The sequence below is a fragment of the Azospirillum sp. 11R-A genome (genome assembly GCF_049472615.1).
In the GTDB taxonomy this organism is placed as follows: domain Bacteria; phylum Pseudomonadota; class Alphaproteobacteria; order Azospirillales; family Azospirillaceae; genus Azospirillum; species Azospirillum palustre.
In genome coordinates this window covers 169,243-334,857 of sequence record NZ_JBCEBL010000005.1, presented here as the reverse complement: position 1 = coordinate 334,857, position 165,615 = coordinate 169,243, and the positions used below count along the sequence as shown (strand labels likewise).

Annotated in this window: 155 protein-coding genes, 2 tRNA genes, 1 other RNA gene and 2 pseudogenes; 106 read left to right on the top strand and 54 right to left on the bottom strand. The window is 68.4% G+C overall.

Annotation, left to right across the window (positions count from 1 at the left end; all coding sequences use genetic code 11):
• Both VH569_RS10865 and tkt read right to left on the bottom strand, forming a co-directional pair.
• Positions 1-248: glyceraldehyde 3-phosphate dehydrogenase NAD-binding domain-containing protein (locus VH569_RS10865; RefSeq protein ID WP_423315339.1), on the bottom strand; the 248-nt coding region annotated here is incomplete at its 3' end.
• Between the two features lie 73 nt (positions 249-321).
• Entirely contained in the window at positions 322-2,316 is a 1,995-nt protein-coding gene (gene tkt / locus VH569_RS10860) for a transketolase (protein ID WP_423315338.1), read from the bottom strand.
• Between the two features lie 399 nt (positions 2,317-2,715).
• Here tkt and VH569_RS10855 point away from each other — a divergent pair, with 399 nt between their 5' ends.
• From VH569_RS10855 to ftsH, 19 genes and pseudogenes are all read left to right on the top strand, one after another.
• Positions 2,716-2,940, top strand: a complete 225-nt coding sequence (locus tag VH569_RS10855) for a hypothetical protein (protein ID WP_109448310.1) — start codon at positions 2,716-2,718, stop codon at positions 2,938-2,940.
• 4 nt (positions 2,941-2,944) lie between these two features.
• Positions 2,945-3,253 carry a cell division protein ZapA gene (locus VH569_RS10850; RefSeq protein WP_098740243.1) on the top strand — a complete coding sequence of 103 codons (309 nt, stop codon included), beginning with the start codon at positions 2,945-2,947 and terminating at the stop codon, positions 3,251-3,253.
• 14 nt (positions 3,254-3,267) lie between these two features.
• A non-coding RNA gene (ssrS, locus tag VH569_RS10845) (6S RNA) lies at positions 3,268-3,431 on the top strand.
• A gap of 65 nt (positions 3,432-3,496) precedes the next feature.
• Positions 3,497-4,087: a 5-formyltetrahydrofolate cyclo-ligase gene (locus VH569_RS10840; RefSeq protein WP_423315337.1), complete on the top strand. Its 591-nt coding sequence runs from the start codon at positions 3,497-3,499 to the stop codon at positions 4,085-4,087.
• A 123-nt stretch (positions 4,088-4,210) separates the two neighbouring features.
• Entirely contained in the window at positions 4,211-5,035 is an 825-nt protein-coding gene (locus tag VH569_RS10835) for a TIGR00282 family metallophosphoesterase (RefSeq protein WP_423315336.1), read from the top strand.
• Between the two features lie 172 nt (positions 5,036-5,207).
• The gene (locus VH569_RS10830) at positions 5,208-5,960 is read left to right on the top strand and encodes a YebC/PmpR family DNA-binding transcriptional regulator (RefSeq protein WP_395458336.1); all 753 of its coding nucleotides are present in this window, start codon (positions 5,208-5,210) and stop codon (positions 5,958-5,960) included.
• A gap of 81 nt (positions 5,961-6,041) precedes the next feature.
• Positions 6,042-6,584, top strand: a pseudogene (gene ruvC / locus VH569_RS10825) (crossover junction endodeoxyribonuclease RuvC); the annotation flags it as partial.
• Positions 6,585-6,635: 51 nt separating this feature from the next.
• The gene (locus VH569_RS10820; protein WP_423315343.1) at positions 6,636-7,085 is read left to right on the top strand and encodes an endonuclease domain-containing protein; all 450 of its coding nucleotides are present in this window, start codon (positions 6,636-6,638) and stop codon (positions 7,083-7,085) included.
• Between the two features lie 3 nt (positions 7,086-7,088).
• The gene (gene ruvA, locus VH569_RS10815; protein ID WP_098740239.1) at positions 7,089-7,715 is read left to right on the top strand and encodes a Holliday junction branch migration protein RuvA; all 627 of its coding nucleotides are present in this window, start codon (positions 7,089-7,091) and stop codon (positions 7,713-7,715) included.
• A complete protein-coding gene (gene ruvB / locus VH569_RS10810) occupies positions 7,712-8,785 on the top strand; it encodes a Holliday junction branch migration DNA helicase RuvB (RefSeq protein WP_423315335.1) in 1,074 nt (357 codons plus the stop codon). Before ruvA ends, ruvB begins: the two co-directional genes overlap by 4 nt.
• Positions 8,778-9,266, top strand: coding sequence for a tol-pal system-associated acyl-CoA thioesterase (gene ybgC, locus VH569_RS10805; RefSeq protein WP_423315334.1), 489 nt, complete (start codon positions 8,778-8,780; stop codon positions 9,264-9,266). The genes ruvB and ybgC overlap by 8 nt, the downstream gene beginning before the upstream one ends.
• Positions 9,267-9,339: 73 nt before the next feature.
• Positions 9,340-10,074: a protein TolQ gene (gene tolQ, locus VH569_RS10800; protein ID WP_098740236.1), complete on the top strand. Its 735-nt coding sequence runs from the start codon at positions 9,340-9,342 to the stop codon at positions 10,072-10,074.
• A 3-nt stretch (positions 10,075-10,077) separates the two neighbouring features.
• Positions 10,078-10,560 (top strand): ExbD/TolR family protein, encoded by a 483-nt coding sequence (locus VH569_RS10795; protein WP_423315333.1) that lies wholly within the window; start codon positions 10,078-10,080, stop codon positions 10,558-10,560.
• Between the two features lie 16 nt (positions 10,561-10,576).
• Positions 10,577-11,800, top strand: coding sequence for a hypothetical protein (locus VH569_RS10790; RefSeq protein ID WP_423315332.1), 1,224 nt, complete (start codon positions 10,577-10,579; stop codon positions 11,798-11,800).
• A gap of 2 nt (positions 11,801-11,802) precedes the next feature.
• Positions 11,803-13,155 carry a Tol-Pal system beta propeller repeat protein TolB gene (gene tolB / locus VH569_RS10785; protein WP_109051799.1) on the top strand — a complete coding sequence of 451 codons (1,353 nt, stop codon included), beginning with the start codon at positions 11,803-11,805 and terminating at the stop codon, positions 13,153-13,155.
• 149 nt (positions 13,156-13,304) lie between these two features.
• Positions 13,305-13,775, top strand: a complete 471-nt coding sequence (gene pal, locus VH569_RS10780; protein WP_098740232.1) for a peptidoglycan-associated lipoprotein Pal — start codon at positions 13,305-13,307, stop codon at positions 13,773-13,775.
• A gap of 264 nt (positions 13,776-14,039) precedes the next feature.
• Positions 14,040-14,894, top strand: coding sequence for a tol-pal system protein YbgF (ybgF, locus tag VH569_RS10775; RefSeq protein WP_423315331.1), 855 nt, complete (start codon positions 14,040-14,042; stop codon positions 14,892-14,894).
• Entirely contained in the window at positions 14,882-16,249 is a 1,368-nt protein-coding gene (gene tilS / locus VH569_RS10770) for a tRNA lysidine(34) synthetase TilS (protein ID WP_423315330.1), read from the top strand. The genes ybgF and tilS overlap by 13 nt, the downstream gene beginning before the upstream one ends.
• 82 nt (positions 16,250-16,331) lie before the next feature.
• Positions 16,332-18,269: an ATP-dependent zinc metalloprotease FtsH gene (ftsH, locus tag VH569_RS10765; RefSeq protein WP_423315329.1), complete on the top strand. Its 1,938-nt coding sequence runs from the start codon at positions 16,332-16,334 to the stop codon at positions 18,267-18,269.
• Between the two features lie 84 nt (positions 18,270-18,353).
• On the opposite strand, the gene VH569_RS10760 is transcribed toward ftsH, so the two are convergent.
• Positions 18,354-19,442, bottom strand: coding sequence for a hypothetical protein (locus tag VH569_RS10760; RefSeq protein ID WP_247880218.1), 1,089 nt, complete (start codon positions 19,440-19,442; stop codon positions 18,354-18,356).
• A 220-nt stretch (positions 19,443-19,662) separates the two neighbouring features.
• Positions 19,663-20,511 carry an enoyl-ACP reductase FabI gene (gene fabI, locus VH569_RS10755; protein WP_098740228.1) on the bottom strand — a complete coding sequence of 283 codons (849 nt, stop codon included), beginning with the start codon at positions 20,509-20,511 and terminating at the stop codon, positions 19,663-19,665.
• Between the two features lie 118 nt (positions 20,512-20,629).
• Between fabI and VH569_RS10750 the strand changes: the two genes are divergently transcribed.
• Entirely contained in the window at positions 20,630-22,012 is a 1,383-nt protein-coding gene (locus tag VH569_RS10750) for a YihY family inner membrane protein (protein ID WP_423315328.1), read from the top strand.
• A 192-nt stretch (positions 22,013-22,204) separates the two neighbouring features.
• Here the strand turns inward: VH569_RS10750 and VH569_RS10745 are convergent, their stop codons facing one another.
• A complete protein-coding gene (locus VH569_RS10745) occupies positions 22,205-23,182 on the bottom strand; it encodes a DnaJ C-terminal domain-containing protein (RefSeq protein ID WP_423315327.1) in 978 nt (325 codons plus the stop codon).
• A gap of 51 nt (positions 23,183-23,233) precedes the next feature.
• Entirely contained in the window at positions 23,234-23,707 is a 474-nt protein-coding gene (locus tag VH569_RS10740) for an RT0821/Lpp0805 family surface protein (protein ID WP_109095404.1), read from the bottom strand.
• Between the two features lie 196 nt (positions 23,708-23,903).
• Here VH569_RS10740 and pdxH point away from each other — a divergent pair, with 196 nt between their 5' ends.
• The 5 genes from pdxH (at position 23,904) to VH569_RS10715 (ending at position 29,445) form a co-directional block, all read left to right on the top strand.
• The gene (gene pdxH / locus VH569_RS10735; protein ID WP_423315325.1) at positions 23,904-24,536 is read left to right on the top strand and encodes a pyridoxamine 5'-phosphate oxidase; all 633 of its coding nucleotides are present in this window, start codon (positions 23,904-23,906) and stop codon (positions 24,534-24,536) included.
• Positions 24,537-24,623: 87 nt separating this feature from the next.
• Positions 24,624-25,559, top strand: a complete 936-nt coding sequence (locus VH569_RS10730) for a cation diffusion facilitator family transporter (RefSeq protein ID WP_423315324.1) — start codon at positions 24,624-24,626, stop codon at positions 25,557-25,559.
• Between the two features lie 246 nt (positions 25,560-25,805).
• A complete protein-coding gene (locus VH569_RS10725) occupies positions 25,806-27,197 on the top strand; it encodes a methyl-accepting chemotaxis protein (RefSeq protein ID WP_423315323.1) in 1,392 nt (463 codons plus the stop codon).
• 104 nt (positions 27,198-27,301) lie between these two features.
• The gene (gene hypD / locus VH569_RS10720; protein WP_377809729.1) at positions 27,302-28,414 is read left to right on the top strand and encodes a hydrogenase formation protein HypD; all 1,113 of its coding nucleotides are present in this window, start codon (positions 27,302-27,304) and stop codon (positions 28,412-28,414) included.
• 209 nt (positions 28,415-28,623) lie between these two features.
• Entirely contained in the window at positions 28,624-29,445 is an 822-nt protein-coding gene (locus tag VH569_RS10715) for a universal stress protein (protein WP_098740221.1), read from the top strand.
• Positions 29,446-29,486: 41 nt separating this feature from the next.
• On the opposite strand, the gene VH569_RS10710 is transcribed toward VH569_RS10715, so the two are convergent.
• The 5 genes from VH569_RS10710 to VH569_RS10690 form a co-directional block, all read right to left on the bottom strand.
• A complete protein-coding gene (locus tag VH569_RS10710; protein WP_423315322.1) occupies positions 29,487-31,172 on the bottom strand; it encodes a methyl-accepting chemotaxis protein in 1,686 nt (561 codons plus the stop codon).
• Positions 31,173-31,546: 374 nt separating this feature from the next.
• Entirely contained in the window at positions 31,547-32,029 is a 483-nt protein-coding gene (locus tag VH569_RS10705) for a GNAT family N-acetyltransferase (protein WP_423315321.1), read from the bottom strand.
• A gap of 7 nt (positions 32,030-32,036) precedes the next feature.
• Positions 32,037-32,447, bottom strand: coding sequence for a hypothetical protein (locus VH569_RS10700; protein ID WP_423315320.1), 411 nt, complete (start codon positions 32,445-32,447; stop codon positions 32,037-32,039).
• A 56-nt stretch (positions 32,448-32,503) separates the two neighbouring features.
• Positions 32,504-32,923, bottom strand: coding sequence for a hypothetical protein (locus tag VH569_RS10695; RefSeq protein WP_423315319.1), 420 nt, complete (start codon positions 32,921-32,923; stop codon positions 32,504-32,506).
• Between the two features lie 126 nt (positions 32,924-33,049).
• Complete coding sequence (locus VH569_RS10690) at positions 33,050-33,562, bottom strand: ferritin-like domain-containing protein (RefSeq protein ID WP_423315317.1); 513 nt, start codon at positions 33,560-33,562, stop codon at positions 33,050-33,052.
• A 168-nt stretch (positions 33,563-33,730) separates the two neighbouring features.
• On the opposite strand from VH569_RS10690, the gene VH569_RS10685 reads away from it, so the two are divergent.
• Together VH569_RS10685 and VH569_RS10680 are read left to right on the top strand one after the other, a co-directional pair.
• Positions 33,731-33,961 carry a DUF6898 family protein gene (locus tag VH569_RS10685; protein WP_098740216.1) on the top strand — a complete coding sequence of 77 codons (231 nt, stop codon included), beginning with the start codon at positions 33,731-33,733 and terminating at the stop codon, positions 33,959-33,961.
• A gap of 396 nt (positions 33,962-34,357) precedes the next feature.
• Positions 34,358-34,885, top strand: coding sequence for a hypothetical protein (locus VH569_RS10680; RefSeq protein ID WP_423315316.1), 528 nt, complete (start codon positions 34,358-34,360; stop codon positions 34,883-34,885).
• A gap of 128 nt (positions 34,886-35,013) precedes the next feature.
• On the opposite strand, the gene VH569_RS10675 is transcribed toward VH569_RS10680, so the two are convergent.
• Positions 35,014-35,457: a MucR family transcriptional regulator gene (locus VH569_RS10675; RefSeq protein ID WP_014247241.1), complete on the bottom strand. Its 444-nt coding sequence runs from the start codon at positions 35,455-35,457 to the stop codon at positions 35,014-35,016.
• A gap of 585 nt (positions 35,458-36,042) precedes the next feature.
• Between VH569_RS10675 and rpiB the strand changes: the two genes are divergently transcribed.
• The 3 genes from rpiB to nrdR all read left to right on the top strand — a co-directional run bounded on the left by rpiB (position 36,043) and on the right by nrdR (position 38,472).
• Entirely contained in the window at positions 36,043-36,480 is a 438-nt protein-coding gene (gene rpiB / locus VH569_RS10670; protein ID WP_109095413.1) for a ribose 5-phosphate isomerase B, read from the top strand.
• Between the two features lie 188 nt (positions 36,481-36,668).
• Positions 36,669-37,970 carry a serine hydroxymethyltransferase gene (glyA, locus tag VH569_RS10665; protein WP_098740214.1) on the top strand — a complete coding sequence of 434 codons (1,302 nt, stop codon included), beginning with the start codon at positions 36,669-36,671 and terminating at the stop codon, positions 37,968-37,970.
• Positions 37,971-38,004: 34 nt separating this feature from the next.
• A complete protein-coding gene (gene nrdR / locus VH569_RS10660; protein ID WP_098740213.1) occupies positions 38,005-38,472 on the top strand; it encodes a transcriptional regulator NrdR in 468 nt (155 codons plus the stop codon).
• Positions 38,473-38,530: 58 nt separating this feature from the next.
• Here nrdR and VH569_RS10655 read toward each other — a convergent pair whose 3' ends face one another.
• From VH569_RS10655 to VH569_RS10615, 9 genes are all read right to left on the bottom strand, one after another.
• Positions 38,531-40,633 (bottom strand): sodium-translocating pyrophosphatase, encoded by a 2,103-nt coding sequence (locus VH569_RS10655; protein ID WP_423315315.1) that lies wholly within the window; start codon positions 40,631-40,633, stop codon positions 38,531-38,533.
• 244 nt (positions 40,634-40,877) lie between these two features.
• Positions 40,878-41,336, bottom strand: a complete 459-nt coding sequence (locus VH569_RS10650; RefSeq protein ID WP_423315314.1) for a hypothetical protein — start codon at positions 41,334-41,336, stop codon at positions 40,878-40,880.
• Positions 41,337-41,427: 91 nt separating this feature from the next.
• Positions 41,428-42,420, bottom strand: a complete 993-nt coding sequence (gene thiL / locus VH569_RS10645) for a thiamine-phosphate kinase (RefSeq protein WP_423315313.1) — start codon at positions 42,418-42,420, stop codon at positions 41,428-41,430.
• A 172-nt stretch (positions 42,421-42,592) separates the two neighbouring features.
• On the bottom strand, positions 42,593-43,180 hold the full coding sequence (gene nusB / locus VH569_RS10640) for a transcription antitermination factor NusB (RefSeq protein WP_423315312.1): 588 nt from the start codon (positions 43,178-43,180) through the stop codon (positions 42,593-42,595).
• A 35-nt stretch (positions 43,181-43,215) separates the two neighbouring features.
• Entirely contained in the window at positions 43,216-43,680 is a 465-nt protein-coding gene (ribH, locus tag VH569_RS10635) for a 6,7-dimethyl-8-ribityllumazine synthase (RefSeq protein WP_098740208.1), read from the bottom strand.
• Between the two features lie 18 nt (positions 43,681-43,698).
• On the bottom strand, positions 43,699-44,838 hold the full coding sequence (gene ribB / locus VH569_RS10630; protein WP_098740207.1) for a 3,4-dihydroxy-2-butanone-4-phosphate synthase: 1,140 nt from the start codon (positions 44,836-44,838) through the stop codon (positions 43,699-43,701).
• Entirely contained in the window at positions 44,835-45,422 is a 588-nt protein-coding gene (locus VH569_RS10625; protein WP_377809717.1) for a riboflavin synthase, read from the bottom strand. The genes ribB and VH569_RS10625 overlap by 4 nt, the downstream gene beginning before the upstream one ends.
• 78 nt (positions 45,423-45,500) lie before the next feature.
• Positions 45,501-46,643 carry a bifunctional diaminohydroxyphosphoribosylaminopyrimidine deaminase/5-amino-6-(5-phosphoribosylamino)uracil reductase RibD gene (gene ribD, locus VH569_RS10620; protein ID WP_423315311.1) on the bottom strand — a complete coding sequence of 381 codons (1,143 nt, stop codon included), beginning with the start codon at positions 46,641-46,643 and terminating at the stop codon, positions 45,501-45,503.
• Between the two features lie 26 nt (positions 46,644-46,669).
• A complete protein-coding gene (locus VH569_RS10615; RefSeq protein WP_395458310.1) occupies positions 46,670-47,164 on the bottom strand; it encodes an outer membrane protein assembly factor BamE in 495 nt (164 codons plus the stop codon).
• Positions 47,165-47,296: 132 nt separating this feature from the next.
• On the opposite strand from VH569_RS10615, the gene VH569_RS10610 reads away from it, so the two are divergent.
• From VH569_RS10610 to VH569_RS10555, 12 genes are all read left to right on the top strand, one after another.
• Complete coding sequence (locus VH569_RS10610) at positions 47,297-47,890, top strand: ubiquinol-cytochrome C chaperone family protein (protein WP_423315310.1); 594 nt, start codon at positions 47,297-47,299, stop codon at positions 47,888-47,890.
• 168 nt (positions 47,891-48,058) lie between these two features.
• Positions 48,059-48,646, top strand: a complete 588-nt coding sequence (locus VH569_RS10605; RefSeq protein ID WP_423315309.1) for a YceD family protein — start codon at positions 48,059-48,061, stop codon at positions 48,644-48,646.
• Positions 48,647-48,836: 190 nt separating this feature from the next.
• On the top strand, positions 48,837-49,025 hold the full coding sequence (gene rpmF, locus VH569_RS10600) for a 50S ribosomal protein L32 (protein WP_012973646.1): 189 nt from the start codon (positions 48,837-48,839) through the stop codon (positions 49,023-49,025).
• Between the two features lie 82 nt (positions 49,026-49,107).
• Positions 49,108-50,160, top strand: a complete 1,053-nt coding sequence (gene plsX / locus VH569_RS10595) for a phosphate acyltransferase PlsX (protein WP_109095424.1) — start codon at positions 49,108-49,110, stop codon at positions 50,158-50,160.
• Positions 50,161-50,163: 3 nt separating this feature from the next.
• Entirely contained in the window at positions 50,164-51,135 is a 972-nt protein-coding gene (locus tag VH569_RS10590) for a beta-ketoacyl-ACP synthase III (RefSeq protein ID WP_423315308.1), read from the top strand.
• Positions 51,136-51,286: 151 nt separating this feature from the next.
• Positions 51,287-51,619 (top strand): integration host factor subunit alpha, encoded by a 333-nt coding sequence (locus VH569_RS10585; RefSeq protein ID WP_098740199.1) that lies wholly within the window; start codon positions 51,287-51,289, stop codon positions 51,617-51,619.
• 103 nt (positions 51,620-51,722) lie between these two features.
• The gene (locus VH569_RS10580; RefSeq protein WP_423315307.1) at positions 51,723-52,199 is read left to right on the top strand and encodes a MerR family transcriptional regulator; all 477 of its coding nucleotides are present in this window, start codon (positions 51,723-51,725) and stop codon (positions 52,197-52,199) included.
• Positions 52,200-52,293: 94 nt separating this feature from the next.
• Positions 52,294-52,370: transfer RNA gene (locus VH569_RS10575), tRNA-Pro, on the top strand.
• A gap of 174 nt (positions 52,371-52,544) precedes the next feature.
• On the top strand, positions 52,545-52,820 hold the full coding sequence (locus VH569_RS10570; protein WP_423315306.1) for a hypothetical protein: 276 nt from the start codon (positions 52,545-52,547) through the stop codon (positions 52,818-52,820).
• Positions 52,821-53,080: 260 nt separating this feature from the next.
• Positions 53,081-53,500 carry an organic hydroperoxide resistance protein gene (locus tag VH569_RS10565; RefSeq protein ID WP_423315305.1) on the top strand — a complete coding sequence of 140 codons (420 nt, stop codon included), beginning with the start codon at positions 53,081-53,083 and terminating at the stop codon, positions 53,498-53,500.
• Positions 53,501-53,641: 141 nt separating this feature from the next.
• Positions 53,642-54,100 carry a MarR family winged helix-turn-helix transcriptional regulator gene (locus tag VH569_RS10560; RefSeq protein WP_423315304.1) on the top strand — a complete coding sequence of 153 codons (459 nt, stop codon included), beginning with the start codon at positions 53,642-53,644 and terminating at the stop codon, positions 54,098-54,100.
• A 72-nt stretch (positions 54,101-54,172) separates the two neighbouring features.
• Positions 54,173-54,775: a GNAT family N-acetyltransferase gene (locus tag VH569_RS10555; protein ID WP_423315303.1), complete on the top strand. Its 603-nt coding sequence runs from the start codon at positions 54,173-54,175 to the stop codon at positions 54,773-54,775.
• Here VH569_RS10555 and VH569_RS10550 read toward each other — a convergent pair.
• The 3 genes from VH569_RS10550 to arsC form a co-directional block, all read right to left on the bottom strand.
• On the bottom strand, positions 54,766-55,746 hold the full coding sequence (locus tag VH569_RS10550) for an alpha/beta fold hydrolase (RefSeq protein ID WP_423315302.1): 981 nt from the start codon (positions 55,744-55,746) through the stop codon (positions 54,766-54,768). The two genes, VH569_RS10555 and VH569_RS10550, sit on opposite strands and share 10 nt — an antisense overlap.
• Before the next feature lie 149 nt (positions 55,747-55,895).
• Complete coding sequence (gene prmB, locus VH569_RS10545) at positions 55,896-56,828, bottom strand: 50S ribosomal protein L3 N(5)-glutamine methyltransferase (protein WP_423315301.1); 933 nt, start codon at positions 56,826-56,828, stop codon at positions 55,896-55,898.
• A 68-nt stretch (positions 56,829-56,896) separates the two neighbouring features.
• The gene (arsC, locus tag VH569_RS10540; protein WP_423315300.1) at positions 56,897-57,238 is read right to left on the bottom strand and encodes an arsenate reductase (glutaredoxin); all 342 of its coding nucleotides are present in this window, start codon (positions 57,236-57,238) and stop codon (positions 56,897-56,899) included.
• Between the two features lie 224 nt (positions 57,239-57,462).
• Between arsC and serA the strand changes: the two genes are divergently transcribed.
• Together serA and VH569_RS10530 are read left to right on the top strand one after the other, a co-directional pair.
• Positions 57,463-58,707 carry a phosphoglycerate dehydrogenase gene (serA, locus tag VH569_RS10535; protein WP_098740188.1) on the top strand — a complete coding sequence of 415 codons (1,245 nt, stop codon included), beginning with the start codon at positions 57,463-57,465 and terminating at the stop codon, positions 58,705-58,707.
• Positions 58,708-58,827: 120 nt separating this feature from the next.
• Positions 58,828-59,550: a hypothetical protein gene (locus tag VH569_RS10530; protein ID WP_423315299.1), complete on the top strand. Its 723-nt coding sequence runs from the start codon at positions 58,828-58,830 to the stop codon at positions 59,548-59,550.
• Between the two features lie 9 nt (positions 59,551-59,559).
• Here the strand turns inward: VH569_RS10530 and VH569_RS10525 are convergent, their stop codons facing one another.
• On the bottom strand, positions 59,560-59,919 hold the full coding sequence (locus VH569_RS10525; protein WP_423315298.1) for an HNH endonuclease: 360 nt from the start codon (positions 59,917-59,919) through the stop codon (positions 59,560-59,562).
• A 5-nt stretch (positions 59,920-59,924) separates the two neighbouring features.
• Here VH569_RS10525 and VH569_RS10520 point away from each other — a divergent pair, with 5 nt between their 5' ends.
• Positions 59,925-60,233, top strand: coding sequence for a hypothetical protein (locus tag VH569_RS10520; protein WP_423315297.1), 309 nt, complete (start codon positions 59,925-59,927; stop codon positions 60,231-60,233).
• 59 nt (positions 60,234-60,292) lie between these two features.
• Here VH569_RS10520 and carA read toward each other — a convergent pair whose 3' ends face one another.
• Positions 60,293-61,465: a glutamine-hydrolyzing carbamoyl-phosphate synthase small subunit gene (carA, locus tag VH569_RS10515; protein ID WP_423315296.1), complete on the bottom strand. Its 1,173-nt coding sequence runs from the start codon at positions 61,463-61,465 to the stop codon at positions 60,293-60,295.
• Between the two features lie 365 nt (positions 61,466-61,830).
• Between carA and VH569_RS10510 the strand changes: the two genes are divergently transcribed.
• The 8 genes from VH569_RS10510 (at position 61,831) to VH569_RS10475 (ending at position 70,915) form a co-directional block, all read left to right on the top strand.
• A complete protein-coding gene (locus VH569_RS10510; protein ID WP_423315295.1) occupies positions 61,831-62,295 on the top strand; it encodes a GatB/YqeY domain-containing protein in 465 nt (154 codons plus the stop codon).
• A 91-nt stretch (positions 62,296-62,386) separates the two neighbouring features.
• Complete coding sequence (locus tag VH569_RS10505; protein ID WP_423315294.1) at positions 62,387-62,983, top strand: Uma2 family endonuclease; 597 nt, start codon at positions 62,387-62,389, stop codon at positions 62,981-62,983.
• A gap of 116 nt (positions 62,984-63,099) precedes the next feature.
• Positions 63,100-65,007: a DNA primase gene (gene dnaG, locus VH569_RS10500; RefSeq protein WP_423315293.1), complete on the top strand. Its 1,908-nt coding sequence runs from the start codon at positions 63,100-63,102 to the stop codon at positions 65,005-65,007.
• Positions 65,008-65,207: 200 nt separating this feature from the next.
• A complete protein-coding gene (gene rpoD, locus VH569_RS10495; RefSeq protein WP_423315292.1) occupies positions 65,208-67,241 on the top strand; it encodes an RNA polymerase sigma factor RpoD in 2,034 nt (677 codons plus the stop codon).
• Positions 67,242-67,386: 145 nt separating this feature from the next.
• Positions 67,387-67,462: transfer RNA gene (locus VH569_RS10490), tRNA-Ile, on the top strand.
• Positions 67,463-67,514: 52 nt separating this feature from the next.
• Positions 67,515-69,188 carry a tetratricopeptide repeat protein gene (locus VH569_RS10485; RefSeq protein ID WP_423315291.1) on the top strand — a complete coding sequence of 558 codons (1,674 nt, stop codon included), beginning with the start codon at positions 67,515-67,517 and terminating at the stop codon, positions 69,186-69,188.
• A gap of 261 nt (positions 69,189-69,449) precedes the next feature.
• On the top strand, positions 69,450-69,959 hold the full coding sequence (locus VH569_RS10480) for a sigma-70 family RNA polymerase sigma factor (protein ID WP_042703142.1): 510 nt from the start codon (positions 69,450-69,452) through the stop codon (positions 69,957-69,959).
• On the top strand, positions 69,959-70,915 hold the full coding sequence (locus VH569_RS10475) for an anti-sigma factor family protein (RefSeq protein WP_423315290.1): 957 nt from the start codon (positions 69,959-69,961) through the stop codon (positions 70,913-70,915). Before VH569_RS10480 ends, VH569_RS10475 begins: the two co-directional genes overlap by 1 nt.
• An 81-nt stretch (positions 70,916-70,996) precedes the next feature.
• Here the strand turns inward: VH569_RS10475 and VH569_RS10470 are convergent, their stop codons facing one another.
• On the bottom strand, positions 70,997-71,641 hold the full coding sequence (locus VH569_RS10470) for an alpha/beta hydrolase (RefSeq protein ID WP_174471909.1): 645 nt from the start codon (positions 71,639-71,641) through the stop codon (positions 70,997-70,999).
• A gap of 168 nt (positions 71,642-71,809) precedes the next feature.
• Here VH569_RS10470 and VH569_RS10465 point away from each other — a divergent pair, with 168 nt between their 5' ends.
• The 7 genes from VH569_RS10465 to VH569_RS10435 all read left to right on the top strand — a co-directional run bounded on the left by VH569_RS10465 (position 71,810) and on the right by VH569_RS10435 (position 79,744).
• On the top strand, positions 71,810-72,637 hold the full coding sequence (locus VH569_RS10465; protein WP_423315289.1) for an SRPBCC family protein: 828 nt from the start codon (positions 71,810-71,812) through the stop codon (positions 72,635-72,637).
• A complete protein-coding gene (locus VH569_RS10460) occupies positions 72,634-73,815 on the top strand; it encodes a zinc-dependent alcohol dehydrogenase (RefSeq protein ID WP_423315288.1) in 1,182 nt (393 codons plus the stop codon). The genes VH569_RS10465 and VH569_RS10460 overlap by 4 nt, the downstream gene beginning before the upstream one ends.
• Before the next feature lie 17 nt (positions 73,816-73,832).
• Positions 73,833-74,087 carry a hypothetical protein gene (locus VH569_RS10455; RefSeq protein ID WP_423315287.1) on the top strand — a complete coding sequence of 85 codons (255 nt, stop codon included), beginning with the start codon at positions 73,833-73,835 and terminating at the stop codon, positions 74,085-74,087.
• 131 nt (positions 74,088-74,218) lie between these two features.
• Entirely contained in the window at positions 74,219-76,219 is a 2,001-nt protein-coding gene (gene treZ, locus VH569_RS10450) for a malto-oligosyltrehalose trehalohydrolase (protein ID WP_423315286.1), read from the top strand.
• 13 nt (positions 76,220-76,232) lie between these two features.
• Positions 76,233-78,284, top strand: coding sequence for an amylo-alpha-1,6-glucosidase (locus VH569_RS10445; protein WP_423315285.1), 2,052 nt, complete (start codon positions 76,233-76,235; stop codon positions 78,282-78,284).
• Positions 78,285-78,859: 575 nt separating this feature from the next.
• On the top strand, positions 78,860-79,246 hold the full coding sequence (locus tag VH569_RS10440; protein WP_423315284.1) for a hypothetical protein: 387 nt from the start codon (positions 78,860-78,862) through the stop codon (positions 79,244-79,246).
• 165 nt (positions 79,247-79,411) lie between these two features.
• Positions 79,412-79,744: a hypothetical protein gene (locus VH569_RS10435; protein WP_423315283.1), complete on the top strand. Its 333-nt coding sequence runs from the start codon at positions 79,412-79,414 to the stop codon at positions 79,742-79,744.
• A 25-nt stretch (positions 79,745-79,769) separates the two neighbouring features.
• Here the strand turns inward: VH569_RS10435 and VH569_RS10430 are convergent, their stop codons facing one another.
• A complete protein-coding gene (locus tag VH569_RS10430; RefSeq protein WP_423315282.1) occupies positions 79,770-81,299 on the bottom strand; it encodes a polysaccharide deacetylase family protein in 1,530 nt (509 codons plus the stop codon).
• Positions 81,300-81,722: 423 nt separating this feature from the next.
• On the opposite strand from VH569_RS10430, the gene VH569_RS10425 reads away from it, so the two are divergent.
• A complete protein-coding gene (locus tag VH569_RS10425) occupies positions 81,723-82,091 on the top strand; it encodes a DUF2934 domain-containing protein (RefSeq protein ID WP_376958794.1) in 369 nt (122 codons plus the stop codon).
• 34 nt (positions 82,092-82,125) lie between these two features.
• On the opposite strand, the gene VH569_RS10420 is transcribed toward VH569_RS10425, so the two are convergent.
• Entirely contained in the window at positions 82,126-83,460 is a 1,335-nt protein-coding gene (locus tag VH569_RS10420) for a L,D-transpeptidase family protein (RefSeq protein ID WP_423315280.1), read from the bottom strand.
• 486 nt (positions 83,461-83,946) lie between these two features.
• Here VH569_RS10420 and VH569_RS10415 point away from each other — a divergent pair, with 486 nt between their 5' ends.
• Positions 83,947-84,486: a DUF882 domain-containing protein gene (locus tag VH569_RS10415; protein ID WP_423315279.1), complete on the top strand. Its 540-nt coding sequence runs from the start codon at positions 83,947-83,949 to the stop codon at positions 84,484-84,486.
• Between the two features lie 585 nt (positions 84,487-85,071).
• Here the strand turns inward: VH569_RS10415 and VH569_RS10410 are convergent.
• A pseudogene (locus VH569_RS10410) lies at positions 85,072-85,327 on the bottom strand (helix-turn-helix domain-containing protein); the annotation flags it as partial.
• Between the two features lie 516 nt (positions 85,328-85,843).
• Positions 85,844-86,569 (bottom strand): hypothetical protein, encoded by a 726-nt coding sequence (locus VH569_RS10405; protein ID WP_423315278.1) that lies wholly within the window; start codon positions 86,567-86,569, stop codon positions 85,844-85,846.
• A 152-nt stretch (positions 86,570-86,721) separates the two neighbouring features.
• Between VH569_RS10405 and VH569_RS10400 the strand changes: the two genes are divergently transcribed.
• The 10 genes from VH569_RS10400 (at position 86,722) to VH569_RS10355 (ending at position 98,968) form a co-directional block, all read left to right on the top strand.
• Positions 86,722-88,179, top strand: a complete 1,458-nt coding sequence (locus tag VH569_RS10400) for a dynamin family protein (RefSeq protein ID WP_423315277.1) — start codon at positions 86,722-86,724, stop codon at positions 88,177-88,179.
• Positions 88,180-88,351: 172 nt separating this feature from the next.
• On the top strand, positions 88,352-89,191 hold the full coding sequence (locus VH569_RS10395; RefSeq protein ID WP_423315276.1) for a substrate-binding periplasmic protein: 840 nt from the start codon (positions 88,352-88,354) through the stop codon (positions 89,189-89,191).
• Between the two features lie 166 nt (positions 89,192-89,357).
• Positions 89,358-89,807: a type II 3-dehydroquinate dehydratase gene (aroQ, locus tag VH569_RS10390; RefSeq protein ID WP_098740164.1), complete on the top strand. Its 450-nt coding sequence runs from the start codon at positions 89,358-89,360 to the stop codon at positions 89,805-89,807.
• A 22-nt stretch (positions 89,808-89,829) separates the two neighbouring features.
• Entirely contained in the window at positions 89,830-90,279 is a 450-nt protein-coding gene (gene accB, locus VH569_RS10385; RefSeq protein WP_098740163.1) for an acetyl-CoA carboxylase biotin carboxyl carrier protein, read from the top strand.
• Positions 90,280-90,298: 19 nt separating this feature from the next.
• Positions 90,299-91,639 (top strand): acetyl-CoA carboxylase biotin carboxylase subunit, encoded by a 1,341-nt coding sequence (accC, locus tag VH569_RS10380; protein WP_423315342.1) that lies wholly within the window; start codon positions 90,299-90,301, stop codon positions 91,637-91,639.
• A 485-nt stretch (positions 91,640-92,124) separates the two neighbouring features.
• Positions 92,125-94,608, top strand: coding sequence for a methyl-accepting chemotaxis protein (locus tag VH569_RS10375; protein WP_423315275.1), 2,484 nt, complete (start codon positions 92,125-92,127; stop codon positions 94,606-94,608).
• A 234-nt stretch (positions 94,609-94,842) separates the two neighbouring features.
• Positions 94,843-96,483: a sensor histidine kinase gene (locus VH569_RS10370; RefSeq protein ID WP_423315274.1), complete on the top strand. Its 1,641-nt coding sequence runs from the start codon at positions 94,843-94,845 to the stop codon at positions 96,481-96,483.
• Positions 96,484-96,720: 237 nt separating this feature from the next.
• Positions 96,721-98,079 (top strand): response regulator, encoded by a 1,359-nt coding sequence (locus tag VH569_RS10365; RefSeq protein WP_423315273.1) that lies wholly within the window; start codon positions 96,721-96,723, stop codon positions 98,077-98,079.
• Positions 98,080-98,222: 143 nt separating this feature from the next.
• Entirely contained in the window at positions 98,223-98,621 is a 399-nt protein-coding gene (locus VH569_RS10360) for a response regulator (RefSeq protein WP_423315272.1), read from the top strand.
• On the top strand, positions 98,618-98,968 hold the full coding sequence (locus VH569_RS10355) for a hypothetical protein (protein ID WP_423315271.1): 351 nt from the start codon (positions 98,618-98,620) through the stop codon (positions 98,966-98,968). The genes VH569_RS10360 and VH569_RS10355 overlap by 4 nt, the downstream gene beginning before the upstream one ends.
• A gap of 6 nt (positions 98,969-98,974) precedes the next feature.
• Here the strand turns inward: VH569_RS10355 and VH569_RS10350 are convergent, their stop codons facing one another.
• On the bottom strand, positions 98,975-99,583 hold the full coding sequence (locus VH569_RS10350; protein WP_423315270.1) for a nitrogen fixation protein NifQ: 609 nt from the start codon (positions 99,581-99,583) through the stop codon (positions 98,975-98,977).
• 121 nt (positions 99,584-99,704) lie between these two features.
• On the bottom strand, positions 99,705-100,154 hold the full coding sequence (locus VH569_RS10345) for a CoxG family protein (protein WP_423315269.1): 450 nt from the start codon (positions 100,152-100,154) through the stop codon (positions 99,705-99,707).
• Between the two features lie 137 nt (positions 100,155-100,291).
• Between VH569_RS10345 and VH569_RS10340 the strand changes: the two genes are divergently transcribed.
• From VH569_RS10340 to VH569_RS10320, 5 genes are all read left to right on the top strand, one after another.
• Positions 100,292-100,711, top strand: a complete 420-nt coding sequence (locus VH569_RS10340; RefSeq protein ID WP_423315268.1) for a secondary thiamine-phosphate synthase enzyme YjbQ — start codon at positions 100,292-100,294, stop codon at positions 100,709-100,711.
• 183 nt (positions 100,712-100,894) lie between these two features.
• Positions 100,895-102,499 carry a DegQ family serine endoprotease gene (locus VH569_RS10335; RefSeq protein WP_423315267.1) on the top strand — a complete coding sequence of 535 codons (1,605 nt, stop codon included), beginning with the start codon at positions 100,895-100,897 and terminating at the stop codon, positions 102,497-102,499.
• Positions 102,500-102,589: 90 nt separating this feature from the next.
• A complete protein-coding gene (locus tag VH569_RS10330) occupies positions 102,590-103,270 on the top strand; it encodes a winged helix-turn-helix domain-containing protein (protein ID WP_391349096.1) in 681 nt (226 codons plus the stop codon).
• A 25-nt stretch (positions 103,271-103,295) separates the two neighbouring features.
• Positions 103,296-104,729, top strand: a complete 1,434-nt coding sequence (locus VH569_RS10325; protein WP_423315266.1) for a HAMP domain-containing sensor histidine kinase — start codon at positions 103,296-103,298, stop codon at positions 104,727-104,729.
• A gap of 240 nt (positions 104,730-104,969) precedes the next feature.
• A complete protein-coding gene (locus tag VH569_RS10320; RefSeq protein ID WP_423315264.1) occupies positions 104,970-106,058 on the top strand; it encodes an AI-2E family transporter in 1,089 nt (362 codons plus the stop codon).
• A 10-nt stretch (positions 106,059-106,068) separates the two neighbouring features.
• Here VH569_RS10320 and VH569_RS10315 read toward each other — a convergent pair whose 3' ends face one another.
• The 3 genes from VH569_RS10315 to VH569_RS10305 form a co-directional block, all read right to left on the bottom strand.
• The gene (locus VH569_RS10315) at positions 106,069-107,625 is read right to left on the bottom strand and encodes an MDR family MFS transporter (RefSeq protein WP_423315263.1); all 1,557 of its coding nucleotides are present in this window, start codon (positions 107,623-107,625) and stop codon (positions 106,069-106,071) included.
• A gap of 67 nt (positions 107,626-107,692) precedes the next feature.
• Positions 107,693-109,444: a signal peptide peptidase SppA gene (gene sppA, locus VH569_RS10310; RefSeq protein WP_423315262.1), complete on the bottom strand. Its 1,752-nt coding sequence runs from the start codon at positions 109,442-109,444 to the stop codon at positions 107,693-107,695.
• Between the two features lie 83 nt (positions 109,445-109,527).
• Positions 109,528-110,100 (bottom strand): peroxidase-related enzyme, encoded by a 573-nt coding sequence (locus VH569_RS10305; protein ID WP_423315261.1) that lies wholly within the window; start codon positions 110,098-110,100, stop codon positions 109,528-109,530.
• Between the two features lie 148 nt (positions 110,101-110,248).
• On the opposite strand from VH569_RS10305, the gene VH569_RS10300 reads away from it, so the two are divergent.
• Positions 110,249-111,334, top strand: a complete 1,086-nt coding sequence (locus VH569_RS10300) for a response regulator (protein ID WP_423315260.1) — start codon at positions 110,249-110,251, stop codon at positions 111,332-111,334.
• 6 nt (positions 111,335-111,340) lie between these two features.
• Here VH569_RS10300 and VH569_RS10295 read toward each other — a convergent pair whose 3' ends face one another.
• The 3 genes from VH569_RS10295 to VH569_RS10285 all read right to left on the bottom strand — a co-directional run bounded on the left by VH569_RS10295 (position 111,341) and on the right by VH569_RS10285 (position 114,112).
• Positions 111,341-111,637: a type II toxin-antitoxin system RelE/ParE family toxin gene (locus VH569_RS10295; protein WP_423315259.1), complete on the bottom strand. Its 297-nt coding sequence runs from the start codon at positions 111,635-111,637 to the stop codon at positions 111,341-111,343.
• Between the two features lie 9 nt (positions 111,638-111,646).
• Complete coding sequence (locus VH569_RS10290; RefSeq protein WP_423315258.1) at positions 111,647-111,943, bottom strand: hypothetical protein; 297 nt, start codon at positions 111,941-111,943, stop codon at positions 111,647-111,649.
• 96 nt (positions 111,944-112,039) lie between these two features.
• Complete coding sequence (locus tag VH569_RS10285; RefSeq protein ID WP_423315257.1) at positions 112,040-114,112, bottom strand: methyl-accepting chemotaxis protein; 2,073 nt, start codon at positions 114,110-114,112, stop codon at positions 112,040-112,042.
• Between the two features lie 293 nt (positions 114,113-114,405).
• On the opposite strand from VH569_RS10285, the gene VH569_RS10280 reads away from it, so the two are divergent.
• From VH569_RS10280 to glpX, 3 genes are all read left to right on the top strand, one after another.
• Positions 114,406-115,680: an LL-diaminopimelate aminotransferase gene (locus tag VH569_RS10280; RefSeq protein WP_423315256.1), complete on the top strand. Its 1,275-nt coding sequence runs from the start codon at positions 114,406-114,408 to the stop codon at positions 115,678-115,680.
• The gene (locus tag VH569_RS10275; protein ID WP_423315255.1) at positions 115,680-116,984 is read left to right on the top strand and encodes a homoserine dehydrogenase; all 1,305 of its coding nucleotides are present in this window, start codon (positions 115,680-115,682) and stop codon (positions 116,982-116,984) included. Before VH569_RS10280 ends, VH569_RS10275 begins: the two co-directional genes overlap by 1 nt.
• Before the next feature lie 82 nt (positions 116,985-117,066).
• Complete coding sequence (gene glpX, locus VH569_RS10270) at positions 117,067-118,068, top strand: class II fructose-bisphosphatase (RefSeq protein ID WP_174471837.1); 1,002 nt, start codon at positions 117,067-117,069, stop codon at positions 118,066-118,068.
• 100 nt (positions 118,069-118,168) lie between these two features.
• Here glpX and VH569_RS10265 read toward each other — a convergent pair whose 3' ends face one another.
• A complete protein-coding gene (locus VH569_RS10265) occupies positions 118,169-120,016 on the bottom strand; it encodes a carboxylesterase family protein (protein ID WP_423315254.1) in 1,848 nt (615 codons plus the stop codon).
• Between the two features lie 356 nt (positions 120,017-120,372).
• On the opposite strand from VH569_RS10265, the gene VH569_RS10260 reads away from it, so the two are divergent.
• A complete protein-coding gene (locus tag VH569_RS10260; protein ID WP_423315253.1) occupies positions 120,373-120,585 on the top strand; it encodes a DUF1127 domain-containing protein in 213 nt (70 codons plus the stop codon).
• Between the two features lie 314 nt (positions 120,586-120,899).
• A complete protein-coding gene (locus VH569_RS10255) occupies positions 120,900-122,111 on the top strand; it encodes a hybrid sensor histidine kinase/response regulator (protein ID WP_423315252.1) in 1,212 nt (403 codons plus the stop codon).
• Positions 122,112-122,129: 18 nt separating this feature from the next.
• Here VH569_RS10255 and VH569_RS10250 read toward each other — a convergent pair whose 3' ends face one another.
• Positions 122,130-122,447, bottom strand: coding sequence for a hypothetical protein (locus tag VH569_RS10250; protein WP_423315251.1), 318 nt, complete (start codon positions 122,445-122,447; stop codon positions 122,130-122,132).
• Positions 122,448-122,577: 130 nt separating this feature from the next.
• On the opposite strand from VH569_RS10250, the gene cutA reads away from it, so the two are divergent.
• From cutA to VH569_RS10235, 3 genes are all read left to right on the top strand, one after another.
• The gene (cutA, locus tag VH569_RS10245; RefSeq protein ID WP_423315250.1) at positions 122,578-122,922 is read left to right on the top strand and encodes a divalent-cation tolerance protein CutA; all 345 of its coding nucleotides are present in this window, start codon (positions 122,578-122,580) and stop codon (positions 122,920-122,922) included.
• Positions 122,923-123,096: 174 nt separating this feature from the next.
• Positions 123,097-124,335 (top strand): gephyrin-like molybdotransferase Glp, encoded by a 1,239-nt coding sequence (gene glp / locus VH569_RS10240; RefSeq protein WP_423315249.1) that lies wholly within the window; start codon positions 123,097-123,099, stop codon positions 124,333-124,335.
• Complete coding sequence (locus VH569_RS10235) at positions 124,332-125,237, top strand: LysR substrate-binding domain-containing protein (protein WP_423315248.1); 906 nt, start codon at positions 124,332-124,334, stop codon at positions 125,235-125,237. Before glp ends, VH569_RS10235 begins: the two co-directional genes overlap by 4 nt.
• 10 nt (positions 125,238-125,247) lie before the next feature.
• Here VH569_RS10235 and VH569_RS10230 read toward each other — a convergent pair whose 3' ends face one another.
• Together VH569_RS10230 and VH569_RS10225 are read right to left on the bottom strand one after the other, a co-directional pair.
• On the bottom strand, positions 125,248-126,606 hold the full coding sequence (locus VH569_RS10230; RefSeq protein WP_423315247.1) for a PepSY-associated TM helix domain-containing protein: 1,359 nt from the start codon (positions 126,604-126,606) through the stop codon (positions 125,248-125,250).
• 51 nt (positions 126,607-126,657) lie between these two features.
• Complete coding sequence (locus VH569_RS10225; protein ID WP_423315246.1) at positions 126,658-127,068, bottom strand: hypothetical protein; 411 nt, start codon at positions 127,066-127,068, stop codon at positions 126,658-126,660.
• Positions 127,069-127,270: 202 nt separating this feature from the next.
• On the opposite strand from VH569_RS10225, the gene VH569_RS10220 reads away from it, so the two are divergent.
• Together VH569_RS10220 and pbpC are read left to right on the top strand one after the other, a co-directional pair.
• Complete coding sequence (locus tag VH569_RS10220) at positions 127,271-132,487, top strand: MG2 domain-containing protein (protein WP_423315245.1); 5,217 nt, start codon at positions 127,271-127,273, stop codon at positions 132,485-132,487.
• 18 nt (positions 132,488-132,505) lie between these two features.
• Positions 132,506-134,575 carry a penicillin-binding protein 1C gene (pbpC, locus tag VH569_RS10215; protein ID WP_423315244.1) on the top strand — a complete coding sequence of 690 codons (2,070 nt, stop codon included), beginning with the start codon at positions 132,506-132,508 and terminating at the stop codon, positions 134,573-134,575.
• Positions 134,576-134,580: 5 nt separating this feature from the next.
• Here the strand turns inward: pbpC and VH569_RS10210 are convergent, their stop codons facing one another.
• A complete protein-coding gene (locus VH569_RS10210) occupies positions 134,581-134,790 on the bottom strand; it encodes a hypothetical protein (protein WP_423315243.1) in 210 nt (69 codons plus the stop codon).
• A gap of 186 nt (positions 134,791-134,976) precedes the next feature.
• Here VH569_RS10210 and VH569_RS10205 point away from each other — a divergent pair, with 186 nt between their 5' ends.
• Positions 134,977-135,357: a hypothetical protein gene (locus tag VH569_RS10205; RefSeq protein WP_423315242.1), complete on the top strand. Its 381-nt coding sequence runs from the start codon at positions 134,977-134,979 to the stop codon at positions 135,355-135,357.
• 70 nt (positions 135,358-135,427) lie between these two features.
• Entirely contained in the window at positions 135,428-137,041 is a 1,614-nt protein-coding gene (locus VH569_RS10200; RefSeq protein ID WP_423315241.1) for a multicopper oxidase family protein, read from the top strand.
• Between the two features lie 17 nt (positions 137,042-137,058).
• On the opposite strand, the gene VH569_RS10195 is transcribed toward VH569_RS10200, so the two are convergent.
• The 4 genes from VH569_RS10195 to VH569_RS10180 form a co-directional block, all read right to left on the bottom strand.
• Positions 137,059-137,286, bottom strand: a complete 228-nt coding sequence (locus tag VH569_RS10195) for a SlyX family protein (RefSeq protein WP_377809647.1) — start codon at positions 137,284-137,286, stop codon at positions 137,059-137,061.
• Between the two features lie 76 nt (positions 137,287-137,362).
• Complete coding sequence (locus VH569_RS10190) at positions 137,363-138,658, bottom strand: Nramp family divalent metal transporter (protein ID WP_423315240.1); 1,296 nt, start codon at positions 138,656-138,658, stop codon at positions 137,363-137,365.
• Positions 138,659-138,884: 226 nt separating this feature from the next.
• A complete protein-coding gene (locus tag VH569_RS10185; protein ID WP_423315239.1) occupies positions 138,885-141,098 on the bottom strand; it encodes a helicase-related protein in 2,214 nt (737 codons plus the stop codon).
• Positions 141,095-141,904, bottom strand: a complete 810-nt coding sequence (locus tag VH569_RS10180; RefSeq protein WP_423315238.1) for a TrmH family RNA methyltransferase — start codon at positions 141,902-141,904, stop codon at positions 141,095-141,097. Before VH569_RS10180 ends, VH569_RS10185 begins: the two co-directional genes overlap by 4 nt.
• A 158-nt stretch (positions 141,905-142,062) precedes the next feature.
• On the opposite strand from VH569_RS10180, the gene VH569_RS10175 reads away from it, so the two are divergent.
• Positions 142,063-143,145, top strand: a complete 1,083-nt coding sequence (locus VH569_RS10175; RefSeq protein WP_423315237.1) for a patatin-like phospholipase family protein — start codon at positions 142,063-142,065, stop codon at positions 143,143-143,145.
• Positions 143,146-143,148: 3 nt separating this feature from the next.
• On the opposite strand, the gene VH569_RS10170 is transcribed toward VH569_RS10175, so the two are convergent.
• Both VH569_RS10170 and VH569_RS10165 read right to left on the bottom strand, forming a co-directional pair.
• Positions 143,149-146,289 (bottom strand): efflux RND transporter permease subunit, encoded by a 3,141-nt coding sequence (locus VH569_RS10170; protein WP_423315236.1) that lies wholly within the window; start codon positions 146,287-146,289, stop codon positions 143,149-143,151.
• Between the two features lie 19 nt (positions 146,290-146,308).
• Positions 146,309-147,574, bottom strand: coding sequence for an efflux RND transporter periplasmic adaptor subunit (locus VH569_RS10165; RefSeq protein WP_423315235.1), 1,266 nt, complete (start codon positions 147,572-147,574; stop codon positions 146,309-146,311).
• 345 nt (positions 147,575-147,919) lie between these two features.
• Between VH569_RS10165 and VH569_RS10160 the strand changes: the two genes are divergently transcribed.
• From VH569_RS10160 to VH569_RS10145, 4 genes are all read left to right on the top strand, one after another.
• Positions 147,920-149,041, top strand: a complete 1,122-nt coding sequence (locus VH569_RS10160; protein WP_423315234.1) for a transglycosylase SLT domain-containing protein — start codon at positions 147,920-147,922, stop codon at positions 149,039-149,041.
• A 155-nt stretch (positions 149,042-149,196) separates the two neighbouring features.
• Positions 149,197-149,415, top strand: coding sequence for a hypothetical protein (locus tag VH569_RS10155; protein WP_423315233.1), 219 nt, complete (start codon positions 149,197-149,199; stop codon positions 149,413-149,415).
• Positions 149,416-149,489: 74 nt separating this feature from the next.
• On the top strand, positions 149,490-149,786 hold the full coding sequence (locus VH569_RS10150; protein WP_423315232.1) for a hypothetical protein: 297 nt from the start codon (positions 149,490-149,492) through the stop codon (positions 149,784-149,786).
• Positions 149,786-150,217 (top strand): type II toxin-antitoxin system VapC family toxin, encoded by a 432-nt coding sequence (locus VH569_RS10145; RefSeq protein ID WP_423315231.1) that lies wholly within the window; start codon positions 149,786-149,788, stop codon positions 150,215-150,217. Before VH569_RS10150 ends, VH569_RS10145 begins: the two co-directional genes overlap by 1 nt.
• A gap of 65 nt (positions 150,218-150,282) precedes the next feature.
• On the opposite strand, the gene guaA is transcribed toward VH569_RS10145, so the two are convergent.
• Positions 150,283-151,851 (bottom strand): glutamine-hydrolyzing GMP synthase, encoded by a 1,569-nt coding sequence (gene guaA / locus VH569_RS10140; RefSeq protein ID WP_423315230.1) that lies wholly within the window; start codon positions 151,849-151,851, stop codon positions 150,283-150,285.
• Between the two features lie 37 nt (positions 151,852-151,888).
• Entirely contained in the window at positions 151,889-152,467 is a 579-nt protein-coding gene (locus tag VH569_RS10135; protein ID WP_423315229.1) for a GNAT family N-acetyltransferase, read from the bottom strand.
• Positions 152,468-152,771: 304 nt separating this feature from the next.
• Here VH569_RS10135 and lptG point away from each other — a divergent pair, with 304 nt between their 5' ends.
• The 3 genes from lptG (at position 152,772) to pdxA (ending at position 156,544) form a co-directional block, all read left to right on the top strand.
• On the top strand, positions 152,772-153,866 hold the full coding sequence (gene lptG, locus VH569_RS10130) for an LPS export ABC transporter permease LptG (RefSeq protein WP_395458199.1): 1,095 nt from the start codon (positions 152,772-152,774) through the stop codon (positions 153,864-153,866).
• Positions 153,867-154,058: 192 nt separating this feature from the next.
• Entirely contained in the window at positions 154,059-155,519 is a 1,461-nt protein-coding gene (locus tag VH569_RS10125) for a peptidylprolyl isomerase (RefSeq protein ID WP_423315228.1), read from the top strand.
• Complete coding sequence (gene pdxA, locus VH569_RS10120; RefSeq protein WP_423315227.1) at positions 155,516-156,544, top strand: 4-hydroxythreonine-4-phosphate dehydrogenase PdxA; 1,029 nt, start codon at positions 155,516-155,518, stop codon at positions 156,542-156,544. The genes VH569_RS10125 and pdxA overlap by 4 nt, the downstream gene beginning before the upstream one ends.
• Before the next feature lie 90 nt (positions 156,545-156,634).
• Here the strand turns inward: pdxA and VH569_RS10115 are convergent, their stop codons facing one another.
• Positions 156,635-157,237 (bottom strand): NYN domain-containing protein, encoded by a 603-nt coding sequence (locus VH569_RS10115; RefSeq protein WP_423315226.1) that lies wholly within the window; start codon positions 157,235-157,237, stop codon positions 156,635-156,637.
• Positions 157,238-157,542: 305 nt separating this feature from the next.
• On the opposite strand from VH569_RS10115, the gene rpoZ reads away from it, so the two are divergent.
• The 8 genes from rpoZ (at position 157,543) to era (ending at position 164,876) form a co-directional block, all read left to right on the top strand.
• On the top strand, positions 157,543-157,977 hold the full coding sequence (gene rpoZ / locus VH569_RS10110) for a DNA-directed RNA polymerase subunit omega (protein ID WP_098740113.1): 435 nt from the start codon (positions 157,543-157,545) through the stop codon (positions 157,975-157,977).
• Positions 157,978-158,131: 154 nt separating this feature from the next.
• On the top strand, positions 158,132-160,291 hold the full coding sequence (locus tag VH569_RS10105; protein WP_423315225.1) for a RelA/SpoT family protein: 2,160 nt from the start codon (positions 158,132-158,134) through the stop codon (positions 160,289-160,291).
• Between the two features lie 72 nt (positions 160,292-160,363).
• Complete coding sequence (locus tag VH569_RS10100; protein WP_423315223.1) at positions 160,364-160,744, top strand: cytochrome c; 381 nt, start codon at positions 160,364-160,366, stop codon at positions 160,742-160,744.
• A 179-nt stretch (positions 160,745-160,923) separates the two neighbouring features.
• Complete coding sequence (locus tag VH569_RS10095) at positions 160,924-161,673, top strand: pyridoxine 5'-phosphate synthase (protein ID WP_423315222.1); 750 nt, start codon at positions 160,924-160,926, stop codon at positions 161,671-161,673.
• A complete protein-coding gene (acpS, locus tag VH569_RS10090) occupies positions 161,670-162,149 on the top strand; it encodes a holo-ACP synthase (protein WP_098740109.1) in 480 nt (159 codons plus the stop codon). Before VH569_RS10095 ends, acpS begins: the two co-directional genes overlap by 4 nt.
• Positions 162,146-162,913, top strand: a complete 768-nt coding sequence (lepB, locus tag VH569_RS10085) for a signal peptidase I (RefSeq protein WP_109047425.1) — start codon at positions 162,146-162,148, stop codon at positions 162,911-162,913. The genes acpS and lepB overlap by 4 nt, the downstream gene beginning before the upstream one ends.
• Positions 162,914-163,699, top strand: coding sequence for a ribonuclease III (gene rnc / locus VH569_RS10080; RefSeq protein WP_109047426.1), 786 nt, complete (start codon positions 162,914-162,916; stop codon positions 163,697-163,699).
• Positions 163,700-163,970: 271 nt separating this feature from the next.
• Positions 163,971-164,876 (top strand): GTPase Era, encoded by a 906-nt coding sequence (gene era / locus VH569_RS10075; RefSeq protein WP_109490651.1) that lies wholly within the window; start codon positions 163,971-163,973, stop codon positions 164,874-164,876.
• 93 nt (positions 164,877-164,969) lie between these two features.
• Here the strand turns inward: era and VH569_RS10070 are convergent, their stop codons facing one another.
• Entirely contained in the window at positions 164,970-165,275 is a 306-nt protein-coding gene (locus VH569_RS10070) for a hypothetical protein (protein WP_098740106.1), read from the bottom strand.
• Between the last annotated feature and the right edge of the window lie 340 nt (positions 165,276-165,615).

Here is a 165,615-nt window from a genome sequence, read left to right as displayed (position 1 = left end):
TGGACGACCTTGATGGAGTGGCCGTTGACGATCAGCACGCCATTTCCGTTTTCATCGGCACCGGTCTCGATGGTGCCGGGGAAGCGGCCGTGGACGCTGTCGTACTTCAGCAGGTGCGCATTGGCCTTCAGATCGGCGAGGTCGTTGATCGCCACGACCTCCACGTCCTTGCGGCCGCTCTCGTAGATGGCGCGCAGAACCAGACGGCCGATGCGGCCAAAACCGTTGATCGCTACCCGTACAGCCATGACTTCCTCCAGTTGGATGTGGGGCGCCCGAATTCGGCTGGACGCCCCTTCGGCTTTTCTCAGAGACGCGCCCTTAAAGACGAGCTTTGACGGCGTCCACGACCGCTTCGGCGGTGATGCCGAAGTGCTTGTACAGTTCCTGGTAGGGGGCCGATTCGCCGAAGCCGGCCATGCCGACGAAGGCGCCCTTGTCGCCCAGCCAGCGGTCCCAGCCCAGACGGATCGCCGCCTCGACGCCGACGCGCACGCCGGTGCCGAGCACGGACGCCTTGTAGGCGTCGTCCTGGCGTTCGAACAGTTCCCAACTCGGCATAGACACAACGGCGGTGCCGATGCCCTGGGCCTGCAGGGCCTTGCGGGCCTCCACCGCCAGCGACACTTCCGAACCGGTGGCGAGGATGGTGGCCTTGCGCTCACCCTCGGCCTCGACGATCACGTAGGCGCCGCGGGCCGACAGGTTGTCGGCGGTGTGCTCGGTGCGCAGCGTCGGCACGTTCTGACGGGTCAGCGCCAGCACCGACGGGGCGCCGGTGGCCTCCAGCGCGATCTGCCAGCATTCGGCGGTCTCGACCGCGTCGGCCGGGCGCAGGACCAGCAGGTTCGGGATGGCGCGCAGCGCGGCCAGATGCTCGACCGGCTGGTGGGTCGGGCCGTCCTCGCCGAGACCGATCGAGTCGTGGGTCATCACGAAGACGGTGCGCTGCTTCATCAGCGCGGCCAGACGGATCGCCGGGCGGCAATAGTCGGCGAACTGCATGAAGGTGCCGCCGTAGGGGATGATGCCGCCATGCAGCGTCATGCCGTTCATCAGCGTCGCCATGCCGTGCTCGCGCACGCCGTAGCGGACGTAGCGGCCGGCGAACTCGCCCTTGCCCTTCACGTCGGCGGTGTTCTTGACCTTGGTGTTGTTCGACGGGGTCAGGTCGGCGGAGCCGCCGACCATCTCCGGGATCGCCGGCACCAGGACTTCCAGCGTGTTGCCGGAGGCGACGCGGGTCGCCCAGCTCGGCTTCTCGGCGCTGATCTTCTGCTTGAAGGCGACGATGGTGTCGGTCAGCGCGCTCGGCACGCCATGGCTGAACGCCTCGTCGAAGGCCTTGCCGGCCTCGGCGCTCAGGGTGGCGCGGCGGCTGCTCCAGGCGTTGTACGCCTCGACGCTGCGGGTCCCGGCGGCCCGCCAGGCGGACAGCACCTCGTCGGGAACGACGAAGGGCTCATGGGTCCAGCCGATGGCGGTGCGGGTCGCGGCCACCTCGTCGGCGCCCAGCGGCGAGCCGTGGCAGGCGTGGCTGTTGGCCTTGTTCGGCGCACCCTTGCCGATGATGGTGCGGCAGGCGATCAGCGTCGGCTTGTCGGTGGAGGTACGGGCCTGGGCGATGGCCTTCGACACCGCGTCGGTGTCGTGGCCGTCGACGGCGATGGTGTTCCAGCCGTAGGAGCGGAAGCGCGCCTGGGTGTCGTCGGTGAAGCTGAGGTCGGTCGTGCCGTCGATGGAGATGTGGTTGTCGTCCCACAGCACGATCAGGCGGTTCAGCCCGAGATGGCCGGCCAGCGAGCAGGCCTCGTGGCTGACGCCCTCCATCAGGTCGCCGTCCGACGCGATGACGTAGGTGTAATGGTCGATCAGCTCGTCGCCGAAGCGGGCGTTGGTGATCCGCTCCGCCAGCGCCATGCCGACGGCGGTGGAGACGCCCTGGCCCAGCGGGCCGGTGGTCATCTCGATGCCGAGGCTGGGGTCGACTTCCGGGTGGCCGGGGGTCAGGCTGTACAGCTGGCGGAAGCGCTTGATCTGGTCGATGGTCATGCGCTCGTAGCCGGTCAGGTAGGCCAGCGAGTAGAGCAGCATCGAGCCGTGGCCGGCCGACAGCACGAAGCGGTCGCGGTCGGCCCAGGTCGGGTTTTTCGGATCGAACTTCAGGAACTGCGTGAACAGGACCGTGGCGACGTCGGCCATGCCCATCGGCATGCCGGGGTGGCCGGACTTCGCGGCCTCGACCGCGTCCATGGAGAGCGCGCGGATCGCGCTGGCCATCGTGTGGAGGGAGGGCTGGGCGGAGTCAGCGGACATCTGGCGTTTCCTGCGGGTCGGGCGCGGTTGCGGCGTCGGCAACGGTGGTTGCGCGGTCACCCCGAAAGGCGCCGCGAAACGGGCGCACCATGCAGAACCGCCGTCCGCAGGTCAACATGGGATTGGGGTAGGGAATGGCATGGCAGAGGCCTCTCGTCCGTGTGGGAAGCCCTCGCGCCGGTTAAAGGTTCGACACTGATGCATCGGTTGCGACGTTCCGTCACGCCCCGGTATTCAGTATGGGCATTCGGTGGAAGAGTCCGTCGTGACGGTTGACGCGGTCGGTGTGCCGGCCCAACTCTAGGCGCTCCGATAAGGCAGCGGCTCGGCTTGGCGAAAAGCCGGTCCGGGTCCGCTGTCCATCGAACATGACGTGCCCACAGGTCGAGGTTGACGTCCATGGATTCCCTGAAAGCCGCACTCGACCGCCTCGGCCGTGCCGTGGAACGCCTCGACCATGCGGCTGCCGCCCGCGAGGAGCGGGTCGTCCGGCGTGAGCAGGACCTGTCGCAGGCGCTGGAAACCGCGCGGGCCGACCGGGCGACCGCCCAGGCCACCGCGGAAGCGGTGTCGCAGCGGCTGGAGGTCGCCATCGCCCGCCTGCAACACGTGCTGGAGAGCTGACGCCATGGCGCAGGTCGACATCGAAGTGAACGGCCGCTTCTACCGCATGCTGTGCGAGGACGGGCAGGAGGGCCGGCTGCGCGAGCTGGCGGCCTATGTGGACGACCGCCTGCGCCGGCTGACCGGCGGCGGGCGCAGCGGGTCGGAGGCGCAGATGATGCTGATGACCTGTCTGGTGCTGGCCGACGAGTTGCAGGACGTGATGTCCGGCAAGGGCATCGCCCCTGCAATCGACGAGGCCGCGGTGGCCGGCGAACTCGATCGTGTCGCAAAACGCATCGAAGAGGTTGCCGCGCGGCTCGAGCGCGCCTAGATTGGTACACGGAAGGACCGCTGCCTGGTTCGACAGGCTGCAATAATCCCCAGGGCCGATAACCTTGAACTCTAGGGAGCTGTCCCTGTCCGGCCCATCGGGCCGGGTACACGGCGCCCACCTGCTCATGCAGGCCATGGAGGATAGGCATATGGCCACCGGCCGAGGCGGCGCCTTCCACCCTATTCCGGGGCCACCCTGTTCCAGGGTTGCCCTGTTCCCTCCCTCCGCACGCAGTCCGCGATGACCGATCCGCAAGCCAAGGACGCCGCCCGCCGCGAGGCGCGCGCCCGGCGCGACGCCATCGCCGACCGCGACCGCTCCACCGTCTCCGCCGCCGTGCGCGACCGCATCGCCGAACTGGCGCGCGACGGCCATCTGCCGCGCGGCGCCGCCGGGGGCTACTGGCCGCTGGGCTCGGAACTCGATGCGCGGCCGGCTTTGCTCCTTCTTAAAGAACTGGGCCATCCGGTCGGACTGCCGGTCTCGGGGCCGCGCGGCACCGCGCTGCTGTTCCGCGACTGGGACCCGCAGGCGCCGATGACGGCCGGGCGCTACGGCATCCGGGAACCGGCGGAGGGGCGTGCGATCCTGCTGCCCTCGCTGCTGCTGGTGCCGCTGCTGGCCTTCGACCGCTCCGGCCACCGGCTGGGCTATGGCGCCGGCTATTACGACCGGACGCTGGACGGCCTGCGGGCCGGCCGGCCGGGCGCGGTGGTCGCTGTCGGCGTGGCCTTCGCCGCGCAGGAGATGCCGGCGGTTCCGGTGGACGGCCATGACGAGCGGCTGGACTGGATCGTGACGGAGCGCGAGACGCTCCGCATTCATAAGTGAGTTATAGCGCCGTGCGTTTAATATGAAACGCACGGCGCTATAGTTTTGTATTTGACGATCGGATTCACGCTTCAAATCGATGCCGATTTTACGCGATCCGATCTAATCGGGAAGGTTGGGGCGATGCGGATTCTGTTCTTCGGCGATGTGGTGGGCCGGTCCGGGCGCGAGGCTGTGCTGGCGCATATGCCGATGCTGCGCGAGAAGCTGGACCCCGACCTGACGGTGGTGAACGGCGAGAATTCGGCCGGCGGCTACGGCGTCACCGTCAAGATCGCCGAGGAGTTCTTCGAGGCCGGCATCGACGTGGTGACGCTGGGCAACCATACGTGGGATCAGAAGGAACTGGTTTCCACCATCGAGCAGCAGCCGCGCATCGTCCGTCCGGTGAACTACCCGGAGGGCACGCCGGGCCGCGGCTATGTGCTGCTTCAGGCGCGCGGCGGGCGCAAGGTGCTGGTCGTCAACGTGCTGCTGCGCCTGTTCATGGAGCCGATGGACGACCCCTTCGCCGCGGTGGACCGGGTGCTGAAGGCGCACCGGCTGGGGCCCGGCGGTGTCGATGCCGTGCTGATCGACATGCACGGCGAGGCGACCAGCGAGAAGATGATCATGGGCCATTTCTGCGACGGTCGCGCCTCGCTGGTGGTGGGCACCCACAGCCATGTGCCGACCGCCGACCACATGGTCCTGCCGAAGGGCACCGCCTACCAGTCCGATGCCGGCATGTGCGGCGACTACGACAGTGCCATCGGCATGAAGAAGGAGGTGGCGCTCGCCAAGATGGTGCGGAAGCTGCCGACCGAGCGGCTGTCGCCGGCGGAGGGGGAGGGCACCGTCTGCGGCTGCTACGTCGAGACCGACGACCGCACCGGGCTGGCGGTCCGCATCGAGCCGCTGCGCATCGGCGGGCGGCTGAGCCCGACCTTGCCGGAACGGACGCAGTAAGGCCGTCACGGCTGCGGCCAAGCCGCGCCGCAATCTCGCCATATTGACTTTCTAATCCCGTGGGTGTCGTCTCCCGCGCCGAAAAGGTGCGGTGGAGCGGCAGACCTGTTACATGTGTCGTGCGCTTCACCCCGCCCGATTGACCAATTCCGTTTCGAGGCTCGTTCGACCCATGGCCGGTCATTCCCAGTTCAAGAACATCATGCACCGCAAGGGCGCGCAGGACGCCAAGCGGTCCAAGATCTTCAACAAGCTCGCCCGCGAGATCACCGTCGCCGCCAAGAGCGGCCTGCCGGACCCGGCGGCCAACCCGCGCCTGCGCGCCGCCATCCTGGCCGGACGCGCGCAGAACATGCCGCGCGACCGCATCGATCGCGCCATCAAGCAGGGCACGCCCGGCGGCGGCGACGACGCGAACTACGAAGAGGTGCGGTACGAGGGCTATGGCCCCGGCGGCGTCGCCCTGATCGTCGAGGCGCTGACCGACAACCGCAACCGCACCGCCGCGGAAGTGCGCTCCAGCTTCACCAAGTACGGCGGCAGCCTGGGCGAGACCAACTCGGTCAGCTTCATGTTCAGCCGCATCGGCGCGATCTTCTACCCGGCCGCCGCGGCTGACGCCGACGCCGTGTTCGAGGTGGCGCTGGAGGCCGGCGCCGACAACGTCGAATCCGACGAGAACGGCCACGAGGTCACCACCACGGTGGAGAATTTCGGCATTGTGCGCGATGCGCTGGAGGCCAAGTTCGGCGGTGCGGAGAGCGCGCGCCTGACCTGGCGTCCGTTGAACACCGTCGCGCCGAGCGAGGAAGCCGCGGCCAGCCTGCTGAAGCTGCTGGACGTGCTGGAGGACAACGACGACGTCCAGGTGGTCGAAGGCAACTTCGACATCTCCGACGAGCTGATGCAGAAGCTGACCGCGTAAGCTGAACGCGGGTCTTGCAAGCGGAGAGCGGGTGCCGTGTTTGCGCGGGCAGGACGAAGTGAGGCGACGGTGCCTTCGCCGGTGCGGCTGCTGGGGATCGACCCCGGCTTGCGCCACACCGGCTGGGGCATCATCGACGTGGCGGGCAACCGCCTGAGCCACGTCGCCGACGGCGCGGTGCATTCCGACGACCGCTGTCCGCTGGCCGAGCGTCTGGTGCAGCTCCATGACGCCCTGTCGGCGGTGGTGGAGCGCTACTGCCCCGACGAGGCGGCGGTGGAGGAGACCTTCGTCAACAACAACGCGGTCTCGACGCTCAAGCTGGGGCAGGCCCGCGCCGTGGCCCTGCTGGTGCCGGCCCAGGCCGGGCTGGCGGTGGCGGAATACGCCAACAACATGGTCAAGAAGGCGGTCGTCGGTCAGGGCCGCGCCGAGAAGGCGCAGGTCCAGACGATGGTGCGGCTGCTGCTGCCCGGCTGCGAGATCGCCTCGCCGGACGCCGCCGACGCGCTGGCCATAGCGATCTGCCACGCGCACCACCGCGCCAGCTGGACGATGTGGCGGCGGGGAGATATCTCGTCACAACGGGCGCAAAGCGCCCTCTCCCGCCCCGGGAGAGGGAGGGGACCCGCCGCAGGCGGGGAGGGTGAGGGGCTATCCGTCACGGACGTTTCCATCCAAGCCAAACGTCTCCCAACTCCTCAGGAAACCGAACGCGCCCGCGTGCTCCGCCGCGATTCCACGGAAGTGGAAAAAATGCTGTGGCAGAAGCTGCGGAACGGCCAGTTGGGGGCGAAATTCCGCCGTCAGGAACCTATATTCGGCTTCACCGTCGACTTCGTCTCGCACGATCACCGGCTGATCATCGAACTGGATGGCGGCCAGCATGCGGAGCAGCGCGCCTCTCACGATGAACGGCGCACCAGGATGCTGGAGCAGGCCGGTTTTCGCATCATGCGGTTCTGGAACAACGATGTCGGCGACAACCTCGACGGTGTCCTGACGACGATCAAGGCGCGCCTGGACGAAACCTCCGTCCTGAGGCGGCCGGTCGCCGTGGCGAACCCCTCACCCGGCCCTGCGGGCCACCCTCTCCCGGGGCGGGAGAGGGACTCGGAGTCCTGATCCATGATCGCCAAGCTGACCGGCATCGTCGATTCCACCGGCACCGACTGGGTCGTGCTCGACGTGAACGGCGTCGGTTACCTGCTGTCCTGCTCCAACCGCACGCTGTCGCGCCTGGCGGTGGGGGAACGGGCGTCGCTGGTGGTCGAGACCTTCATCCGCGAGGAACGCATCGTCCTGCACGGCTTCGGCGACCAGGCGGACCGGGAGTGGTTCAAGCTGCTCACCACCATCCAGGGCGTCGGCGCCCGGCTGGCGCTGTCGATCCTGGGCGTGCTCGACCCCGACCAGTTGACCCGCGCCATCGCTTCGCAGGACAAGACCGCGCTGGTGCGCGCTGACGGCGTCGGGCCGAAGGTGGCGGCGCGCATCCTGAACGAACTCAAGGACAAGGTCGGCAATCTGGCGCTCGGTCCCGCGGCGACCGCGGGCGCGCCGGCCGGCAAGGGTGCCCCCGCCGCCGTGCCGGGAGCCACCCCGGCTCTGGCCGATGCGGTGTCGGCGCTGGTCAATCTCGGCTATGGCCGGTCGGAGGCCTTCGGCGCGGTCGTCGCCGCCGGGCGCGTGCTGGGCGATGACGCCGGCGTGTCCGATCTGATCCGCCAGGGCCTCAAGGAACTGAGCCAATGAGCGACCCCAACCACGACCGTCTGGTCCAGCCGGGCCAGGGCCACGGCGATTCGGCCGAGGCGTCGATCCGTCCGCTGTCGCTCGCCGAGTTCATCGGCCAGCGGCAGGCGCGCGAGAATCTGTCGATCTTCATCCAGGCCGCCCGCTCCCGCAACGAGGCGCTGGACCATGTGCTGCTGTTCGGGCCCCCCGGCCTGGGCAAGACCACGCTGGCGCAGATCGTGGCGCGCGAGCTGGGCGTCGGCTTCCGCGCCACCTCCGGCCCGGTGATCGCGCGGGCCGGCGATCTGGCGGCGCTGCTGACCAACCTCCAGCCGCACGACGTCCTCTTCATCGACGAGATTCATCGCCTTAATCCCGCCGTGGAAGAGGTGCTCTATCCCGCCATGGAGGATTTCCAGCTCGACCTCATCATCGGCGAAGGCCCGTCGGCGCGGTCCATCCGGATCGACCTGCCGCCCTTCACCCTTGTCGGCGCCACGACGCGCAGCGGCCTGATCACGCGCCCGTTGCGCGAACGCTTCGGCATTCCCGTGCGCCTGCAATTCTACGAGCCGGACGAGCTGGAGCTGATCGTGCGCCGCGCCGCAGGCGTGCTCGGCATGGGCATCACGCCGGAGGGCGCGCGCGAGATCGCCAACCGGGCGCGCGGCACGCCGCGCGTGTCGGGCCGGCTGCTGCGCCGGGTGCGTGATTTCGCCGCGGTTGCCGGCGTCGAGGAGGTCGACAAGCGCGTCGCCGATGCCGCGCTGACCCGGCTGGAGGTCGACCGGCTGGGACTCGACAGCATGGACCGCCGCTATCTCGGGCTGGTCGCCAACAACTATGGCGGCGGGCCGGTCGGCGTTGAGACGCTGGGGGCGGCGCTGGGCGAACAGCGCGACGTGCTGGAGGAGGTGGTCGAACCCTACCTGATCCAGCAGGGCTTTTTGCAGCGCACGCCGCGCGGGCGCATGCTGACCGACCAAGGCTTCCGCTATCTCGGGCTCAACCCGCCGAACGCGCCGCTCCGGCAGCTCGACCTGCTGGACCGCGTCCCCGACCCGACGGACGGGGACGGCGATGAGTGACGCATCCACCCCTTCCAGCCTCTCCGGCCGGTTCGCCGAGGACGGCACGCACCGCTATCCGCTGCGGGTCTATTACGAGGACACCGACGCCGGCGGCATCGTCTATCACGCCAATTACCTGCGATTCGCGGAGCGGGCGCGCACGGAGATGCTGTACCTGATGGGCTTCCGTCAGAGGGAGATGGCCGAGGGTTTGGGCGATGTCACAGGTGTGTCATTTGCGGTACGGCGCCTGACCATCGATTTTGACGCCCCTGCCAAGCTGGAGGACACGCTTGAAGTGGAAACCCGAATCGTCGATATCCGCGGTGCCTCCTTCGCACTTGCACAAGTCATCCGCCGCGACGGTCGCGTGCTGGCGCGCGCCGACCTGCAGCTGGTGACGATAAACCGGGCCGGGCGGGCCGTGCGCCTTCCCGAACCGGTGAAAGCGGCGATGGAGACGCTGCATGCAAAGCAAAACGCCTCTTCTCCCGCTTGACCCGCCTGCCTGATCGTATCGACCGTTTCCTTCCACTCCCCGTGCCAACAGCGCAAACGCGAGACTGACTGCGATGGACGCCCTGCAAACCGCCCAACTGGCCGGCAATGCCGCCGCCACGACGGCACATGAGATCACGATCCTCGGCCTGTTCTGGCAGGCCGACGCGGTCGTCAAGATCGTGATGATGATGCTTGTCGTCGCCTCGATCTGGTGCTGGGCGATCATCATCGAAAAGCTGATGCGCATCCGCCGGCTGAACGCCCAGGCCGACTCCTTCGAGGAGGCCTTCTGGTCCGGCGGGTCGCTCGACGCGCTGTACGACCGCATCGGCCAGACCCCGGCCGACCCGATGGCGGCGACCTTCGCCGCCGGCATGCGCGAATGGCGCCACGCCGCCGACCGCGGCATCGGCGGCACGATGAAAAGCTCGCTGCAACAGCGGGTGGAGCGGGTGATGGCGGTGAGCATCGGCCGCGAGATGGCGCGGGCCGAACGCTACATGACCTTCCTGGCCTCGGTCGGGTCGACCGCCCCCTTCATCGGCCTGTTCGGCACGGTGTGGGGCATCATGAACTCCTTCACCTCGATCGCCGGCTCGGGCAACACCAGCCTCGCCGTGGTGGCGCCCGGCATCGCCGAGGCGCTGTTCGCCACCGCCATGGGCCTGCTGGCCGCCATCCCGGCGGTGCTCTCCTACAACAAGTTCTCCACCGACCTCGGCCGCTACGCCGACCGGCTGGACACCTTCTCGGGCGAGTTCTCGGCGATCCTGTCCCGCCACCTCGAGGAGCGGGGAGCCGCCTGAACCATGGCCGGACAACTCGCAGGCAAGTCCCACGGACGCGGCAAGCGCCGGGGCTATCGCGCGATGGCCGAGATCAACATGACGCCGTTCATCGACGTCATGCTGGTCCTGCTGATCGTCTTCATGGTCGCCGCCCCGATGCTGACCGTCGGCGTGCCGGTCGACCTGCCCAAGACCAATGCCGCTCCGCTGGAGCAGCAGAAGGACCCGCTGTTCGTCACCGTGCAGACCGACGGCCGCGTCTTCGTCCAGGAGACGCCGGTCGAGCTGGCCAACATGGTGCCGCTGCTGATCGCGGTGACCAACAACAACCCCGAGGCCCGCATCCTGGTCCGCGGCGACGCCAAGATCGCCTATGGCAAGATGCTGGAGGTGATGGGCACCATGAGCGCCGCCGGCTTCAAGAAGGTCGGGCTGGTCGCCGAGATGCCGAACGGCCCGGCCGCGCCCAGCGCGCGGGTCGGCGCGCCCAAGCCGGCGCGTTGAGGCGGGCGGAACTCCCATGCGCAAGCCCCTGATCGCCTCGGCGGTGCTGCACGTCGCGCTGGTCGCGCTGATGGTGCTCGGCATGCCGCCCAGCGATCGCAAGCTCGAAATCGCCTCCTCGATCCCGATCGAGATCGTCGACGTCGGCGAGATCACCCAGGCTGCCCGCGTCGAGAAGGGCGAGCCGAAGCCGGCCACCGCCGCGCGTCCGCCGATGCCCGAGGCCAAGCCCGCCCCGCCGGCGCCGGAACCGCCGGACGAGGAGGACGAGCCGCCGCCGCCCCCGCCGCCGCCTGCCAGGACGCCGGAGCCGCCGAAGGTCGCCCAGGTGCCGCCGCCCCCGCGCGAGCCGACGCCGCCGCCCAAGCCCGCTCCGACGCCTCCTCCTCCCCCGCCGCCACCCCCGCCACCTCCGCCCCCGGATCCGGCGCCGTCGCCGACTCCGAAGCCGCCGGAGCCTCCCAAGCCCGAGCCGCCGAAGCCGGAACCGCCCAAACCGGAACCGCCGAAGCACGAGCCCAAGCCTGAGCCTCCGAAGCCGGAGCCGCCCAAGCCTGAGCCGAAAAAGCCCGAGCCTCCCAAGCCGGAACCGCCGAAACCGGAACCGCCCAAGGCGGAGCCGAAGAAGCCGGAGCCTGCCAAGGAGGTCGCGAAGGCCGAACCGCCGAAGGATGCCAAGGCCGAGGCGAAGAAGGCGGATGCGCCGGCCAAGCAGCCGGAGAAGCCGTCGACCAAGGCCGACCCGCTGTCCGACCTGCTGTCGAACGTCGGGAAGATCAAGCCGTCGGACAACCCGAAGGCTGACGGCAAGGCATCGGCCAGCGCCAACAGCGACGCCAAGCCCAGCCAGAAGACCGCGTCCGCGGCTCCGGCCGGGGCGGCCAAGGCAACAAACGGCCCCGACAAGCCGTTCAAGCCATCCGGCCGTGCGTTGGACGCCATCCGCGGCCAGCTGAGCAAGAACTGGAACTTCGACAGCGGCCGCAAGGACGCCGGCTCGATGCAGATCGAGATCCATGTGGAGGTCGGCCGCGACCACAGCGTGGTTCGCGCCTGGATCGACGACAAGTACAGGTCGCGCTACATGTCGGATGCCGCCTTCCGGGCGTCGGCCGACGCGGCGGTGCGCGCGGTCAAGCGGTCCAGCCCCCTGGAACTGTTGACCAGCGAGTTCACGCCGCAGACTTATGAAGATTGGCGCTTCATCGTGTTCAATTTCGACCCGAGGGACATGTTCTGACCATGACGACGAAGACGAGGCTTCTGTTGAAGCTGGCCGGGGCCACCGGCGCGCTTCTCCTCTCCCTCGGCGTTGCCGCTCCGCAGGAGGCGCGCGCCGAGTTGCGCATCGACATCACGCGGGGCGTGTCCGAGCCGCTGCCCATCGCCATCACCAGCTTCGCCGGATCGGGCGGGCGCGATGTGCAGATGGGCGCCGACATCTCCAAGGTGATCTCCGACGACCTGGAGCGGTCCGGCCTGTTCAAGCCGCTGGACCCGCGCGGCTTCCTGCAGACGCCGGACCAGCTGCGCAGCGGCGAGCCGCGCTATCAGGACTGGAAGGCGCTGGGCGCCCAGGCTCTGGTCGCCGGCAACACCACCACGGGCGCCGACGGCCGCATGAAGGTCGACTTCCGCCTGTGGGACGTCGCCGCCGGCCAGTACATGCAGGGGCTGAGCTACAGCGCCTCGCCGCAGGAATGGCGCCGCATCGCCCACATCGTGGCCGACGCCATCTACAAGCGCCTGACCGGCGAGGACGGCTATTTCGACACGCGCATCGTCTATGTGGCCGAATCCGGCCCGGCGAACGCGCGCAAGAAGCAGCTGGCCATCATGGACCAGGACAGCGCCAACCATCAGTTCCTGACCGACGGGCAGACCCTGGTCCTGACGCCGCGCTTCTCGCCGACGTCCCAGGAAATCACGTACATGTCGTACTTCAACAAGAAGCCGCGCGTGTACCTGTTCAACATCGACACCGGCCGCCAGGAGGTCCTGGGCGATTTCCCCGGCATGACCTTCGCCCCGCGCTTCTCGCCGGACGGCAACAAGGTCATCATGTCGATGGCCCAGAACGGCAACACCGACATCTACACGCTGGACCTGCGCACCCGCCGCCAGACCCAGCTGACCGATGCGCCGGGCATCGACACCGGACCCAGCTATTCGCCGGACGGCCAGCGCATCGTCTTCGAGTCGGACCGCGGCGGCACCCAGCAGCTCTATGTCATGGGCGCCGACGGCTCGGGCGTGAAGCGGCTGACCTTCGGCGAGGGCCGCTACGGTACGCCGGTATGGTCGCCGCGCGGCGATCTGATCGCATTCACGCGCCAGCGTGGTAGCAGCTTTGCAGTTGGCGTAATCCGTCCGGATGGGACGGGGGAACGGATCCTGACCGAAGCCTTCCACGTCGAGGGTCCGACCTGGGCCCCCAACGGCCGAGTCATCATGTTCTTCAAGGACTTGCCGTCGGGTGACGGGCGTGGACGCAATGCGAAGCTGTACAGCATCGACATCACCGGCGCCAACGAGCGTCGCGTGAGCACCCCGGTCGACGCGTCGGATCCCGCGTGGTCGCCCTTGATTCCCTAGTGGAGTAGCCCTATTTTGCGGCCACGCGGGAGCAATGCTCAAGACAAAGGTCGAACGTCGTCTTTTCGTCGGGGATTGGCGGAAAGAAGCGGCTCCTGTGCAGACAAAGTTCGGCCATCAAACAAGTTTCGTTCAAGGGGTCCCTGAACATGCGTATGAAGTTCCTCGCTCTCGCCGCGGTCGCTCTGCTCGCCGCTTGCGAATCCACTCCGAACGACGCCGCCAACGGCGCCAACACCGGTGCCCAGCAGTCGTCGGTCCGTCCGGGCTCGGCGGAAGATTTCGTCGTCAACGTCGGCGACCGCGTCTTCTTCGGCCTCGACCGCTTCGACCTGTCGCCGGAGGCTCGCGCCACCCTCGACCGTCAGGCCAAGTGGCTGCAGACCTACGGCTCGGTCACCGTCACCGTCGAGGGCCATGCCGACGAGCGCGGCACCCGCGAGTACAACCTCGCCCTGGGTGAGCGTCGCGCCAACTCGGTGAAGAACTACCTGGCCGCCAAGGGCATCACCCCGAACCGCGTCAACGTCGTCTCCTATGGCAAGGAGCGTCCGGCCGTCGTTGGTTCGAACGAGGCCGCCTGGTCGCAGAACCGCCGTGGCGTGACCGTCGTCAACTAAAGACGCCGGTCCCCGCCTGACGGGGAACAGGGAAGGGCGCCGCCGCCGGGCAACCGGGGGCGGCGCCTTTTCTTTTTGGCGGCATCTCTTCGGCGCTATGTTTTTTGGGGCCATGTTTTTTGGGGCTGGGAAAATCCGGCGAGGTCGGTTCTTTGCGCGGACGCGCAAGTTCTGCTAAACAGCGGCCATCGCGTCGCCTTTATCGTTCGCCATGGTCGCCGTGGGTGCTCCCCCGGCATCAGATCTCCTCAGGATCCTACGCGCATGACCAACATCCGTCCCGTCGCCGCCCTGCTGCTGGGTGGCATGCTCGCGGCAACTCCCGCCCTGGCCCAGTCGAAGGGGCAGATCGAGCGGCTGCAATCGCTGGAAATGCAGGTCGCCGCGCTGGGCGGTCCGGTGGAGGTGGCGCAGCTGTCGCCCTCCGTCGCCGCCGATTTCGAGATTCGCCTGCAAAACCTCGAACGCACCATCCAGGATCTGACCGGCAAGTACGAGGAGTCGAGCTATCAGGTCACCCAGCTGCGCGAGCGTCTGGAGAAGGTCAATTCCGACGTCGATTTCCGGTTGAAGGAGCTGGAGAAGGGCGGCGGGACCGCCGGGGGTGCCATGGGTGGCGCGATGTCCGATGCCGCGCCGGCCAAGCCGTCGAAGGCTGCCGCTTCGGACGACAAAAAGGCCGACAAGCCGGCGCAGACCGCAGCGGCCAATCCGCCCTCGACCGCCGGCCTGTCGCCGGAAAAGCAGTATGAGCAGGCGTTCGAACTGCTGCGCAACTCCGACTATGACCGGGCGGAGAAGGCGTTGCAGGAGTTCATCGTCAAGAACAAGTCGCACGCCTATGCCGGCAACGCGCAATATTGGCTGGGCGAGAGCTATTACGTCCGCAACAAGTTCCCGGAAGCGGCCCAGGCCTTCGCCGAGGTGCTGTCCAAGTACCGCACCAACCCGAAGGCGGCCGACAGCCTGCTGAAGCTGGGCATGACCCTGCAGCAGATGAACAAGAAGTCGGACGCCTGCACCGCCTTCGGCCAGCTGCTGACCAAGTTCCCCGAAGCCTCGGCCAGCGTGAAGCGCCGTGCCGATACGGAGCGCAAGCGCATCAATTGCCCGGCCTGATGGGCGGCGACTCCGGAGACGGCAGGCCGGTATCGCGGGAGGAGTTCGCCCGTGCCCTGGCGGCGCTGGGCGGGTTCGAACCGGCGCCTGCCGTCGCCGTCGGGGTTTCCGGTGGCGGCGACAGCATGGCGCTGGTCCTGCTGCTGCGGCATTGGGTCGCAGAGCGGGGCGGGAGCCTGCTGGCGCTGACCGTCGATCATGGGCTGCGGCCCGAGTCCGCCGGGGAGGCGGCAGCGGTCGGGCGGGCGATGGCCAGTCTCGGCGTTCCCCACCGCATCCTGCGCTGGGACGGGGCGAAGCCGTCGGCCGGCGTGCAGGCTGCCGCCCGGACGGCGCGGCACCGGCTGCTGGGCGCGGCCTGCGCCGAAGCCGGCATCCTTCATCTGGCGCTTGCCCATCATCGCGACGATCAGGCCGAAACGGTGCTGCTGCGGCTGGCCCGCGGGTCCGGCATCGATGGGCTGGCCGGGATGGCGCCCGTCCGTGCCGATGGGGCGGTGCGGATGATCCGGCCGCTGCTGCGGTTTTCCCATGACCGGCTGCTGGCGACCTGCCGCGCCGGGGGCGTGGACTGGATCGAGGATCCCTCCAACCGCAACCCGCGCTTCGCCCGTGCCCGGCTGCGCGCCGCTCGCGAGAGCCTGGGCGGAGAGGGGCTCGATGCCAGCCGGTTGGGCGAGGTTGCCCGGCGGGCGGGCCGTGCCCGGGCGGCGCTGGAACAGGCGACGGCGGCGCTGCTGGCGGAGGCGGCGACCGTTCATCCGGAGGGCTGGATCACCCTGGCGCCGGCACCTCTGCGCGCCGCATCGCTGGAGATCGCGCTGCGAGCGCTGGGCGCCGCACTGGCCGCGGTCGGCGGGCCGGCGCATCCGGTGCGCGACGAGGCGCTGGAGCGGATGCTCGACGGGTTGGCGGAGGGGCAGGGCGGAACCTTGGGCGGCTGCGTCGTTCGCATGCGGCGCGGCGCCGTCATGGTGGCGCGGGAGCCGGTGGCGGTGACGGAACGGCCGACAGTGGCCCCCGGAGAGGCGATCCGCTGGGATGGCCGATTCGACCTGAGGGTGTCGTCCAGCCATTGCCGCCCTGTCACGGTCGCGGCGCTGGGGGCCGGTGGCTGGCGCGAATGGGCGGGCCGGCAGGCGCCGGAGGGGGTGCCCGACCTGCCGGTTCCGGTGCGGGAAACCCTGCCAAGCCTTTGGATCGGCGCGGATTTGCTTGGTGTGCCGATGATCGGTATGTGCTACGGGTTCGGCGCGGATGGACAGCACCCGGTGGACCGCGCAAGGTTTTGTCCACTTTCGTCGTTGGGAAGACCAGCTTTTACGGTTGTTTCGGACCGGGACGGCATTATTTAATCAGGGAACGTGCCCGTAGGAGACCGGGGTGCGGCCTTGTCGGCGCACCGCATGGCGATGGGTTCGCAGAAAGGCGTGTGACGTGAACAATTTCGGCAAGAACCTCGCTCTCTGGATCATCATAGGGCTGCTCCTCGTGGCCCTGTTCAACCTGTTCCAGAGTTCCTCCACCCGCAGCCCGCAAACGACCGTTCCGTTCAGCGAGCTTCTCGCCGAAGTGGACCGGGGCCAGGTCGCCGACGTGACGATCAAGGGCAACCAGGTTTCGGGCCATTTCTCCGACGGCCGCTCCTTCAGCACCTATGTCCCGCCCGAAGCGGGCCTGGTGGAGCGCCTGACCAACAAGAACGTCCGGATCAATGCGGTCCCCGACGACAGCAACGTGCCGTCGCTGTTCTCGGTGCTGCTGTCCTGGTTCCCGATGCTTCTGCTGATCGGCGTCTGGATCTTCTTCATGCGCCAGATGCAGTCCGGCGGCGGCAAGGCCATGGGCTTCGGCAAGTCGCGGGCGCGCCTGCTGACCGAGAAGGTCGGCCGCGTCACCTTCGACGACGTCGCCGGCATCGACGAGGCGAAGCAGGAGCTGACGGAGATCGTCGAGTTCCTGAAGGACCCGCAGAAGTTCCAGCGGCTGGGCGGCAAGATCCCGAAGGGCTGCCTGCTCGTCGGTCCTCCGGGCACCGGCAAGACGCTGACCGCCCGCGCGGTGGCCGGCGAAGCCAATGTGCCGTTCTTCACCATCTCCGGTTCGGACTTCGTCGAAATGTTCGTCGGCGTGGGCGCGTCCCGCGTCCGCGACATGTTCGAACAGGGCAAGAAGAACGCCCCCTGCATCATCTTCATCGACGAAATCGACGCGGTCGGCCGCCATCGCGGTGCCGGCCTGGGCGGCGGCAACGACGAGCGTGAGCAGACCCTCAACCAGTTGCTGGTCGAGATGGACGGCTTCGAGGCGAACGAGGGCGTGATCCTGATCGCCGCGACCAACCGTCCGGACGTTCTCGACCCCGCTCTGCTGCGTCCGGGCCGCTTCGACCGTCAGGTCGTGGTGCCGAACCCCGACGTGCTGGGTCGCGAGAAGATCCTCAAGGTCCACATGCGGAAGGTCCCGCTGTCGCCGGACGTCGACGCCAAGGTCATCGCCCGCGGCACCCCCGGCTTCTCCGGCGCCGATCTGGCCAACCTGGTGAACGAGGCTGCCCTGCTGGCCGCCCGCATCGGCAAGCGCGTCGTCGGCATGTCCGAGTTCGAGAACGCCAAGGACAAGGTCATGATGGGTGCGGAACGCCGCTCCATGGTGATGACCGAGGACGAGAAGAAGCTGACCGCCTACCACGAGGCCGGCCACGCCATCTGCGCCATCCACTGCGCCGACAGCGACCCGGTCCACAAGGCCACCATCATCCCGCGCGGCCGTGCGCTGGGCATGGTGATGCGCCTGCCGGAAGGCGACCGCATCAGCCTGTCGCAGGCCAAGCTGCTGGCCGACCTGACCGTCGCCATGGGCGGCCGCATCGCCGAAGAGCTGATCTTCGGCAAGGAGCGGGTGACCACCGGCGCCTCGGGCGACATCAAGATGGCGACCGAGATGTCGCGCCGGATGGTGACGGAGTGGGGCATGAGCGAGAAGCTCGGCCCGCTGCTCTACGGCGAGCCGACGCAGGAGGTGTTCCTGGGCCATTCGGTGACCCAGCACAAGAACATGTCCGACCGCACCGCCCAGCTGGTCGACGAGGAAATCCGCCGCATCGTGGACGAATCCTACGACCGCGCCCGGACGATCCTGACCGAGAACATCGACCAGCTGCACACCCTGGCCAAGGGCCTGCTGGAGTACGAGACGCTGAGCGGCGACGAGATCAACCGTCTGCTGCGCGGCGAACCGATCCTGCGCGACGACGAGCGTGAGACGATGGCCGTCCCGCCGCGTCCGACCACCGGCTCCGGCCGCCGCTCCTCCGTTCCGCCCAGCACCGGGCAGGAGAACGGCGGCATGGGTCCGGAACCGCAGGGCACCTGAGGGCTTCGGGTTCGGAAATGAAGAAGGCGGCGCTGCGAGGCGCCGCCTTTTTTCTTTGGCAGGTTTCGAAGTGGTCAGAAACCCTCAGAGCGCGCCCTTCTGCTCGCGGCGGCGGTCGAGCGCCACGTCGAACTGGCGCAGCAGCTTCTGCATGCCTTCGAAGTACAGCTTGCGCGACGGCGTGTTCTTCATGCAGCGGGCGTCGAGATGGGCGACGCTGGTCAGGGCGGACACGCAGTAGCCGAGCAGCCAGTAGCGCGACCGGATGCTGCGCAGATAGTCGCGGAACGGTTCCGGCTGGCCGGCCATGAAGCTGCTGAAGGAGGTCTCGTAATCCGACAGGATGGTGCGGATGTCGAGCAGCGTCGTCTCCAGCAGCTTGCCCACCTTCTCGATGTGCATCAGCAGCTGGGTCTCGTAGGGCTTGTGCATGCGGATGTCGACCGGGATGCACTCGCGCGACTTCAGCCAGGTCAGGATGGTGCGGGCGCGCGGGGCGATGCGGCGCAGCTGGTACTCGTAGAAGGTCGTGCCCTTCCACGCGCTGAAGATGGTGTCGGCCTCCGACCGCTCGATGCCGAAGGCGGAGACGAACAGGCCGGCCTCTTCCAGGTTGGGGTTCCAGATCGCCTCCAGGAAGCGTTCGACGCTTCCGGCGCTGCCCTGGCTGCCCGACAGCGCCTTGCGGACGATCGGCTCGATGCGGGCGCGGATCAGGCGGCGGAGCTGGTGGTCCTCCTCGTTGGAGATCAGCCAGTGGCGCGGATCGACGTTGATCTTCTCCGCTTCGAAGCAGGTCTTCAGCAGGAAGGCGTCGAGCGACGGCACGTCGTCGATCATCTGGAGCATCTTCATGTCGCCGATGATGCCGTTTTCCTGCGGCCCGTGCTTGATGCCGAACTGCTCTTCCAGCAGGGCGGCACTGTTGCGGCCGCGGAGATAGACGGCGACGCCGCCGCCCTCCGGCGCCCTGGCGTTGTGCGGCACATAGATCCCGGTTTCGACCGGGCGCTCGCCGCCTTCCAGTTCCTCATCCTCGGCGATGGGATCGCCACCGTCGTCGTCGCGGTCGTCGAAGTTCGGGTATTTGAAGAGGATGCAGTTGTTCAGGCCCTGAGCCTTGAACATGCGCTGCTCTTCGGGGATCTCGCGCGTGATGGCGATGAGATTCATCGACACGCTGGACCCGCCATAAAGGATCTGCTCAAGGATCGGAGAAACCGAGTCCATTTTCTTGCGGGCGCGCATGAATATTACCCAATTCCGAGAATATTTCTCAAATCATAAACGCCGCATTCGCAAACGCAAAGAGGGATCGGCGGACCGATCCCTCTCTTCACCATGCGATTGCGCGCACCTTGCGGCCGCTCAACCAACCGGGGCCGCCCAGGCCTCAGCCGGCCTTCGGCGTGCCGCCCAGCGAGCCGAGCAGGCTGGCGACTTCGGCCGCCTCGTCCACCGCGACCATGCCGACGGTGTGGTAACCGCTGTCGACATGCATCACCTCGCCGGTGACGCCGCTGCCGAGATCCGACATCAGGAACAGGCCGGCGCCGCCGACCTCCTGGATGGTGACGTTGCGCTTCAGCGGGGCGTTCAGCTCGTTCCACTTCAGGATATAGCGGAAGTCGCCGATGCCGCTGGCGGCCAGAGTCTTGATCGGACCGGCGGAGATGGCGTTGACACGGATGTTGCGGCCACCCAGATCGACGGCAAGGTACCGCACGCTGGCTTCCAGCGCGGCCTTGGCGACGCCCATCACGTTGTAATGGGGCATGACGCGCTCGGCGCCATAGTAGGATAGGGTAAGCAGGCTGCCGCCGTCCTTCATCAGCGGCACGGCGCGCTGCGCCACCGCGGTGAAGGAGTAGCAGGAGATGTCCATGGTGCGCAGGAAGTTGGCCCGCGTGGTGTCCAGGTACAGCCCGTCCAGCTCGTTCTTGTCGGAAAAGGCGATGGCATGAACCACGAAGTCCAGCTTACCCCATTCCTGTTCGATGGCGGCGAAGGTCGCGTCGATGCTGGCCTCGTCCGTGACGTCGCAGGGCAGGACCAGCTTGGCGCCGACCTGCTCGGCCAGCGGCTTCACCCGCTTCAGCAGCGCGTCGCCCTGGTAGGTGAAGGCAAGCTCCGCCCCGTGCTGGGCCAGGGCGGAGGCGATCCCCCAGGCGATCGAACGATCGTTGGCCACGCCCATGATCAGGCCACGCTTGCCGGCCATGAGCGGCATCGGATTGGACATCGGAACCTCGTGAACGACGGATGTGCTGCGGCTCCAGCCGCGAAAAGTGGGGCGCATCCTACACGAAAGCGCCCAACGGTCAAACCGACGCGGGCTGCCTTGCCGCAGGAGGCGCCGCATGTCTGCCCCTAAAGACAATTCCGGCCGCGAGGAGGAGGAGCGCAGCCGCATCCTGACCGGCCTGCGGGAGCTTGGCGGCTTCTTCGGCCATTCCATGCTGCGCTTCTACAACGACAACTGCTTCCAGACCGCGGCGGCGCTGACCTACACCTCGCTGCTGGCCATCGTGCCGATGATGACCATCGGTTTCGCTATCTTCTCGGCCTTCCCGGCCTTCAGTGCCCTGCAGCTGCGGATCCAGACCGCGCTGGTCAAGAATCTGGTGCCGGAGATCGGCGACGCGATCCTGGAATATCTCGGCCGCTTCATGGCGAACGCCGGCCAGATGCCGATCTTCGGCGTGATCGGGCTGGCGGTGTCGGCGGTGCTGCTGATCTGGACCATCGAGGGGTCCTTCGCCACGGTCTGGCGCGTGCGCGAGCCGCGGTCCTACGTGACGCGCATCCTGTCCTTCTGGGCGGTGGTGTCGCTGACCCCGCTGTTCGCCGGCGCCAGCCTGTCCCTGTCCAGCACGCTGTGGACGGCGCTGGAGGTGGCGCATCTGGAGGGGGTCGTCCATCCGCTGGCGGGGATCGGCATGCTGCTGCCCTTCGCCTTGCAGCTGCTCGGCTGCTCTCTGCTGTATCTGATAATTCCGAATAGGGATGTGTTCTGGCTGGACGCGCTGTGCGGCGGGGCCATCGGCTCCATCCTGCTGGAAGGGTCGAAGGCGATCTTCGGCTGGTACATGCGCGAATACCCGGCCTACCAGACCATCTACGGCGCCCTGTCGGTGGTGCCGATCTTCCTGTTCTGGCTCTACATCGCGTGGTCGACGGTGCTGTTCGGCGCGGTGGTCGCCGCGTCGCTGCCGGAATGGCGGGCGGGCAAGGTCACCCGCGGCGGCATGGAGGGGCTGCTGCCGGCCCAGCGGCTGGCGCTGGCGCTGGCCGTCCTGCATGAACTGATGGAGGCGAGCCGGCTCGGGGTCGGCATGCGCCGCCGCACGCTGGTCGGGCGGGTGCCGGTGGGCACGCTGCTGATCGACGGCATCCTGGAACAGCTGCGCGATGCCCATTGGGTCGCCCACACCACCCGCGACGCCTGGGTGGTCACCCGCGACATGGGCGAGGCGACCCTGCTGGAGCTGATGAAGGCGCTGGGCATCGGCATGCGCGGCTCCGTCCATGGCCTGGGCGGCCTGGATCTGCCCTGGCAGGAGCGCACCGCCCGCCTGCTGGACGCCGCCGAGGCGCGGCAGGGCGATCTGCTGAATGTGCCGTTGAAGTCTCTGCTGAACGACGATCTGCCGCCGGAAGGACAGCCGGCGGGGCAGGGGGCGGGCCAAGGCGCGGAGCAGGGAGGCTCCGGGCCGGTGCCGCTACGGGCGGTGAAGAAGTAGGGAGCGGGCGGTTACGGCCGAACCTGCGGTTTGCAGCGGCGGCGGGCCGAAGCGGTTCTCCGTCGCTGACGCCCCCCGTCGCGCTCCAGACGAAAAGCAGGGATCCAGCCGATCACCGGGATTAGAACACGGTGTCGCAGGAGGCTCGCTTTTCCCTCTCCCTGCGGGAAAAGGGAAACCCGGCGCCGGCGGTTACTCCAGCCCGGCCTTCTTGCGGACGTCGTAGCTGCGGGTCTTCGCCCATTCCTCGACGAACTTGACCAGCTCGCCGTCGGGCGGGTCGGGCAGTACGACCTTCAGCTTCACATACTGGTCGCCCGGCTGCTTGGTGGCCTGGTTGACCACGCCCTTGCCGCGCAGGCGCAGGACGGACCCCGTGTTGGCGCCCGGCGGCACCTTCACCGCGACCTTGCCGCTGATCGTCGGGACATTGACGGTCGCGCCCAGAACCGCCTCGTTCAGGGTGATCGGCACCTCGACATGAATGTCGCCGTCCTGCCGGGTGAAGAAGGGGTGGGATTCGACATGCACCTCGACGATGGCGTCGCCGTTGGGCATGCCGCCCATGCCGGGCAGGCCCTGGCCCTTCAGGCGCAGCTTCGACTCGTTCTCCGTTCCGGCCGGGATGGCGACGTCGATGCTCTTGCCGTTGGACAGGTTGATGCGGCGCTTCGATCCGTTCGCCGCCTCCACGAAGGGGACGGTGACGGAATAGGAGATGTCGCTGCCCCGCACCTTCGGCCCGGCGGAGCCGCCGGCCCCGGCCCCGGCCCCGGCTCCCGCTCCGGCACCCGGCCCGCCGGGGCGGCGCCGGCCGCCGCCGAACAGGTCGGAGAACCAGTCGTCGCCGCCGCCGAAGAAGCTGTCGTCGGCGGTGCTGCTGTAGGCCTTGCCGCGGTTGCCGGCGGTCCGGCCGCGCGAGCCGAAGCCCGCGTGCCGTTCCTGCCCTGACGGGTCAATCTCCCCGCGGTCGTAGCGGGCGCGCTTCTCGGCATCCGACAGCAGCGTGTAGGCGGCCGAGATTTCCTTGAACCGCTCCTCGTTGGCGGCGTCGCCCGGTTTCAGGTCCGGGTGATGCTGCTTGGCGAGCTTGCGGTATGCCTTCTTGATGTCGTCGGCACTGGCGGACCGGCTGACGCCGAGAACGCTGTAGGGATCGCGCGTAGCCACGGGCAGAGATTTCCCGCCCCAGGGGGGCTCAAAGGTTGCGGGTCGGCGGTGTTACGAGTTGCCGATGATCTTCCACGTACCGTCGGCCTGTTTGCAAGCGGTTCCGTAGGCCTGCTCCGTCCGCCCCTTGACCACGATGGTCTGCTGGAACTCGCGGCAATAGGTGCCGGTGTTGCTGTAGCCGTCGCGGGTGGTCACGATGGTGCCGGAATTGCCCGACTGCGGGTTGTTCCAATTGATGCGGTCGCCGACCGGGGCGGCATAGGCCTGACGGGCCGCGGTCTCGGCATAGCCGGCATCGGCCTTGTCGAGCGAGCCGCCGATCTCCTTGCCGATGAAGGCGCCCAGCAGCGTGCCGACACCGGTCGCCACCAGCTTGCCCGTTCCGCCGCCGATCTGCGAACCGATCAGGCCGCCGGCGACCGCACCGCCGACCGTGCCGACCGTTTCCTTCTGACCGCCCGTCTGGCACCCGGCCAGCAGGCCCACGACGATCACGGCCGGAACGACTTTCTTCACGAACATCCTTGCGCCTCGAAAAGGTTGGTTGCCGCGGCAGCCAATCGGTGGCTTCGCGGTGGACAGTGATATAAGCGACCCTATGCTTGCTGTGAATTGTGATGAGGCTGTGACCCTTTCGCTTTTGCACAAAAGCCCGCTCCCGCACCGGCCGCGCACCACCCGCCCGGCGGCGCGGGGCCCATCGAGACAGGACCCAGGAATGACGGACAACAACGACCGCAATCCCCGCTCCCCCTACGATCTCTTCGCCGAATGGATGAAGGAGGCGGAGCAGAGCGAGCCCAACGATCCCAACGCCATGGCGCTGGCCACCGCCGACGCCAACGGCATTCCGTCGGTGCGGATGGTGCTGCTGAAGGGGATCGATCCGCGCGGTTTCGTCTTCTACACCAACACCGAGAGCCGAAAGGGCACGCAGCTGCTGGCGAATCGGAACGCCGCCCTGTGCTTCCATTGGAAGAGCCTGCGCCGTCAGGTGCGGGTCGAGGGGCCGGTGGAGATCGTCACCGATGCCGAGGCCGACGCCTATTTCGAGAGCCGCCCGCGCGAGAGCCGGATCGGCGCCTGGGCGTCCCTGCAGTCGCGCCCGCTGGAAGGGCGGTGGGAACTGGAGAAGCGCGTCGCGCAGTTCGCCGCCAGATACGCCATCGGCACGGTCCCGCGGCCGCCGCACTGGACCGGCTTCCGCGTCCTGCCGTCGCGGATCGAATTCTGGCGCGACCGCCCGTTCCGCCTGCATGACCGGCTGGTGTTCCAGCGGGCGGAAGGCCAGGGGACAGAAGGAACCGACGCCGATGCGCCGGGTTGGACGACCGAGCATCTGTTCCCGTAAAGGGGATGTCGGACCGGTGCGGGCCGTAAGCGACCTGTAAGGACGGGCCGCTACGGTCGCGCCGGCCATGCCGGCCGGCTTTGCGGAATGGGGGAACCAGTGAGCGACAATGCGGGAAACGCGGCATCGGCGGATCGCCTGCGCCGCTATGCCACCTATGCCAGCGTGTCGGTGGCCTCGACCCTGATCGCGGCGAAGCTGGGCGCCTATCTGCTGACCGAGTCGGTCAGCATCCTGTCCTCGCTGATCGATTCCTGCACCGACCTGATGGCCTCGGTGGTGACGCTGCTGGGGGTGCGCCATGCCCTGCGCCCGGCCGATGCCAACCACCGGTTCGGCCATGGCAAGGCGGAGGCGCTGGCGGCGCTTGCCCAGGCCGCCTTCATCGGCGGCTCTGCCGTGCTGCTGAGCATCGAGGCGGTGCGGCGGCTGGTCCGGCCGGAGCCCATCGCCGAGGGGACGATGGGCATCGCGGTGATGCTGCTGTCGATCCTGCTGACCGCCGGGCTGATCACCTTCCAGCGCCGGGTGCAGGTCGCCACGGGGTCGGTCGCCATCGGGGCGGACCGGCTGCATTATTCCGGCGACCTGCTGATGAACGGTGCCGTCATCGTCGCCATCCTGCTGACCGAGGCGACCGGGCTGACCGTGGTCGATCCGCTGTTCGGCATCGGCATCGCCCTGTTCCTGCTGAACGGCGCCCGCGGCGTGGCGCGCGACGCGCTGGACGTGCTGATGGACCGCGAACTGGCGGAAGAGGAGCGCGGACGCATCGCCGAGCTGGCACTGGCCGAGCCGGGAGTGCGCGGCCTGCACGATCTGCGCACGCGCAATGCCGGCACCGGCTGCTTCATCGAGCTGCATCTGGAGCTGGACGGCGGCCTGACCCTGACCGCCGCGCACGAGATCGCCGACCGGGTCGAGACGCGGCTGCGCGACGCCTTCGCCAACGCCGAGGTGCTGGTCCACCAGGAGCCCGCCGGTCTGGTCGACGAACGGCTGGACCACCGCATCGCCGGCTGACGGTGGAAAAATTGCACGAGACAGCCCTGTGATACGGATCCGTATTGCGGGATAACCCGCATTTCGCGTCCAACTTTTGTCATCGCACAATCACTGGGCGCAGCTTCTCCTTAAGGTATCCTACCAATGGACAGGGGGGCCGGGTTCGACCCGGCCACCCCGTTCGTTGCGAATCTGTATCAAAAGCGCAATAATAGTTCCTGGGAGAAAGCGCTCGGTTACAAAACAGCAAAAATGGTGGACAAGATGGATGGTGGCTTTGGGCTTCGTCCGCATCTGATCGCGGACATCGCGGAAGAGGCTGGCAATCTCGGTATCGAGATCGCGGATATCGCCGGCCACATCGAGGATGTGAACGCCCGCGTCACCCACCAGTCGGAGGTGTTCACCCAACTGCGCGACACCGGTGCCAAGATGTCGCGCAGCACGGACCGGATTTCCCAGGCCTCCGCCATCGCGCGCTCGGTCACCGAACAGGCGCGGCAGGAGGTCGACAGTTCGCACGACCGCGTGCAGAAATCCTTGTCCGACATCCATTCCCTGGTGTCGTCGGTGACGGGGATCGAAGGGCAGATCGCCGGGCTGCGCGACGCGCTCGACCGCGTCGGCAAGGTCGCCAAGGAGATCTTCACCATCGCCAAGCAGACCAACCTGCTGGCGCTGAACGCCACCATCGAGGCGGCGCGTGCCGGCGATGCCGGGCGCGGCTTCGCCGTGGTGGCGAACGAGGTGAAGTCGCTGTCCACCAAGACCAGCGAGGCGACGACCGAGATCGATGCGACGCTGAAATCCCTGAACGAGCAGGCCCAGCGCCTGATGGTCGAGAGCGCCGCCAGCGCCGCCAAGGCCCGCGCGGTCAGCGAGGGGACCACCGCCATCGGCACGGTGATCGAGACGGTCGGCCGCGCCATGCGCGAGCTGAACGGCGAGACCGACAAGATCGATGCCGCGTCGGCCGAGATCGGCGGCAATTGCGGCGAGCTGGAGCGCGAGATCGCCGATCTGGCGGTGGGCGTGAAGCTGTCCAGCGAGAATCTGGCCCAGGCGCGCGACCGGGTGAACAGCCTGGTCGGGATGAGCGAGCGGCTGATCGGCGTCACCGCCGAACTGAACATCGAGACGGTCGACACCCCCTTCATCGCCGCGGTGAAGGATGCCGCGGTGAAGGTGTCCGCCGCCTTCGAGGATGCGCTGGCCCGCGGCGACATCAGCGAATCCGACCTGTTCGACCGCCAGTACCAGCCGGTCGCCGGATCGGATCCGCAACAGGTGATGACCCGCTACACCCAGCTGTGCGACCGCGTGCTGCCCGGCATCCAGGAGCCGGTGCTGTCGGCCAACGGCCGCATCGTCTTCTGCGTGGCGGTGGACGAGAACGGCTATCTGCCCACCCACAACCGGCAGTTCAGCCAGCCTCAGGGCCGCGACCCGGTCTGGAACGCCGCCAACTGCCGCAACCGCCGCATCTTCAACGACCGCGTCGGGCTGGCCGCCGGCCGCAGCACCAAGCCGTTTCTGCTCCAGACCTACCGGCGCGACATGGGCGGTGGGAAGTTCGCGCTGATGAAGGACGTCTCCGCCCCCGTCACCGTGCGCGGACGCCATTGGGGCGGGCTGCGGCTGGCCTACAAGGTGTGAATGGCTAAGGTCTGGGCGAGACGATTTCCCGGGCTTCCCTCTTGATCCGTATCAACGCATACGATCAGCCTTGCAGGTGAAATGGCGGGGCAGAGGGAGCGATCATGAAATACGTCGAAGAGTTCCGCGATCCGGTTCTTGCCCGCAACGTCGCCGCCGCCATCGCGCGGGAGGTGCGGGCCGACCGCTCCTATCACCTGATGGAGTTCTGCGGCGGCCACACCCACGCCATCTCCCGCTATGGCATCCCCGACCTGCTGCCCGGCAATGTGCGGATGATCCACGGGCCGGGCTGCCCGGTCTGCGTCCTGCCGGTCGGGCGGATCGACGACGCCATCGCGCTGGCCCGCCGGCCGGAGGTGACGCTGTGCACCTATGGCGACGTGATGCGCGTGCCGGGGTCGGGGCGGCTCAGCCTGCTGAAGGCCAAGGCGCAGGGGGCCGACGTGCGGATGGTGGTGACTGCCGATGCGGCGGTGCGCATCGCCGCCGAGAATCCGGACCGGCAGGTGGTGTTCCTCGCCATCGGCTTCGAGACGACGACTCCGCCCACCGCGCTGGCCGTCCGTGCCGCCGCGGCGCAGGGGCTGACCAACTTCTCCGTCTTCTGCAACCATGTGCTCACCCCGTCGGCCATCCAGGGCATTCTGGCCGGGGCCGATGAGGGGCTGTCGCTCGACGGGTTCGTCGGGCCGGCCCATGTCTCGGTCGTCATCGGGTCGGAGGCCTACGCCCCGGCCGCGGCGGAGCATGGCAAGCCGGTGGTCATCTCCGGATTCGAGCCGCTCGACGTCCTGCAATCCATCCTGATGCTGGTCCGCCAGATCAACGACGGGCGGGCCGAGGTCGAGAACCAGTTCACCCGCGCTGTCACCGCCGACGGCAACCGCAAGGCACAGGCGCTGGTGCTGGAGATTTTCGAGACCCGGCCGTCCTTCGAATGGCGTGGGCTGGGCAGCATCCCGCACAGCGGGCTGAAGCTGCGCGACGCCTATGCCGCCTTCGATGCCGAGCGGCGCTTTCCCATCGCCGGGGCCAGCGTTGCCGACCACAAGGGCTGCGATTGCGGCGCCATCCTGCGTGGGGTGAAGCGGCCGGTCGACTGCAAGCTGTTCGACACCGTCTGCACCCCGGAAAACCCCATGGGATCCTGCATGGTCTCGGCCGAGGGCGCGTGCGCCGCGCATTACACCTATGGACGGTTCCGCGACGCCTGACCGGTTCCCGGATCGGTTTTTCCGGACGGCCGCTTCGCCCCCTTGCGACCTCTCGCCGCAGGCCGGCAGATCGCTGCTGGACGAACGCCGCCCGGCTGAACATGATGCATATGAAACAATCCGCCAGCCCGCCGATCCTCCGTATCGGGTGGCCCGGCGGAGAACCGCAGACGTCATAAGACTTCGCATTTCATACCGGGAGGACCCGCATGACCTACAAGCACATCCTCGTCCATCTCGACAGCAGCCCGCATGTCGAGGCGCGTCTCGATGCCGCCGTCGCGCTGGCACAGCGTCATGGCGCCTTCCTGCGCGGCCTGTTCGCGCAGGGCGACCGCAACGCCACCAGCGTGATCGCCCGCCGGTCCAGCGACCATCTGGGCGACGCCGCGGCCCGCAGCGAGGCGCTGTTCAAGGAAAAGCTCGCCGCGTCCGGGTTGCAGGGCCATTGGCACGGCCTGACCCATGGCGAGTACAACCATGTCATCCGCGAGGTCATCATCTGGTCGCGCTTCGCCGACCTGACGGTGCTGGGCCAGTATGACCGCGAGGCGGGATCGCAGGCGGCGCCGGAGGAGTTGAACGAGCAGGTGGTGCTGAATTCCGGCCGGCCGGTGCTGGTCATCCCCTATGCCGGCCGCTTCGCCACCATCGGCCAGCGCGTGGCCGTCGCCTGGAACGCCGAGCGCGAGGCCGCCCGCGCCCTGTCCGACGCCATGCCGATGCTGGAGAAGGCCAAGGAGGTGACGGTCATCACCGTGTTGACCCAGGCATCCTCCTCCGCGTCCGAAGCGCCGCGGGTCGGCGTGCTCGACCATCTCGCCTTCCACGGCGTGACGGCGGAGCAGACCCACTTCACAGTGAGCGACATCGGTGCGATGGACGCCCTGCTGGCCCGCGCCATGGACACCGGCGCCGACCTGCTGGTGATGGGCGCCCACGGCCATTACGGCTTCCCGTTCCTGCACCGCGGCAGCGGGACGCGTCATGTGCTGCGCACCTGCCCGGTGCCGCTGCTGCTGTCGCACTGACGAATGGGGCAGGGGGGCGCCGGGTCGCGCCCCCCGGTTCATCACGCCGCCTTCACGCCGTTGAGGAAGCTTTCCACCTCCTGGCGCAGGCGGGTCGATTCGCCGGTCAGGTGATCGGCGACGCTGCGGACTTCGCCGGCCGCGCGGCCGGTGTCTCCGGCGGCGCGGGTGACGCCGACGATGTTGCTGGTCACCTGCTGCGTGCCCTGGGCCGCCTCCTGGACATTGCGGCTGATTTCCTGGGTCGCGGCGCTCTGTTGTTCCACCGCCGAGGCGATGGTCGCGGAGATCTGGCTGATCTCGGTGATGATGCGGCCGATCTCCTCGATGGCGGACACCGCCTCGCGCGTCGCGCCCTGGATGGTGGCGATCTGGCCGGTGATGTCCTCGGTCGCCTTGGCGGTCTGGTTGGCGAGGCTCTTCACCTCGCTCGCCACCACGGCGAAGCCCTTGCCGGCCTCACCGGCGCGCGCGGCCTCGATGGTGGCGTTGAGCGCCAGCAAGTTGGTCTGCGCCGCGATGTTGTTGATGAGGTCCACCACCTCGCCGATCTTCTGCGCCCCGTCGGCGAGGCCCGACACCACGCCGTTGGCGCGGTTGGCGCCGCTGACCGCCTGTTCGGCGACGCGCGTCGACTGGGTGACCTGACGGCCGATCTCGGCGATGGAGGAGGACAGTTCCTCCGCCGCGGCGGCGACGGTCTGCACGTTGGCGGACGCCTGCTCGGCGGCCGACGCCACCGTGGTGCTCTGGCGGTTGGTCTCGTCGGCGGTGCTGGTCAGCGCGCCGGCCGACTGCTGCATCTGGGTTGCGGCACCCGACAGGCTCTGCACCACCGCGGTGACGTTGCCCTCGAAGGCGCGCATCAGCTCCTCCAGCCGGGCGGCGCGGCGGGCCTTGGCTTCCTCCTCGGCGCGCTGGGCGGCGGAGAGGCGGTCGGCTTCGATGGCGTTGCGCTTGAAGACATCCACCGCCTCGGCCATGGCACCGACCTCGTCCCTGCGGCCGACGCCGGGCACCTCGACCGCACGGTCGCCGCCGGCCAGCCGTGCCATGGCGGCGGTCATGGCGACGATGGGCGTGGCGATGGACCCGCGCAGCACCAGCCCGGCGGCTACGGCGACCAGAAGGGAGATCAGCGCGCCGGCGATGGCGGTGAGGTAGCCGGTCGAGAAGGCGGTCTTCTGCTCCGCGTCGCGCGCCGTCAGCAGCGCACGCTCGGCGTCCTCGATCTGCCGGACCAGGGCGCGGATGCTGTCCATCGCCGACTTGCCGAGCGCCTTCGCCTCCATCGCGCGGGCCTCCTCGCGCGTGTCGGCCTTGGACATCAGGGCGATTTCCTTGTCCGCCACCGTCTCGCGCCAAGTGGCGGCGTGCCTGCGCAACTCCTCCAGCCGGGCCTGCTGCTGCGGGTTGTCGGCGGTCAGCGACTTCACCTCCGCCAGGGCACGGTCGAACGCCTGCGCGCCGGAGCGGTAGGGCTGGAGAAAGGCCGGATCGCCGCTGACCAGATAGCCGCGCAGACCGGTTTCCTGATCGACCATTGCCGTCATCGCCGCATCGGTGGTCTGGATCACGCGGTAGGTGTGGATCGTCCAGCCGATGGAGGACTGGATCGACGACAGGGTCGAATAGTTGGCAATGCTGATTGCGCCAATGATGACGATCAATGCAGCGAATGCCGTCAACAGCTTTCCGCCGATGCGGAGATCGGTGAACCAGGACATCGTCTTGCCCCTCATGTAACCGGACAGATCTTTGATTCGCGGGGACAGTCGCCTCGCCTTCGGAGTTGCATACGAAAGGGTGAATGCCTCACCCCATCGAATGCGAGAACTGATACGTCAACGATTTCGATTTCGATCATCGAAAATTCTACGTATGACGAAATCATCGGTCTGTTACGTAAGGCTTATGCCTCGGCGGCAAACGAAGGAATAACAACGCTCCGTTGTCTTCCCAAGGCCGTAGACAGCCGCGGGCAGCAATGCCCCCGTATGCGTGGGGCATTGTGTCGCATCGCCGCGCTGGCGATGGCGGGGCGGCTGTAGGGGAGGTGTCTCGACGCAGGTTCAGCGGCGGATCGCCGGCGAGGGAAGCGTCAGCGCCGCAGCCGCATGTCGATGTGGGGAATGCCGAAATCGTCGTACGGGTCGGTGTCCCGGACGAAGCCGAAGCTGCCGTAGAAGCGTTCGAGATGCTGCTGCGCGCCGATGACGACGTCGCGGCCGGGCCAGCGCTCCGCCAGCACCGTCAGCGACTCCGCCACCAGCGCCCGTCCCAGCCCGGTGGAGCGTTGCGACGGATCGACCGCCAGACGGCCGAAGGAGACCGGTGCGTCCGGATTCGCCCCGCCCGGGCCATCTTCGTCGGGCCCCAGGCAGCGGGCGCAGCCGACGATGGTGCCCGCCTCGTCCAGCGCGATCAGGTAAAGCGCGCCGGGATCGCGGCCGTCGATGTCGGGGTAGGGGGAGGCCTGCTCGACCACGAACACGCGGCTGCGCAGGGCCAGCATGTCGTGCAGGTCGCGCAGTGTCAGGGCATCGAAAGCGACGCGGTGGACGGGTGGCGGGGAGGTCTTCACGGGACGCTCAGGCAATCGCGTTGCGGATCATGTAGTCGGCGATGTCCTTGGGCTTCACCTTGACGTCGGTCAGCGGCTCGTCGGCGGTCATCGCCTTGGCGACCAGCAGGCTGTTCTGCACGTTGGTCAGGGTGATGCGGTACACGCCGGCCGCTCCCTTCAACCGCGGGTAATAGGTGGGATCGATCGCCTTCTCGCGCCGGCCGAGCCGGGCCAGCGCGGTGTCCTCGTCCAGCTCATCGACCGGCTTGGTCTGGATCAGTTTCCAGTCGGATTCGCCACCCCAGCCGGCGGCGACCGCCGCCTTGACCGCGGCCTCATCCTCCGCGATGCCCAGCTTGTAGATGTGTTTTCCCTGTCCGACGTCGGACGCCCATTTGGTCAGGGCGGCGCTGCGCGCGACATAGACGAGGGGCATGACGAGTCGATCCTTAAGCATGGAGCCTGGAATTGCGGAGCTTTCCGGGGAGCAGTCTATTGCAGCGACGACTGCCGCGCGATGGGCGTGATGAGGATGCGGCTGACCACGTCCTTGCCGAACATGGCGATCACCGATTCGTCGATGCGGCGGCGCAGGGCGGGGACGTTCGCGATGTTGCCGCGGACGATCCAGCCCTCGTCCACGCCCTTGTAGATGGCCGTCAGGATGGCGTCGTGCAGGCGCGGGATGCTGAGCTGCACCTCGCCCAGCTTCAGGGCGTTGCCGATCTCCAGGTTCACTTCGACCTGGGTGTATTTCTCGATCCGGCCGGCATTCACCACCGGGACCATCAGCGGCTTGATCCGCACCGACGGCGGCAGGGCGCCCGGCGCCCCCTCGTTCGCAATGGCCGATGGCGCCCACGGCAGCGTCAGGAACAGGGCAAGGCCGAAGGCACACAAAAGGCGACGCATGACCGAACACCGCGAAGGACCGGAAAGCGGGGATGCTATCGGTCCGACGCGGTGCTTGCAACCGGGGTCCGGCCCTTATGCAGGGCCGGGGACGATTGGTCACGGAAGACTTGAGGGATTATGGGATCAGGCGGCTTTCCTGCCGCTGGCCGCCATCGCCTTCTTGTTGACGTCGCCGATCGCCAGCTTGTTCAGCAGCGTGTCGGTGTCTTTTTCCTCCTGCAGCGTCTCGTCCAGCAGCTGGGCGACCTTGTCGAGGCCGCAGGCGGTGGCGAAGGCATGCAGCGTGCCGTAGCTGGCGATCTCGTAATGCTCCACCTTCTGGGCGGCGGCGATCAGGGCGGCGTCCTGCACCTCGGGCGCCAGCCCCATCTCCAGGATCTCCTGGGCTTCGCTGATCAACCCCTCCATCGCGTCGCAATGCTTGCCGCGCGGACGGGTATCCAGCTCCTCGAACACCTGCTGAAGCCGCTCGATCTGCCCGTGGGTCTGTTCCAGATGGGTTTCGAACGCCTGGCGCAGCTTGTCGGAGCTGGCGGCCTTGGCCATTTTGGGCAGGGCCTTCGCGATCTGCTTCTCGGCGTGGTAAATGTCGCGAAGATCCTCGATCAGCAGATCCTGCATCGTCTTGGCGGCCATTTTGGTGGTCCTTCCTCGCAGTGGGGGTTGGCGGAGCGGGGCTCCTGCGCGCCGAATGGCTGGGTGGACAACAGCGATGGCTGCCGGGTGTTGCGGTCTCGAACGGGGACTGACCTTAGGGTAAGGAAGGCCGGGCGATGTGGAACCGGACAGGGGAGGGCATTGGGCATGACCGACGGTGACGTGCTGTTCGAATTCCAGCGGGTCGGCAGCTATTTGCGGGTGACCGCCATCGATGCCAGGACCGGCGTCGAGGTGACGGTGGCCGGTCCGGCAACCGGCAGCCAGGAACTGCTGAAGCGGACGGCGATCAACAAGCTGCGCTTCGTGCAGAACAAGGGCGTCGGACCCGCCGCGCCGGCCAAGCCGGGGCCGAAGCGGGGCGGCGGACTTTACTGACCGAGCTGCAACACTCAATAGTTGCTCATCTGGCGCCAGTTGCTCGTATCCGCAAGATGCGAAAAGAAAACGCGCCGCCGGACGGGGCCGGGCGGCGCGTATCGAAGTCTGGCTTTTGCTGATGGTGAGCGCCGGCATGCCTCCGCCGGCGGCCCCGACGCTGGGTCGGTCCGCCGGTCGTAGAGCGAACCGCTCGACCCCGACAGTAGACCTATGCCTGCCCGTTGACACTGGCGCAGGGGGTGTAACGCTTGTAGAACCGCGCATCTCTGAACGAATGGCGCAAGAGGAAAACCCCTTTTCCTGCGCCGTTCAGCCGGTTAAGCCGGGTGTCGGCCGGGCCGTTTTCCGTGCCGGCCTTCGGGCAGAAAAATGAAATGCCAGAGGATCGAGGCCATGTTGGGTTTTAAGGCGGCGGGTTTCAGGACGGCAGGCTTCAGGACGCTGGGCGTGACGGCTTTCCTGCGCGTGTCGCTGATGTCGGCGGCGTTGACGGCCACCGCTTCGGTTGCAGCCTTGCCGGTCCTGGCGATCCCGCAGGCGGCGCTGGCCGCCTCGTCCCAGCCGGCCCAGAAGCCGGGCCATGGCGCACAGGACCATGGCGGCCGTCAGTCCGCCCCCGGCGCTGCCGGCGCCGCTGGCGGGACGGCGAACGGTGGACCGCCCTCGACCGCTCCGCAACCGACGATGCCGGCCGCGGGCTGCCTGAAGCCGGGTGTGCCGCTGTGCATGGACGATCAGGCGACCTTCCTCAGCGCCGACAAGATGTCGTCCTGTCAGGGCGAGGTGAAGGATTACGTCGACAAGTCGATGAGCTATCTGACCTGCCTGAACGAAGAAAATGTGACGACCGGTCGCGAATTGAGTCGAAATGTCGACCGTTTCAACTGCCGCCTGTCGGGCCGCAAGGGGTGCGCCAACTAAGGCTTGCGGCCCCTGGAATGCAACCGATTCGCAGCTTCAACCAATCGGATGGCGGTGCCATCGACCGGACACGCACACGGGCCGACTCCTGGGTGGATCGGCCCGTGTTGCATACGGACTTTACGCGATCAACCGGCCTTGCGGCGGGTCTGGCGGCCGGAACTGCGGCCCAGGCCGATGCGCTTGGCGAATTCCGAACGCTGCGCCGCATAGTTCGGCGCAACCATCGGATAGTCGGGCGGAAGTCCCCAGCGTGCGCGATACTCGTCCGGCGACATGTTGTAGGTCGAGCGAAGGTGCCGCTTCAGCATCTTCAACTTCTTCCCATCTTCCAGGCAGACGATGTATTCGGGCGTCACTGACTTGCGAATCGGAACGGCCGGCTTCAGCGGCTCCGCCGCGACCTCACGGGGCTGACCATTCAGACCGGTCAGCGACGAGTAAACCGTATTGATCACGTCGGGGATTTGCTGAGCAGGCAACACGTTCTTGCTGACATACGCCGATACGATGTCGGCGGTCATCCGCAGCAGCGCATTGTCCGGTACATCGGCGCGAAGCTGGTCGCTCATTGCACTGTGTCCTGGTTTTTCATTTGTCCGTAGGAACCAAGTTGCATACCGTGATTTGGGTGTCAATATAATTTCGGCAATCATCAAATTAGTTGCTCTTGTCGGCCAGAACAAAGGAACACCGCGTAAATCAGCCTTCGCTGAAAATCGTTGCACGGTTGTGGCTGTGCCGCGGCTTTAAGGGGCGTCTAGTAGGCGCCGGCTTGCGATTTTCCCCCGGCTCCGTTGCAGCAATTGGTGGATTTCCCCCGCATATGACGAATCGGCTATCTCCCTTGTTTTGCCCCTTCGGCAACGAAGAGGTGAAAACAGAGACCGAACTTTCGCGGTGGTAGGCTTCGGCGCCGCTCCGGCTGTGCGCCGGCTGATCGCGGGCCGGAGATCGACCGCCAGATCGACCGCCGCCGGTCGGTGTTGGGTTTAGCTATGCATCCACGTCATGGTGTGGCTGTGGCGGTTGGCACCGACATCTGGTAGGGTGCCGGCGTCTTTTGCCCGATTGCAGGCCGCTTCGCCGGCCCGGTTGCCGCCTGTGCATCCGTACTGCCCGTATCCGTTACCGACCGCACCGGAGTTTCCGCCGTCATGACCGTCCGCACCGTGGCACTCGCTTCCGATCACGCCGGCTATGAGCTGAAGGCTCAGATCGCACGGCAGCTTGAGGGCGCCGGCTACACCGTCCTCGATCTCGGTACCGACGGTCCGGCCTCGGTCGATTACCCGGACTTCGCCGCGGCGCTGGCCGCCGCCGTCACCGACGGCCGGGCGCAGCGCGGCGTGCTGGTCTGCGGCAGCGGCATCGGCATCAGCATCGCCGCCAACCGCCATCCCGGCATCCGCGCCGCCCTGGTGCACGACGTGACCACCGCGCGCCTGTCGCGCGAGCACAACGACGCCAACGTGATCGCGCTGGGTGCCCGCATCGTCGGGCCGGAGATCGCCAAGGATTGCGTCGAAATCTTCCTGAAGACCGACTTCGAAGGCGGCGAGCGCCACAGCCGCCGCATCGCCAAGATGGGCTGAGCGCGTCTTCGCGCCGCTTTTCCCAGGCAATTGCTTGGCCCCTATTTGGCCGTGAAGGCCCGCAACCGGGACGCGACAGACCCCGGAAAGACCCGACCGGGCTTGCATGGCCCGGCAAGACCCGAGGAAAGCGGGCGGGCCGTGCGCCTGTCCTGCTTGACGCCCCTTCGATTGAGGAACCTCCCGCCATGACCAGCAGCAACACCGCAGAGATCGGCCGCTTCTTCGCCGCCTCGCTTGCCGAGACCGATCCCGAACTGGCCCGCGCGGTGCGCGACGAGCTGGTCCGCCAGCAGGAGCAGATCGAGCTGATCGCCTCCGAGAACATCGTCTCGCAGGCGGTGCTGGAAGCGCAGGGCTCGGTCCTGACCAACAAGTATGCCGAAGGCTATCCGGGCAAGCGTTACTACGGCGGCTGCGAATTCGTCGACGTGGCGGAGAACTTGGCCATCGAGCGCGCCTGCAAGCTGTTCGGCTGCGATTTCGCCAACGTGCAGCCGAACTCCGGCTCCCAGGCCAACCAGGCGGTCCTGCTCGCCCTGCTGCAGCCGGGCGACTGCGTGCTGGGCATGTCGCTGGCCGCCGGCGGTCACCTGACCCACGGCGCCGCCCCCAACATGTCGGGCAAGTGGTTCAAGGCGGTGCAGTACGGCGTGCGCAAGGACGACCACCTGATCGACTTCGATCAGGTCGAGGCGCTGGCCCGCGAGCACAAGCCGAAGCTGATCATCGCCGGCGGCTCCGCCTATCCGCGCGTCCTGGACTATGAGCGCTTCCGCGCCATCGCGGACGAAGTCGGCGCGATCTTCATGGTCGACATCGCCCACTATGCCGGCCTGATCGCCGGCGGCGTCTATCCGAACCCGTTCCCCTATGCCGACGTGGTCACCACCACCACCCACAAGACGCTGCGCGGCCCGCGCGGCGGCATGGTGCTGACCAACAAGGAAGACATCGCCAAGAAGATCAACTCGGCCGTCTTCCCCGGCCTGCAGGGCGGCCCGCTGATGCATGTCATCGCCGCCAAGGCGGTGGCCTTCGCCGAGGCGCTGCGTCCGGAGTTCAAGACCTACGCCCAGGCGGTGGTCGACAACGCCCAGGTGCTGGCCAAGACGCTGATCGCCGGCGGGCTGGACATCGTGTCGGGCGGCACCGACAGCCATATCGTGCTGGTCGACCTGCGTCCGAAGAACCTGACCGGCAAGGCGGCGGAAGCCAGCCTCGAGCATGCCGGCATGACCTGCAACAAGAACGGCGTGCCGTTCGATCCGCAGAAGCCGATGATCACCTCCGGCGTCCGTCTGGGCAGCCCGGCGGCGACCACCCGCGGTTTCGGCACCGCCGAGTTCAAACAGGTCGGCGAGATGATCGTCGAGACGCTGGACGGTCTGGCCGCCAGCAACTCCGGCGACAACACGGCGGTCGAGGCGGCGATGCGCGAGCGTGTGCGCGGCCTGTGCCGTCAGTTCCCGATCTATCCCACGCTGTAATTGCCCACGCTGTAATTAACGGGGAATCCACCAGATGCGCTGCCCGTTCTGCGGAAACGAGGACACCCAGGTCAAGGACTCGCGCCCGACCGAAGACAACTCGGCAATCCGCCGGCGGCGCTTCTGTCCCAGTTGCAGCGCCCGCTTCACCACCTTCGAACGCGTCCAGCTGCGCGAGCTGACGGTGGTGAAGAGCAACGGCCAGCGCGAAGGATTCGACCGCGAGAAGCTGCTGCGGTCGATGAGGATCGCGCTGCGCAAGCGCCCGATCGACGCCGACCGCATCGACCGGGTGGTGAACAGCATGGTCCGCCAGCTGGAATCCTCCGGCGAGAGCGAAATCCCGTCGAAGCAGATCGGCGAGAAGATCATGGAAGCGCTGCAGACGATGGATCAGGTGGCGTATATCCGCTACGCCTCCGTCTACAAGGACTTCCGCGAGGCGTCCGATTTCAACGAGTTCGTGGAAACTCTGGCGCCGGAAGCCTCGCCGGGACTGTGAATGCGTCGGKGSGGGGCAGGCGGTTGTCCTGCCCCGCMCCGGCCCCTCATCCGAACCGTCATCCCACCTGGGCCAGGATCGCCAGCAGCAGGATCGCCACGATGTTGGTGATCTTGATCATCGGGTTCACCGCCGGGCCGGCGGTGTCCTTATAGGGGTCGCCGACGGTATCGCCGGTCACCGCCGCCTTGTGGGCGTCGGAGCCTTTGCCGCCGTGATTGCCCTCCTCGATGAACTTCTTGGCGTTGTCCCAGGCGCCGCCGCCCGACGTCATCGAAATGGCGACGAAGATGCCGGTGACGATGGTGCCCAGCAGCATGGCGCCCAGGGACGCGAAGCCGGCCGCCCGCCCGCCGATGGCGGCGATCACCAGATAGAGGACCACCGGGGCCAGCACCGGCAGCAGCGAGGGGATGATCATCTCCTTGATCGCCGCCTTGGTCAGCATGTCCACCGCACGGCCGTAATCGGGCTTGGCGGTGCCCTCCATGATGCCGGGGATTTCGCGGAACTGCCGCCGCACCTCCACGACGACGGACCCGGCGGCGCGGCCGACGGCGGTCATGCCCATGGCACCGAACAGATAGGGCAGCAGGCCGCCCACCAGCAGTCCGACGACGACGTAAGGATCGTTCAGCCGGAACTCGACCGAAATGTTCGGGAAGTAATGGCCCAAATCCTGGACATAGGCGGCGAAGAGAACCAGCGCCGCCAGACCGGCGGAGCCGATGGCATAGCCCTTGGTCACCGCCTTGGTCGTGTTGCCGACGGCGTCCAGCGCGTCGGTGGTGACGCGGATGCTGGCGGGCATGTCCGACATCTCGGCGATGCCGCCGGCATTGTCGGTGACCGGCCCATAGGCGTCGAGCGCCACCACCATGCCGGCCAGCGCCAGCATCGTCGTCGCGGCGATGCCGATGCCGAAGACGCCGGCCTGCCCATGGGCGATCAGGATGCCGGCGCAGATGACGATCACCGGCAGGGCGGTCGATTCCATCGACACGGCAAGGCCCTGGATGACGTTGGTGCCGTGCCCGGTCTCCGACGCCTTGGCGACGCTGCGCACCGGGCGGAAGGCAGTCGAGGTGTAGAACTCGGTGATCCAGACCAAGAGGCCGGTGACGCCCAGCCCGACCAGCGCTGAGACCAGCAGGTTGACGCCGGTGATCGACACGCCGTCGGTCATGGTGATGGCGCGGGTGAAGCCGAACAGGATCGCGGTGACGATCAGGATCAGCACCAGCGAGATGCCGGCCGCGACGGCCAGCCCCTTGTAGAGCGCCTTCATGATGTTGTTGTCAGGGCCGAGCTTCACCGCGAAGGTTCCGGCGACCGAGGCCAGGATGCAGACGGCGCCGATCAGCAGCGGATAGACCAGCATCATCCGCAACACGCCGCCGGTAAAGAAAATCGCCGCCAACAGCATGGTGGCGACGATGGTGACGGCGTAGGTTTCGAACAGGTCGGCGGCCATCCCGGCACAGTCGCCGACATTGTCGCCGACATTGTCGGCGATGACCGCCGGGTTGCGCGGATCGTCCTCCGGGATGCCGGCCTCCACCTTGCCGACGAGGTCGGCGCCGACGTCGGCGCCCTTGGTGAAGATGCCGCCGCCCAGCCGGGCGAAGATCGAGATCAGCGAGGCACCGAAGCTGAGCGCCACCAGCGCCTCCAGCACGGTGCGGACCTCGACGGGATCGTTGACGCGGTAGACCAGCGTCAGGATGCCGAAATAGCCGCCGACACCCAGCAGCCCGAGCCCGACCACCAGCATGCCGGTGATCGCCCCCGACTTGAAGGCGATGTCGAGTGCCGGCGCCAGGCCGCGGGTGGCGGCCTCCGCCGTGCGGACGTTGGCACGGACCGAGACGTTCATGCCGACATAGCCGGCGCTGCCCGACAGCACGGCGCCGATCAGGAAGCCCAAGGCCACCGGAAAGCCCAGCGTCACCCACAGGATGACCAGCAGGACGGCGCCGGCGATGGCGATGGTGGTGTATTGGCGGTTCAGATAGGCGCGCGCCCCTTCCTGCACCGCGGCGGCGATGGCCTGCATCCGTTCGGACCCAGGCGACGCGGCCATGACTTCTTTTCCGGTACGAAAACCGTAGGCCAGCGCGAGCAGGCCGGCGGCGATGATGACGATGAACGCTAGAGCCATCGCATCCCCCGATTGATTTTAAGGACGCGCCCCGGAAAGGCTGGTCCCACCACGCATTCAAGTGGGGGAGAAGTCGGGCGCAAGTATTATCGGGAAAAGCATGCGCCCGGTGCCGCCGCTTTGCAACCGCCGCACGGGGCGGCGCCACGCGGCGAAATGGCCGGGGGTACCCCTGACCTTTATGGGTAGTGTCGGGATAATGCACCGCAAAATGGGTGCGAATTGCGGGTGCTGCGGGAGGCGGTCAGAGATTGCGCTGCGTAACCGCCTGGACCAGCACGTCATAGACCGCGTCCTTGCCGACGACTTTGGCGGCGGCCTCCACCAACTTGGCCTTTACGGCAGGAATATTGACCAAAGTCCCGTTCAGGATCGACTTGTCGGCGACGCCGCCATAGAGCGCGGTCAGGAAGGCATCGGTCAGGCGCGGCTGGTTGGCCTGGACCATCGGCTGCTTTTCCAGAAGCACTTCCACCGCGACCACGACGGTCACGAACTGTTCGACTCGGGTCGGGCCGATCATCGGCACCACCAGCGGGGGAAGACGGACGAAGGCGGTCGGCGGCTTGGGTGGCGGCTCCACCTTCTTCGGCGGTGCGTCGGGATGTTCGGTGAAGTATTTCTGATAGACGAACCAGCCACCGAAGCTGGCGCCGCCCAGCAACACGATGCCGAGAACGAGGACGATCAGAGCCTTGACCACGGCAACACACCTTACGCAAACGGCGAATCGCCGAACCCTGCGCTGTCGATGCTTTCGATTGTCTTAAGCGCCGGGCGCCGGAACCGGGCGGTCAGAAATGGTCCCAGCCGCGCCGGGTCAGCGGCAAGGGCGCGCCGGCACCGTCCAGCACCGCGACCTCGCCGGGCGTGCCGGGGCGGAGTTCGCCGATCTCGGTGATCGCGACCCCGCATTCGGCGGCCAGGGCGGTCAGGGCATCACGGGCCGATGGCGGGGCGGTGAACAGAAGCTCGTAATCGTCGCCGCCGGTGATGGCCAGCGCCAGCCGCAGCGGATCGCCGTCGATGGCGCCGCGGGCAGCCTCCGACAGCGGGACCGCATCGGCGTGCAGCAGGGCGGCGCAGCCGGACTCCTCGCAGAGATGGCCGAGGTCGGCGACCAGCCCGTCCGACACGTCCATCGCACCGCTGGCCAGTCCGATCAGCCGCGGCCCGATGCCCATGCGCGGGTCGGGCCGGCGCATGCGGCGCAGCAGATGGGCGCGGGTGTCCTGGTCCGGGATGTCGAGACGGCCATAGGCGACCTCCAGCCCGAGCGCGGCGTCGCCGATGCTGCCGGTGACGAAGACGCGGTCGCCCGGCTGCCCGCCCCAGCGCGGCAGGGCGCGGCCGGTGGGGACCAGTCCGAAGGCGGTGACCGACAGGGTGATGGGGCCGCTGGTCGAGACCGAATCGCCGCCGGCCAGCGCGATGGCGAACTGCCGCTGCTCCTCGCCCAGCCCGGCGGCGAAGCCCTCCAGCCAGGACTCGTCCAGGCCGCGGGGCAGGGCGGTCACCAGCGTGTAGGCCAGCGGCTCCGCCCCCATGGCGGCGAGGTCGGACAGGTTGCTGCGCATCAGCTTGGCGGCGATGTCGGCCGGCGCATCGTCGGGGAAGAAATGCACCCCGGCGACCATGGCGTCGGTGGTGACGACCAGTTCCCGCCCGTCCGGCACGCCGAACACGGCGGCATCGTCCCGCAGGCCGCGGGCGCCGGGAAAGCCGGCGGCCAGCGGCTTGAAGAAGCGGGTGATGCGGCCGAATTCGCCGAGGGTGGGAGTGGTCATCGGGGGCGCCTTCACGCTCCCTCTCCCGCCCCGGGAGAGGGAAGGGGCCCAAGCGGAGCTTGGGAAGGGTGAGGGGTTTCGCAAGGATCAAAGGGGATCCATGGCAGGATCACCCCTCACCCTCCCGCCTTCGGCGGGTCCCTCCCTCTCCCGGGGCGGGAGAGGGTCTCTGTTACTCCTCGGCCGCGTTGCGGCCGGGATCGGGCTTGGCGAGGTCGTCGGCGCGCAGCGCGCGGGCGACATGGTCGAGCACGCCGTTCACCATCGCCGGCTCGCGGCCGGAGAAGAAGGCGCGGGCGACGTCGACATACTCGCTGATGAGGATGCGCGGGTGGGTGTCCGTATGGACCGCGATCTCATAGGCACCGGCGCGCAGGATGGCGCGCAGCAGCAGTTCCAGCCGGTCGAGCGGGAAGCGCGGGTCGAGAGCGGCGCCCAGCACCCCGTCGACCTCGGCGCGGCGGTGGATCGCGCCGCGGACGATGTCGGCGAACAGCTGCGGATCGCCGGCGACGAACTTGTCGCCGTCGATCTCCTCGCCCAGCCGGTGGGCGACGAACTCGCCGACGACATTCTCGACCGGGGCCTGGGCCAGATCGATCTGGTACAGCGCCTGGGCCGCGGCCAGACGGGCGGCCTTGCGGCGCGCCTTGGCGGAGCCGCCGCCGGTCTTGTTCTTGCGGGACTTGGACTTGCCGCCCTTCGGTTCACCGGAGGCGCGTTCGGGTGTCACGGGGCTGCCCGCGTCGTCGTTGCTCATGATCTGCAGTCGCTAAAAGAGAGGAGATGTCGGGGTCAGCGCGGATAGAGGCGGAATTTGCGCTTCAGGTCAATCATGTCAAGACAGGCGCGCGCGGCACGCCCGCCGGTATTGACCGATCCGACATTGGCGCGGGCCCAGGCCTGCTCGCGGTTTTCCACCGTCAGGATGCCGTTTCCAACCGCCAGACTGTAGCGCAGGGCCAGATCCTGAAGGCCGCGGGCGCTTTCGGCACAGATTGTGTCGTACCGCGTCGTCTCGCCCCGGATCACGCAACCGAGCGCGACATAGCCGTCGAAACGCTTACGGGCGGTGAAGAAATCCATGGAGCGGATGGCGTACATGATCGCCGCCGGAAGCTCCAGACAGCCGGGCACGCCATAGCGGATGTGCGTGGCCCCGGCGCGGTCGAGTTCCGCGACGGCGCCGCGCGCCAGTTCATCGGCGATGTCCTCGTGGACGCGGGCGTCCACGACCATGATGTGGGGCGTGTCGGTCATCCGGCGGCGTTCTGGTCCTCAGTCCTCACCGGGATCCGCGGCGCCCGGGTTGATCGCGCGGTGGCCGACCACGGTCAGGCCGTAGCCTTCCAGCCCGATGATCGGCTTCTTGCGGTTGGAGATCAGGGTCATCTTGCGCACGCCCAGATCCAGCAGGATCTGTGCGCCGATGCCATAGTCGCGCAGTTCCGGAACGCTGCCGGCCTGACCTTCCAGCCGCGCCTTCAGCACGGTGGAAAGGCCGTTCGGGTTCGGCTCGCGCAGCAGCACGACGACGCCGCGGCCTTCCTTGGCGATCAGCTCCATCGAGGCATGCAGGTCGTTGTCGCGGCCGGAGTTGCGGTCGCCCAGCACGTCGTCCAGCACCGACTGGGCATGCATGCGCACCAGCACCGGCTCGTCGCCGGAGATGTCGCCGCGGACCAGCGCGATGTGCTCCGCATACTGGATCTTGTTGATGTAGACGTAGGACTGGAAGCGCCCGCCATAGCGGCTGTCGAGATTGCCGGCCAGAACCTGCTCGACGATGGTCTCGGTGCGGCGGCGATAGGCGATCAGGTCGGCGATGGTGCCGACCTTCAGCCCGTGGAACTGGGCGAACTGCACCAGATCGGGCAGGCGGGCCATGGTGCCGTCGTCGTTCATGATCTCGCAGATCACGGCGGACGAGGAATGGCCGGACAGCCGGGCGATGTCGACCGAGGCCTCGGTATGGCCGGCGCGGACCAGCACGCCGCCGTCACGCGCCAGCAGCGGGAAGATGTGGCCGGGGGTGGCGAGGTCGTGCGGACCGGACGCCGGGTCGATGGCGACGGCGATGGTGCGGGCACGGTCGGCGGCGGAGATGCCGGTGGTCACGCCTTCGCGCGCCTCGATGGAGACGGTGAAGGCGGTCTGGTGGCGCGAGGCGTTCTGCTGCGCCATCAGCGGCAGGCGCAGCCGTTCGATGTTCGGCCGGTCCATGGTGAGGCAGATCAGGCCGCGCCCGTGCTTGGCCATGAAGTTCACCGCGTCCGGCGTGGCGCAGGAGGCGGGGATCACCAGATCGCCCTCGTTCTCCCGGTCCTCGTCATCGACCAGGATGAACATCCTGCCCTGACGCGCCTCTTCGATGATCTCTTCGGCCGTCGACAGGTAGTGGTGAAACTCGGACGTCATTCCTGCCCCGCGAGCCGGGCGACATAGCGCGCCAGCATATCGATTTCGAGATTGACCGCATCGCCCTCCGTCAGCCCGCCGAAGGTGGTGGCGGTCTGGGTGTGGGGGATGATGTTGACGCCGAAGCGGTTGCCTTCGACCTCGTTGACGGTCAGCGACACGCCGTCGATGGCGACCGAGCCCTTGGGCGCGATGTATTTGGCGAGTGTGGCCGGCGCCTCGAAGGTCAGGCGCAGCGATTCGCCTTCGGGGCGGACCGACAGCAGCCGGCCGACGCCGTCGACATGGCCGGACACGATGTGGCCGCCCAGCTCGTCGCCGACCTTCAGGGCGCGTTCCAGGTTTACGCGCGTGCCGGCTTCCCAGCCGCCGAGCGTCGTCTTCGACAGGGTTTCCCCAGACGCCTGGATGACGTAGGCCCCCGGTCCCTTTTCGATGACCGTCAGGCAGACGCCGTTATGGGCGATGGACGCCCCGATCGCGATCGTCTCCGTGTCGAAGGCGGTCTCGATGGTGAACCGGGTGTCGCCCTGCCGCTCCACGGCCCGGACGCGCCCGACATCGGTGATGATTCCGGTGAACATGCGGGGGAATTTAGCAGGTTTCGCGGCCAGGGGAAGCGGGCGCGACACCGCAGGCGGCGCAACGGTCTGTTGCGTGGGCTAGATCGACGCTGCGGAGGCTTTCCGGCGGTAGCTTTCGGCCAGATCGGCGCCGGCGCTGCGGATGGCGGTGCGTTCGAAGCGCGCCATCGCGGCCAGCGCCTCGACTCCGAAGCCGGCGACCGCCGGCAACCCGTCGCCGCCGATCAGCGAGGCGGCGCGGAACCATTCCAGCCGGTCGACCAGACCGGCACCGAGCAGGGCGCCGGCCATCGACGCCCCGCCCTCCACCAGCACGCGGGTGATGCCGCGGGTGGCGAGGGCCGTCATCGCGGCGGCGGGATCGACACGTCCGTCGGGCCCGGCGGCGACCGGGATCGGCTCGACGCCGAGCGCCGTCAGAGCCTCGGCCCGCACGGGGTCGGGAGTGGGGCCGGTGACGACCCAGGTCGGAATGTGGCGAGCGCCGGTGGCGAGCTTCGCCGTCGGCGGCAGGCGCAGGCTGCTGTCCACCACAACGCGCACCGGGCTGCGGTCTTCCAGGCCGGGCAGGCGGCAGCTCAGTTCGGGATCGTCGGCCAGGGCGGTGCCGATGCCGACCAGGATGGCGTCATGGCTGGCGCGCAGCCGGTGGCCCCAGGCGCGGGCGGTCGGGCCGGTGATCCACTGCGACTCGCCGGTGGCGGTGGCGATGCGGCCGTCCAGCGTGCTGGCGACCTTGCATGTGATCAGCGGGCGGCCCAGCGTGATGCGGTTGAAGAAGCCCTCGTTCAGGGTCAGCGCCTCGGCCTCGCAGACGCCGGTGGTCACCGCGATGCCGGCATCGCGCAGCCGCGTCAACCCACCGCCGGCAACCCGCGGGTCGGGGTCTTGGCAGGCGACGACGACGCGCGCCACCTTCGCCTCGACCAGCGCCAGGGCGCAGGGCGGCGTCTTGCCATAATGGTTGCAGGGCTCCAGCGTGACGTAGGCGGTGGCGCCTTCCGCTCCGCCGGACAAGGTGCTGGCGCGGGCCAGCGCCTCCGCCTCGGCATGGGGACGGCCGCCGGGCTGGGTCCAGCCGCGGCCGATCACGGCGCCGTCGCGGACCAGCACGCAGCCGACCGCGGGATTGGGCCAGGTCCGCCCCAGCCCGCGCGCCGCGAGCGACAGGGCGGCGCGCATGTGGCGCAGGTCGGTGTCGATATCGGAAAGAGCGGGCACGGCGGTCCGGGCTATCGGCCGGCCGATCAGCTGCCGGGGCCCTTGCCCTTGGTGTCCTTGGCGGAGAAGCGGCCGACGTTGCCCATCATCTGTTCCAGGAAGCCCATCTCGCGGCCGGCGGTGGGGGTGGTGCGCTCCACCAGATCGATGTCCTGGCCGTTCGACTTGTCGAGCGTCTTGATCTCGCGCAGGACGCCGTTGTCGTCGAAGCGGGCGACGACGACGCGGCGCTCCATGACTTCGGGCTCGAAGAAGGCGGTCTTCTCGGTCTTCTGCCCGATATAGTACCAGACGTTTGGATCGAAGGTGCCGACCGAGGTTGGCGTGCCCAGCACCGCGGCGACGTCGTCGCGCCGGCTCTGGCCCGGTTGCAGTTCCGCCACCAGCTGCGGGTCCGTCAGGTTGCCGCGGGTGGCGACGGTGGGCGAGCAGCCGGTCGCGGCGAGGCCGGCGAGCAGGACGCTGCCCAGCAGGGCGGTGCGAATGACGGTGCGGGGGGCGGAAAAGTTCGATCTGGTCATGGTGCTCGGGCTATGATGGAGCCGGCGGGGCAACGAGGCCGTTCACGGCTGTGGACAGTCTCCGGGCGGGACAATCGCACCGGCTGCTTCGCCCTGTCAACGAGACTCCGAGTCGGGGAAGGGCTGCCGTTCGTGTCAGGAAGCTTTATCGGCCGTTTGCTGGGCCCTCTGCTGGGCCCTCTCTCGGGTCGTGTCGGGGGCGGAGACCGCGCCCGCACCGCCGCCGCGGTGGGCGGCCTGTTCACTGCCGTCGTCGGGCAGGCCCGCGAACCGGGCTTCTACAGCGCGCTTTCCGTACCCGACAGCCTGGACGGGCGGTTCGAGATGGTGGCGCTGCACATGCTGCTGGTGATGCGCCGGCTGAAGGGGCAGGGGCCGGAGGCGGGCAAACTGTCGCAGCGCCTCTACGAGACGATGGTCGACGATTTCGAGAAGTCGCTGCTGGAGATGGGGGTCGGCGACAGCGGCATCGCCCGGCGCGTGAAGACGATGGCGCGCGGGATGGCCGGGCGGATCCGCGCCTATGACGAGGCGCTGGCCGACTCCGACGGCCGCAGGCTGGAGGTGGCGCTGGACAACAACCTCTATGGCACGGTCGATCCGGTGCCGGACGGGGCGCTGACGACCATGGCCGCCTATGTCCGCAGCTGTGCCGCGACGCTCGACGCCCAGCCGCTGGAGTCGCTGATGCGGGGCGAGATCCGCTTCGCACCGGTGCCCGCCTGACCGCTTCCCTATATATGAAGAGTCGCCCTGGGATATCTTTGCGTCCCGCCGACGCCTGCCGCAGCGTCTGGGGACTTGCCTTTCCAGGCCGCGGGCTGCATGTGACTCGGGTGTCGCCGGGCGTTCGCCGCGCCGGCCGTTTTGGTTTTCGATCGGAAAGTCTTTGCCATGAGCCCTGCCAACGGCGCCCTGCCGGCCCCGGAATTCTCGCGCGTCGTCAATGCCGACACGGTGCGTCGTGCCGAGGTGAGCGAAACCATCGAAGCGACGGAGACGGAGCGCCGCGCGCTCGCCGAACGGCTGGAGCTGGAGGCGGTCGGCAGCCTGACCGCCACGGTGAAGCTGCGCGCCGTGCGCGGCGGCCAGATGATCCGGGTGTCCGGACAGCTGGAGGCCGACGTCGTCCAGACCTGCGTCGTGACGCTGGAGCCGGTGCCGGCCCATGTCAGCGAACGTTTCGAGGCGCTGTTCGCTCCGGAGTCGATGATCGAGGACCCGGGGCTGGAGATCGATTTCGACGCCTCCCTGTCCGACGAGGACGTTCCCGAGCCGATGGAGAACAACCGAATCGACATCGGCGAGCTGACGGCGCAGCACCTGTCGCTGGGGCTCGACCCCTATCCGCATGCCGAAGGCGTGGACTTCGAGGGCTACCGCGAGCATGAGGAAGGGGAGGCGGTGGAGGAAGAGGCCGCCGCGGAGTCTGAAAAACCCAATCCCTTCGCCGTCCTGCAGCAGTTGAAGCCGCGGGACTGATCCGGCTGTTGCTTTCTCCGCCGCGTCTTGTATAAGGGCCGGCACTTCCACCCCCACCAATGAGCGGCCCGGGGTTGCGAAATGGGGGTTGTTCGGGCTTGCCCTTTTGGGGCATTTGCCTTATTGAATGCCGCTCGCGCTGGGCGGCCCCTGTTCGGGCCGCCCTTTCCAATGAAGAGAGTTTACGGTCATGGCTGTTCCGAAGAAGAAGACCTCCAAGTCGCGGCGCAACATGCGTCGTTCGCACCACGCTCTGCCGACTTCGGCCTACAACGAGTGCCCGAACTGCGGTGAGCTGAAGCGTCCGCACCACGTCTGCGGGTCTTGCGGCCATTACGACCAGCGTGAAGTGGTTCAGAGCGGCACCGCGGCCGCTTGATCCGCATCGCGTTGTCTGAGGTCCCGTTGATCGGGGGCGCCCGTCGCCCCTGCCGGGGTCCAAGCCGGGGAGCCTGTTCGCGGTGAGCCAGCGCCTGACCATCGCCCTGGATGCCATGGGTGGCGATCACGGTCCCGACATGGTCATTGCCGGGGCGGACATCGCGCGGGAACGCCATCCCGACGTGCGTTTTCTGCTGTATGGCGACCAGCAGCGGCTTGAGCCGCTGCTGAACCAGCGGCCTGCGTTGAAGGCGGTGGCGGAAATCCGCCACACCGCCGACTTCGTGGCCGGGGACGCCAAGCCTGCGGTTGCGCTGCGTGCGGGTCGCCAGTCCAGCATGAGGCTTGCCATCGACGCCGTTGCGGCGGGCGAGGCGGCCTGCGTGGTGTCGGCCGGCAACACCGGCGCCCTGATGGCGATGGCCAAGTTCGTGCTGAAGACGCTGCCGGGCATCGACCGGCCGGCGATGGCCTCCTTCTTCCCGACGCAACGGGGCGAGAGCGTGATGCTGGACCTCGGCGCCAATGCCGAGTGCCAGCCTGAAAACCTCGTTCAGTTCGCCGTGATGGGGGCCGTCTTCGCACGTGCCATCCTGGGCCTGCCGCAGCCGTCGATCGGCGTGCTGAACATCGGCTCGGAAGACATGAAGGGCAACGAGGTGGTGCGTGCCGCGGCGGCCAGCCTGCGTGACATGCCGCTTCCCGGCCGCTTCCATGGCTTCGTCGAAGGCACCGACATCGGGCTGGGCACGGTGGACGTCATCGTCACCGACGGCTTCACCGGCAATGTCGCGCTGAAGACGGCGGAGGGGACGGCGAAGCTGTTCTCCGAATTCCTGCGCCGCACCTTCGCGACGTCCTTCCTGGCACGGATCGGCTACCTGCTGGCCCGCGGCGCCTTCAAGCGCTTCCGCGAGCGGATCGACCCGCGCCGCTACAACGGCGCGATGTTCCTCGGCCTGCGCGGCGTCTGCGTGAAGAGCCATGGCGGCACCGACGCTGTCGGCTTCGCCAATGCCGTTGCGGTCGCCATCAATCTGGCGACGCACGGCTTCAACGAACGCATCAAGGAAGAGATGGGACGTATAGCCGACGCGACCCCTCTTCCCGACACGAAGGCGGCGGCGGGCTGAACAATGGTCATGCGTTCCCGAGTTCTGGGTTGCGGCATCTTCCTGCCGTCCAACGTCGTCACAAACCAAGATCTGGAACAGCGGGTCGACACGACGGACGAATGGATCGTCCAGCGCACCGGCATCAGGTCCCGCCACATCGCCGCCGAGGGGGAGAAGACCTCCGACCTCGCCATCGCCGCGGCGACGCGGGCGCTGGAGCATGCGGGCGTGCCGGGCAGCAGCATCGACTGCATCATCCTGGCCACCACCACCCCGGACAACACCTTCCCGGCCACGGCCACCAAGGTGCAGGCCGCGCTGGGCGCCGGCGGTTTCGCCATGGACATCCAGGCGGTCTGCGCCGGCTTCGTGTATGCCATGTCGGTGGCCGACAATTTCCTGCGCAACGGCCAGGCGCGCCGCGCTCTGGTGATCGGTGCGGAGACCTTCTCCCGCCTGCTGGACTGGAACGACCGCACCACCTGCGTGCTGTTCGGTGACGGCGCCGGCGCCATCGTCATGGAGGCCTACGAGGCCAGGGGCGATTCGAGCGACCGCGGCGTGCTGTCCACCCACCTGCATTCCGACGGCAACCAGTACGACCTGCTCTATGTCGATGGCGGCGCGTCCTCGACCGGCACCATCGGCCATGTCCGCATGCATGGGCAGGAAATCTTCCGCCATGCCGTGTCGAAGCTGTCGGCGGTGGTCGAGGAGGCCCTGGCCGCCAACGGCCTGGAGTCGACTGACATCGACTGGATGGTGCCGCACCAGGCGAATCGCCGCATCATCGACGGGCTGGCCCGCAAGATGAAGCTGTCGCCGGAAAAGGTGGTGCTGACGGTGGACCGCCACGGCAACACCTCCGCGGCGTCGATCCCGCTGGCCCTGGGCGAGGCGGTGGCGGACGGCCGCATCAAGCGCGGCGACCTGATCCTGATGGAAGCCATCGGCGGCGGCCTGACCTGGGGGTCGGCGCTGGTCCGCTGGTAAGGCGTCCTCCGCATATCGCACATCCGTCATGCTGCGATGCACGCCCGGCCGGGCTTCGGCCGGGCCGTATGAGACTGCCAAGCTTTTGAATTGACGGACCTTCTTTCGCCGGATTACCGTCTTTGCAACGGTTGCGGGGGGAGGTCTGACAATGTCGCAAAATACCGTAACGCGCGCCCAACTGAGCGAAGCCGTCTACCAGGAAGTCGGACTTTCGCGCAACGAGTCGGCCGATCTGGTCGAAACGGTGCTCGACGAGATTTCCGATGCCCTGTCCCGGGGGGAGATGGTCAAGATCTCGTCCTTCGGCAGTTTCCAGGTCCGCCAGAAAGGCGAACGAGTCGGCCGCAACCCCAAGACCGGGGAAGAGGTGCCGATTCTGCCGCGCCGTGTTCTGGTGTTCCGTGCCAGCCATGTGCTGAAACACCGAATCAACGAGGTTCAGGAGGGTGGGGCACCGACGCCTGCGCGGGCGCTGTCCTGACGCCGGTCGATTGCGATGACCTCTCCGCCTTGTCCGTCGCCGTGCCGTGCCTTACCGCGGATCGCCGCTGGCGGCCTCTGTCGGACGGCGGCCTGATCGCGCCATGAAATCCGCCACGGCCTATCGCACCATCAGCGAGGTGTCGACCGACCTCAACGTGCCTCAGCATGTACTGCGGTTCTGGGAAACGAAGTTCCCCCAGATCCGTCCGCTGAAGCGCGGTGGCGGCCGGCGCTATTACCGGCCGGAGGATGTCGAACTCCTGCGGCGGATCCAGGCTCTGCTGTATGAGGACCGCTACACCATCAAGGGCGTCCAGCGTCTGCTGAAGGAAGGGCGCATGTCCGACCCGACCCCGCCGCTGCCCGAGGATGCCGACGATGGTGGCGGGCCGGTCGATGCGGACGGATTCGGCGGCGACGTCGCCGACGATGACAGGGATGACGACAGGGAGGCGGGCGAGGATCATCCGCCGCTGTCGGACGCGGTCCGGCACGAGATCACCATGGTTCTGGACGAGCTGAAATCGCTGCAATCGGTGCTGTCCCGCCTGTCCGAAATTGGGGGCAAAAAAAGCTGAAAAATCATCACGGGAGATGTTGCATCGGCGAAAGCCCGCGGCTATAGTCCCGTTCCCTTCCGGAGCCAAGCCGCAAGCACTGCGGTGATGTTGACGGAGCGTAGCGCAGCCTGGTAGCGCATCAGACTGGGGGTCTGGGGGTCGCAGGTTCGAATCCTGTCGCTCCGACCAGTTCCGGAGGGAACGAAAAAGCCCTGGAACCCAACGGTTCCAGGGCTTTTTCTTTGCCCGGGTTCTGGGGGGCGGCGCGTCTTCTATCGGCACTGTATGGAAGTCTTGGGCGGGAAGACAGACGCACGGGGCCGGCGCAATGGGAGTGTCCGCAAGCGAAGCGGGACCGAGCGCATGCTTTGGCGCGTTCATGCTCCACAGTGTCGCAACGAGGCCATCATGCTCCAACTCAATCCGCCGCTTCCCATGGACACCCCAAAGGGCCCCGCCCTTGCGCATTTCCTCATCGACTATGGCGCCGAGCATGATTTGTGCTGGGTCTGTTTCCAGGATGAGACGGGCGAATGCTGGACATGGCGGAACCGGGACGTGCGGGCGCCCAAGAACATCACCATGGGGCGCAGGACCGACGAACGGCGCGGCAAGGTGGACCTCCGGGTGGCGGAATGAAAAGCCTTTCACGTCGCTGAAGGCGTTGCGGCCGGAGAATCCGGGCAGAGCTGGCGCTGCCCGCGCCTCCGCCGCTTTCTCTTATATGCCGTGCCATGCGCCAGACGCATTGCGCACAATCGAATAACGCGCAATCAAATACATTGCGTGCAATTCGATTGTGCGTCACTGTTCCTCTCACAAGATCACGGGGGCCGGTTCGAGCCGCCGCCCAGGAAACCAAACTCCGCCACTCAGCGATCAATGAAGGAGCACACGTCATGAAGACCCTGTATTCGACCAAGGTGACCGCCACCGGTGGCCGCGACGGCAAGGCCGTCAGCGAGGATGGCCTGCTGTCGGTCGCGCTGGCCGCGCCGAAGGAGCTGGGTGGCCAGGGTGGTGCCACCAACCCCGAGCAGCTGTTCGCCGCCGGCTATTCCGCCTGCTTCATCGGCGCCATCAAGTTCGTCGGCAACCGCGACAAGATCGCCGTCCCGGCCGATCTGACGGTGAACGCCACGGTCGGCATCGGTGCCCGCGACGATGGCGAAGGGTTCGGCCTGACGGTCGATTTCGTGGTTTCGCTGCCGGGCATGGACAAGGCCGCCGCCGAGGATCTGCTGGCCCGCGCCCATAAGGTCTGCCCGTACAGCCACGCCACCAGGGGCAACATCCCGGTCACCACGACCGTTGCCTGAGGGCCGGGCCTGAGCCCATCGCCTGAAGCGAAAAGTCTTCGGCATTGCGCCGCCGGGCTGTTGCGCGCGATTGTGCAGTCCGCACGATCGACCGACGCGCGGCATCCCGGCGGCGCGCCGTCTTTTCAAGGTTCAGACATCATGGCAGCCGACAGGGACGATCCGCTTCTGCTTTCCAATCAGGCGTGCTTCGCGCTCTATTCCGCCAATCTGGCGATGAGCCGCGTCTATCGCCCGATGCTGGAGCAGCTTGGCCTGACCTATCCGCAGTATCTGATCATGCTGCTGCTGTGGGAGGAGGACGGGCAGTCGATGAAGTTGCTCGGCGAGCGGCTTGGGCTGGACAGCGGCACGCTGACCCCGCTGCTGAAGCGGATGGAAGGGCAGGGACTGCTGACCCGCCGCCGCGATCCGCAGGACGAGCGGCTGGTCCGCATCGGCCTGACCGGCGAAGGGGCGGCCTTGCGGACGCAGGCCGAATGCCTGCCGACGCGAATCGCCGCCGCCGCCGGCTGCTCCGCCGCGGAGCTGATGTCGCTCCGCGATGCGCTGCTGCGGCTGCGCGACGATTTGAACCGGGCGGCCGATCAGGACAGATAAGATTGAGACTGGAAATCGTCGGCAGGAGAGCCTTTTCTATCCAGCCGCTTTCCCGATCCAAGGGTTCCGCCCGTGAGTTCCGCACTGACTGACGACCGCCTCCGCCTTCGCTCCGCCGATGCCGACGACGCACCGGATCTGGCACGGCTGATCGACATCGCCGGCGGCGGCGTCTACGAATTCCTGCTCGACGGGCTGGTGCCGGGGATGACTGCGGCGGAGATGCTGATGCCCGGTCTGGCCGGGCGCAGCGGGTCGCTGTCGCATCGCCAGAGCGGTGTCGCCGAACTGGATGGGCAGGTGATCGGCATCGCCCATGGCTATCCCACCGACTGGATCCGGACGGAGGATTACAGCGGCCTGCCGCCCGACCGCGTCGCCCATATGGGCGCATTCCCCGAAACGCTGGACTGGGGCAGCTATTTCCTGTCCGCCCTGGCGGTCGATCCCGCATTCCGGCGCCACGGCATCGCCGGCCGGTTGCTCGGCTGGTTCTACGAGCGGGCACGGACCGGCGGATTCGACCGGGTCACCCTGCATGTCTGGGCCGACAACGAGCCGGCCCGCCGTCTCTACGTCGGCGAGGGGTTCGAGGAGATCGGCAGCGCCGCCATCCCCTGGCACCCCCGGCTGCCGCACCAGGGCGGCAGCATCCTGATGCGGCGCTATCTGTGAGCGGCGATCCGCGGAGTCGCCTCCAGGGCTGACAGCTCCCCGATCCGGCGCACGACCAGGTCCGGGTCGGCATAATGGACCATGTGGCCGGAGTCCGGCACCCAATGCAGGGTGCTGTCGGGCAGCACATGATGCAGCCGGCCGCTCTGCTCCTCCTGCTCGACCACGCGGTCGTGATGGCCGGCGAAGATCGCCACCGGGACGGTCACCTCGGCGTAACGGTGCTGCAGGCGTTCGGCGGCGGGCGCCATGGTCACGCCATCTTGGGCGTTGGCGCGCATCTGGCCCGGCCGGATGGTCAGGGCGGCGGGGAAGCTCTCGGTCAGATGGTCCGGCACCGGACGGGGCGAGAACAGCGTCTTCAACAGCCCCGGCATCATCGCCATCGAAACCGGCGGCGACAGGGTGTGACGCAGAAGGTCGCCCAGCACCGGCATCGCCAACGGCGCCACCAGAGCCGCATCGGCCCGCTTGGTCGGGAAATAATAGCCGGCCATCAGCACCAGGCCCTTCACCGTCCGCGGATGGTCCAGGGCCAGGGCCAGCGCCACCAGCGTGGCGTAGGAATGGCCGACGACCACGGCGTCCTCGATCTCCAGCGCGGCGAAGGCCCGGGCCAGCAGGTCGGCCTGATCCTCCGGCGTCCAGGCGCGATCCCGCGGGCGGTCGCTGTGGCCCATGCCGGGCCGGTCGAAGGCGATCACCCGGTGGGTCCGGGCCAAACGCTGGAACAGCCCGCTCGCCAACGAATCGCCGAGGGCGGAGACATTGCCGTGCAGCAGCACGACCGGCGGGCCTTCGCCGGCCTCCATGTAATGAAGCCGGACGCCATCGACGGTGAGGAAACGGCCTTCGGGCGGATAGCGCCGTTCGGCCGCGCGGGTGGCAAGCGTGTTGGCGACGGCCAATCCGCCCAGGGTCAGCGCGGTGAGGCCCAGGGTCTTGAGGATGGTGGAGCGGCGGTCGGTCATCGGCGGCGTCCTCTCGGGGCTGCTGCGGTGCAACATCGTGAGAGGACAACCGGCGGGCGGGAGAAGGGTTCCTGGGGACATCGAAACCCTCACCCGGTCCTCGCCGGATGGGGAAGACCGAAGTGGGGCAATCGCTCTCTACCTTCGGCTCACTTCCCGGCCTTCAGCTGGTCCCGGGTCAGCCAGAACACCTCGCCGAAGCTGTTGGCGGTCTGCAGCCACAGGAAGTCCAGCTGGGGATACTCCGCCTCCAGAATCTCGCGGCCAGTGCCGAACTCGCAGAGCAGGCCGCCCTCCGGCGTCAGGTGCTTGGGCGCTTCCTTCAGGATGCGGCGGACGATGTCCAGCCCGTCGTCGCCGCCGGCCAGCGCCAGTGCCGGCTCGGCCCGGAATTCCGGCGGCAGGGCGTCCATCGCCTCGGCATCGACATAGGGCGGGTTGGTGATGATGACGTCGTATTTCCGCGTCTTCAGCGGGGCGAACAGGTCGCCCTGATGCAGGGTAATGCGGTCCGCGAAGCCGCTGTCGGCGACGTTGCGCTTCGCCACCTCCAGCGCGTCGGGCGACAGGTCCACCGCGTCGACCTGGGCCTCCGGGAAAATGCGGGCAGCCAGGATGGCGAGGCAGCCGGATCCGGTGCACAGATCCAGCACCCGCTCGACCGAGGTCGGGTCCTCGACCAGCGTGAAGTCGTCGCCGCCGAACATGTCGGAGAACAGCAGCTCGCCGATGTAGGAGCGCGGGACGATCACCCGCTCGTCCACATAGAAGGGGATGCCCTGGATATAGGCCTTGTTCAGCAGATAGGGCGCCGGCTTGCGGGTGTCGATGCGGGCATGGAGGATGCCGGCCACCGCCTCGCGCTCCGCCGCGGTCAGCCGGGAATCCAGATAGGGGTCGAGCTGGTCGACCGGCAGGTGCAGCGACTCCAGCACCAGGAACACCGCCTCGTCGAAGGCCGTGGTGGTGCCGTGGCCGTAATCCAGATCGGCCTCGTTGAAGCGGCTGACGCCGTAGCGCAGAAAATCGCGGATGGTCGACAGCTCAGCGGCGGCGGATGCTGCGGTGTGCTTGCTGGTCACGGGCGGAGGGCTCCGGTGAAGGGGCGGGGGTTGAGGGGGCAGAGCAAGTCAAAGCGGATCGAAGCGGATCAGAGCAGGTCCAGCACCGACTCCGGCGGGCGGCCGACGCGGGCGCGGTCGCCCTTGACCACGATGGGGCGCTCGATGGCCGCCGGATTGGCGGACAGGGCGGCGACCAGCGCCTCGCCGTCGAGGTCCTTCGCGATGCCGGCCTCCGCCGCTTCCCTAGCGCGGGTGATGTCGCGCGGCCCCTTGCCCAGCTTGGCGAGGATGGCCGACAGCTCCGCCGCGCTCGGCGGGGTCTTCAGATACTCGATCACCGTCGGCTCGACGCCGCGGGAGCGCAGAAGCTCCAGCGTCTCGCGCGATTTGCTGCAACGCGGGCTGTGATAGATCGTCACGTCGCTCATGACAGGCTTTCCAGGTTTGAAGCGCGGTCAGACTGATACACCCAACCCGCGCTGCGCGCCAATCCGGCATGCGGAAACGGACGCCGCGGCGCAACATCCGTCAGGTGACAAGGGCTGCCTTTGGTATTATTTTGCGCGCTCGCTTTTCCGAAAGGCCCTACGCGCCGTATCCCGGTGGGCTGGCCTTGCGGGACAGAACCGATGCCCAGATACGGAAGCCGGCCGTGACCAAGCTCTCGCTCTCCAAGGACAAGATCAACATCCTTCTGCTGGAAGGTGTCCACGACAACGCCATCGACGAGCTGGCCCGCGGCGGTTATGCCTCCGTCGAGCGGCTGCCGCGCGCGCTGGACGAGTCCGAGCTGCTGGAACGCATCGGCTCGGTCCACATCCTGGGCATCCGCTCGCGGACGCACCTGACCGCCAAGGTGTTCGAGGCGGCGAGCAAGCTGATCACCGTCGGCTGCTTCTGCATCGGCACCAACCAGGTCGACCTGAAGGCGGCGCGCCGCCACGGCGTGCCGGTGTTCAACGCCCCCTATTCCAACACCCGGTCGGTGGCGGAGCTGGTGATCGGCGAGATCATCATGCTGATGCGCGGCATCTTCGAGAAGTCGCAGCTGGTGCATGGCGGCGGCTGGATGAAGTCGGCCAAGGACTCTTACGAGATCCGCGGCAAGACGCTGGGCATCGTCGGCTACGGCCACATCGGCACCCAGGTGTCGATCCTGGCCGAAGCGATGGGCATGCAGGTCCGCTTCTACGATACCGTGCGCAAGCTGGCGCTCGGCAATGCGCGGGCCTGTGACTCGCTGGAGGAGCTGCTGTCGGTGTCCGACGTGGTGACCCTGCATGTGCCCGACACCCCGCAGACCCGCGACATGATCGGCGAGCGTGAGCTGGCCGCCATGAAGAAGGGCAGCCACCTGATCAACGCCGCCCGCGGGCAGGTGGTGGAGATCGAGGCGCTGGCCGCCGCGATGAACTCCGGCCACATCCTGGGCGCCGCCATCGACGTCTTCCCGGTTGAGCCCGGTTCCGACAAGGAAGAGTTCCAGAGCGCGCTGCGCGGCATCAAGACCGCCATCCTGACCCCGCACATCGGCGGCTCGACGATGGAGGCCCAGGCCAACATCGGCACCGAGGTGGCGCAGAAGCTGCTGGAGTATTCGGACAACGGCTCCACCGTCGGCGCCGTCAACTTCCCGCAGGTGGCGCTGCCGGTGCAGGCCGGCTGCACCCGTTTCCTGCACGTCCACGAGAACCGTCCGGGCATGCTGCGCAAGGTGAACGAGGTGTTCTCCGGCCGCGACCTGAACATCGCCGCCCAGTATCTCCAGACCGATCCGGAGCTGGGCTATGTGGTGGTCGACGTCAACGGCGACGTCGACGAGCTGGAGGTCGTCAACGACCTGCGCGCCATCGAAGGCACCCTGAAGGCGCGCTTCCTGTTCCCCTCCAAGCATTGAGGACGGCATTGGGGGCCGCCGCCGGAGACCTGCGGTGGCGGCCCTTCCATATCTCTTGCCGTCAAATCTCTTGCCGCCAAATCTCTTGTAGGAGAACGGTTTCCCGGTAACAGTGCTGGGATGACCGTTCGCCTCCTGTTCCTCGCCCTTGCGGCAATCCTGCTGTCCATGTCGCCGGCTGCGGCGCAGTCGAACGGCTGCACCGGATTTCCGCCGGCCACGCTGGACCTCGACACCGTGCTGGCGCCGATCCAGCGTGACGATGCGCTGTCGATCCCGCAGCTCACCCGCCTGCCGGGACGCACGCCGGGTCCGGTCAGCACCACCGACAGCCATGTGCTGGGGCTGACCCAGGCGCGCTACGGCGAGCAGTCCCAGGTGTCGGCCCTGTTCAAGACGATGGGCGACGGCACCTATTGCGCCTCGGCCAGCAAGCTTGCCATCAGTTTCGGCTTCCAGCAGCGCATCGTCCATGTCGCCCGGGAAATCCCCGCCGGCTCCTGCCTGCATGGCGAGGTGCTTGCCCACGAGATGCGCCATGTCGCGGTGGACGAGGCCCTGCTGCAGGAGATGATGCCGCAGATCCGCAGCCGGCTGGATCAGGTTATCGCGGAGATGGCGCCGGTGCGGTCGCGCAGCCAGTCGCAGGCGATGGCGGCGGTCCGCCGGCCGCTCGAATCGGCGATGCGGCGGATCATGCAGGAGTTCGGTCGCGAGCGCGACCGCCGGCAGGCCCAGGTCGATACGGTCGAGGAGTATGAGCGGGTCAGCCGGGTCTGCAACGGTGAAGCCCGCAATTACCTGCCGAAACCCGCCACGCGGCGGACCGTCCGCCAGGGCTGACTCCAGCGTTCAGCGCTTGCGCCGCCGCCGGTCTCCGGCTTGCCGGTCGGTGGCGTGGCCGTCGTTGAATTCCGGCGGCTTGCGGCGGACCCAGCGGATGAAGCCGGCGATGTCGGGATGGCCGCGCAGGGCGTCGATCTCGTGATACCGGTCGCGCAGCTGCTGCTCGGTCAGCACCGCATGGATTTTCGCATGGCAGATGCGGTGCATCGTCACCGTCTCGCGCCCGCCATAGGTGCGGGGGATCAGATGGTGTTCGTTCAGGCTGGCGCCCGGCACCATCGGCCGGCCGCAGAGCGGGCAGGCGGGGCCGTCTGGCTCGGCGGCCCGATGGGGCTTGTGGGAAAACGGATGGTCGGGAAGACGCATATCTGTTGGAACCGCTGATCGCTGACCATGTTGGCAATCTAGGAGAGGCCATAAAGGATATGGTCCGCAACCTCCAGGAGGCCACTGTGAACGATCCCAAATCACAGCCTCGCGACCAGAAGCATGACGGCGAAAAGGCAGCCGCCAACCAAACCGCCGCCAGCCAGACTGCGGATTGCACCCAGTACGGCCAGGCTGCCGGATCGCCCGGCGGACGTGGTGGCACCAGCTGCTATGGTGGCATCCAGCGGGTACAGCCGCGCACGGCGACCGCGGCAACGCTGGCCCCCGACAAAGACCGTAATGCCAAATAGAAAAAGGGGGAGCCGCGCGAACGGCTCCCCCCTTTTCATGACCTGCCGGCGATCCGGCCTCAGGCCGCCTTCTTCTCGGCGATCAGCTGGACGAAGCGGTCGAACAGATAGTGGCTGTCCTGCGGGCCGGGCGAGGCTTCCGGGTGGTACTGCACCGAGAAGACCGGCTTGCCCTTCAGGCGGATGCCTTCGTTGGTGCCGTCGAACAGGCTTACATGGGTGACCTCGGCGTCGGCCGGCAGCGTCTCCGGCATCACGACGAAGCCATGGTTCTGGCTGGTGATCTCCACCCGGCCGCTCGCCAGATCCTTCACCGGATGGTTGGCGCCGCGGTGGCCCTGCTGCATCTTGGTGGTCTTGGCGCCCAGCGCCAGCGACAGCATCTGGTGGCCGAGGCAGATGCCGAACATCGGCACGCCGGTGTCGAGCAGGCCCTTGATCGTCGGCACGGCATATTCGCCGGTGGCGGCGGGGTCGCCGGGGCCGTTGGACAGGAAGACGCCGTCCGGCTGGTGGCGCATCACGTCCTCGACCGTGGCGGTCGACGGCACCACCGTCACCTTGCAGCCGGCGGCGGCGAGGCAGCGCAGGATGTTGCGCTTGGCGCCGTAATCGATGGCGACGACATGGTACTGCGGCTTGTCCAGCGTGGCATAGCCGCCGCCGATGGTCCAGCCGGCCTCGGTCCAGTCGTAGGTCTGGCGGCAGGACACGTCCTTGGCCAGATCCATGCCCTCCAGACCCGGCCAGCCCTTGGCCTTGGCGACCAGCGCCTCGATGTCGAACTTGCCGTCCGGCGCATGGGCGACGACGCCGTTGGGCGCGCCCAGGTCGCGGATGCGGCGGGTCAGGCGGCGGGTGTCGATGCCGGTCAGACCGACGAGGCCGTAGCTCTTCAGCCAGTCGTCGAGGTGGCGGGTGGCGCGCCAGTTCGACGGATCGGTGATGTCGGCGCGCAGGATCAGGCCGCGGGCGGCCGGCGTGATCGTCTCGATGTCCTCAAGGTTGGCGCCGGTGTTGCCGATGTGCGGGAAGGTGAAGGTGATGATCTGGCCGGCATAGCTGGGATCGGTCAGGATTTCCTGATAGCCGGTCATGGAGGTGTTGAAGCACACCTCGCCCACCGAATCCCCCGTGGCGCCGATGCCTCGGCCGCGGAACACGGTGCCGTCGGCCAAGACCAGGACGCCGGTGTGAACCGCATTGTCGGAGGGGGGAGTGGCGAGAGTCATTCCTGTAAACCTTCCCAAAAACCGCGGCCGGCGACGGATCGGGTGATCGGCGGAACGGCGACGGCCTAGCGTCCCGCCGGGCGCGCACACGTAGCCGCTCGCACCCCACATCCGCCGGAATGGGCAGCGACGTGGGATCGAGTGGGCTGATCGGATGGGCCGGACATCCTATATGACGATTGGACGCAGGATTTCCAGCAATAGCTTTGCAAGGCGGCCCTGATCCGCGGACAAAGTCGGACGGTCGCGGGGCACCCATTTGCCGGCTGGGGCTTTTGCCGTGGAAATCGGCGGCCATTTTCGGAATAGTCGGCTGTCCGGCCGGAGCCTCCTATCCCGGCCCGACGAACCAAGGAAAACGGGACATGACACTGCGCACGCAGTTCAACGACAGCCTCAAGGATGCGATGCGCGCGAAGGACCAGCGCGCGGTGTCCACCATCCGCATGATCCTCGCCGGCCTGAAGGACCGCGACATCGAAGCCCGGGGGCGCGGCGTGACCGATGGCATCGACGAGGCGGGCATCCTGTCGATGCTGCAGGGCATGGTGAAGCAGCGCACCGAATCGGCGGCGATGTACGAGCAGGGCGGGCGTCCCGAACTGGCCCAGCAGGAGCGCGAGGAGATCGCGGTCATCGAGCGTTATCTGCCCAGGCAGATGACCGAGGAGGAGGTTGCCGCCGCCATCGACGCCATCGTGACCGAGCTGGGTGCGGCCAGCATCAAGGACATGGGCAAGGTGATGGCCGAGCTGAAGGCCCGCCATGCCGGCCAGATGGATTTCGCCAAGGCCGGTGGTCTGCTGAAGGCCCGGCTCTCCGGCAAGTAAGGCCGGGCTGACGGGGCGCTGGCCGCCGAGGGGGAACCCGAGGCCAGGCTTGCGCCCCAGGGTGGCGTGCAGCAGTCGGGAGGACGGTGGAATGGTCGCGGTCCGCAAGCCCACTTTCTCAGGCATGACCGTCGCGGAGTTCCTGGACTGGAGCGGCGACGGTACCGACACGCGGTACGAACTGGTGAATGGCGAGCCGCGCGCCATGGCCCCGGCGAGCATCACCCATGGCATCCTGCAAAGCACTGTAGCCCGCCTGATCGGCAACCATCTGGCCGACCGGACACCCGGCTGCCATATCGTGACCGCTCCCGGCGTACAGCCCCGCGTCCGCTCCAGCCACAACCTGCGCATCCCCGACCTGGGTGTGACCTGCACGCCCGACGAGCGCGGGCTCCGCACTCTGCCCGACCCGGTGCTGCTGATCGAGATCCTCTCGCCCAGCAACGAGGCTGAGACCTGGGAAAATGTCTGGACCTACACCACGCTACCGTCGGTCCGCGAAATCCTGGTTCTGTGGACGGCAGGGGTTGGGGCGGAGCTTCTGCGTCGGCAGGCCGACGGAAGCTGGCCGGAGAGCCCGTTGGTGATCATGGCGGATGACGTGCTGGGTCTGGAAAGCATCGGCTATGAAGCCCCTCTGCATACACTCTATGCCGGGACGCATCTCGTGAGGCAGCCGGACTGATCTGCGCCGTCTGCGCCCTTGGGGCCGGCGGCGCTGGTTCCCATACTATGCCTCTGCTATAGCGTGACCCCCATCGCTTCCGCTTGTCGTCCTTCGTATCCGGTGACCGTTCGACCATGGCTTTCCCGCCCCAATTCCTGGAAGAACTGCGCACCCGGCTGACCCTGTCGGAAGTGGTCTCCAAGCGGCTGCGGCTGATCCGCGCCGGCCGCGAGTACAAGGCCCCCTGTCCCTTCCACAATGAGAAGTCGCCCTCCTTCTACGTCAACGACCAGAAGGGCTTTTTTCATTGCTTCGGTTGCGGCGCCCATGGCGACATCATCGGCTTCGTCATGCGCCACGACAATCTCGGCTTCCCCGAGGCGGTCGAACATCTGGCCGGCGAGGCCGGGCTGCCGGTGCCGCGCCCGACGGAGGAGGACCGCCAGCGCTACGAACGGCGCAAGACCCTGCACGACCTCGTCGAGCAGGCGGCGCGCTGGTTCGAACAGCAACTGCACACCTCCGCCGGGCGGACGGGGCTCGATTATTTCATGCGGCGCGGTCTGGACGGCGAGACCATCGCGCGCTTCCGGCTGGGCTATGCGCCCGGCGATTCGAATGCGCTGAGGACATATCTCGGCAAGCAGGGCTTCTCCGACGAGGACATGGTCAATGCCGGGCTGTTGAAGCGGCCGGACGATGGCCGGTCGCCCTACAGCTTCTTCCGCAACCGCGTGATGTTCCCGGTGACCGACCGGCGCGGGCAGGTGGTCGCCTTCGGCGGCCGCATCCTGGAGGGCGACGGACCGAAATACGTCAACACCGCCGACACGCCGCTCTTCCACAAGGGCACGCTGCTCTACGGCCTGTCGCGGGCGCGGCAGGCGGCGGCGGACGGCAAGCCGGTGATCGTCGCCGAAGGCTACATGGACGTGATCGCGCTGGTCCGCGCCGGCTTCGAGGGGGCGGTGGCGCCGCTGGGCACCGCGCTGACCGAGACCCAGGTGCAGGAGCTGTGGAAACTGATTCCGGCGGCGGAGAAGGTGCCCTTCCTGTGCTTCGACGGCGACAATGCCGGCCGGCGGGCGGCTTGGCGGGCGGTGGAGCGCATCCTGCCGCACCTCGCTCCCGGCCAGTCGGCCCGCGTCGCCTTCCTGCCGGAGGGCGAGGACCCCGACAGCCTGATCCGCGCCCAGGGGGCGAAGGCGATGGGAGCGGTGCTGGAGGCCGCCATCCCGCTGTCCGACGCCCTGTGGCGGATGGAGAGCGAGGGGCGGCCGACCGACACGCCGGAGGCCAAGGCCGCGGTGAAGGCGGCGCTGGAGGCCCGCGTCGCCACCATCGCCGACCGTGACGTCCAGAGCTTCTACCGCACCGAGATGCGCCGCCGCGTCGACGAGGCCTTCGCTCCTGTGCGGCCGGCCTACAACCGCGGACCGTGGGTGCCGGGGCAGGGGCGGGGACGCTTCGGCGAGGCGCCGCGCCGCCATGTGCCGGGCACGCCCGGACGCCTGACCTCCAAGCCGGCGGGGGAGGGGCGCGGCCGCGCCTCCCGCCTCGCGTCGATGCGCGAGCGCATTCTGCTGGCCACGCTGATCAACCATCCGGATTTGTTCGGCGAACTGGCCGAGCCGCTGGGGCTGTTGCCATTCGGTGACCCGGATCTCGAAAAACTGCGCCGGGCGGTCATCGAATGCCTTTCCGACGACCGCAACCACGACTCGACACTTGACGCCGATGCGCTTTGTCGCCACTTGTCATCCGCCGGCCATGAGACAATGGTCGGTGCTTTGCTAGGCGAGTCGACCTATGTCCATGCCGGCTTCGCCCGTCCGGACGCCTCCACGGAGGATGCTCGGAAGGGATGGTGGCCTGCGTGGCGGCATCTGCATCACGAGCGGGTGCTCGACGATCTTAGGGAAGCGAAGGCCGCTCTGACCCGTGACAACAGCGAGGCCAACTTCGCGAGGGTCGTGGCTCTTCAGCAGGAGGTCATAAAGTCCGGCATGGGTATCGCGGACAGTGACTTTGACGACCTCTGACGGTTGACGATGCATATCGTCGGCAATCGGATGTCGGTTGATGGGTACAGAGGGCAACAGGACGGGGCCGCATGACAGTTTCTGTGATGGCGGGTTCTGGGTAGATACATGGTTGGGGGTTGGGGCGGACGGGCCGGGAAACCGGGACCGGGCGCTCCTTTCGTCTTTATTCACTGGGGTAATGCGGGGGCACCGATCGCATGGCCACGAAAGCTGCGAACAGCGTGGAAGTTTCCGAAACGCGGGAGGAATCCGCAGACGGTCCTCTGATGGACGGCATGGGTTTGGCCGTCAAGAAGATGATCGCCCGCGGCAAGGAGCGCGGGTATGTCACCTATGACGAGCTGAACGCAGCGCTGCCACAGGATTCGTCCTCGTCCGAGCAGATCGAAGACACGATGGCGATGCTGTCCGAGATGGGCATCAACATCGTCGAATCGGAAGAGCAGGATTCGGAGAACAGCGGCGAGGGTGCGGGCGAAGGCGAAGGCCGTTCGTCGGGCAACCTCGACGACGACGACATCGGCCGCACCGACGATCCCGTGCGCATGTACCTGCGCGAGATGGGGTCGGTGGAGCTGCTGTCGCGCGAAGGCGAAATCGCCATCGCCAAGCGGATCGAAGCCGGCCGCGAGATGATGATCGGCGCGATCTGCGAATCGCCGCTGACCATCCGCGCCATTCTGGAGTGGCATGATTCCCTGATGGAAGGGAAGATGCTGCTGCGCGACATCATCGATCTGGACGCCACCTATGGCGGTGGCCCGGACGGTGAGGAGATTCCGGAGGGTCTTGCCGAGGTGGTCGAGGCCGCCGGCACCCCTGGCGCCGTCCCCGGAGGCGCCGCCGCCGCTCCCGCCGCCGCCGGTGCCGATGCGCCGGCCGGTGAGGAAGGCGACGAGCCGCGTCCGCCGCGCGCCGAAGGCGAGGGCGAAGAGGGCGAGGAAGGCGACGAGGGCGACAACAGCCTGTCGCTGTCCGCGATGGAAGCCGCGTTGAAGCCGCAGGTCATCGAGACCTTCGAGAACATCAAGGCGACCTACGACAAGCTGCACAAGCTGCACGAGTCCCGTATGGGGTCGATGCAGCGCGGCGAGGACGTCGCCAAGCAGACGGACAAGAAGTACGACAAGCTGAAGCTCGAAATGGTCGAGCTGATGAACACCGTCCGCCTGAACAACCAGCGCATCGAGCAGCTGGTCGAGCAGCTCTATGGCCTGAACCGCAAGCTGACCGGCTTCGAAGGCCGCCTGCTGCGCATGGCCACCGAGTGCCGGGTGAAGCGCGAGGACTTCCTGAACCAGTATTTCGGCCACGAGCTGGACCCGAACTGGCTGGAGCGAATCCGTGGCCTGAACCCCAAGACCTGGGGCAAGTTCGCTGAGAAGTACGACAGCGAAATCCGCAAGACGCGCGAGTCGATCTCGAACGTCGCTGAGGAAGCGCGTCTGCCGATCAACGAGTTCCGCCGCATCGTCTCCACCGTCCAAAAGGGCGAAAAGGAAGCGAGCCGCGCCAAGAAGGAGATGGTCGAGGCCAACCTGCGTCTCGTCATCTCCATCGCCAAGAAGTACACGAACCGCGGCCTGCAGTTCCTGGACCTGATCCAGGAGGGCAACATCGGCCTGATGAAGGCGGTGGACAAGTTCGAGTACCGGCGCGGCTACAAGTTCTCGACCTACGCCACCTGGTGGATTCGTCAGGCCATCACCCGCTCCATCGCGGACCAGGCGCGGACCATCCGCATCCCGGTCCACATGATCGAGACGATCAACAAGCTGGTCCGCACCAGCCGCCAGATGCTGCACGAGATCGGCCGCGAGCCGACCCCGGAAGAGCTGGCCGAGCGTCTGATGATGCCGCTGGAGAAGGTCCGCAAGGTCCTGAAGATCGCCAAGGAGCCGATCTCCCTTGAAACGCCGATCGGCGACGAGGAGGATTCGCATCTCGGCGATTTCATCGAGGACAAGAACGCGGTCCTGCCGCTGGACGCCGCCATCCAGGCGAACCTGCGCGAGACGACGACCCGCGTGCTGGCCTCGCTGACGCCGCGCGAGGAGCGTGTGCTGCGCATGCGCTTCGGCATCGGCATGAACACCGACCACACGCTGGAAGAGGTCGGCCAGCAGTTCAACGTGACCCGCGAGCGTATCCGCCAGATCGAGGCGAAGGCGCTGCGCAAGCTGAAGCACCCGTCGCGGTCGCGCAAGCTGCGCAGTTTCCTGGATACCTGATTGGGACACCCGATCGGGAAGCAAGCTTTTCGAAGCGAAGCGGGGGCCTTTCGGCCCCCGTTTTCGTTTTCGGGTTTCCGCGTCGGAGCGATGAACGAGGGGTTGCAATTCCCCAAAGCTTTGTCGCAAAGTGCGCCCCGCGGTAGGGCCTGTAGTTCAGCGGTTAGAACGCGCCGCTCATAACGGTGTTGTCGTCGGTTCAAATCCGGCCGGGCCCACCACGCCTCCCCGACCGACCCAACACTCTGATCGGGGGCATGGCGGGGCATGGTCGTGGGCGACGTTCTCCAACTCATTCAATCGGCGGCGGCTGCGTTGCAGCGGCGGGAACCGGCGGCGGCGCGCAGGGCGTTGCGGCAGGCGCTGGCGCTCGATCCGGCGCACGGCGATGGCTGGAGCATCCTCGGCGTCGCGGCCATCGGCAGCGGCGATGCGGTGGGGGCGCTGGCGCCGTTCCGGCGGTCGCTGTGCAGCGCGCCGGACAATCCGGCCTATGCCCGCAACCTCGCGGCCTGCCTGAAGCGCCTGGGCCGGGCGGAAGAGGCGGCGGCCGTCCTGCATCGGGCGGCGCTTGCCGGCGCGCTGGCTCCCGACCTGCTCTGCGACCTCGCCGATCTGCGGCTGGCGAGCGGCGACGCATCGGCGGCGCTGCCGCTTTACCGGGCGGCGCTGCTGCTGGCGCCCGACCATGGGCGCAGCCTGAACAATCTGGCGGAAACCCTGCGCCGGCAGGCCATGCCGGCGGCGGCGACGGAGCTGGCCCGGCTGGCCCGGCTTCGCGGCACGGCGCCGGCCTGGGCCGCGGCAGGGGCGGAACTGGTCGAGGCGGGACGGATCGAGGAGGCGCAGCCGGCGCTCTGCCGGGCGCTGGTGCTCGATCCGGCCGATCCGGCAAGCTGGAGCAATCTCGGATTCGCGCATCTGCAACGGCATCGGGCGGAAGCGGCGGTGGCGCCCTTCGCCCATGCCCGCCGCCTCGACCCGGCCCTGGCGGAGGCGGCGGTCGGGCAGGGCAGTGCGCTGATGCTGATGGGGCGCCTGCGCGAGGGGGCGGCGCTCTATGAGGAGAGGGTGCGGCTGCCGCTGTTCCAGCCGCCGCGGCGTTTCGGCCGGCCGGACTGGGACGGCAGCATCCGGCCGGGGGCGACCCTGCTGATCCATGCCGACCGTGGCATAGGCGATGCGATCCAGTTCATCCGCTATGCGCCGATCCTGCGGGCGCAGGGGATGCGGGTGCTGTTCTGCGGCCAGGAAAACCTGCTGGGGCTGCTGCGGTCCTCACGCATGGTCGACGCCGCCTTCGGCTATGACGAGGAACTGCCGCCCTACGACATGCATGCCCATGTGATGAGCCTGGTCCATCGGATGGGGACCGAGCTGGACAGCATTCCCGCGGACATCCCCTATCTCCACGCCTCGCAGGCGGCGAAGGCCCTCTGGGCCGGGAGGGCCGCGGGTCTGGAGGGGCTGAGGATCGGCATCGTCTGGGCCGGTTCCGTGCATTTCCGCTATGACCGCGTCCGCTCGCCCCGTCTGGAGCCGCTGCTGCCGCTGTTCGGCATTCCGGGGACGACGGCGGTGGTGCTCCAGTTCGGGCAGGGGCGCGACGACATGGCCAAAGTCCCGCTGCCCGCCGGCACCGTCGATTGGGGCTGCTCGTTGCAGGGCATGGACAACACCGCGGCGGCCCTGGGCGAGCTGGATGTGGTGATCAGCTCCTGCACCTTCATGGCCCATCTGGCCGGCGCGCTGGGGCGGCCGGTGTCGGTGCTGCTGCATGCCGGGTCGGAATGGCGCTGGCTGCGCGGGCGGGAGGAGTCGCCCTGGTATCCGACGGCGCGGCTCTACCGCCAGACGGCTCCCGGCGACTGGTCGGGGCCGGTGGAGCGGCTGCGGGCCGATCTGGCGGCATTGGCGGAGCGGCGGATTGCCCTGGCCGGCAACTGACGGGGCCGCTCTGAAGCCTTTTCGGCACAAGCGTGGCGGTACCGCACAAATTTTGCTGCAAGCCTCATAAAGTCTGGAATAAAGGATGCGCGGCGCGCGTTCGCACCCATATGCATCGGGTCTCCCATTCGGCCGCAAGGTCGAAGGAGCCGGCCCGGCCTCTGGAGTTGCGGCGCCCGCGTCGTCCCGTCCGCCTTGTCGGCAGAAGGGGAAGGCCATGGCGTGAGCCGTGGCGTGATCGGTTAAGGATCGGGTGCGCGGTTGAGCAAATTCGGGGTCGATCTGGAAGTCCACATCGCGTCCTTGCGGCGCTACGCGCGTGCGCTGATGCGCAACAGCGCGGATGCGGAGGATCTGGTGCAGGAGGCGCTGACGCGCGCGGTGGCGCGTGCCGACAGCTTCCAGGCGGGGACGAACCTGCGGGCATGGCTTTTCACCATCCTGCACAACGTCCACGTCAATCAGGTCCGTTCCAAGGCTGCCCGGCCGCAGGAGGTCGACGTCGACGACGTCGAATCCAAGCTGGTCAGCCCGCCCCGGCAGGAAGAGCGTGTCGAGCTGCGCGAGATGATGCGCGCGGTCGACGAGTTGCCGGAGGAACAGCGCAAGGTGCTGCTTCTGGTGGCGCTGGAGGGCCTGAAATACGACGAGGTCGCCGACATGCTCGGCGTGCCGATCGGGACCGTCATGTCGCGCCTGTCCAGGGCGCGCGAGGCGGTACGGGCGAAACTGGCGAACGAGGGTGGCGTTACCCTCCGGCGGGTGAAGTGATGAACGCGCATCAGGGACTGGGACGGGTCACGGAGGACGAGCTCCACGCCTATGTCGACGGGCAGCTGGACGGCAACCGCCGTCTGGCGGTGGAGCGATGGCTGGCCGAGGATCCGGAGGCGGCGCGCCGGGCGGAGGATTACCGCGCCCAGGCGATCCTGCTGCACGAGATGTTCGACACCGTCCTGCGCGAACCGCCGAGCGACCGCGTCCAGGAGCTGTCCGACCGGTTGAAGGGACGCGTCGCCTTCAACGACAACCGTCCGGCCTGGCATGCCCGTCCGCTGGTGCGCTTCGCCGCGGCGGTGATGCTGGTGGTCGCCGGCGCCGCCGGCGGCTGGATGGGCCGCGGGGTCGACCAGCAGGCCGGCGCCCCCGTCGCCCAGCAGCGCCAGACGCTCGCCACCTTCGCCCAGGAAGCCACCCAGGCGCACCGCTTCTACACCTCGGACGAACGCTTCCAGGTGGAGCTTGGCGCCGACAATCAGGACGAGCTGAACGGCTGGCTGTCGAAGCGGATGGGCCGCGACGTGTTCGGGCCGGACCTGGGCCGCATCGGCTATCGCCTGATCGGCGGCCGCTCGCTGCCGACCGACCTCGGCGCCGGCGCGCAGTACATGTACGCCAACGACGGCAACAAGCGGATCACCCTGTTCGTCGGCGCTCCGCAGAGCGGCAACCAGTCCAACTTCAGCTTCACCCAGAACGGCGACGTGGCGACCTTCTACTGGGTCGAAGGGCCGCTGGCCTACGCCCTGGCCGGCCGTCTGTCGAAGGAGGAGCTGCTGGAGATCGCCAAGGCGGTCTATCAGGACGTGAAGGCCGGCCCGCCGCGGCGCGAGGCCCCGCCGGAGCAGCAACAGCAGCAACAGCAACAACAGCCCCAACAGCAGCAGCAGGATCAGCCGGCCGGCGTCCAGCCGATCAGCGACACGCACAAGGCCAAGGAAAGCTGAGGGAGTTTCCCAAGCAGATCGAGGGGAGGGGCGCCGGTGGCGCCCCTTGTCGTTTCGGCAGACCTTACGTTTCGGCAGACCTTATCGCTCCAGCAGGTAGGTCTTCAGCCAGTCGCGCACCTCGCGGCAGACCGCCTCCGACGCCTCCTCCATCGCATGGCCGGTGCCGGGGACCAGAACCAGCTTCTTCGGCTCTCCCGCCTTGCGGTGGACGTGGATGGAGCAACTGGCCGGCAGAATCTCGTCCGCCTCGCCGTGGATCAGCAGGATGGGGCAGGACAGGTCGCCGACCGGATCGGTGCCGTAGCCCTGGGTCGCCAGCGTCACCACGGTGCACACCGCGCCCCGGTTCGACGCCGCCGCCTGGATCGCCACCGCGCCGCCGAAGGAATGGCCGACCAGCGCCACATGGTGGATGCCCTGCCGGCCCAGGAAGCTGAGCCCGCACAGCGCGTCGTGCACCGCCTCCTCCAGGTCGCGCGGATCGCGGAAGCGCAGGCGCAGCGAGGCGACGCCGTCGGCGGTGAAATCCGCGGCCAGACGCGGGTAGAGCCCGCGCGCCGGGGTGTCGAACCCGCCGCCGACCCCACCGATCCACAGCACCGCCAGTTCGCCGTCCGGCGCCGGGTAGAAGCGGGCCTGGACAGGGCCGCGGTCGGTTTCCAGTGTCACCGGCCGAAAGCCCTCGGCGTCGACGATGCCCATGGTGGCGTCCAGAAGAGGCACGGCATCCTCCCATCCGATCTTTGCTGTGGAGATCAACAGCGCAGACGCCCTGCGGTTGCCGCTTACCACGGCAAGTAAGGCGGCAAGTAAGGCGGCGGGTGAGGCAACGAAGCCGCAACCCGGCTGTTCTCTGTCCATAGCCTTTGCACAGACGGGAAAGGAGCGGCGATGGCGTCGAACAGTTTGACCGGGCGGGGCGGCCGCTGGCCGCAGCCGGACTCTTTCCTCTCGGGCCTGGGGGCAGGCTTTGCGGGCGCGGGATCTGGCGATGCCGCGACCGGCGGCCGCTGGCTTGCCATGGTCGGCGGTACGGCACTCGGCGTTCTGGGATTGCAGCGGTCGGGCTGGGGCGGGGCGATGATGGCGCTCGGCGGCGCCGGCCTGTTCGCCGCCGGTGCCCTCGGGCTGCGGCCCTTCGGCGAGCGGTCGCTCGGCACCGCACCGAACCCCGGCGCATGGCGCCACCAGGGTCCGGCCACCCGCCGCCGGTCGCTGACGCCGGAACGGACGCAGGCGGTGGTCACCATCGCGTCGGATGCCGGGACGATCTTCCGCTTCTGGCGCAACTTCGCCAACCTGCCGAAGCTGATGCCGCAGCTTGAACGGGTCGATGTGCTGTCGGCGACCGAAAGCCGCTGGCTCGGCAAATCCGCGACAGCGTCGGCGAATGAGGCGCCGAGCTGGCGCTGCGTGCTGGACCGCGTCGACGAGGACCGGCTGCTGACCTGGCACACGGTGGGCGAGACGGCCCTGCCGCACCGCGCCTCGCTGATGCTGAGCCCGGCGCCGGGCGACCGCGGGACGGAGGTGCGGCTGACGCTGGTCTACCGCGTGCCGGCGACCGAGGTGGCGGCGCTGCTGGGCGTCACGCCGGCGGGACAGGCGGAGGAGGCGCTGCGCCGGCTGAAGCAGCGGGTGGAGACGGGCGAGCTGTCCACCATCGAGCGGCAGCCGCGCGGCGGAACCTCCGGCCCCTTCCGGGAGGCGACGGAATGAAGGCGCTCTGCTGGAACGGAACCAACGACCTGCGGGTGGAGCGGGTGCCCGACCCGGTGCTGGTCAATCCGCATGACGTGATCGTCAAGGTGGCTCTGTCGTCGGTCTGCGGGTCGGACCTGCATCTGATCGACGGCTATGTGCCGACCATGCGGCCCGGCGACATCATCGGCCACGAGTTCCTGGGCGAGATCGTGGAGAAGGGGCCGGAGGTCCGCTATCTCAACCGCGGCGACCGGGTCATCACGGTGTCGATCATCGGCTGCGGCCATTGCGGGCACTGCCGGCACGGCGAAAGCTCGCTGTGCGACAACTCCAACCCGAACCCGGACCATGCCCGCACCGCCTACGGCCATTGCGGCGCCGGCATCTTCGGCTACAGCCACGCCTTCGGCGGCTATGCCGGCAGCCATGCCGAATACATCCGCGTGCCCTACGCCGACTTCAACGCCTTCCGCGTGCCCGACGGGGTGAGCGACGAGAAGGCGGTCTTCGTGTCCGACGCCGTGCCGACCGGCTACATGGCCGCCGACATGGCGGGCATCAAGCCGGGCGACGTGGTGGCGGTGTGGGGCTGCGGCGGCGTCGGCCAGATGGCGATCCGCAGCGCCACTCTGCTGGGGGCGGAGCGGGTGATCGGCATCGACCGCGTTCCCGACCGGCTGCGCGCAGCCCAGATGAAGGCGGGGGCGGAGACGCTGGATTACAGCCGGGTCGACATCTTCGACGCGCTTCAGGCGATGACCGGCGGGCGCGGTCCCGACGTCTGCATCGACGCCGTCGGCATGGAGGCCGACAGCGGGTCGAACGCGGTGGAGGATTTGTACGACCGGGCCAAGCAGGCGGTCGGGCTGCAAACCGACCGGCCGGCGGTGCTGCGCCAGATGATCGAGAGCTGCCGCAAGGGCGGCACCCTGTCCATCGTCGGCGTCTATGGCGGGCTGATCGACAAGTTCCCGATGGGGGCGGCGATGAACAAGGGCCTGACCTTCCGCATGGGCCAGCAGAACGGCCAGCGCTATGCCGAGCGGCTGTTCGAGCACATCCGCAACGGCGAGCTGGACCCTTCCTATCTGATGACCCACCGGCTGCCGCTGGACGACGGCCCGCAGGCCTACCGCATGTTCAAGGAGAAGGCCGACGACTGCCTGCGCGTCGTCTTCGCGCCGCAGGGTTGAAGCGAAGGGAGAGACAGATGGAACTGGTCTATGCCTATCCGGCGGAGCGCGGCCGGGGCGTGGAGGCCGAGATCGTCGGCAGCCTGCGCGACCGCTTCGGCAGCGTCGTGCAGCGGGGGCGGGAGGAGCGGGACGCCGAGCGCGGCGACCGCTCCGACGTGGTGGTGACGCTGGAGGTCGGCGACGACAAGGTCGAGGCGGCGCTGACCGCGCTCCGGGCCCACCCGCTGGTGATCGATGCCGCCGCGCGGAGCTTCGGCGAGCGGGTTTGAGCGCCGCTGCCGACCCCGCCGCCGATTCCATAGGCTTCGAAACAATTTTCCGGACCCGCGTGACCCCGCCGCCCCGTCCCTGTTGACCGACCCACAGGGGACGTCCGCATCACTCACCGGGGGCACTTGCCGTGATCATCTCCGCCGCACTTCCGCCTGTCGAACAGGTGCAGGCCACAGTCAAACGCCGCTGGCCCATCGGGGTGGAGCTGCTTCCCGGCGGCGCCCATGCGCGGGTCTGGGCGCCGAAGGCCGGGCGGGTCGAACTGGTCTCCGAGCCGGACGGACATGCTACGGAGCTGACGGGCGAGGGCAACGGCTATTTCTCCGCCGCGGTGCCGGGGCTGGAGGCCGGCGGCCTCTACCGCTTCCGGCTCGACGGCAGGGAGATGCTCTATCCCGATCCGATGTCGCGCTTCCAGCCGGAGGGGCCGCACGGGCCTTCGCAACTGGTCGATCCGCACCGCTTCGCCTGGAGCGACTGGGACTGGCAGGGCCGCGCCATCCGGGGGCAGGTGATCTACGAGATGCACATCGGCACCTTCACGGCGGAAGGGACCTGGGACGCCGCGCTGGCGGAGCTGCCGGCGCTGGCCGATCTGGGGGTGACGGTGCTGGAGGTGATGCCGGTGTCGGAGTTCCCCGGCCGCTTCGGCTGGGGCTATGACGGGGTGAACCTGTTCGCGCCGACGCGGCTCTATGGCGATGCCGACGCCATGCGGCGCTTCGTGAACGAGGCCCATCGGCTGGGGCTCGCCGTCATCCTCGACGTCGTCTACAATCATTTCGGGCCGGACGGCAACTACCTGAAATGCTTCGCCGACGATTACTTCACCGACCGCTACAAGAACGAGTGGGGCGAGGCGATCAACTTCGACGGTCCCGATGCGGAGCCGGTGCGGGAGTTCTTCCTGACCAACGCCGCCTTCTGGATCGAGGAGTATCATCTGGACGGGCTGCGGCTGGACGCCACCCAGTCGATCCATGACGGCAGCGAATCCCAGGGCAAGCCGCACATCCTGACCGAAATCTCCCACGCCGTGCGCAAGGCCGGCGGCGGGCGCGCCACCATCCTGGTGGGGGAGAACGAGCCGCAGCATGCCAGCATGGTGAAGCCGGCCGCGGAGGGTGGCTGCGGGCTGTGCGCCATCTGGAACGACGACCTGCACCATTCGGCGATGGTGGCGCTGACCGGCCGGATGGAGGCCTACTACACCGACTATCGCGGCACGCCGCAGGAATTCGTGTCGGCGATGAAGCACGGCTTCCTCTATCAGGGGCAGTGGTATCGCTGGCAGGGCAAGCGGCGCGGCATGCCGGCCTTCACCGTGCCGCGCCCGGCCTTCGTCAGCTTCCTGCAGAACCACGACCAGATCGCCAACTCCGCCCGCGGCCTGCGGCTGCATGCGCTGACCGCGCCGGGCCGGCTGCGGGCGATGACGGCGCTGATCCTGCTGGGACCCGGCACGCCGATGCTGTTCCAGGGCCAGGAGTTCGCCGCCAGTACCCCCTTCCTCTATTTCGCCGACCACAAGGCGGAACTGGCCGAACTGGTCGAAAAGGGCAGGGCGGAGTTCCTGAGCCAGTTCCCGAGCATCGCGGGGCCGGCGATGCAGGCGGCCCTGCCGAAGCCGCATGCGGAGGACAGCTTCACCCGCTGCAAGCTCGACCACCGCGAGCGGGAGAGCAATGCCGGGGTCTGGGCGCTGCACCGCGACCTGCTGCGCCTGCGCCGCGAAGATCCGGTCTTCGCTGCCCAGCGCATCGGCGGGCTGGACGGTGCCGTGCTGGGGGAGGAAGCCTTCGTGCTGCGCTTCTTCGGAGAGGAGGAGGGCGACGACCGGCTGGTGCTGGTCAATCTCGGCCGCGACCTGACCTTGCGTGCGCTGGCCGATCCGTTGCTGGCGCCACCTCTTGACGGCGCCTGGACGGTGCTGTGGTCCAGCGAGGAGCCCGCCTATGGCGGTTGCGGCACCGCGGCGGTGGAACAGACGGACGGCGCGTGGCGGCTGCCCGGCCATGCGGCGCTGGTTCTGGGGCCGGCACATGGCTTTTCTACGGAAAGCGACGGCGAGGGAGGCAACACAACCCCGGTCATCGTGGTTTCCAAGAGGTCGGAAACCGATAGCTGAGCATAGGTCAACCATGGCTGATTTCGTCCGCACCCTGTCGCGCGAGGTCCTGAACACCGGTCCGAACGGCGCCGAAACCCGTGAATGGCTGGTCGCCAACGGACTTGGCGGCTATGCCTCCGGGTCGGTGTCGGGGGCGGTGACGCGGCGCTACCACGGGCTGCTGATCGCCGCATTGCCGGCCCCGCTCGGCCGCGTGCTGATGCTGAGCCAGCTGAGCGATGTGGTCATCGACGCCGACGGCCGCCATTACCGGCTGAGCTGCCGCGACACCGGTGGCGATCCGGGCGGCGGCGAAAGCGGCGAGGAGGGGCAGATCGCCGCCTTGCAGGAGTTCCGCATGGAGGCCGGGCTGCCGGTCTGGCGCTTCCGTGCCGGCGGGGCGGTGATCGAGAAGCAGGTCGTCCTGCCGCACGGCCAGAACATCGTCCATGTCACCTACCGGGTGATGGAGGCGAAGGCGCCGGTGCAACTGCGGCTGCGGCCGGTGCTGGCCTTCCGCACGCTGGAATCGGCGGTGGACCGGCCGCTGGCCGGCGCCTATCGCATCACCGCCGCGGGGCAGCGCTACGAGGTGTCGGCCGGACCCGACCTGCCGGTGCTGCGCATGGCGATCGAAGGCGGCGATTTCCCGATGACGCTCGACGGCGGCATCCGCCGCGACGTCTATTACCGGGTGGAGGACGAACGCGGCTACCAGTCGCGCGGATCGCTGTGGACGCCGGGCTATTTCAGCGGCGAGGTCGGGGCGGGCCAGAGCATCACCTTCGCCGCCGCGACCGAGGACTGGTGGCGGCTGGAAGCCCTGCCGCCGGCCGATGTGCTGGGGTTCGAGGCGGAACGCCGCCGCCGCATCATCCAGAACGCCCACCCCAGCTTGCGGGACGGCGCGATGGCGGAGCTGGTGCTGTCGGCCGACAGCTTCCTGTTCGTGCCGGCCGGCCGTGTCGCCGACCAGATGCGGGCACGGGCGGAGGGCGACGAGGTGCGGACGGTGATCGCCGGCTACCACTGGTTCACCGACTGGGGCCGCGACACCATGATCGCGCTGGAGGGGCTGACGCTCGCCACCGGACGCCATCTGGAGGCGGGGTGGATCCTGCACACCTTCGGCCATTACATCCGCGACGGCCTGATCCCCAACATGTTCCCCGACGGCAAGGACCGCGGGCTGTACCACACCGCCGACGCCACGCTGTGGTTCTTCCATGCGCTGCACCGCTATCTCAGCGTCACCGGCGACCGCGACACGCTGCGCCTGCTGCTGCCCAAGCTGCGCGAGGTGATCGACTTCCACCGCCGCGGCACCCGCTTCGGCATCGGCGTCGATCCCCGGGACGGGCTGCTGCGCCAGGGGCAGGAGGGCTACCAGCTGACCTGGATGGACGCCAAGGTCGATGACTGGGTGGTCACGCCGCGCCGGGGCAAGGCGGTGGAGATCAACGCGCTGTGGCACAACGCCCTGCGGCTGATGGCCGGCTGGCTGCGCGAGGAGGACGGCGAGGCCGCCGCCCGCCCGCTGGAGGAGCTTGCCGACCAGGCGCGCGCCTCGTTCAACGCACGCTTCTGGTGCCCGTCCGCCGGGCATCTGTTCGATGTGGTGGATGGCGAGCATGGCGACGACATCGCCTGCCGGCCCAACCAGATCTTCGCCGTCTCGCTCGACCATCCGGTTCTGGAGCGCGAACGCTGGGAACCGGTGGTGGAGACGGTGCGCAAGCACCTGCTGACCCCGTTGGGGCTGCGGTCGCTGGCGCCGGGCTGCCGCGACTACAAGGCGAAATACTTCGGCGACCTGCGGGCGCGCGACGCCGCCTATCACCAGGGCACCGTCTGGGGCTGGCTGATCGGCCCCTATGTCGATGCCTGGCTGAAGCTGCATCCAGAGGACAAGGCGGGCGGGCGCCGGCTGCTGGAGGGTTTCCTGCCGCATCTGGACGAGGCCGGCATCGGCACCATCAGCGAAATCTTCGATGCGGAGGCGCCCTTCACCCCGCGCGGCTGCATCTCGCAGGCCTGGAGCGTGGCCGAGGTGCTGCGCTGCTGGGCAAAGACGGAAAGCTAGGCGGCGCCGGGGGTTGCGGACACCATCCATCCGAAGGTCATAGGGCGGCCGATGAGGGCCGCCTTACCCGCAACGATGGTGCAATGCCCTTGGGAGCAGTTGTCAACAGGGCACAACAGGGTGTGAAATCGCAGGGTCCGGTGAAATGTGACAGATTTCAGTTGACACGCCACTGAGGCGCCGACAGCCGGAAAAACGTGATTATTCTTATAAATCAGGTGGTTGCGTAGATTGCCTGATTTTTGGGCAAACACAGTGGGCCCCTTGAATCGCCTTGCGCGAATCGGGACTGCCCACGGCTTGCCCACACAGTTATCCACAGCCTCTGTGGAGACCGCGGGCGAGGCCGGCGGCCAAGCCCTTCGTCGTGCCTATCCAATGAACCTGTCCATAAGATGCCTTTACTTTGGGCAGGGATGGGAGCGGCGCTCAGCGCAAGGGGGTAACCGTATTGGATTTTAGCCAGACCGGAGAAAGCATCCTATAGTTCCCGCACCGGTTCCTTCGGTAACCCGATTGAGCCAAATTAATCAGACCGTACGGGGTGCGGGAGAACAGCCAGAGCGGAGGTGCCGATGCGGAGCGTTGTGCGGGGCGTCGCCGGCTTGCCATACCCGGCAGTCCGGTCTGGGCCAGTCCGGTCCGGATGGGCGGACGGCGATGCCGTCACCGAATCGACCGAAGCACCGGCACGGGGACTCCTGGGCGGGCTTCCCGCCGTGGTCGGCCCGCTGCTGGGCGCGTCGGTGCTGGGAGCGCTGATCCTGCATCTCATGGCCAGCCTGGTTGCGCAGCTTCCGGCTGCCGATGCGCTGGGGGCCTTGTCGGTGATGGTCGGTATGGCGGTGGTCCTCGTCACCTTGCTGCCCTTCGCCTTGCTGTCCTTCAGGCGGGCGCAGCGGGCATGGGCGGCAACTCAGGGCTTCGGGCAGGAGACCGGGCAGGGCGCCGGCCGTCCCTGAGGCATCAGGTTCTTCCCTGACGGCAACCCGACAGGATTTCGTTGCTACGCGAAGCGTGCCCGCGTTTAATCGCGGGCGGGGGCGGCACTCGCCCTTCCGTCCGTCGCAAGCGGGGCGGCTTTCCGGGGGCGCGGTATGGGGCTTTTCGATTTTCTGAAGGTCTCTGTGACCGACAAGAAGGCAGCCAAGCCGGCGGCCCGCATGCCGGTCAGCGTCATCCAGTGCGACGGGAAAAGCTATCCCATCGTGTCGCTGACGCCCAAGGGCTTCGTCGCCCGCGGCTTCGACGGGTCGCTGGTGGTCGGGCAGAACGCCAAGGTGTCGGTGCGCGTCGACGATCCCGCCGGCAAATTCACCTTCAACGCGACCGTTTCGGTGGTGGAGATCAAGGGCGACAGCGTCGGTGCGACCTGGAGCATCCTGCCGACGGAAGTCGATGCGGTGATCCGCCAATACGCCCAGAACCGCAAGAAGCAGGACGGCAAGGGCGCCCGCTGAGTCCCATAGGATGGCGGGCGGGGCCTTACTGGCGGCCGCTCGCCTCGTCCCCGCCCGGTGACGGCATGCCGGCATTGACGATCTTCGGCAGCGCCAGGACGCGCGCCCGTTCCAGCCATTCCGACAGGGTGACGAACTCGCAGCCCTTGGCTTTCAGCTCGGCGATGACGCGCGGCAGGGCCTGCGCCGTGCTGGGATAGGTGGAGTGCATCAGGAAGACGTTGCCCGGCAGTCCGCCCAGCTTGATCTGGCTGACGATCTTGTCGGCGTTGCGCACCTGCCAGTCGCGCGTGTCCACCGACCACAGGACGGAGCCCATGCGCTCGTCCCGCGCGATGGTCAGCAGCTCGTCCGAATAGCGGCCATAGGGCGGGCGGAACAGCACCGGGTTGGCGCCGAAGCTGCGCAGGATGCGGTTGGTCTCCGCGATCTCGTAGCGGGCGCCGGTGGCGTCCATCTTGCGCAGGTCGGAATGGGTCAGGCTGTGGTTGCCGATCTCGTGCCCGGCGGCAACGAAATCATGGATCAGGTCGCCCTGCCGCTCGGCGATGCGGCCGACCGGGAAATAGGTGGCGCGCACGCCTTCCTGGTTCAGGATGTCCAGGATCTGGCGGGTGACCGTGCGGTGCGGCCCGTCGTCGAAGGTCAGGGCGCAGAGGTTCCAGTTCTCCCGCTTCAGCGTCGCCGGCATCACGTCATAGCGCGAATCCGGCATCACCGAGCGCAGCCGGCCCTTGCGGCGGCTGTGCTGCTCGATGTCCGCCATGGTGCGGGCGTCTTCCTCGTTGTAGATGATCAGCCCGTCGGCCGGCGGCGTAGCGTTGGCCACCGACGGCGGCGGCGGCAGCGGGGGCGCCAGCGGAGCGGCGACAGCCGATCCGATCGGCGCCAGGACGGAAGAGGTGGTGGTCGTCACCGTCTCGCGGTTGCCGGCCGGCTGCGGCGGCTTGGCCTCGGCCGGTATGGGCGCCGGCGCCGGGGCGACCGCCACGGTCACGGCCGGCGGCTTCGCCGACGCAGCGGGCGCAACAGGGGCCGCAACAGGGGCCAATGCCGGGATTGCGGAGGCGCCGCCCGCCGCCGGGGCGGACGGAGCGGTGACAGTGGCAGCGGCACTGGCGGTTGCCGCCTTCCCCGCCGGCTTTTCGGCCACGGCCGGGCGGTCGACGACAAGGCAGCCGAAGCCGGCACCGACGATCCGCCGGCACAGCGCCCGCGCGTCCGTGCCCTTGCCGACCTGGGCGTAGAGCGCCACGCCGGCACCGCTCTTCCCGTCCAGCTGCATGACCGATGCGGTCAGGCCCGCCGTCAGCTCACGCTCGCGCTGCTGCAAATTCTTCCAGCTCAGCCATGCATCGCCGTCGCGGGAATAGATGCCCAGCTGCAGGACCGGACCATCGGGCGCCGGGGCCGCCGCGGGCGTGGCGGCCTGCACCGGAACGGCAGGCTTCGCCTCCACCTTCATGGCGGACGGACGCTTCGCGGCAGGTTCGGCAGCGACGGCGGGCAGGGCAGGCAGGCCGAGGGCGCAGGCCAGCAAAGCGACCTTGAGCATGCCGGCGCGGCCCCGCGGGGCCAGGGCGCCGCCATGGCTTCGGACGGCATCGGCCGCCCGTAGCCGGGTGCTGGTTGAGGCGGGATTCGGCCAGGAAATGCGCAACATATCGGTCCCGTCGCTTGGCCCAGCCACTGTCTGCGGACCGCCGGTTGATGGCGGTGCAATATCATCACGATGGGGTTAATTCAAACGACAAGCGGCGGAATTGTGGCGGCTTCGCCGCTTTTCACAGGGGCGTTGCCGTTCGGAAACGGTGGCGGGTGCGGGGAGAACGAAAGCATAGAGCGTAAGCGCGCCGGAACCGGCGGGGGAGCGGCGGGGTTCATTACAGGACCGGCGGGGCGGACCGGGGCGGCGACCGCTGCCGCGCGCCGCTCCCGCCTCCCCACGCAAGACCCACCGGTGAAGGAGACGACCCGTATGGCCGAGGATTTGGAAAGCCGCATCCGTCGGCGCGCGCACGAGATCTGGGAAAATGAAGGCCGGCCGGAGGGTCGTTCCGAGGCCCATTGGGAGCTGGCCAGCGAAGAGATCGCCATCCAGGACAATTATCTCGACACGCTGAAGCCCAACCCTGCCGGCGGTCCGGAAGCGACGGCGATGCGCACCGAGCCGGTCGAGCCGGTGCTGAGCATCGCCAACCAGGGCGAACAGCCCGGCCTCGCCGACCAGGGCGAAGAGATGGGCATCCCGATGCGCGGCGACCGTGACGTCTGGCCGACGCCGGAAGAGGCGGCATCGACCGCGGTGCCGCCCAACCGCAGCAAGAAGACGCGGCGCCGGGCCTAAAAATGTAGGCAGGCGCCGCGCGGTCCGGCCGTCTTCAGACGCTGGACTTGTCAGCCGACTTTTCCGCCGTGCCGCTCTTGTCCAGCGGCATGGCGGCGCGGCCCGCGTCGGGCTGTCGGCCGGCAGGCGGCATGACAGCCGGAGCCGGGGACAGCGCGGGGGCCGCGGCGGGCGTGGTGCCCGGAAGCAGGCCGGGCTGCGGCGCCGGAACGGACATGGCGGCCGGCGCGTCGTCCAGACGGTCATAGATGTCCGGATGCAGGCGGACCGCCCCATCGGCCTCCACCGTCGCGATCCAGTAGACGAACTGCACCGGCATCGGCGCCGCCAGCTTGACCCATTGCGGCTGCTGCTTGCTCAGCAGGCGGTCGATCCGCTCCGGCGTCACGCTGGTGCCTTGCAGCAGCAGTTCGGCCAGCTTGCGCGGATCCTCCAGACGGACGCAGCCGGAGCTGATCGAGCGCAGTTCGCGGGCGAACAGCCGCGGTTCGTTGGTGCCGTGCAGATAGATGTCGTAGGGGTTGGTCAGGTTGAACCGGAAGCGGCCGAGGGCATTGTGGTCGCCCGGCTGCTGGACGATGCGGACACGGCCCGGCGTGACGTCGTGCCAGTCGACCGTTTCCGGCGCCACCTCCTGCCCGTCGAGATAGACGATGGCGTTCTGGATGCCCGGCGTGCCCTTGGCGCGCAGGTTCGGCAGCTTGTCTTCCTTCAGAACGGTGGGCGGCACCGTCCAGGTCGGGTTGACGATGACGTGGGTGATGCGGTCGGTCAGCAGGGGCGTCTCGCGCGACGGCCGGCCGACGATGGCGCGCATCGTCAGCTCCTCCTCCCCGCCGCGGACCAGGGTGGTGGTCTGGTTGGTCAGGTTCACCACCAGGATATTGTCCGGGGCGGTGTCGCGGAAGCTGCGCATCGCGACGGCGCTCTGCCGCATCAGCGCCGCGGCCTCGGCCGGCGTGCGGTCGAGCGCCGCCCTTGTGCCGGCGCCGATCAGCCCGTCGGGCTTCATCCGCTGGGCGAGCTGGAAGGCCTTCACCGCGCGGTCGATGTCGGTCGTGAACACCTCCGACACCTTGTCGGCCGGCAGCAGGCCGAGTTCGGCCAGGCGCTGAGCCAGCCGGCCGACACGCTCGCCGCTGCTGCCCAGCTTCATCAGCCCGCCTTCCCCGATCCGGGTGGAGGTCTGCACCGGGGCATGGTCCAGTTCCACCGCGGCGGCATCCAGCCGGTCGGCCCACTGGGTCAAGGTGTCGCGGTAGGGCAGGGCGTCCGCCGGCCCGGCCCCGAGCAGCGCCATCGCCGATGCGGCGGTCAGCGCCAGCAGGGCCAGCTTGCGGGACATGCGGAGGTCGGCGGAAACGATCATGGCGGCACCTTCTGTCACTGTGGTCCAGCGAAGCATCGGAATGGATGCACCGCTGCCCTCCCGATCAATTTATGCAACGCAATAATGGAAGGCGAGGCGCGCGGCGAGAAATCCGGTCGATCATTCTTCCGGTGTGATCTTCCTGCCGCCGTCCTATGACCCGCCTATGCAAGAAGGTCACACTGTGAAATTTTTTAATTGCCTCAGCCGATGACCTTCCCTATACGAATATCCGTCCGGAGACGATTCACACCAGACGGGACGCTTCGGATCAGCGTTGGTCATAAGGCTGATACTATCACCGCGGGCGCCGCGCGACCCGCCAAACGCCGAACGGCCACAGCGTAGAACGGCAAAAACGTAAGACGACGAGGTTCGGGGATGCATTTGGGGGATGATGAGCGTGCCGTACCGGCAATCGGGCGGCGCGGGTTCCTTGGTTTTGCCGCGGCGGCGGTATCTGCGGCTCTTCCGGCCGCATCGGGGATGATGACGGGGGTCGCCACCAGCGTGGTGACGGGTGTGGCGACGGCGCCGGTCCTTCTGGGATCGGGCTCTGCGGAAGCCGCTCCCCTGGCCGGCAGCGTCCGGCGAATCAGCCTGCACAACATCAACACGCAGGAAAGGTTCGACGGCGTCTATTGGGCTGATGGCAATTACAAGCCGGACGTGCTGCGCAAGCTGGACGTGCTTCTGCGCGACCACCGCGCCAAGCAGGTCTGCCACTACGACCCGCGCCTGTTCGACCTGCTCGCCCGCGTTCACCAGAGCGTCGGATCCGACGATCCGTTCGAGGTGATCTGCGGCTACCGCTCCCGCCGCACCAATGCGATGGCCCGGCGCCGGTCGCGTGGCGTTGCGAAGGAGAGCTATCACACCCGCGGCATGGCCATCGACATCCGCCTTCCCGACACCCAGCTGCGCGCGATTTCCGAGACGGCGAAGGGGATGCAGTCCGGCGGTGTCGGCTTCTACCCGCGCAGCGGCTTCGTCCATCTCGACGTCGGTCCGGTCCGCAGCTGGTAAGGCCGCCGGCAACCGTGCCCGTCCTGTTATGAGAAAGGCTCCGCATCGGCCGATGCGGAGCCTTTTTCTTTTGCTGCGAACCGAGCGCGGCTTTTCAAATGCCGGACCTGGATCAGCTTCTCGGCGACGGCTTGGACGCGCGCACGATGTCGGTCGGGTCCCACACCGCGCCGTGACGCCGGCGCGACTTGCTCTGGCTGGCGGCATCGGCTGACGTCACCGGCTTGACCCGCGGCGCGTCGCTGCGCACCGGACGACCGGCCTTGCGGACGCTTTCGCCATCCGGCCCGGCGGCGACGATCTCGGTGCCGGCAAGGCGGCTTCCCCCGTTGACCGACGGCTGTGGGCTGCCCGATTGAGAGGATGCATCCGCCTCGCCGTCCTCACCCTCGCCGGAACTTTCCGGCGGCTCCTTGATTTCGGGGGAGAGGGCCGAGAGCAGCGACAGCATCTCGTCCGACACATGGGAGGGGGCGGCGCGCCACAGGCGCAGCAGTCGCGCCTCACGCCGGCTGATCTGGCTGTCGCTGTCGTCCGACTCCTCGAAACCGCCGCGTGAGCGGCGTGGGCTGTCGGCGTCATTGTAGGTATCGAAAAAGAAACTTACGGGAACGTCCAGAACCTGGCTCAGCCGATACAGGGTGCCCGCCGAGATACGGTTGGAGCCGCGTTCGTATTTCTGGACCTGCTGAAAGGTCAGGCCGATCGCTTCGCCCAGTTTTTCCTGGCTCATTCCCAGCAGGGTCCGGCGCATCCGCACCCGTTGCCCGACATGGGCATCCACAGACCAGGACTCCGGCGATCCGCGTCGTCCTCTTTTGCGCGCCGTCGGTTCACTCATGTCCATTGGTCTCCGCTGTCCAGTCTTCCGCGGCCTGTCTTTGCGATAATGAAAATATTGTTCACACATTCGTTGAAGCGATTCAAGAGAAAACTTCTGAATATTGGTGTGTGTTTGCCATATTCCGATAGGCGTTGGTGGTGGTGCAGCATTCGCAGGGGTTGTCATATTACAGCTTTGTATTATTTCGCCGACGTTGAGAATCAATTGCGCCAAGCCTCTGCCGGATCCCTGCATTCATCCCTTTGCGGAAATCACCGAGTCTTTCGGTTCATCCATTCGTTCGGGCGATAGCTTTTCGTTTATAGAAATTCCGTGATCGGAAACGAATGGGATTTGCACCGCCACAAATGGTGGTGAAGAACCTTCTGGTTGTAATAAATAAACCGGGAGCGGAGAGAAACTTTCTTCTCTCAAGGCCGATACAGTCCGTCACGCTGCGTCCGGACCGGGCCGTTCGGGCCGCATGGTTGGCCAGACAATAGTTAATACATAATTAACCTTATTAAACCGCCGTTAACCGGCGTCCGGAACCGGCGATTCAGGGTCGTGGGGCCCTGGTGCGTGACTATCCGTATCGGCCTTCCGGGTGCTCCTCGTTCGGGCAGTGCCGGACGGGTGGGGGGACTCCATCGCCCAGGGACCGCCGGCCATGGCGAAGCCTTCCACATGGTCGCGCAACTTCTGGATCTGTGACGGCGTCACGGTGCGGCCGAAGCGGGACTTCAGCAGGGCGGCCAGCGCCCCGCGGGTCGGCCGGACGCCGCCGGCCGACAAGATGCGGTAGGCGACGAAGGCCTCGGCATAGAGCCGGATGCGGTCGGGCCGTCCGCGCAGCTGCGCCGCCTGGGCGGACGGGCTGCCGTCCAGATGGTCGGTGAGCCGCGCCTCCGCCTGCGCCACGGTCAGGTCCGGCAGGTCGGCAGCCACCGGCTCCGGCGGTTCGGGCCGGCCGATGGAATCGCGCAGGCGCCGCCGGCGCTGGCGCTCGCGGTCGCCGGCCCGCAGCCGCTCGGCATAGGCCGGGTCCGCCGCCCGCCGTTCGGTGCGGCTGCGGTTGGACTTCGCGGCACGCTCCGCCTCCCGCGCCCGCAGCATCGGGTCGCGCAGCAGGAAGGCCAGCTCGTCCGCGGTCAGCCGATGCGCCTGATCGGCGCCCGCCGGCAGGGGGCCGCCGTCCTGATGGTCGCTGTCGTCCATCGCGGGGAAACGCGCATCCGCCCGGTCCTGTTCCCGCGGCATTTCGCCCGACACCGTCTGAATTCTCCGCCCCGCCTTCCTGCCCGGAAAATCCCGGGACGGAAGATGAGGGAGATTTCATGTCCGGTGCCGGTCGCGCCCGTGCTAGAGAGGGGCCGTTATTTTCGGCCCGTGCAACAGTGGATTCGCCCGCCATGACCCCCCGGCAAGCCCTTCAGCAGCGCCTTGCGGCTTTGGATGCCCATCTGCGGGCGGAAAACCCCAATCTGCTGCCGGTCCTCCCGACCTTCCGCGCCTTCGACCGCATCCTGGCCGGGCTGGGGCTGATCGACCGCCATGAATCGCTGACCACCCGCATTCCCTGGTGGCCGATGGTCGCGGTGCTCGGCACCTTCTCCGCCGGCAAGTCGACCTTCCTCAACGGCTATCTGGGCGAGGTGCTGCAGAACACCGGCAATCAGGCGGTGGACGACAAGTTCACCGTCATCTGCCACGGTCCGGAAACCCGCAAGGAGGCGCTGCCCGGCACCGCGCTGAACGCCGACCCGCGTTTCCCCTTCTATCGCATCGCCGACGAGATCGAGAAGGTCGCCGCCGGCGAGGGCAAGCGGATCGACAATTACCTGCAACTGAAGACGCTGGCCGGGACGCGGACCAAGGGCAAGATCTTCATCGACTCGCCGGGCTTCGACGCCGACGACCAGCGCCGTTCGGTCCTGCGGCTGGTCGACCACATCGTCGAGCTGTCGGACCTCGTGCTCGTCTTCTTCGACGCCCGCCATCCGGAGCCGGGCGCCATGCAGGACACGCTGCGCCATCTGGTCGCCAAGACGGTCAACCGCGCCGACGCCCGCAAGGTCTGCTACATCCTCAATCAGGTCGACACCACCGCCAAGGAGGACAATCTCGAGGCGGTGTTCGGCGCCTGGCAGCGCGCCATCGCCCAGGCCGGGCTGGTGTCGGGCCGCTTCTATGCCATCTACGACCAGCGCTCCGCCGTCGACATCGAGGATGACGGCCGCCGCGCCCGCTACCAGGCGCGCCGGGACCACGATCTGGCCGAACTCCAGACCCGCATCAACGAGGTCGAGGTCGCCCGCGCCTATCGCATCATCGGCTCCATCGACAGCCTGACCAAGGAAGTGGAGGGGGAGGTGCTGCCCAAGCTGCGCGAGGCGATGGCGATGTGGCGCCGCCGCGTGCTGATCGGCGACGCGGTGTGGGGCGTGCTGCTGCTGGCGCTGCTGGGCGCCGTCGTGCAGACGCTGGGCGGCGGTTTCGGCGCCTTCCTCGGCTGGCTGTCCGAGTCCGGCGACAGCGGGCTTCCGCTGCACCTGATCGGCACCGCGCTGCTGCTGGGCGGGCTGTTCCTGGCCGGGCATTTCAAGCTGCGCCAGTTCTTCGCCCGCCGCATCGCCGCCACCTTGAGCGACCGTTTCGGCGACGTCGACCTGAACCTGCGGCAGGCCTTCCTGCGGAACACCCGCTTCTTCCGTTCGATCTTCGCCAGCCAGCCGGCCGGCTGGGGCGGGCGGGCCCGCAAGGCGATCTTCGCCATTCGCGAGGCGACGGCGGTGCATGTCCAGCGCGTCAACGACCTCTACACCGATCCCGCCGGCCGCCGTGCGCGGGAAGCCGCCGCGGCTGAGTGACCGTAAGCGGCCGCAAGCCGGCGGCAGGTGTCGGCGGCTCTTTACAGTGCGGCGTGCAGGCCGTTAGATCTTGGCGATTAGATCTTGGCCGGCGCCGTGCGACCGCGGCGCCGGACCCACCAGCGGGCGGCCAACGGACTTGCGGGATTCGGCAAACGGGGCGATAGGCACGGTGAGACCCTCGGCCGCGGGCATTGCCCTGGCCGGGCTGCTGCTGTGCGTTGCCCCGGCTCAGCCGCAAGCGCAGGTCCCCGGCCCGGAGGCCGGCGGCAGGGAACCCGCTCCGGCCCCCTACACCGGCCTGGATTTGGTGACCGGCAGCGACTATGCCCCCTACACCGGCGACGACCTGCCGGGTGGCGGGCTGGTGACCGATCTGGTCCGCCGCGCCTTCGCGGTCGGCGGGCGCCGGTACGACGTGCGCTTCATGCCGTGGAAGCGCGGCTATGACGGCGTGGTGGCCGGCCGTTTCCTTGCCACCTTTCCCTATATCCGCACGCCGGAGCGCGAGCGGGAGGTGCTGTTCTCCGACCCGGTGATGGAGGTGCGGCAGTTCGTCTATCTGTCGAACCGGTCCGGGATGGAGTTCCGCGGCCGGGCCGGAGGCGGCGACTCCGGCGGCCTGGAGGATTTCCAGGGGCGGACGATCTGCCAGCCGGTGGGCTACGCCCTGCCGGCCGGGCTGGAGGCGATGGTCGACCAGGGCCGCCTGACCCGGCAGACCCCCTCCGACCTGGGAGCCTGCGTGCGCATGATGGCGACCGGGCGGGCCGACGTTCTGGTGATCGACGAGTTCAGCGGCGCTGCGGCGATTCAGCGCTCCGGCCTGGCCGACGACATCCGGGTGGCGGAGCGGCCCTTCGCCGTGGTGACGCTGCATCTGGTGGTCGGACGCGGCACGCCGGGGGCGGAGACGACGGTCGCCGACTTCAACGACGGGCTGAAGGCCCTGAAACGGCAGGGCGTCTACCATCAGCTGCTCCTCAGCCACACGCTTCGGCCTGCTCCCTGATATTGCTGGGGTTTTCCCTGAGGGTTCGCGCGGTCTTCCGGCCCCGCCGCGGCGATTTTCCGGATTTGGGCGCGCTTTTCCGCGCGGAAGGCCCCCGTCGCCATGGACAGGACGGTGCTTCGTGATATAAACGCGCGGTTTCGATCATGGAAAAGGGGCGCGGGCTGTGGCCATCGACGCGTCGATTCTGGTCCTCAACGGGCCGAACCTCAACATGCTGGGTGTGCGGGAGCCGCAAATCTACGGGTCGATGACCCTGGACGAGCTGGAGGCCGCCTGCCACGAGCGTGCCGACACGCTGGGTCTGACCGTGGATTTCCGGCAGTCGAATCACGAGGGCGAACTGGTTTCGTGGATTCAGCAGGCCCGCACGGAGAATGACGGCATCGTCATCAACGCCGGCGCCTATACCCACACCTCGGTCGCGATCATGGACAGCCTGATTCTGTCGGATCTGCCGGTGATCGAGGTCCATCTGTCGAACATCTTCAAGCGCGAGCCGGTCCGCCATCACTCCTACATCTCGCCGGTGGCGAGGGGGATGATCTGCGGGTTCGGGCCGCACGGGTATCTTCTGGCGCTGGACGCCATCGCGAACATCATCGACCGCGATTAAGGAAACGGGAACGACTGACATCATGGCGAGCTTCGACATCGACGGCGATCTGGTCCGCAAGCTGGCGGACCTCCTGCGTGAGACGGGCTTGAGCGAGATCGAGTTCGCCGAGGGCGAAAAGCGTATCCGCGTCACCCGCCCGACCGCCGCCCAGACGGTCGCCGTCCAGGCAGCCCCGGTCCTGGCGGCCGCTCCGGTCGCCGTGGCGGCGCCGGCCGCTGCAAAGCCGGCAAGCCATCCGGGCGCCGTGACCTCGCCGATGGTCGGCACCGCCTATCTGGCGGCCGAGCCGGGCGGCACGCCCTTCGTCCGTCCGGGCGACGTGGTCAAGGCCGGCCAGACCATCATGATCATCGAGGCGATGAAGGTCATGAACCCGATCAAGGCCCCGCGCGGCGGCACCGTCGCCGAAGTGCTGGTGTCCGACGCCCAGCCGGTCGAATTCGGCGAAGTTCTCCTCATCATCGAGTAAGCGGGGCATTCCCTTGGCGATGTTCGAAAAGATCCTGATCGCGAACCGTGGTGAGATTGCGCTCCGCATCCACCGCGCCTGCCGCGAGATGGGGATCCAGACCGTGGCGGTGCATTCCACCGCCGACGCCGACGCCATGCACGTCCGCCTCGCCGACGAAAGCGTGTGCATCGGTCCGGCGTCCGCGCGCGACAGCTACCTCAACATTCCGGCCATCCTGTCGGCGGCGTCGATCACCAATGTCGACGCCATCCATCCCGGCATCGGCTTCCTGTCGGAAAACGCCCAGTTCGCCGAGATGGTGGAGGAGCACGGCTTCACCTTCATCGGCCCGACGCCGGAGCATATCCGGATCATGGGCGACAAGGTCACCGCCAAGAAGACGGTGATGGAGCAGGGGCTGCCGGTGGTGCCCGGCTCCGACGGTCCGGTGACGTCGCTGGAGGACGCGGAAAAGGTCGCCCACGAGACCGGCTATCCGGTGCTGATCAAGGCGGCGGCGGGCGGTGGCGGCAAGGGCATGAAGGTCGCCCGCAACCCCGACCAGCTGAAGGAAGCCTATCAGCTGGCCCGTGGCGAGGCGCGCGCCGCCTTCGGCAACGACGAGGTCTATCTGGAGAAGTATCTCGGCCATCCGCGGCACATCGAGATCCAGCTCCTGGGCGACACCCACGGTACCTGCGTGCATTTCGGCGAGCGCGACTGCTCGGTCCAGCGCCGGCACCAGAAGGTCATCGAAGAGGCGCCGAGCCCGGCGCTGAACGCCGAACAGCGCGCCTTCATCGGCGATCTGGCGGCCAAGACGGCGGCGGCCATCGGCTACCGCGGCGTCGGCACGATGGAGTTCCTCTACGAGGACGGGCAGTTCTATTTCATCGAAATGAACACCCGCCTTCAGGTCGAGCACACCATCACCGAGATGATCACCGGCATCGATCTGGTTCGCGAGCAGATCCGCGTCGCCGCCGGTGCGCCGCTGGGCTACGGCCAGTCGGACATCCGCTTCGAAGGCCATGCCATCGAATGCCGCGTGAACGCCGAGAACCCGGAGACCTTCATCCCGTCGCCGGGCAAGATCGACGGCTATCACGCGCCGGGCGGGCTGGGCGTTCGCGTCGATTCCGCGCTGTATGACGGCTACCGCGTGCCGTCGCATTACGACAGCCTGATCGCCAAGCTGGTCGTCCACGGCACCACGCGGAACGAGTGCCTGATGCGCCTGCGCCGCTCCATCGAAGAGTATGTGATCGGCGGCATCCAGACCACGCTGCCGCTGCATGACCGCATCATCGCGCAGCAGGCCTTCATCGACGGCAATTACGACATCCATTGGCTGGAACAGCTGATGGCGAAGTCCTGACCGCTCGCGGTATTTTCACATATACGGAAATACTGCGGCGGAATGTCGCAGACATGAAACCCCTCTCTCCAAATGGAGAGAGGGGTTTTTCTTTATTAATGTTCTCTGATGTGGCGATTGGCCTTCCCTGTGGGGAATCTGTTCTTTTGCAATTTGATAATTTCTCGGCCGACTCGCGTTTTCATTCGCAAATTGCGACGCCGGACGCGGCGAATCCCAGTTGACGTGCGTGCCCGGTCATCAGGGTTTTACCGGAACGGCGGTTTGCGAAGAATTCAGTGTGCATGGCACGCCGCTTGCTGACTTGATCTGTGTCAGTGCGGGCATGGGCTACTCACAGTAGATGAAACGCCATTCCGTTAGCTGTGCCGAACCATCGCTTTTTCCAGGCGGTGCGCCGGCCCCTGGTCTGTCCCCCGGTCGCGACCCGTCGCGCCGGCTCGCCTGCCCGAACGTGCCCATTGTCTGACGAGGCCCCCCGTCCCATGCGTCTCAACGAACCGATCACCGACCGTGAAATCGTGATGGAAGACGGTGTCCTGCTGGTGTCGCGTACCGACACGGGCGGGCGCATCACCTTCGTCAACAAGGCATTCGTCGACATCAGCGGCTATGCCGAGTCCGAGCTGATCGGGGCTCCGCACAATCTGATCCGGCATCCGCACATGCCGAAGGAGGCCTTTGCCGACCTGTGGGCGACCATCAAGGACGGCCGGCCGTGGGAAGGGCTGGTGAAGAACCGGACCAGGGACGGCGACTTCTATTGGGTCCGCGCCAACGTCACGCCGGTGATCGAGAACGGGGCGGTGACCGGCTTCATCTCGATCCGCACCAAGCCGTCGCGCGATCAGGTGGCGGCGGCGGAACGGCTCTATTCCGACATCCGCGAGGGCAGGGCGCGCCATCTGACGGTGCGTGACGGGCAGGCGGTCGGGCGCGGCGCCGGGGCGGGGTTCCGCCGCTGGATGACGACGGTGACCGGGCGGCTGACCCTGATCTTCGCCTTCATGATCCTGTCGATGCTGGCGGTCGGCGGCGTCACGCTGCGCGGCATGTCCGACAGCAACGCATCGCTGAAGATGGTGTACGAGCACCGTACGGTGCCGGCGGTCCAGATCGGCGAGATCCTGGACCATATGCGCGACAATGTGCAGACCTTGCAGCGCCTGATCATCGACACCCGCGACGGCACCGATCCCAAGGCGATGGCGCAGCGCGAGGACCGCATCGCCGGGAACGCCGCCACCATCGACCGGCTGTGGGCGGACTATCTCACCACCTTCATGACGCCGGAGGAGACGATTCTGGCGGACCGCTTCGCCAGGCAGCGCGCCGCCTTCCTGAACGAGGGGCTGAAGCCGGCGATGGAGTTGGCGCGCCAGGGCGATTCGCTGCGGCTGGAGGTTCTGGTCCGCGACCGCATCGACCCGCTGTTCCAGGCGGCGTTCCAGACCAACAAGGACCTGCTGCAATTGCAGCTGACGGTCGCCAAGGGCGACTATGAGGGGGCGCTGGAGGATTTCCGCTGGCATCTGGTGTTCGCCGTGGCCGCCGGGCTGGCCGTCCTGCTGGGGGCGGTGTTCTGCGGATTGCTGCTGCTGCGCACCGTCTGCCGTCCGCTCGCCGCCTTCTCGGTCGATTTCGACGCCATCGCCCGCAACGACCAGACCCACACCATCGACCTGCCGGCCGCGGCCGAATTCCATCCCATCGCCGGCCAGCTGCGCGGCTTGAAGGCGCGCCTGTGCTATGCCGTGCAGGAGCGTGTCGAGCGCGCCCGCCATGCCGACGAGGAACGCCGCCGCGCCCTGGAGACCATGGCGTCGACGGTGGAGCGAGAGGCCGGCCGTGCGGTGGAGGAGGTCGCCCAGCGCACCGGCGCCATGGCCGACGATGCCGAGGGCATGTCCGGTTCGGCCGAGCGGGTCAGCGTCAACGCCCAGACCGTGGCGTCCGCCGCCGGGCAGGCGCTGGCGAATGCCCAGACCGTCGCCGCCGCCAGCGAGGAGCTGGCCGCCTCGATCCGCGAGATCTCCTCGCAGGTCGCCCATTCCAGCGCGGTGACCCGCCGCGCGGTGGAAAGCGGCCACCACACCCAGGCCACCATCCGCTCGCTGTCGGAAACGGTGGCGAAGGTGGGCGAGGTGGTCAACCTGATCCAATCCATCGCCGGCCAGACCAATCTGCTGGCGCTGAACGCGACCATCGAGGCGGCGCGGGCGGGAGAAGCCGGCAAGGGCTTCGCCGTGGTGGCGCAGGAGGTCAAGAACCTCGCCAACCAGACCGCGTCCTCGACCGAGGAGATCACCCGCCAGATCACCGCGATCCAGGCGGTGACCGACGAGGCGGTGCAGGCGGTGGAGGAAATCGGCCGGACCATCGCCGAGATCGACCACATCGCCGGTTCCATCGCCGCGGCGATGGAGCAGCAGTCGGCCGCCACCCAGGAGATCAGCCGCAACGTGGTGGAGACCTCCACGGCGGCGCAGGAAGTGTCGTACCGCATCGCCGCGGTGTCTGAGGAGGCCGACCGCACCGGCGAACAGGCCACCCATGTCAAGAACGGGTCCGGCGACGTCGCCCGTTCCATCGAGAGCCTGCGGCAGGTTCTGGTCCGCATCGTCCGCACCTCCACCGGCGACGCCGACCGTCGGCGCAAGCCGCGTTTCCAGGTGGACGAGACGGGAACCCTGCTGATCGGCGGTGACCGGCTGGCGGTGACCGTGCGCAACCTGTCCATCGGCGGCGCCATGATCGATCCGGTGACGACGACCGACGGCCGCTCGCTGGCGGGGGCCATCGGTCATCTGCGGCTCGACCGCTACGCAGCGGAGGTGGCGGTGGTGGTGAAGGCGGTGGAGCACAGCCGCATCCATCTGGCCTTCGACGCGGAGAAGATGGCGGGCGATTTCGCGCGGGCCGTGGAGATCGCCACCAAGGACCGCTCGCCGGTCGACGTGGCAGCCTGACCGCAGAGCGGACAAGCCTGCCGCACCGTCATCGATCCGTCGCACCGAACGTTACGCATCTTCCTCATCCCACAGGTTGAGGACTTATCCCCTGTGACAATTTCACAGGGGGAGTCCCTCTTGAATGACGGGATATGATTGCGTTCATTGCCGGCGGTGCGTGCAGCTTCAAACATCCCGTCCGCTGTACGGAACCCTTCGATCTGTCCACACTGAGGAGGCACGGATCCGATCATGACGGCGCAGCCATTGACCGCGCCGCGCCGGCCGGCCGTCCTGCGCCGTCTGCTGGCCGCCGGAGCGCGCATCTGGAAGCCCGCCGCCATCCAGGCGGCGGTGACGCTGGTGCTGCTGGTCGGCTATGTCTGGATGGCCGACGTCTATGTCCGCGTCCTGGTGGCCGAACACCGTGCCACCGCGGCGCTGACCGCCTCGTCGCTCGCCAGCACCCTGTCGAGCGCGCTGAACGAGCGCCTCGCCCTGGTCCGCGGCCTGACCGCCTTCGTCGAGGTCGCGTCCGGCACCGGCAGCCTCGCCGAGCAGTTTCCCCGCTATGCGGAGGGGCTGCGGCGGTCGGTGGTGGGGGTGCGCACCATCTCCGCCGCCCCCGATTTTGTCGTCCGCATCGTCTATCCGATGGAGGGCAACGAGAAGGTGCTGGGCAACGACCTGCTGCGGGACGCCCGGCCGGGCTTCGCCGATACGGTGCAGCGTGCCATCGTCAGCCGCGACGTGACCGTCCATGGCCCGGTCAACCTGTTGCAGGGCGGGCAGGGGCTGATCGCCCGCCAGATCGTCTCTGGACCGGGCAAGCCCTGGGGCGCGGTCGGGCTGGTGTTCGACGTCGGCGCCATCCTGAACGAGGTGCGGTTCGACCGGGTCCCGGCGCATCTGGGTTTCGCCGTGGTGACCGACGGCGGTCGGCAGGTGGCCGGCGACGCCCTGGCGCTGAAGGGCGACCCGCTGGTCGAGCGGATCAACCTGCCCGACGGCTATTGGCATCTGGCGCTGGCCCCGCGCAGCAGCTGGGAGGGGCTTGCCCATGGCGACCCGACCTTCCGCGGCTTCCGGCTGGCCTTCTTCCTGCTGTCGCTGCTGATCGAAACGGTGACCTTCATGGCCATCGGCCGCCGCCACACGCTGGAACGGCAGGTCGACCTGCGCACCGCCGAGCTTGGGCGCGCCAAGAACGAACTGGAGCAGTTCGCCTATGCCACCGCCCACGATCTGCAGGAGCCGCTGCGCGCCATCGCCAGCTATGCCCAGCTGCTGGAGCGCCAGCAGAAGGGCAGGCTGGACGAGGAGAGCGAGGGTTTCATCCGCGAGATCGTCGACGGCGCCGGGCGGCTGAAGATGCTGCTCCGCGATGTGCAGCTTTTCCTGGCGGAGGACCGGGTGCCGCTCGGCTGCGGCGTCATCCCGGCCGGCGATCCGCTGAAGGCGGCGCTGGCGGCGCTGAAGCGGCGCATCGCCGATGCCGGTGCCGCCGTGACCGTGGCGGAGCTGCCGTCGGTGCAGGCCGACGAGCGGCGGCTGCGCGAGATCTTCATCGTGCTGATCGCCAACGCCATCGAATACCGCCATCCCTACCGCGCGGCGGAGGTACAGATTTCCCACCGGCGGGTCGACGGCTATGACGTGATCGACGTGCGCGACAACGGCATCGGCATCGAACCGCGCTACCGCGACCAGATTTTCGAGGTGTTCCGGCGCCTGCATCCGCGCGACGAGCATCCCGGCACCGGCATGGGGCTGGCGATTGCCCGCAAGATGGTGGAACGGCTGGGCGGCCGCCTCACCGTCCTGTCCAGCCCCGGCGTCGGCAGCACCTTCTCCATCCATCTGCCCCATCCCTCCTTCCGAGGATTTCCCTGATGCAGGAGCTGACGACCCCCTTCGAGATCCTGCTGGTCGAGGACGAGGACGCTTGGCCGCGCCACCCAAGCGCTGTATGAGGCGACGGCGGCGGGCCGCAACCGGGTGGTGATCGGCGACGGCTATCCCGGCCCGGTCTTCGCCCCGGCCTCCGTTCCCACATCCTCCGTTCCCACCTCCATCGCCGGCTGACGGTTCGTTCGAGGAAAAATGGCTGAAGGATTTAAGGCCCAACCCATGATCCGACCCAGCTCGGCGGCAACGGAGCCGGTGCTTCTGGTGTCCCAGGCGTTGGCGCCCGCCGGGGCGCTCGCCCCGCTTTTCCCGGAGCTGGTGCGGGTGGACACGGTGGCCGCCGCCTTGGACCGGCTGCGCGGCGGCGGTGCGGCGGCGGGGGAAACGGTGGTGCTGCTCGACGCTCCCACAATGGCGGCGGTCGAGGCGCTGGCCCGGCTGGAACCGGCCCCGGCGGTGGTGGTTCTGCTGCCGGAAGGGCAGGAGCACGACAGTGCGGGCTTCATCGCGGCCGGGGCGCAGGATGCATGGCCGGTGGGCGATGGTGAAGACGATGCTCTGCGCAGCGCGGTCTCGGCCGCCCGCCGGCGCCAGATGCGGGAGAACCGGCTGCGGATGGCGCTGGCCGAGGCGCAACGGGGCCGGGACGAGGCTGCATCGCTGCTCGACGCGGCGGGGGCTGCGGTTGCGGCGGCGCTCGATCCGATGATGGCGCTGACGGCCGCCGCGCTGGAATCGCCGCTGCTGCCGCGCCAGCAGGACCGGCTGCTCGCCGTCCAGGCGGCGGGCGCCGCCCTGCGGACCACGGTGGCGGCCTTGCGCTCGGTCGGACCGGGTGCCGAGGCGGAGGAAAGCCTGACGCTGGCGGCGCTGGCCGCCGATGCGAAGGCAATGTCGATTGAAGGCGGGGCGGACGAGGAGTTCATCGGCGACGCCGCCGGGCTGCGGGGTCTGCTGACGCTGCTGGCCGCGGAGGGGGGAGCGTCGCTGTCCCTGTCGCTGCGGCCGGCTGGCGATGCCGCCGAGTTGACGCTGCGGCGCCGGGGGGCGGCCCGGCTGCGCCCCCTGGTGCTGGCCGCGGTCCAGCCGCTGGTGCGGCGGCTGGGCGGGCATCTGCCGACCGACGGGCCGGATGGCGCGGCGGGGGAGTGGCTGACCGTCCGCATCCCGGTGCGGGCCGTGCTGCGTCCCGCCGCCCTGTCGGTCCTGCTGGTGGAGGACAACCCCATCGGCCGTCTGGTGGCTGCCGGCTTCTTCAAGGCGCTGGGCCACACGGTGACGACGGCGGAGGACGGGGCGCAGGGGCTGGCCGCCGCGACGGACGGGCGGTTCGATCTGATCGTGATGGACGTGCAGATGCCGGTGATGGACGGCCACGAGGCCGCCCGCGCCATCCGCGCTTTGCCGGGGGAGGCCGGCCGCGTGCCCATCGTGGCGCTGACCGCCGGGACCGATGCCGAGGACGACGCACAGTGCCATGCCGCCGGGATGGACGATTGCCTGCACAAGCCGCTGACCATGGACCGTCTGCGCACGGTTCTGGAGCGCCTGTTCCCCGGCCGGGTCCAGGCCGGCGGATGACGGCTCCGGCACTACAAATTGTCGGAAAATTTACAGAACCAAAATCATATTCCATCCGCCGGTAACCGACCTTCGATTGCCCGCCACCGGTTCGGGCGGTATCAGTGGGATGCGGCGTATTGGCTGGAGCAATGGGAGTGGATATGCAGGCGATCGACTATTCCCAGTTTCAGCTCCTGGTCGTCGAGGATCAGCCCTTCGTCCGCCGCACCATCGTCCAGATCCTGAGCCAGATCGGCTTCCGCGACGTGACGGAGGCCGACAACGGCGAGTCGGCGATGTACGAGTGCATCCGCGTCAATCCCGACCTGATCGTCTGCGACATCGACATGAAGCCGGTCTCCGGCCTGCAATTCCTGGCCCGCCTGCGCGCCAGCACCGAGGCCGCCAATCCCCGCGCCCCGGTGGTGTTCCTGACCAACCACACCGAATCCGAGATCGTGAAGCAGGCGATGGCGCTGGGCGTCAACGGCTTCGTGGTCAAGCCGCCCTCCTTCGCCGCCCTGAAGGAGCGGGTCGACCGGCTGCTGGGCGGGCGGTGAGGCGCTGCCTCGTCCTGATCGCCACGTTGCCGCTCGCCGCCTGTTCGGGCGAGCCGTCGGAGGGCGACATGCGCAAGCTGGTGGAGGCGCACACCCGCCGCACGCTGGAGCGCCAAGGCAATGCCGCCTTCCGTGCCTTCGACAATTTCCGCAAGCAGGGCTGCGTCGAGGCGAAGCCGAAGGGCGGCAGCGGCAGCCGGGACGGCAGCGGCCAGTATGACTGCTATTACGCCGCCACCTTCGTGCCGCAGCCGGGCCAGCCGCCGCTGACCGTCAATGGCAAGGGCCGCTTCCGCCACACCGACAAGGGCATGACCTTCGAGGATCTGGGCGCCCAGCCACGCTGAGCCTCCTTACCCGTTGCGCGCGAGGCGGGAGAGGGTGGACAGCGGGTCCCCGGCCTCCTCGCCGAAGCAGACCTCGACGTCCTCGCACACCTCGCAGTTGGGGGACTTGCACAGCATCAGCCCCTCGCGCTCGCAAAGCTGGCGGTAGAAGAACTTCTTCCACTTCATGTCGCTGGAATTCAGCGCCACCAGCGCCGGGAAATGCCGCCGGAACATGGTGTTGAGTTCGCCGCGGTCGTGGAACCCCATATCCTGCCACAGATGGTTGGGCTCCAGCGACCGGCGGGCCAGGATGGCGGCCAGCCAGCGCTCCTCGTCGGCCCCCGTCGCGCCATGCTCGACCAGAAAGGCCCGCAAATCGGCCTCTTCGATGGCGTCCTCGCCGGACCCGCCTCCGCCGGGGAGGGCGGCGACGGCATTGGCGAACTGCGGCGCGTGTCTTGCGGCAAGCTCCGTCAGCTCGGCCTTGGTCAGCGCCAGCGATCCCGTCATCGTCCGCGCCGGATCGGCGGCGGCAAGCGCCAGGATGCGGCCGAAGATCATGCGGTCGGTCGCGGCGGCGTCCGCAGCGGGAATTCGGTCAAGGCTGTGGGCAGTGGGCTGGGACAGGACCACTCGGTATCTCCACCGGCAAAGAGCACCCGCGACGCCTACTATCCTGACCCATCATGCTGCACTTGCGAAAGGCGCTCTCCGGTCCCATGGCCTGCGGCATTGCGCCGCATCATACAGCCTCCTACTCCGGGCGGCCGTCGACTTCCTCCGCGAAGCGCTCGAAGAAGCCGGCGAGCACGCGGTCGGTCTTGGCCTGCACCAGCTTCACCGCCAGTCGGCCGACCGCTCCGCCAAGCGCCACCGACAGGCTGTAGGTCAGCCGGGTCCGCCCGTCCTCCTCCTCCAGCACCACGAAGGCCTCGCCTTTCACCGCACCGGCCAGCCCGCCATTGCCCTGGGCGACCAGCCGGTAGCGGTGGGCGCCATCCTCCGGCTCCAGCCGCAGCCGGCCGGAAAAGCGCGCCTTCATCGGCCCAAGCGTGGTGCGGACCCGCGCCGCATAGTCGGTGGACGACAGCCGCTCCATCTCTTCCAGCACGGGGATGCAGCGCATCAGCACCGCCGGGTCGCAGAGTGCCGCGAACACGCGGTCGCGCGGTCCGGGAACGCTGTGGGTGCCGGTGATGTCCATGCGCCGTCTTCCTCCTTGGCCTTCCGACAGAAACAGTGCGCCCATCGATTTCATACGGGCGAACCGTTGGGGTAGAGACATCTGGTATTGCCTGTCCCCGGAACCAAGCCGGCAAACCATGAAGGAGACCGCACGCCATGCGACAAGCCGTCACGACGCTGACCGTTCCCACCCGCGGCGCCGGGCTGGTCGAGGTGACCGCCCAGGTCCGGCGCTGGGTGGCGGAGCAGGGGATGGAGACCGGGCTGCTGACGGTGTTCTGCCGTCACACCTCGGCCTCCCTGACCATCCAGGAGAATGCCGATCCCGACGTGCAGGCCGACCTGCTGCGCTTCTTCCGCCGTCTGGTCGCGGAGGATCCGTCGCTCTATGCCCACACCACCGAGGGGCCGGACGACATGCCCGCCCACATCCGCTCCGCCCTGACCGGCGTCAGCCTGTCGGTCCCGGTGATGGCGGGGGAGCCGGCGCTGGGCACCTGGCAGGGCGTCTACCTGTTCGAACACCGCGCCCGGCCGCACCGGCGGGAGATCGCGCTGCATCTGATCGGGGAATAGGCCCGCAAGACCGATCCAGCAGGCCGGCCTGAATTCCAGCCTGAAATTTCTTTCATCCGGTCGCAAGGCGGCGGTGAAGGGCGGGTTCCTATGTTGGGGACAACAGCGGTGAGGTGCCGCGGCGGCCGGACCGCCGGAGCCACCTCCCCACAGTCGGAATCGCCTGATCGGAGTGTCGCCGTCATGACCACCCTTCCTCCCGCCAATTCCCAGTCGAAGCCCCAGCACGAGATCGGGCGCGCTGGCCGCCTGCGCCGGACTGTCGCCGCCCTGCTGCTGGGCTCCACGGTGCTGACGGCTCCGGCGCTGACCGGCTGGGCGGTTTCGCAGGCCCAGCAGAACGCCACCCCGCCGGCCGTTGCCATGGTGCAGGACACGCCGGCCAGCTTCGCCGACCTCGCCGCCAAGGTCAGCCCGGCCGTGGTCAACATCGCCGCCACCCAGGAGGCCAAGGCCGAAGCACGGACCCAGCGCGGCCCGGCGATCCCCGGCGTGCCCCCCGGCACGCCGTTCGAGGAGTTCTTCCGCCAGTTCCAGGACCAGATGAACCGGAATGGCGGTCCTAATGGCGGTCCTGACGGCGACCAGGATCAGGACCAGGGTCCGCGCGGCAAGACCGGGGCGCTCGGCTCCGGCTTCATCATCGATCCGGCCGGCTATGTCGTGACCAACAACCACGTCATCGACGGCGCCAGCGAGATCACCGTCACCCTGCAGGACGGCACCGCCATGCCGGCCAAGCTGATCGGCCGCGACGCCAAGACCGACCTCGCGCTCCTGAAGGTGAAGTCGGACAAGCCGCTGCCGTCGGTCGACTGGGCGGACAGCGACAAGACCCGCGTCGGCGACTGGGTGATGGCGGTCGGCAACCCGTTCGGGCTGGGCGGCACCGTCACCAAGGGCATCGTGTCGGCCCGCGGCCGCGACATCCACAGCGGCCCCTACGACGATTACTTCCAGCTCGACGCCGCCATCAACCGTGGCAACTCGGGCGGCCCGACCTTCGACCTCAGCGGCCGGGTGATCGGCATCAACACCGCCATCTACTCGCCCAACGGCGGGTCGGTCGGCATCGGCTTCGCCATCCCCGCCAACCTCGCCAAGGAGGTGGTGGCCCAGCTGAAGGACAGCGGCAAGGTCGAGCGCGGCTGGCTCGGCGTGAAGATCCAGGAGGTGACGCCGGACATTGCCGACAGCGTCGGGCTGCCCAGCGCCAAGGGCGCCCTGGTGGCCGAGGTGACCGCCGACAGCCCGGCCCAGCGCGCCGGCCTGCATCAGGGCGACGTGGTGCTGTCCTATGCCGGCAAGCCAGTCAACAACCTGCGCGACCTGACCCGCCATGTCGCGGATACCAAGGCCGGCGACACGGTGGACCTGAAGATCCTGCGCGAGGGCCGCGAGAAGACGGTTCCGGTGCGCATCGACCGCCTGTCCGAACAGCAGCAGATGGCCGCCGCCGAGACCGACCCCGGCAAGGGCTCCGCCGAGCATGAGGAGGTCGCACCGGTGAAGGGGCTGAAGCTCGCCCCGCTGGACCGGGCGGCGCGCAAGCGGCTGGGCATTGGCGAGGACGTCCAGGGCGTCGTGGTGACCGGCCTGTCCTCCAGCGTCGATGTGCCGGTCCGTCCCGGCGACGTGATCGAGCGGGTCGGCGACACCGAGGTGAAGAGCCCGGCCGACGTCCGCCGTCAGGTGACCGAGGCCGAGAAGGCGGGGCAGAAGGCGCTGCTGATGCTGATCAACCGGCAGGGCAACGAGTCTTTCGTCGCGCTGAAGCTGAAGGCGTGAGGCAACGCGCTCTTTGAGTGACGGAAAGTCCGGCCGGGCACGACACCCTCGTGCTTGGCCGGGCTGTTTTGGGAGGCTACACTCGTGCTCATGAAGATTCTCGTCATAGAAGATGATCGCCAGGCCGCCAGCTACCTTGCCAAGGGGCTGAAGGAGGCCGGCCATGTGGTGGACGTCGCCAACGACGGGAAGGAAGGCCTGTTCCTGGCCGGGGCCGAGCATTACGACGTGATGATCGTCGACCGCATGCTGCCCGGCCGCGACGGCCTGTCGCTGGTCCAGGTGCTGCGGGCGGCCGGCAACGACACGCCGGTGCTGTTCCTGTCGGCGCTGGGCAGCGTCGACGACCGGGTGAAGGGGCTGAAGGCCGGCGGCGACGATTACCTGACCAAGCCCTTCGCCTTCTCCGAGCTGCTGGCGCGGATCGAGGTGCTGGTGCGCCGGCGGGGTGCCGCCCAGCCGCAGACCCGCCTGTCGGTCGGCGATCTGGAACTCGACCTGCTGTCGCGCAGCGTCAAGCGCGCCGGCAAGGCCATCGACCTGCTGCCGCGCGAGTTCTCGCTGCTGGAATATCTGATGCGCAATGCCGGCAGCGTGGTGACCCGCACCATGATGCTGGAGAATGTCTGGGACTATCACTTCGATCCGCAGACCAACGTGATCGACGTGCACATCGCCCGTCTGCGCCAGAAGATCGACAAGGATTTCCCCACCCCCCTGATCCACACCGTGCGCGGCGCCGGCTACAGCCTGCGCGCGGCGGAGGCGTAAGGGTCTCGATGGAATTGCGTGACGTATGAAGCATGAGGGCGCGGCCGCCGCCGGCCTGCACGGCTTTGTCGCCGCCGGGCTGCGGCTGGTGCGGACCACGGCGTTCCGGCTGGCGCTGCTCTATCTGGCGATGTTCGTCCTGTCGGTCGGGCTGATCCTGGGCGTCGTCTATCGCACCACCGCGGGCTTTCTGGAGCAGGAGATCGGCGAGACCATTGCGCTGGAGGTCGCCGGCCTGCAGGACCATTACCGCAACTACGGGCTGCCCGGCCTCGTCGATGTGGTGCGGACCCGCAGCGCGGTGGCCAACAACAACTCCATCTATCTGCTGACCACGGCGGCGGGGGTGATCCTGGCCGGCAACCTGTCGGGCTGGCCGGCGGCGGTGCCCAACGCCAGCGGCTGGACCCATTTCAAGGTCGCCGACTATGGCGGGGTGACCGACAGGCCCTCCACCGCCCAGGCGGTGACCTTCACGCTGCCCGGGCAGTTCCGCCTGCTGGTCGGCCGCGACATGAGCGAGATCGACCAGCTGCGCACCCGGATGTTCCGTTCGCTCGGCTGGATCCTGGGGGCGACCGCCCTGCTCGGGCTGGGCGGCGGGCTGCTGATGAGCCGTGGCGCCATGCGGCGGATCGAGGCGATCAACCGCACCACCCGCCAGATCATGAGCGGCGATCTGAGCGACCGCGTGCCGCGGTTCGGCGGCGGCGACGAGATGGACCGGCTGGCCGGAAACCTCAACGCCATGCTGGACCGCATCGAACGGCTGATGACCGGCATGAAGCAGGTGACCGACAGCGTCGCCCATGACCTGCGCACGCCGCTGACCCGCCTGCGCTCCCGCATCGAACTGGCCCTGCTGCACGAGACCGAGGACCCGGAGGTCTATCGCAGCGTGTTGCAGGACACCATCGTCGAGGCCGACCGGCTGCTCGCCACCTTCACCGCCCTGCTGTCGATTGCGGAGGCGGAATCGGGCGCCAAGCGACAGGACTTCGTGCCGGTCGATCTGGCGGAGGTGGTGGAACTCGCCGCCGACCTCTACGAGCCGGTGGCGGACGAGCGCGGGCAGCGCCTGTCCGTCGACATCCGCGGCAAGCCGGTCGTCCATGGCAATGGCCAGCTTCTGGCCCAGGCGGTGTCGAACCTGCTGGACAACGCCATCAAATACACGCCGGACGGCGGCAGCATCGCGCTGGTCCTCGACGGTCAGGCCCCTGGTCGCGCCGCCTGCATCGAGGTCGCCGACAGCGGCCCCGGCATTCCGCCGGACATGCGCGACAAGGTTCTGCAACGCTTCGTCCGGCTGGACACCGCCCGCGCCTCGCCCGGCAACGGGCTGGGGTTGAGCCTCGTCGATGCGGTGGCGACGCTGCATGGCGCGAAGCTGGAGCTGAGCGACAACCAGCCCGGCCTGAAGGTCAGCCTGTTGTTCCCGCCGGAGGCACGTCGGTAAGGGGAGGCCGGTAGCAGGCCAAAAAAAAGCCCGCCGTGAGGCGGGCTCTTAAAGTGACATCAGCGAGAATGACTCCTTGGCGTCACTGCTGATATGGGGCGGTTCTCAGCGCCTTCCATACCGATCTTCGGACTACCGCCGACGGCCTAGCCTGCCGAAATTGCGCAACGTCTGCGGATCCTGCGCGTTCTTCCCGCGAGGCTGTCCGTCCGACGGCCGCGAGTGCGGGAGTTTGAAGAGATGGCGACACCCAGCCGGCCCACCGCCTATCCCACCACGACGCCCGGCGGCGGGGCGGCGCAGACCGAGCCGCCGGCACGGGCCGGGCGCGGGGAACTGGCCGTCTTCACCTGGAAGGTGCTGATCGTCGCCGGGGTGGCGGCGCTGAGCATCTTCCTGTGGCGGATCTCCGGCACGCTGCTGCTGATCTTCACCGGCGTGCTGTTCGCCATCCTGTTGCAGCGGCTGACCGGCTATGTGCAGCGGGCGACCGGGCTCGGCCATGGCTGGTCGCTGGCCATCGTGCTGCTGACGCTGGTCCTGCTGGTCGGCGGCGGCGGCTGGCTGATGGGCACCTCGATGGCGGCCCAGCTCGGCCAGTTGCAGGAGCAGGTGACCAAGGCGATGGGCATGCTGCCCGATGGCTGGCGCGACCGCATCATGGAGCAGGGCAAGGAATGGCCCTGGATGAACCAGCTGAGCAGCTTCGCCTCCGGCCTCGTCTATGTCGTCGGCGACGCGGTGGTGGTGATGTTCGCGGCGCTCTATCTGGCGGCGTCGCCGGGGCTCTATCAGCGCGGCGTCGTTCTGCTGGTGCCGCCGCGCGGGCAGAAGCGGGCCTGCGAGGTGATGGATGTGGCCGGCGACAGCCTGTGGAAGTGGCTGATCGGGCAGCTGGTGGCGATGGCGGCGGTCGGCACGATGATCGCGGTCGGGCTTTGGCTGCTCGGGATCCCGTCGGCGCTGGCGCTGGGCATCGTGGCGGGGCTGATGGAGTTCATCCCGCTGGTTGGCCCCTTCCTGGCGGCGGTGCCGGCCCTGCTGATCGGTTTCGCCCAGTCGCCGCAGGACGCGCTGTGGGTCGCCGGGCTCTATCTGGTCATCCAGCAGATCGAAGGAAACGTGATCACGCCGCTGTTGCAGAAACGGGTGGTCGATCTGCCGCCGGTGGTCACCATCAGCGCGATTGCCGCCGGCGGCGTGCTGTTCGGCATCATGGGCATGTTCCTGGCGACGCCGCTCGCCGTTGTCGTGCTGGTGCTGGTCAACCTGCTCTACATCGAGGACAAGCTGGGGCAGCCCAGGCACTTCCCCAGCGATCATTCCTGACGGCTTGCGGTCAGCCTTCCGCGGCCGGGGCGGTCTCCGCCCGGCCGGGATTGGCGGAGCGCAGCGGCAGTTCCTTCAAAAACAGCGTCATGGCGAAGGAGACGACCGCCAGTGCGGCGGCCAGCAGGAACAGGGTGGCGAAGCCGTGCTCCAGCGTCGCCACCACCCCGCTCCGGGCGGCTGCGGGCAGGCCGGCGAGGGCCGCGGCGCCATGTTCCAGAACCGCGCGGCCGGACAGGCCGGCCCCCTCAAGCCGTTCGGACACCACAGCGTTGAAGACGGCGCCGAACACCGCGACGCCGACCGACCCGCCGAGCGAGCGGAAGAAGCCGACCGCGGCGGTGGCGGCCCCCAGGTCGCGATGCTCCACCGCATTCTGCACGGCGACCGTCATCACCGGCATCACCAGCCCCAGCCCCATGCCCAGCGGCACCAGGATCAGCGTCGACCACAGCCCGTCCGCCGCCAGGGCCGGCAGGCTGCCCAGCAGGGCATACATGACGCCCGACAGGGCCAGACCGGCCAGCGGGAAGGCCTTGTAGCGCCCGGTCCTGGCGATCAGCCGTCCGCCGCCGACCGACCCGACGGTCATGCCCAGCACCAGCGGCAGGAGCAGCAGGCCCGACACCGTGGCGCTGGTCCCCTGTACCAGCTGGAGATGCAGCGGCAGATAGACGATGCCGGCGAACAGCACCATCGCCGACACGGCGACCACCGGAGTCGCCACCGCCACCACCGGGCGGCGGAACAGGTGCAGCGGCAGGATCGGCTCCTCGATCCGGCGCTCGTGCCAGAGGAAGACCGCCAGCATGACGAGGCCGGCCGCCAGCAGGGCCAGCGCCGCCGGGCTGCCCCAGCCCATGGCGTCGCCGCGGGTGGCGACGACCAGCAGGCTGGTCACCGCCCCGGTCAGCAGCGCCGCACCGGCCAGATCGATCCGCGGCTTGGCGCGGCCGGCGGGCAGGCGCGACAGGGTGCTGCGGGTCATGGCGAGCGCGGCGGCGCCCAGCGGCAGGTTGATCAGGAAGATCCAGTGCCAGCCGATGGTCTCGGTGAAGATGCCGCCCAGCAGCGGCCCGGCGACGCTGGCCAGCGCGAAGACGCCGCCGATCATGCCCTGGTACCGCCCGCGCTCGCGCGGGGCGACGACATCGCCGATGATGGTGAAGGCCAGCGACATCAGCCCGCCGCCGCCCAGCCCCTGCAATCCCCGGAACAGGATCAGCTGGGTCATGCTTTGCGCCGCGGCGCACAGGACGGAGCCGACCAGGAACAGCAGGATCGCCGTCTGCAGCACGCGCTTGCGGCCATAGAGGTCCGACAGCTTGCCGTAGATCGGCGTGGTGGTGGTGGAGGTCAGCAGATAGGCGGTGACCACCCAGGGCAGCATCTCCAGCCCGCCGAACTGGCTCGCCATCGTCGGCAGCGCGGTGGCGACGATGGTCTGGTCCATCGCCGCCATCAGCATCGCCAGCGCCACCCCGCTGAACACCCGCAGGATTTCCTGGTGGGTGAAGACGGGATGGGCCGAATCGGGCTCTGCGGCGCGGGTGGCGGTCTCGGTCATGGTCAGGCGTCTCGGACGTGAAGATCTTCGAACGGTGAAACGAGGGGTGACGCCAAGCCGGCGCTGTTCACCGCCCCAGCGACATCGGCGGCATGCGGGCCTGCACGCCGTCGCCCTGGGCGGCGCCCAGCAGGGGGCGGAGCTGCGCCAGCAGCGGCCGCAGTTCGGCCACGGCGGCGAGCGCACCGACCAGCTCGCCCTTGCGGGACACCAGATCGAGGATCTGGTCGGTCACCGACTTCGGCGGCGGGTACGGGATCAGGCTCACCGGGGCATCGGGGGACAGGCCGGCGGCGGTGCGGGCCAGCGTCAGCGCCTGCTCCTGGCCGCCGAGATCATCGACGAGGCCGAGGTCTCGGGCCTGGGCGCCGGTCCAGACGCGGCCCTTGGCGATGCCGCGCGCCTGTTCCGGCGTCATCCGCCGGGCCTCCGCCACCCGTTGCAGGAAGTTGGCGTAGGTGTCCTCGATGATGGCGTTCAGCCGGTCGGATTCGCCGCCTTCGAAGGGATGCAGCGGCGACCACATGCCGGCATTCTTAGCGCCCTGCACCCGGTCCCAATGGATGCCCAGCTTGTCGGACAGGCCGCCGATGGCGAATTTGCCGGCGACGACGCCGATGGAGCCGGTGACGGTGGCGGGGGAGGCGACGATGCGGTCGGCAGCCAGCGCGATCCAATAGCCGCCCGACGCCGCGGTGTCGCCCATGCTGGCGATCACCGGCTTGCCGCTCTGCCGCGCCTTGACCAGGGCCCGGCGGATCGCCTCCGAGGCGGAAACCGCGCCGCCGCCGCTGTCGATGCGGAACAGGATGGCGCGCACCTCCGGATCGTCGGCCGCTTCCTCGATGGCCTTGACGATGGTCTCCGACCCGGCGGACATCCCGCCCAGCGTCGGCTTGCCGCTATCGCCGCCGGTGATGGTGCCGACGGCGTGGATCAGGGCGATGGTCGGCCCCTCGCCGTTGGGACTGCCGGCGACCGACAGGTAATCGGCCGGGTTCAACGTCTCCGCTCCGGCCCCGGCCCGCTTCAGCGCCTCGTCCCGCGCCTCGTCGGCATAGCCGAGCCGGTCGACGAATTTCTGGTCCAGCGCCTCCCGGCTCAGCAGCGGCGCCTTGTCCATGGCGGTCCGCACTGCGGCGGGGGCGAGGCGCCGGCTCTTGGCGATACCGTCGACCAGCTGGTTGCCGAGGTCGCCGACCAGCGCCTCCATCATCTCGCGGTTGGCCGGGGTCATGCCGGACTTGGTGAAGGTCTCGGCGAAGCTCTTGTATTCCTCGCGCTGGGCGAAGCTCGGCTGCACGCCCAGCTGGTCGAAGGCGTCGCGGGCGAAGGGCAGCTCCGCCGACAGGCCGGTGATGCCCAGCGTGCCCAGCGGTTGCAGCCACACCTCGTCGAAGGCGCTCGCCAGCAGGTAGGAGCGGTTGCCGGCCCCGGCCCCGCCATACTCCTCGGCGAAGGCGACGGCGAAGCGGCCCGAGGCGCGGAACCGCTCGATGGCGGTCCGCAGCTCCTGGGTCTGGGCGAAGCCGATGCTGTCGTCGCCGAAGCGGGCGAGGACACCCTTCACCTTCGGGTCGCGCCGGCCGCCGTCGAGCGCGTCCAGAACCTCGCGCAGCGTGGTCTGGTGTTCGAACAGGCTGCCGAACTTGCCGTCGTCGCTCTCGGCCAGCGGCTTGGTCAGGTCGAGTTCCAGCACCACGGCGGCGGGCAGGGTGGGTTCGTGACGGACCGCCAGCACCACCACCGCCACCGCGCCGACCACCAGCAGCAGGCCGATGAGCGCGAACAGACGGACGAAGAAACGGACGATCGCCATGATACCTACCCTGTGTGGCATTGAAGACTATCAATAAGGCTGCCGGTTGCGATGCCGATGGAAGACCGGGACTTATCCGGCCCTCAGCGGTCCTGGCTGTGGTACTCGCGGTTCGGGATCATGTCCACCGCGGTCGCCACGCGGTTGGACATGTTGTAGAAGCCGACCGTATCGGCAATGTCGAAGATGTCCTCGGCGCTGAATCCGGCGGCGCGCAAAGCCTCGCGGTCGGGCTCGCCCACCGACATCGGCTCCTTGGTCAGCTTCCAGGCGAAATCGAGCATGATGCGCTGGCGCGGCTCCAGCGGGGCGACGCGGTAATTGGCGACCAGCATCTCGCCCAGCTCCGGATCGCCGGACAGCTTGCGCACCGCCTGTCCATGGGCGACCAGGCAGTAATAGCAATGGTTGGCGGAAGAGACGACCACCGCGATCATCTCGCGCTCAAGCTTGCTGAGGCCGCTCTCGCCCAGCATCAGCTCGTTGTAGGCCATGGCGAAGTTGCGCAGCTTCTTCGGCCGCAGGCTGTAGGCCTGGAGCACGTTCGGCACGAAGCCCAGCTTTTCCACGCACTTGTCGAACAGGGCCTGCATGTCGGGGTCGAGGTCCGGTTTTTCCGGCAGGGGCAGGGCCATGACGTGATCGGGTTGCGGCATCGGGCGAGTCCTCTCTTTTGTTTGCTGGGCCTTTTCGGCCGGGGGAGGGTAACCGTGGCCGCGCGGTTTGTCTTCCGTTCCGCTTGTCGCTCGCCAATCGGGTTCGGTTGTGCCAGAAGTGGAAACTGAATGCGGGAATATGTCCCGGTTGGCGAAACAGAAGGCGATGACCCAGCCGAAGCTCGATCTTCTTTCGGTCCTGGTGGTGGAGGACAGCAGCTTCATCCGCACGGTCCTGACGGCGACTCTGCGCACCATCGGCATCGGCCGGGTGGATGGGGTGGCGAGCGGCGCCGACGCCATCCGCTGGCTGGAGGAGCGCCGCGCGGCCTTGCCGCCGGGCACCGCCCCGGTCGACCTGATCCTGTCCGATCTGGTGATGCCCGAGGTGAACGGGCTGATGCTGCTGCGCTGGATCCGCTCCAGCCCGAAGAGCCCGGACAAGTTCCTGCCGGTGCTGATGCTGTCGGGGGCCGCCGACCGGCATTATGTCGAGCAGGCGCGCGATCTCGGCGCCACCGACTTCATCGCCAAGCCCTTTTCCGCCCAGACCATCGCCAGCCGGCTGCTGTTCGCCATCGCCCGGCCGCGCCGCTTCGTGCTGGCAAAGGGATATTTCGGCCCCGACCGCCGCCGCGCCGACAAGCCGGTGGCGATGGATTGCCGGATGACCGCGCCGTCAGAGATCCTGATGGTGCACAGCGCGTCGAAGGCGCGCGGCATCGACCGCTTCCCCGTCATCTATTTCGACCTGCCCAACCGGCTGGGCGCCAAGGCCGGCCTTGCCCCGCGCGACCCGGTGCCGACCCTGCCGCCGGAGGTGCTGGCCGCCGCGGAGGAGGAAATCCTGAACCGCGCCGGCGACTATGCCGTCTGGATCGGCTCGGAGGTGGACGAGATGGGCCGCCGCGTCGACCGCCTGCCGCGCGAGCCCGACGCGGTGGCCGGCCTGCTGGCCCAGGTCAACCGCTCGGCCCACGAGATGCGGGGCCAGGGCGGCATCTTCGGCTATCCGCTGATCACCCACATCGCCAAGTCGCTCTACGAGGCGACCCGCAACGGCCTGACCACGGTGACTGCCAACGAGCATCTGCTGTTCAAGGCCCATGTCGACGCGATCAGGGCGGTGATGACCGGCCGCGTCAGCGGCGACGGCGGCGCCACCGGCCAGCAGCTTCTGGCGTCGCTGGAGGTGGCGAAGCGGAAATACGCGAAGGCGACCGGGGCGGGGTGAGGGAGGCTATTCCCTCATCACCTGCGGCAGGTCGCGCGCACCGTGGACGATGCGGACCACGATCACTCGGTCTGCTTCCGCGGCTTTGTATATGATCAGGTAAGGTGAAACGGACAGGCTGCGCAAACCAACGCCCAACTCTGGACGGCTTCGGCCGATGGCAGGCATCGACGCGATCTTTCTGCAATGATCCCGGATATCCAACACCATGCGGATGGCTGCCAGCGGATTGGCCTGGGCGATGTAGTCGCCGATGCTCTCAAGATCGGCATCCGCGGCGGCGGTGAAATCCAGCCGTGCCATTGCTGCCGATCAACCCTGTCCGGGTTCTCCCGCCTTGGCATATTTGGCGATCAGACGTTCGAACAGCATCTCGCCGTCCGTCGTCCGCCCTGCATCCGCGTCCTCCAGTCCGACAGCGACGTCGTCCTTCAAAGACTGCCGGCGCTCCTCTTCACTCTCATCGACCGGTTCGATGGTCACCCGGAAGCGGGTTCCGGCCGGCGGGCGGACGGGGAGGGCGGCCGTGATCGCTCGCGGCAGTTCCTCCGCCGGAATTGTGGCCGTCACTTTGGAGGGGCGTGCCGGCGGGGTCGGCGAAACGGGCATCGCGGGACTCTCCAGGAGAGAAAACGGACTGCCGCCAGGATACATGCCTCCCTCTTGGGTGGAAAGCGGCGACCGCCATGCCCCTCCCCAATCCCCTCACGCCGCCCGGATCTTCCCAATGAAGTCGGCGACGTCGCTGCGCAGCCCGTCCGCGTTCCGCTTCAGCGCGTCGGCCATCGACAGCACCTCCTTCGCCATGGCGCCGGCGCGGCCGGCCTCGGTGCCGACGAGGGAGGCGTTGTGCGACACCTGATCGGTGCCGTCGGCGGCCTGCCGGACGTTGCGGCCGATCTCCGCGGTGGCGGCGTTCTGCTCCTCCACCGCGGCGGCGACCGCGGAGATGTTTTCCTCGATGTGGGTGACGATGCTGCCGATGTCGTCGATGGCGCTGACGGTGTGGCCGGTCGCCGCCTGGATTTCGGCCACCTTGGCGGTGATGTCCTCGGTCGCCTTGGCGGTCTGGTTGGCGAGGTTCTTCACCTCCTGCGCCACCACCGCGAAGCCCTTGCCGGCCTCGCCGGCCCGTGCCGCCTCGATGGTGGCGTTCAAGGCCAGCAGGTTGGTCTGGCTGGCGATGTCGGTGATCATCCGCACGATCTCGCCCACCTGCTGGGCGGCGCCGCTGAGATCGGCGATGACGTCGGCGGTGCGCCGGACGTCGCCGACTGCCCGCTCCGCCATCTCGGTCGAGCCCGCCATCTGGCGTCCGATCTCGGCGATGGAGGCGGTCAACTGCTCCGCCGCGGCGGCGACGGCCTGGACATTGTCGGATGCCCCTTCGGACGCGCGGGCGACGGAGAGGACATGGACTTCGGTCTCCGAGGCGATGTGGCTCATCTGCTGGGCATTGCCGCGCAGGCCGGTGGCCGCCCCCGCCAGCTGTTCGGCGACCTTTTCGATGTGGCGGTCGAACGCATCGACCAGCCGCTCCAGCCGCTCGGCCTCGCGCAGCCGGTCCTCCTGGTGCTGCCGTTGCTCCGCGGCCAGCCGGTCGGCCTCGGCGAGGCTGAGACGGAACTGGTCGAGGCTGCGCGCCATGGCGCCCAGCTCGTCGGCGCGTTCGGCGCCATGAATGGTCAGGTCGCGCTCTCCCGCTTCCAGCCGCGCCATGTCGCCGTTCAGGCGGGCGATGGGCCGGGTGATGTTGCGGGCGACCAGGACGGCGATCAGCGTCATGGCGATCAGCAGGATCGCCAGTCCGGCGGCCATGCCGACCAGCCGGGTCATCGACTCCTGCGCATCGCGGTTGGCGAGCCCGATCAGGTCGTCGGCCACGCGGGTTTCGACGCTGCGCAGCATGTCGATGGCGATGGTGATGGTGTCGAACCACTTGCCGGCATCGACCCGCTCGCCCTCGGCCCCATAGGCCGATGCGATGCCGATCCGCCGCATCCGCTCCACCTCCGCGATGGCCGGTCCGGCGAAGGTCCGGTCGAAATGGCCGGCCTGCTCGGCCGTCAGCTTGTTCTTCAGCCCGCCCATCAGCGCCTTGTATTCGCCCGACAGCTCGATGAAGCGTTCATGCGCGTCGATGGGGAAACGGTCCTTGCGGAAGGCGCCGCCGCCGACCGCACGCTGCTGGCCCAGCCGCTCCTTCGCCTCCGACAGGGAGACCAGGGCGTCGGCGGCGCGCAGCTGGTCGCTGCCGTCGGACAGGGACCGGGCCTGCCCGGCGGCGTCGAGCAGCCTGCGGATCATGGCGGTGTAGCTCGCCACCACCTCCATCGAGGATTGCGCCATGCCGTCGACGCCGGTGCGCAGGCCGGACAGCTGCGACAGTGCGTCGCGGGCGCCGCCGATCGCCGCGGCAACCCGCGGGTCGCCGATCCGGGCCTCGGCGAATTGCCGGTTCAGGTCGGCCATCCGGGCGTCGGCGGCGGTCCGCACCGTCTCCATGCGTCCGCGGTCTTCGGCGAGCTTGCCGCCGAGGAAGATGGAGGAGGAGCCGCGTTCCTTCTGAAGCTCGTGCACGAGGCTGGTCATGCCCACCGACAGCCGGGTGACGGAGGCGAGATCGGACGCCCGGCGGCTCGCTTCGACCTGTTCCCACACCAGCAGCGACGACAGCACGACCACGCCCGCCATCGGGACCGACAGCGCCAGCGCCATCTTGCGCGCGAAGCGCATGTCGCCGAGCAGCCGATCCGCGACCTTCAAAAGCGAAACCATCTTACGACTCCAACATCCTTGACCGTTGCGGCATGGCGACGAAAGTTCCAAGCCGAAGGTATGAAAGCTAATGGGTTAAAGCACAGTTAGGTTTAACCACGACGTTGGTAGGGAGATTGTTAAGCCACTCCATCAACCGGCGCTCATGGGGCCGTCGCGGCCAAAGCGCTGAATCCGACGGTCGGGGCGCGAAATTTGCCTCGCTTCCGTCGCGTCAGGGCGGTAGAACGTCAGTCCCGGTCCGCAGGTCTCTTGGGTTCGTGGCGTGACCGGAGCGGTCTTCCGGAGCGTCCATGTCCAACACCGAATTCCATCGCATCAAGCGCCTGCCGCCCTACGTCTTCGCCGAAGTGAACGCGATGAAGGCGCGAGCTAGGGCCAACGGCGCCGACATCGTCGACCTCGGCATGGGCAACCCCGACCAGGCGACCCCGCAGCACATCGTCGACAAGCTGGTCGAGGCCGTGCGCGATCCGAAGACGCACCGCTACTCGAACTCCCGCGGCATCCCCGGCCTGCGCAAGGCCCATGCCGCCTATTACAAGCGCCGCTTCAACGTCGACGTCGATCCCGAGACCGAGTGCATCGTCACCATCGGCTCGAAGGAAGGTCTGGCGAACCTCGCCCAGGCGATCACCAGCCCCGGCGACATCATCCTGGTGCCGAATCCCTCGTACCCGATCCATCCGTTCGGCTTCATCCTGGCCGGCGCCTCGGTGCGCCACCTGCCGGTGGGCATGGAGAACGGGGCGTCGACCGACATCGACAGCTTCATGATCATGCTGGAGCGCGCGGTACGCCACAGCGTGCCGAAGCCGCTGGCGCTGGTGCTGAACTACCCGTCGAACCCGACGGCCGAGGTGGTCGGGCTGGACTTCTACCGTCCGATCGTCGAGTTCTGCCGCAAGCACGGCATCTACATCCTGTCCGATCTGGCCTATGCCGAGATCTTCTTCGACAACGACCCGCCGCCCTCGATCCTCGAGATCCCGGAAGCGCGCGAGATCGCCGTCGAATTCACCTCGATGTCGAAGACCTATTCGATGGCCGGCTGGCGCATCGGCTTCGCCACCGGCAACAAGACGCTGATCACCGCGCTGGCCCGCATCAAGTCATACCTCGACTACGGCGCCTTCACGCCGATCCAGGTCGCCGCCGCCGCCGCGCTGAACGGTCCGCAGGACTGCGTGCAGCAGGTGCGCGACATGTACAAGCAGCGCCGCGACGTGATGATCGAGGGTCTGGCCGCCGCCGGCTGGGAGGTTCCCAGCCCGAAGGCGTCGATGTTCGCCTGGGCGCCGATCCCGCCGCAGTTCGCCCATCTGGGCTCGCTGGAATTCTCCAAGCTGCTGCTCCAGCAGGCGGAGGTCGCGGTGGCGCCCGGCATCGGCTTCGGCGAATACGGCGACGGCCATGTCCGGCTGGCGATGGTGGAGAACGTCCACCGCATCCGCCAGGCGACCCGCAACATCAAGGAGTTCTTCCGCTCCAACGCCGGCGGCGTTGCGGCGAGCGAGGACCCGGTGGCCCGCGCCGCCCTTCTGGAATCCGAGAAAGCGAAAGCCTGATGCCGAACGCCCAGCAAGCCCCCCTGAAAATCGCCGTCGCCGGCCTTGGTACGGTCGGTGCCGGCGTCCTGAAGCTGCTGGAAACGCAAGGCTCGCTGATCGAACAGCGCTGCGGCCGCCGGATCGAGGTGGTCGCGGTCAGCGCGCGCTCGAAGGGCAAGGACCGCGGCGTAGATCTGTCGCGCGTCCAGTGGTTCGACGATCCCGTCGCGATGGCCGCCCAATCCGGCGCCGATCTGGTGGTGGAGCTGATCGGCGGGTCGGAAGGCCCGGCGCGCGACACCGTCGCCACGGCGCTGGAGACCGGCAAGCATGTGGTCACCGCCAACAAGGCGCTGCTGGCCGTCCATGGCACCGAGATCGCCCAGAAGGCCGAATCGCGTGGCTTGACCGTCGCCTTCGAGGCGGCGGTGGCCGGCGGCATCCCGATCATCAAGGGTCTGCGCGAGGGTCTGGCCGGCAATGCCGTGTCGGAAATCCACGGCATCCTGAACGGCACCTGCAACTACATCCTGACGGAGATGCGGACCACCGGCCGCGACTTCGCCGACGTGCTGGCCGACGCCCAGGCTCTGGGATATGCCGAGGCCGATCCCAGCTTCGACATCGACGGCATCGATGCCGCGCACAAGCTGGCGATCCTGGCGTCGGTCGCCTTCGGCACGCCGGTCGATTTCTCCGCGGTCTATGTCGAGGGCATCCGGCAGGTGTCGGCGGTCGATTTCGACTATGCCGACCAGTTGGGCTTCCGCATCAAGCTGCTGGGCATCGCGCGGCGCACCGAGGCCGGTGTCGAGCAGCGCGTCCATCCCTGCATGGTGCCGGTAGCCGCCCCCATCGCGTCGGTGGACGGCGTGTTCAACGCCGTGGTGGCGCAGGCCGACTTCGCCGACCGTGTGCTGTTCGTCGGCCGCGGTGCCGGCGCCGGCCCGACCGCGTCGGCGGTGGTCGCCGACCTGATCGACATCGCGCGCGGGCGGTCTACGCCCACCTTCGGCGTTCCGGCCGATCGGCTGGGGGCGGCAACCCCCTCGCCGATGGAAGCGCGCCGCGGGTCGTACTACGTCCGCCTGATGGTCGTGGACCGTCCCGGTGTGATAGCGGATATCGCAGCGGCGATGCGCGACCAGAACGTCTCCATGGAGCAGTTCCTGCAACGCGGCCGCTCGCCGGGCGAAGGCGTTCCGGTGGTCCTGACCACCCATGACACCGACGAGGCGGCCATGCAGCGCGCGCTTGCGACCATCGCGGCCAGCGACAGCGTGCTGGAGCCGCCGCGGATGATCCGGATCGAGCAGTTCTGACCAGGGCAGTTCTGACCAGGACCGTTTCCCACCATAACCAATACACAGCCTGATACGACCGAAGAGTCGGGGGGAGCACACGATGTCTACGCCGTCTACGCATGTCGACCTGTCCCACATGGACCGCAACCTCGCACTGGAGGCCGTCCGCGTGACCGAGGCCGCCGCCCTGTCGGCCTCGCTGCTGATGGGTCGCGGCGACGAGAAGCTGGCCGACCAGGCCGCGGTCGACGCCATGCGCCAGGCGCTCAACACGCTCTACATCGACGGCACCGTCGTGATCGGCGAGGGTGAGCGCGACGAGGCCCCGATGCTCTACATCGGCGAGAAGGTCGGCGCCGGCATCGGCTCCGGCCCGAAGGTCGACATCGCGCTCGACCCGCTGGAAGGCACCACCATCTGCGCCACCGGCGGCCCGAACTCGCTGGCCGTGATCGCCATGGCGGAGGAGGGCGGCTTCCTGAACGCCCCCGACGTCTACATGGACAAGATCGCCGTCGGCGCCGGCCTGCCGGACAATGTCGTCGATCTGGACGAGACCCCGGCCAACAACCTGAAGGCGCTGGCCGCCGCCAAGGGCACCGAGGTGCAGGAGCTGCTGGTCTGCATTCTGAACCGCCCGCGCCATGCCGAGCTGATCGCCCGCGTCCGTGAAGCCGGCGCCCGCATCATGCTGATCAACGACGGCGACGTGTCGGGCGTCATCGCCACCAGCCAGGCCGGCACCGGCGTCGACATGTATGTCGGCTCCGGCGGCGCGCCGGAAGGCGTGCTGGCCGCGGCGGCGCTGCGCTGCATCGGCGGTCAGTTCCAGGGCCGTCTGCTGTTCCGCAACGACGACGAGAAGGCCCGCGCCGCCAAGTGGGGCGTCACCGACCTCGACAAGAAGTACAGCCTGCACGAGCTGGCGCGCGGCAACGTCATGTTCGCCGCCACCGGCGTCACCGACGGCGCCATGCTGAAGGGTGTCCGCCGCGTTCCGGGCGGTGCCTATACCCACTCGGTCATCATGCGCTCCAAGTCGGGCACGGTCCGCTACATCGAGGCACACCACAACCTGTCGCGCAAGGTCAGCGTGAAGTAAGCGGTTTGCCGCCGGTCCCGTTCGGGGCCGGATGCCATGGACAGGGGCGCGCGGGACTTCTCCCGCGCSCCCTTCTCTTTGCCGTCTTCCAGTGGGACGGTTACGGCTTGCTGCTGGCGGTCGTCTGCGCCGCCGCCGGATAGACGCCCAGCGTGTTCCACAGGGCCGAGCAGTTGCCGGCCTGGTCCATGCCGGAGACCGGCGTCGTCGTCGATGACGTCCGGCTGTTGAAGACGTTCAGAACGCCGGTGGGGGTATAGGCGGTCAGTCCGGCCGGGGCCGCCGGGTTCTTGGCGAAACTTGCCCAGGTCGAACTCATCGTGCCGGCCAGGATGGCGTCCGCCTGGGGCGGGTTGGCGAACAGGATGCCCAGCGTGCTGAACACGTAGGGCAGCTCGTTGGCATGGCAGACATTGCCGTTGCTCGGCGCGCAGGCCGCGACCGGCTGGCCCGACGAGGACTTGTAGAGGTCGAAGATCGGCTGCTGGCCGAACAGATAGCCATAGATCGGCGAGGTGCCCTTGGCGCTGGCGATCTGGTTGTAGGCCTGTCCGGCCGTCCACAGATTCGCGCAGTGGAAGGCGAAGTCGTCGATCAGCAGATCGGTCGTCTGCGCCGTTCCGTTGGTGATCTTGTCCAGGCCGTAATAGGTCGGCGGGTTGGCGGCCGGCGCCACATAGGGCTTCTGGCCGGCACTGTTCTGGTAGGCGGCGATTGCCGTCCGCGCGGTGGTGTCCGGGATCGCCTTGGCCAGGATCTTGTTGTATTCCGCCGGCAGATAGGGGCCGGGGATTCCGGCGGCGATCATCGCGGCGAAGACGGCGCCTTCATCGGCATTGACGCCGAACAGGAAGGGCTTCTGCGGCATGCCGGTGGCGAAGCCGGCGATCGGCTGGGCGACGACGTCCTTGCCGTCGATGGTCGGCGCCCAGGGCAGGGAGTCCGCCAGCGCCCCGGCCGCCGGAACGGGACCGCCGCCGCCGTTGCCGTTGCCGATGCCCAGATTGAGGAAGTCGGCCTGCGCCTTCTGGATGGTGTCGGCCGACAGGCTCTGCAACCATTCCATGTTGCCCGGACAGCTCAGCAGATGGAGCGTCTTGGTGCACAGCCAATGGATGAAGTTGGTGCCCTGATTCTGGGTGTCGGCCAGGGTGCGATACAGCGATCCGATGGGGTTGCTTTCCATGATCGCCGCCCGGAACAGCGGAGCGCTGGCCGGAGAGGCGAAGAGATGCAGCCCGGTGGACATCGCGCCGGCGCTTTCGCCGAACAGCGTGACCTGCGTCGGATCGCCGCCGAAGCGGGCGATGTTGGACTGCACCCAGAGCAGGGCGTTGCGCTGGTCGTCGAGGCCGAAATTGCCGTTGATGTCGACGGTCGGCGCATCCTTCTTGCCGGTCGCCGGCACCTGCGCCGCCATGAAGCCCAGCGCGCCCAGCCGGTAGTTCAGCGTGACCACGATGACGCCGTTCTGCGCCAGCGCCGACCCATTGTAGACCGGCGAACCTCCCGAGCCGGTGATGAAGGCGCCGCCATGGATGAAGACCATCACCGGCAGCTTGGCCGCCGGGTTGTTCAGCGAGGCCGTCGGCGCCCAGACATTCAGGTACAGGCAATCCTCACCGGTCGCCGGCGGCTGGGCGTCCCAGGCCGGCAGCTTCTGGATGCATTGATTTTGCACGTTCACCGCCTGCATGGCGGGCGCGGGCGGCCAGCTTGCCGGTGCGCTGGGCGTCCAGCGGTTCGGCGGCACCGGTTGGTTCGCCACATAGGGAATGCCGAGATAGGAGGTGATGCTCCCCGTCCCCTGGCTGCCGCAGAGGGCTGCGGTCGATTTCGTGTTGTCGGTCCAGACCGTCGTCGGGTCGGACGTCGTGCAGGCGGGGGCGGCCGGCGGTTGGGGATTGGGCGTTGCCGGCTTGGGCGAGGCCGCCCAGGCCGATCCCATGACCGATGTGGCCAGGAGGGGAAGGGCAAGCATCCCAGCGAAAAATACACTCGAAGGTTTCTTATTGCGGATGATCGACATTGGACTATTCCTCTAAAGTAGAAATAATACCAACATACCATCCATAATTTCGGAGAACTTCCATCGGCCGGGAGTATTGCGGGAACGGAGTTCCGCGGTTCGCCGCTGGCAGTGCCTGATCGCGGTGTGGCGAAGCGTGCGTTCCACAGGCGTTTCCAGCCCATCGAATCCGCGCAGGTCTGCCGCCGCAGGACCGCAGAGGGTTGTCCGTTGATTTCGCGGGTGCGAAAGGCAAAATAGGACCATGTAATCAGCGCCAAGCGCAGGAGATCAACATGGCCTACTCTTCGATGCAGTCTTCGTCCGGTGAATTGTTTGCGGCCGGAACAAAGGAAAACACCCTCTTCCAGCGTGTCGTTCATTGGATCAACGAACGGATTGAACTTTACCGTGCTGAAAGTGAGCTGAACCACATGTCCGACGCCGAACTGTCCGACATCGGACTGACTCGCGGCGAAATCCATATGGCCGTCCGCCGCAGCGTCTGAGGCGGCTTCCGGCGCGGTCTCGATTGTCGGAAAGACCGGATATCGAAAGGTTTGCCCACAGCGTCTGACGCGAGGCGGCCAATCGAGTCCCGAATGCGGAAAGCCCCGGAAAATGCCGGGGCTTTCGCATATGAACCTGCATTAACCTTTTCTTCATGGACCCTGCCCATGCGACGCATATGCCTGGGAAGGGTTGCGCGCTGCAGCATGATTATGGTTAATGCATTTTAACATTACCCCCGGTTCTGTTCGAAAATGGAAACGGGGCGCCTTCGGGAACCCCATCATCCTCCGTTGAGAGCCGTGGTCGAAGCATGAGTCTCATTCATCGCCTTCAGTCGCTGGAAGCGGAGCGCGATGCCGCCCGGGAGGAAGCCGAGCGCGCGAATCTCGCCAAGTCGAAGTTCCTCGCCGCCGCCAGCCACGACCTCCGCCAGCCGCTCCAGGCCCTGTTCTTCCTGTCCGCAGCCCTTGCCCGCCATGTCGGCGACCATAGCGGCCGCGACCTGCTGTCCCGGCTCGACCAGGGGCTCGACACCATGAAGGGCCTGCTGGACGGGCTGCTGGAGGTGTCGCGGCTGGAGGCGGGGGTGGTGACGCCGGTCCTCGACACCTTCGAGGTCAGCGAGCTGACGGACGCGCTCGACGCCGCCTATGGCGAGCAGGCGACCGCCAAGGGGCTGGTCTGGCGGGTGGAGAGCTGCGAGGCGGTGCTGCGCAGCGACCGCGGGCTGCTGATGCAGCTGCTGCGCAATCTGGTCGACAATGCGCTGCGCTACACCGAGGCGGGGGCGATCCGCATCCGCTGCCGCATCGATGCCGGGCCGGACGGCGACCGGCTGGCCATCGAGGTGCAGGACACCGGCATCGGCATCCCGCCCGAACATCTCGACCGCATCTTCGAGGAATTCCATCAGGTCGGCAATCCGGAGCGCGACCGCCTGCGCGGGCTCGGGCTCGGGCTGGCCATCGTGCGGCGGCTGTCGCAGCTGCTCGACCATCCGGTCGAGGTGCGGTCGGTGCATGGGCAGGGCTCCGCCTTCCGCGTCCTGGTGCCGCTGGCGCCGGCCCGTTTCCTCGCCGGCCGGGCAGGGGGGCCGGAGCGGCCGCCTTCCATCGACCGCCCGCGCCTTGCCGTGGTGGTCGATGACGACGCGGTGGTGCTGCTCGGCTTGCAGACGGTGTTGACCGAATGGGGGTTTCGCGTCGTCGCCGCCGACAGCGCCGACCGGGCGATGGACCGGCTGGAGTCGCTGGGACGGGTGCCGGACATCGTCATCGCCGATTACCGGCTGCGCGAGGGGCGGGTCGGCACCGAGGTGATCCGCCGGGTGCGCGCACGCTACGGCGCCGACGTCCCGGCCCTGATCCTGACCGGGGAGACCGGCGCCGACACGCTGGCCGACGCCTCGGCCCATGGCGTGGCGATCCTGCACAAGCCGGTGACCCCGCGCCAACTCCAGGCCGAGGTCGACCGCCAGCTGCGGATCACGCGCGTGAACGGCATCGCGCAGGCCGCGCAGTAGCTCCGCTCAAGCAGCCCCTTAAATCAGCGCACCCTGCCGCACATCGGCCTCCGACTCGTCGGCCGGGGCGGCATCGCCGTGGTCATGCCCGCCCAGCGCGGTGCGGCCGGCCTCCGTCAGGCGGCAGACCAGCCAGTCCGGCTTCAGCGGATTGTCGAACCAGCGCTCTGCCCATCCCGCCTTCAGGCAAGCTTCCACCGTCGGCTTCTTCACGCGCTGCCCGCGCTCGTCGAACAGCGGCAGCTTGCCGCCCGGCTGGTCCAGACCGCGGCGCAGCCATGCTCCCTGAACGTCGGACGGGGCGCTGCGGGACGGGGAACGGCGGGGCTTTGCCATGGGACGGGCTGCTCTTGCGGATACGGGAACGGACAGGAAAATCGCCGGCCCCGGCGGGGGCTGTGGCAAAGTGCGGGCATCCTACGCGAAAGCGCGAGGCAGGTGCATCGAAAAGGAGGGAGCTTTCCCCATGCCGGAAACCAGCCCCGATCCCGATGGGGACGGCCTCGTCTTCGCCTATATCACCGCCGGCTCGAAGGAGGAGGCCCTGCGCCTCGGCCGCAGTCTGGTGGAGGAGCGGCTGGCCGCCTGCGCCAACGTGCTGGACGGCATGACCTCCGTCTATCGCTGGAACGGTGCGGTGGAGCAGGCCGACGAGGCGGTGCTGATCGCCAAGACCCGAGCCTCGCTGTTCGAGCGCCTGACGGCGCGGGTGCGCGAACTGCACGGCTACGACACGCCCTGCGTCGTTGAACTGGCGGTCGGGCGCGGCAACCCGGCCTATCTCGACTGGCTGCGGGCGGAGACCGCCTGAGGCGCCGCAATACAGGAATATCCAAACAGAGCCTTGACGCCGATCAAAGGCACGGGTTGCAGTTGGCGATAGGAAAGGCGCCGGCCTCGCCGCCGCTCGGGGCGGCCACCTCATCCCCGGCCCATTCATCCCCGGCCTCTTCATCCCGGCCTCTTCATCAAGGACATCGAGATCATGGACGATTGCTCCGCACACGGCCCCATTCCCCTGTCGCTGGACGAGGCGGTCGCCCGCGTCGCGCAGGGCTATGGCGCGGTGACCGGGACGGAGGAGGTGCCGCTGCGCCGCGCGCTCGGCCGCGTTCTGGCGGAAGAGGTGGTGGCGCCGGTCAACGTGCCGCCGGCCGACGTCTCGGCCATGGACGGCTGGGCCTTCGCCGCCGAGGCGGGGGAGGGCTTCCGGCGGCTTGACGTCGTCGGGCGGGTTCCGGCCGGATCGACGTTCGGCGGCGCGGTCGCGGCGGGGCAGGCGGTGCGCATCTTCACCGGCGCGCCGGTCCCGGCCGGGGTCGACACCGTGGCGATGCAGGAGGATTGCCGGACCGACGGCGACGCCGTGCTGGTCCCGGCCTCGCTGAAGCGCGGCTCCAACATCCGGCTGGCGGGCGAGGACATGACCGCCGGTGCCGTGGTGCTGCAACCCGGCCAGCGCCTGCGCGCGCAGGAGGTCGGGCTCGCCGCCGCGGTCGGCCGCTCCGCCCTGACGGTGCGCAAGCGGTTGACCGTGGTGCTGTTCTCCACCGGCGACGAACTGCGCGAGCCGGGGACGCCGAAGCCCGACCACGCCATCTATGACGCCAACCGCTACACGCTGGCCGCGCAGCTCGACGCGCTGGGGGTGGAGGTGCGCGACCTCGGCATCCTGCCCGACCGGCCGGACGCCACCCGCGCCGCGCTGGCCGAGGCCGCCGGCACCGCCGACCTGATCGTCACCAGCGGCGGCGTGTCGATCGGCGAGGAGGACCATGTCAAGGCGGCGGTCAATGCGCTGGGCTCCATCGACCTGTGGACCCTGGCGATCAAGCCGGGCAAGCCGCTGGCGCTCGGCCGGGTCGGCGACACGCCCTTCCTGGGGCTGCCCGGCAATCCGGTGTCGGCGATGGTGACCTTCCTGCTGGTCGGCCGGCCGCTGGTCCTGCGCCTGTCGGGCGCCAGCGGCATCGCCACGCCGCGCAGCCTGGTGGTCGCCGACTTCACCTTCACCAAGAAGCCCGGCCGCCGCGAGTTCCTGCGCGCCCGGCTGGAGCGCGGCGCCGACGGCCGGCCGGTCGCCGTGAAGTTCCCCAGCGACAGCTCCGGCGTGCTGACCTCGATGGTCGAGGCCGACGGGCTGGTCGACATGCCGGCGGAGGCCACGGCGGTGCGGCCCGGCGATCTGGTCGATTTCCTGCCCTTCACCGGCCTGTTCGCGTGACGCTGGAGCAGCTGCGCATCTTCGCCACGGTGGCGGAGATGCTGCACTTCACCCGTGCGGCGGAGGTTCTGCACCTGTCGCAGCCGGCGGTCAGCGCCGCCATCGCCGCGCTGGAGGCGGAGCATGGCCTGCGCCTGTTCGACCGCATCGGCCGCCGGGTCGAGCTGACCGCCGCCGGCGACCTGCTGCACGCCCAGGCCCGCGCCATCCTGGCGAAGGTCGAGGAGGCCGGCACGATGCTGGCCGAGCTGTCCGGCCTGTCGCGCGGCGCGCTGCGTCTGGCGGCGAGCCAGACCGTCGGCAACCACTGGCTGGCGCCGCGGCTGCTGCGCTTCGCCGAGGCCTATCCCGGCATCCGGGTCGATCTGTCCATCGGCAACACCGAACAGGTGGCCGAGGCGGTGCGCGACGGCCGCGCCGAACTGGGCATCGCCGAGGGAGCCGTGGCCGATTCGGCGCTGGTCAGCGAACCGATCGAGGGCGACCGGCTGCGGCTGGTGGTCGGCGCCGGCCATCCCTGGGCCGGGCTGGGCCGGGTCGGGCGGGAGGAGATGGCGGCCGGACGCTGGATCCAGCGCGAACCCGGCTCCGGCACCCGCGCGCTGTTTGAGGCGGCGATGCGCGGGGTGGGGCTGGCCCCCGACGCGCTCGATGTGGCGATGACGCTGCCCGGCGGCGGGGTGATCCGGGCGGCCCTGCTGGCCGGCGTCGGAGCCAGCGTGCTCTCCGACCTGATCGTCGCCGAGGATCTGGCGGCGGGCAGGATCGTGGCGCTGGACGGGCTGGACCTGCCGGCCCGGCCCTTCCATCTGCTGCGGCACCGCGACCGCTACCGCAGCATCGCCGAACGGGCGTTCGTGCGCAGCGCGCTGGACGCCGGGCAGGCGCCGGCTTCCAGCTGACGAACCGGTCTCAGGCCGTCCGCAGGGCGCGGGTCCCGTAACCGGCCAATTCGATGGCGGCGAAGGCGAGCATCGAAAGCCCGACCATCGGGAAGAACAGGCCGCCGGCAACCGCGATCAGGATCAGCCCCTTCGGCACGGCCTGCCCGGCGGGCAGGCGTGGCGCGCCCAGGCCGCCGGCCGGGCGGCGCTTCCACCACATCACGACGCCCGACAGCGTCAGCCCCACCATCGCCACCAGTGCGGCGAGCAGCACCAGCTGGTTCGCCAGCCCGAAGGCCTGGCCCATATGGATGCCGACCCCCCATTCCGCCAGCCGGCCGAACAGGCCCAGATCCTTCAGCTGCATGTCGAACAGCACCGTGCCGCTGTACTGGTCGAGATGGACCACCCGTTCCCGGCTGACGTCGTCGGGATAGACGGAGGCGGTGAAGACGCCGTCCGGCCTGGACGGGAAAGCGATGGCATAGCCCGGCGCCATGCCCAGCGCCTCCACCGTCCGCACGACATCGTCCAGCTTGGCGGGAACCCCGGCCGCCGCCGTCGACAGCGGCACCGGCTGGTTTTCCACGATCCAGGGGGCACGGTCGATGGTGTCCTTCAGCGGGACGGTCGAGACCGGGTACTTGTCCCAATATCCGTCCGGCATGCCCATGCCGACCGCATAGGCCGCTCTGTAGAACTGCTTGCCCCAATAGCCCGACCAGGGCAGTCCGGTCATCGCCAGGAAGACGATGAAGACACTGACGAAGAGTCCGGTGACGGCATGCAGGTCGCGCCAGAACACGCGCTTGCCCGGCCGTCCGCGCACGGTGACGACCCCGCCCTTCCGCTGATCGCGCGGCCACCAGAGATAGAGGCCGGACGCGGTCATCAGCACCATCCAGCCGGCCACCCCCTCGACGACGCGCTCCGCGAACCAGCCGGCATATTGCAGGCTGTGCAGCTTGCGCACGACATACATGGTGGGCGATCCCGCGAAGCCGCCGTCCCACAGGCTGCCCAGCACGCGGCCGTCATAGGGATCGACATAGACGACGTCCTTCAGCCCGTCGGATCCCACGATCTTCACTTCGGCGGGACGGTCGGGTGCGGCGGGAGCGCCGTACCCCTTGAGCGTGCCGGGATGCGCCTCCAGCGCCCTGGCGACCAGGGCGGACGGAGCCAGCCGCCCGGTCGCCTGCGGAGCCACGAGGCGCAGGTCGCGGTGCAGCCCGTCGTTGATCTCGTCCTTGAACAGATAGAGGGCGCCGGTCACGCAGAGCAGGATGACGATGGGCGCGCAGATCAGCCCGGCGAAGAAGTGCCAGCGCCACAGCGCACGGTAAAGGGCAGAGCCGATGGCCCCGCCTTGCAGAGTTTGCGTCATGAATTGTCCAGTCGGTCGTCGCGATGCGGGTTCGCCCGGCAGGCGGGCGGCTCAGTGCGTCGGATGACGGCCGGATGGCGGGGCTTGCGACTGGAAGGGCTTGAGCGGCTTGGGGCGGTGCGGCTGTACGGGCTCCGGCACCTCCGCCGGCAGCAGCGGCATCGCCGGCAGGACCAGCATCTGCAACGCCGGCAGCAGGACGAGAAACTGTCCGAGCCAGCTACAGGGCAAATGGAGCGGCGGCAGGTCGGGCTTCTCGCTCTGCCCGCCGTCCGGCAGCGGCAGCCCGTCATGGTCCGCCGGCAGATAGACCAGCTCGCTGCCGGTGCAGATCGCGACATAGCCGTCGCGGTCGGCGGCGCCGGCATAGGGTGCGGCAAGGCGAACGAACAGGCTGAGGCTCAGCGCGAGTGCAAGCGCCAGCCCCCACCGTTCCTGCAGCCTGCGGCAATAAGCCAGCATCGGTTTCCGTTCGCCAGAGAGCCCGAAAGCGTTCGATCGTTATCCGATCCTCGGCCAGCGGACAAGTGCCGGTGGAAGCGCCGTCCTCGACAAGCGTGGTGGTACCCATACAGCCGAACGGTGCATCGGCGGTTCGCCATATCGCCATGACCGGGTTATCGGCGCTATAACCGGGCGATCCCGCTTCCGGTTGTAAGGCGACATGATGGCACGGCTGTTGACGCTGCTTTGGGTTCTGGTGGTGATGGCGATGACGGCCGGCCCGGTCCGTGCCGACTATACGCCGCCCGGCGCCCTCTCCGACGCTTCCGCCTATGCCAACGGGCTGCTGCTGAAATCGCCGCCGCAGCCGAAGCCGCAGGTGATCGCCGACCTGCTGAAGCAGGCGCGCGCCGCCCGCGACCGCAAGGACATCGCCGGCGCCATCCAGGCCTACGAGAAGACGATTACCCAGGGCGGCGGCTCCCCGTCGGTCTGGCTGGAGCTGAGCGCCGTCTGGCAGGCCGCCACCCCGCCCAACCGGGACCGCGCGCTGCAAAGCGCCGTGATGGCCGGCCAGTTCAACCCGAAGGACGAGGAGCGGGTCGCCATCCTCTGGCGCATCGCCACCCTGATGGACGAGGCCTTCGGCAAGCCGGACGAGGCGGTCAAGGCGTTGAGGTCGATCCAGGAGATCGCGCCGAAGATGGAGGCGGCGACCCTCGACACCCAGGTGCCGAAGCTGGAGGAGCGCATCGTCGCGCTCCGCCGCAAGGCCGGGCTGGCGCTGAGCGGCGTCACCGTCAATGCGGAGGGCAGCAGCCCGCGCGTCTGCTTCCAGTTCAGCGACCGGCTGAGCAGCAAGCAGGGCGTGCGCTTCGACGACTATATCCGGGTGGAGCCGCCGACCAAGACCGCCATCGAGACGCGCGACAACAGCCTGTGCCTGCGCGGCGTCACCCATGGCTCCGGCTACACCGTCACCCTGCGCCAGGGGCTGCCCGGCGAGGACGGCGTGAACCTGAAGGCCGACGAGACCCAGCGCGTGCGCGTGCCTGACCGGCCGTCGATGGCGGCCTTCCGCGGCTCCGCCTACATCCTGCCGCGCAAGGGCGCCGACGGCATCCCGGTGGTCAGCGTCAACACCGACCGGCTCGACGTGTCGGTCTACCGCATCGCCGACCGCGCCCTGGTCTCCAACAAGTATGAAGGCAACATCTTCAACGAGCTGACCAGCTACTCCGCCGACCGGCTCGCCCAGGAGAACGGCGAGCTGGTGTGGTCCGGCTCGCTGGAGGTGAAGGGGGAGCGCAACCGCGACACCACCGCGGCGATCCCGTTCCGTCAGGCCGTCGGCGACGATCCCAAGGCCGGCCTCTATGTCGTCACCGCCCGCCCGCATGACGTGGAGGAGTCCGACCGCTGGGAGGCGCTGGCGACCCAGTGGGTCCTGCTGTCCGACATCGGCCTGACCAGCTTCCGCGGCGCCGACGGGCTGACCGTCTTCGCCCGCTCCTTCGGCACGGCCAAGCCGCTGCCGGGGGTGGATGTCGCCCTGGTCGCCCGCAACAACACCGAACTGGCCCGCACCAAGACCGACGAGTTCGGCCGCGCCCGCTTCGCCCCCGGCCTGTTGAAGACCGGCGGCAACGCGCCCGAGATGGCGATGGCCTATCTCGGCACCGATTTCGCCATGCAGGATCTGACCGGCGCCGCCTTCGACCTCAGCGACCGCGGGGTCGGCGGGCGTCCGGCGCCGGGACCGATGGACGCCTTCGTCTATGCCGACCGCGGCGTCTACCGCCAGGGCGAGACGGTGAACCTGTCGATCCTGCTGCGCGACGACAAGACCGAGGCGGTCGACAACTTCCCGCTGACGGTGAAGGTCCTGCGTCCCAGCGGCACCGAATATTACAGCGGCGCCCTGAAGGGCCAGGAGGCCGGCGGCTTCTTCCTGCCGCTGACCCTGACCCGCACCGCGCCGCTCGGCGGTTGGGAGGTGCAGGTCTACAGCGACCCGAAGGGCGAGCCGATCGGCCGCGGCTCCTTCCAGGTCGAGGATTTCGTGCCGATCAAGCTGGCGCTCGACGTGACCGCCAGCGCGCCGATCCTGGTGCCGGGCCAGCCCTTCGAGGTGACGGCGCAGGGCCGCTTCCTCTATGGCCCGCCGGCCGCCGGCCTGGACGGCACCGCCGAGGTGGCGCTGAAGACCGACCCGATGCCCTATCCGGCCTTCAAGGACTATCGCTTCGGCCGCGTGCAGGACAATCCGACCGAGCGGCTCGACCCGCTGGAGTTCCCGACCACCGACGAGCAGGGCGTGTCGCACATCGCCGTGACCCTGCCGGAGGTGCCGGACACCAGCAAGCCGCTGCGCGCCGACATCCGCGTCACCCTGTCGGAGCCGGGCGGGCGTCCGGTCCACAAGTCGGTCAGCGTGCCGGTGCGGCCCAAGACCCATGCGCTCGGCCTGCGCCCGCGCTTCTCCGACGGGCGCGTCGGCGAGGGTGGTGAGGCCGCCTTCGACCTCGTCGCCGTTGCGCCGGACGGCAGTGCCGTCGCCAAGCCCGGCATCAAGTGGGAACTGGTCGAGGAACGGGTGTCCTTCGTCTGGTTCCGCCGCGACGGCCGCTACAGCTACAACGCCACGGTGCGCGACATCCCGCTGGCCTCGGGCAGCGTCGACGTCGCCGCCGACAAGCCGGCGCTGGTGGCGCTCGGCAAGCGCGACTTCGGCCGCTACCGGCTGGAGGTGACGGACAAGGCGGCCGGCGTCGCCAGCTCCTACCGCTTCTATTCCGGCTGGGCGAGCGGCGACGAGACCGCCGACATCCCGGACAAGCTGGAGGTCTCGACCGACAGGCAGTCCTATAAGCCGGGCGAGACCGCCCGCATCCGCGTGGCGCCGCCCTTCGCCGGCGAACTGCTGGTGACGGTGGCGACCGACCGCATCTTCGACGTGCGCACCATCCCGGTTCCGGCCGAAGGAGCGACAGTGGAGATCCCGGTCGATGCCGCCTGGGGTCCGGGCGCCTATGTCACCGCCACCGCCTACCGCCCGCCGGTCAAGGGCCGCGAGCGTCAGCCGGTGCGCGCCATGGGCGTCGCCTGGGTCGGCGTCGATCCGTCGGTGCGCACGATGACCGTGGCGCTCGACGCCCCGCAGGTGATGCGCCCGCGCAGCCGGCTGGAGGTCGGGGTGAAGGTCGCCGCCGCCGATGGCGGGTCGATGACCGACACCTACGTCACGCTGGCCGCGGTGGACGAGGGCATCCTGCGCCTGACCGATTTCGCCAGCCCGCAGCCGGAGAAGCATTATTTCGGCAAGCGCCGGCTCGGGCTGGACATCCGCGACGATTACGGCCGGCTGATCGATCCGCTCGACGGCCCCTATGGCGCCATGCGCCAGGGCGGCGATTCGAGCGGCGCCGGGCTGCCGGTGGTGCCCTTCACCGTGGTTTCCCTGTTCCACGGGCCGGTGAAGGTCGGTGCCGACGGCACCGCCCGCATCGGCTTCGACGTGCCGGACTTCAACGGCGAGCTTCGGCTGATGGCGGTCGCCTACAGCCGCGGCCGCGTCGGTTCCGCCGCCGGTCCGGTGACGGTGCGCGACCCGCTGGTCGCCGACGCCATCCTGCCGCGCTTCCTTGCCCCCGGCGACGACAGCCGCGTCACCCTGTCGCTCCACAATGTCGAGGCGGCGGCCGGCACCTATGAGGTCGCCGTCACCGCCCAGGACGCGGTGGCGGTTGAGGGCGGCACCCTGTCGGTTCCGCTGGCGAAGGGCGAGCGCAAGACGCTGGTGGTGCCGCTGAAGGGCGTCGCCGCCGGCATCGGCCATGTCGCCGTGGCGGTGAAGGGGCCGGAGAATCTGGCGCTGAACCATGACTATGGCATCACCGTCCGCCCGGCCCGCTCGGTCGAGACGCAGTTCGTCACCCGCCAGATCGCGCCCGGCGAGAGCGTCCGCTTCGACGGGGCCGAGCTCGCCACCTATCTGCCGGGAACCACCAGCTGGTCGGCCAGCTTCACCACCGCACCGCCCTTCGATGTCGCCGGCATCCTGCGGGCGCTCGACCGCTACCCGTTCGGCTGCCTGGAGCAGACGGTCAGCCGCGCGCTGCCGCTGCTGGTGGTGCGCGACGTCGAGCTGGCGCTGGGCAAGGATCGCAAGCCCGACGACGGGCTGGAGGCACGGGTCCAGCAGGCGATCTCCCGCACGCTGGACAAGCAGCGCTTCGACGGCGCCTTCGGCCTGTGGGGGGCGAATGACGAGGCCGACGGCTGGCTGACCGCCTACGCCGCCGAGTTCCTCGTCCGCGCCAAGCAGAAGGGCGAGGCGGTTCCCGACAAGCCCTTGACCGACGCCCTGAACTGGCTGCGCCAGCGTGCCATCGCCAGCGCGTCGGAGCCGGGGGATCTGGCGGTGCGCGCCTATGCCCTGCACACGCTGGCGCTGGCCGGCGTGTCGCTGCCGGGTCCGGCGCGCTACCTGCACGACACCGCGCTGGAGAAGCTGCCGACGCCGCTCGCCAAGGGGCAGCTGGGCGCAGCGCTCGCCCGCATGGGCGACCAGGAGCGGGCGGCCAGCGCCTTCGACAGCGCGGTCGGCCATCTGGCGCGCGAGGAATGGCATGTCGATTACGGCTCCACCGTCCGCGACTCCGCGGCGCTGGTGGCGCTGATGACCGAGGTCAACATGGCCGGCACCCGCATCCCGGCGCTGATCGACCGTCTGCCGGCCTCCGCCACCGCCGCCAACCGCACCAACACGCAGGAAAAGGCGTGGTCGGTGCTGGCCGCCGACGCGCTGCTGCGCGGCGCGCCGGCCAAGGCGGAGATGACGCTGGGCGGTGCGAAGAAGGACGGCGCGCGGGTCGACCTGACCCCGACGCTGGCCCAGCTGAAGGCCGGCATCCCGGTCGCCAATGCCGGCAAGGCGGCGGTGTGGCAGGCGGTGTCGCTGTCCGGCGTGCCGGTGGCGCCGCAGCCGGCGGCGCGCGAGGGGCTGCGCATCAAGCGCAACTTCTTCACCCGCAAGGGCGAGGTGCTGAACCTCGACAGCATCAAGCAGAACGACGTGTTCGTCGTCGTGCTGGAGGGCGAGGCCAACACCAAGCTGTTCCACCAGGGCATGGTGACCCATGCGCTGCCCGCCGGCTGGGAGATCGAGAACGCCAAGCTGGGCGGCGGCACGCCGGAGGAGATGGCGTGGCTGGGCGACCTCAGCTACACCCGCACGACCGAGGCGCGCGACGACCGCTATGTCGCCGCGGTGGACCTGACGGAGGACCAGCAGACCTTCAAGCTGGCCTTCGTCGTCCGCGCCATCACCCCCGGCACCTACGAGCTGCCGGGGGCGACGGTGGAGGACATGTACAAGCCGCGCTTCTTCGCCCGCCAGACCACCGGGCGGATCACCGTCCGTCCGGCGGAGTGACGATTGGCGCCGGCTTGGGTGCGTAACGTTTGGGGAAGGCGGGCGGGGGTGGCGGTGGCCGGCGTCGCCGTCCTGATGGGGACGGCGCTGCTGCTCGACCGGCTGTTCCCGCCGCCGCTGGACCGGTTGGCCGACCTGTCGGTGACGGTCACCGACCGCAAGGGCCAGCCGCTGCGCGTCTTCACCAATGGGGCCGGCGCGTGGCGGCTGCCGGCGACGGTGGACGATGTCTCGCCGCTGTTCGTCGAGCTGCTGCTGGCCTATGAGGACCGGCGCTTCGAAAGCCATGCCGGCGTCGATCCGCTGGCGGTGCTGCGCGCGGCGGGGCAGAATCTGGGGGCGGGGCGGGTGGTCTCCGGCGCCTCCACCATCACCATGCAGGTCGCCCGCCTGCTGGAGCCGCGGCCACGCACCTTCACCGCCAAGCTGATCGAGGCGGCGCGGGCGGCGCAGTTGGAATGGCGCTACGGCAAGCGCGACATCCTCGGCATGTACCTGACGCTCGCCCCCTATGGCGGGAACATCGAGGGCATCCGCGCCGCCTCGCTGATGCTGCTGGGCAAGGCGCCGGCCGAGCTGGACGCGGCGGAGGCGGCGCTGCTGGTCTCGCTGCCGCAATCGCCCTCCCGCCTGCGTCCCGACCGCTTTCCGGAGCGGGCGCAGGCGGCGCGCGACAAGGTGCTGGACCGGGTGGCGGAATCGGGCGCGCTGTCGCCCAAGGTGGTGGCCGAAGCCAAGACCTTGCCCGTTCCCTCGGCCCGCCTGCCCCTGCCGGCCTCGGCCCCGCATCTGGCCGACCGGCTGCGCCGAGCCAACCCCGGACGGGCGGAGATCGCCACCACCATCGACGGCACCCTGCAACAGGCCGTCGAGGCGCTGGGCCGGCGGACGGCGGAGACGCTGAACCCGCAGGCCGGGCTGGCGGTGCTGGTGGTCGACAACCGCGACCGCTCGGTCCTTGCCTATCTCGGCAGCCCCAACGCGCTGGACGAGACGCGGCAGGGACCCATCGACATGGTGCGGGCGGTGCGCTCGCCCGGATCGGCGCTGAAGCCCTTCATCTATGGGCTGGGCTTCGACGACGGCATCATCCACCCGCTGACCCAGATCGCCGATGTCTCCACCCGCTTCGGCGACTGGGCGCCGCGCAATTTCGACCGCAGCTTCACCGGCGACCTGACGGTGATGGAGGCGTTGCAGCGCTCGCTGAACGTGCCGGCGGTGCTGGTGCTCGACCGCGTCGGGCCGCTGCGCTTCGCCGAAGCCCTGCGCAAGGCCGGTGCCCGGCTGGTGCTGCCGGGCGGCACGACGCTGCCGGGGCTGCCGGTGGCGCTGGGCGGGGCGTCGATCAGCCTGTGGGACATGACGACGCTGTACAGCGGGCTGTCGCGCGACGGGCTGGTGGCGCCCTTGCGCGCCAGGCTGGACGAGCCGGGTGGGGCGGAGCAGCGGCTGCTGTCGGCCACCGCGGCGCAGCAGGTCCGCGCCATTCTGGAAGGCTCGCCGCCGCCGCCGGGGGTGGTGCAGGCGCAGGAGTTGCGCGGCAGTGGGCCGGTGGCGCTGAAGACCGGCACCAGTTACGGCTTCCGCGACGCCTGGGCCTTCGGCGTCACCGGGCGCTATACCGTCGGCGTGTGGGTCGGGCGGCCGGACGGCACGCCCAGCCCCGACCATTACGGCCGCAACACCGCCGCCCCGCTGCTGTTCGAGGTCTTCGACCGGCTGCCGGCCGAGCGCGGCCATCCCGCCGGTCCGGTCAGGAACGAGGCGCCGCCGGAGCTGCTGCGCCACCTGCGGCCGGGGGAGGTCGAGCTGGCCGGACCGCGCCAGACCGACCGGCTGCGCCTGACCTTCCCGGTCAGCGACATGGTGCTGGAGGCGCTGGGGCCGGATGGCAAGGGAGAGCCGATGACCCTGACCGCCGCCGGTGGGCGGCGCCCGCTGTCCTGGCTGATCGACGGGCGGCGCATCGCCCAGTCACCGATTGCGCGCGACGTGGTGTGGCGTCCGGACGGGCCGGGGGTGGTGCGGGTCACCGTGCTGGATGCCGACGGCCGCAGCGACAGCGCGACCGTCGAGATTCGCTGAAACCGCTAAGACGCGCGGCGCAGGCCGAAGGGGCCGTCGTCGCGCCCGCTCCACACCCGCGTGCGGACGCGCATCTGCTTCTGGCAATCCACCGAGCAATAGAGCGGCGCCGGCCCCCGCGTGGACGGGCGGACGAAGGGACGGCCGCAGCAGGCGCAATGCAGCGGGCGGGTTGCGGTGTGCGGGAGGGTGGCCGGACGGGCGGAGGCGGACATCTCGGGAGTGTTTTCTTGGTTTCGGGTGACGGCCAATATAGGGGCGGTGTGTTGCAGTTCCATGCTCGGGAAAACGCCTAGGACTGAATGGGTAGATGCCCTGTCCGGCGGTCGGAGGCGGTTGACCGGCTTCGGCCTAGGGCCTATCTGAAAAGGCTGACAACAAGCGGGAGCGGTGCGGTGCCGATGCGCGTCGCCGACTGGATGCGGAGGCTGAGTGGGGTCGCGGGAGCGTTGGTTCTCGCGATGCTCGGCCTGCTGCTGTGGTCGGGGGATGCCTCTGCCGCCTGTCCGCATGACGCGCCGGCCGCCGTCGCGGCGCATGGCGTGTCGCCTGCCGTCGATTCGGGCGGAATGGATCACGGCCGCCCCGCGCCGGGCCGGACGCATCACGCGACGCAACCCTGCTGCGCCGGAATGGCCTGCGCGCCCATGGTCGTCGGCTTGCCGGGCGCCGGTCTGACGACCCCGGCCGGGTCTTTGGGGCCGCGCTTGCGTTGGGCGACCGGGCCGCTGCGCGAAGGGCTGGGGGTGCGGCCCGACCTGCCGCCGCCGCGGCTGGGATGATGCCGGCGCGCCGCCGGGCTTCCGCGGCGCTTTCTCCGTTCCCTGTACCCCCGATCCTTCGGAGTCCGTCATGACTCTCGTGCTTTCGCGCCGCCGTCTGTTGTCGACGGCGGTTGCCGGCGGCTGTGCCGCCCTGCTCCCCGCCTTTCCGCGCTCCGTCCTCGCTGCCAATCAAGTGGGCAACCCGATGGACGCCACCCGACTGACCGTCGACCGCCGCACCCTCGACGTGAACGGCAAGGCGGCCAGCGTGTTCGGCATCCGCCAGCCCGACGGTACCCCCGGGCTGACCCTCGACCCCGGCCGGCGCTTCCTGGTCGACCTCGCCAACCGGGCGGGGGAGGATGCGGTCATCCACTGGCACGGCCAGACGCCGCCCTATGTCCAGGACGGTGTCATCGACACCAACCGTCCGGCGATCCGCAACGGCGAGTCGGTCCGCTACGATTTCGCGCCGCGCACCGGGACCCATTGGATGCACTCCCACCACGGGATGCAGGAACAGCTGCTGATGGCAGCCCCGCTGGTGGTCCGCAGCGCCGAGGACCTGCGCGCCGACGAGCAGGAGGTGACAATCCTGCTGCACGACTTCACCTTCCGCGACCCGGCAGAACTGCTTGCCTCCCTGGGCGCGCCGGCCGGCGGAATGGCGCATGGCGGGCACGGCCAGATGGATCATGGCCAGATGGATCACGGCTCCATGGGCAATGGCGCCATGAATCACAGCTCCATGAACCACGGCGCGATGAACCACGGCTCAATGGCCGGCAGCGCGATGAACCATGGGTCGATGGATCACGGGCAGGTGGGCCAGGGTGCGGCGCATGGTTTAGGGCATGACATGAGCGGCATGGCCGGCGGCATGGCGATGGACCTGAACGACGTCGAATACGACGCCTACCTCGCCAACGACCGCACGCTCGCCGACCCGGAGGTGGTGCGGGTGGAGCGGGGCGGACGGGTGCGGCTGCGCATCATCAATGGCGCCACCTCGACCGCCTTCCATCTCGACCTCGGGCGGCTGAGCGGGCAGGTGATCGCCGCGGACGGCAACCCGGTGCAACCGGTTGCCGGCAGCCGTTTCGCCATGAGCATGGGCCAGCGGCTGGACATCCGCCTGACCGTGCCGGCCGAGGGCGGCGCCTTCCCGATCCTGGCCCTGCGCGAGGGGGCGGTGCAGCGCACCGGCATCATCCTCGCCACTCCCGGCGCTGCGGTGGAGAAGGTCGCGGCGGCCGGGGAGAGCCAGACCGATCCGCTCGACCTGTCTTTGGAAAAGCAGCTGGTCGCCGTCACGCCGCTGGCGGCACGCGCGGCCGACCTGACGCGGCGGATGCAGCTGACCGGCTCGATGGCGCCCTATGTCTGGAGCCTAGACGGCCTGACCTTCGGGGCGCACCGGCCGCTGACGGTCCGCCAGGGCCAGCGGGTGGAGCTGACCTTCGAGAATGCGTCGATGATGGCGCATCCCATGCACCTGCACGGCCATCACTTCCAGGTGGTGGCGATAGACGGCCGGCCGGTGGCGGGGGCGGTGCGCGACACCGTCCTGGTGCCGATGATGGCCAGCGTCACCGTCGCCTTCGACGCCGACAACCCTGGCCGCTGGCCGCTGCACTGCCACAACCTGCTGCACATGGCGACGGGGATGATGACGGAGGTGGTCTACGAAGGGGTGGGGTGAAGCAGCCCCCCATCCGCTCAATAATGCGGCGGCGGCCGGTCGTCCTGCGGGGAGGCGATGGCGTATTCCGCCGCCTCCACCCGGTCGCGCATGCGCCTCATCTGCGCGGTCAGGCGGTCGATGGTCTGGCCCTGGGCGAAGATGACGTCCGACATCTCCTCGGCCATGCGCTCGTAATGGGCAAGACGGCTTTCGAGGTCGGCGAGACGTTCTTCAAGACGGCGATGTTCGAGGGCGGAATCCATAAGGCACCGGATGGAGAAACGGGGAACGGGCCGCAAGATGGACCATTCCCCGCTCCGGGTCGAGGTGCCTTTCCGCTCACACCATCGCCGTGGTGCCGGCCAGCCAGCCGGACAGGCCGGTCAACACCAGCACGGTCAGGCTCGCCAGCCGCAGGGTCAGCGGTGCCATCGCCAGCCCGCCCATCAGCTTGTCATTGCGCAGCAGCAACAGCATCGGGATCAGGATGAAGGGCAGGGTCAGGGCCAGCACCACTTGGCTCAGCACCAGCAGCCCGTCCACCGCCCCGTCGCCAGCGCTGCCCAGCACCGCCAGCGCCGGGATCAGCGAGGCGCCGCGGGTGATCAGCGCGCGGGTGATCGGGCGCAGCCGCAGGTTCAGGAAGCCTTCCGTCACCATCTGCCCGGCCATCGTGCCGGTGGTGGTGGAGCTTTGGCCGGCGGCCAGCAGGGCGATGGCGAAGACCAGGGCGGCGACACCGCCGATGCTGCTGCCCAGCAGGGCGTGGGCGTCCTCGATGCCGGGGGAGGCGCCGGCAGCCGCTCCCTGGAACGCCACGGCGGCGACCGCCAGGATGGCGCCGTTGACCAGACCGGCCAGCGCCAGCGCGGTCGACAGGTCGATGGTCAGCCAGCGGGCGGCCTGCCGCCGCTCCTCCGCCGTCTCGACCTCGGCCAGCCGGGCCTGCACCAGACCGGAATGCAGGAACAGATTGTGCGGCATGACGGTGGCGCCGACGATGCCCAGCGACAGGTACAGCATCTCCGGATCGCGGGCCAACTCGATGCTCGGCATCAGGCCGGCCAGCAGGGCGGCGGGGTCGGGGCGGGCGATCGCCAGCTCCCAGGCGAAGCAGACGACGACCACGCTCATCAGCGCGCCGACCACCAGTTCGGGCGCACGGCCGCGGGCGCCGGGCAGGGCCAGGATGCCGAAGGTCAGCACGGCGGAGATCACCACCCCGGCCATGACCGGGATGCCGAACAGCAGCTTCAGCGCGATGGCGCTGCCCAGCAGCTCGGCCAGATCGGTGGCGATCATCGCCAGTTCCGACACCGCCCACACCAGCATCGCCACCGGCCTCGGGAAGCGCTGGCGGATCAGCCGGGCCAGATCGGTGCCGGTCGCCAGCGTCAGCCGGACGATCAGCCCTTGCAGGAAGATGCCGGCCAGACTGGCGATCAGCACCGCCGACAACAGGGCGAAACCGAAGCTGGAGCCCGCCGCGATGTCCGTCGCCCAGTTGCCCGGATCCATATAGCCGACAGCCACCACGAAGCCGGGGCCGAGCATGGTCCAGAACCGGCGCCCCACCGCAGGGGTGCGGGGGTGGGTGGGGACAGCTTGGGCGATGGTGGGGGATGCGGTCTTCACGCCGGTTGCTCCTGAACGGGACGGCCAGAGGCTTGGCCGCCGATGCAACAGTGGCAGGGTCTTTCGATAGTGTCCAATCGACGTTTTCTAACGCAACGATAGGCACTCGCTATCGATATGGCAACCGAGCCAAGTCGGGTCCAGTTCAGAACAGCAGGGCGGTCACTTCGTTCGCAGTGCAGCAGTGCCATGCGGGCGAATTTCGCCGGGAACCAATCCCCCTCCGTCAGCGGCGGCGCGGCCCGAAGCGCTTGCGCGGGGCGCCGCGGAAGCCGGAGGACGGCGGCGGCTCGCGGCGGCGGGCGCGGGAGGCCAGCGCTTCGGACAGGCGCTGGCCGATGGCGTCGCGGGCGCTGCGCACCCGGTCGCGGTCGGGCAGGACGTCCGGGAACTTGCGCGACGCCCAGAAATAGAGGTCGCAGGCGCGCGATGCCGCCTCCAGCACATCGGCGGCCAGCCCGTCGAGCCGCGCCGGGATCAGCCGGCCGAGCGGCAGCCTTTCTCCGGCCTCCACCGCATCGAGGATGGCGGCGAAGACCTTGGCATCCTCCGCATCCTCCAGATCGGCGGGGGCGAGCAACAGGTCGAGCCGGGCGGCGAGCGTCAGCCGGCGGGCGTCCAGCATCGGGGCGGCGCGGCGCAGCGCCGACAGGTCGGCCAGCCGGAAGGGGGAGCCGGCGGTGGCGGCGCTGCCGAAGCACTCCACCAGCAGCCGGGTCTCGGCGCTGTCGATGTGGCTGGCAAGGCGGGCCAGCATGGCGCGGGTCGGGCGGACGGGCAGGGGGGCGTCGGCGCGCAGGCGGCGGTCGGGCGCCTCCAGCAGGCGTTTCAGCGCGGCGGGGGTGCCGCGGGCGATGACGCCGAAATGCCCCTCCTCGAACTGGCCGAAGCGGCCGGCGCGGCCGGCGATCTGCTTCACCTCGGTCGCGCTCAGCGGGCGGACGCTGCTGCCGTCGAACTTCTCCAGCGCGGTGAACAGCACCCGGCGGCAGGGCAGGTTCAGCCCCATGCCGATGGCATCGGTCGCCACCACCACATCGGCCTCGCCGGCCAGGAAGCGCGCGGCCTCGCGCCGCCGCACCGCCGGGGCCAGCGCGCCATAGATGGCGGCGACCGACAGCCCCTGGGCCAGCAGCGTGTCGCGGACGCTGTGCACCTCGCGGCGGGAGAAGGCGATCAGCGCGTCGCCGCGCTCCACCTCCGCCCACTCCAGCCGGCGGTCGAGCATCGACAGCGGGGTCTTGCGGTCAAGCTCCACCACCTCCAGCGGCTCGCCGAGATGAGCGGCGGCGCGCTCCACCAGCGGCCGGACCTCCGGCGCGCCGAGGATGTAGACGGTCTCCGCCGGCACCCCCATCAGGGCGGCGGTCCAGGCCCAGCCGCGCGCCGGGTCGGCCAGCATCTGGATCTCGTCGATCACCGCGACCTCGACCGGGCGGTCGGGGTCCATCACCTCGATGGTGGAGGCGGTGTGGCGGGCGCCGGGGGTGCGGATTTCCTCCTCGCCGGTGATCAGCGTGGTGGGAGTGCCCTCGCCGTTCAGCCGCTCCATCACCTCCAGCGCCAGCAGGCGCAAGGGCGCCAGATAGACGCCGTCGCGGGCTTCCCGCAGCGCCGTGATGGCGCGGTGGGTCTTGCCGGAGTTGGTCGGGCCGATCACCAGCACCAGACGGCGGTTCATGCCGCGCGCCACCGGGAACAGCCGTTCGAAGCGCGAGAAATCGAAATGTCGGTCGACATAGAGCCGGCCGCGCGCTTCCGCCCGGTCGCGCCGCCACTGGTCGTACTCGCGGTCCCAGCGGTCGAGCAGTTCGTCGGCGTCGCTGCGGTTGCGGGCGGCCTTGCCCAGCCGGTCGGCGAGGCTGGCGAAGCCCCAATCCGGGTCGTCGCCGGCCCGGTCCGCCAGATCGCGCAGTTGGGCGGCGATGCGGGACAGGGCGTCGTCCAGCGCGGCGCGCAGGGCCGGGTCATGGTCCAGCCGGGCCGACAGCTCGGCATCGGACAGGTCCGACAGCTCCAGCGCGTCAAAGGTCCGGGAGACGTGCAGGCGGATCGCCGGGGACAGGCCGGGCCAGGGCAGCTCGTCGCTGCGCACGGCGCGGACGCGGGTGCGGTCCTCGCAGGACAGCAGGGCGGTGTGGCTGCCGGCCAGCGCCCGGCGGCCCTGGGCCAGCAGTGCGTCGCGGCGGTGGGCGCGGTCGATGCGGCCGGTGATCTCCAGCAGGATGGCCCCGCGCCGCTCCGCCGGCACCAGCAGGTCGCGCTTGCCCTTCGGCAGCGGCAGGCCGAGCGCCACCAGCCCGCGCGTCTCGGCGTCGGTCATCCGCAGCAGGCCGGCGGCCCCCAGCGTCGTCACCTCCGGATGGGCGACGGCGAGGTCGTGGACGAGATGCGGGTCGGCGGCCGGCATGCCGATGTCGTCGCTCATATCGTCTGTCATGGCACCTGTCCGGAAGCGATGTGGTGCAGCACGATGCCGCTGGTGGTCGCCACGTTGAGGGAATCGAAATCGCCGGCCATCGGGATGCGCACGCTGCGGGCGCGGGCCAGCAGGGCGGGCGGCAGGCCCGGCCCTTCCGAACCGAACAGCAGGGCGGCGCGGCGGGGCGGCGTCAGGGCGGCCAGCGTCTCGGCGCCGGCTGGGCTGAGCGCCACCGCCTCGAAGCCGAACCGGTCGAGCAGGGCGAGCGGGTCCTCGTCCGCGGCGAGCCTCGCCGTCGGCACCAGCAGGGTCGCCCCCACCGAAACGCGGATCGCCTTGCGGTAGAGCGGGTCGCAGCAGCCGGAATCGAGGATCACCGCATCGGCGCCGAAGGCGGCGGCGTTGCGGAAGATGCCGCCCATATTGTCGTGGTTGCCGATGCCGAACAGCATGACGACGCGGGCGACCGGCCCGCAGGCACCCAGCAGGTCGGCCACGCTGGGGACACCGGTCTTCTCCCCCACCGCCAGGATGCCGCGATGCAGGGGAAAGCCGGCGATGCGGTCCAGCACGGGCTGGGTGGCGGTGTAGACGGGGGTGTCCGCCGGCAGGGCGGCCAGCATCGGCTCCAGCGCCGCCAGCCTCTTCCCGGCGATCAGCAGCGAGCGGACCCGGTAACGGGCGGACTGCACGAGGCTGCGCACCACCACAGCCCCTTCGGCGATGAACAGCCCGTCACGGCCGACGAGGTCGCGCTCCCGCACGTCGCGGTAAGGCTCGATGCGCGGGTCTTCGGGGTCGGTGATCGGGATGATGGCTGGCACAGGGCGGCTCGGCGTCTGGAGTGTGCGCCTACTTAGTGCATGTGGGGGCGGGTTTCCAATGCCGTTCCCTGCCTGCCTCCATGGGCATACCCCCTTGCCGATGCGGAAGTCCCTGCTCATGTTGCGGTGCAGCATAAGCATTTGGGGACGTGCCGGCCATGACCATGATCCGAAAGCTGTGGAACCGTGTGTGCGGCAAGGCGACGCCTGCGCCGCGCGCGTGCCCCGCGGAACCGTTGGAACTGTCGGGGCCGGAACCGATGCTGGCCCTGCCGCCGCCCAGGCCGACGCTGGCGCTGGCATTGCAGGGCGGCGGTGCGCATGGCGCCTTCACCTGGGGCGTGCTCGACCGGCTGCTGGAGGAGGACATCCGGCTGGTCGGGGTCAGCGGCGCCAGCGCCGGGGCGATGAACGCCGCCATGCTGGCCCAGGGCTGGGCACGGGGCGGATGCAGTGGAGCGCGGGCGGAGCTAGCGACTTTCTGGGAGCGGGTCAGCGCCGCCGGGCGGCTGGGGCCGATCCGGCCGAGCGTGACCGACCGGCTGCTCGGCCGCTGGAACGTCGACCATGCGCCGGGAATCCATCTGGTGGACTGTGCGCGGCGCTGGGTCAGCCCCTATCGGACCCAATCGGCGGACTTCCACCCGCTGCGCGGCCTGCTGGCCGAGATGGTCGAACCGGAGCTGATCCGGCGGAGCGGGCTGCGGCTGTTCGTCAGCGCCACCAATGTGCGGACCGGAGCCCTGCGGCTGTTCGACGAGACGGAGCTGGAGGTCGATCACCTGCTGGCCTCGGCCTGCCTGCCGAGCCTGTTCCGCGCCGTGCGGATCGACGGCCAGGATTACTGGGACGGCGGCTATCTCGCCAATCCGCCGCTGTCGCCGCTGACGGCGGCCTGTCCCGGCGCCGACCTGATGGTGGTGGCGATCAACCCCTTCACCTGCTCCACCACGCCGGAGGACCCGGCCGGCATCGCCGCCCGCCTCAACCAGATCACCTTCAACGCCGCTCTGTTGCAGGAGATGCGCTGCCTGTCCGCCCGCAGCGACGCCCCGCGCCTGCACCTGATCGGCGCCGACGAGCATCTCCAGGATCTGGGGCTCTATTCGAAGCTGATGACCGACTGGAGCTTCCTCAACTGGCTGCGCGACGCCGGACGCGAGGCGGCGGGGCACTGGGTCGAGGAGAACCTGCGGGCTGTCGGCGTCGGCAGTTCGGTGCGGACCCCGGCCCTGGCCTGACCCTCACTCCGCCGGATGCTGCCCCGCCGGATGCTGCTGGGCGTCGGGATCGCTGTGGGCGAACCAGCGCTTCATCCGGCGCGACAGCCCGTCGAGATAGGTCAGCGCCACCGGCACCACCAGCAGCGTCAGGATGGTGGAGGACAAGAGCCCGCCGATCACCGCATGGGCCATCGGTGCGCGCTGCTGCGCGCCCTCGCCGATGCCGAGCGCCAGCGGCAGCATGCCGAAGATCATCGCGGCGGTGGTCATCACGATGGGGCGCAGGCGGATGATGCCGGCCTCGACCAGCGCATCGTGCAGGCTGGCGCCGCGCTTGCGCGCCTGGTTGGCGAAATCGACCAGCAGGATGGCGTTCTTGGTCACCAGACCCATCAGCATGATGAAGCCGATGGCGCTGAAGATGTTCAGCGTCGACCCCGCCGTCAGCAGCCCCAGGAACACGCCGACCAGCGACAGCGGCAGCGAGGCCATGATGGCGAGCGGTTGCAGGAAGCTGCCGAACTGCGAGGCCAAGATCAGGTAGATCAGGATGACGGCGAGCGCCAAAGCCTGCATGGCATAGCCGCTGGTCTCCGCGATGTCCTTGGTCGACCCGCCGAAGACGATGCGGTAGCCGGGCGGCAGCTCGATCTTCGCCAGCGCCGCCTGCAAATCGCGGCCGGCATCGCCGGCGGCGCGGCCCTGGACGTTGGCCTGGACGTTCACCTCGCGTTGCAGGTCGCGCCGGTTGATCTGCGAGGCGCCGAGCGTCGTCACCACCTCCGCCACCTGGGACAGCGGGATCATCCGCGGCGTGCCGTTGGCATCGACCCCGCCGGAGAAATGGATGCGGTCGAGGTCTGCGCGGCCGGCGCGGTCGCCTTCGGGCAGGCGGACCAGCACGTCGTAGCTCTCGCCGTCCGGCGCCTTCCAGCTCGACACCGTGTCGCCGGCGAACAGCGGGCGCAGCGTGTCGGCCACCTTGGCGGTGCCGATGCCGAGGTCGCTGGCGAGGTCGCGCTCCAACCGGACCGCCAGGGTCGGCTTGGCCGCCTTCAGCGTGCTGTCGACATCGACGAAGCCGGGGATGGCGCGCATGGCGCCGATGACGGTCTGCGACAGCCGGTCCAGCTCGGCGATGTCGCGGCCCTGCACCGAGACCTGGATCTGCTTCTGCACGCCGCCGACGCCGGGGATGGCGATGCCGATGGTGACGCCGGGGATGGCCGACAGCCGTTGCCGCAGCAGCGGCGCGAGGTCGTTGGGCGAGCGCTTGCGCTGGTCGATGGGGGTGTAGCGCAGATAGATGCTGCCGCGGTTGTGGCCGATGGAGACGCCGGTGTTGACGGTGCTGTAGGTGTAGGCGATCTCCGGGAACTCGCGGATCGCCGCCTCCACTTGGCGGGTCTTGGCGGTGGTGGTGGCGAGCGACGAGCCAACCGGGGATTCCACCTCGACGATCTGCTCGCCGAGGTCGGCGGCGGGGACGAACTCCACGCCGATGCGCGGCACCAGCAGGAAGCTGCCGAAGAAGATCGCCAGCGCCACGACCACCACCACCCAGCGCCGGCGCAGGCCCCAGCGCAGCAGCCGGCCATAGCCATGCGAGACACTGTCGAACCCGCGCTCGAACCATGCCGCGAAGCGACCGAAGATCGAGCGGCCGTGGCGGCCGTGGGCGGCCGGGTCGTACCAGATGCTGGACAGCATGGGGTCGAGCGTGAAGGACACGAACAGCGAGATCAGCACCGCAGCCGAGACGGTGATGCCGAATTGCAGGAAGAAGCGGCCGATGATGCCGCCCATGAAGGCGACCGGCAGGAACACCGCGACGATGGTCAGCGTGGTCGCCAGCACCGCCAGCCCGATCTCCGCCGTGCCGTCCAATGCGGCCTGACGGTGGCCCTGGCCGCGGGCGAGGTGGCGCATGATGTTCTCGCGCACCACGATGGCGTCGTCGATCAGGATGCCGATGGCGAGCGACAGCGCCATCAGCGTCATCATGTTCAGGGTGAAGCCCATCGCCGCCAGCATGCCGAAGGTGCCGAGCACGGCGACCGGCAGGGTCAGCGCGGTGATGACCGTGCTGCGCCAGGAACCCAGGAACACCATGACGATCAGGATGGTCAGGATGCCGCCCTCGACCAGCGTCTCCTGCACGTTGCTGAGCGAGTTGGTGATGCCGCGGGAGCTGTCGCGCACCACCGCCAGCGTCACGTCCGCCGGCAGCGAGCCGTTGGTCCGCAGATCCTGGATCGCCGCATGCAGGCCGCGGGCGACCTCCACCGTGTTGGCGCCCTGGACCTTCACCACATCGACCGCCAGCGCCGGGTTGCCGTTCAGCAGGGCGGCGGAATCCTGCTCCTCCTGCCCGTCGATCACCTCGGCGACCTGGGCGAGGCGCACCGGGCTGTTGCCGCGCCGGGCGACGATCAGGTCCAGCAGGTCGCGCGGGTTGCGCACGCGCCCCTCCACCTGCACCACGCGCTCCCGCCCCTGGCCGGAGACGGTGCCGGCGGGCACGTCCTGGTTCTCGCCGGTGACGGTGGCGATCACCTCGTCGACTCCGACGTTGAGGGCTTCCAGCTTTTCCGGCTTCAGCCGCACCAGGATCTGCCGCTTCACCCCGCCGGCGATGGTGGCCTTGCCGACGCCGCGGACATTCTGCAAGCGCTTCAGGATGATCTGGTCGGTCAGCGTGGTGAGGTCGCGCAAGCTGCGCAGGTCGGAGGTGACGGCGATGGACAGGATCGGCTGGTCGTCCGGGTTGAAGCGGGTGATCTGCGGATCCTTCACCTCGTCGCGGAAGGTGGCGCGGATGGCGGAGACTTTCTCGCGCACGTCCTGCAACGCCTGGACCGACGAGGTCTTCAGGTCGAACTCGGCGATCACCACCGACTGCCCCTCGTAGGAGCGCGAGGTCAGCGTCTTGATGCCGGCGATGGTGTTGATCGCATCCTCGACCGGGCGGGTGATGTCGGTCTCCACCGTCTCCGGGCTGGCGCCGGGATAGGCGGTGCTGACCACCACCACCGGGAAATCGACGTCGGGAAACAGGTCGACGCCCAGCCGGTTGTAGGAGAAGAGGCCGAGCACCATCAGCGCCACCATCATCATGGTGGCGAAGACCGGGTTGTCGACGCTGATGCGGGTGATCGGCATGGCGGCTGGTCCGTCCGGGTCAGGTGCCGGCGCCCGAGCCGGCAATCGAGACGCTGCGTCCGGCGGTCAGGCCGGGCAGGTTGCCGGTGACGACGCGGTCGCCCGGCGCCAATCCCTCCACCTGCACCAGATCGCCGCGCGCCCACAGCGCCACCCGCGTGACCGGGCGGCGCACGGTGTGGCCGTCGGCAATCGCCAGGACGAAGTCGCCCTGCCCGTCATGGCGGACGGCGACCGGCGGCACGGCGATGGCGCCCGCCGCCTGCGCCACCAGAACCTCGCCGCTGGCGAACATGCCGCCGCGCAGCGCGCCGTCGCGATTGTCGATGGTCACATAGACCGGGATGGCGCGCGATCCCGCCCGTGCCATCGGGTTGATGCGGGCGACGCTGCCAGCGAACTCCCGCTCGCCGAAGCCCTCCACCCGCAGGCTGGCGGTCTGGCCGACGGCGAGCCGGGCCACCTGTTCCGCCGGGACGGTCGCCTCGACCTCGACCCGCGACAGGTCGACCACTGTGAACATGGCGGCATTCACCGCCAGATTCTCCCCTGGATTGACGGAGCGGGTGGCGACCATGCCGTCGATGGGGCTGAGCACCACCGCGTCGCGCAGGGCCTTGCGCGCCAGTTCGACCTGCGCCGCCAGCGCATCGACCTGGGCGCGCTGGAAACCGAAGCTGCTCTCGGCCTGATCCAGGCTGGTGTCCGAGACGATGTTGCTGCGGTTCAGCGTACGGTTCTTGGTCAGCGTCTTTTCGGCCAGCACCAGCTGGGCCCGCGCGCCCTCCAGATTGGCCTGCTTCTCGTTCAGGCGGGCGGTCAGCTCCACCGTGTCGAAACGGGCCAGCATTTCACCGCGGCGGACCGCCTGCCCCTCGCGCACCGCCACCTCGGCCAGCCGTGCGGCGACCTCCGCCTTCACCGCCGACTGCTCCATCGGCGAGACCGAGCCGCTGAGCCGGACCGTCTCCGTCAGCGCGCGCGGGGCGACCGCCGTGACCTCCAGCGCGGTCAGCTCCACCGGGCGCTCCGCCGCCTGGCCTGCCACCGGGCCGGCCGGGGTGGGGGAGGGCGCCGCCGGATTGCGGGCGCGCCACAGGGCAACACCGCCGCCCGCCACAAGAAGAACCAGCAGGATCGCCAGCAGCCGGCCGAAGCGCCGGGGCTTGCGGGGCGGGGCGTCCTCCTGCGGCGCATCTTCTTGCGGTGTCGGCCGCCCGGGTTGCACCGGCTGCTGCTGCGGCGCCTGCGGGGCCGGCGGGAAGGTCCGTTGAGGGGCGGTCATGATCGTCGATCCAGTTCGGCCGAGCCTGTCCGATCGGAGCGGCATCGGTTGAGGGGGCGGCCGGCGCCCTCCATTAGGGGTGGCGTGGATGTTCCGTCAAGGTTCCCGTTGTCGCGCCTTGTGACTGCGTGGTGATGTCCGGATGGAGAGAGAAGATTGGCATAGGGACATTTGCCAAAAATCCTAATTGCCGACCTCTTCACAAGGGATAAATCGGGCATTTTTGAGGCATCTTCGGGACAGGATTCAAGAAACGGCCGTGATGTCGCTTGACAGGCGTGGGCTATACATTGAAAAGCGATCCATCTTTTGTCCCGCCTGCGCCAACAGCACGGAAATCCCCTCGTGGTCAAACGAAACCTCGCGACGATCCACGCCGCCGGAGCACTGCTGTGCCTTGCCCTCGGTCTGGCCGGCTGCGCCTCCGACGCGCCGCAGGTGCAGACGGCTCCGCCGGTCGAATCCGCTGCCTATGTCCCGGATCCGAACGATCCGCTGTCCCGCTGGGTCCCGCACATCCGCGAGGCCTCCCAGCGGTACGACATGCCGGAGAAATGGATCCGCGCGGTGATGATGCGCGAGAGCAATGGCCGGGCGACGACCAACAGCGGCAAGGTTCTGACCAGTTCCGCCGGGGCCATCGGCCTGATGCAGGTGATGCCCGGCACCTATGAGCTGATGCGGGCGAAGTATGGGCTAGGCTCCGATCCATCCGACCCGCACGAGAACATCATGGCCGGCACCGCGTATCTGCGCGAGATGTACGACCTGTTCGGCGCCCCCGGTTTCCTGGCCGCCTACAATTGCGGCCCGGCCTGCTACGCGCAGCATCTGGCCGGCAAGCAGCGGCTGCCGCGCGAGACGAAGATGTATCTGGCGGCGCTGACCCCGGTGCTGCGCGGCACCGGCCCGCGCGAACCGTCGCTGGCGGCCGGCGCCTCGGCCATCGAGGTCGCGGTGGTCCCGGACGACGCGCCGAAGCCGCGCGGCGGCCAGCCGTCGGCCACGGCCACGGCTCCGGCCCCGCAGCAGTCGGAGCCGGCGCCGGTCGTCGTCGCCTCCGCCGCTGTGGAAACCCGCGCTCCCGAATCGCGTGTGCCCGAATCCCGTGCCGTCGAGCCGCGGCGGATGGAGCCGCGCCCGGCCGAGCCGAAGGCCGTCGAACCGGCGCCCGCTCCGGTGGTGGTGGCGTCGCTGCCCGAACCGGCGCGCGCTCCTGTCCCGGCCCCCGCCCCCGCGGTGGCTCCGGCGAGGCCGGTGCAGGTCGCCAGCCTCGACCCGGCGCCCGCGACGACACACCGCGTCAGCCCGCAATTCACCACCCAGGTCGCCGAGGCGCTGCTGCCGCCGCAGTCGGTCGGCAAGGGCGAACGCGTGGTGATGCGCTTCGTTTCCCAGCGCGCCGACGGCTGCGGCAGCCTCGCCGGCCGCGACCGTGCCTGCGTCGCACTGGCCGACGTGCGTTGACGGGATAAGGCCGCACGGTCCCGTTCCCCTGCTGTCGGGGGGCGGGACCGTCGCTGTCTCCTTGCCCAGCTTGAGCGGAACTATTTTTTGCAGCCTTGCGGTCCGATTTGATCCGCATCACTTACGGATCGCCTCGCCACTGGCATAACGGTGGGATGGACCGGTTCGAACACACATCCAGCCCATACCCTCCCTGCGCCTGCTGCGGCGAAGAGGTGCTGCTCGGCGAACCCATGTACTGGACGCCGGAGCGTCCGGGCCGTGTCTGGCACGACCTGTGCGCGCAGAGGGAGGGACTGCTTCCGGCAGCCTCCAAGCCTGTCCGCGGCAAGCGGCGCGGCCCCAAGACGCGGACCGTCGAATCGCTGTTCTGAACAATGGGCGGCATGTCCCCTCGCTTGTTGAAAGCAACGGCACCAGCTAGATTTGTCTGAGCCAGGGGGTGACGATGACCGGTCCGCAGCACCGTACGACCCATGATGATGCGCCCACGCACACTGAGCGCTTGTCTCGCTTTCATGTGGTGGGGCGCGACAGCGATCGTGCTCTGATCCGTAAACTGGCCCGGCAATTGGCGGAGAACACGGCGGAGGCGGCGAGGCTGCGTGCCGTGGTCACCCGCTCGGTCGCCGGCGAGCCTCCATCGAAAGGCGGCATCCTGGCTGCGTTGCGGCGGTCTCCCCTGGTCGAGGCCGATCTGGACCTGAGTCGTCCTCAGGAAGGCGGACGCACTGTGGACCTCTGATGCGCTTTCTGCTCGACACCAACATAATCAGCAATATCGTCAAACCGACGCCGTCAGCGTCGTTGATGGCGTGGATGGCCGAGCAGAACGATGAGGATCTCTACATTTCCACGCTGACGGTCGCGGAGATTCGCCGCGGTATACTTCAGATGCCTGCCGGAAAGAGACGCGACCGTTTGGATGCTTGGTTTTCCGGACTTGAAGGGCCGCAATCGCTGTTTGCCGGCCGCATTCTGCCGTTCGACGAATCGGCTGCGCTGGTATGGGCGCGACTGATGGCTGAAGGGTCGGCCGCCGGTCGGCCCCGCAGCGCGTTGGATACCGTCATTGCGGCGGTCGCGGAAGCGAACGGCTGCATAACCGTTACCGACAATGAACGCGATTTTGCCGGGATCCAAATTCTCAATCCAATGAGAAACGGAGCCCGATGAAGGGCTGCCCGGACCGTCGATGTCCAGGCAGCCATTTCTTCAGTTCACAAGAATAAGGCGTCGCCTCATTCCCACTCGATGGTTCCCGGCGGCTTCGACGTGATGTCGTAGACGACGCGGTTGACGCCGCGGACCTCGTTGACGATGCGGTTGGACACGCGCGCCAGGAAGTCGTGGGGGAAGGGGTACCAGTCGGCGGTCATGCCGTCGGTGGAGGTCACCGCGCGCAGGGCCAGCACATGGTCGTAGGTGCGGCCGTCGCCCATCACGCCCACGGTGCGGACCGGCAGCAGCACGGCGAAGGCCTGCCAGATCGCGTCGTAGAGGCCGGCGTTGCGGATCTCCTCCAGATAGACCGTGTCGGCCTTGCGCAGGATCTCCAGCTTCTCCGGGGTGATCTCGCCGGGGATGCGGATGGCGAGGCCCGGGCCGGGGAAGGGATGGCGGCCGATGAAGGCCGGCGGAAGGCCGAGTTCGCGGCCGAGCGCGCGGACCTCGTCCTTGAACAGTTCGCGCAGCGGCTCGACCAGCTTCAGCTTCATCCGCTCCGGCAGGCCGCCGACATTGTGGTGCGACTTGATGGTGACCGACGGGCCGCCGGTGAAGGAAACGCTCTCGATCACGTCGGGGTAGAGCGTGCCCTGGGCCAGGAACTCCGCACCGCCGACCTTGGCGCTCTCCTCGTCGAAGACCTCGATGAACAGGCCGCCGATGATCTTGCGCTTCTGCTCCGGATCGGTGACGCCGGCCAGCTTGCCGAGGAACAGGTCGGCCGCCTCGCGGTGGACCAGCGGGATGTTGTAATGGTCGCGGAACAGCCGCACGACCTCTTCCGACTCGCCGGCGCGCATCAGGCCGGTATCGACGAAGATGCAGGTCAGCTGGTCGCCGATGGCCTCGTGGATCAGCACGGCCGCGACCGACGAATCGACGCCGCCCGACAGGCCGCAGATCACCTTGCCGGTGCCGACCTGGGCGCGGATCTTCTCGATCGCCTGCTGCTTGAAGGCGGCCATGGTCCAGTCGCCCTCGATGCCGGCGACGCGGTGGACGAAGTTCGCCAGCAGCTGGGCACCGTGCGGGGTGTGGACCACCTCCGGGTGGAACTGCACGCCGTACAGGCGGCGCTGGTCGTCGGCGATGGCGGCGAAGGGCGCGCCGTCGCTGACCGCCACGGCGCGGAAGCCGGGCGGCAGCGCGGTGACGCGGTCGCCGTGGCTCATCCACACCTGTTCCTTCGACCCGATGTCCCACAGCCCGTCGAACAGGGCGCAGGGCTCCTTGATCTCGATGAAGGCGCGGCCGAACTCGCGGTGGTCGGAGCCGGACACGGTGCCGCCCAGCTGGTGGCACATGGTCTGCTGGCCGTAGCAGATGCCGAGAACCGGAACCTTAAGGTCGAACACCGCCTGCGGCGCGCGCGGGCCGTTCGCCTCGGTGACGGAGGCCGGGCTGCCCGACAGGATGATCGCCTTCGGGTCATATTCGCGGATGCGCTCGTCGCTCATGCCGAAGGGGTGGATTTCGCAATAGACACCGCTCTCGCGCACACGGCGGGCGATGAGCTGGGTCACCTGCGACCCGAAATCGAGAATGAGAACGCGTTCGGCGGAAAGGGAGGCGGCGCTGGACATCGGCGAATCCTGATGCGTGGGGACTCAAGTCCCCTCACTACCGCACCTCCGGCCCCGCCGACAAGCGTGCAAGCGGCGTCAGGTCGCGCCAGCCATAGGCAATTTCCACCAGATCGCTGTTGGCGAAGCGGATCGGCCGTTCCGCCACCTTGATCCCGCCCAACCTTTCATAGAACCAGCGCGACGGGTTGTCGCGCAGGCACCAGACCGCCGCGGAGCGGATGCCGGCGGCCAGGAAACAGTCGGCCATCGCCGCCATCAGCCGCCGCCCGATGCCGTAACCCTTTGCGTCGTCTAGCAAATAAAGCGCGTGGAACTCGCCCGCATGCCCCTCCACCGTGACCCGCCGCGTGCCGAAGGAAGCGATGCCGACGATGGTGCCGGGACCGGCGATCCGGCCGGTGACATCCACCGCGACGAAGGCGCCCTGGCCGGGGCCGCGCGTCTCGGCGATGGCTGCCCAGCGCTGGGCGGCGGGCGGCTCGGACAGGTTGACCAGGAACTGCGCCGGGATCAGCCCGGGATAGGTGGAGCGCCAGCTTTGCACATGGACGCGGGCCATGCCGGCGGCGTCCGACCCGCGCGCCTGGCGGATTGCGACCGTGGTGTCCGTCATCGACCGACCCTCCCGTGCAGCCTCTCTCCAACAGTTTGGAGTGCCGGTGCAGGAAGTCCAGACGGAAAAGGAGGGAGACGCACGACACCGTCGATAGGCTTGCGGGCGGCCCGGCCCCGGCACCCGCTGCGGCCCCCGCCTCGGCTTCGGCCTCGGCTTCGGTTGTCATCGCGGCGCAACAGAGGTAAACAGCGGGACTTGTTCCGGCGGGGGCCCGCACCGATCCTTATCGGGCGGGGCCGCGCCAGTCCGTCCCAGGCGCCATGGCGGCGCCGCGGGCGGGGCTCCGGAGACCGGACACCGCATGTATTCCTCGCCTACGCTTTCCCGCTACATCGGGCGGCAGTTCGTCGTGTGGTTCTGCCTGCTGATGGTGATCCTGCTCGCCATCGTGCTGCTGCTGGACACGGTGGAGCTTCTGCGCCGTGCCGGCACCAAGCCCCACGTCACCTTCGGGCTGGTGGTGCGGATGGCGCTGCTGAAGCTGCCGGAGATCGGGCAGCAGATCTTCCCCTTCGTCATCCTGTTCGCGGGCATGTTCACCTTCTGGCGGCTGACGCGCAGCGCCGAGCTGGTGGTGGCCCGCGCCGTCGGCGTGTCGGCCTGGCAGTTCCTGATGCCGGTGATGTTCGCCGCCGCCGCCATCGGCGTGGTGAAAGTGACGCTGATCAACCCGGTCGGCGCCGTGTTCATCGCCAAGTACGAGCAGTTGCAGGACCGCTATCTCAAGCTCCAGTCCAGCACGCTCAACATTTCGCGCTCCGGCCTGTGGCTGCGCCAGACCAACGAGAACGAGCAGTTCTTCATCCATTCGGAGCTGGTGAACCCGGTGACCTTCGAGCTGTCGAACGTCAGCGTCTTCCTGTTCGACGCCGACCAGACCTATCTGGGCCGCGTCGATGCGCCCAGCGCCGTGCTGAAGGACCGCAAGTGGGAATTGCAGGAGGCGATCCTGAACCGGGCCAAGAAGGACCCGGAGAAACTGGACAGCTACACCATCCCGACCGAGCTGGACATGGCGACCATCGAGGAGAGCTTCGCCCCGCCGGAGACCATCTCCTTCTGGGAGCTGCCGCGCTTCATCCACACGTTGGAGACCACCGGTTTCCCGGCCGTGCGCCACCGGCTGCATTACCAGTCGCTGCTGGCCCAGCCCTTCCTGTTCCTGGCGATGGTGCTGTTCGCCGCCGCCTTCTCGCTGCGGCTGCCGCGCCGCGGCGGCACCATGGCGATGGTCACCGGCGGCGTGCTGACCGGCTTCGTGCTGTTCGTGATGACCGACGTGGTCCGCACCTTCGGCATGTCGGAAACCATTCCCATCCTCATGGCCGCCTGGAGTCCCGCCGGCATCAGCCTGCTGCTGGGCATCGCCGCCCTTCTGCATCTGGAAGACGGTTGACGGGACGGCTGCCGGGAAGGGGCACCGGGAAGGGACGGGGGTGGGACCATTCGCCGCAAAGCGGGCGGTTATCGCCATCGGTCATAATTCCGCCCACTTGGTTTAGCACTGGATTGCAGGGGCCGATTCCGTTTGCCAGGGGCACCGGCCCCACCGTAATAACGGGCGACCCGTTTTTGGAGCTTGAGCAGCATGTCGAGTTTGCGAGCCGTCCGGACCACCGTCGCCGTGGCGACCGCCTGTGCGCTTCTGGCCATGCCCGCCGTGGCGCAGTCCAGCAAGGCTGCCGCCGGCGCCGCCGCGCCGCGGACGGGGGACGAGAGCACGCGTCAGGCCCGCGCGCCGGGGTCGGAAGGCATCGCTGCGGTGGTGAATGACGAGGTCGTTTCGGTTTCGGACGTCAATGCCCGCATCCGCATGGCGCTGCTGAACGCCGGTGCCGCCGCCAACCCGGAGACGACCAAGCGGCTGATGCCGCAGGTGATGCGCCTGCTGATCGACGAGCGCCTGCAGATGCAGGAGGCCAAGCGCCAGGGCGTCACCGTGTCGGCGTCGGAGATCGACGATGCCGTCAAGCGCATCGCCGAGCAGAACCGGATGAACGGCCAGCAGCTTCAGGAGATGCTGAAGCGCCAGAACGTGCCCTATTCCACCCTGAAGGATCAGATCCGCGCGCTGCTCGCCTGGCAGAAGGTGATGCAGCGCCGCATCCGCCAGGAGGTCGTGGTCGGCGAGGACGAGGTCGATGCCGCGATGGAGCGGTTGAAGGCCAACATCGGCAAGCCCGAATATCTGGTCGCCGAGATCTTCCTGGCGGTGGACAGTCCCGACCAGGACGACGAGGTGCGCCGCAACGCCGAGCGTCTGGTGGAGGAGGTGAAGCGCGGCGGCAATTTCGCGGCGCTCGCCCGCCAGTTCTCGCAGTCCGCCGGTGCCGCGTCGGGCGGCGACCTGGGCTGGGTGCGTAGCGGCGAGCTGTCGCCGGAGGTGGACAAGGCGCTGTCTGGCATGCGCGGCGGCCAGCTGTCGTCGCCGGTCCGCACGGCGACCGGCTACCACATCATGCTGGTGCGCGGCCAGCGGCCGTTCGGCAGCAGCGGCGGCGAGACGCCGATGCCGGTCGCCCGGCCGGCCGCACCCCGTCCGCAGCCGCGGCCGGACGTGGCCAAGGCCACGGTCAACATGAAGCAGATCATTCTCCCGATCGAGTCGAAGGAGCAGGCCAAGTCCGTCAAGGAACAGGCTGAAAAGCTGCGCAAGTCGATCAAGAGCTGCTCCGATTTCCAGGCCCGCGCCAGGGAGACCGGCATGCCGGAATCGGGCGACATGGGCACCATGCGGGTCAAGGACATGGCCCCCGGCCTGCAGAACCTCGCACTCGGCATCCCGCTCGGCCAGGCCAGCCCGGTGCTGATGAGCCCGGCCGCCGCGGTGATCCTGATCGTCTGCAAGCGCGACATGCCGATGATCCAGCCGCCGCCGGAAGCCCAGCCGGCCCCGCCGCCGCCGCCGGCCCCGACTCCCATCCAGGAGGCCAAGCTGCCCGGCCGCGACGAGATCGAGCGCGAACTGGTCAGCGAACGGGCGGAACTGCTGTCGCGCCGCTACCTGCGCGACCTGCGCCGCACCGCCTTCATCGAGACCCGCCTGTGACCGCCGCCCCGCCGAACGACCTGCCGCTGGCCCTGACCATGGGGGAGCCGGCCGGCGTCGGCGGGGAGATCGGCTTGAAAGCGTGGCTGGCCCGCGACGAGGCCGGCCTGCGACCCTTCGTCATTCTGGACGACCCCGCGAGGCTGGCCGCGCTGGCGGCCTCGCTCGGGCTGCCGGTGCCGGTGCAGGCCGTCTCGTCTCCGCAGGAGGGGGCGGCGCTGTTCGGCCGCGCCCTGCCGGTGCTGCCGGTCGCGCTCGGCAACCCGGTTGTCGCCGGCCGGCCCGATCCGGCCAACGGTGCCGCGGTGATCGCCAGCATCGACCGTGCCGTGGCGCTGGTGCAGGCTGGGCAGGCCGCGGCCGTGGTCACCAACCCGATCCAGAAATCGTCGCTCTATGCCGCCGGTTTCCGCCATCCCGGCCACACCGAATATCTGGCCCACCTCGCCGGACTGGCCGACGAGCCGATCATGATGCTGGCGGCGGCCGATCTGCGGGTGGTGCCGGTGACCATCCATGTGTCGGTGCGCGACGCGGTGAACCAGCTGACCACCGAAGCCATCGTCCATGCCGGGCGGGTCACCGCGGCGTCGCTGGCGCGCGACTTCGGCATCGACCGTCCGCGGCTGGCCGTCGCCGGACTGAACCCGCATGCGGGGGAGGGCGGGGCGATGGGTCGCGAGGAGATCGACATCATCGAGCCCGCCATCCGGACGCTGCGCGCCGACGGCATCGATGTGTCCGGGCCGCGCCCGCCCGACACCATGTTCCATGCCGCCGCGCGGCGCGGCTATGACGCGGCGCTGTGCATGTACCACGACCAGGCGCTGATCCCGGTGAAGACGGTGGATTTCGACGGCGGCGTGAACATCACGCTGGGGCTGCCCTTCGTCCGCACCTCTCCCGACCATGGGACGGCGCTGGACATCGCCGGCACCGGCAAGGCCAACGCGACCAGCCTGATCGCGGCGCTGAAGACGGCCGACCGGATGGCGCGGAACCGGCAACGGACAGCCGGTCCTTAAGGCCGCAGTACGGAAGTCCCCGAACGAAAAAGGAGCGCCGAGTGCGCTCCTTTTTTCATGTCTGCCAACGCTGCTTTTCGACCCGAAGGATCAGCCCCGGTCGTCGGGGTCGTACATGGTCGGGCCGCCCTGCTGGTCGTGGTGGGAGGGCATCTGATCGCGGTGATGGTGGGTGCGGGCGATGAAGGGCGCCAGCTCCTGCAACTCGATGAAATTGTCGGCCTGCCGGCGCAACTCGTCGGCGACCATCGGCGGCTGCGAGCGGACGGTGCTGACGACGCTGAAGCGGACGCCCTTGCGCTGCACGGCCTCCACCAGCCGGCGGAAGTCGCCGTCGCCGGAAAAGAGCAGGATGTGGTCGACATGATCGGCCATCTCCATCACGTCGATGGCCAGCTCTATGTCCATGTTGCCCTTGATCTTGCGCCGGCCCGATGCGTCGGTGAACTCCTTGGTCGGCTTGGTCACCATGGTGTAGCCGTTATAGTCCAGCCAATCGACCAGCGGACGGATCGGGGAGTATTCCTGATCTTCGACGAGGGCGGTGTAATAGAAGGCGCGCACAAGCCGGCCCTCCCCGGCGAAGCCGTCACGCAACCTTTTGTAATCAATATCGAAGCCAAGTGAACGTGCTGCGGCGTAGAGGTTGGCGCCATCGATGAAAAGTGCGAGACGCTCTTCCTTGTAAAACAACTTGCTGACATCACGCGGCAAAGTCGAATTGCGGTCCAATGCCTGGATCCTTTCATCGCTGCTTGTTGAAAATGTATTGGAACATGCGCAAAAGCTCGCGTTCCAATTTTGAAATCTAGTGTATTGTGGGCAAACATACAAGAGGCAGGGATTGCCTACTGTCTCCGGTCGTCAGGCCGATGGATATTGAGCTTGGACAGGGGTGTTCCCCCGACGCAATGCAGCAGCGCTGTCGTTCGCGCTTGCACCTATCGGACCACATCCATATAGTCTAGAGCCTCCTATGAATCCGGAGTTCGTCTGGCATGGCCCGCGTTACCGTTGAAGATTGCGTCCTGAAGGTTCCGAACCGTTTCGAGCTGGTCATGATGGCTGCCCAGCGCGCCCGCGAAGTCGCGAGCGGCGCCCCGCTGTCGATCGACCGCGACAACGACAAGAATCCGGTCGTGGCGCTCCGCGAGATCGCGGACGAGACGGTGTCGCTGGAGTATCTGAAGAACGCCCTGATCAAGGGCCACCAGAAGCATGTCGAGCCGGACGAGCCCGAGGAAGAGATCGTCGAGCTGATGGCCGGCGAGAATGACTGGGCCGCCCGCGGCAACAACTCGCTGGGCGACGAAGACGGCATGAGCGAGAGCGACGGCGAAGAGTTGACCGAGGAGGACGACGTCGCCGCCGACATGGATGCGGAGCCGGGCGCCGGTTTCGCCATGACCGAGGATCCCGACGGAGACCTCTGATCCTGGACAACGACCGCAGGACCCGGAGGGGGCGCAACGCCCCCTCGCTGAACGGAAGGGTGGGGGGCATCCTGCTCCCCGTCGGTTCGAACGGAACCGCCCTGAGAAACGTCACGAACACATTTGAGGCGCCGCGTGCGCCGGGTCGGGCCGCATGATCCGGCAGTACGAACTTGTCGAGCGCGTCAAGGCGTATGATCCCTCGGCCGACGAGGATCTGCTCAACCGCGCCTACGTCTTCTCGATGAAGGCGCACGGGTCGCAGACGCGCGCGTCCGGCGATCCCTACTTCCTCCACCCGCTGGAGGTCGCCGGCATCCTCACCCAGATGAAGCTGGACGCCGGCACCATCGCCACGGCGCTGCTTCACGACACGGTCGAGGACACCGTCGCCACGCTCGAGGACATCGAGCGGGTTTTCGGCAAGGAAATCGCGCGTCTGGTCGACGGCGTCACCAAGCTGTCGCGGCTGGAGTTGAACAGCGAGCAGGCCAAGCAGGCGGAGAATTTCCGCAAGCTGGTCATCGCCATGTCGGAGGACATCCGCGTCCTCCTGGTGAAGCTGGCCGACCGGCTTCACAACATGCGCACGCTGTTCCACCTGAAGAAGCCGGAAAAGCGCCGCCGCATCGCCCGCGAGACCATCGAGATCTACTCGCCCCTGGCCGAACGCATCGGCATGCACAAGATCAAGGACGAGCTGGACGATCTTGCCTTCGCGGAACTGAACCCCGACGCGCGCGACAGCATCCTGGCCCAGCTGGCCCGCCTGCGCAGCGAGGGCGAGAACCGCGTCCAGACCATCATCACCGAGCTGCGTGAGCTGCTGGCCTCCGAAGGCCTGCCCGACGTGTCGGTGTCGGGGCGCGAGAAGTCGGCCTATTCGATCTGGCGCAAGCTCCAGCGCAAGAATGTCAGCTTCGAACAGCTGTCCGACATCATGGCCTTCCGCATCACGGTCGGCTCGGTCGGGGAATGCTATCAGGCGCTGGGCATCGTGCACGCCCATTATCCGGTCGTGCCGGGGCGCTTCAAGGACTACATCTCCACGCCCAAGCCCAACGGCTACCGCAGCCTGCACACCGGCGTGATCGGTCCCGGCCGCAACCGGATCGAGGTGCAGATCCGCACCCAGGACATGCACGAGATCGCCGAGCTGGGCGTGGCCGCCCACTGGGCCTACAAGCAGGACCACCAGCCGCGCCCGAACGGCGGCGAATATCGCTGGCTGCGCGAGCTGCTGGACATCCTGGAGCATGCGCAGAAGCCGGAAGAGTTCCTGGAGCACACCAAGCTGGAGCTGTTCCAGGACCAGGTGTTCTGCTTCACGCCGAAGGGCGACCTGATCGCGCTGCCGCGCGGGGCGACGCCGGTCGACTTCGCCTATGCCGTCCATTCGCAGGTCGGCGACCATTGCGTCGGGGCGAAGATCAACGGCCGCATGCTGCCGCTGCGCACCCAGCTGCAGAACGGCGATCAGGTCGACATCGTCACGTCGAAGGCGCAGACGCCGGTTCCGGGCTGGGAGCGCTTCGTCGTCACCGGCAAGGCGCGCGCCCGCATCCGCAAGTTCCTGCGCACCCAGCAGCGCGCCCAGTATATGGAACTGGGCCGCGGCATGCTGATGCGGCAGTTCAAGTCGGAAGGCTACGAGTTCACCGAAAAGGCGCTGGAAGCCGCCACCAAGATCTTCCAGCAGCCGACGGTGGACGACCTGATGGCCGGTGTCGGCTCCGGCCTGCATTCGGTCCGCGAAGTCTTCCACGCCGTCTTCCCCGGCCACAAGGCCCAGGCCGCCCCCGCCGTCCGCGAACTGGAAGAGAGCGCGCCGAAGCCCAAGGCCAAGGCCCGCAAGGAATCGGCGCTGCCGATCCGCGGGCTGATCCCGGGCATGGCGGTCCATTACGCCCGCTGCTGCCACCCGCTGCCGGGCGACCGCATCGTCGGCATCGTCACCACCGGCAAGGGCGTGACGATCCACACCATCGACTGCGAAACGCTGGAAAGCTTCCATGAATCGCCGGAACGCTGGATCGACGTGTCGTGGGAGACCGGCCCGGATTCGCCGGAGGAGCATGTCGGCCGCGTCAGCGTCGTCATCGCCAATGAACAGGGCTCGCTCGGCACGCTGTTCACGGTGATCGGCAAGAACCAGGGCAACGTCATCCATCAGAAGATCACGAACCGCAGCACCGATTATTTCGAGCTGCTGATCGACATCGATGTGAAGGATGCCAAGCACCTTACCAACATCATGGCCGCCCTGCGCGCCACCCCGGCCATCCATTCGGTGGAGCGTGCGCGGGGGCGGTGACGCTCCCGCCGGCACGCAACAGGGTCGCAACGCCAGGACGCCCTATGATGTTGCGCGATGGGAGAACAGGACATGCGGCTCGATAGGCTGCTCCTGCGGTTTTCGGTTGCCGTCTTATGCTTGACGCCGCTTCATGGTGCCCACGCGGACAATGGGGAAAAGTTGTTCGTGGAGAGATGCGCCATGTGCCATGGGGCGGATGCGAAGGGCTCGGGCCCGCTGGCGCGCAAGAGCAACCCTCCGACCCCCGATCTGACGACGGCGGCCTTCCGGAAGCGCTTGGCCGACTATCCCGGCGTCATCGTGACGTCGGTCATCCTGCGGCCAAACGGGGATCTGATCCCGAGAACGTTGAAGGAAAACGGCTACCGGCTTCCGCCGCACGCCTGGACCGTCAAGGATTTCCGCGATCTGAACGAGTATCTGAGCGGCGTGATCCACAGGTCGAACTAAGGAAAATCCGCCGGGATCGCCGGTCCGGCCATTCGGGCGGGCGGGGGGCGGAGACGGTAAATTCCCTGTCATCCGCGATTGCGTCGGTCGGTTCGGCGTGACGGATGGCGGACGCACCGCTATATAGACGGAATCGCCCCCGCCCGTTCCGGCGGGCGGCGGCGCTTTGGAGTCCTTGCATGTCCCGTATTCTCCGCCTCGGCGTGAACATCGACCATGTGGCGACCGTCCGCAATGCACGCGGCGGGGCCCATCCCGATCCGGTGCGCGCGGCGAAGCTGGCCATCGAGGCCGGGGCCGACGGGATCACCGCCCATCTGCGCGAGGACCGCCGCCACATCGTGGATCGCGACATCGAACGGCTGATGGCCGAGATCGACCGTCCGCTGAACTTCGAGATGGCGGCGACCGGCGAGATGCTGGGCATCGCCCTGCGCCACAAGCCGCACGCCGCCTGCCTCGTCCCGGAAAAGCGCACCGAGGTGACGACCGAAGGCGGTCTGGACGTGATCGGCCAGTACGACCATCTGGTCCGTCCGGTCGGCGAGCTGGGCGCCGCCGGCATCCGTGTCTCGCTGTTCATCGATCCGGAGCCGGCGCAGCTCGACGCCGCCAGGCGCCTCGGCGCCCCGGTGGTGGAACTGCACACCGGCGCCTATTGCGATGCCCACAGCCCTGCCGAGCGCGAGGCGGAACTGGCGCGCATCGTCCGCGCCGCCGCCCATGCCGAGGCGATCGGGCTGGAGTGCCATGCCGGCCACGGCCTGAGCTACGACACCGTCGGCCCCGTGGCGGCGATCCAGACCATCGTCGAACTGAACATCGGCCATTTCCTGATCGGCGAGGCGATCTTCGTCGGCCTGACCAACTCCATCGCCCGCATGCGCAAGGCCATGGACAGGGCGCGCGCCGCCGGAATGCCGGCATGACGATGTCCGGCACCATCCTCGGCATCGGCAACGACCTGATCGACATCCGGCGGGTCGAGAAGTCGCTGGAGCGCTTCGGACAGCGTTTCATCGACCGCATCTTCACCGATGTCGAGCAGGCCAAGTCCGAACGCCGCGCCGGTTCCGCCGCAAAGAACAACGCGCGGGCCTCCACCTACGCCAAGCGCTTCGCCGCCAAGGAGGCCTGCTCCAAGGCGCTGGGCACCGGTTTCCGCGACGGCGTGTTCTGGCGCGACATGGGGGTGGTCAACCTGCCGTCCGGCCAGCCGACGATGCGGTTGACCGGCGGCGCGCTGGCCCGGCTGGAGGCGATCACGCCGCCGGGCATGCGCGCGAAAATCCATGTGACGCTGACCGACGAATACCCGATGGCGGAAGCGTTTGTCGTCATCAGCGCCGAACCCATCCAGTCCGAAATGCCCGAAACGCCCACCGAAACGGCGACCCCAGAATGACCTTTCAGAAAGAAACGGCGCCCACCGCCAAAGCCAAGGAATCCGGGTTCGCCGAAACCGTCAAGACGGTGATCTTCGCCGTGCTGATCGCCTTCGGCGTGCGGACCTTCGCCTTCGAGCCGTTCAACATCCCGTCGGGCTCGATGATCCCGACCCTGCTGATCGGCGATTACCTGTTCGTGTCGAAGTTCAGCTACGGCTACAGCAAATACACCGTCGGCTTCGGCCTGCCGCTGTTCGAGGGCCGCATCCTCGGCTCCGAGCCGGAGCGGGGCGACGTGGCGGTGTTCAAGCTGCCGCGCGACAACAAGACCGACTACATCAAGCGGGTGATCGGCCTGCCGGGCGACACCGTCCAGATGATCGGCGGCATCCTGCACATCAACGGCCAGCCGGTGAAGCGGGAGCGGATCGAGGATTACGTGACCACGGATTCGCTGGGCCGCAGCATCCGCACGGCGCAGTTCATCGAAACGCTGCCCAACGGCCGCACCCACCGCATCATCGAGGAATCGGACAACGGTCCGCTCGACAACACGCCGGTGTTCAAGGTGCCGCCCGGCCATCTCTTCATGATGGGCGACAACCGCGACAACTCGCTCGACAGCCGCGTGCCGTCGCAGGTCGGGTTCGTTCCCATCGAGAACATGGTCGGCCGCGCCGAATTCCTGTTCTTCTCGCTCGACGAAGGCACGCGCTTCTACGAAATCTGGCGCTGGCCGGTCGATCTGCGCTTCAGCCGTCTGTTCAACGGAGTCCGGTAAGTGTCCACCGTCACCAAGGCGCCCGCCGATCTGGGCGCCGGCTCCGACATCCAGCCCGATGGCGCCGCCCGGTCCGCGGACGTCGCCAGCCTTGCGCAGGCGCTGGGTTATGAGTTTTCCGACCCGTCGCTCCTGCACGATGCCGTCACCCACCCCAGCCTGATGGGTCTGGAACGGACCGGCCGCAAGGGGCACAAGGGGCCGGGCATCGCCTATGAGCGGCTGGAGTTCCTGGGCGACCGCGTCGTCGGGCTGGTCGTCGCGCAATGGCTGCTGGAACGCTATCCGAACGAGCGCGAGGGCGCGCTGGCCAAGCGGCATGCCGCGCTGGTTCGCCGGGAATCGCTGGGCCGCGTCGCCGACGCCATCGGGCTGGGCGCCTATCTGCGCCTGTCGCCGGCGGAAGCGCAGAGCGGCGGGCGGGAGAACCGCACCATCCTGGGCGACGCCTGCGAGGCGGTGCTGGGCGCCATGTATCTCGATGGCGGGCTGGAGCCGGTGACGCGCTTCGTCCGGCAGGCGCTGGCCGGCGAGATCGACAAGGCGACGCCGCCGCCGCTGGACAGCAAGACGACGTTGCAGGAATGGGCGCAGGGCCGCGGCAAGCCGCTGCCCCGCTATGAACTGATCGAACGCAGCGGCCCGGCGCACGAGCCGCTGTTCGTGGTTGCGGTGCATGTCGAGGGCATGGATCCGGTCTCCGGCTCCGGTTCCTCCAAGCGCATCGCGGAAAAGAAGGCGGCCAGCGCATTGCTGCGCCAGGTGGGAGTGCAAGTCGATGACTGACGGTCGCGACGACATCGACAAGACGAAGATCCAGCCCGGTTCCGAAGCTGCGGAGCCGACTCCGGAGCCCGTGCCGGACGACGAGGCGCTCGAGGGCGCCGACCTCGAGGGCGGGGACGCCGCGGAGGGTGCCGCAGAGGACGTTGAGGGGGACGCCGAAGAGGGCGACTTCGACGACGAAGAGGACGGCGAATACGAGGACGACGATTACGAGGACGATGAGGACGCCCCGCGCGGGCAGCCCATCTCCGTCCTGCCGCCCCTGCCGACGATGCCGGACCATCCGCGCTGCGGCTTCATCGCGCTGGTCGGTGCGCCGAACGCCGGCAAGTCGACGCTGCTGAACGCGATGATCGGCAGCAAGGTGTCGATCGTCAGCCCGAAGGTGCAGACCACCCGCACCCGCGTGCTCGGCATCACCATCCAGGGCGATGCCCAGATGATCTTCGTCGACACCCCCGGCATCTTCAAGCCGAAGCGCCGGCTGGACCGCGCGATGGTGGCGGCGGCCTGGCAGGGGGCGGAGGATGCCGACGTGATCGGCGTGCTCTACGACGTGTCGCGCCGCTCCATCGACGAGGACACCCGCAGCATCGTCGCCCGGCTGAAGGAGCAGGGGCGCGAAGCCATCCTGATCCTGAACAAGATCGATCTGGTGAAGCGCGATGTCCTGCTGGGCATCGCCGACGCCTTCCGGCAGGAGGGCATCTTCTCCGACATCTTCATGGTGTCGGCCTTCACCGAGGACGGCGTTGCCCATCTGAAGCAGTTCCTGGCCGACCGTCTGCCGGACGGGCCGTGGCATTTCCCGGAGGACCAGATCTCCGACATGCCGATGCGCCTGCTGGCGGCGGAAATCACCCGCGAGAAGCTGTTCCTCCAGCTTCACCAGGAGCTTCCCTATTCCGCCACGGTCGAGACCGAGGTGTGGGAGGAGTTCGAGGACGGCTCGGTCAAGATCTCGCAGGTGATCTTCGTGCAGCGCGAAAGCCAGAAGGCCATCGTGCTGGGCAAGGGCGGCCAGCGGATCAAGGCGCTGGGGTCCGCCGCGCGCTCCGAGCTGACGCATATGCTGGAACGCCGCGTCCACCTGATCCTGTTCGTGAAGGTGCGCGAAGGCTGGGTCGACGATCCGGAACGCTACTCGGCCTGGGGCCTCGATTTCGGGGCGTCCTGATTTCGGGGCGTCCTGCCCCATGAAAAAGGCCCTCTCCCGCGGGAGAGGGCCTTTTTCATTCGGGGCCGTTCGCGGCCCGGCCAGGCGTCGATGTCAGGCGGCGATCAGGCGCAGATGCCCGTCGAAATCGTCGAGCGCGCGCATCAGGTCCATCATCGCCTGATCGGCCTGGGCGCGGGCGAAGGGCCATGCGTCGTCGTCGGCCATATGGGCGGCCTCGATGCGGGCGATGGCGCGGTTGTTCAGGCCGCGGAGACGGTCGAGCGTGCGTTCCCACGTCTCCCGCCGGTTGCTGTCCGCGCGCTCCACCATCGATCGCAGGGTTTCCATGCGGTCGGTGGCGCGCAGCACCAGATCACGGCTCAACGTGTCGAAAGCTTGCCGGTTGCGGCGGCTCATGAAGGGTCCTCCTTTGATCCTCAACCGTTTTTGACTTCCTGGCGTTTTTGACCTCTCGGCCGGATGGAAAGATATCCCCGCGCCGACATGGCGAAAACACGCCGGAAGCGCAGTCGGCACAGCCCGTTTGGGAGATGCCGCCCGGTTTTCGCGGTGCGATTTCGCAGTTGCGGAATACCTGCCCGAATCCAAATCCCGCCGGGCTGCCCAGCCCATCAAGGACAAGGCAAACCCGGTGGCCAAGGAAGTCTTCTTGGTTGGATTGCGTTTCCTCCAGGGCCGGTTTCATCCGGCCCGTTCCTGTTTTTATACGCCGTCATTTTGACGACGTTCTTTTGTT

Bases quoted from the DNA above. Each gene is read 5' to 3' on its own strand.
- VH569_RS10840 (WP_423315337.1), top strand. From the start codon at position 3,497: ATGACCGATCCGCAAGCCAAGGACGCCGCCCGCCGCGAGGCGCGCGCC.
- VH569_RS10250 (WP_423315251.1), bottom strand. From the start codon at position 122,447: ATGGCAAAGCCCCGCCGTTCCCCGTCCCGCAGCGCCCCGTCCGACGTT.
- VH569_RS10560 (WP_423315304.1), top strand. From the start codon at position 53,642: ATGGCAGCCGACAGGGACGATCCGCTTCTGCTTTCCAATCAGGCGTGC.
- VH569_RS10740 (WP_109095404.1), bottom strand. From the start codon at position 23,707: ATGTTCGTGAAGAAAGTCGTTCCGGCCGTGATCGTCGTGGGCCTGCTG.
- VH569_RS10265 (WP_423315254.1), bottom strand. From the start codon at position 120,016: ATGGGATCGGCCTGGGCGGCCTCGCCCAAGCCGGCAACGCCCAATCCC.
- VH569_RS10790 (WP_423315332.1), top strand. From the start codon at position 10,577: ATGCGCAAGCCCCTGATCGCCTCGGCGGTGCTGCACGTCGCGCTGGTC.
- VH569_RS10510 (WP_423315295.1), top strand. From the start codon at position 61,831: ATGACACTGCGCACGCAGTTCAACGACAGCCTCAAGGATGCGATGCGC.
- VH569_RS10680 (WP_423315316.1), top strand. From the start codon at position 34,358: ATGTTGGGTTTTAAGGCGGCGGGTTTCAGGACGGCAGGCTTCAGGACG.
- arsC (WP_423315300.1), bottom strand. From the start codon at position 57,238: ATGAGCGACGTGACGATCTATCACAGCCCGCGTTGCAGCAAATCGCGC.
- pdxH (WP_423315325.1), top strand. From the start codon at position 23,904: ATGACGGACAACAACGACCGCAATCCCCGCTCCCCCTACGATCTCTTC.
- VH569_RS10125 (WP_423315228.1), top strand. From the start codon at position 154,059: ATGTCGAGTTTGCGAGCCGTCCGGACCACCGTCGCCGTGGCGACCGCC.
- VH569_RS10460 (WP_423315288.1), top strand. From the start codon at position 72,634: ATGAAGGCGCTCTGCTGGAACGGAACCAACGACCTGCGGGTGGAGCGG.
- VH569_RS10580 (WP_423315307.1), top strand. From the start codon at position 51,723: ATGAAATCCGCCACGGCCTATCGCACCATCAGCGAGGTGTCGACCGAC.
- VH569_RS10550 (WP_423315302.1), bottom strand. From the start codon at position 55,746: ATGACCGACCGCCGCTCCACCATCCTCAAGACCCTGGGCCTCACCGCG.
- ruvA (WP_098740239.1), top strand. From the start codon at position 7,089: ATGATCGCCAAGCTGACCGGCATCGTCGATTCCACCGGCACCGACTGG.
- thiL (WP_423315313.1), bottom strand. From the start codon at position 42,420: ATGACCACTCCCACCCTCGGCGAATTCGGCCGCATCACCCGCTTCTTC.
- VH569_RS10375 (WP_423315275.1), top strand. From the start codon at position 92,125: ATGCGTCTCAACGAACCGATCACCGACCGTGAAATCGTGATGGAAGAC.
- rpoZ (WP_098740113.1), top strand. From the start codon at position 157,543: ATGGCCCGCGTTACCGTTGAAGATTGCGTCCTGAAGGTTCCGAACCGT.
- VH569_RS10530 (WP_423315299.1), top strand. From the start codon at position 58,828: ATGACCGTTCGCCTCCTGTTCCTCGCCCTTGCGGCAATCCTGCTGTCC.
- VH569_RS10420 (WP_423315280.1), bottom strand. From the start codon at position 83,460: ATGATCGTTTCCGCCGACCTCCGCATGTCCCGCAAGCTGGCCCTGCTG.
- VH569_RS10345 (WP_423315269.1), bottom strand. From the start codon at position 100,154: ATGGACATCACCGGCACCCACAGCGTTCCCGGACCGCGCGACCGCGTG.
- VH569_RS10760 (WP_247880218.1), bottom strand. From the start codon at position 19,442: ATGAATCTCATCGCCATCACGCGCGAGATCCCCGAAGAGCAGCGCATG.
- nusB (WP_423315312.1), bottom strand. From the start codon at position 43,180: ATGAGCAACGACGACGCGGGCAGCCCCGTGACACCCGAACGCGCCTCC.
- VH569_RS10100 (WP_423315223.1), top strand. From the start codon at position 160,364: ATGCGGCTCGATAGGCTGCTCCTGCGGTTTTCGGTTGCCGTCTTATGC.
- VH569_RS10330 (WP_391349096.1), top strand. From the start codon at position 102,590: ATGAAGATTCTCGTCATAGAAGATGATCGCCAGGCCGCCAGCTACCTT.
- VH569_RS10335 (WP_423315267.1), top strand. From the start codon at position 100,895: ATGACCACCCTTCCTCCCGCCAATTCCCAGTCGAAGCCCCAGCACGAG.
- VH569_RS10275 (WP_423315255.1), top strand. From the start codon at position 115,680: ATGCCGAACGCCCAGCAAGCCCCCCTGAAAATCGCCGTCGCCGGCCTT.
- VH569_RS10585 (WP_098740199.1), top strand. From the start codon at position 51,287: ATGTCGCAAAATACCGTAACGCGCGCCCAACTGAGCGAAGCCGTCTAC.
- VH569_RS10525 (WP_423315298.1), bottom strand. From the start codon at position 59,919: ATGCGTCTTCCCGACCATCCGTTTTCCCACAAGCCCCATCGGGCCGCC.
- VH569_RS10365 (WP_423315273.1), top strand. From the start codon at position 96,721: ATGATCCGACCCAGCTCGGCGGCAACGGAGCCGGTGCTTCTGGTGTCC.
- ybgF (WP_423315331.1), top strand. From the start codon at position 14,040: ATGACCAACATCCGTCCCGTCGCCGCCCTGCTGCTGGGTGGCATGCTC.
- VH569_RS10370 (WP_423315274.1), top strand. From the start codon at position 94,843: ATGACGGCGCAGCCATTGACCGCGCCGCGCCGGCCGGCCGTCCTGCGC.
- VH569_RS10255 (WP_423315252.1), top strand. From the start codon at position 120,900: ATGAGTCTCATTCATCGCCTTCAGTCGCTGGAAGCGGAGCGCGATGCC.
- accC (WP_423315342.1), top strand. From the start codon at position 90,299: ATGTTCGAAAAGATCCTGATCGCGAACCGTGGTGAGATTGCGCTCCGC.
- VH569_RS10850 (WP_098740243.1), top strand. From the start codon at position 2,945: ATGGCGCAGGTCGACATCGAAGTGAACGGCCGCTTCTACCGCATGCTG.
- fabI (WP_098740228.1), bottom strand. From the start codon at position 20,511: ATGTCCAATCCGATGCCGCTCATGGCCGGCAAGCGTGGCCTGATCATG.
- VH569_RS10625 (WP_377809717.1), bottom strand. From the start codon at position 45,422: ATGTTCACCGGAATCATCACCGATGTCGGGCGCGTCCGGGCCGTGGAG.
- VH569_RS10715 (WP_098740221.1), top strand. From the start codon at position 28,624: ATGACCTACAAGCACATCCTCGTCCATCTCGACAGCAGCCCGCATGTC.
- VH569_RS10295 (WP_423315259.1), bottom strand. From the start codon at position 111,637: ATGGCACGGCTGGATTTCACCGCCGCCGCGGATGCCGATCTTGAGAGC.
- VH569_RS10290 (WP_423315258.1), bottom strand. From the start codon at position 111,943: ATGCCCGTTTCGCCGACCCCGCCGGCACGCCCCTCCAAAGTGACGGCC.
- VH569_RS10150 (WP_423315232.1), top strand. From the start codon at position 149,490: ATGACCGGTCCGCAGCACCGTACGACCCATGATGATGCGCCCACGCAC.
- rpiB (WP_109095413.1), top strand. From the start codon at position 36,043: ATGACCGTCCGCACCGTGGCACTCGCTTCCGATCACGCCGGCTATGAG.
- VH569_RS10690 (WP_423315317.1), bottom strand. From the start codon at position 33,562: ATGGCCGCCAAGACGATGCAGGATCTGCTGATCGAGGATCTTCGCGAC.
- glyA (WP_098740214.1), top strand. From the start codon at position 36,669: ATGACCAGCAGCAACACCGCAGAGATCGGCCGCTTCTTCGCCGCCTCG.
- guaA (WP_423315230.1), bottom strand. From the start codon at position 151,851: ATGTCCAGCGCCGCCTCCCTTTCCGCCGAACGCGTTCTCATTCTCGAT.
- VH569_RS10425 (WP_376958794.1), top strand. From the start codon at position 81,723: ATGGCCGAGGATTTGGAAAGCCGCATCCGTCGGCGCGCGCACGAGATC.
- VH569_RS10675 (WP_014247241.1), bottom strand. From the start codon at position 35,457: ATGAGCGACCAGCTTCGCGCCGATGTACCGGACAATGCGCTGCTGCGG.
- VH569_RS10730 (WP_423315324.1), top strand. From the start codon at position 24,624: ATGGGGGAACCAGTGAGCGACAATGCGGGAAACGCGGCATCGGCGGAT.
- ribH (WP_098740208.1), bottom strand. From the start codon at position 43,680: ATGACCGACACGCCCCACATCATGGTCGTGGACGCCCGCGTCCACGAG.
- VH569_RS10695 (WP_423315319.1), bottom strand. From the start codon at position 32,923: ATGCGTCGCCTTTTGTGTGCCTTCGGCCTTGCCCTGTTCCTGACGCTG.
- VH569_RS10260 (WP_423315253.1), top strand. From the start codon at position 120,373: ATGGCCTACTCTTCGATGCAGTCTTCGTCCGGTGAATTGTTTGCGGCC.
- sppA (WP_423315262.1), bottom strand. From the start codon at position 109,444: ATGGCGATCGTCCGTTTCTTCGTCCGTCTGTTCGCGCTCATCGGCCTG.
- VH569_RS10280 (WP_423315256.1), top strand. From the start codon at position 114,406: ATGTCCAACACCGAATTCCATCGCATCAAGCGCCTGCCGCCCTACGTC.
- VH569_RS10210 (WP_423315243.1), bottom strand. From the start codon at position 134,790: ATGTCCGCCTCCGCCCGTCCGGCCACCCTCCCGCACACCGCAACCCGC.
- VH569_RS10430 (WP_423315282.1), bottom strand. From the start codon at position 81,299: ATGCTCAAGGTCGCTTTGCTGGCCTGCGCCCTCGGCCTGCCTGCCCTG.
- VH569_RS10405 (WP_423315278.1), bottom strand. From the start codon at position 86,569: ATGCCGCGGGAACAGGACCGGGCGGATGCGCGTTTCCCCGCGATGGAC.
- VH569_RS10415 (WP_423315279.1), top strand. From the start codon at position 83,947: ATGATGACGGGGGTCGCCACCAGCGTGGTGACGGGTGTGGCGACGGCG.
- tolB (WP_109051799.1), top strand. From the start codon at position 11,803: ATGACGACGAAGACGAGGCTTCTGTTGAAGCTGGCCGGGGCCACCGGC.
- VH569_RS10175 (WP_423315237.1), top strand. From the start codon at position 142,063: ATGACCATGATCCGAAAGCTGTGGAACCGTGTGTGCGGCAAGGCGACG.
- tolQ (WP_098740236.1), top strand. From the start codon at position 9,340: ATGGACGCCCTGCAAACCGCCCAACTGGCCGGCAATGCCGCCGCCACG.
- VH569_RS10795 (WP_423315333.1), top strand. From the start codon at position 10,078: ATGGCCGGACAACTCGCAGGCAAGTCCCACGGACGCGGCAAGCGCCGG.
- VH569_RS10200 (WP_423315241.1), top strand. From the start codon at position 135,428: ATGACTCTCGTGCTTTCGCGCCGCCGTCTGTTGTCGACGGCGGTTGCC.
- hypD (WP_377809729.1), top strand. From the start codon at position 27,302: ATGAAATACGTCGAAGAGTTCCGCGATCCGGTTCTTGCCCGCAACGTC.
- VH569_RS10340 (WP_423315268.1), top strand. From the start codon at position 100,292: ATGCGACAAGCCGTCACGACGCTGACCGTTCCCACCCGCGGCGCCGGG.
- VH569_RS10155 (WP_423315233.1), top strand. From the start codon at position 149,197: ATGGACCGGTTCGAACACACATCCAGCCCATACCCTCCCTGCGCCTGC.
- VH569_RS10465 (WP_423315289.1), top strand. From the start codon at position 71,810: ATGGCGTCGAACAGTTTGACCGGGCGGGGCGGCCGCTGGCCGCAGCCG.
- glpX (WP_174471837.1), top strand. From the start codon at position 117,067: ATGTCTACGCCGTCTACGCATGTCGACCTGTCCCACATGGACCGCAAC.
- rpoD (WP_423315292.1), top strand. From the start codon at position 65,208: ATGGCCACGAAAGCTGCGAACAGCGTGGAAGTTTCCGAAACGCGGGAG.
- VH569_RS10145 (WP_423315231.1), top strand. From the start codon at position 149,786: ATGCGCTTTCTGCTCGACACCAACATAATCAGCAATATCGTCAAACCG.
- VH569_RS10440 (WP_423315284.1), top strand. From the start codon at position 78,860: ATGCGGAGCGTTGTGCGGGGCGTCGCCGGCTTGCCATACCCGGCAGTC.
- VH569_RS10700 (WP_423315320.1), bottom strand. From the start codon at position 32,447: ATGCCCCTCGTCTATGTCGCGCGCAGCGCCGCCCTGACCAAATGGGCG.
- VH569_RS10400 (WP_423315277.1), top strand. From the start codon at position 86,722: ATGACCCCCCGGCAAGCCCTTCAGCAGCGCCTTGCGGCTTTGGATGCC.
- lptG (WP_395458199.1), top strand. From the start codon at position 152,772: ATGTATTCCTCGCCTACGCTTTCCCGCTACATCGGGCGGCAGTTCGTC.
- VH569_RS10165 (WP_423315235.1), bottom strand. From the start codon at position 147,574: ATGACCGCCCCTCAACGGACCTTCCCGCCGGCCCCGCAGGCGCCGCAG.
- lepB (WP_109047425.1), top strand. From the start codon at position 162,146: ATGACCTTTCAGAAAGAAACGGCGCCCACCGCCAAAGCCAAGGAATCC.
- VH569_RS10570 (WP_423315306.1), top strand. From the start codon at position 52,545: ATGCTTTGGCGCGTTCATGCTCCACAGTGTCGCAACGAGGCCATCATG.
- VH569_RS10505 (WP_423315294.1), top strand. From the start codon at position 62,387: ATGGTCGCGGTCCGCAAGCCCACTTTCTCAGGCATGACCGTCGCGGAG.
- VH569_RS10325 (WP_423315266.1), top strand. From the start codon at position 103,296: ATGAAGCATGAGGGCGCGGCCGCCGCCGGCCTGCACGGCTTTGTCGCC.
- VH569_RS10565 (WP_423315305.1), top strand. From the start codon at position 53,081: ATGAAGACCCTGTATTCGACCAAGGTGACCGCCACCGGTGGCCGCGAC.
- cutA (WP_423315250.1), top strand. From the start codon at position 122,578: ATGCCGGAAACCAGCCCCGATCCCGATGGGGACGGCCTCGTCTTCGCC.
- VH569_RS10315 (WP_423315263.1), bottom strand. From the start codon at position 107,625: ATGACCGAGACCGCCACCCGCGCCGCAGAGCCCGATTCGGCCCATCCC.
- accB (WP_098740163.1), top strand. From the start codon at position 89,830: ATGGCGAGCTTCGACATCGACGGCGATCTGGTCCGCAAGCTGGCGGAC.
- VH569_RS10855 (WP_109448310.1), top strand. From the start codon at position 2,716: ATGGATTCCCTGAAAGCCGCACTCGACCGCCTCGGCCGTGCCGTGGAA.
- VH569_RS10615 (WP_395458310.1), bottom strand. From the start codon at position 47,164: ATGACCAGATCGAACTTTTCCGCCCCCCGCACCGTCATTCGCACCGCC.
- VH569_RS10195 (WP_377809647.1), bottom strand. From the start codon at position 137,286: ATGGATTCCGCCCTCGAACATCGCCGTCTTGAAGAACGTCTCGCCGAC.
- VH569_RS10475 (WP_423315290.1), top strand. From the start codon at position 69,959: ATGAACGCGCATCAGGGACTGGGACGGGTCACGGAGGACGAGCTCCAC.
- VH569_RS10685 (WP_098740216.1), top strand. From the start codon at position 33,731: ATGACCGACGGTGACGTGCTGTTCGAATTCCAGCGGGTCGGCAGCTAT.
- VH569_RS10185 (WP_423315239.1), bottom strand. From the start codon at position 141,098: ATGACAGACGATATGAGCGACGACATCGGCATGCCGGCCGCCGACCCG.
- VH569_RS10750 (WP_423315328.1), top strand. From the start codon at position 20,630: ATGTCTGCCCCTAAAGACAATTCCGGCCGCGAGGAGGAGGAGCGCAGC.
- VH569_RS10230 (WP_423315247.1), bottom strand. From the start codon at position 126,606: ATGACGCAAACTCTGCAAGGCGGGGCCATCGGCTCTGCCCTTTACCGT.
- VH569_RS10095 (WP_423315222.1), top strand. From the start codon at position 160,924: ATGTCCCGTATTCTCCGCCTCGGCGTGAACATCGACCATGTGGCGACC.
- VH569_RS10070 (WP_098740106.1), bottom strand. From the start codon at position 165,275: ATGAGCCGCCGCAACCGGCAAGCTTTCGACACGTTGAGCCGTGATCTG.
- carA (WP_423315296.1), bottom strand. From the start codon at position 61,465: ATGACTCTCGCCACTCCCCCCTCCGACAATGCGGTTCACACCGGCGTC.
- VH569_RS10305 (WP_423315261.1), bottom strand. From the start codon at position 110,100: ATGCCGCAACCCGATCACGTCATGGCCCTGCCCCTGCCGGAAAAACCG.
- VH569_RS10455 (WP_423315287.1), top strand. From the start codon at position 73,833: ATGGAACTGGTCTATGCCTATCCGGCGGAGCGCGGCCGGGGCGTGGAG.
- dnaG (WP_423315293.1), top strand. From the start codon at position 63,100: ATGGCTTTCCCGCCCCAATTCCTGGAAGAACTGCGCACCCGGCTGACC.
- VH569_RS10105 (WP_423315225.1), top strand. From the start codon at position 158,132: ATGATCCGGCAGTACGAACTTGTCGAGCGCGTCAAGGCGTATGATCCC.
- VH569_RS10320 (WP_423315264.1), top strand. From the start codon at position 104,970: ATGGCGACACCCAGCCGGCCCACCGCCTATCCCACCACGACGCCCGGC.
- glp (WP_423315249.1), top strand. From the start codon at position 123,097: ATGGACGATTGCTCCGCACACGGCCCCATTCCCCTGTCGCTGGACGAG.
- VH569_RS10135 (WP_423315229.1), bottom strand. From the start codon at position 152,467: ATGACGGACACCACGGTCGCAATCCGCCAGGCGCGCGGGTCGGACGCC.
- VH569_RS10445 (WP_423315285.1), top strand. From the start codon at position 76,233: ATGGCTGATTTCGTCCGCACCCTGTCGCGCGAGGTCCTGAACACCGGT.
- ybgC (WP_423315334.1), top strand. From the start codon at position 8,778: ATGAGTGACGCATCCACCCCTTCCAGCCTCTCCGGCCGGTTCGCCGAG.
- VH569_RS10725 (WP_423315323.1), top strand. From the start codon at position 25,806: ATGGATGGTGGCTTTGGGCTTCGTCCGCATCTGATCGCGGACATCGCG.
- VH569_RS10285 (WP_423315257.1), bottom strand. From the start codon at position 114,112: ATGGTTTCGCTTTTGAAGGTCGCGGATCGGCTGCTCGGCGACATGCGC.
- ribB (WP_098740207.1), bottom strand. From the start codon at position 44,838: ATGACGTCCGAGTTTCACCACTACCTGTCGACGGCCGAAGAGATCATC.
- VH569_RS10170 (WP_423315236.1), bottom strand. From the start codon at position 146,289: ATGCCGATCACCCGCATCAGCGTCGACAACCCGGTCTTCGCCACCATG.
- nrdR (WP_098740213.1), top strand. From the start codon at position 38,005: ATGCGCTGCCCGTTCTGCGGAAACGAGGACACCCAGGTCAAGGACTCG.
- acpS (WP_098740109.1), top strand. From the start codon at position 161,670: ATGACGATGTCCGGCACCATCCTCGGCATCGGCAACGACCTGATCGAC.
- era (WP_109490651.1), top strand. From the start codon at position 163,971: ATGCCGGACCATCCGCGCTGCGGCTTCATCGCGCTGGTCGGTGCGCCG.
- VH569_RS10710 (WP_423315322.1), bottom strand. From the start codon at position 31,172: ATGTCCTGGTTCACCGATCTCCGCATCGGCGGAAAGCTGTTGACGGCA.
- VH569_RS10360 (WP_423315272.1), top strand. From the start codon at position 98,223: ATGCAGGCGATCGACTATTCCCAGTTTCAGCTCCTGGTCGTCGAGGAT.
- tkt (WP_423315338.1), bottom strand. From the start codon at position 2,316: ATGTCCGCTGACTCCGCCCAGCCCTCCCTCCACACGATGGCCAGCGCG.
- VH569_RS10205 (WP_423315242.1), top strand. From the start codon at position 134,977: ATGCGCGTCGCCGACTGGATGCGGAGGCTGAGTGGGGTCGCGGGAGCG.
- rpmF (WP_012973646.1), top strand. From the start codon at position 48,837: ATGGCTGTTCCGAAGAAGAAGACCTCCAAGTCGCGGCGCAACATGCGT.
- VH569_RS10605 (WP_423315309.1), top strand. From the start codon at position 48,059: ATGAGCCCTGCCAACGGCGCCCTGCCGGCCCCGGAATTCTCGCGCGTC.
- VH569_RS10655 (WP_423315315.1), bottom strand. From the start codon at position 40,633: ATGGCTCTAGCGTTCATCGTCATCATCGCCGCCGGCCTGCTCGCGCTG.
- VH569_RS10590 (WP_423315308.1), top strand. From the start codon at position 50,164: ATGGTCATGCGTTCCCGAGTTCTGGGTTGCGGCATCTTCCTGCCGTCC.
- pal (WP_098740232.1), top strand. From the start codon at position 13,305: ATGCGTATGAAGTTCCTCGCTCTCGCCGCGGTCGCTCTGCTCGCCGCT.
- VH569_RS10830 (WP_395458336.1), top strand. From the start codon at position 5,208: ATGGCCGGTCATTCCCAGTTCAAGAACATCATGCACCGCAAGGGCGCG.
- ruvB (WP_423315335.1), top strand. From the start codon at position 7,712: ATGAGCGACCCCAACCACGACCGTCTGGTCCAGCCGGGCCAGGGCCAC.
- VH569_RS10220 (WP_423315245.1), top strand. From the start codon at position 127,271: ATGATGGCACGGCTGTTGACGCTGCTTTGGGTTCTGGTGGTGATGGCG.
- VH569_RS10225 (WP_423315246.1), bottom strand. From the start codon at position 127,068: ATGCTGGCTTATTGCCGCAGGCTGCAGGAACGGTGGGGGCTGGCGCTT.
- VH569_RS10835 (WP_423315336.1), top strand. From the start codon at position 4,211: ATGCGGATTCTGTTCTTCGGCGATGTGGTGGGCCGGTCCGGGCGCGAG.